165 protein-coding genes, 1 tRNA gene and 1 pseudogene are annotated in these 209,160 nt (G+C 44.4%); 98 read left to right on the top strand and 69 right to left on the bottom strand.

Annotation, left to right across the window (positions count from 1 at the left end; genetic code table 11):
* Window positions 1–151: 151 nt before the first annotated feature.
* Window positions 152–1,987: an alpha/beta hydrolase-fold protein gene (locus CLV31_RS12780; RefSeq protein ID WP_111393291.1), complete on the bottom strand. Its 1,836-nt coding sequence runs from the start codon at window positions 1,985–1,987 to the stop codon at window positions 152–154.
* 218 nt (window positions 1,988–2,205) lie between these two features.
* On the opposite strand from CLV31_RS12780, the gene CLV31_RS12785 reads away from it, so the two are divergent.
* From CLV31_RS12785 to CLV31_RS12795, 3 genes are all read left to right on the top strand, one after another.
* Entirely contained in the window at window positions 2,206–3,345 is a 1,140-nt protein-coding gene (locus CLV31_RS12785; RefSeq protein ID WP_111393292.1) for an ATP-binding protein, read from the top strand.
* Between the two features lie 258 nt (window positions 3,346–3,603).
* Window positions 3,604–3,840 carry a hypothetical protein gene (locus CLV31_RS12790; RefSeq protein WP_111393293.1) on the top strand — a complete coding sequence of 79 codons (237 nt, stop codon included), beginning with the start codon at window positions 3,604–3,606 and terminating at the stop codon, window positions 3,838–3,840.
* Window positions 3,824–4,165, top strand: coding sequence for a type II toxin-antitoxin system PemK/MazF family toxin (locus CLV31_RS12795; RefSeq protein WP_111393294.1), 342 nt, complete (start codon window positions 3,824–3,826; stop codon window positions 4,163–4,165). The genes CLV31_RS12790 and CLV31_RS12795 overlap by 17 nt, the downstream gene beginning before the upstream one ends.
* A gap of 368 nt (window positions 4,166–4,533) precedes the next feature.
* On the opposite strand, the gene CLV31_RS12800 is transcribed toward CLV31_RS12795, so the two are convergent.
* Together CLV31_RS12800 and CLV31_RS12805 are read right to left on the bottom strand one after the other, a co-directional pair.
* Complete coding sequence (locus tag CLV31_RS12800; protein WP_111393295.1) at window positions 4,534–4,935, bottom strand: hypothetical protein; 402 nt, start codon at window positions 4,933–4,935, stop codon at window positions 4,534–4,536.
* A 406-nt stretch (window positions 4,936–5,341) separates the two neighbouring features.
* The gene (locus CLV31_RS12805) at window positions 5,342–5,944 is read right to left on the bottom strand and encodes a hypothetical protein (protein WP_111393296.1); all 603 of its coding nucleotides are present in this window, start codon (window positions 5,942–5,944) and stop codon (window positions 5,342–5,344) included.
* A 648-nt stretch (window positions 5,945–6,592) separates the two neighbouring features.
* Between CLV31_RS12805 and CLV31_RS12815 the strand changes: the two genes are divergently transcribed.
* Entirely contained in the window at window positions 6,593–7,468 is an 876-nt protein-coding gene (locus tag CLV31_RS12815) for a carbon-nitrogen hydrolase (protein ID WP_111393298.1), read from the top strand.
* A gap of 3 nt (window positions 7,469–7,471) precedes the next feature.
* Window positions 7,472–8,545: an agmatine deiminase family protein gene (locus tag CLV31_RS12820; RefSeq protein WP_111393299.1), complete on the top strand. Its 1,074-nt coding sequence runs from the start codon at window positions 7,472–7,474 to the stop codon at window positions 8,543–8,545.
* 123 nt (window positions 8,546–8,668) lie between these two features.
* Here CLV31_RS12820 and CLV31_RS12825 read toward each other — a convergent pair whose 3' ends face one another.
* The 4 genes from CLV31_RS12825 to CLV31_RS12840 all read right to left on the bottom strand — a co-directional run bounded on the left by CLV31_RS12825 (window position 8,669) and on the right by CLV31_RS12840 (window position 13,019).
* The gene (locus CLV31_RS12825; protein WP_111393300.1) at window positions 8,669–9,346 is read right to left on the bottom strand and encodes an ABC transporter ATP-binding protein; all 678 of its coding nucleotides are present in this window, start codon (window positions 9,344–9,346) and stop codon (window positions 8,669–8,671) included.
* A gap of 7 nt (window positions 9,347–9,353) precedes the next feature.
* A complete protein-coding gene (locus tag CLV31_RS12830) occupies window positions 9,354–10,610 on the bottom strand; it encodes an ABC transporter permease (RefSeq protein ID WP_111393301.1) in 1,257 nt (418 codons plus the stop codon).
* Window positions 10,607–11,719 carry an efflux RND transporter periplasmic adaptor subunit gene (locus tag CLV31_RS12835; protein WP_111393302.1) on the bottom strand — a complete coding sequence of 371 codons (1,113 nt, stop codon included), beginning with the start codon at window positions 11,717–11,719 and terminating at the stop codon, window positions 10,607–10,609. Before CLV31_RS12835 ends, CLV31_RS12830 begins: the two co-directional genes overlap by 4 nt.
* Window positions 11,720–11,813: 94 nt before the next feature.
* A complete protein-coding gene (locus CLV31_RS12840; protein ID WP_111393303.1) occupies window positions 11,814–13,019 on the bottom strand; it encodes a serine hydrolase domain-containing protein in 1,206 nt (401 codons plus the stop codon).
* 76 nt (window positions 13,020–13,095) lie between these two features.
* Between CLV31_RS12840 and CLV31_RS12845 the strand changes: the two genes are divergently transcribed.
* The 4 genes from CLV31_RS12845 to CLV31_RS12860 all read left to right on the top strand — a co-directional run bounded on the left by CLV31_RS12845 (window position 13,096) and on the right by CLV31_RS12860 (window position 27,571).
* Window positions 13,096–13,932 (top strand): alpha/beta hydrolase, encoded by an 837-nt coding sequence (locus CLV31_RS12845; RefSeq protein WP_111393304.1) that lies wholly within the window; start codon window positions 13,096–13,098, stop codon window positions 13,930–13,932.
* Window positions 13,933–14,249: 317 nt separating this feature from the next.
* A complete protein-coding gene (locus tag CLV31_RS12850; RefSeq protein WP_111393305.1) occupies window positions 14,250–22,082 on the top strand; it encodes an MBG domain-containing protein in 7,833 nt (2,610 codons plus the stop codon).
* Window positions 22,083–22,152: 70 nt separating this feature from the next.
* The gene (locus CLV31_RS12855) at window positions 22,153–23,121 is read left to right on the top strand and encodes a PorP/SprF family type IX secretion system membrane protein (RefSeq protein ID WP_111393453.1); all 969 of its coding nucleotides are present in this window, start codon (window positions 22,153–22,155) and stop codon (window positions 23,119–23,121) included.
* A gap of 451 nt (window positions 23,122–23,572) precedes the next feature.
* A complete protein-coding gene (locus CLV31_RS12860) occupies window positions 23,573–27,571 on the top strand; it encodes a CheR family methyltransferase (RefSeq protein WP_111393306.1) in 3,999 nt (1,332 codons plus the stop codon).
* A 501-nt stretch (window positions 27,572–28,072) separates the two neighbouring features.
* Here the strand turns inward: CLV31_RS12860 and CLV31_RS12865 are convergent.
* From CLV31_RS12865 to CLV31_RS12875, 3 genes are all read right to left on the bottom strand, one after another.
* Window positions 28,073–28,146 (bottom strand) — tRNA-Pro (locus CLV31_RS12865).
* A 107-nt stretch (window positions 28,147–28,253) separates the two neighbouring features.
* On the bottom strand, window positions 28,254–28,490 hold the full coding sequence (locus CLV31_RS12870) for a hypothetical protein (protein WP_111393307.1): 237 nt from the start codon (window positions 28,488–28,490) through the stop codon (window positions 28,254–28,256).
* A gap of 92 nt (window positions 28,491–28,582) precedes the next feature.
* Window positions 28,583–28,996: a DUF4174 domain-containing protein gene (locus tag CLV31_RS12875; protein ID WP_111393308.1), complete on the bottom strand. Its 414-nt coding sequence runs from the start codon at window positions 28,994–28,996 to the stop codon at window positions 28,583–28,585.
* A gap of 945 nt (window positions 28,997–29,941) precedes the next feature.
* On the opposite strand from CLV31_RS12875, the gene CLV31_RS12880 reads away from it, so the two are divergent.
* From CLV31_RS12880 to CLV31_RS12910, 7 genes are all read left to right on the top strand, one after another.
* Window positions 29,942–32,314 (top strand): T9SS type A sorting domain-containing protein, encoded by a 2,373-nt coding sequence (locus tag CLV31_RS12880; RefSeq protein ID WP_181452629.1) that lies wholly within the window; start codon window positions 29,942–29,944, stop codon window positions 32,312–32,314.
* Window positions 32,314–32,829, top strand: a complete 516-nt coding sequence (locus CLV31_RS12885) for a hypothetical protein (protein WP_111393310.1) — start codon at window positions 32,314–32,316, stop codon at window positions 32,827–32,829. The genes CLV31_RS12880 and CLV31_RS12885 overlap by 1 nt, the downstream gene beginning before the upstream one ends.
* Window positions 32,829–33,464, top strand: a complete 636-nt coding sequence (locus CLV31_RS12890) for a hypothetical protein (protein WP_111393311.1) — start codon at window positions 32,829–32,831, stop codon at window positions 33,462–33,464. Before CLV31_RS12885 ends, CLV31_RS12890 begins: the two co-directional genes overlap by 1 nt.
* Window positions 33,457–33,903: a hypothetical protein gene (locus CLV31_RS12895; protein WP_111393312.1), complete on the top strand. Its 447-nt coding sequence runs from the start codon at window positions 33,457–33,459 to the stop codon at window positions 33,901–33,903. Before CLV31_RS12890 ends, CLV31_RS12895 begins: the two co-directional genes overlap by 8 nt.
* Before the next feature lie 141 nt (window positions 33,904–34,044).
* The gene (locus tag CLV31_RS12900; protein WP_181452630.1) at window positions 34,045–34,578 is read left to right on the top strand and encodes a DUF4402 domain-containing protein; all 534 of its coding nucleotides are present in this window, start codon (window positions 34,045–34,047) and stop codon (window positions 34,576–34,578) included.
* 48 nt (window positions 34,579–34,626) lie between these two features.
* Window positions 34,627–35,457, top strand: a complete 831-nt coding sequence (locus CLV31_RS12905) for a fimbrial biogenesis chaperone (protein ID WP_111393314.1) — start codon at window positions 34,627–34,629, stop codon at window positions 35,455–35,457.
* A gap of 58 nt (window positions 35,458–35,515) precedes the next feature.
* Entirely contained in the window at window positions 35,516–38,158 is a 2,643-nt protein-coding gene (locus CLV31_RS12910) for a fimbria/pilus outer membrane usher protein (RefSeq protein ID WP_245943396.1), read from the top strand.
* Window positions 38,159–38,291: 133 nt separating this feature from the next.
* Here CLV31_RS12910 and CLV31_RS12915 read toward each other — a convergent pair whose 3' ends face one another.
* Window positions 38,292–38,573: a hypothetical protein gene (locus tag CLV31_RS12915; protein WP_111393315.1), complete on the bottom strand. Its 282-nt coding sequence runs from the start codon at window positions 38,571–38,573 to the stop codon at window positions 38,292–38,294.
* A gap of 369 nt (window positions 38,574–38,942) precedes the next feature.
* On the opposite strand from CLV31_RS12915, the gene CLV31_RS12920 reads away from it, so the two are divergent.
* The 10 genes from CLV31_RS12920 (at window position 38,943) to CLV31_RS12965 (ending at window position 51,865) form a co-directional block, all read left to right on the top strand.
* Entirely contained in the window at window positions 38,943–41,159 is a 2,217-nt protein-coding gene (locus CLV31_RS12920; RefSeq protein ID WP_111393316.1) for a sodium-translocating pyrophosphatase, read from the top strand.
* A 243-nt stretch (window positions 41,160–41,402) separates the two neighbouring features.
* Window positions 41,403–42,410, top strand: coding sequence for a PDDEXK nuclease domain-containing protein (locus tag CLV31_RS12925; RefSeq protein WP_111393317.1), 1,008 nt, complete (start codon window positions 41,403–41,405; stop codon window positions 42,408–42,410).
* Between the two features lie 44 nt (window positions 42,411–42,454).
* Entirely contained in the window at window positions 42,455–42,844 is a 390-nt protein-coding gene (gene gloA2, locus CLV31_RS12930; protein WP_111393318.1) for an SMU1112c/YaeR family gloxylase I-like metalloprotein, read from the top strand.
* Between the two features lie 2 nt (window positions 42,845–42,846).
* Window positions 42,847–43,269 (top strand): DUF1801 domain-containing protein, encoded by a 423-nt coding sequence (locus CLV31_RS12935; protein WP_111393319.1) that lies wholly within the window; start codon window positions 42,847–42,849, stop codon window positions 43,267–43,269.
* 208 nt (window positions 43,270–43,477) lie between these two features.
* Window positions 43,478–44,452 (top strand): GSCFA domain-containing protein, encoded by a 975-nt coding sequence (locus CLV31_RS12940; RefSeq protein ID WP_111393320.1) that lies wholly within the window; start codon window positions 43,478–43,480, stop codon window positions 44,450–44,452.
* 175 nt (window positions 44,453–44,627) lie between these two features.
* Window positions 44,628–46,652 (top strand): thioredoxin domain-containing protein, encoded by a 2,025-nt coding sequence (locus CLV31_RS12945; RefSeq protein ID WP_111393321.1) that lies wholly within the window; start codon window positions 44,628–44,630, stop codon window positions 46,650–46,652.
* Between the two features lie 4 nt (window positions 46,653–46,656).
* The gene (gene priA, locus CLV31_RS12950) at window positions 46,657–49,176 is read left to right on the top strand and encodes a replication restart helicase PriA (RefSeq protein ID WP_111393322.1); all 2,520 of its coding nucleotides are present in this window, start codon (window positions 46,657–46,659) and stop codon (window positions 49,174–49,176) included.
* Window positions 49,177–49,577: 401 nt separating this feature from the next.
* Complete coding sequence (locus CLV31_RS12955; RefSeq protein WP_220084338.1) at window positions 49,578–50,126, top strand: RNA polymerase sigma factor; 549 nt, start codon at window positions 49,578–49,580, stop codon at window positions 50,124–50,126.
* On the top strand, window positions 50,113–51,420 hold the full coding sequence (locus CLV31_RS12960; RefSeq protein WP_111393324.1) for a hypothetical protein: 1,308 nt from the start codon (window positions 50,113–50,115) through the stop codon (window positions 51,418–51,420). Before CLV31_RS12955 ends, CLV31_RS12960 begins: the two co-directional genes overlap by 14 nt.
* Window positions 51,421–51,604: 184 nt before the next feature.
* On the top strand, window positions 51,605–51,865 hold the full coding sequence (locus CLV31_RS12965; RefSeq protein WP_111393325.1) for a hypothetical protein: 261 nt from the start codon (window positions 51,605–51,607) through the stop codon (window positions 51,863–51,865).
* Window positions 51,866–52,114: 249 nt separating this feature from the next.
* On the opposite strand, the gene CLV31_RS12970 is transcribed toward CLV31_RS12965, so the two are convergent.
* The gene (locus tag CLV31_RS12970; protein WP_111393326.1) at window positions 52,115–52,834 is read right to left on the bottom strand and encodes a DUF4397 domain-containing protein; all 720 of its coding nucleotides are present in this window, start codon (window positions 52,832–52,834) and stop codon (window positions 52,115–52,117) included.
* A gap of 206 nt (window positions 52,835–53,040) precedes the next feature.
* Between CLV31_RS12970 and CLV31_RS12975 the strand changes: the two genes are divergently transcribed.
* Window positions 53,041–54,507: a pyruvate kinase gene (locus tag CLV31_RS12975; RefSeq protein WP_111393327.1), complete on the top strand. Its 1,467-nt coding sequence runs from the start codon at window positions 53,041–53,043 to the stop codon at window positions 54,505–54,507.
* A 154-nt stretch (window positions 54,508–54,661) separates the two neighbouring features.
* On the opposite strand, the gene CLV31_RS12980 is transcribed toward CLV31_RS12975, so the two are convergent.
* Window positions 54,662–57,652: an AsmA-like C-terminal region-containing protein gene (locus tag CLV31_RS12980; RefSeq protein ID WP_111393328.1), complete on the bottom strand. Its 2,991-nt coding sequence runs from the start codon at window positions 57,650–57,652 to the stop codon at window positions 54,662–54,664.
* A 497-nt stretch (window positions 57,653–58,149) separates the two neighbouring features.
* Between CLV31_RS12980 and CLV31_RS12985 the strand changes: the two genes are divergently transcribed.
* A complete protein-coding gene (locus tag CLV31_RS12985) occupies window positions 58,150–58,527 on the top strand; it encodes a nuclear transport factor 2 family protein (RefSeq protein WP_181452631.1) in 378 nt (125 codons plus the stop codon).
* Between the two features lie 73 nt (window positions 58,528–58,600).
* Here CLV31_RS12985 and CLV31_RS12990 read toward each other — a convergent pair whose 3' ends face one another.
* From CLV31_RS12990 to CLV31_RS13010, 5 genes are all read right to left on the bottom strand, one after another.
* Window positions 58,601–60,178 carry a DUF1593 domain-containing protein gene (locus CLV31_RS12990; protein ID WP_111393330.1) on the bottom strand — a complete coding sequence of 526 codons (1,578 nt, stop codon included), beginning with the start codon at window positions 60,176–60,178 and terminating at the stop codon, window positions 58,601–58,603.
* Window positions 60,179–60,613: 435 nt separating this feature from the next.
* Window positions 60,614–61,654, bottom strand: a complete 1,041-nt coding sequence (locus CLV31_RS12995; protein WP_146250896.1) for a hypothetical protein — start codon at window positions 61,652–61,654, stop codon at window positions 60,614–60,616.
* A 551-nt stretch (window positions 61,655–62,205) separates the two neighbouring features.
* Entirely contained in the window at window positions 62,206–64,470 is a 2,265-nt protein-coding gene (locus tag CLV31_RS13000) for a xanthine dehydrogenase family protein molybdopterin-binding subunit (protein WP_111393332.1), read from the bottom strand.
* A gap of 12 nt (window positions 64,471–64,482) precedes the next feature.
* The gene (locus tag CLV31_RS13005; protein ID WP_111393333.1) at window positions 64,483–64,941 is read right to left on the bottom strand and encodes a (2Fe-2S)-binding protein; all 459 of its coding nucleotides are present in this window, start codon (window positions 64,939–64,941) and stop codon (window positions 64,483–64,485) included.
* 279 nt (window positions 64,942–65,220) lie between these two features.
* Entirely contained in the window at window positions 65,221–65,643 is a 423-nt protein-coding gene (locus tag CLV31_RS13010; RefSeq protein ID WP_111393334.1) for a nuclear transport factor 2 family protein, read from the bottom strand.
* A 164-nt stretch (window positions 65,644–65,807) separates the two neighbouring features.
* Between CLV31_RS13010 and CLV31_RS13015 the strand changes: the two genes are divergently transcribed.
* Window positions 65,808–66,713, top strand: a complete 906-nt coding sequence (locus CLV31_RS13015; RefSeq protein ID WP_111393335.1) for a helix-turn-helix domain-containing protein — start codon at window positions 65,808–65,810, stop codon at window positions 66,711–66,713.
* 354 nt (window positions 66,714–67,067) lie between these two features.
* On the opposite strand, the gene CLV31_RS13020 is transcribed toward CLV31_RS13015, so the two are convergent.
* From CLV31_RS13020 to CLV31_RS13035, 4 genes are all read right to left on the bottom strand, one after another.
* Entirely contained in the window at window positions 67,068–69,308 is a 2,241-nt protein-coding gene (locus CLV31_RS13020) for a xanthine dehydrogenase family protein molybdopterin-binding subunit (protein WP_111393336.1), read from the bottom strand.
* A 116-nt stretch (window positions 69,309–69,424) separates the two neighbouring features.
* On the bottom strand, window positions 69,425–70,039 hold the full coding sequence (locus tag CLV31_RS13025) for a flavodoxin family protein (RefSeq protein ID WP_111393337.1): 615 nt from the start codon (window positions 70,037–70,039) through the stop codon (window positions 69,425–69,427).
* Window positions 70,040–70,192: 153 nt separating this feature from the next.
* Window positions 70,193–70,639, bottom strand: coding sequence for a nuclear transport factor 2 family protein (locus CLV31_RS13030; RefSeq protein ID WP_111393338.1), 447 nt, complete (start codon window positions 70,637–70,639; stop codon window positions 70,193–70,195).
* A gap of 24 nt (window positions 70,640–70,663) precedes the next feature.
* Window positions 70,664–71,113 (bottom strand): nuclear transport factor 2 family protein, encoded by a 450-nt coding sequence (locus CLV31_RS13035; RefSeq protein WP_111393339.1) that lies wholly within the window; start codon window positions 71,111–71,113, stop codon window positions 70,664–70,666.
* Window positions 71,114–71,278: 165 nt separating this feature from the next.
* Between CLV31_RS13035 and CLV31_RS13040 the strand changes: the two genes are divergently transcribed.
* Window positions 71,279–72,190: a helix-turn-helix domain-containing protein gene (locus CLV31_RS13040; RefSeq protein WP_111393455.1), complete on the top strand. Its 912-nt coding sequence runs from the start codon at window positions 71,279–71,281 to the stop codon at window positions 72,188–72,190.
* Window positions 72,191–72,337: 147 nt separating this feature from the next.
* On the opposite strand, the gene CLV31_RS13045 is transcribed toward CLV31_RS13040, so the two are convergent.
* From CLV31_RS13045 to CLV31_RS13065, 5 genes are all read right to left on the bottom strand, one after another.
* Entirely contained in the window at window positions 72,338–73,021 is a 684-nt protein-coding gene (locus CLV31_RS13045) for a hypothetical protein (RefSeq protein WP_111393340.1), read from the bottom strand.
* A gap of 19 nt (window positions 73,022–73,040) precedes the next feature.
* Complete coding sequence (locus CLV31_RS13050) at window positions 73,041–73,781, bottom strand: family 16 glycoside hydrolase (RefSeq protein WP_111393341.1); 741 nt, start codon at window positions 73,779–73,781, stop codon at window positions 73,041–73,043.
* 300 nt (window positions 73,782–74,081) lie between these two features.
* Window positions 74,082–74,603, bottom strand: a complete 522-nt coding sequence (locus CLV31_RS13055) for a DinB family protein (RefSeq protein ID WP_111393342.1) — start codon at window positions 74,601–74,603, stop codon at window positions 74,082–74,084.
* Between the two features lie 153 nt (window positions 74,604–74,756).
* Entirely contained in the window at window positions 74,757–75,167 is a 411-nt protein-coding gene (locus CLV31_RS13060; protein ID WP_111393343.1) for a response regulator, read from the bottom strand.
* Window positions 75,160–77,844, bottom strand: coding sequence for a ligand-binding sensor domain-containing protein (locus CLV31_RS13065; RefSeq protein WP_111393344.1), 2,685 nt, complete (start codon window positions 77,842–77,844; stop codon window positions 75,160–75,162). Before CLV31_RS13065 ends, CLV31_RS13060 begins: the two co-directional genes overlap by 8 nt.
* A gap of 336 nt (window positions 77,845–78,180) precedes the next feature.
* On the opposite strand from CLV31_RS13065, the gene CLV31_RS13070 reads away from it, so the two are divergent.
* The 8 genes from CLV31_RS13070 (at window position 78,181) to CLV31_RS13105 (ending at window position 84,945) form a co-directional block, all read left to right on the top strand.
* Window positions 78,181–78,990, top strand: a complete 810-nt coding sequence (locus tag CLV31_RS13070) for a hypothetical protein (protein ID WP_111393345.1) — start codon at window positions 78,181–78,183, stop codon at window positions 78,988–78,990.
* Window positions 78,991–78,995: 5 nt separating this feature from the next.
* Entirely contained in the window at window positions 78,996–79,916 is a 921-nt protein-coding gene (locus CLV31_RS13075; RefSeq protein WP_111393346.1) for a helix-turn-helix domain-containing protein, read from the top strand.
* Window positions 79,917–80,034: 118 nt separating this feature from the next.
* On the top strand, window positions 80,035–81,015 hold the full coding sequence (moaA, locus tag CLV31_RS13080) for a GTP 3',8-cyclase MoaA (RefSeq protein ID WP_111393347.1): 981 nt from the start codon (window positions 80,035–80,037) through the stop codon (window positions 81,013–81,015).
* Entirely contained in the window at window positions 81,015–82,199 is a 1,185-nt protein-coding gene (locus CLV31_RS13085; RefSeq protein ID WP_111393348.1) for a molybdopterin molybdotransferase MoeA, read from the top strand. The genes moaA and CLV31_RS13085 overlap by 1 nt, the downstream gene beginning before the upstream one ends.
* A gap of 4 nt (window positions 82,200–82,203) precedes the next feature.
* Window positions 82,204–82,938, top strand: coding sequence for a sulfite exporter TauE/SafE family protein (locus tag CLV31_RS13090; RefSeq protein ID WP_111393349.1), 735 nt, complete (start codon window positions 82,204–82,206; stop codon window positions 82,936–82,938).
* A 243-nt stretch (window positions 82,939–83,181) separates the two neighbouring features.
* Window positions 83,182–83,421, top strand: a complete 240-nt coding sequence (locus CLV31_RS13095; RefSeq protein ID WP_111393350.1) for a MoaD/ThiS family protein — start codon at window positions 83,182–83,184, stop codon at window positions 83,419–83,421.
* Window position 83,422: 1 nt separating this feature from the next.
* Window positions 83,423–84,490 carry a HesA/MoeB/ThiF family protein gene (locus CLV31_RS13100; RefSeq protein WP_111393351.1) on the top strand — a complete coding sequence of 356 codons (1,068 nt, stop codon included), beginning with the start codon at window positions 83,423–83,425 and terminating at the stop codon, window positions 84,488–84,490.
* An 8-nt stretch (window positions 84,491–84,498) separates the two neighbouring features.
* Entirely contained in the window at window positions 84,499–84,945 is a 447-nt protein-coding gene (locus tag CLV31_RS13105) for a molybdenum cofactor biosynthesis protein MoaE (protein ID WP_111393352.1), read from the top strand.
* Between the two features lies 1 nt (window position 84,946).
* On the opposite strand, the gene CLV31_RS13110 is transcribed toward CLV31_RS13105, so the two are convergent.
* From CLV31_RS13110 to CLV31_RS13130, 5 genes are all read right to left on the bottom strand, one after another.
* The gene (locus CLV31_RS13110; protein WP_111393353.1) at window positions 84,947–86,164 is read right to left on the bottom strand and encodes a peptidase C69 family protein; all 1,218 of its coding nucleotides are present in this window, start codon (window positions 86,162–86,164) and stop codon (window positions 84,947–84,949) included.
* 4 nt (window positions 86,165–86,168) lie between these two features.
* On the bottom strand, window positions 86,169–87,302 hold the full coding sequence (locus tag CLV31_RS13115; RefSeq protein WP_111393354.1) for a nitrilase-related carbon-nitrogen hydrolase: 1,134 nt from the start codon (window positions 87,300–87,302) through the stop codon (window positions 86,169–86,171).
* Window positions 87,295–88,659 (bottom strand): flavin monoamine oxidase family protein, encoded by a 1,365-nt coding sequence (locus CLV31_RS13120; protein ID WP_111393355.1) that lies wholly within the window; start codon window positions 88,657–88,659, stop codon window positions 87,295–87,297. The genes CLV31_RS13115 and CLV31_RS13120 overlap by 8 nt, the downstream gene beginning before the upstream one ends.
* Before the next feature lie 54 nt (window positions 88,660–88,713).
* On the bottom strand, window positions 88,714–91,047 hold the full coding sequence (locus tag CLV31_RS13125) for a glycoside hydrolase family 95 protein (RefSeq protein ID WP_111393356.1): 2,334 nt from the start codon (window positions 91,045–91,047) through the stop codon (window positions 88,714–88,716).
* A gap of 558 nt (window positions 91,048–91,605) precedes the next feature.
* Window positions 91,606–92,178: a TlpA family protein disulfide reductase gene (locus CLV31_RS13130; RefSeq protein ID WP_111393357.1), complete on the bottom strand. Its 573-nt coding sequence runs from the start codon at window positions 92,176–92,178 to the stop codon at window positions 91,606–91,608.
* A gap of 336 nt (window positions 92,179–92,514) precedes the next feature.
* Between CLV31_RS13130 and CLV31_RS13135 the strand changes: the two genes are divergently transcribed.
* On the top strand, window positions 92,515–94,761 hold the full coding sequence (locus CLV31_RS13135; RefSeq protein ID WP_111393358.1) for a Tex family protein: 2,247 nt from the start codon (window positions 92,515–92,517) through the stop codon (window positions 94,759–94,761).
* Between the two features lie 670 nt (window positions 94,762–95,431).
* Here CLV31_RS13135 and CLV31_RS13140 read toward each other — a convergent pair.
* Window positions 95,432–98,185: an outer membrane beta-barrel protein gene (locus CLV31_RS13140; RefSeq protein WP_111393359.1), complete on the bottom strand. Its 2,754-nt coding sequence runs from the start codon at window positions 98,183–98,185 to the stop codon at window positions 95,432–95,434.
* 322 nt (window positions 98,186–98,507) lie between these two features.
* Here CLV31_RS13140 and CLV31_RS13145 point away from each other — a divergent pair, with 322 nt between their 5' ends.
* Window positions 98,508–98,765 carry a hypothetical protein gene (locus CLV31_RS13145; protein ID WP_111393360.1) on the top strand — a complete coding sequence of 86 codons (258 nt, stop codon included), beginning with the start codon at window positions 98,508–98,510 and terminating at the stop codon, window positions 98,763–98,765.
* Window positions 98,762–99,535 carry an XRE family transcriptional regulator gene (locus CLV31_RS13150; protein WP_111393361.1) on the top strand — a complete coding sequence of 258 codons (774 nt, stop codon included), beginning with the start codon at window positions 98,762–98,764 and terminating at the stop codon, window positions 99,533–99,535. The genes CLV31_RS13145 and CLV31_RS13150 overlap by 4 nt, the downstream gene beginning before the upstream one ends.
* Here the strand turns inward: CLV31_RS13150 and CLV31_RS13155 are convergent.
* Together CLV31_RS13155 and CLV31_RS13160 are read right to left on the bottom strand one after the other, a co-directional pair.
* Window positions 99,532–100,635, bottom strand: a complete 1,104-nt coding sequence (locus CLV31_RS13155; protein WP_111393362.1) for a toll/interleukin-1 receptor domain-containing protein — start codon at window positions 100,633–100,635, stop codon at window positions 99,532–99,534. The genes CLV31_RS13150 and CLV31_RS13155 overlap by 4 nt on opposite strands.
* Window positions 100,636–100,701: 66 nt before the next feature.
* On the bottom strand, window positions 100,702–101,463 hold the full coding sequence (locus CLV31_RS13160) for a hypothetical protein (RefSeq protein ID WP_111393456.1): 762 nt from the start codon (window positions 101,461–101,463) through the stop codon (window positions 100,702–100,704).
* 71 nt (window positions 101,464–101,534) lie between these two features.
* On the opposite strand from CLV31_RS13160, the gene CLV31_RS13165 reads away from it, so the two are divergent.
* On the top strand, window positions 101,535–102,146 hold the full coding sequence (locus CLV31_RS13165; protein WP_111393363.1) for a 2OG-Fe(II) oxygenase: 612 nt from the start codon (window positions 101,535–101,537) through the stop codon (window positions 102,144–102,146).
* On the opposite strand, the gene CLV31_RS13170 is transcribed toward CLV31_RS13165, so the two are convergent.
* Both CLV31_RS13170 and CLV31_RS13175 read right to left on the bottom strand, forming a co-directional pair.
* Window positions 102,143–102,568: a DUF2141 domain-containing protein gene (locus CLV31_RS13170; RefSeq protein WP_111393364.1), complete on the bottom strand. Its 426-nt coding sequence runs from the start codon at window positions 102,566–102,568 to the stop codon at window positions 102,143–102,145. The two genes, CLV31_RS13165 and CLV31_RS13170, sit on opposite strands and share 4 nt — an antisense overlap.
* Window positions 102,565–103,629, bottom strand: a complete 1,065-nt coding sequence (locus tag CLV31_RS13175) for an AMP-binding protein (protein ID WP_111393365.1) — start codon at window positions 103,627–103,629, stop codon at window positions 102,565–102,567. The genes CLV31_RS13170 and CLV31_RS13175 overlap by 4 nt, the downstream gene beginning before the upstream one ends.
* 95 nt (window positions 103,630–103,724) lie before the next feature.
* Here CLV31_RS13175 and CLV31_RS13180 point away from each other — a divergent pair, with 95 nt between their 5' ends.
* On the top strand, window positions 103,725–104,561 hold the full coding sequence (locus CLV31_RS13180) for a 1,4-dihydroxy-2-naphthoyl-CoA synthase (RefSeq protein ID WP_111393366.1): 837 nt from the start codon (window positions 103,725–103,727) through the stop codon (window positions 104,559–104,561).
* A gap of 95 nt (window positions 104,562–104,656) precedes the next feature.
* Here the strand turns inward: CLV31_RS13180 and hutG are convergent, their stop codons facing one another.
* Window positions 104,657–105,613 carry a formimidoylglutamase gene (gene hutG, locus CLV31_RS13185; RefSeq protein ID WP_111393367.1) on the bottom strand — a complete coding sequence of 319 codons (957 nt, stop codon included), beginning with the start codon at window positions 105,611–105,613 and terminating at the stop codon, window positions 104,657–104,659.
* Between the two features lie 83 nt (window positions 105,614–105,696).
* Between hutG and CLV31_RS13190 the strand changes: the two genes are divergently transcribed.
* Window positions 105,697–106,320: a Uma2 family endonuclease gene (locus CLV31_RS13190; protein WP_111393368.1), complete on the top strand. Its 624-nt coding sequence runs from the start codon at window positions 105,697–105,699 to the stop codon at window positions 106,318–106,320.
* Window positions 106,321–106,383: 63 nt separating this feature from the next.
* Here CLV31_RS13190 and CLV31_RS22265 read toward each other — a convergent pair whose 3' ends face one another.
* From CLV31_RS22265 to hutH, 5 genes are all read right to left on the bottom strand, one after another.
* The gene (locus tag CLV31_RS22265) at window positions 106,384–106,686 is read right to left on the bottom strand and encodes a type II toxin-antitoxin system RelE/ParE family toxin (RefSeq protein WP_111393369.1); all 303 of its coding nucleotides are present in this window, start codon (window positions 106,684–106,686) and stop codon (window positions 106,384–106,386) included.
* Window positions 106,683–106,856 carry a hypothetical protein gene (locus CLV31_RS21865; protein WP_181452632.1) on the bottom strand — a complete coding sequence of 58 codons (174 nt, stop codon included), beginning with the start codon at window positions 106,854–106,856 and terminating at the stop codon, window positions 106,683–106,685. Before CLV31_RS21865 ends, CLV31_RS22265 begins: the two co-directional genes overlap by 4 nt.
* 52 nt (window positions 106,857–106,908) lie before the next feature.
* Window positions 106,909–108,912 carry a urocanate hydratase gene (locus CLV31_RS13200; RefSeq protein WP_111393370.1) on the bottom strand — a complete coding sequence of 668 codons (2,004 nt, stop codon included), beginning with the start codon at window positions 108,910–108,912 and terminating at the stop codon, window positions 106,909–106,911.
* A gap of 115 nt (window positions 108,913–109,027) precedes the next feature.
* Window positions 109,028–110,272 carry an imidazolonepropionase gene (hutI, locus tag CLV31_RS13205; RefSeq protein WP_111393371.1) on the bottom strand — a complete coding sequence of 415 codons (1,245 nt, stop codon included), beginning with the start codon at window positions 110,270–110,272 and terminating at the stop codon, window positions 109,028–109,030.
* Window positions 110,273–110,376: 104 nt separating this feature from the next.
* Window positions 110,377–111,942: a histidine ammonia-lyase gene (gene hutH / locus CLV31_RS13210; RefSeq protein ID WP_111393372.1), complete on the bottom strand. Its 1,566-nt coding sequence runs from the start codon at window positions 111,940–111,942 to the stop codon at window positions 110,377–110,379.
* Between the two features lie 175 nt (window positions 111,943–112,117).
* Here hutH and CLV31_RS13215 point away from each other — a divergent pair, with 175 nt between their 5' ends.
* Window positions 112,118–112,987 (top strand): LysR family transcriptional regulator, encoded by an 870-nt coding sequence (locus CLV31_RS13215; RefSeq protein ID WP_111393373.1) that lies wholly within the window; start codon window positions 112,118–112,120, stop codon window positions 112,985–112,987.
* A 203-nt stretch (window positions 112,988–113,190) separates the two neighbouring features.
* Window positions 113,191–113,976 carry a helix-turn-helix transcriptional regulator gene (locus CLV31_RS13220; protein ID WP_181452633.1) on the top strand — a complete coding sequence of 262 codons (786 nt, stop codon included), beginning with the start codon at window positions 113,191–113,193 and terminating at the stop codon, window positions 113,974–113,976.
* A 227-nt stretch (window positions 113,977–114,203) separates the two neighbouring features.
* On the opposite strand, the gene CLV31_RS13225 is transcribed toward CLV31_RS13220, so the two are convergent.
* From CLV31_RS13225 to CLV31_RS13240, 4 genes are read right to left on the bottom strand one after another with little or no spacing between them, the layout of a single operon-like run.
* A complete protein-coding gene (locus tag CLV31_RS13225; RefSeq protein WP_111393375.1) occupies window positions 114,204–114,740 on the bottom strand; it encodes a leucine-rich repeat domain-containing protein in 537 nt (178 codons plus the stop codon).
* Window positions 114,737–116,425: a 2-succinyl-5-enolpyruvyl-6-hydroxy-3-cyclohexene-1-carboxylic-acid synthase gene (menD, locus tag CLV31_RS13230; protein ID WP_111393376.1), complete on the bottom strand. Its 1,689-nt coding sequence runs from the start codon at window positions 116,423–116,425 to the stop codon at window positions 114,737–114,739. The genes CLV31_RS13225 and menD overlap by 4 nt, the downstream gene beginning before the upstream one ends.
* Window positions 116,422–117,636 carry a chorismate-binding protein gene (locus CLV31_RS13235; RefSeq protein WP_111393377.1) on the bottom strand — a complete coding sequence of 405 codons (1,215 nt, stop codon included), beginning with the start codon at window positions 117,634–117,636 and terminating at the stop codon, window positions 116,422–116,424. Before CLV31_RS13235 ends, menD begins: the two co-directional genes overlap by 4 nt.
* Window positions 117,633–118,055, bottom strand: coding sequence for a hotdog fold thioesterase (locus tag CLV31_RS13240; RefSeq protein ID WP_111393378.1), 423 nt, complete (start codon window positions 118,053–118,055; stop codon window positions 117,633–117,635). Before CLV31_RS13240 ends, CLV31_RS13235 begins: the two co-directional genes overlap by 4 nt.
* A 53-nt stretch (window positions 118,056–118,108) precedes the next feature.
* Here CLV31_RS13240 and CLV31_RS13245 point away from each other — a divergent pair, with 53 nt between their 5' ends.
* On the top strand, window positions 118,109–118,738 hold the full coding sequence (locus CLV31_RS13245) for a histidine phosphatase family protein (protein WP_111393379.1): 630 nt from the start codon (window positions 118,109–118,111) through the stop codon (window positions 118,736–118,738).
* Here the strand turns inward: CLV31_RS13245 and CLV31_RS13250 are convergent.
* The 3 genes from CLV31_RS13250 to CLV31_RS13260 form a co-directional block, all read right to left on the bottom strand.
* Window positions 118,716–119,138 (bottom strand): hypothetical protein, encoded by a 423-nt coding sequence (locus CLV31_RS13250; RefSeq protein ID WP_146250897.1) that lies wholly within the window; start codon window positions 119,136–119,138, stop codon window positions 118,716–118,718. The two genes, CLV31_RS13245 and CLV31_RS13250, sit on opposite strands and share 23 nt — an antisense overlap.
* A 98-nt stretch (window positions 119,139–119,236) precedes the next feature.
* Complete coding sequence (locus CLV31_RS13255; protein ID WP_111393381.1) at window positions 119,237–120,007, bottom strand: zinc ribbon domain-containing protein; 771 nt, start codon at window positions 120,005–120,007, stop codon at window positions 119,237–119,239.
* A 3-nt stretch (window positions 120,008–120,010) separates the two neighbouring features.
* A complete protein-coding gene (locus CLV31_RS13260) occupies window positions 120,011–121,111 on the bottom strand; it encodes a Nif3-like dinuclear metal center hexameric protein (RefSeq protein WP_111393382.1) in 1,101 nt (366 codons plus the stop codon).
* A gap of 40 nt (window positions 121,112–121,151) precedes the next feature.
* On the opposite strand from CLV31_RS13260, the gene lpxK reads away from it, so the two are divergent.
* The 9 genes from lpxK to katG all read left to right on the top strand — a co-directional run bounded on the left by lpxK (window position 121,152) and on the right by katG (window position 134,480).
* Entirely contained in the window at window positions 121,152–122,201 is a 1,050-nt protein-coding gene (gene lpxK / locus CLV31_RS13265) for a tetraacyldisaccharide 4'-kinase (RefSeq protein WP_111393383.1), read from the top strand.
* Entirely contained in the window at window positions 122,198–124,141 is a 1,944-nt protein-coding gene (locus tag CLV31_RS13270; RefSeq protein WP_245943397.1) for a putative porin, read from the top strand. Before lpxK ends, CLV31_RS13270 begins: the two co-directional genes overlap by 4 nt.
* Window positions 124,142–124,304: 163 nt before the next feature.
* On the top strand, window positions 124,305–124,916 hold the full coding sequence (gene miaE / locus CLV31_RS13275; protein ID WP_181452634.1) for a tRNA-(ms[2]io[6]A)-hydroxylase: 612 nt from the start codon (window positions 124,305–124,307) through the stop codon (window positions 124,914–124,916).
* A 158-nt stretch (window positions 124,917–125,074) separates the two neighbouring features.
* Window positions 125,075–126,319, top strand: coding sequence for an ABC transporter permease (locus CLV31_RS13280; RefSeq protein ID WP_111393385.1), 1,245 nt, complete (start codon window positions 125,075–125,077; stop codon window positions 126,317–126,319).
* A 424-nt stretch (window positions 126,320–126,743) separates the two neighbouring features.
* Window positions 126,744–128,435: a GMC oxidoreductase gene (locus tag CLV31_RS13285; RefSeq protein WP_111393386.1), complete on the top strand. Its 1,692-nt coding sequence runs from the start codon at window positions 126,744–126,746 to the stop codon at window positions 128,433–128,435.
* Between the two features lie 195 nt (window positions 128,436–128,630).
* Window positions 128,631–129,926 carry a prolyl oligopeptidase family serine peptidase gene (locus tag CLV31_RS13290; RefSeq protein ID WP_111393387.1) on the top strand — a complete coding sequence of 432 codons (1,296 nt, stop codon included), beginning with the start codon at window positions 128,631–128,633 and terminating at the stop codon, window positions 129,924–129,926.
* Between the two features lie 190 nt (window positions 129,927–130,116).
* Window positions 130,117–131,190 (top strand): acyl-CoA dehydrogenase family protein, encoded by a 1,074-nt coding sequence (locus CLV31_RS13295; protein WP_181452635.1) that lies wholly within the window; start codon window positions 130,117–130,119, stop codon window positions 131,188–131,190.
* A gap of 310 nt (window positions 131,191–131,500) precedes the next feature.
* Window positions 131,501–132,055, top strand: a complete 555-nt coding sequence (locus CLV31_RS13300; RefSeq protein ID WP_111393388.1) for a hypothetical protein — start codon at window positions 131,501–131,503, stop codon at window positions 132,053–132,055.
* A gap of 220 nt (window positions 132,056–132,275) precedes the next feature.
* A complete protein-coding gene (gene katG, locus CLV31_RS13305; protein ID WP_111393389.1) occupies window positions 132,276–134,480 on the top strand; it encodes a catalase/peroxidase HPI in 2,205 nt (734 codons plus the stop codon).
* 187 nt (window positions 134,481–134,667) lie between these two features.
* Here the strand turns inward: katG and CLV31_RS13310 are convergent, their stop codons facing one another.
* The 4 genes from CLV31_RS13310 to CLV31_RS13325 form a co-directional block, all read right to left on the bottom strand.
* Window positions 134,668–135,069, bottom strand: a complete 402-nt coding sequence (locus CLV31_RS13310) for an OsmC family protein (protein ID WP_111393390.1) — start codon at window positions 135,067–135,069, stop codon at window positions 134,668–134,670.
* 2 nt (window positions 135,070–135,071) lie between these two features.
* Entirely contained in the window at window positions 135,072–135,956 is an 885-nt protein-coding gene (locus tag CLV31_RS13315; RefSeq protein WP_111393391.1) for a pirin family protein, read from the bottom strand.
* Between the two features lie 160 nt (window positions 135,957–136,116).
* Window positions 136,117–136,662 carry a VanZ family protein gene (locus CLV31_RS13320; RefSeq protein WP_111393392.1) on the bottom strand — a complete coding sequence of 182 codons (546 nt, stop codon included), beginning with the start codon at window positions 136,660–136,662 and terminating at the stop codon, window positions 136,117–136,119.
* Window positions 136,663–136,855: 193 nt separating this feature from the next.
* On the bottom strand, window positions 136,856–139,255 hold the full coding sequence (locus CLV31_RS13325) for an ABC transporter permease (RefSeq protein ID WP_111393393.1): 2,400 nt from the start codon (window positions 139,253–139,255) through the stop codon (window positions 136,856–136,858).
* 454 nt (window positions 139,256–139,709) lie between these two features.
* On the opposite strand from CLV31_RS13325, the gene CLV31_RS13330 reads away from it, so the two are divergent.
* On the top strand, window positions 139,710–140,201 hold the full coding sequence (locus CLV31_RS13330) for a hypothetical protein (protein WP_146250898.1): 492 nt from the start codon (window positions 139,710–139,712) through the stop codon (window positions 140,199–140,201).
* 86 nt (window positions 140,202–140,287) lie between these two features.
* Here CLV31_RS13330 and CLV31_RS13335 read toward each other — a convergent pair whose 3' ends face one another.
* The 7 genes and pseudogenes from CLV31_RS13335 to mtaB form a co-directional block, all read right to left on the bottom strand.
* The gene (locus CLV31_RS13335; RefSeq protein ID WP_111393395.1) at window positions 140,288–140,746 is read right to left on the bottom strand and encodes a hypothetical protein; all 459 of its coding nucleotides are present in this window, start codon (window positions 140,744–140,746) and stop codon (window positions 140,288–140,290) included.
* Between the two features lie 687 nt (window positions 140,747–141,433).
* Window positions 141,434–141,622: pseudogene (locus CLV31_RS22270) on the bottom strand (type II toxin-antitoxin system RelE/ParE family toxin); the annotation flags it as partial.
* Between the two features lie 91 nt (window positions 141,623–141,713).
* Window positions 141,714–141,944, bottom strand: a complete 231-nt coding sequence (locus tag CLV31_RS13350; protein WP_111393398.1) for a hypothetical protein — start codon at window positions 141,942–141,944, stop codon at window positions 141,714–141,716.
* A 287-nt stretch (window positions 141,945–142,231) separates the two neighbouring features.
* Window positions 142,232–143,332, bottom strand: a complete 1,101-nt coding sequence (locus CLV31_RS13355; RefSeq protein ID WP_111393399.1) for a hypothetical protein — start codon at window positions 143,330–143,332, stop codon at window positions 142,232–142,234.
* Window positions 143,332–145,350 carry an alpha amylase C-terminal domain-containing protein gene (locus tag CLV31_RS13360; protein ID WP_245943398.1) on the bottom strand — a complete coding sequence of 673 codons (2,019 nt, stop codon included), beginning with the start codon at window positions 145,348–145,350 and terminating at the stop codon, window positions 143,332–143,334. The genes CLV31_RS13355 and CLV31_RS13360 overlap by 1 nt, the downstream gene beginning before the upstream one ends.
* 771 nt (window positions 145,351–146,121) lie before the next feature.
* Window positions 146,122–146,571, bottom strand: coding sequence for an IS200/IS605 family transposase (gene tnpA / locus CLV31_RS13370; RefSeq protein WP_111393401.1), 450 nt, complete (start codon window positions 146,569–146,571; stop codon window positions 146,122–146,124).
* A gap of 827 nt (window positions 146,572–147,398) precedes the next feature.
* Window positions 147,399–148,718 (bottom strand): tRNA (N(6)-L-threonylcarbamoyladenosine(37)-C(2))-methylthiotransferase MtaB, encoded by a 1,320-nt coding sequence (mtaB, locus tag CLV31_RS13375; RefSeq protein ID WP_111393402.1) that lies wholly within the window; start codon window positions 148,716–148,718, stop codon window positions 147,399–147,401.
* Between the two features lie 233 nt (window positions 148,719–148,951).
* Here mtaB and CLV31_RS13380 point away from each other — a divergent pair, with 233 nt between their 5' ends.
* From CLV31_RS13380 to CLV31_RS13480, 17 genes are all read left to right on the top strand, one after another.
* A complete protein-coding gene (locus CLV31_RS13380) occupies window positions 148,952–151,114 on the top strand; it encodes a glutamine synthetase III family protein (protein WP_111393403.1) in 2,163 nt (720 codons plus the stop codon).
* Between the two features lie 627 nt (window positions 151,115–151,741).
* Window positions 151,742–154,867 (top strand): SusC/RagA family TonB-linked outer membrane protein, encoded by a 3,126-nt coding sequence (locus tag CLV31_RS13385; protein ID WP_111393460.1) that lies wholly within the window; start codon window positions 151,742–151,744, stop codon window positions 154,865–154,867.
* 14 nt (window positions 154,868–154,881) lie between these two features.
* The gene (locus CLV31_RS13390; RefSeq protein ID WP_111393404.1) at window positions 154,882–156,447 is read left to right on the top strand and encodes a SusD/RagB family nutrient-binding outer membrane lipoprotein; all 1,566 of its coding nucleotides are present in this window, start codon (window positions 154,882–154,884) and stop codon (window positions 156,445–156,447) included.
* An 80-nt stretch (window positions 156,448–156,527) separates the two neighbouring features.
* Window positions 156,528–157,682 carry a glycoside hydrolase family 18 protein gene (locus CLV31_RS13395; protein WP_111393405.1) on the top strand — a complete coding sequence of 385 codons (1,155 nt, stop codon included), beginning with the start codon at window positions 156,528–156,530 and terminating at the stop codon, window positions 157,680–157,682.
* Entirely contained in the window at window positions 157,669–158,544 is an 876-nt protein-coding gene (locus CLV31_RS13400; RefSeq protein WP_111393406.1) for an ROK family protein, read from the top strand. Before CLV31_RS13395 ends, CLV31_RS13400 begins: the two co-directional genes overlap by 14 nt.
* Window positions 158,545–158,556: 12 nt before the next feature.
* A complete protein-coding gene (locus CLV31_RS13405) occupies window positions 158,557–160,422 on the top strand; it encodes an FAD-dependent oxidoreductase (RefSeq protein WP_111393407.1) in 1,866 nt (621 codons plus the stop codon).
* A gap of 288 nt (window positions 160,423–160,710) precedes the next feature.
* The gene (locus CLV31_RS13410; RefSeq protein WP_111393408.1) at window positions 160,711–161,517 is read left to right on the top strand and encodes a polysaccharide biosynthesis/export family protein; all 807 of its coding nucleotides are present in this window, start codon (window positions 160,711–160,713) and stop codon (window positions 161,515–161,517) included.
* Between the two features lies 1 nt (window position 161,518).
* Complete coding sequence (locus CLV31_RS13415) at window positions 161,519–163,966, top strand: GumC family protein (RefSeq protein ID WP_111393409.1); 2,448 nt, start codon at window positions 161,519–161,521, stop codon at window positions 163,964–163,966.
* A gap of 455 nt (window positions 163,967–164,421) precedes the next feature.
* The gene (locus CLV31_RS13425) at window positions 164,422–164,895 is read left to right on the top strand and encodes a hypothetical protein (protein ID WP_111393411.1); all 474 of its coding nucleotides are present in this window, start codon (window positions 164,422–164,424) and stop codon (window positions 164,893–164,895) included.
* Between the two features lie 730 nt (window positions 164,896–165,625).
* Complete coding sequence (locus CLV31_RS13435) at window positions 165,626–166,003, top strand: DoxX family protein (RefSeq protein ID WP_111393413.1); 378 nt, start codon at window positions 165,626–165,628, stop codon at window positions 166,001–166,003.
* 727 nt (window positions 166,004–166,730) lie between these two features.
* Window positions 166,731–167,474 (top strand): ankyrin repeat domain-containing protein, encoded by a 744-nt coding sequence (locus CLV31_RS13445; protein ID WP_111393415.1) that lies wholly within the window; start codon window positions 166,731–166,733, stop codon window positions 167,472–167,474.
* A 262-nt stretch (window positions 167,475–167,736) separates the two neighbouring features.
* Window positions 167,737–170,139, top strand: a complete 2,403-nt coding sequence (locus CLV31_RS13450; RefSeq protein WP_111393416.1) for an ABC transporter permease — start codon at window positions 167,737–167,739, stop codon at window positions 170,137–170,139.
* Window positions 170,140–170,256: 117 nt separating this feature from the next.
* Window positions 170,257–170,703, top strand: coding sequence for an SRPBCC domain-containing protein (locus tag CLV31_RS13455; RefSeq protein ID WP_111393417.1), 447 nt, complete (start codon window positions 170,257–170,259; stop codon window positions 170,701–170,703).
* A gap of 1,380 nt (window positions 170,704–172,083) precedes the next feature.
* On the top strand, window positions 172,084–172,629 hold the full coding sequence (locus CLV31_RS13465) for a dihydrofolate reductase family protein (protein ID WP_181452636.1): 546 nt from the start codon (window positions 172,084–172,086) through the stop codon (window positions 172,627–172,629).
* A gap of 439 nt (window positions 172,630–173,068) precedes the next feature.
* Entirely contained in the window at window positions 173,069–173,467 is a 399-nt protein-coding gene (locus CLV31_RS22220; protein ID WP_317048784.1) for a phytanoyl-CoA dioxygenase family protein, read from the top strand.
* 1,149 nt (window positions 173,468–174,616) lie between these two features.
* Entirely contained in the window at window positions 174,617–176,098 is a 1,482-nt protein-coding gene (locus CLV31_RS13475; protein WP_111393420.1) for a Fic family protein, read from the top strand.
* 585 nt (window positions 176,099–176,683) lie between these two features.
* Entirely contained in the window at window positions 176,684–177,244 is a 561-nt protein-coding gene (locus CLV31_RS13480) for a hypothetical protein (RefSeq protein WP_111393421.1), read from the top strand.
* Between the two features lie 103 nt (window positions 177,245–177,347).
* On the opposite strand, the gene CLV31_RS13485 is transcribed toward CLV31_RS13480, so the two are convergent.
* The 3 genes from CLV31_RS13485 to CLV31_RS13495 all read right to left on the bottom strand — a co-directional run bounded on the left by CLV31_RS13485 (window position 177,348) and on the right by CLV31_RS13495 (window position 179,096).
* Window positions 177,348–178,169, bottom strand: a complete 822-nt coding sequence (locus CLV31_RS13485) for an ImmA/IrrE family metallo-endopeptidase (RefSeq protein WP_111393422.1) — start codon at window positions 178,167–178,169, stop codon at window positions 177,348–177,350.
* On the bottom strand, window positions 178,153–178,482 hold the full coding sequence (locus CLV31_RS13490) for a hypothetical protein (protein ID WP_146250899.1): 330 nt from the start codon (window positions 178,480–178,482) through the stop codon (window positions 178,153–178,155). Before CLV31_RS13490 ends, CLV31_RS13485 begins: the two co-directional genes overlap by 17 nt.
* 62 nt (window positions 178,483–178,544) lie before the next feature.
* A complete protein-coding gene (locus CLV31_RS13495; protein ID WP_111393424.1) occupies window positions 178,545–179,096 on the bottom strand; it encodes a sigma-70 RNA polymerase sigma factor region 4 domain-containing protein in 552 nt (183 codons plus the stop codon).
* Window positions 179,097–179,837: 741 nt separating this feature from the next.
* Here CLV31_RS13495 and CLV31_RS13500 point away from each other — a divergent pair.
* The 3 genes from CLV31_RS13500 to CLV31_RS13510 are packed head-to-tail and all read left to right on the top strand — an operon-like array spanning window position 179,838 to window position 183,898.
* The gene (locus CLV31_RS13500; RefSeq protein ID WP_111393425.1) at window positions 179,838–180,989 is read left to right on the top strand and encodes a ComEC/Rec2 family competence protein; all 1,152 of its coding nucleotides are present in this window, start codon (window positions 179,838–179,840) and stop codon (window positions 180,987–180,989) included.
* Complete coding sequence (locus tag CLV31_RS13505) at window positions 180,982–183,261, top strand: ThiF family adenylyltransferase (protein WP_111393426.1); 2,280 nt, start codon at window positions 180,982–180,984, stop codon at window positions 183,259–183,261. Before CLV31_RS13500 ends, CLV31_RS13505 begins: the two co-directional genes overlap by 8 nt.
* Before the next feature lie 37 nt (window positions 183,262–183,298).
* Window positions 183,299–183,898: a hypothetical protein gene (locus CLV31_RS13510; protein WP_146250900.1), complete on the top strand. Its 600-nt coding sequence runs from the start codon at window positions 183,299–183,301 to the stop codon at window positions 183,896–183,898.
* A gap of 154 nt (window positions 183,899–184,052) precedes the next feature.
* Here CLV31_RS13510 and CLV31_RS13515 read toward each other — a convergent pair whose 3' ends face one another.
* Window positions 184,053–184,394, bottom strand: a complete 342-nt coding sequence (locus CLV31_RS13515) for a hypothetical protein (protein WP_111393428.1) — start codon at window positions 184,392–184,394, stop codon at window positions 184,053–184,055.
* A gap of 1,041 nt (window positions 184,395–185,435) precedes the next feature.
* On the opposite strand from CLV31_RS13515, the gene CLV31_RS13520 reads away from it, so the two are divergent.
* Genes CLV31_RS13520 through CLV31_RS13530 form a run of 3 tightly spaced genes read left to right on the top strand, consistent with a single transcriptional unit; the run spans window position 185,436 to window position 192,093 of the window.
* Window positions 185,436–187,544 carry a TlpA family protein disulfide reductase gene (locus CLV31_RS13520; protein WP_111393429.1) on the top strand — a complete coding sequence of 703 codons (2,109 nt, stop codon included), beginning with the start codon at window positions 185,436–185,438 and terminating at the stop codon, window positions 187,542–187,544.
* Complete coding sequence (locus CLV31_RS13525) at window positions 187,541–190,708, top strand: SusC/RagA family TonB-linked outer membrane protein (protein WP_111393430.1); 3,168 nt, start codon at window positions 187,541–187,543, stop codon at window positions 190,706–190,708. The genes CLV31_RS13520 and CLV31_RS13525 overlap by 4 nt, the downstream gene beginning before the upstream one ends.
* Before the next feature lie 26 nt (window positions 190,709–190,734).
* The gene (locus CLV31_RS13530) at window positions 190,735–192,093 is read left to right on the top strand and encodes a RagB/SusD family nutrient uptake outer membrane protein (protein ID WP_111393431.1); all 1,359 of its coding nucleotides are present in this window, start codon (window positions 190,735–190,737) and stop codon (window positions 192,091–192,093) included.
* A 42-nt stretch (window positions 192,094–192,135) separates the two neighbouring features.
* On the opposite strand, the gene CLV31_RS13535 is transcribed toward CLV31_RS13530, so the two are convergent.
* On the bottom strand, window positions 192,136–192,399 hold the full coding sequence (locus tag CLV31_RS13535) for a hypothetical protein (protein ID WP_146250901.1): 264 nt from the start codon (window positions 192,397–192,399) through the stop codon (window positions 192,136–192,138).
* A 497-nt stretch (window positions 192,400–192,896) separates the two neighbouring features.
* Entirely contained in the window at window positions 192,897–193,301 is a 405-nt protein-coding gene (locus CLV31_RS13540; RefSeq protein ID WP_111393433.1) for a MauE/DoxX family redox-associated membrane protein, read from the bottom strand.
* Between the two features lie 256 nt (window positions 193,302–193,557).
* Between CLV31_RS13540 and CLV31_RS13545 the strand changes: the two genes are divergently transcribed.
* From CLV31_RS13545 to CLV31_RS13585, 8 genes are all read left to right on the top strand, one after another.
* Entirely contained in the window at window positions 193,558–194,142 is a 585-nt protein-coding gene (locus CLV31_RS13545) for a cyclic nucleotide-binding domain-containing protein (protein ID WP_111393434.1), read from the top strand.
* 1 nt (window position 194,143) lies between these two features.
* Window positions 194,144–195,040 carry a terpene synthase family protein gene (locus CLV31_RS13550; RefSeq protein WP_111393435.1) on the top strand — a complete coding sequence of 299 codons (897 nt, stop codon included), beginning with the start codon at window positions 194,144–194,146 and terminating at the stop codon, window positions 195,038–195,040.
* Window positions 195,041–195,053: 13 nt separating this feature from the next.
* Window positions 195,054–195,245: a hypothetical protein gene (locus CLV31_RS13555; protein WP_111393436.1), complete on the top strand. Its 192-nt coding sequence runs from the start codon at window positions 195,054–195,056 to the stop codon at window positions 195,243–195,245.
* A gap of 235 nt (window positions 195,246–195,480) precedes the next feature.
* Window positions 195,481–196,125, top strand: coding sequence for a DUF6266 family protein (locus CLV31_RS13560; RefSeq protein WP_111393437.1), 645 nt, complete (start codon window positions 195,481–195,483; stop codon window positions 196,123–196,125).
* Between the two features lie 344 nt (window positions 196,126–196,469).
* On the top strand, window positions 196,470–197,219 hold the full coding sequence (locus CLV31_RS13570; RefSeq protein ID WP_111393439.1) for a hypothetical protein: 750 nt from the start codon (window positions 196,470–196,472) through the stop codon (window positions 197,217–197,219).
* Window positions 197,219–197,647, top strand: coding sequence for a DUF5675 family protein (locus CLV31_RS13575; protein ID WP_146250902.1), 429 nt, complete (start codon window positions 197,219–197,221; stop codon window positions 197,645–197,647). Before CLV31_RS13570 ends, CLV31_RS13575 begins: the two co-directional genes overlap by 1 nt.
* Window positions 197,623–197,850, top strand: coding sequence for a hypothetical protein (locus CLV31_RS13580; protein WP_111393441.1), 228 nt, complete (start codon window positions 197,623–197,625; stop codon window positions 197,848–197,850). The genes CLV31_RS13575 and CLV31_RS13580 overlap by 25 nt, the downstream gene beginning before the upstream one ends.
* Window positions 197,851–198,000: 150 nt before the next feature.
* Window positions 198,001–198,255, top strand: a complete 255-nt coding sequence (locus CLV31_RS13585; RefSeq protein ID WP_111393442.1) for a hypothetical protein — start codon at window positions 198,001–198,003, stop codon at window positions 198,253–198,255.
* 219 nt (window positions 198,256–198,474) lie between these two features.
* On the opposite strand, the gene CLV31_RS13590 is transcribed toward CLV31_RS13585, so the two are convergent.
* Together CLV31_RS13590 and CLV31_RS13595 are read right to left on the bottom strand one after the other, a co-directional pair.
* Window positions 198,475–199,143 (bottom strand): YiiX/YebB-like N1pC/P60 family cysteine hydrolase, encoded by a 669-nt coding sequence (locus CLV31_RS13590; protein ID WP_181452637.1) that lies wholly within the window; start codon window positions 199,141–199,143, stop codon window positions 198,475–198,477.
* 324 nt (window positions 199,144–199,467) lie between these two features.
* Window positions 199,468–199,659 (bottom strand): hypothetical protein, encoded by a 192-nt coding sequence (locus CLV31_RS13595; protein WP_181452638.1) that lies wholly within the window; start codon window positions 199,657–199,659, stop codon window positions 199,468–199,470.
* 349 nt (window positions 199,660–200,008) lie between these two features.
* Between CLV31_RS13595 and CLV31_RS13600 the strand changes: the two genes are divergently transcribed.
* The 10 genes from CLV31_RS13600 to CLV31_RS13645 all read left to right on the top strand — a co-directional run bounded on the left by CLV31_RS13600 (window position 200,009) and on the right by CLV31_RS13645 (window position 209,100).
* Complete coding sequence (locus tag CLV31_RS13600; RefSeq protein ID WP_111393445.1) at window positions 200,009–200,587, top strand: hypothetical protein; 579 nt, start codon at window positions 200,009–200,011, stop codon at window positions 200,585–200,587.
* A gap of 483 nt (window positions 200,588–201,070) precedes the next feature.
* Entirely contained in the window at window positions 201,071–201,454 is a 384-nt protein-coding gene (locus tag CLV31_RS13605) for a four helix bundle protein (RefSeq protein WP_111393446.1), read from the top strand.
* Window positions 201,455–201,665: 211 nt separating this feature from the next.
* Window positions 201,666–202,976 carry a nucleotide sugar dehydrogenase gene (locus CLV31_RS13610; protein WP_111393447.1) on the top strand — a complete coding sequence of 437 codons (1,311 nt, stop codon included), beginning with the start codon at window positions 201,666–201,668 and terminating at the stop codon, window positions 202,974–202,976.
* A gap of 4 nt (window positions 202,977–202,980) precedes the next feature.
* Window positions 202,981–203,991, top strand: coding sequence for a UDP-N-acetylglucosamine 4,6-dehydratase (inverting) (gene pseB / locus CLV31_RS13615; RefSeq protein ID WP_111393461.1), 1,011 nt, complete (start codon window positions 202,981–202,983; stop codon window positions 203,989–203,991).
* 4 nt (window positions 203,992–203,995) lie between these two features.
* Complete coding sequence (pseC, locus tag CLV31_RS13620; RefSeq protein WP_111393462.1) at window positions 203,996–205,204, top strand: UDP-4-amino-4,6-dideoxy-N-acetyl-beta-L-altrosamine transaminase; 1,209 nt, start codon at window positions 203,996–203,998, stop codon at window positions 205,202–205,204.
* On the top strand, window positions 205,197–205,892 hold the full coding sequence (pseF, locus tag CLV31_RS13625; RefSeq protein WP_111393448.1) for a pseudaminic acid cytidylyltransferase: 696 nt from the start codon (window positions 205,197–205,199) through the stop codon (window positions 205,890–205,892). Before pseC ends, pseF begins: the two co-directional genes overlap by 8 nt.
* The gene (locus tag CLV31_RS13630) at window positions 205,867–206,427 is read left to right on the top strand and encodes a GNAT family N-acetyltransferase (RefSeq protein WP_111393449.1); all 561 of its coding nucleotides are present in this window, start codon (window positions 205,867–205,869) and stop codon (window positions 206,425–206,427) included. The genes pseF and CLV31_RS13630 overlap by 26 nt, the downstream gene beginning before the upstream one ends.
* Window positions 206,424–207,284, top strand: a complete 861-nt coding sequence (locus CLV31_RS13635; protein WP_111393450.1) for a methionyl-tRNA formyltransferase — start codon at window positions 206,424–206,426, stop codon at window positions 207,282–207,284. Before CLV31_RS13630 ends, CLV31_RS13635 begins: the two co-directional genes overlap by 4 nt.
* A gap of 6 nt (window positions 207,285–207,290) precedes the next feature.
* A complete protein-coding gene (pseI, locus tag CLV31_RS13640) occupies window positions 207,291–208,331 on the top strand; it encodes a pseudaminic acid synthase (RefSeq protein WP_111393451.1) in 1,041 nt (346 codons plus the stop codon).
* 13 nt (window positions 208,332–208,344) lie between these two features.
* A complete protein-coding gene (locus CLV31_RS13645) occupies window positions 208,345–209,100 on the top strand; it encodes a hypothetical protein (RefSeq protein ID WP_111393452.1) in 756 nt (251 codons plus the stop codon).
* Window positions 209,101–209,160: the final 60 nt, after the last annotated feature.

The raw sequence follows: 209,160 nt of genomic DNA on the forward strand, positions 1-209,160 counted from the left end.
TCATCTTCCATAGGTCAATAAATTTAGACTATGGAATATACTAAAATGGGGTGTAAAATATTTAATTTCAAATCAAATATTTTACACCCCACCTGACAGGTCTAATGCGATTTTACCGTTGTACATTCCTCGTGTAGGCCTGAAAAGGGACTCAATCCATATTTTTCTTTTCTACCACCCAACCCTCTGATTTTGCCAAACCGGGAGTTTTTCCAGAAAAGAGCTTCCCAGCTTCTTGATCGCCTTTCAATTGCCACTTGTACCAAGCAGTCGCTACCCGGGCAAATTCTCCTCCGTAAGGTTGGCCATAGGTGCCGCCGTGGCCCACTTCGAGATTGCCGACAAAGACAGGCACATGGTTGATCCGTGCAAAATCATCCATCCCGTTGCCATAGGCTATATCCGACTTTCCACCCAAGAGGTAGAGCGTGGGAACTTTGATATCGTTCAACTTTTCTTTGGTGACTTGAGCCATACCAGGCATTCCTCCTCCGGGATTTCCTAATACCCCGCTGTTGAATACCCCGATGGTGGTAATTCTTGGGTCACCGGCCACTTCCAACGTTTGCAGTCCTCCGCATGACATGCCACTTACGGCTATTTTTTGGATATCTAGCTTTTGGAAATAGGGGCTATTCGGATCTGCATTTTGGGCGATGGCCCAGTCGATGGCATCGAGTAGTTTGTGAGATTTGGAGCGGATGTCTGTCTGTTTGGGCATAGTTCCAATTCCGATTACCAAGAAACCGTGCGACGCTACTTCATTCAAAAAATTAATATGCTCCCAGGGGGAATCAAAGCAGGCCCCATTGCCCCAGGCGATGACGGGGAGTTTGTCTTTGCCTCCAAACTTGGACAAATCCTGAGGTTGAAAAAGGGTATGCGTAGGCAAACTTGTAGCAGAAGTCATGATGGCAGGAAAGCTTCCTTGGCCTCCATTTTCGATGATCTCTGGTTTTGTGGGAGCTTGGAAGACCAGGTTTTCTGAGAAAAAGGGAAGCGCTTTGGTCTGAATCCGCTCAGCAATCCGGTTGAGGTGATCTCCTTCGTAGCTTTCGTGAAAATGGGTGATTTGGTAGGAATCCAAAACCTCGTGCATGGTTTTGGTAGCTTCACTGATTCCGCGATCCTGGAGTCCCGCGTCGATAGCGATGGCTTTGAGTTTTTTGAGATTGAGAATGTATTGGTCTACAAAGTTGAGGGTGCGGTTGGCGATGATTTTGTTGATCACGTCTTGTCGAGCTTCTCCATTTTTGGCAGGAAGATCCAGGTAAAGGGGAGGATTTTTGGGATTGGGAGCGAAAGCTGCCGAGGTCGCCAAGGCTGCAATTTCAAAAAAGGAAGTAGCTTGGAGTTGGTCGGGAGTAAGTGTCTCCAGCTTTTTCATCAATTCCGGATTGGTGGAGGCTCCTCCATCCATGCAGCAGGGGCTGAGGGCATAGATGGCGGAATAGACATCCGGATTTTTCATTCCCAGGCGCAAGGTACCATAGCCTCCCATGGAGTGCCCGGCAAGACCTCGACTTTCCTTGGTTGGAATGGTTAGGTAGTTGGCATCAACATGGCGGACAAGTTCTTGGGTGACGAAGGTTTCCCAGTCGCCGACCGTGACCGAACTCGCATACATGCTGCCTTTAAACTTATTATAAGCATTGGGCATGACCACAATCATTTCTTTGGAAAGTCCTTCAGCAAGGGATTGCTCGATCACGTCCTGCAGGTTGATCCAGTGCTTTTCCCAGCCAAACCATTGGGAGTCCGTGTCGGTAAACCCATGCAGCATGTACAGCACAGGGAAGCGTTTATCAGGATTGGTGGCGTAGGAGGGAGGAAGATAAACGGTCACATCACGATCTGCCGGATCTCCAATCAGATTTCCTTCGAGCGCTTTGCTGTGTACTTTGATCCGTTCTTTGGTGCCTTTTTGGGCAAAGGTGGTAAATGCTCCCAAGCCAATCAGGAGCGTAAATAGAAATAGTTTTTTCATAGGTTAATGGGTTAGGTTGGGTTAAAAGTAGGATTTATAGGGAGTTTGGCAAATCTTGGCCACAGATGCACAGATAGATTGAATTTTTTTCAACTTGAGGGAAAAAGCGCTCAATAAAATTTTGGAGGATCTTAAATGTCCTGATCTTTGAGAAAAATGAATATTTGGGGATTGTAATCCCCAAAAATACGTATTTTTGGGGATTATGATCTCTGATTATGCATATTCAACGAGAACTATTCAGGGTTTTGTCTCAAAAAATCGACTTTAAGAAGGTGATTTTACTCTTGGGACCGAGGCAAGTAGGAAAAACTACTTTAGTTAGAAGGCTGGCTGATAGCTTGGGGAAGCCTTTCTTGTACCTCAATGGGGATGATTTGACTACACAACAGGCACTTCAAAATGCGAACCTGTCATTTTTGAAAGCATATATCGGTTCCTTCCAAGTGTTGGTCGTGGATGAAGCCCAACGGATTCCTCAAATAGGGCTAACGCTCAAACTCATTGTCGATAATTTTGAGGGAATTCAGTGTCTTGTCACGGGTTCTTCTGCTTTGGAGTTGGCTAGTTCGGTATATGAACCACTTACCGGAAGAAAATGGGAGTATCGCTTATTTCCTCTCTCATGGTCCGAACTGGTACAAGGTATGGGAATGCCCTACTGCCTTTCAGCCTTGGAGAAGTTTTTGGTTTTTGGTACTTATCCGGAGGTGGTTACTCAAGAGGGAGCCGAAATTCCAATTCTGAATAATCTGGCTTCCAGTTATTTGTACAAGGATTTACTAAACTTTCAAGGGATTCGAAAACCTGAGCTTTTGGCCAAAATCCTTCAGGCATTGGCTTGGCAAGTTGGATCGGAGGTTAGTTTCAACGAACTCTCCCAGACTGTCCAAGCAGACAAAGCAACTGTCCAAAACTACATGGATTTATTGGAAAAGGCCTTTATCATCCAGCGAATCAATCCCTTTTCCAGAAATCTCCGCGGGGAAATCAGCACAAGCAGGAAAGTGTATTTTGTGGACAATGGGATTATGAATAGCATAACTGGAAATTTTGCCACGCTTGCTTCCCGCGCGGATGTGGGAGGGCTTTGGGAGAATTTCCTGATTGCCGAGCGAACCAAATTGCTCAACTATCATGGTTTTTATGGCAGGGTATACTTCTGGAGAAATGTCCGAGGACAAGAGATTGACTACATCGAGGAAATCGACGGAAAAATCTACCCGTTTGAGTTTAAGTGGAATCCAAAGGCCAAGGTGAAGTATCCCAAAATTTTTGAGGAGACTTACAGTCCCCAACCGCTGCAAATGATCCACAAGGACAACTTTTGGGAGTGGTTGGGTAAATATCCGTATTAACTATGGGTGGTTTTTTGGTTTTTTTTAGCCTGTTTGTCAAAGGCAATTCCTCAAAATCCGAACATTCTTTCTTGGGAAAAGGTATATACCTTTGGTAATACTTTTTAGAAGAATGAAATCGAGCCTGCCTGAGGCAGACAGGCATGACTCATAGCTTTTCAACCAATTTTGGTGTCAAGACATGCGAGATTCTCCCGATCCCAATAGCTATCGGGAAGGGACTGGCTATCTGACCTCTAAAAAACAATTTATCAGCAGATGAAAACACTTTCTTTAAAACTCAATGAATCTGTTTTTGAGGAAACAGAGGATATTCTCAAGGAAAAGGGAATTTCAAGAAATAGGTATATCAATGAAGCTTTGGATTTTTATAATCGCTATCATAAGCGAAAAAAATTGGCCAAGGCGTTTGCTAAAGCTTCGGCAATGGTCAGAGACTTTTCCATGGAAGTGAATGCGGAATTTGATCAGCTGATCGATGAAGAGGCAATATGAGAATTGGTTGGTTAATCTGAATCCTGCCCGAAGTACCGAACCCGGAAAAATCCGTCCTGCGGTTGTGATTCAGACCAATTTACTTAATCACTTGGATCATCCTTCCACCTTGATTTGCCCGATTACCACTCAACTTTCAGCTGAAGAAAATATTCTAAGAGTACGTTTAAACTCGGAAGGCACAGGATTGGAAAAAGGCTCAGAGATTTTGGTAGATCAAATCCGTGCTTTGGATAACCGCCGATTTTTGGAAAAGTTAGGAAAACTCAATACTGAAAAAGCTTTGGAGCTTAGGGAGAAATTGGGGGCGGTGATGGATTTTTGACCTAATTTACCAATTACAAATTGGTTGAAATATTAGGGTGGAATTGCAAATTCCACCCAGTCCAATGAACCTTTCTACTCCCAGACGGGGTTTGGCAAATCTTGGCCACAGATGCACAGATATTCATCTTTTTTATTCAGAGGTTAATCTCCTGATGATAAGAGTGAGTATTGATTTTTTTGAATTAATTCCGTGCCTAGGATAACCGCCGATTTTTGGAAAAGCTCGGAAAACTCAGTTTGGAAAAGGCCTTGGAGCTACGGGAAAAGTTGGGTACGGTGATGGATTATTAAGCATTTAGATTAAAAATTCTTATTGGATGGTATTGAAGAATATCAAAGAATGGTAAAATCATAGAATTCACTGTTTCAATTTTTTCGCCCCTGATTTCTGAATTTACCTTCCCGACCTCCGTTTTTCTTTTTGCTGAAATAGGCAGAAACTGACAATGAAATTCCTCCTAAAATGGGTCCATAAGCAAGTATAAACGAGTTTCCACTGGGAATAAAGCCCAAAAAAGTACCAAAGGTCACCAGTATTCCTATTCCTGTTAGCGTAAGTCCCAGTCCCATCAAGTTAAATCGGGTGGCGTTATTCAGTTTTTCAAAAGCTCTTTGTTGGAGTTCATTATCCAGAATTTTGATGATGGCTTTAATTTCCTCTTCAGGATAATCCTTTTCTTCCAGAGCTTTTCTCACATGAGAAAGATCGAAGTTCTTTTCATCGAGTTTTTTCAAATAAGGTTCGATGATGTCCGGTTTACTTCTCATAGGTCATTACATTAATAATGTTCCGGTAAGTTTACTGACAAAATGCATTTTTACTAAGCTCATGAAACATCCACTTTTAAGATCACAGGACAAGAATTGGAAGACAAACAATTTAGCAACCACTACCAAATACGAAAATTCAGAATAGAGCCTTTTTTTAGAGAAGTTACCTAGTCATGCGAAAACAGAAACCTCAAGGGATTGGATAGTCCGATAAACTTTTCCGAAAATCAAATTATCGAGACGATACGGCTTGTATTGGAAAGAGCCCCTACGAATCTGATATACCACTTTTCAGACTTTTATTCGGGAAATTTTCAAAAAACTTTATCTAGTCAGAGGGTCAGATTATTCTAATTGCAAAACCTAAAAAAGCTGTCCTAAATCGTAGGACAGCTTTTTGAAATTACTGGCAAGAAACCGTAGGATTGAATTTTTCAAAAATCCCACTGGGATTATTCTTCCAAATCCAAATATGCAATTGGTAGTTAGGGAAAGGAAGCGCGATGGCATTGTCGAAGTCAAACTCCCGGCTTCCAAAAAAGGGAGGCTCTTCGTTGGCCGCATCCCAAGTGGCTTTATCCAAGACGAACTCAACCCCAACTAATCTCATTTTTCCATTTTTCATGGGTTCGTAAAGTAATGCCTGTGGCATACTCGGATCATATTCCCCAAATATTCCCGGGAAATTTACATAGTGATACCCCATTTCTCCGAGCCCCGGAATTTCCACACAGTGAGAACCCATTTCAAATCCAGCATCTAAGGCCCATTGGAATTGATGAAATTGGCTGGTAGATTCCCTTAGCGCTGACAAAAGTCTTAACGTTTCGGGGTCCATTTTCAGGTTGGCGACGGGATTTTCATCCCAAGATTCCACATTCATTTCAGATTCTATTTCCTGATCCAATACAGGATCAATACCAGTATCAGGGATACAACTTACCATTGCCACACAAATGGCAATAATTAACAGTCCAAATGGACTTTTTCTGGTTAAGAGAAACATAGGCTTGGTTTTTAAAATGTGTAATTGAAACTAAAAAAACAGATAAACCACAGGGAGTGGTACCGATGCGATTGCATATTTCCAAGAAGGAATTTAAAGAAAAAATTCAATTTATGAAATTAATATTCATTTTTATGCATTTCGTTTTCAAATAAAAACCGTTTGTTTTTAAAAGGACGGAAGCTCTGAGGTTAAAATTAGTCTAGCTTCATTAGGCCGAACCAGCGAATTGGCTCTCCTGAAAATTCAAAATCTAATTCAAACTGAGCTGTTTTATTGTTATCAAAGCTTCTAGATTTTGGTAAATCATTTGTTTATAATTTGATTTTTAATGGTCAGACCTGCCTACCGCAGCCTGTCCAGATCTTTCATCGGGAGGATGTCCTAGATAATCATTCCCCTCCCAATCCGCGGCGGCGGACGGGATAAGTTGTGTGAGAAGGATTTTCTCATGGGTATTTCATATTCTAAAAAACTACTCAAAACAGCTGATTACTTCCTCGCCTTGAAATTTGATTATTGATCATTTCACCACTTACTACTTCCTTTTTACAACTTACCCTCCATACCTCCCAACTTCCCTGCCTCCCCATTTGCCATTCCCCCCCTGTAAAGGTATCTTTGCGGCCTAAACAAAAACCGTACACCGTGGCAAACAAAACCGTCAAAGTAGGTCTGGTCCAGCTCAGTTGCTCTGGGAATGTGGCCGACAACATGGAGAAAACCATCGCTGGCGTCCGCATTGCCGCCCAAAAAGGCGCGCAGGTCGTGGTCTTGCAGGAACTTTTTAGATCCCTTTACTTCTGCGATGTAGAGGATTACGAAAACTTCAAGCTTGCCGAAGCCATCCCCGGTCCCTCTACCGATACGCTCGGGGCCTTGGCCAAAGAACTTGGCGTAGTGATCGTGGCTTCCCTATTTGAAAAGCGGGCTGAAGGGCTTTATCACAACACCACGGCGGTCTTGGATGCGGACGGAACTTATCTCGGCAAGTACCGAAAAATGCATATTCCGGATGATCCGGGCTATTTTGAGAAGTTTTACTTCACTCCGGGCGACTTGGGTTACAAGGTTTTCCCTACCAAATTCGGAAAAATAGGCGTGCTCATTTGCTGGGATCAGTGGTATCCTGAGGCGGCTCGAATCACCGCTTTGAAAGGTGCTGACTTTTTGGTGTATCCCACTGCGATCGGCTGGGCCTTGCATCAGGATGAGCAGACCAATGAGGATCAATACAATGCCTGGCAGACGATTCAGCGTTCACACTCGGTAGCTAATGGACTTCCAGTTGTCTCCGTCAACCGGACAGGCATCGAAGGTCCGATGCAATTTTGGGGAGGTTCGTTTGTGTCCAACGCCTTTGGCCGGGTAACCTATAAAGCCCCTCATTTGGAAGAAGAAATCCACGTGGAGGAATTGGATTTGACGGGTTCCGACCGATATAGAACGCACTGGCCTTTTCTCAGAGACCGACGCATCGACTCGTACGCTCCGATCACCAAGCGTTACCTTGACGAAGAATAAGCCATGAAGAATTTGTTTGAATTGGCTAAAACCGGGGTGGTGACTCCGGCTGAGTTGGGGTATTACTTTCCGGCTGAATTTGCCCCACAGGAATCCATGTGGCTGAGTTGGCCACATAAGGAAGCGAGCTGGCCGGGTAAGATCGAGACGATTTTTGCGCCGTATTCCCAGTTTATAAAAGAAGTTGCCAAAGGTCAGAAGGTCAATATTAATGTGGCTGATGAGGCCATGAAGGCCTTTGCTTTGGCACATTTGGAAAAGGCTGGAGCAGACTTGAGTAAGATTGCTTTCCATTTTTTCCCAACCAATGATGCTTGGTGCCGGGATCATGGACCCGCCTTCCTGATCAATCCCAATGCGGAAATCAAGAAAGTGCTGGTCAAGTGGAACTACAACGCCTGGGGTGAAAAATACCCGCCACACGACCTGGATAATCAGATTCCGATTCAAATTGCGGAGCACTTGGGAATTCCCTATTTCAAACCCGGAATCGTCATGGAAGGCGGTTCGGTCGAGTTCAATGGAAAAGGAACGCTCTTGACATCAACCGCTTGTCTGCTGAATGAGAACCGTAATCCTCACCTCAACCAAGCCCAAATCGAAAAGTACCTCTGTGATTACTATGGGGTGAAGCATATCCTTTGGGTAGGAGATGGCATCATCGGAGACGACACGGACGGGCATATTGATGACATCACCCGATTTGTGAATGAAGATACCGTGGTGACCGTAGTGGAGGAAAACAAAGCCGATGAAAACCACGAGATTCTGGCCGAAAATCTTGAAATGCTTAAGAAAATGCGCCTGGAAAACGGTAAGCAACTCAATATTGTGGAGCTTCCAATGCCAAGTCCTGTCATTTGGGAAGATCAGCGACTTCCTGCTTCCTATGCCAATTTCTATATCGCTAATGAGGTAGTGGTGGTACCGACTTTCCGGGATAAAAATGACCAAAAAGCACTCGATATCCTGAGTGATTGCTTCCCTGGCAGGCGGGTGATCGGAATCGACAGCACGGATATTATCTGGGGTTTGGGTTCGTTTCATTGTCTGAGTCAGCAGGAACCGCTAGTCTAACGTCATTGCAAGGGGCTAATCGGAAGTTAAAACCTTAGCAGAAGGTAATGGCCACGAAGCAATCTTCATAAAGGGAAAAAATATTGAAAGACTGCTTCGTCGTGCTTCCTCGCAGTGACGTCCCTACTCAAAACTCACCACCCTGCCATCCTCCATCTCAATGGTTCGGTCGGTGCCCGCGGCGAATTCAGGGTCGTGGGTCACGATCAGCATCGTCTGACCAAAGTCCTGGGCCAGCTCTTTGAATTTGGCGTAAACGATGTCCGAATTTTTCTTATCCAGATTGCCCGTGGGCTCGTCTCCCATGATCAACAAAGGATCATTGATCAATGCTCTAGCGATAGCAACCCGCTGTTTTTGCCCCCCGGAAAGTTGGTTGGCTTTCTTCAGTGCATGATCCTGCATGTCAAATATCCGAAGCTTCTCCATTGCCCGGTGCTCAATCTCTTCTCTGGTATATTTCCCAAGTTTTAAGGCCGGGATCATCACATTCTCCAAGGTTGAAAACTCATGGAGCAGGTAGTGAAACTGAAACACAAACCCGATTTTCTCATTTCTAATCCGAGAAAGGTATTCTGAGGATTTGCCGGTGATAAGCTCTCCGTCCAAAATCAGTTCACCTTTGTAATCTGTATCCATGGTGGAAAGGATGTAAAGCAAGGTGGATTTACCACAACCGGACTTTCCCATCACTGATACAAATTCTCCCCGATCGATCTGGAAGCTTACCTTTTTCAAAACCTGGGTTGTCGTGGCATTGAAGAAGAATTTATCGATATTTTTTGCCTCAAGTACAGACATTTTCCACTTATTTGCCCCGAATGATTTCTACCGGATCCACCCCTGAAGCTTTTCGAGCCGGGAAATATCCAGCGAGGTAAGTCGTGATCAGACTAAAAGTGCCTCCGATAATATAATATTTGGGATTGTAGTCTACGGGGAAGGTTTTGATTGTGGGCAAGGCCTGGGTTTCAAATGGGACCTGATCAATGGCAAGTCCTGCCAAGTACCCAAAAATCAACCCTGCAACACCACCAACCAAGCCAATGCTCAATGCGATGGTAATAAATACCCGATTGACATCCTGCGGGCTGAATCCGATTGCTTTGAGAATGGCAATGGTGTCCAGCTTTTCGTAGATCATCATGTTCAGGATATTGTAAATCCCAAATCCAGAAACCACCAAAAGTGTAATGCCCACTGCATAGCTGATCAGATTTCGGATTTGTGTTCCGGTTTCAAATTGAGCATTGACCGTTTGAATATCATCCGCATCTATTTCAAAAACTTCTTCCAGCTCTCTCGCCATGGGAGGGGCAAGGTTGAAATCGTGCAATTTGACCTGAATATCAGTGAGGTAGGAGGGGGGCTCTCCAAGCATTTTTTGAACCGTGGAAAGTGAGGCATAGCTGTTTACATTGTCAAAATCCCCCAATCCACTTTGGTAATAGCCTACCACCTTGAGCTGCATCCGATTACCTTGTGCGGTGGTCACTTGGATTACATCCCCGATGGAGGCCAACATCCGGTCGGCTGCCCCTTTACCCAAAATGATGGTATTGATTTGATTGAGATCCCCATAATTCCCCTCCGTCACATAATCGGTAAACGCAAACAATTGAGCTTCTTTTTCCACGTCTATCCCATTGACCAATCCGGTGAGATCAATGGTGCCAACATTGAAAAATACCTGAGTGGAGATTTTTGGGCTGACTCCAAGGACTCGGGGATCAGATTCCAGGGTTTGGATGATGGATGCACTGTTGTAAATCGAAAGCCTGCTGGTGCTCGGCTTGATCGACCGGATAATATTGACTCCTCCGGAAAATTCCCTGCTTTGATCAATCGGCTGATTGGGATTGGGTTTGATCTCATTGTAGAGCCGGATATGGGGAGTTCGATTTAGAATCAATCCATCCAATAGCCCATTGAGCCCATTCATAAAGCCCAACAAGGCCACAAACATGGTGATGCTAAACATCACGCCAACCGCAGCAATCAAGGTTTGCTTGATCCGTGCCAGCATCAATGCGCGGGCTATTTCCAATATCAGTGACCAATTCATCTAATAGGTTGGATAAGCCCGGTTTGTTCATCTATTCCTTCCAATATCTCCACCACTTGATAGGTTTTTAGACCTACTTTTACCTCCAGCGTATCATGAGTCGCGGTGATGACTTTGTTATCCAAAAACAACAGGCTTCTCGGAATCACCAAACTTTGTTCCCGGACCATGGTAATGATGTTGGCCTCCAAGCTCAGGTTGGGAAATAATCTTGGAGGAGATTTGCTGAACTGTGCTTCTACCGTAAAGGTCTTGGTCTTGGAGTCCATGATCGGATGGATTTTTGTGACCTCAGCCTCAAAAACCTCCCCTTTGAAACTGTCCATGGAAACCAGTACTTTTTGACCAAGCTCCACCTTGACGATATCAAATTCATCTACCTGGAGCTCCAGAACAAATTCCCCCGTTTTCCCAAGAATAGCCAGTGGAGTCTGAGGGCTGACCATTTCTCCCTTTTCCTTTAAAATTGCGAATACGATTCCGTCTAGTTTACTTTTTAGCAGGTACTCGCTTTCCATTACCTGGCTGATTTCCAGATTTTTGCCTGCGTTTTTGGTATTGAACTCGATTTCCCTTTTCAGTTCATCGAGTCGGAGTTGAGCAGATAGGAAGCCTGTTTTGGAATTCTCATACCTGAGTTGGCGCTGTTCCAGTTCCACCGCAGACCCAATCCCTTTGGACCAAAGGTTTTTTTGCCTTAGTAATAGAAGGGAATCATTTTGATGGGTGCTTTTTGCCAATTGCAGCGCCAGTGTCAATTCTCTGAGCCGATTTTGATTGGCTTGCTGATCCGCATAGGAGCGGGCAATTTGAGCATTTTCCCTTCTGAGCTTTTCTGCTTCATTGTAAATCTGGAGTAAAGGAGTACCCACTTTGACGGTGTCCCCTTCTGTAACAAATATTTCCTGAATCGGACCATTGGCCAGGGTGAAAGCTTCATATTGATCCCTTGCTCTCACTAAACCTGAGGCATACACGGATTCCGAAATCGTCTGTCTTTTGGGATAGGTAATGGCGGTATCCCCCGAACCGCATGAAGATACAGCCATCACGGCCCCTAATGCCAAACAGAATTTAATCCAAACCGGGAGATGAACTGGATTTTTCATTGTCTTGTGGGGTTCAATACCTAAAGTAAGAAAACTTGCAGCGTAAATTTCCTGAGAAAAATCAGTCAGGTCACCTGATTTTAGGTTGGCCTGCTTACTCCAGCGTCTGATAGATCATTTGCCTAAACTTATTTTCATAATACGAGCTAAATGGATTGACTTGAGTCATAAAGATGGCGACCATGTTTTCTTTGGGATCTATGAAAAAATAGGTACAATAGGCCCCACTCCAGTAAAATGCGCCCTCTGAACCCGTGGCCTTGGTCGCGGCCAAGTCATCCACTACTGCAAACCCCAATCCGAATCCCTTGCCGGGATCTTGAAATAATTCCCCAGACTGATTGATCCGCATGATCTCGATGGTTTTGGGACTGAGGTAACGGCGACCATTCCATTCGCCTCCATTTAAGAGCATCCTCGCAAAAAGCGAATAATCCTGAACTGTGGAAAAAAGGCCATGAGTACCTCCATAGACTGTATTTCCCGAAGTTGGGGTTTGCCTTTGGGATTTGACCAAGACCCCTTCTTCATTGAAATTATGCAATTGAACCATCCGGGTTTTTTGAGCTTCATTCAAATTATACCCTGTGTCTTTCATTCCAAGGGGGTCAAAAAGTCTGGTTTTCAAAAACTCGGCAGGGTTCATACCGGTAATGACCTCGATCAATCGAGCCAAAATATCGGGTGAAGCAGAATAGTTCCATTTTTCTCCCGGATGACTGGCAAGGGGCAGCGAAGCGAGTGCTTTGACTCTTTCCTCAATGGTTTTGGGCCCTGATAGGTAGATTGCTCTAGCCACCTCTTCATCAAGCTTGGTGCCTCCGATACCATGAACAAATCCTGCCGTATGGCTCAATATCTGGGCAATGGTGATGGGAGATTTGGCTGGTTCGGTGCCTCCGGAAGAGCCTTTCGCAGGATCAAGGATTACATTCATTTCCTTGAACTCGGGTAGAAACTTCGAGATCGGATCTGTTAGAAAAAAGTGCCCTTCTTCATATAGCATCATAAATGCCGTGCTGATGATGGGTTTGGTCATAGACTGGATAAAAAAGATCTGATCGGTCCGCATAGGTGTCTTGGATGATAGGTCACTGAAGCCCAAGGCAGATTCGTGGGCTTTTTCTCCATTTCGGTAGAGTAGCGTCACCACTCCGGGCAGGCGTCCTGCGTCGATTTCTTTTTGGAAATAGGAATCATAGCGCTGCAAGCGTTCAGGCGAGACCTTGGCCTGGCCAAAAGTGGAAGCGATGACCAAAAGGGTAAACAGACTGCTGAGTAGGAATTTTGGGTTGCGCATAGGTACAGGTTGATTTTGTTTCAAGATAGTTTTTATCCAAATCAAATTTCTATTTTCAACCGATCAATCTATATCCATGAAGCACCTCGAGACCTCCTACCAGACCCATGACGGACTCAAACTCTACCTTCAGGCATGGCTGCCCGATGAGCCGAAAGCAGGGCTTTTACTGATTCATGGTTTGGGTGAGCATAGCGGGCGATATTCCGCCTTGGTAGAAAAGCTTGTAGCCGAGGGGATCGCAGTCTTCACTTTCGATGGGCGGGGTCATGGCAGGTCGGTGGAGGGAGGGCCTGATGCCTACTTTTCCTCCTATCGGGACTACCTGGAGGATATCGATGCGCTATATGGAAAAGTGCGTGCCTACCTGCCGGGTCTTCCTACTTTTCTCTATGGGCACAGCATGGGAGGAGGAATGGCTGCCGCCTATGTGATCAAGTATCAACCCAATGCAGCAGGGGTAATCCTTAGCTCTCCGGCAATCAAAGAGGCAGAAGGTACTTCCAAACTCCTGATTGCAGTGTCAGGAATGCTCAGCAAATGGCTGCCCCGACTGAAAGCCCTCAAACTCGACCCATCGCGGATTTCGAGAATTCCCGAGGAGGTGCATTCCTACCTTTCCGACCCACTCAACTATACCCAAGCCATTCCTGCCCGTACAGCCCATGAAGTATATCAGATGATGCAGATAATCCAAGCCGAGGCAGCCTCTTTTGAACTGCCGGTTCTGCTCCTACATGGTACGGATGATGGGCTGACCAATCCCAAAGGCTCGGAGCTCTTTGTCCAAAAAGTACAAAGCGAGGACAAGAACCTGCGGCTATTTCCTGGCGGATATCATGAACTGATTCATGACCACGACCGGGAGGAACTCATCCAAACAGTGGTGGATTGGGTGAAAGAGAGGGGGTGAGGGGACATTACCAAAAGTTGGCATGAAGGGATTTGGCTGGAATCCGAGGCATGGACAGGAGACTGTATCCTATTTTACCATTCCCAAATAAAATGCTGTTAGTCTTCGTACGAATTTAGAGAATCAAGCATCATCCCTATCAGGATTGCTCGGTCCTTTTAGATTGTTTGAGCTCATTTTTTTCCTCTTACGCTGTACTTCATTTACCTAATGATTCAAAAACATACTTTGAATCATTAGGTGAATGGAATAAGAAGGATTAATGCCCTTGTTTAGGTGATTATTTGAAATGAAGTTAACCATCAATCTTCACCTAAATGAAGCTACGCTCTACGGTCTTTTGCCCCCTCCCTTCCATGGGATTATCTCCAACCAGTCCATTTCCTTTTCTGAATTGCTTGACAAGTGTTTTTAGATTAAAAAAACAAGGGATTTTAGCGGGGTTGCTTTTTATCCTTACTTCTTTTTTTCAAGTAAATGCACAAAGCAGCACGTTAAGTTTTGATGATCAAGGACTTACTGGGTGTCAAGAAATCAGTGACAATCATTCTTTCTCAGCCTTCAACAAAACTTTTTTTGTATTCGCAGCAAATTTTGACGGAACGCCATCTGAAAATAATACCCCAAAATTAGGGGAGGGAGGAGTAACCCAAATAGCTGATGGTACGGGTGTGGGTTCCTTTAGTGAAGCGATATCAGGTTTAAGTTCATCTTCTACTTATTATCACCAAGCCTATGCAACCAATAGTGTAGGGACCTCTTATGTGGGAGTGGAAAGTTTTGTTACAACGGTTTTGGGTTGTGCACCAGCTGTTGGGGTCACTGATTTTGAAGGTTTATATACATCGTTCACCCAATTGGCTTCAGGAACTGGTTCTGCTACTGCTACTGTGGAGTGTTTTGACTTTACCTCTGTAACCATTGATCCAACGCATACAGCTAGAGTTTCCGGTACTTCAATCAGCGGAAATGAATTACTCATTATCCAGGGAGTGGGTACCAGCCCCAATGCGAATCTTGCCAGGGCAATTATCAAGTCAAATGATAACAGAGAATTCTCATTTAAATCAATAAAAGTTCAACCCTTTGGGTCTTTTACAGATTGGGATATTACTTATCAAGGGTATAAAGATGGTTCTTTAGTCACCGGAGCAAGTCTAAGTCGGAACAATATGATTTCGGGTACGATGTACACGGATGATTTTACTTCTATCTCTGGATTTTCAAATGTAGATGAGATTAGAATAGAGTTTTCTGTTGTTGGCACATCCTTTCAGAATTTCAGGATTGACGATTTGGAAATTGGTCCGGCCGCTTCTTTTACCTCACCAACATTAACCACAAGTACGGCTACAAGTATAACTTCGTCAGAAGCCACCTTGAATGGGAATGTCACTTCAGACGGAGGCGCGGCAGTAACCGCTAGAGGATTTGTTTATTCCTCATCAGACAATACCCCAACCTTAGGAGAAGGGGGAGTAATCCAGGTAGCTGATGGTTTGGGAACCGGTACTTTCAGTGAAGCAGTTTCGGGTCTAAGTTCTTCTACGACTTACTATTATCAAGCCTATGCCACCAATAGTCAGGGGACGAGCTATGGGGGAGTGGTGAGTTTTGAAACTCTTACTCCCAATGATGATACTGATCCGGTTTTAATACTCCCCGCGGATGCCAATCGTAATACCGATCTTGATGAATGCAGCTACACCGTTCAGGGGACAGAATTTGATCCGATTACCGCTACAGACAACAGTGGAAGCCTGGCTTCTCTTACTTATTCTTTGCAAAAACTGCTTCCCAGCCCAGATCTGATTTCCGAGGATTTTAACTCTGGTGCTTGGAATCCTGCAAATTTTGAAATCGGCTCTCCCACAGGGGGAGTGGTCAGTGGAGCATACCGTAGTACCGGGGGAGGAGATGACCGGGGTACCTTACGAACGGTCGCTGATTTTATTCCCACGGCAGAAAATCCGGTCTATGTGACAGCAACACTTCGTTTTGCCGGAACTGGACTCGCATTCATTGGGACTCGGAGTACTGGACTCAAAAACACAAGTTCATCCAATGAGCCTACCAACAGCCTTTATTTCAGAATCCATAATTTTAACAATGGCCAAACGAATCTATCCTCAACGAGCTTCGATGGTCGGCCCGGTAATTCATTTTATTCCAATCCTGTCATCGTAAGTTTTGTCGATAACGGCACCAACATCACCGGGACTTTTACCAATACGGTCACACAGCAGGTCCTGAGTTTTAACCAAAACACTAATTACAGTTCAGGATCTTGGAGAGTGGTTTTCTCCGGTGGAGCTGCGGTTTCTTGGGACGATATCAAAATCAGCTTTGGCCCCCACGAATACATTCAGGAATATGCTTCAGGTAGCAATTCTTTGGCTGGAATCGAGTTGGAACGCGGTGAAATTACCATTGAATGGACCGCTGCAGATGCGTCAGGAAATGAAACTGTCAAAAGCCAGCTTGTCACGGTAGAAGATAATCAAGAGCCCTTTATCTCTGGATTGGCAAATCTTTCCGGAGAATCCGAGAGTTCCAATAATTGGCAGACCACAATTCCTGATGTGGTTTTCGGAGACAATTGTTCAGGTTCGACCCTTTCTTGGCAAATGTCCGGTGCCCATACTAATTCCGGGCTGGGACAGGTGGGGACATTTTCTTTTGCTCCGGGAAATACAACGATCACCTATAAGGTCACCGACGCATCCGGGAATACAACTAGTGGAGCGATGACTGTAGAAAATACCAAGGAGTTTTTTGCCGGAGGTGCGGGGACAGAATCGGATCCTTATCAAATCTCCAACTGGCAGCACCTTTATAATATTCGATTTTTCAGTGGAACAGGGCCCACAGCCAGAAAGTATTTTGTGTTAACCAATGATCTTGATGCTTCAAGCAGCGGGTATGAAAACTATGCATCAGAAACCGCGAATGAAGGGTTGGGCTGGGAGCCAGGTGGGTATGTCAATTTTATCGTGTTAGATGGAAAAGGATTTGAGATTGCAGATCTGAACATCAATCGGCCAACTAATTGGGAGAATGGCATTTTCCGGTATTTGTATTATGGAGTTGTCAAAAATATAGTTGCCAAAGACTTTGTAATTAATGGGAGGGGTAATTCAGGATTTTTTGCTGGGTATGTGGATAATCTGAATTTTGAAAATATCCAAGTGATCAATGGCAATCTCACCTCCATGGAATACTATGGTGGGCTTCTGGCAGGTGGAGGATATAATACAACGATATTAAATTCTTCTGTCAAAGGAGTCGTGTCCGGAAAGTATTATTTGGGAGGATTTTTAGGTGAATTATATGAAGGCAAAATTGAAAGCAGTTTTGCAAATGTGTCTATCTCAGGGAGGCAGTCATTAGGAGGACTAGTCGGTTATTATGAGAGTTATGGTTCTGATTTAAAAATAAGCAAGTCCTATGCAAAAGGAATTGTTTCTGGGACCAATTATATCGGAGGCCTTGTTGGTCAGGGCTACTATCCAAAGATTCATAATTCCTATTCTGAAGTTGCAGTTACTGGTACTTCCAATTATGTAGGTGGAATCATAGGCTACAGTTATGAATTGGCTTTGACCAATTCCTATGCTTTTGGAAGTGTTGTTGGAATGGGTTTAAATGTGGGTGGATTGACCGGAATTGCCCAGCAAGGTACGATCACTCAGTCTTTCTGGGATAAAACACTGACTGGGCAGGAGGAAAATCAAGGGGGCGGTACAGGTTTATTGACTGCGGAATTAAAAGAAAAGGCACTTTTCTTGGATGCCGAATGGGATTTTGATACGGTGTGGAATATAAAAGTAGCCGCCGTCGATGGAGGATATATTTCCTATCCTTACCTCCGAGGATTTACTTATGATATTCCTGGAACTGATTTGGAGGTCAATCCGATACCAGGACTGGAACGCAGTACGCTTCCTCAAACGATCACCTTCCCTGAAATTGCCGAAAAGACCTACGGAGATGCGACCTTTACACTAGGTAATGCCGAAACCGATCAAGGTCTGACCGTAACCTATACCGCTGCAGACCCAACGGTAGTAAGCATCACTGGTAATCAGGCTTTTGTTCTAAAAGCTGGAAGTACGACAATCACGGCCTCACAAGCAGGTGATGATTCACGATTCCCCGCAGAAAATATAGAAAGAACACTTACAGTAGGAAAGAAGGCCTTGACCATCACGGCCAAGGACGATAGCAAGACCTACGGAACAGCTTACACCTTTGCGGGTACCGAGTTCACCACCGAAGGTTTGACCAACGAAGACGCAGTCACTTCCGCCACGATCACTTCGACAGGAGCACCGGCTACGGCAGGGGTGAATACTTACGACATCCTGATTTCAGAAGCAGATGGCACCGGCCTATCCAACTACGAGATCACCTATGAAAAAGGCACACTGACTGTTGGCAAGAAAGCCTTGACGATCACAGCAAACAGCGACAGCAAATCCTACGGTGATACCTACAACTTTGAAGGAACGGAATTTACGACAGATGGACTGGAAGAAGGCGATGCCGTGACTTCAGTGACCCTGACTTCTACCGGCGCACCAGCCACGGCAACAGTAAACACCTACGACATCCTGATTTCAGAAGTAGATGGCACCGGCCTGTCCAACTACGAGATCACCTATGAAAAAGGAACGCTGACCGTAGGCAAGAAAGCCTTGACGATCACGGCTAACAGCGACAGCAAAACCTACGGTGATACCTACAACTTTGAAGGAACGGAATTTACAACCGATGGACTGGAGGAAGGTGACGCCGTGACTTCAGTGACCCTGACTTCCACAGGCGCTCCGGCTACAGCAACAGTAAATACCTACGACATCCTGATTTCAGAAGCAGATGGCACCGGCCTGTCCAACTACGAGATCACCTATGAAAAAGGAACGCTGACCGTAGGCAAGAAAGCCTTGACGATCACGGCTAACAGCGACAGCAAAACCTACGGTGATACCTACAACTTTGAAGGAACGGAATTTACAACCGAAGAACTGGAAGAAGGCGATGCCGTGACTTCAGTGACCCTGACTTCCACAGGCGCTCCGGCTACAGCAACAGTAAACGCCTACGACATCCTGATCTCAGAAGCGGAAGGCACCGGCCTATCCAACTACGAGATCACCTATGAAAAAGGAACGCTGACCGTAGGCAAGAAAGCCTTGACGATCACAGCAAACAGCGACAGCAAGACCTACGGAACAGCTTACACCTTTGCGGGTACCGAGTTCACCACCGAAGGTTTGACCAACGAAGACGCAGTCACTTCCGCCACGATCACTTCGACAGGCGCTCCGGCCACGGCAACAGTAAACACCTACGACATCCTGATTTCAGAAGCAGATGGCCCCGGCCTATCCAACTACGAGATCACCTATGAAAAAGGCACACTGACTGTTGGCAAGAAAGCGGTCACTATTACTGCAGACGACAAGTCCAAGACTTACGGAGAGGCAAACCCGGCCTTGACCTTTACTTACAATGGATTGGTGAACGGAGACACGCAAGTGGCTACCGAACCGGGCATCAGCACGACGGCGACCCAAAGCTCGAATGCGGGTACCTATCCGATTACGTTAATGGGCGGCGAAGACCAGAACTACACGATCACCCTGGTAAACGGTACCCTTACTGTGGACAAGAAAGCTCTGACGATCACGGCAGATGACAAACAGAAGACTTACGGAGAGGCAAACCCTGCACTGACCATCACCTACGATGGCCTAGTCAACGGAGACACGCAAGTGGCTACCGAACCGGGCATCAGCACGATGGCGACACAAAGCTCGAATGCAGGTACTTATCCGATTACCTTGACAGGCGGATCAGATGATAACTATACGATCACGCTGGTAAACGGTACCCTGACCGTGGACAAAAAAGCGGTAACCATCACTGCAGATGACAAGTCTAAGACCTACGGAGAGGCAAACCCGGCCTTGACCTTCACTTACAATGGATTGGTGAACGGAGACACGCAAGTGGCTACCGAACCGGGCATCAGCACGACGGCGACTCAGAGCTCGAATGCGGGATCTTACCCGATCACGTTAGCTGGTGGTGAAGATCAGAACTATACCATTACGCTGGTAAACGGTACCCTGACCGTGGACAAGAAAGCTCTTACCATCACGGCCGATGACAAGCAGAAGACCTACGGAGAGGCAAACCCAGCACTGACCTTCACTTACAATGGCCTAGTCAACGGAGACACGAAAGTGGCTACCGAACCGGGCATCATCACGACGGCGACTCAGAGTTCAAATGTTGGAATTTACCCGATCACATTAGCTGGTGGTGAAGATCAGAACTACAACATTATACTAGTGAATGGGATCTTAACGATCGGTAAGAAGGACTTGACGATCACCGCAAACGATAAGTCCAAGACTTATGGAGAGGCAAACCCGGCCTTGACCTTCACCTACGATGGCCTAGTCAACGGAGACACGAAAGTGACCATCGAACCGAGCATCAGCACGACGGCGACACGAAGCTCAAATGCGGGTACGTATCCGATCACGTTAGCTGGTGGTGAAGATCAGAACTATACCATCACACTAGTGAATGGGACCTTAACGATCGGTAAGAAGGACTTGACGATCACCGCAGACGACAAGTCCAAGACTTACGGAGAGGAAAACCCGGCCTTGACCTTCAGCTACGATGGCCTAGTCAACGGCGAAACGAAAGTGGCCACCGAACCGGGCATCAACACGACGGCAACACAAAGCTCGAATGCAGGTACCTATCCGATTACCTTGACAAGCGGTGAAGACCAGAACTATACGATCACACTAGTGAATGGAACCTTAACGATCGGCAAGAAGGACTTGACGATAACCGCAAACGATAAGTCCAAGACTTACGGAGAAGCGAATCCTCCATTGACCTTCACCTACGATGGTCTAGTTAACGGCGACACGAAAGTGGCCACCGAACCGGGCATCAGCACGACGGCAACACAAAGCTCGAATGTGGGTACCTATCCGATTACCTTGACAGGCAGTGAAGACCAGAACTATACGATCACGCTTGTAAACGGTACCCTGACCATTGGGAAAGCGCTGTTGAAAATCAACGCCGAACCAAAAAGCAAAATCTTTGGCAATGTGGATCCGGTGTTGACTTTTACAGTTACAGGATTTAAGCTGTCGGATACCGAAGCGATCCTGAGTGGCGGTTTGGAACGGGTTGCGGGCGAAACGGTAGGAGTCTATGCGATAAATCAGGGGACGCTCGCTGCCAATGCCAATTACCAGATTGAGTTCGTCGGATCCGATTTGGAAATTCTTCCTGCAACATTGGCGGAGATTCTTTCCGGAGGAGAGATTACCACCCCTTGGTCAGTAGATCCAACGCTCCCAGGTCAAGTAGATATACTGACTCAGGACGGGCAAATCCTTCGCTATCCGGTGGTTTGGGATAGATCCACCTTAAATCTGCTGAAGAGGGGTACTTACACACTCTTTGGAACGGTGAATCTTCCGGCGGGTATTTTGAATCCGGCAGGGCAAAAAGCAGTGCAAAGAGTAATCGTGTTGCCAAAAGCCAATCCACAGGACTTGTTGCTTTCCAACAACACCTTTGCTCCAGCCGGAACGGACTATTTCGTGGCCGTCGGTGCGTTCCTTGTGATTGATCCGGTCGATCGAATCCATACCATCGAATTGATTCCCGGCCAGGCAGACAATGCCTTCTTTGAGATCAAATCGGATATTCTGTTTTGGAGCTCTTCGGACGAGGCCGCCGGGCGAACAGAGTTTACCGTACAGGTACGGGTTACCGACCGGGATGGAAACATCCTTGAAAAATCCTTCCGGATTCAACGGGTGCGGAAAGACCTGTCCGAACTGACGGTCTACAATTCCTTCACCCCGGATGGTGACGGAGTCAATGATACCTGGGGATTGCCGGACATGAGATTCTTCACCGGGGCGCGGGTGCAGGTGTTTGACCGGGATGGCAGAAGAGTCTTCTACACAGAAGATGCCGACATCCGCTGGAACGGAACTTTCGAAGGGAAAGAACTTCCGACAGGTGCCTATATATGGGTGCTGGAAACCAGAGAAAACGGGGAGTCCAGAAGAGGAATACTGAACCTGATCCGAAAATAAGCCAATTGAAAACCGGGGATTGTCCAGACAGGACAGTCCCCCAATCCAACCCTTTCGAATTTAAGAAATGATGAAAAAATATACCATCCTGCTTTCACTTCTGACCTTCATCTTAGGGATGTTCTGTTCAGGAAATTCATATTCACAATCCCGCAAGTTTGTGAGCCAGTTTTCGCACTTTCAGGGCTACTTCAACCCGGCCCTGACAGGCTATGAGGGGAGCACCGTCAGGAGCTTTGTCCGCAACCAATGGGGCGGGATAGAGGGGGCACCGAAGACCTACTTTCTGTCCGCAGACATAGACTTTGGCGAACTGGCAGGGGAGGAGGATCCGGCCCTGTTGGGTAAGAATGCGGTCTCAGTCAATCTGCTGCAGGACAATTTTGGAGCTTTCCGGGAAAACGAACTGACGGTCAACTATGCGGCCAGAGTCCGACTCAGCCGATCCCATAACCTTCGCCTGGGCACGGGGGTGAGCTATCAGAGCATCCGGTTGGACGGCAATGCGCTGACGACCGAGGAATCCGATGACCCGACGATCGGGAAATATTATGGGACCTTCAGCAACCTGAATGTGATCGACTTCAATATCGGGATGGCGCTGACCCACGCCAATTATTACCTGTCCTATGGTGTACATCGGGTGAATGGCGGAAAGAGTCAGCGGGGAGATGAGTTTATGGAGGGCTATCCGGCAGAGCACATGGTGCAGGCGGGTTTCCGTCAGGCGGTAAGTGAAAACCTTGCGTTTACCAGCAATGCTTTTTACCGAACACGAAAAAACCTGCCCGACATAATGGAACTGAACCTGAAGCTGCTGATGATGGATCGGTTTTGGATCGGAATGGGCCATCGCTTTGATTATGCGAGCAATGTCCAGGCAGGAATTCTGACAGGCAAACTAAGAATTGGCTATGTGTATGAATTTCCGATGGTGGGTTCCTACCTGCTTCCGGGAGGGATCCATGAGTTTACGGTCGCGCTGAACCTGTTCCGCTTCAATGAGCGACAGAGCAAGGATGACGTGATCATGTGGTAGAGCGAAAAGTTGGATATTGGGGACAAGAAGCTAAAGGGTGTTCCGGTATTTGACTTGGAAGAAAAACATCCCTGTATTTTAGTTGTAAGGCCCTTTCCGTTATCTGGTTCCAAATACTTGGGGCTGTGGATGGAAAGGGCTTTTTTGTTTATGGAAGAACATGGATTTAAAAGCATAACTATCTAGTTAAAAAAAACTTCTTGATAAAGATGTTTAATTTACAATGGACTGCACTTAGGAATTTTTTGGATTTTGAATAGAAGGATTTGCACAAAAAAAGCTGAACTTTAATTACTCGGTGTGTGAAAAATTAGGAGTATTTCCATTGAGTGGACGATTTTCTGTTTACCGCTAAAGAAACAGTTTTTTTGGAGGCGATCAGATTTGAACAAAAAGAAGAGTAATTGATTCGGAAATTTTACCTAACTATCCTCATCAAGAAAAAAGTGAAATGAATTATACCTTTCCGATTATTGGTATTGGAGCCTCCGCAGGAGGATTGGAGCCATTGGAATTGTTTTTTGAGTATGCGAAACCCAATGCCGGGTTTTCATATGTTCTTATCCAGCACTTGGCCCCCAATCACAAAAGCCTCATGGATGAATTGCTGTCACGGCATACCAGTTTGCCGATTGAAGTGATCCAGCATGAAATGTCACTGGAGCCCGGAAAAATTTATCTGAATCCTCCCAAGAAATTTGTAGAGCTCCAAGACGGGCGATTCCTTCTTACTGAAAAAGAGGACCGACAGCTCAGTTTTCCAATCAGCTCGTTTTTGAATTCACTGGCGGAACAAGCCCACGAGAAGGCATGTGCCATCATCATGTCCGGCACCGGAAGTGATGGATCAGAAGGGGTCAAATACATTAAGGAAAAGGGGGGGCTGGTTATCGCTCAGGATCCTACCACGGCTAAGTTTGACGGGATGCCAAAAAGTGCCATTCTCACGGGAGCGGTGGATAAAATCTGTGCGGTGGATCAGATGCACAGGGAGATAGAGGCTTTCTTTTTTACCACCAATGAAATCCACAAGGAGTTTTTGAATTCCCAGGATAACAAGGGATTGATTACTGCTGTTTTAACCAGCGTTTATCAGCAGATAGGGGTGGATTTTACTGATTACAAATATTCTACCGTTTCCCGACGGATTGCCCGCAGGATGAGCTTGCTGGGCTATTCGGAAATGCAGGAATATCTTACCTACATCAAAACCAATAATCAGGAGCCTTATTTGCTTGCCAAAGAATTGTTGATCGGTGTCACCCGATTTTTTAGGGATGAGGACAATTTTGAAGCCTTGAGACAACAGGTTATTCCCCGATTAATTGAAGAAAATATGGAGTCCAAATCCCTACGGATTTGGGTGCCGGCATGCTCCACGGGAGAGGAGGCCTATACGATTGCGATTTTGGTTAAAGATTATCTCAGGAGTCAGAAGTTGCAGTTTGATGTGAGTATTTTTGCGACTGATTTGGATAAAGAGGCAATCAAACAAGCCACTAACCGAATTTTTCCGGAAAGTATCTCCACAGAGATTCCGCAGGAATTTCTCAATCTCTACTTTATCCCACAAAGAAAAGGATACACCATCGCCAGGGAAATCCGGGAAATGATCATCTTTTCCGCGCACAACTTGGTGCAGGATCCGCCTTTCAATCGAATTGACCTGATCAGCTGCCGAAACTTTCTGATCTATTTGAATTCAAAACTGCAGCAGCGGGTATTTTCCATGTTTCAATTCTCGCTTAGGACGAATGGATTTTTGTTTTTGGGAGCAAGTGAATCGCTCGGAGATGTAAGCGAATACTTCATTGAATTCGATAAAAAGACCAAAATTTTTCAAAACAAGGAAAACAAGAAGGGGATTCAGCAGATCCGAAGTTCAAGGAAACACAGCATTACTCCATCTGATTATTTTAGTCAAAGTAAGGCAATCGCGCCGGTTCCGCTGTCCTCTAGGAGCAAACTCTTAACCGAGATCCAAAATGTATTGATTCAGGAATTTGTCCCGGACTCCATCGTCACGGATGAAGATTTCAACCTCCTTCATACCACTGGAAATGCTCACCGTTGGCTGACCTTGCCCTCTGGCGAAATTACCACCAATGTGCTGAAAATGTTGCCCGATGCACTTGCTATACCCTTTGAAGTGGTGGCAAACAAAGTGCTCCATTCGGGGATATCGACACAGATCAATAAAGTGGAAATAGGTGGAATGCTCCGACAGTTTTACGAGGGAGAGAGGTTTCTCACCATCAGGCTTCGACGTATGCAGCTTATCGAAAATGCCTTTCAGTTGATTGCCACTTTCGAGCCTGAAAAAACTTCAGAAAATGAGAAGGCTTTTGAAAAAATAGAAATCAACGCTGCATCCAAAGAGAAAATAAATATTCTCGAGAGAGAACTTAGGATAAACCGGGAAAACCTTCAATCTACCATTGAGGAACTTGAATCAAGCAATGAGGAACTTCAGGCCGCCAACGAAGAGCTTCAAAGTTCCAATGAGGAACTCGAATCGGTAAATGAGGAGCTATATACCGTAAATGCTGAATATCAGCAGAAAATCAATGAGCTGTCGGATACCAATAATGATCTAAACAACCTGATCCACAGTACACAGATCGCCTTGTTGTTTCTGGATGTGAACCTGAATATCCGCAGATTTACCCCGGCTATTCGGGAAATCCTCGACCTCATGCCACATGATGTAGGGCGTAATATCAGTCACTTTCGGGGGAAGGTTCAATTGGAGGACTTGATGGGACATATTGAAAAGGTTTTTGATTCCCAATCAAGTTTTGAAACCCAAATCCGTGATACCAAAGGCGAAGAATTTCTATTGAATATCTCACCCTTCCGATCACATACCGGAGAGATACAGGGGGTAGTCATGGTTTTTGTCAACGTTTCCCGATACAACCGAATGGAGCGTGCATTGGAAGTTTCCAATGAAACTTTAGACTTGCTGAATAGCAGGCATACGCGTCAGACCGAGCTTTTTGAATTGATCGCCAGCAATTCCCGGGATATGATTTCCATATTGGACTTGAGTGGGAATCTGAAATACTGCTCCCCTTCAGGTGCTGAAATTACGGGATATCCAATCGAGCGATTGGCTGAATTGGATCTGCTGGATCGAATCCCGGATCCGGCTCACAAAAAGAAATGGTTAAATGCCATAGAAGCAATTAAAGAGGGGAAGACACCCGGCCTGATCCAATTTAAATTCAGGACCTGGACAGGAGTGAACCGTTGGATGGAATCCAATCTAAAGCCACTTCAGTTGGGTGACGGGAAAATCGAAAACATCCTGATCTCCACCCGGGATATTAATCAACGGATGATTCAGGATGTAGAGCTGAAGAAATTGGCATTGATCGCGGAGCAAACGAGCAATGCTGTGATCATTACGGACAGTCAAGGCAAAATCACCTTTGTGAATGATGCTTTTGAAAACATGACCGGATATACAGAAGCGGAGGTATTGGGTAAAAAACCGGGGCATTTGCTTCAGGGAAAAGAAAGTACTGAAGAGGCGAAAAGGCTGATGGCAAAAGGGATCAAAAATCAAATTGCCACAGAAGTTGAAATGATCAACTACACCAAGTCAGGCAATAAATATTTGGTGAGGATTCAGACCGAACCCATGTTTGACAAAAATCAGGAGCTCATTGGATTCTTTTCTATCCAGAATGACATTACCATCCAAAAGGAGCAGGAGCAACAGATCCATCGACTCAACCAAAGAATAAAGGAGCAAAACCAAAAACTCCAAGAGGTCAATAGTTCGTTGGAAGAGTTCGCATATGTCGCTTCTCATGACCTCAAAACCCCTGTCAGAAATATTACAGGCTTATTGGATATCATCCATAAAAAGGGGGAGGATCTTGATCCCCAGAAGCGAAAGCAATATTTGGATGTAATTCGGGCCTCCTCCGTAGAATTGGGAAGACTGATTGAAAATCTTCTCGAATATTCCCGTACAGGGACTTTGGAGGAGGAATTGGAAACTGTGGAAACAGAGGAATTAATCAAGGCGGTCATTCAACTGTTTGAAAGAGAACTAGAGGAAAATGGAGGGGTGATAAAAGCCGAAATCACCGTAAAAAAAATCAGAGTTTACCCCATTCTGTTCAAGCGCCTGATCACGAACCTGATTAGCAATTCACTCAAGTATAGGTCGGTAAGGATACCGGAAATTTTCATCTCCTGCTTTCAAAAAAGCGAATCTGTGGTATTCAAGATTACGGATAATGGCGTTGGAATACCTGAAAATCAGAAAGAGGCCATTTTCAAAATATTCAAAACCCTGGGCAACAAAAAGGATAGCAATGGGATAGGACTCTCGGTGTGTAAAAAAATTGCCGAATTGCATGGCGGGAAAATCTGGGTTGAATCCGATGGTCAAAGTGGATCCACATTTTGGGTTGAATTCAACACAGGATTTTGAGGAAGTGCTCTAACGTACTTCAATGCAGTATCCCAAGATTTGGAAGCAGGAAAGAAGCACCTGTAAAAGACCTACGCAGGCAAGCCAACCAAGAAGTATCTGAAGCTTTCCAAGGCAATCCAAAAAGCTGAAAGGGTTGATTTTCGAGAAACCGAAAGGCGGTTGGTATTTGGGAAATGATTTTCTTCTTATTTTCAGAAAGATCTAGGGGAAAATTGATTCACCTAGCAAACCTTAAAATTGAAAAATATGCTTGACCCAAAAATTGGCCTTTTATTGACTTCCTTGATGGTTCTTCTAGTGATCTTAATCATTTTAAGATTCGTTGGGGCTTGGCTTTTTAGAATTGATGATGTGATTGATCTTCAAAAAAAGATATTTGAAGAACTGAAACGAATTAATTCAAAGTAAGAATCTGCAAGAAATAAAGCCGATTTTGTGCAAATCTTGTGCAAATAAAAAAGGAGTTACAAATTTCTTTGTAACTCCTTGATAATCAAGTCGGGGTGACAGGATTTGAACCTGCGACCACACGCCCCCCAGACGTGTACGCTACCGGACTGCGCCACACCCCGATTAACAAGAGGCGAAATTATAACTTTCTGGATTTTTTGCCAGCCTCTTTTATGAATTTGATCAGGAGTAAGGTTATCTCCTTGGTTCACAAGAGGAAATAAAGAGGTTACTTCTCCTGATCTTTGGATTTAAAGAAAACAGCTTGGAAGGTTTGCTTGCAGCACTTATGGCAAAGTGCTACAGATGGCTTTAACAGTTCTGCTTTTCGCAAAGCTTCAGATCCATTGTTAAAGGGGCCCAAGTAGTCCCGATCTAAAGAGTCCGGAATGTGTTCACATTCTTTGTCATGGATTTCAAATTCGCCCTGGGAATTGGGCTTGGAAGAAAGGTAAAAGAATTTCATAGTATCAGCGATAAACTCCGCTAATGTAGAAAAGCTAAAACTCCTAAAACATACCCTATATCGGGTATTTTTTGAAGGTTTTAGAATCGATTTCAGAAAGGAAAGCCGGATTTTCTGCCCCGGATTTCGGATTGCCTCACGGGCATGGCGTCAATGAGGCGATAGATTTTAGATGGATTGGGCGGGAAGTCTCCAGTGGATTTTATTCCTCCGTCCAAACCTATCAATATCCAATTTTCATTTTGGGACTTGACCCGTTTTAGGTGATTGACAAAATCCTGCACATGGATTTCTCCCGTGTAGTTGGTGTGCATTAACCTGCCATTTGAAAAATGAAAGAAAAGCAATTTTCTGTCTGTTAAGTTTTTTTGTTCGTCTTCCGATAGCCACTCCGAGCAGTCTTGATTACCGTCATAGATCAATAGTCGATTCTTCCAAACAAAATCTGATGGACTATTCCCCGAAAAAATAGTAATCAGAAGCGGAAATAAATTTAGCCATACCATAGGAATGAAACCTGGTTGGGAATTAAGAGTTTGGAATTTTTTTAATATTTCCTGATTCTGAGAGAATAGGGTAGAATGATTTGATTTTAGTAAGGTAAAAAACGATCATTTCCCCGCCTGTCAGTTGGAAATCGATTTCCTAAACAATCCAACTTAAGAAAATGAAAATTTCATGAGTGGAAAACCAGTCGTCATTTTTCCAATTCATATAGTTTACATTTTTTTACACTTCATTTCATGGATTTATTCGGGAAAAATTGAATTTTTTATCGGATTCGGCATCGTGAAAATGCAGATTGGATCAATTATTGATCTGATCCATACATGAAAAAGTATTTTGTATAGAATAAAGTGCTTTTTCCATTTATCACCTATCCCAAAAAGCCCATTTACCTTTCATCAAAGGTGCTCAAAAGATTAATGATTAGAACTTTACGCCAATCCATCTTTTTTTTATCTGGAAAAGGAAGTCTATTAATTGGACTTTTTTGGATGATTTATGGGTTGAGTTTTTCACAATCTACTACCATCAACTCCAATACGACAGTTAACGCTTCCTCAATCCCTGTAGGAAACAATATTATCATGGACAGTGGGGCTACCTTGAATATGGATGTTTCAAGAATGTTTGGCTCTTTAACTGTTCAAAATAATAATTCAAATAATATAGCAGACGCTACAATAGCGGGAATTGGAACTTCTCAGTTTACAACTGTTGTCCTTAACGCATCTGCAAATGGAAATTCAAACAGGGACAGAGGGATAAGGTTGGTGGTTTCTGATGTAGCTTATTTGAGATGCGAGACCTTGACTCTATCAGGTAATAGGTCTCATTTAATAAATATCTTAGGTACAATTGAGCTTACAGGTCTAGGTGAGCCGATTCAGTCAATTGGATGGACCAGTTTTCAGATCGGGCCAGCTTCTACATTTATCTACAGTGGATTGGATCAAACAATCTACAACGATGATTATCATCACCTCACTCTTTCAAATTCCGGGACAAAAACCTTCCAATCAGGAACAAGTGCCATTTCAGGGAATCTTACTCTGACAGGTTCAGCAACTTCTTCGGCCATCTTAGGTCTTTCTGTTGGTGGAAACTTGTCGATTCTTTCCAACGCAACTTTTAATGCGGGGTCCTTTAATCTTCAAATCGAAGGCAACTGGACCCAGTCAGGCACTTTTGTTTCTGGGACTTCTACGGTTCAGTTCACGGGCAATTCCTCCAAATCCATTCAGGTAACAGGTTCTGGGGGATTTCATCACCTTTCTATCCTTGGATCAGGCACAGTTTCGGCCTTAAGTAATCTTTCCGTTTTGGGCAACCTCACTATTGCCGCTGGAGCCAGTTTTGAAGCAGGGAATTTCACACATCAGGTGGGAAGGGACTGGAATCAGTCGGGAAACTTTTTGCCGGGAAATTCTTTGGTTCAATTCACAGGCTCCAATTCCGGAACAATTCAAGTCACAGGAACAGGGGGATTTCAAAATTTATCCTTTTTGGGATCAGGAACAAAGACCATCAGTTCTACCCTTAGCGTCTCTGGAAATATTACTCCGGTTTCCGGTCCGGTGGTGTTAACCGGAGCAAATACCTTGACGCTCCAAGCAAACCGGGAAATGGAGATCACACCAACGGGATCTTTGTCTACTTCCAGTGGACGATTGATTCTCCAGCCGGGATCGCAGTATATAAATAGAAGTACCTCCAATCCAACCCTTGAAATGAGGCAGACTTTTACCGGTCAAAAAGGATGGAGAATGGTAGGGACTCCTGTTTCTACCACCTATTCCAATCTGACAGCCGGCTTGGAAACCCAAGGATTCCCGGGTTCAAGCAATCCTTCTCTTCAGCCCAACTTGCTCTGGTGGGATGAAACAGACAAAGGAACCACCCTGCAAGGATGGAGGCAGCCTACTTCGTTATCAGCCAATGTTCCGGCAGGAAGAGGCCATTATTTTTATGTATTCAATGGAGATTCAAAACCGGGAGGAGGAAATTACGCAGATGTGTTGCCCAGAAATATAGCTGTCACCGGTACAGAAGTTAATTTGGCTTCTGGAGTTTTTGATTTTGGCCTGACCTTCACTCCAAGGACTTCTAACTCAACGCAAGTTTCGGGGACATGGACAGAGGTCAATCAGGCGGATGAAGGGTTTAATTTAGTCGCCAACCCAACGGCAAGTGTGATTGATTTTCATGCCTCGAGTGGATGGAATAAATCCAATGTTGATCAGACGATTTACATTTGGGATCCTACCGAGGGAGATTTTTTGACCTGGAATGGAACCACAGGTAGTTTGGGAAATGGGCGGATTGCTCCCTTTCAAGCTTTTTGGGTCAAGTCCAATGCCCCTGCTCCAATCCTTCAACTCACCGGAAATGGAGCCAAATCGCTTTTGTCAACCAGTTTTTCCGGAAGAAAATCAACCTCATCGCCTCCAGTTCTTGAGCTGAATGTGGCAGGCGAGGGGATGAGAGCCCAATCCTTTATCACCTTTGGACCGGACGGCATGGAAGGTGCCGATCCCAAAGATGCCTATCAGCTGGAGTCATTGGGGGAAGATTGGCTGCTGTTGTATTCTTTTGGATCACTCCAGACGAAAAGTCCCCTTGTCATCAACCACCAGCCGGATTTGAGTGCTGGGCAAAATCGGATCATTCCGCTACATCTGTCTGCTTCCCGAAAAGGGGAGGGCTTCAAAGGGGCCTACCTGATGAATTGGAAGTTGCCGGAGGATTGGGATCCGGGATTGGAGATCGTGTTGATGGATCATATCCACAAGAAAGCCATTGACATGAAGAAAGAGGCTTTCTACACCTTCGAATTGGAAGCGCCAAAGTCCCCTATTTCCAATTCACGAAAAACATGGGATGGTCTTGCAACACCACAGGCAGTGATCTTCCAGACACCCTACGAACTCGGAGAAAGTGAGGAGTTAGACGGGCATCAACTAAACGCTCGAACCACTTCGAGTTCAAAGCCTAAAAGACCTTTTACCCTTTACATTGGAGCATTTCCTCAGGGTGAAGTGGAATACCTTCCAGATTTGCCCAAACTTTTTCCTCCTTCGCCCAATCCATTCAGCCAAGAAACCAAAATCAAGTTTTTCCTTCCTTATGAGGAAACTACTGAGTTGGGGATCTATGACCTTTTGGGACAAAAAGTCGGAGGCTTTTCGCCACAAAAATACCTTCCAGGCATGCATGAAGTGGAGTGGATTCCGGCTGCTATTGACCTGCCAAAAGGGATATATGTAATCCGGCTCGCAACCTCTATTGGACAATTCACCCAAAAACTGATCAAAAACTGATGAAGCATTCTTTACCCTGCATTTTAATCACTTTCCTCTGTTTTTGGGCAAGCGGAACTTTTGCTCAGGTCGATGATACGCGACAGGCCACGCTTTCGGTCAGAGCAACAGCGACCGTCACCGACAATCTCCAAATGCTCACCATCCGAAACCTTGATTTGATCAGTCCAGCGGTCATTGACAATAAAATTGTGGTTTCGCCGACCAGCAGCGGATTTGCCGGGATGTTTAAGATTTTGGGCAATCCCAGTGCAAGAGTGAGGATTACTTTCCTCCAAAATGAAACACTAAAAGAGGTCAATGATGGTCTGGGGGAGGTTTCTGCTCAATATTTTGTCAGTGAAGCTTTTGAGGATACCCAATTTCAAAGTACCCTACTGCAAGTCGGGGAGGCCAATGTGAGACTTAGCGAGCAGGGCGTGCTTTTCCTTTGGCTTGGAGCGGATTTGGATTTGGCATTGGCGACTCCCGGTATGTATTTGTCAGAATTTGTCATCGAACTGGAATATATCTAATGGACAGCCTGAAGACATATTCCAAAAGAAAGGTTTGGCTGCTGCTAGGTTTGGCATTCCTCAAGCTTGGTCCGGATGCTTCAGCCCAACGAATAAATTTCAGCACTTGGACTGGGAGCGATGACATCACGATCACTCCTGTTTTGGCGAGTCCCAATTTGAATTTCAATCTAAAGCAACCCAATATCAGGGTAAATAGTCCAGCTGTGGCCATCAATCTGTCCGACCAACAGGCTGTGGCTTTTCGGATCGAAGCTCCAGAAGGATTTGATTTGACGGTAGAAGTGGACGCTCCTGTTTTTTTGAGTCTGAATGGAACAGAGTCTGACGCAGACAAAACGGTTCCTTTTCGGGTGGCTTTGGCTTACAACAATTTGCAGGCTGGAGATGAAATGAGTGCAAAGGCCGGTGCGGTACAGTTGCCGACCGGATTCAATACCATCACCTTTCCGGTAAACAGAAGACTGTCCGGAGCTCCCGGCCCTCCGCCCACTCCGGTATCGGGGAATTATACCCGTCCAAAATCCATAGCATGGCTTTTTCTTTATGGAGAGTTGGGGCCCATCGGACAGATCCAAGTGGGGCAATATTCAGGTGATATCACGGTCAACGTCTACTTCACATCTAATGACTAAAATCCTGATCCATATCGCACTTATCGGATGGGTATTAGTCTTTCCCATCTCAGTTTCTGCCCAGGTGGTGGCGATTCGGTTAGAGATTCCGGCCGGTGTTCAATTCCGTGCTGAATTGGTTGATTCCAGAATGGGAGACACTTGGGAGAAAAATAAAGCCAAGGTATGGGTGGGAATCGAAGCTCAAGAGAACCTGACTTTCCTGCTGGAAGTGAATTATCCGAATAGGGAAATTCTCCCACCTCCTGAGTCATTTTTTCTCAATGATGGAAGTGCTGACTTTGAAAATGCGGTCAATCTTGGCGGGGGAACTCATGCCTTGAGGATGAATGCCCAAAATAAATTGATCAGAAAGATGGATCCCAGCCCTCCTTACCTCAAGTCTTGGCTGGGTTTGCCTGTCATTCAAGGCCTTACTGTGAAAATCGAATACCCTTAAAATAAATCTAAAACCTTCAAAATCATGAACCACATGCCTATGAAAAACCAATAAACCCTTCAAGCAAAGATTATCGAGGATAGTCGATGCTGCTAGAAAATGAATCAAGTAAACAGTCGATTAAAACAAACAAACAAACAAATGAAAACAATTCTAAAATCAGTACTCACCCTAGCCTTGGCATCAGGATTAGTTCTGGCTGCCCAAGCTCAAAAGGCATCCACAGCTCAGGCCTCTGCTACTATTTTGGCAGACTTGACGATTGACTTGGATGTCACTCAGAATGCTATCGCATTTGGTAACCTTTCCGCCAATACCCCGGGAAATGTTGTTCTGGACGCCAATGGGGCATCAAATCTTAATACCGGTTCGGTGACCAATGTAGCCAGATTTGATTTGGCCGGAGCCGATGCAAGTGTCACCGTATCCTATGACCCGACCGTGACACTGACCATCACCGGTGGGGGGACAGCTACCATGGTGATGACTCCACAAGTAGTAGGTGATGCCTTGTCTACCAATCAATCCGGTGCACTCGCTGTGGCAAGTGGATCACAAGTGACCCTTTCCTCTGGTCTTTATTTCCTTTGGGTGGGTGGTACCATTCCGCAACTGAACAATCAGACTACCGGTTCCTACGAAGGGACTTTCAATATCAACGTCGAGTACAATTAATCTTAAAATGGCCGACAGCTTATCCTGTCGGCCTTTTTCCATTATACTATGAAAAATGCAATTCTATCCATTTTCCTTTTGGGAATTTTCTTGACTCCCCTAAGGCTCAAGGCTCAAATTTCTATTGCGCCGACCACAGTTTTCATAGACCAAAATGGTATTGGGACGATTTTCATTACCAATCCCGGGGAAACACCCCAGGAAATTAATGTCAGTTTTCTCTTTGGGTATCCCGGAAATGATGATTTGGGAAACCTGATTATGGTCTATGGGGACAGTCTGAGCGAAAAGCAATTTGGGATGGGAGACCGACTAAGGGCTTTTCCAAGGACCTTTATTCTGGCTCCTCAGCAGCAGCAGACGGTGAGACTACAGGCCAGGCCTGATCGGACTTTGGCGCCGGGCACCTATTTCACCCGAGTCAAGATCACCTCCAATGCGCAAACCGCAGATGTGGAACAAACCACCAACGAGGGCGTGTCCACTCAGGTCAACTTCAAATTTGATCAGGTCATTGCCGCATTTCAAAAAGTGGGCGCTGTCACGACGGGGCTGGAATTTGGTCAGGTGAGCACAGAGGTAAATGAGGGTATCATCCGTGTGATCCCTGAATTTAAAGTTACAGGCAATTCCCCCTATCTGGGAAGTGTCACCGCTACCTTGCGAAATGCTCAAAAACAAGTTTTGGCGGAGAATCAACAAACGGTCGCCCTTTATTTCTCCGGGAAAAGAGCTGTGGAATTGAAAATGCCGGATCAACTTGCTCCGGGGACTTACGAAATTGTCCTGACGTATGAAACCAAAAGATCGGATATACCATCCTCTGATTTGGTTCAAGCCTCCTTGATTAGTCAAACCGTCAATCTGACTATTCAATAAATAGCCTGATGATCTTTTTCCTTTCTCATCACCCAAAGGATAAAATCTCTTGAGACACTTGAAATCTTCAAGGGCTTTTATTGTTGGATTTCTGTTGTTTGTTCTGGCAGGAATCTCCAACCCTGTTTTTGCACAGCAAGAGCCGGATGGAGAGGTTTTGCTCAATTTTAATTACCCTGCAGTTGGGAATGTCTACCTAAATGGGGTGTTTTTTGGTGAAGTAGCCTATTTGCCTTTGGGTGAAATATTGAGTTTACTTTTTGTCCCAAGTGAAAGGACTCCTAGCGGAAAGGGCCTGAAAGGAGCTTATCCCTCAAAAAATGACACTTGGTCCATTGATCCCGTGACGCAGGAATTGATCCTAAAAGGCAAGTCTGAATCTTTACCGGCAGATCAATACTATTTGGGTGAAATGGATCTTTTTCTCCACCCAGATTATTTCCATCGGATCTTTGGGATCACTTTTACGGTCAATACCTACGCGTTGAGCGTAAGTATGAAATCCGATTTTACGCTTCCGATCGAGGAGCGACAAAAAAGAGAAAGTATCAGAAGACAGCTCCAACAGCGGTCAAGTCAAGCCAATGCTCAGCTTCCCCTGCTTTATGAGCGACAAAGAAAAGCATTGAGCCTGGGGGTGCTTGATTACAACATCAATTATACGACCACAGATTTGGGTAATAACCTGGGGATGAGTTTCAATACCGGTTTGGAGTTTTTGGGAGGAGACCTTCAGGGGACATACATCGGAAATGTCAATAGCGGTGGCTTACTCAGCAATATTTCCGGATTGCGCTGGAGGTATGTGCTTCCGGGAGGTATGAAGCCCGAGCGAAATGTCGGGTTGGCGAGTATTACAGCCGGTCAAATCACCACTACCAGTTTCACAGATGCGGCTAATTTGATAGGGGTTTCACTGACCAACAATCCGGTAATTCCCCGACTTGACCTTGATGTCTTTGTCATCGATGGGAATACGGTGCCTGATTCTGAAGTCGAATTGCTCATAGGTGGGCAGTTGGTAGATTTTACACGCGCAGATGAAGTGGGTTATTACCGGTTCAATGCTCCCGTGACCTACGGAACTGTCCGGCTTAGCACCAGAATATATACTCCACAAGGAGAAGTAATCGTTCAGGACAGGCAGATTCAGGTGCCATTTACTTTTTTACCAAAGGGATTTGTAGGGTACAATATTCAGGCAGGGTTGCCTCAGTTTACATTTGACAGCTTGGGCACTTCTCTCGCTGCCCATGCAGATATTTCCTACGGTATCAGCAATGCGCTGACCGTAAGAGCGGGTGCGGATCAGGGGGAGATTTTTGGAGAGAAAAGCATTTACCCTGTTTTTGGACTTTCAGCAAGACTTTTTCAGCAATACCTACTCAATGTGGATGCGTTGCCGGACAGATATTATCGGGCCAATGCCAGTGTCTTTTACGCAAGCAATACGAGCATCAATGCCCAATTCACCGAGTACAATCCCAGCTCAGCATTCAATTTCAGAGGGCAAACCAGGGATGCAAATCTGAATGTGTTTTATCCCTTTAAAATCGCGGGTAAATTTTCCGGTTTCAGGGTCACAGGAGAGCGGATTTGGTTTAATACCGGCTTGGGCGTCAACAACTACCAATTGGATTTCAATACACAAATCCACCGCGTCATTCTGAGATTCAATTATCGGGGAGGGGCTAGAGGATTTGTCAATGATCCGGAAAACCCAGGCCAAAACCAGTTTGGGTTATTAACCAGTTCCTTAACCTACACGTTGCCCAGAAATCAAAGCATTCCGGTCTATGTACGCGGGCTATTCCTCAGGGGACAGTTCAGGTATTCCACCTTGTTGCGACAAGGCGAATCTGTGAGTTTTCTTTTGTCCCAAACCCTGTTTAAAAAAGGTCGATTTACCTTGGGATACGATAGAGAATTGGTTCGCAACCTTTCCCAATTCCAAGTTGGATTTTTGTACGATTTCCAATCCTTGCGGACGTCTACTCAGTTTTCGAAACGAACAAAAGGCCATGTTTTTCAGCAGGGATTCAGTGGTTCGGTGGCCTATGACCCTGCAGGAGGGGTGCTGATTCCCAGTAATCGTGATCAGGTTACCCGTTCAGGTGCAACAGTCCGCCTGTTTATCGATTCCAATGAAAATGGGCTCTTTGATGAAGGGGAAGAAGTCGTGCCCGCCAAGGCGGTGAGATTGGACCGGTCTGCAAATATCCTCCTGGGCTCTGACGGAGTTCTGAGAATCACACAGCTTCAAAGCTATTGGAAGTATCGTTTGGATATTGATATCGCCGCATTGCCCAATCCCAATCTTGCTCCAAAATTGAAAAGTTTCTCCTTTGTCGCTGAACCCAACAGATTCCGCCAAATTGATATTCCCTTGTATCAAACAGGAATCATTGATGGATTCGTTCTTCTGGAAAGAAGCGGGGTACAGCAGGGTCAAGGGGGCTTGAGGTTGGAACTGCTAAGAGAGGGTGACACTGAACCGACTGAAATCATCCGAACATTCTCAGATGGAAGCTTTTATTCTTATGGTCTGATGCCAGGTAGGTACCTGCTCCGAGTGGATGCCAAGCAATTGGAGTATATGCAGGTGGAATCTGTCCCCGGGATGCTCTCCTTTGAGATCAAAGCACTTGCGGATGGAGATTATTTGGAGGGATTGAATCTGGTGCTGGTGAAAAAGGAGTAGATTTTCCTTTATTGTTCTCGGTTTTTCAACTTCCTTATTCAGCGTTCATCATTCGGTGTTCGATGTTGAAAAGATCAATGAATGATTCATATCTAATGCCGAACGTCGAACGCCAAACCTCAAATCTCAAATTTCAAACCGCCAAAAACCTCTTTGCGAGCTCTTCCCACTCTTGCTCTAAAGAGACCCCAGGCCGGGCTTCTCCCGCTCTGCGATACCAGTAGTCCGCATTCCACTGGTCTCCTTCTTTGCGGTGGAGATAGGCATGTACTCTGGCTGCTGATTTTCCTTCTAAATGATCCACTTGGTCATGGGCTTTGGTCCAGTCACCTTGGAAGTCATGCCAAAGGGCTTTCAATTCGGGTGAAAAATCATCCGAAGGAGAAGACAGTTTTTTAAAATCGTCCAGTGTCATTATCAGAAGTTGAATCTGTTGATCAAAAATACTAGAACAGGAGAATTTTCAAGGTAATGGAATGGGAATAGAATTTGGGAAATCCGATGGTTTGATTTAGCTCTTGGAGAATAGCCCTGGTGGAATTTTCGTGTCTGGGATTTTTGATAGGCTGAATTTCTCCCGGCATTAGGCTATGGTTTTGATATAAACCAGCGATTAAAGTATATAGAAGGCCCTTTTTCAGCATTGGTACTTTTGGGGTTGCTCCCAATTTTCTTTCCTGCTTTCTCCCAAATTCAAGCTTTTGAAATCAAAGTTGGCAGGTAGGCGATAAATTCTATATTTGCCCAACTATTTTCACAAACCCAAATTGAATCAACATAACATATGGAACAAGCGCTGATTTATGTAGTCCCTGCGCTGGGACTGGTAGGCTTGCTGGCCATGGCGATCAAATCCGCCTGGGTAAGTAAGCAAGAGACCGGAGATAAAAACATGGTCGAACTTTCCGGCTATATCGCCGATGGTGCGATGGCCTTTTTGAAAGCGGAGTGGAAGATACTTACCTACTTTGCCGTGATTGCAGGCCTTCTTCTGGCATGGTCTGGTACATTGGTCGAGACATCCAGTCCGGTAATTGCTATTTCCTTTCTAATCGGAGCTTTCTTTTCTGCATTGGCTGGATATATCGGGATGAAGATCGCTACCAAAGCCAACGTGAGAACAACCCAAGCTGCCCGAAACAGCTTGAAGCAGGCGCTAAAAGTTTCCTTTACCGGCGGTTCTGTCATGGGCCTAGGTGTAGCCGGATTGGCAGTTTTAGGGCTTGGCGCATTGTTTATCGTATTTTACCAAGTCTATGTGGTAGCTGTAGGAGCAGGAGTAAATGGTAAAGAAATGGAGACTGCGCTGGAAGTCCTAGCCGGTTTTTCATTGGGTGCTGAGTCTATCGCGCTTTTCGCCCGAGTGGGTGGTGGTATCTACACCAAAGCAGCTGACGTAGGAGCTGACTTGGTTGGTAAAGTAGAAGCAGGTATTCCTGAGGATGACGTGCGTAACCCGGCCACCATCGCGGACAACGTGGGTGACAACGTGGGTGATGTGGCAGGTATGGGTGCTGACTTGTTTGGCTCTTATGTTGCGACAATTTTGGCTACCATGGTTTTGGGTCGTGAGATTGTTTCTTTGGATAATTTTGGAGGAATTGCTCCGATCTTGCTGCCCATGGTATTGGCTGGTTTGGGTATCATTTTCTCCATCATGGGGATGGTCTTTGTAACCATCAAAGATGACAAAGGTGACGTGCAGAAAGCACTCAACATGGGTAACTGGTCTTCCATCATTTTTACCGGTATCGCTTCTTTCTTTATTGTGAGATATATGCTTCCGGAGACTTTGTCGATCAGAGGCTACGAGTTTACCAATATGGACGTGTTTTATGCTATCATTCTTGGCTTGGTAGTAGGTACCTTGATGTCCATCATTACCGAGTATTACACTGCCATGGGTAAGAGGCCTGTTTTATCCATCATCAAGCAGAGTGCTACCGGCCATGCGACCAATATCATCGGTGGTCTTTCTGTAGGGATGGAATCTACTGTACTTCCCATCCTCGTGTTGGCTGGGGGGATCTATGGAGCGTATGAGTTTGCTGGTCTATACGGTGTGGCTATTGCTGCTGCAGGTATGATGGCCACGACTGCGATGCAGTTGGCGATTGATGCCTTCGGACCTATCGCGGATAATGCCGGTGGGATCGCCGAGATGAGTCAGCTTCCTGAGGAAGTTCGTGGACGTACTGATATTTTGGATGCCGTAGGTAACACTACAGCCGCTACCGGAAAGGGCTTTGCAATTGCTTCTGCAGCATTGACTTCCCTGGCGCTTTTCGCGGCTTTCGTAGGTATTGCGGGCATCGATGCGATTGATATTTACAAAGCAGACGTGCTTGCCGGCTTGTTTGTCGGAGGTATGATTCCGTTTATTTTCTCCTCCTTGGCGATTGCGGCTGTAGGTCGTGCAGCCATGGACATGGTGAATGAAGTAAGACGTCAGTTCCGCGAGATTCCGGGCATCATGGAGTACAAGGCTAAGCCTGAATACGAAAAGTGCGTTGAGATTTCCACCAAAGCTTCTATCCGTGAGATGATCGCTCCGGGTGCGATTGCTTTGATTTCACCTTTGATTGTGGGTTTTGCCTTTGGTCCTGAGGTACTTGGCGGTATGCTTGCCGGTGTAACAGTATCTGGAGTATTGATGGGAATGTTCCAGTCCAATGCCGGGGGTGCATGGGACAATGCCAAGAAGTCCTTTGAAAAGGGAGTAGAAATCAATGGAGAAATCTATTACAAGAAATCCGAACCGCACAAAGCATCTGTAACCGGTGACACGGTAGGTGATCCATTCAAAGATACTTCCGGTCCATCGATGAACATTCTGATCAAATTGATGTCCATTGTGGCCCTAGTTATTGCTCCTCATATTTCCGAAAAAGACCATTCTGCGGTAGCTGATGCAGACATGATTAAGAAGGAAGTGAAGAAAGAAATCAAGATCGTGGATGGTAAAAAGATAGAAACCGAAACGATCACTATTACCAAATAATCAACCCTTCAACTCTTACTAAAAGCCATTCAGATTTCTGGATGGCTTTTTTGTTTAAATGACCGACAAATAATAGCAGCAAATTAAGTATTTGGTTGTGATGTGTAATTAGGTTTGAAATTAGAATTCGTTATCAGATTTTATCTGATTCCAGCCTTTTAATGGATATACCTTAATGTTGTTTTTAGAAAAACAGATTAGATTGAATTACAAAATCATTCACTTTTTCACACTACTACTACTATGAATGGCTTAAGAGATAATTTTGACTACCTAAGTTTAAAAAATCAAATCATTTCAGCGCTGGAATTCGGCAGGTCGAAGGTCAGTGTGGTGATTAATCAGGTATTGGTAAGGACCTATTGGGAGGTAGGCAGGCACATCGTCGAGTACGAGCAAAACGGAAAGGATAGAGCGGTTTATGGTGATCAACTTTTGGATCGACTTTCCCGTGATCTTAGCCTCGAATTTGGAAAAGGCTTTAGCAGATCGAATTTGATTTATATGAGGAAGATTTTTCTTCAATTTCCAAAAAGTGAGACACTGTCTAACAAATTGAGTTGGAGCCATTATTTTGAAATTTTGAAGGGAGATAGTCCTTTAGAAATCAGTTTTTACGCCAAACAATGCGAGAAAGAAAACTGGAGCGTCAGAGAACTAAAGCGACAGATGAAGAGTATGCTTTTCCACCGTTTGGCGATTTCCAAGGACAAAGAAACGATTCTTGATTTAGCAGAGAAAGGAGCTGAAATTCAATCTCCTAAGGATCTGCTCAAGGATCCTTACGTCTTCGAATTTTTAGGAATTCCGCATGGGAAGCTAGTTACGGAAGGAGAGTTGGAGCAAAGCTTGATTGATAACTTGCAACATTTTCTGTTGGAGCTGGGAAAGGGATTCGCCTTTATTGGAAGACAGTATAAAATCACGTTGGCTAACAGGCACTTTTTTGTTGACATGGTTTTTTATCACCGGATTTTGAAATGTTTTGTTCTGATTGACCTAAAGCGTGGAGAAATCGATCATCAAGATATTGGTCAGATGAATCTTTATTTGAATTACTTCAGAAAAGAAGAAAACGTGGAAGGTGATAATGAACCTGTGGGGATCATCTTGGGAGCATATAAAGATCAGATTCTGGTAGAGTATGCCACCGAAAATATTGCAAACCAGCTTTTAGTGAGTAAATATCAAGTTTACCTCCCCGATAAAAAGGAATTGGCTCACGAACTGGAACGCCTCATCAATCGGTAGGAATGCAGAGTAGAATTTATTGAAGAATTATTTTATCCCCCAAAATGCTCCAACTCTCTGCACTCCATCATATCGCCATTATCTGCTCGGACTATGAGCAATCCAAAAAGTTTTACACCGAAATCCTCGGATTTCAACCGATTCAGGAAGTGCATCGTGCCGAAAGGCAATCGTACAAGTTGGACCTGGCGCTGAATGGAACCTACCTGATCGAACTCTTTTCTTTCCCAAATCCACCCAAAAGAGTATCCCGACCGGAAGCCAGTGGTCTCCGGCATTTGGCTTTTGCTGTGGAGGATATTCAAAAGGAAGTCCAAACTTTGGCTAACTTGGGTGTGGTAGCAGAGCCGATTCGTATCGATGAGACTACGGGAAAGAAATTCACCTTTTTCTCAGATCCGGATGACTTGCCTATCGAACTTTATCAATACTGACCATGGCTGAAAACAAAACCCAACCCACAGATGCTTCAGTAGATGCCTTTCTTGAAGCTACTCCATCCCAAAAAATGAAGGAAGATGCGTTCAAGTTGAAAAGAATCATGGAAGAAGTGACCGGAGAAAAAGCGGTGATGTGGGGAGATTCGATTGTGGGTTTTGGGAAATATAAGTACCACTACGAAAGCGGAAGAAAAGGCGAATTCCTCATCGCCGGATTCGCTCCCCGAAAGGCCGCGCTTTCACTTTACCTCATGGGATGCATGGAAACCAAGTTTGAGGACCTTTTTGCCAAACTTGGCAAACACAAAACAGGGGCTTCCTGCGTCTATATCAACAAGCTATCGGATGTGAATGATGGGGTCCTCCGAGAACTCATCAAACAGTCCTACGACTTCATGAAAGAGAAATATCCTGGCTGAGACATAGTGCTATTTTGTGGTTGATGAAGATTTTGAGAAAATAATGACCGTTTAAATTTTCTTTAAGCTTTTGAAAAGGGGTTCCTTAATTTCCTTCATGCTCTTCATGGTTCAAGAAATGGTAAAACGATTTCTCTTTGCTTGTTTCTTTTCAATCAATTTTGACTGGTAATTTTTTCATCATGACCCAGTCAGATAACTTTACCCCATGCGCTGGTCCATCGATTTTCCTATTCCTGATTCTCCTTTTCCCATCTCTCATCAGAGCAAGATCCTTAGCATGGGCTCCTGCTTTGCTCAGACGATCGGGCAAAAGATGAAAAATGCCAAGTTTGATATCTTGGTCAATCCCTTCGGCACGCTCTTTCATCCCCTCAATCTGGCCGATCTGCTGGATCATGCCTTATTTCAGGATCCTTTAGAGCAAGATGGTGTGCTAGCGCGTGATGGGCTTTTCCTTCACTATTCTACCCATTCGGATATAGGAGGGAAGTCCCCCGAAGAACTCACCGGAATTTATTCCCAAAAGCTAGGCCTGACCCGATCTTACCTCGAACAGGGAACCCACCTGATCCTGACCTTGGGTACGGCCTGGATTTACGAGCATGAGACGTTTGGGCGGGTTGCCAATTGCCACAAGCAGCCACAAAAAATGTTTGAGAAAAGGCTGTCGAGCTTGGAAGAAATGGAAATGGGGCTTTGGTCTGTGCTCGATAATTTCTCCCGTGCTTTTCCCAACCTGAAAATTATCCTTACCCTCAGTCCCGTACGACATATCAAGGATGGAGTAGCTGAAAATCAACTCAGCAAAAGCCTCCTCCGAGTCCTATGTGCCAATCTGGAGCGGAGATTGAGTTCGGTTAGCTATTTCCCTGCCTATGAGATCATCATGGACGAGCTCCGGGATTACCGATTCTACAAGTCCGACCTGATTCATCCATCCGAAGAAGCGGAGGACTATATCTGGCAAAAATGGCAGCAGGCTATTTTTCAGGAAGCCACCCGCGAGAAAGTATCCGAAATCCAAAAAGTCCAACTTGAACTTGCCCATCGCCCATTCAATCCCGACACCGAAACCCACCGAAAATTTCTCCAAAACTTACTTACCAAGCTGGAACGATTGAATGCGGAATTTGATTTTTCAAAGGAACTTGCTGAAGTGGAGAGTCGAATTAAACAATAGATGCAAGAATCAAGAATCAAGACTTCAGATTTAAGATTGCAAAAAATGCACAAAACTTGAAGCTCAGGTATCCAGACAACATCGACAACCCGATAACTTGACAACCTTATAACTCGACAACGCGAAGCTGACAACTCGACAACCTCCAAGCTCCCTACCTCCCATTCCTCCTCCCATGAACCGCCTCATCCATTCCCAAAGTCCCTACCTTCTCCAGCATGCGCACAATCCAGTGGATTGGTATCCTTGGGGCCCGGAGGCGCTGCGAAAAGCGGAAGTGGAAAACAAGCCGATTTTGGTTTCGATCGGATATTCGGCTTGCCATTGGTGTCATGTGATGGAGCGGGAAAGTTTTGAAGATCAGGTGACGGCCGACCTGATGAATGAGCACTTCGTCTGCATTAAGATTGATCGGGAAGAGCGCCCCGATATCGACAACATCTACATGGATGCCGTGCAGGCGATGGGGATTCACGGAGGCTGGCCACTCAATGTTTTCCTGATGCCTAATCAAAAGCCTTTTTACGGAGGCACCTATTTCCCCAATCTGAAATGGAAACAACTCCTCGCCAACATCGCCGATGCCTTTGCCAAGCATGTGGATCAGTTGGCGGAGAGTGCGGAGGGATTTGGTCGAAGCCTTAGCCGAAAAGAAACCGAGAAATACGGCATTGAAGCAGGAGAAACCGAGTTTGATCCAGATGAATTGGTGGAGATCATTACCAAGCTTTCGGCTCAGTTTGATCCGGAATGGGGCGGAATGAATCGCATCCCTAAATTTCCCATGCCGGCGATTTGGCAGTTCGTCTTGGACTATGCGGTTCTTTCCCGAAATGAATCCCTCAAGAAAAAGGTCTTTTTTACCCTGAAAAAAATCGGAATGGGAGGCATCTACGATCACCTGCGTGGAGGTTTTGCCCGATATTCGGTGGACGGAGAATGGTTTGCTCCTCACTTTGAAAAAATGGGCTATGACAACGGGCAGCTATTGGAATTGTATGCCAAGGCTTATCAGGTCAGTGGAGATGCCTTTTTTCTCGAAAAAGTAACCGAAACCACCGAATGGTTGAAAGCCGAAATGCTTCAGGAAGAAGGCGGTTTTCACTCCGCCCAAGATGCCGACAGCGAAGGGGTGGAGGGAAAATTTTACACCTGGACTTATTCCGAATTGCAATCTTTGGTCGCCGAAGAGCTCCCTTGGCTAAGCAAACTCTATAACCTCAAGCCCAACGGCAACTGGGAAGATGGGGTGAATATTCTGTTTCAAACGCAATCTTATGTGGAGATTGCAGCGGAGTTTGGGATGGAGGAAAACGAGTTGAGGGAGAAGCTTAGGATAGTTAAATCCAAGCTCCTGGAAGTACGGAATCAGCGGATTTTTCCAGGCAAAGACGATAAAATCCTGGCAGGTTGGAACGGTCTTTTGGATGCCGGATTGATTCAGGCTTTCTATGCCACAGGGGGTCAAGATCTCTTGAACTTGGCTTTGGCCAACCTTCGGTTTATTCAGGAAAAAATGGTGGTAAATGGCATTTTGCATCGCTCCTACAAAAACGGTCAAGCCTATACTCCGGCATTTTTGGAAGACTATGCTGCCTTGATCAAAGCCAATCTGATGGCTTTTGAGGCCAGTGGTGAAAGGGAGTTTTTGGAAGGGGCCCAGCGGTTTGCGGATTTCTGTCTGGATCAGTTTTATGACGAAACAGATGGTTTTTTCTTCTTCAATAATCCTAAAGCCGAAAAGCTGATTGCCAACAAAAAGGAGCTCTTTGACAATGTGATTCCGGCTTCCAATTCGATTTTGGCTCGGGCATATCACCGGCTTTCCCTTTTGACCTACGAAGAAAAATATGGCCAAATCGCCCAGAAAATGCTGGGGGGGATGAAGGAACTGGTGCTTAAAGAACCCGGATTCCTTTGCAATTGGGCCAATTTCTATTTGGAGACGCTCGTGCCTACTGCCGAAATCGCCATCGTTGGAAAGGGGGCAAAAGAAAAAGGCATGGAACTTCAGCAGGGCTTTTCGCCCAATCTAGTCCTGACGTGGTCTGAAACTCCGACAGAAAACGTCCCAATTCTTCAGGGAAAAACCGCCGATCCGACAGGAAATGCCTTAATTTACGTCTGCTTCGATCGGGCATGCCGCAGGCCGGTAAGTACCGTAGAAGAAGCCTTGGCTCAACTCCCTTATTTAAGCTGATTTAGTGGAATCTCTGTTTGCGGAACATGATTTTTTGGACAAATCCAGCGGAAACAATTTCGCGGATATCATCTTGCCCGTTCCGATTCCGAGGATGTTTACTTACAAAATCCCCAAAAATCTCCAACCCCAGATTCAGATCGGGCTGAGGGTAATCGTGCAGTTTGGGAAGAAAAAAGTGCTCACCGGCATCATTGGCAAGGTGCACAACAAGCCCCCTCAGGCCTATGAAGCCAAGCCGATTTTGGATATTTTAGATCATCAGCCCAGTGTGAATCCCCTCCAAATTCGTTTTTGGGTGTGGATGGCAGAGTACTATTTCTGCCATATCGGGGAGGTTATGTTTGCCGCTTTGCCTTCGGGTTTAAGGCTTTCTTCGGAAAGTAAAGTCCAACTCAATCCCAACTTTGATGCCGAGACCAGCAAATACCCTCTAGATGTACGGGAAGAGAAAATCCTGGAAGCCCTGGAGAAAAAAGATGAACTGAGTTATGAAGACTGCGAGCAGATTTTAGGAGTGAAGACCATTCACCCGATTCTGAAAAGTTTGGTGGCCAAGGAAGCCATCCTGATTTTTGAACGAGTGCAGGAGAAATACACTCCGAAAGTGGAGACACGGGTTAGGCTTCATCCAGACATTGTGGCCAGCAAAGCTGCCCTGGAAGCGGTGTTTGAAGCAGTCCAAGGAAAGCCGAAACAGGAATCCATTCTGCTGAAATTTCTGCGGGATGTTCCTGTTTTCCAGCGACCGCAACTCAATGAAAAAGGAGTAGATAAAGCCACACTCCTTGAAGAAGGAGACTCTGAAAGTTCGCTCAAGACCCTGATCAAAAACGGGGTGTTTGAGACCTTCAAGCACGTGGTCAACCGCATCGAAGAGGAGGCCGCCGAGCGGGAAGCTTCGGAGCTTTCTTCTTCTCAACAGGCTGCTTTCGAAGAAATCAAAACCCACTTTGAAACCAAACAAACCGTGCTTTTGCACGGCGTGACCGGCTCGGGGAAAACTGAAATCTACATCAAGCTGATTCAGGAAGTCTTGGAAAGCGGTTCGCAGGTACTTTTGCTTTTGCCGGAAATCGCCCTTACCACCCAAATCGTGGGGAGGCTGAAGCAGGTTTTTGGTTCACAGATGGGTGTGTACCATTCCAAATACTCCGACAATGAGCGGGTGGAAGTGTGGAATGGGGTGCTCAGCGGACGGTTTTCCTTTGTGGTGGGCGTGCGTTCTTCGATTTTCCTTCCTTTCGACAGTTTGGGTATGGTGATCGTGGATGAAGAGCACGAACCGAGCTTCAAGCAGTTTGATCCGGCACCGCGCTTTCATGCCCGGGATGCGGCCATCATGCTGGCTTATTTTCATCAGGCCAGGACACTGTTGGGTTCGGCTACCCCATCCTTTGAATCTTACTTCAATGCTACCCAAGGCAAATACGGTTATGTGGAAATTACCCACCGTTTTGGAGATGCCAGTTTGCCGGAGTACCATTTGGCGAATATTTCCGCAGATCGGAAAAAGAACCTGCTCAAATTGGACTCCACCCGATTGCTGAGAGAAAAGATCCAAAACGCGTTGGAAAACCAACAGCAGGTGATCATTTTTCAAAATCGCAGGGGCTATTCACCCTACATACAGTGTGAGGATTGCAGCTGGACTGGCCAATGTGTGCAGTGTGATGTGAGTTTGACCTACCACCAGTTTGCCGAGGAGTTGCGCTGCCATTATTGTGGCTATAAGGAAAAGATTCCCCAAGCCTGTCCGGCTTGTGGGAGTTCGCAACTTACCACTCAAGGCATGGGAACCGAGCGGATCGAAGAGTCTTTGAGTTTGCTTTTTCCCGAAGCCCGATTGGGTCGGATGGATCTGGATACTACTCGCAACAAGTATGGCTATCAGCGCTTGTTGGATGAGTTTGCCGCAGGCCAGATTGATATTTTGGTGGGTACGCAGATGATTACCAAAGGACTTGACTTTGGCAAAGTGACCGTGGTGGGGATTTGGGATGGTGACCGGATTTTGAACTTCCCGGATTTCAGGGCAGGGGAGAGGGCCTACCAGCAGATCACCCAAGTAGCCGGTCGCGCGGGACGGAGAGATATCCAAGGGCAAGTAGTCATTCAATCCCGCAATCCGGATAATGACCTTTTCGGGAAAGTGATCAGAGGCGATTATTTCGAGTTTTTCCGACAGGAGATGATTGATCGTAAGAAGTATTACTACCCGCCTTTCGTCAAGCTGGTCAAAATCACCACCCGACATGCAGACGCCAAGACAGCTCAGAAAGCCGCCCATGCGCTGCATCATCAGATGGCGAATATCGCCGTGAAAAAGATCGTCCTGGGACCCGAAAAAGGAATTATCGTCCGGATCAAAAACCAATACCAGTTTGAGTCCCTGATCAAGCTGGATAAACAGGGTACTACCCAGGCAGTGTTCAAGCAAAGTCTGGCAAAAATCATTGAAGAGCTTCAGGCAGTTCCCGAATTTCGATCGGTACGATGGATCGTGGATGTGGATCCGAGTTGATTTTTAGTTAGAGGATATTTTTGCCCATCGAATGCAGGTGGATTTTTGAAACTTTCAGCTTCAGTCTCCATCTAAAGCCATTCCCTCTTCTCCAAATTAGCTTTCCCCGCCAAACTTAGAAGCAAGATGAGGTGGTCAAATGAGAAATTCGAATGCTGGATGAGAAATAGGTCATAGCGATTTTGATTTCAAAACATCGATTGGGGAAAAGGAATGTTGGCTTTGTTTCTCCTCAATTCGCTTTGCTCTGAAGTTTTTTCGCTGGCTCTGTAGCGTATCCAGGACCCATTTCGTATTAGAGAAGAATGGTAGAAAAAGAATAGAAGCAATCATTGATTAAAAATCTCTTTTTTCTACGGGTTCCAAAGAAGAAATTCAGGCCAGAATTACAAACTATTGAGTTGAATCTATCAGACGAAGAGTTGATCGACGGTTGCAAACGACGGTCAAGGAAGCATGAAGAATTATTTTTCAAAAAATACTATGGCTATGTCATGGGGATCAGTATGTCTTATTCCAAAAGCAGGGATTTGGCACAGGAAATCACCCATGATGCATTTTTGAAGTTTTTCGATTCAGTCAAGAAGCTGGAAGACACCCCTTCTGTCAAACCTTGGCTGAGAAGAGTTACAGTCAATACAGCCATCGACTATTATCGCCGAAACAGAAAGTTTCAAAATCATGAAGAGGCTGACGGAGAAACCCCGGTTTTTGATGCCGAATACGCTCCGGATCAGTTGGCCTATGAAGAGATTTTGAAACTGCTTTACCAGCTGCCTGAAGATCATCAGCTGGTATTTAACCTCTATGAAGTGGAGGGTTACAGTCACAAAGAGGTTGCCGAGCGGTTGGAAATCACCGAGAGCTCCTCAAGAGTTTACCTGACGAGGGCAAAAAATAAGCTCCGTCAGTTGATACACATTCATTTTAAAGAATATGCAGGAAGATAACTGGAGTAAACGTCTGGCTGATTCTCTGCGAAAGCAGCAGGAGGACAGCCCTCTTCCTTACGAACCGGGAGCCTGGGAGGCTTTCGAAAAAAGAAGAAAAGCAGGGGGGATTCCTCCCGTGTTTTATTGGATCAGCGGGATAGCTGCCTCTCTGGCAGCGCTTTTCCTGATAGGAAATCTATGGTTCTCTCCTTCTGAAAATCCTTCATCCGGATTGGAGAAATTGGCCGATGTGGCACAGGAATTCTCCGATACCCTTTCCATGGACAAAGGATCTATCGAAAATACGGGAGAAGCCCATCTCAGTTCAGAAGGGAATAAGAGCGAATTATTCGCCGAAAATCAGTTGAATCAAGTGGCTTCTCAGCCGGGGAAAACCAAAGCCAATCAGCCGGTTCAATCCGGTCTAAAGCAGAATTTGCCTGTGGCAAGTGCTGAACAGTCAGACCTTCAGGCTAAAGAAAGCCTGCCAATTTTGCCGGAAAAGCCTATTAGTGGGATAGGACCAATTGCTGAAGCAGAGCCAACTTCAGACCCTCAGCTTGAAAAGCCTTCACCGCCTACCATGACCGAAGAGGAAGCCAAAGCCAGGCTTTTGGCACAAATCGGGGAAGAGATGAAGGAGGAGCCGACCGAAGAAGTGACCTATTCTTCCCTGATTCTTGGCTTTGGGCCGGGTTTCGGAACCCGTACACAGAATAATGTGGCCACCTCAGGTTCCAGCTTGGCATTGGGCGTAGTGTATGATTTGAAGGTTGGTGATAAACTTTCCCTTGGTTCTGGTTTGGGCCTAAACTACCTCAATCAGTCCAGTCAAAGTCAGGATTATGCACAAGTGGCTGGATTTTCATCAGCAGTGAGAGAATCTCAGCAAGTGCAGCAGGTACAGGTGGACATCCCGCTCTATGTGCGCTATCCCATCACCCGTGACCAGGCCGTGTCGGTACAGGCAGGCTTTTCCAATCTGATCACCTTCAATCAACAGGCCGAACAAGTCGTTTCATTCACCAGACAAGTCTATGTGGCAGACGCCATGAATGTATCAGCCAATGCTTCTACGCTAAAGACTGAGCAGCTTGCTGTGTCTTCCGATTTGAATGTTCCCGGACAGCGATTCTTCCCTTTAGCTACCGCCAATTTAGGGGTAAATATCCGGGTGTTTGAATCCCGAAAGACCAGCTATCTGATCATGCCGTTTTACAATTACCCCATTCAGGATATTTCGGGAACGGGAGAAAATCCCGGAGTGGTGGGTGCGGCTTTCAAGATCAATTTTGGCGCCATCAAGAAGTAATATCTACGAAAACCTAAACCAACAAAAACCACCTCAGAGCCATCTGGGGTGGTTTTTTTACAAGAAAAAACCTTTATAAAATCCCAAAAATAGGAATAGTTGAAGTGTCTACTGTTCAAGGTCTTAGGTTGAATTAATTCTATATATTTTCTCGCAAGGACGAAAAAGTCGCAAAGGGTGGCAGATGAATGCTTTTCTAAAGTTCCAAACTTTGGAAAAGTTGGGTTTGATGGGATTCTTCTATTTTTTCAATTTCTACGCTCAAGCATTCCATAAAAAATACCTGGGAATGGGTAGCCTTTTCATGAATAACTTCAAAAGAAAGCCTGACCCTACTTTTAATCTTTGGCAAGAAACCCTACTCTACAATCACCTTATTCCGTTGAACCATGAGTTTGTAAAACATCCTCAAGATTGGACATGGTCAAGTGGGCAGGAAGATTAATACGCTTCAAAGTCTTCAAGATGAGAAAGGGAGTAGTTTAAAAGTTCTTTGACCTTTGGAACCAGGTAAAGCATCTGGTTAATGACAAGAAAGAATTTATTCATGCTCAGGAATAAGAATAAGATAGAGAATTCTGCTTATTCAAACTTTGGGAAAGTTAGCCCACCTCCGCCTCTCAAATAAAAAAATCCCGAAGCCCACCCTAGGCTTCGGGAAATCTGATAGATTAAAAAATTGAGGCGTCTTTGATTAGAAATAGATGTAATTGGTGATCAGCTGAAGATCCAGCTTTTTATTTCCGGCGGTTTCACTCTTTTTACCCCGGATGATCAGCGTGTAGACTCTTTTTCCTTTCAGTTCCAGGTTGCCAGAGGTCAACAATTGCGTGCCATCAGCTGGATTGACTACACTGAAGGTTACATTCCCTGCCTGAAGTTCTTTAAACTGGGATACTCCCTTAAACCCTACTCCGGTAAACAGGTCACCGGTGGTTCCACTTGCTTTCAGATTAATTGGTCCCGCATCGGGAGAAAGGTTGACCACCCGAAGTTGGATTTGGTTTGTAGTAGGTTCGGTCCATACATCCTTGACAATCAAGGCGTCCAGATTGGCTACTTCATTGACTACAAAGAAGGAATACACGGAGTCTGCAGAGAGCTTAAACTGCTTTTCCACGAGAGCGGTAGCCGAATTAAAAGGTGAAATCCGGAAGTTTCGCTCCCCTGGATAAAATGCGCTGTAGGCCAACACTTCGGAATACTGAAGAGGGGTCGAAGTGACCCTGTTGGAGTTGGCAAAAATATCCAAAGCCGGCGCATCAGGCGAACCCTGATAAATGGATACATAGGATGCTGGCGGTAATTGCGGGGCATCGAAATCATCAAGACAACCTGTAAGGAGTGAAGCTCCCAAGAGGATTAAAGAGCCAAGAAATCCCCTTCTAAGGGTGGAGTTTTTGGTCTGATTCATACGTGTTGGATTTAGTTTTGAAATTCAAAGCCATTACGCCTGCACCGTGCAAAACGCTTCATGGATCTCATAAAAAAGTTTCGATCCATTCGCTAATGCCTTGAAAACAATAGAAATTGAATTTTTGCCGGGATTTGAAAATGGAATGCGGAGTTGTGAAATTATTAGAGAATTAATGGGAAATTACCAGTTCAATCTGCCCATACATGGATCCCATCCGAACCGCTATCAAAAAGCAACTTCTATTTTTAGATTCCGAAATGATCCAGGTGAAGGATCAGTTTCAGGAGCTCCTTCAGCGACTGTCGCCGGATAACAGAGACTCCGCGCTTAATTTTTTACACTATCTGGTCTTGAGGAAAACGGATATCCAGGAATTGCAGCAACAACTGCATGAATACGGATTGTCTTCCTTGGCCAGTTGTGAGAGTCATACCCACCGTCAGATTCAGGTGACTATGGAACGGTTGGGAGTGAAGATTCTTCATCCGGCTGTATGCACCATGGATTATGGGCTCCAGGCCATGGAACAGCGAAGTCACAGACTTTTTGGCTTGCCCAGAGAGACCTGGCCTTCTTCGGTGATGGTGACTATGGATGCGTCATTTTTGGAAGGCAAACATCAGATGGAGGCCCTGTTAAAAAACGGCATGGGAGTGGCCCGGATCAATTGTGCCCACGAGGATGAATCGGTTTGGCTAAAAATGATTGAGAACATCGGCGAGGCCAGTAAGAAAACCGGACTTTCGTGCAAAATTCACCTTGATCTTGCCGGACCAAAAATCCGTACGGTTTTGCTCAAAAAGGGAAAATCTGAAGGAAAAGCCGAGATAAAGAAGGGAGAGAAAATCTGGTTGAGTGAGAAAGGGAAAGGGTTTTCCTCCAATCAGGTTGTCATTAGTCCCAATGAACCCGGCGTGATTCAAGCCTTAAAAGTGGGAGAGCGGGTGTTTTTTGATGATGGGTTGATTTTGGCTCGTGTGGATAAGGTGACAGAAAAGGGGGTAGCCCTGAAAGTGGAGCGGATTTCATCCAAGAAACCATTTCTCAAGGCTGAGAAAGGAATCAATTTTCCGGATTCCGATCTGGCCGTTCCCTCATTGACTGCGTTTGATCGGTCTTGCCTGCCTTTTGCCTGCAAATTCGCCGATACGGTGGGATTTTCTTTTGTCAGGAAACCGGAAGACTTGGTAGAGTTGAGGGAGGAAATGAGAAAGTTTACTGCCAAAATTCCTCCTGTTATTTTAAAAATAGAAACCCAAGAGGCAGTGGTTCGTCTCCCAGAGCTGTTGCTCGAAGGGATGAAAGAAAAGGATTTTGGGGTGATGATTGCCCGTGGAGATCTCGCTGTGGAAATTGGATTTGAGCGATTGGTGGAGATTCAGGAGGAAATATCCTGGCTATGTGAGGCGGCGCATGTACCGGTGATCTGGGCTACCCAAGTATTGGAAAACCTGCATAAATCAGGAATCGCTTCCCGGGCAGAAATCACCGATGCAGGCCGTGCAGCTATGGCTGAGTGCATCATGATCAACAAAGGAGATCATACGCTCGAAGTGCTCAAAACGCTGAAAGATATCGCCAAACGTAGCCGTGCATTGAAAGTGAAAAACCGCCTGACTTTCCGTCCACTTAGGATAGCCGAGCGGTTTTTTGAACGGGAGGGAAGTTGATTTCGATGGGGTTTTGCCAGTAGCAAATCTTAAATAAGGGAATACCAAATTCACATTTATGTTTGGGCATCTTGGGTCTTCTGCCATCGGTCTTCCGTCCTAAAATCTGAAGGAAATTCGTTAACGAACTGAACAGGGTATTATCCGAATTCAATCAATTGTTATTCACTCGGGTGGTGTCGGGTTTGGGTTTGGGCTTTACCAAAAGTCCTTTGAGCATGGTTTTCGCTTCTTCCACTGCTTTGTCCTTGGTTTGAGCTCCTTTTTTCTCCAACTCTTTTTTTAGGCTGTCTTGAACGAGGTCGGCCTTCAGTTTGAGTTCTTGCTTGAGGCTGTCTTGGACGGCCTGGAATTCCTGAGTCGCCTTTTCCTGAAGATTTTGCTTTTCGGAATCCAGTCTGGATCTCAAAGCATTAGTCAGAAGTGTTTCGATGCTGTTTCCGCCTGCGAGTGCGATTTTGGGTTGGTTGTAAGTTCCACTCAGGTTGAGCGATAGCGGGATCAAGGTGGATTCACTGGCCTGAGTCCCTGAGATGGTAGCCAGTAGGGTATTGGCTTGGGCACCAAATTTACCGGCGGGCACCATCATGTTGAGCAGGTAGTTCATCGATCCATCAAAACCAGCACTTCCTTGGACGGTGGTCTGATAATCCCAAAGTTTCAGGTCAAAAGGTCGGATCTCCATTCTTCCGTTTTCGATAGAAACAGGAATGCTGAGATTTTTCATCGTCAAGGTGTTGGCATCTTTCAATCCGGTGATGCTGGTCACTCCCTGAAGAATCGCACTGTTTCTCAAGGCTGCCTCGGTTACTTTAAGGATTCCCTTGATATCCAAAGACGGCAATACCGGCATCATATCCGGCCCCAGCAGACCGGAGAAATTGATGTTGACCAAACCGGTTAGATCCTTGGCGATCGGCGCAAAGGCCTGGACCGTAGTTAGGCTTTGAAATGCTTTTGAAATGCTCAGCTCTGAAATGTCCAAATTGAAATCAAATGCCGGGGCGGTGAGATTTCTCGGGTCATAGCTTCCTTTCATTCGAATCCTGCCATCCAAAGCTTTCATTCCCGCATCCGAAAACTGAAAAACTCCATCGCGAAGGACTATGGTCCCTTTTACTTCTTTCAGGTTGAGGTTGTCATAAAGCACCTCATCTGCGGAGAGACTCATGGTAAAATCAAGATTTTCGGGCAGGCTGACCACTTCCAGCTTTCCTTCCTCAGTAGGAGTACTGCTGTCACTCATCCACTCATTCACATCAAATTTGGAACTGCTTAGGCTTAGTTGCCCCTTAAGGATTCCAGATTCTGATAGCAAATAGTCCATATATCCGGAGAGGTATCCGTTGGCCACCAATGGGCTTTTACCCAACTGGGACTTGAATTCCGTAAGGTTGGCGCGTTGGGGATTGAAATCGAGTTGGGCGCGCTCGATTTTCACCCCTTGAGGATACTCGACTGATCGATAGGTAAGGTCTCGTATTCCCATGGTTCCACTGGCCTGTATTTTTTCGTACCGATTGGCCTCTACATCCGCATAGGATCCAGTACTGGAAAGGTCGGCTTGAATTTTCCCGGAAAGCGTAGTTCCTTCCACAGGGAAAATGGCCGTTAGCTTTTCTAAGTCCACTCCCCCGGAGACGGTACCCTGCCAATTGAGTTTTTCAAAGTCTTTCAGGGACAGATTCCCCGAGATCCGCTCGCCTTCCAACTCAAATCCAAATGAACTTAACTCTAATAGAAAATCATCCAAAGTTCCTTTGGTGCTTAGCACTTTTGCATTTGCCTGGATTTTTTCAAGAGGAATGGGGTATTCAGCGTTTTTTACAAATCCGTCGACCAAGCTAAAGTTGGCTTGGATCACCGGAAGTATGTTTTTTTCTTGGTCATATCTTCCTTTGGCAGAGGCCTGAAGATCCAACACTCCGGAAATCTGAGTGCCTTGGATCGGAAAGACCGAAGTCAATTCTTTCAGGTTCAGTTTGCCATTCAGGTTTCCATCCAAGGGATAATCTTTGAGGTTTTCGACGGTCAGTTTACCTGAAATCGGGTTAGATCCTACATTTAAGGAAAACACAGGCAGTTCGATTCGGGTATTTTCCAAGTCCGTGCTTGGGTTGATGGCCTGGAACTTCAAATTGATGTCACTCACAGGCATAGGAAGATCTGGGTACTGAAACTTTCCGTCGTTGACCTCCAGCTTGATATCAAAGGCGGGAAATTCGGAATCTGAGTATTTTCCTCTGACAAATCCCTCAAAAGCCATCAAACCCTCAGTCTTGATTTTGCTGAAGTCCTCCTGATACATCCCCGGAACCAGGGAGAGTAATTGTTTGAAGTCGGTTTGAGGACTTTTGAAGTTGAGGTCAAAGTCAATTCCGTCCTCCGGAAGTGCTACAAAACCACTGAGGTCGAACAAAAAATCGTTTAGGGAAAAACTGCCTTTTTGAAAGCTGAATTTCATCTGCTCCATATCCACTTGAAGCAGGGTTTCTCCCTTAAATTGCTTATTGCTGAGGTAATGAGTGCCTTCGTAATTGAGGTCTGCGATAGTGGAGGTAAGCTGCAAGGGCAAATCATACACATTCTGGGTAAACGCTCCACTTCCTTTTGCCTCGATATCACCCATTGCCATCACAAATTGGAGAGATCGGTCATCATATATCAGATTGAGGCCACTGACTTGGATCTCTTCTATTTCTATTTTGAATTGGCTGGAAGATTCTTCGCTGGATGTTTCTGAAGGTTTGACGATATCATAGTTTGCACTTCCATCCTCCAAAACCTTGATGTAAAGATCGCCGCCTTCGAAATAGAGTCCGGAAAGGGTCGGATATTCATCGAAAAGGACAGATTTGAGATTGAATGCCAAATCCAGTCGTTCGCCATGAATCAGCGTGTCTTTTTCGAACTGATCAATGCCCACTACGCCAAATCCTCCCAGTCCCGCACTGACTTTGGGGAAGTGCCTGAAAAGGCTTAACGAAATTTGGTCTGGGTCAAAGTAGACTTTTGCCTGAAGCGATTGGTTGATTTCCTGTTGGATTCTTGCCAAAATCTTGTCCTTAAATAAGACGGGAATAGCTAAAACAGCTCCTAAGAGCAGAATTAGTACTCCAAAAACGACAAATACAATCTTTTTCATTTCCTTCTTTTTTAGCCTCTACTTTGCTTCAATGTATTCACAATCTGTTCCAAATGCTTTCCTGGAGCGGGATATGACATTCCGCTAGGGCAGTGAAGCCGATAAACATGTGATTTAGGTAACGTCCTCCAGTCCTTTTGGATTCCATTCCCCTGACAGCTTTTACAAGACGCGGATTTTTTTAGCAACATTTAAGAACCCACATCCATAAGATCGCCCGGCGAAAATGGGGTGTTCGTGCTTGGGCTTCTCAGGGTTTTCTTTCAGGAGGGGAATCTCTGATTTGGGAAGCAATGCCTCGTTCCAACCGGAGAATTGGCTTGAGTAAAATATCCCTTGAAGAAATAGCACCCAAAACGAAAGGTAAACAGCAAAAGTGAGCCTCAGCTACTTTTCAATGCAGTTGCTTTACAATTTGGTTCAAAAGGGTTTGGCACACAAATGGTTATTAAAAAGGTATCACCCAAAGTGCTTAATATCACCCTTAATTAATGCTCATGGAGACTCTCATGCCAGAATCCAATTCTATTTCCTTATCGGAAGAAAAATTTTTCAGCCTATTGCAAGGAGACTTTGATACCTTTTCATTTCTTTTTGATGAAAAAGGATTGATGTTTTATCCCAACGGGAAAGTGGAAAACAAACCTGAATTGCTTCAAAGGTTGAAGACCGGGAAAATTGTTTTTCAACATATAGACGTAAAAAAGTGGATTTCCAGATCTTACGGTTCTGCTTCGGTGGTGCATGGTGAAGGTACTTTTTCCTTACTCTTGCAGGGAGAGGAACTTACCGAAAAACTCAACTTTATCGATGTATGGGTAGAGCGGGAAAATGGTTGGAAGCTGGTTTCCTCTCATTTTATCCGGATGGCTTAAAGCCATCGGTGCTTTCGCCTAGCCATAGTAATTTTTTTCTACTTGATTTGGTCTTTTCACCAACCTGTGGAATTTACCTGATTTGAATCACAACCCGCTGATAACTGGTCAGGGAAGGGCTTCCTTGGTCTGTAGCCTGTAAGACCACATGGATTTGCTGCCCTGTTTGTGCATTTTCAGGGATAGCCACCTCGGTTTTTGATCCCGTTTTTTGAGAAAAAGTCACCTCCCCACCGAAGGTCACCACCGGTAGCTGAAACCAACTCACGCTGACCTCATCCCCATCCGGATCGGAAGTCCAAGCGTGGAGTTTTACTTTTTGTCCGGGAGAAGCCATCAAGGTCAACGGACCTTCCAACCGGACTTGAGGAGCATGGTTGGCGTCTTCAAATCTGGGGGTGATGGACCATTTGAGTCTTTCGGCAAAATCATGTTGAGCTTGGGGAAAGAAATTGGGAAATCCTTCTTGTGTGACAGTGCGACTGCCAAGCATTTGGGCCATATCATCAGCTGTGCCTTGGGTAGCAAATCCGGTTACATCTCCCTGACTTCTCATAGTCAGTTCACGACCGCCCCAGCCTCCGAAATAGCCTTTTTCAAAGGCACGAAGTCCATTTCCCACCATATTCATAAAAGTGTGGTTATCGCCTTCGCCGAGCCAGGACCCCTTTTCCTGAACAGGCATCCAGACAAAATATCCCATGGCTTTTAGCTCCTCGTCGGTATAGCCCGAGAAGCCGAAGTAATCCACTTTGTCGTCTTTGACCATCTGCTTACCATCTCCCCAAACGCGGTAGAGTTTGCCAAAGGGCCCACGGGCGGAGATATTTTCCTTCATCCATTGGGAAGTCAAGTAGGGTGCATTTTCCGGAGTCGCCCGGAGTTGGGCGCCATAGCCGTAATTTGGTCCTTGGCTGAACTGTCGGATTTCGATGTCCGGCCAAGTGGGTCGGATGTAGGTCGCAAAAGTATCGTCCTGATCGCCGGAGGGAAGAAGGATGACTTTTCTGTTGATTTTGTCCCGCATGGCAGTCCACTGGGTGGTAAACTCAAACTCGTCCTGGATGGACTTGAGCGCCCGTGCGATGGTACTTCCTCCACCCCAGGCCGTGATGAAAAGCGGGCCAGATTTGTCATCCAAGATCAGCTCCCGGATCAAATCCGAACCCGGGGTGTCCTGACCGTAATCTCCATCGAATTCGATATTTCCATAGCGGATTTTTGATTTTAGATGAGCAGGAGCGGGGTAGTCGGGATGGTGGGTTTTCAGATTGGGATAGACTTTTTCGTAGGCCTCAACGATTTCATGAATAAAGCGTTCATCCTCCGCCCAGCGCCAGGAAGTGCAAGGACAAGCACCCATTCCAAAGCGGTCATATTCCCGGCCGGGTACAAACCACTCCGTTCCTTGACCGTCTCCTTTCCAGTGAAACTGACTGCTGGCATAGATTAAGCCTTCGATTTCCAAATCCGTGGCATAGAGGATCAGGCGAATCAGGGAATTGTTGTCATCCAATTCCGGGTCGGCAGTGATGATAATCCGAGGCTTGCTGGGAGAAAGAGTGGTTTGGGCCAGGATAGGTTGAAAAGATGCAACCAAAATCAGTAAAAAGCTGACGAATACCGAGGATTTGATAAAAGAGGAAATCATGGATTTGAGGATTGGTGGAGCAAAAGATATCGAAAGGATCTATTATCTCCTAGTAGAGACAATAAGTGCCGCTGTTTTGCTTTCAAGTTCACTTGGATATTAACCATAGAGTTCTCGGCTAACCTTTGAGGTTTTTAAGAACCTCGAAGTTTTTTTCCACCCTTAATTCACCGCTAAGGGGGCGAAGGTTTTTTACCACGGAGTTCGCGGAGGAAAAAGGAGAGAATTCAGGGATTGAGGTTTTCAGGAAACTCGTTTCTTTTCTTCTTGATTGGCCTTTTTGAGTTCACAGAGGGAAAAAATGGAATCTTGGATGGGAAAGCTGCTAGTGCAGAGAGCAAAAGAGCCCAGAGTTCTCCCCGGGCTCTAATCAGATCCTTCGGTCCAGAGGACGAATACTTGGTTTTGTCATTTCCTGGATCTATGGTACGGGGATTAATTCTCCAATCCCAACCGGTTGATTTCCGCGATCAGTTTGACCACCTGTTGATCCAGCTGCTGACTGATGGTGCTGAAATTATCCTTGTTGATCTGTCGGCCCTGACTGGTGAAAAAGAAGTTGATCCGGTCACCCTGCGGGAAAATCAGGATACGCGTCGCACTGCTTAACTGGATCTGAAGCGCCGGAGCTATAGGAGATTTGGAAGGGACGATTCTTCCGCTGAGTAGATTTTTCAGTGTTCCGTTGCTCAGGTCTTCGATGCTCACGATTTCATTCATCCCGAGCGTCAAGGGCGGTTTCTTTTTCAGGCGAGCGATTATTTTCTTGAAAAATGCCTTCTGGGATGGTTCTTCGATCGATACGGCCAGATTTTTTTCCCGCTGGAAGCCAAACTCCTGATAGATCCCGATCAACAAATCGAAGAGGGTTTGATTTTCGGACTTTGCCTTTTTTGCAGCAATCAGCAGTTGGGAAAGGAGATAGCTCAGGCTGTCGTTTTGGCCTTTGAGCTGGATTTCCTGATTTTCGGTGATGAATAAGGTTTCACCTTTTTCTGCTTTCAGAAAGGATTCCTGCACGGCAAGTGGACCGGATAGATGGGCAAGGGTGGTCATCGGTGCCTGATACTTAGCGAAAAGCTTGTCCAACAGATCGGTGATGAAAATGGATTTTTTACAGCTCAATGCTACCTGGTTTTCCAAGATCAGCTTAGCCAAGATCAGCGAAGTATGGTGGACATTCAGCAACATAAATCCGCCATCCGAAGATTTTCTGATTCCAACCGAAAATTTGTTGGTATTGGAATCTATTGCAATGACTAGGTCCAAGCCCTGCTCTTCGGCAAAATCAAAGGCCGGCTTGACGTGACGGAAAGTGAAGGTTTCCTCTAGATTTTTTAATGATTCAGGTATTTTTTGCCACAGAACCTCCACCTCAAGATCAGCTAGCTTGGATACCAACTCGTCTTGGATTTCGTCTGAGGTAATCAGGACTTTTAATCCTGCTGTGAAGGGGAGAGTTTGTTCTAGAGTCATGTCACTTGTCGTACTTTCAATCATTTGCTCTTTTTTTTGTATTGGAATTAATCCAAGGAAATTGGCCTTGGCTCGTTTTTAATCGGGGCTTGAACAGGCAAATCGATCAGTCTTTGGAGATAACTTCCGGACCAAACCAAGTCGGACCAAAAAATCTGGAAGTGTTGGAGACTGAGGGAGAGGAATTCAATGAGTCTCAAAGGTAGTCAAAAATGCCTGGATGGGAAGCTTTTAGGAAGGTGAGAGTTGGTATTTGGTGAGGAAAAAGTGGAATTACACCAACTTCTCTTTCCCGGAATTCCAAGTGGATGATCCGGCAAAAAATTTGACTAGCGTAGCTTGGAGAAGAAATTGGAGGCTGATTTCATAAAAATTCCAGTCCCTCTCGGGGTGAAAGACAAGCAAAACGTATATGAATTTAGTTGTTCACCCACTGCAATGAAAGTGTAAAACACCTGACAGGTCTAAGCTAATCCTGTAGTTTTTTTTGGAGACCTTCAGAAAAAAATCGCCTGAGTCAAAAACTCAGGCGATTTGATTTTGAATGAAAATCACATCTTCAGATTCTGCATCTCCAGTTGAGGAGCAAAAGGCTGCTCATAATAGCGCTTGCCTGTGGCTTTGTAAAGGGAATTGGCCAAGGCGGCAAATACAGGAGGGAAGAAAGGTTCTCCCAATCCGGTTGGATCTTCTTTGCTGTCTACAAAGTGAACCTCAATCGACTTTGGGGTTTCCTTTTGGCGGATCATGCGGTACTTGTCAAAGTTGGTCTTCGAGGGCACTCCATTTTCAAAGGTCAATTCACCAAAGAAAGCATTGCCGATGCCATCAATTATTGCACCTTCACCCATATTGATGGCTGCATCCGGATTGATCACTATGCCGCAATCAACAGCTGCATAGACCTTTTCAACTACCGGTTTTGAATCTACTATCTTGGTATCTACCACTTCTGCGACATAGGAATTGTGACAAAAATAAGCCGATACGCCCCGATGAACTTCGGGTGCAGGAGTATTCCAGTTGGATTTGTCGCGTACTAGCTCCAATACCCCGGCGTAGCGCTTGGCATCGTAGTCATTGTTTTCCCCTACCGGGTTGGTTTCTGCACGCTTGAGCAATTCCAGTCTGAAATCAATCGGGTCTTTGCCCATCACTTCGGCCAATTCGTCTAAAAAGCTCTGTTCGGCAGCAGCGATAAAATTGGAACGTGGTGCACGGAATGCTCCAATGGTGATATTGGATTCGATCTGCCAAGATTCCGCAAGGTAATGGTCAATCGCCCCGGCTGGGAATCGGTTGGCATGAAGGGGTGTTTCCGGAATCCCACCGGCCTTCACATGCAGGGCAAGCAGGTTATTGTTTTCATCCAAGGCTGCCCGATAGGTTGCAGAATACGTAGGACGGTACACCCCAGAGGACATGTCGTCTTCCCGGGTATAGACCATTTTCACAGGCGCCTGGATTTTTTGAGAGATCAATGCGGCCTCGGTTAGGTGGTGACTGTAGGCTCTTCGGCCAAACCCACCACCCATTCGGGAAAGATTGATTTGGATATTTTCTTTGGGGATACCCAGGCTACTGGATAGGGTGTTCATAATGAACTCCGGCGCTTGAGTAGGTCCATAGATGACCGCCCGATCCCCTTTGACGTCTGCAAAGCAGTTCATCGGCTCCATGGTGTTGTGAGCCAAAAAAGGTGCAGCGTAAGTTTTTTCAATGATCTTGGCGGCTTTCTTAAACATTCCCTCCGGATCACCGTCTCGTCTGACCACATTCCCCGACTTTTGAATGTATTCGGCCATGCGCTCTTTGTGGAGGTTGGTGTTTTCCAAACCCGCAGGAACCGTCATTTTGGTGTTGGGTCGACCTCCAAAACCGGCTACCTCAAAATTGGATTCAGGAGCATTTTCCCATTCTACTGCGAGATTTTTCTTGGCTTGCATCACCTCCCAAGTGGAGTTGCCTACAATGGCTACGATTTCCGGAAAAGTGGTGGTGTCAAAGAAGTTTCTTCCGTAATCGTCTTTGAACAGATTGATGGAAAAGACGTCCAAAATACCGGGCATGCCGCTCACCGAACTTTTGTCAAAAGACTTCAGCTTCATGCCAAAGGCAGGAGGATGTACGATGGCCGCGTACTTCATCCCTTCTACTTTGTGATCAATGCTGAAAAGGGGTTTGCCAGAGACGATCTTCTCGATGTCCACATTCTTCTTGGAGGTTCCGATGATTTTGAAGTCTTTCGGTTCCTTAAGCGTAACATCTTCGGGCACCTCCAACGTAGCTGCCAAGGATGCCATTTCTCCGTAACCGGCTTTTTTGCTAGAGGCTTTGTGTTCCAAAACACCTGCTGTGGAAGTGATTTCTGAGGCGGGGACTTTCCAGGTTTGGGCAGCGGCATTCACTAACATTTGTCTCGCCGTAGCACCAGCGGTACGAAGCGGTATCCAGCCCTGACGGATGCCTTGGCTTCCTCCTGTAAACTGTCGCTCGAAACGCTGGGGCCAGAAGTCCGCCTGCTCCACCATCACCATTTTCCAGTCGACATCAAGTTCGTCGGCGAGGATCATCGGCATGGAGGTTTTTACATTGGAGCCAAATTCCGGATTAGGGGAGAAAAGTGTGACGGCTCCGTTTTCCCCGATTTTGATATAGCTGTTGAGTTCAAACCACTCCTTCGGCATTTCCAAAGCCTGCTCCGGAGTAGGCTTGCATCCCGCCAGCCAGCTAAAGCTGAGCACCATTCCTCCACCTGCCAGGGCTGATACTTTCAAAAATGACCTGCGGTCCAATTTTTTATCTAAAGTTGCCATCGATGTTTTGGATTAAAGGTTTTGGGCGGCGGTTTTTACAGCAGCTTTGATTCTAAGGTAAGTGCCACAGCGGCAAATGTTGCCGTTCATGGCGTTTTCGATGTCCTCTTCGCTTGGATTTGGATTTTGCTGAAGCAAAGCCGCAGCAGTCATGATCTGACCAGCCTGGCAATACCCGCATTGAGGCACGTCATGCTCCATCCAGGCTTTTTGAACAGGATGATCCCCATTTTCAGAGAGGCCTTCTATCGTGGTAATCGAAGCACCTTCCGCTGCTGAAACGGGGAGCTGACAGGAGCGAACTGCATTGCCATCGAGGTGAATGGTGCAGGCCCCGCATTGGGCGATGCCGCAACCAAACTTGGTGCCTACCAAATCCAAGTGGTCACGCAAAACCCAAAGCACAGGGGTGCTAGGGTCCACGTCGACTTGCTTGGAGGTTCCGTTGATGGTAAGATTGAAAGTGGCCATAGTTGTTGAAATTAGAATTTAAAGTTAGGGATTTCCGATGGGGGGCACCTTACGGAAATCAAACAGAAGCTTGTATAAATCAAGTGGATCCAATGGAGGAACTAAAAAAAAATTTGAATCGTAGTCGAATGCTTTATTCGTTTTGGTTACTAATTAGGGTAAAGGACTTACCTTCCTTATCAATACATAAGTCGATGAATTCAATTTATGGTCAGAATTGAATCCAAAATAAAAATCCCGGAGAGGTAACAGGCTCCGGGATTTTTCGTGACTAAAGACTCACATCGCACTCGCGTGTCGGGCGATCAACTTCCATCCGCTACCTTTCTTTTGGTATACTTCAGTGAATACCATTTTATAGTCCATTTGCTGTCCGTTCATGGTGATCTGGAAATCCCCAGTTCCAACAAGTATGGCGGTGGTTTCATAGTCATAAACGGTTTGGGTTTTTACTTCGATTTTTCGGTAAACGGGGAATCCCATCCGAACATCGGACAGGTGCTCAGTAGCACTTTTGATTATTCCGTTTGAGTGAATGGCAACAGAGTTTTCATCGTAAATGGCTTCCAAAGTGGCGAAGTCGCTTTCCATGAGCGCCTTATTTCGGTCGTTTGAAAGGGTTTTGATTGCTGCTTCAGTGGCTGTCTGTGCAAAGCCAACTGTGGTCGAAAGGAATGCGAAAAGGAAGATAAGATTTTTCATGGTTTTAGATTTGTGTTAAACTGATGATGCAAAATTGGGAGGTTGATTTCCAATATTTTGTATCCCGATTACTGTAAGTAGAACCAAGATTACCGATTGGGGATTCTATGGCTATGATTCCCCGGGAACTCCCGTAATTTTGATTCATCAGCATTTCAGAATTCATGGAGACCATAGTTCAAATCAATCAAATTAGCCAAGCCAATGATTTGGTAGGCAAAGAAACCCTTCATCCATTGGTGACGGTCATTGACTTTTCGAAGCAGCAACCTATGCGGCGAATAAAGATGATGATGGGTTTGTATGGTGTCTTTATGAAGGTTTCCAAAGAATCTGAAGTCCAGTATGGTCGGAATTCCTACGATTATCAGGAAGGGACGCTTTTGGCGATTGGCTTGGGCCAAGTGGTTGGATTGGGAAATCCAGAATTGGTAGAAACCTTTCAACCCAAAGGCTGGGGGCTGATGTTCCATCCTGATTTGTTATTTGGAACTCCGCTTGCCAAGCGGATTCAGGAGTATACGTTCTTTTCCTATTCCATTCGGGAGGCACTGCATCTGTCACAGCAGGAGCGCGAACTGGTGCTGGATTGCTTTCTGAAGATTGAACAGGAACTCAAGCGGGGAATTGACAAGCATTCTAGGACCATAATCGTTTCTACAATAGAGCTTTTGCTTAACTATTGCTCTCGGTTTTATGATCGCCAGTTTATCACCCGAGATTCGGTGCATCAGGGATTGATGGAAAGGTTTGTCGACTTTTTAAATGATTACTTTCAATCCGACAAACCTCAGTCGGTTGGGCTTCCTTCCGTGGCCTATTTTGCCGAGCAGCTCCATCTTTCTTCGAATTATTTTGGGGATTTGGTGAAAAAGGAAACAGGGAAAACCGCCCAGGAATACATCCAGTGGAAGATCATAGAAATCGCCAAAGAGCGGATTCTAGATCCCAACAAAACCGCCAGTCAAGTCGCCTATGAATTGGGCTTCAAATATCCCCAGCATTTTACCCGCTTTTTCAAGCAGCAAATAGGTATGACTCCTGGGGAATTTCGGGAGAGAGTGAATTGAATGGATGTCGAAAAAATTATCCTTAGGTTGGCTAAATTAATTCCCGGATTTAAGGATTGTTTTTTATATAAAACAATATGAATATACGGAATTCTGTCAGTAGCCAAATTATATACTGACAGTCCGTGACAATAGGTTGGTAATCAGCTGAAAGCGGGGTTACTTGGTCAAAACAACGGTTCTGACCATGAATATTTTGAAGTTTCTTTGCCCAAGTGAGTGTCTCCACTCACTTGCATTGTTCCGGTTAGTGAAGACACTAACCGAGGCATTGTTTAGGTTAAAATCCGTCACAGAAGCACAGATAATTTTTTTGTTGTGGTCTGTGTACTCACAGACCACCAGTTATTGTAATTACCCCTCCAATTGCTTCGCAAAGGGCTGATCATAAAACCGCTTGCCAGTTGCCTGATAAAGTGCATTGGCCAAGGCCGCGAATACTGGAGGATATCCGGGCTCGCCCAGACCAGTTGGGTCAACCTGACTTTCCACAAAATGGGTCTCGATCGCTTTTGGAGCTTCCTTCATCCGGATCATCCGGTACTGATCAAAGTTGGATCGATCTGGAGCGCCGTTGGCAAACTTCAACTCTCCATACATCGCTGTCCCAATCCCGTCCACCACGCAACCCTCGCAAAGGTTTTTTGCCGCATCAGGATTGATGACTAAGCCGCAATCGACGGCCTGAACTACTTTTTCTACTTGAACTTGCCCGTTTTCAATTTTCAGATCCAATACCTGTGCTGCGTAGCTGTTGTGGCAGAAATAGGCCGATACTCCCCGGGAGATTCCAGGTTGGCTTTGTCCCCAATTTGATTTGGTCTTGAGCAATTCCAACACTCCGATAAATCGATCTGGATCGTAGTCGTTGTTTTCTCCCACAGGATTTGCTTTGGCTTTTTGCAAAAGCTCCAATCGAAATTCAAGCGGATCTTTTCCAGCAGCCTCAGCCACTTCATCCAAAAAGGACTGTTCGGCAGCTGCGATGAAATTGGACCGGGGGGCCCGGAAAGAACCCACGGTGATATTGGAAGGAACGGCCCATTCCTCGGCCCAATAGTTATCGACCGCACCAGCGGGGAAACGATTGGGATAAATGGGAGGCTCCACCAAGCCTCCGGCATTCACATGGAATCCGGTCAGGTTGTTGTCTTGGTCCAAAGCTGCACGGTAGGTAGCTTGGTACATGGGACGGTAGATTCCTCCCGTCATGTCGTCCTCCCGGGTATAGATCAGCTTGATGGGTGCATTGACTTTTTGGGAAATCACTGCCGCCTCGATCAGCCAATGGGCATAGGATCGGCGACCGTATCCGCCACCCAATCGGGTCATTTCGATGTTGATATTTTCGATTGGTATTCCCAATCGGCTGGAAATTGCCTGTTCAGTGAGTTCGGGCTTTTGAAGCGGGCCGGCACAATCAATCCGATCTCCCTGCACATGGGCAAAGAAATTCATCGGCTCCATGCAGTTGTGCGCTAAAAAGGGGCCGTTGTAGGTGCGCTCGATGATTTTGGCAGCCGAGGCAAAAGCAGCCTCCGGATTGCCGTCTTTGCGGACTGTTCGGCCATTTTTGGCTGATTCAGCTATTTTTTGAAGTTGTTGCTCATGGTTTTCTAGGCCAGCAGGGATAGTTCGGAGTTCCTTTCTCCCATTCCAATCCCGCTTTTCTTCATAGGTAGCAAACTCCTCCCATTCTACTTTCATGGCCTTTTTGGCATTCATTACCTCCCAGGTAGAATTGCCCACAATTGCCACTAAATCCGTGAAACTTGTCGTGTCAAAAAAAGTACGCTCGTAGGCGTCCTGATGGGATTTAATCTGAAAAATGTCCCGGATTCCAGGCATGGACCGGGCGGCAGAATCGTCAAATGACTTGAGCCGCAACCCATGCGCAGGGGGATGCACAATCATGGCGATCAGCATTCCTTCTTTTTTGTAGTCGATTCCGAAAAGCGGTTTTCCAGTCACGATATTTTTGGCTTCTACATTTTTATGGGATTTGCCGATCAGCCTGAATTGGGAAATTTCTTTCAAGGGAACCTCCTCCGGAACGGGCATGGTAGCTGCCAAGGAAGCCATTTCTCCAAAATGGGCTTTTTTGCCGCTGGCTTTGTGTACTAAAAATCCAGGTTCGGTGGTGATTTCCGAAGCATCCACCTTCCAGGTTTGCGCGGCAGCTTGGATCAATAAATGTCGGGCTGTGGCACCTGCTGTTCGAAGGGCTTTCCAACCCATGCGAATGGCCTGACTTCCACCGATAAACTGACGGGTGAAATTGTCCGTATCCAAAGGGGCTTGTTCCACCACGACTTTGGTCCAGTCGGCATCCAGCTCCTCAGCCACAATCAAGGGCATGGAAGTCTTGATGTTTTGTCCTCCCTCTGGATTGGGAGACATGATGGTGATCAGCCCGTTTTCTCCGATTTTGATAAAGCCATTGAGTCTGAACCACTCTTTGGGCATGCCCAACACTTCCTCCAAATTGGGTTTGCATCCTGCCAGCCAATTGAAGCTCAGGATCATTCCTCCTCCCGCCAAAGCGGAGACTTTGAGAAAGGAGCGGCGGTTAAGTTTGTCTGAGGTTATGGCCATTATTTCAATGCTTTAGCGTTCAATTACGTCAATTCCAGATCCCTTGCAAAGGGTTTTCCATGAACTGAAAAGATTAACTAAAGTAAGAACGAGCAAAGGATGAATCCTTACACTTATCAAATAATTCCGATTCGCTGAAGCCATTGATTGATTTGGGTTTTGACCTCGATTCTCTTTTCACCTTCCATGACGAATAGAATCCCATCCCGTTCCACTCCGCCTTTGGTCGAAAATCCTTCCAAGACTCTACTTTTCGGACAAAGCTTTTTTACGGTTTTAAAACTGCTGCCTACCCCATACCCTGCGTTGGTATTGAAAGGAATCACTGTCTTTCCGCTGAGGTTATTGTCAGTAAGAAAGCTTTTCATCGGAGGTGGCAATTGCATGCCCCAAGTCGGAAAACCGAGATAAATCACCTCGTATTGATCCAGATTTGAGATTTTGGTTTTCAAAGGGGGAAGAAATCCGGATTCATTTTCCCTTGCCACTTGAGCAACAATGGCTCGGTAGTCTTCGGGATAGGGTGTCACCAATTCCACCTCGATCAATGTTCCTCCGACCTGCTCTTGGATCATCTCCGCAACAGCTTTGGTGTTTTTGGTGCGGGAGAGATAGACGATAAGTATTTTATCGGAGGCCACCTGAGTATTTTCCAAAATTGCCTCAGGCTTGGTTTGGCAGGAACCAAGCAGGGAGGTAAACAGTAAAATACTTAGGAGAAGGAGCTTCATTGGTTTTTTGTTTTCGGTTTTAGCTGTTCGAGATTTGTAATCTCGAACTAACTATCACAGGGATTTACATTCCTTTTTATTGGGTTTTGCAATCCCATGGATAAGTCCTCGGGATTGCAAATCCTGAGGAGCTTGACAGGATTTAAACCTGCCTTACTGCCCTCCTGGAGTGTTCAGTTTAGTGAAGGAAAGCGAACCCATTTTCCAAACCCCGTCCTTTTTAACATAGACTTCGGTGACCATGAACGGGTTGACTACTTCATTTCCGCCGACTTCTGCCACCAAAGTGATTCGATTGAGAAGGATGGCAGTATTGTCAATGATTTCTACCGATACTTCATGGATGTCGGCCTTTTTGTACCAAATACCGCCACTTCGGATAATATTCACTTCCCGTTCTTTGCCCCAGGCACCGCCCATGTGGACGAACACTGATTTATCGTCAAAGAGCTCAGCAAGCTTGTCGGCTTCTTTATCCGCCATCCATTGCCATTTGGTTTTGGCGAGTTCGATGATTTCCTGTTTGGTTGATTCATCTTGAGAAAAAGCCAATGAGGAACTGAGAAACAGGAATAAAATTCCTAGAATAGTCGTTTTCATAATCTTTGAATTTCGGTTGATTGCTTACTTCTGAATCTCATGCGTATCACGCACGCTGCTGAAGGTCAAGGCTAGCATTTTCCACGCTGAACCTTCTTTTTGGTACACTTCAGTCACAGTAAATTCAGTCACCACATCACTGCCACGGACTTCTGCGGTAAGGGTGATCCGATTCCAAACGATGGCGGTGTTTCCGACGATCTCGATCGCAGTGTCTTTCACGTCGGCTTTCTTGTACCAAATGCTGCCTGTTTCGATGATCTCGAGTTCCCGAGCTGTTGTCCAAGTGCCGCTCATGTGGACAAATTTTGCCTGTGGGTGAAATAGAGGAGTGAGTTTGGCGATGTCCTTGTCAGCCATCCACTGCCACTTGTTCATCGACAGCTGTTTGATTTCCTGCTCGGTGGAGGATTGAGCAAACGAAAAGCTTACGCTTACTAGTAAAAGGGTAAGTACGAAGAGGTGCTTTTTCATAGTTTCAGTAAATAGTTGTGGTTTTGAAGAGACAATTCAAAGGTATATTTCATTCAATACAATCAACTTACCCAGATTACAGGATCACTTACCATTTTTACCGTTTTCGGCAAAACCGGATTCTAATCCTAACCCATTCTTTTATTTTTGATCCAAATGACAGCCATGAACCAAGTAATCGATCTACTCACCGTTAATGATTATTGTAAGCCATTGAAACTATCCAATCAGCATCCATTGGTAGCTGTTTTGGATTTGTCAAAGGGAGAATGGCCTCAGCAAAACGTTGATGTGAAGGCGGTTCGCTATCATTTTTATGGGATATTTCTTAAGCAGGGCGTGAATTGTACCATCAAGTATGGGCGTCAGAATTATGACTTTCAGGAGGGAACACTCGTTTTTGTAGGTCCCGGGCAAGTCATTACGGTGTCAGATATCGACCCAACACAAAAACCTTCTGGTTATGCTTTGTTGTTCCATCGGGATTTGCTCTTGGGCACTCACCTTGGGAAAATTTTTGACCAGTATTCGTTTTTCTCTTACGAGTTAGCCGAGGCTTTGCATTTGTCTCCCAAAGAGCGTCAGATCGTGATGGATTGCTTCGCAAAAATCGAGGATGAACTTTCAGATCGCATTGACAAGCATAGCAAAACAGTAATTTTGTCCAATATTGAACTGTTTTTGAATTATTGTACTCGTTTTTATGACCGTCAATTTATCACTCGAGATGTAGTTAATGTGGGGACTATTGAGCGGTTTGAAGCCTCCCTTAAAGCCTACCTCAAATCCGGAAAAGCAAAAGACTTTGGAATTCCCACTGTCGGATATTTTGCCAACGAGTTGAACCTGTCTCCCAATTATTTTGGGGATTTGGTGAAAAAAGAAACCGGGAAAAGTGCTCAGGAATTTATCCAGTTGAAGTTGATTGAAACGGCCAAGGAGCGGATTTATGATCCCTCAATTTCCCTTAGCGAGATTGCGTACGGTTTGGGCTTCAAGTATCCACAGCATTTCACCCGTCTCTTCAAGCAGCAGGTAGGCAAGTCACCCAAAGAGTATCGGGAGTCGGTGAAATGAATGGACCACAATAAAAATAAACTTTTGTTGTGGCTAGGTCATTTCCCGATCCAACATACCTTCCTATTTCAAAAAAATAGAAATTTTATTCGGTAGAAAACAAAAATTACTTTCAAAAGAAGATTAAAATTAACTCCTATCGAATATTTAGTATTGCATGACCTTCAACTCCTTGAAAAATCCCTCCGTTCCGATATCCAACCAGAGTCCGACCGAACCGGAAGTGGTGGATCCAAGCATCTCTTTGACTAGGAGGGATGGTTGCTCTCGATCGTTAAGGAAGAGTTTGGCCGATTTGTCCTTGAACTCAATTCGAATGGTGATCCACTCATCCAATCCCATATAGGCATAGGTTTCATACAGTTCAGGGAATTCCTTTCGCAATCGGTCAAACTTGTAATTCGGATAGGAATAGTATTGCACGGAATGATTTCTCCTAATTTGGTCGTCAGCCCGCCCGTTTGTCGGCCGTATATAAATGGATTCGTAGCCAGAATTGTCGGGATTAATCCGGAAAGCCAAACCAATAAACCCACGGGCAAAGGCAGCCGCATCAGGCAATAAGCGGCTGAGCACTTTGACTTCCACTGTTCCATTTTCCAAATCGAAATCCCTCAGCTTGACGAAAGTGGGTTCGTCTACTCCTTTTTCAAAAGGGAAATTTTCCAAATCCCGTTCCAGACGGAGCACTTCCTCGCCATTCAACTGCACCACGGAAGCTTTTACCTTGGAGATTTCAAACTCTTTCCCTTCAAATCGTATAGTTTGTGCCTGAAGGAGACAAAGGGGATTAACTAAAACCAATAGGGATATTAGAATACGATTAATCATGTCTTGGTTAAATTAAGATTTAAATATCCGACACTTTGTCTTCTGCTTTCTTTTCAAGATAAGCACGTTTGGTCACTTTCAGGTTGCGGAAGTATCCGATTGTTCCAATATCGACATATAGGCCCACAAATCCCTTTTTGGTTTTTCCCAACATCTTGTCTACTACAAATGAGGAATACTTTTCGTCATTGATAAACAGCTCTGCCGTTTCTCCATTCACCTCAATCCGCATGGTAAACCATTCATTTAATGCCACCGGAGCTGAACCTTCGTATCGGAAGGGGGCGATTTTTCGAAGTGTGTCAAACTTGTAATCCGGATAGGAGAAATATTGAACGGTATGATTCCTAAACAACTGATTATCTGATCGGCCTACTTTGGGACGGACATAAATGCTCTCAAAGGCTGAATCATCTTCTTGAACTCGGAAAAACAGCCCGATAAATCCCGCAATGCCCGAATAGGGGGCAGGGACTTTCAGTTGGCTGTACATTTTGACCTCGATGGTTCCGTTTTCGAAATCTTCCAAACCGAGCAAGCGGGCATAATGTGGCTCATCTACAGTAGCTTCTACCCGAGTGGAATCAAAGGGGATGGCAGTTAGATCGCGCTCAATCTTTAGGGCTTTTTTACCTTGAAAGGTGACGATCTCTCCGGTGACATTGTGAAGTTCAAACTCTTGGTTTTTGAGTTTGAGGGTTTGGGCATTTGCGCTTAAGGAGGCCAGCGTCAAAGCCAGGATAATGAAGTGTTTTTTCATTTTTAAAGGATAAAGGAATTCCACCCAGGTGAATATCCATTCACATGATAGTGGGTTTAGGAAGAGGGAAATGGGGAAGATTTTAAGTTCCGGTTAGTGGGGATCTCCCTGTCGGCAGACAGGCACCAACCGGGGCGGAGAGTTGACCAAACTTTTCCAAAGTTTTGAACTTTGGAAAAGTTGATTCTGTGGCCCAAGTGAGTGTCTCACTCACTTGATCAATTTTTCATTCCGGTTAGTGAGACACTAACCGGGGCGACCTTTGGAAAAGTTGTCTCGGAAGGGTTTTACCTCAGAAGATCAAAACAACTTCTCCTGAGGAGGCGTCGCACCGGCCATTCGGATGTAGACGGTCGTCTGACCTCTGTGGTGGGTCTGATGCTCAAAGCATTTTTCTATAGCTTTTGCTTTACTCAACTCGAAGCGACCAAACAGTTTGGTTGTCTCATTCAATTGGGCCGGATCCATAGCCTTGATGCTGTTGATCACAAAATCATAACCTGCCATCACGAGCTTGGTCACGTTTTCTTTGGATTGATCGGTAGCTTTTTCGGATTCTCCCATTCCCACAGGACTGGTAGCTCCTGTTGCAGCAGCTCCAATTCCATAATTGGCATCGGTCAAGTGAAGCATTTGTTGGGCAAAAGAACGCATCTCAGCTGTTGGTTTCAAGGCATAGCCCTCAGCCGGCATGGCATCGAGGTATTCTTTGGTGTAGGCTTTGGCGCGTTCCCAATCTTTGACTATGTCATCGATGGGAGATTGGGCTTTTGTGATTGTGGTCGCTGCAAAAATGAGCAGGATGGAAATTAAAATTTTCATAGCATGATTGGTTAGAAGTGAGAGGTGTAGGGGTTTGTTATTGAGAAAGTTACGTTGTTTGTTGCTCCAGAAAAAAATGATAGGGGAAAAAAAATTAACTAAAGTAAGATTGGGTTTCTTTTATTTTATTCAATGGGGTGCCGAATCCCATTTTTAACCTTTTTTCAACCAAGAACCCAATCGATCGATCAGTTGGTAAACTTGCTCTTCTTCCATGGGTTTTTCCCAAAAATCAATCACCAGAGAATAGGTCTTGGATTTTTCCCGCTCAGCACGGCTGAGGGAGGAGGTGACCATGACTACCTTGATGTCCGCATGGTTGATCTGCTTTTCCAACTGTTCTAAAAACTGCCAACCGTTCATAGTAGGCATATTGATGTCCAAAAAAATCAGGAACCGGTTCGATATGAAATCTAGCCTGTGCAGATGATCCAAGGCTTCTTCTGCACTCGAAAAAGTAAGTGGATTTTCGTGCAGCGAACTTTCGGTTACAATGATTTCATGTAGAAAGAGCACTCCGGGATCATCATCGATGATAAGGACGATGGGCATTTCCTTACTCATCTTTCTTCAGGTTTTCTGAAATGGAATGGGTTTCTTTCACAATTTGATCCAATTGCTTTAAGGTCTCCAATAGTTCTTTTTCCAATTGTTCTTTACTCTTTCCCACTTTGGAATAATTGGGGTATTTGATTAATAATTGATTGATTCCCATTGCTTTGGTCAGCGGGGCTCTTACCAAATGGGATTGATTCCAGGTGATTTCTTTGAGAAGAGAATTTTGATCTTCTATTTCTTTCACGGCCTCTTTCAGCTTTTCATTGGTATGGCTGAGCTCCTGCGTACGCTGATTTACTTTCGCCTCGAGCTCCGTTTTCATCCTTCTGCTGAAGTAGAATTGGAAGACAAAATAAACCAAAAGTATGCTTAGGAAAACGATAATAATCCAAAACAAGGGAGTTTCAAAGAAGGAAGCCAAAACGACTATTTGAAGGGTTTTGGTAGATTCAATCTGACCGAATCTGAGTACAATCACCTCAAGTGTGTATTTTCCGGGTTTGAGCCCATTGAAGTTCAGTTGCCTCTGATCTTTGATCGGAAGCCATGGACCCGCCTTTTTGTCCACTCGATAGAATAAAGTGTATTGGGACGGATTGTCGAAATCGACCAGACTAAATGAAATCTGAAACATCCGGACACCTTTCGGGATTCTGACTTCATTTTCGATGGGGGAATACTGATCACCGATAATAAGTTCGTCCCAGATGAAATTGGTGGGTTTTTTGGCTATTCCGGAAAGGGAGAAAGGATCAATGATTCCTACACCCTCCACCGTGGGGATCCATATTTTTCCACTATAGTCCAAAATTGCCGAAGGAAAGATCAGCCCGTTGGTTTCTGAATTGGGCATTCCCATGCGTTGATTGTAAAGCGTGGAGGCCAAGAAAAATTTCTCATTTGGGCTTTCTTTAAGATAGGCTAGTTCTTCGTCTGAGAAGTACTGCACTCCGAAATTACTGCTGACCCAAATCCCGTTGACGGGATCTTCTGTGATGCTGTATACACTTTGAGATTTTAGTCCATTCGCTTTCTTGAGAAAGCGGAATTCCCCACCGCTGTAGAGCAATACGCCTCCATGGGTGGCAAACCAAAGATCTCCGCTTTGATCCTCGTGGATGTCATAGACCACGTCTTCCCCGGGTGTAAGGGGTAGAATCTGATTTTCGATCAGTTTTCCGTCCTGTATTTTGAATATCCCTCCGGTAATGGACCCGATGACAATTTGTTTGTTTCGCAATTCCAGAATGCTGATGAAACTGGTTCGCTCGTTTTTTTCAGGCAATGAAACCGTGTGAAATACTCCTGAGGAATCATAATAGTGGATCCCTCCATATCGGGTCAATATCCAAAGCCAGCCTTTGGAATCGGAATAGACACCTTGAACTTGTTCGCTTTTTAGCCCGTCTTTGGCTGTGATCGTACGAATTATTTTGCCGGATTTTTGGTCAATGACCGAGATGCCCGTAGAGGAACCCACATAAATTTCTCCCCGATATTCTCCAATGGTAGTTACCCCATTTTGAATCAACCCCTCCTTGGTGGTCCAGGTGCGAATCGTTTCACCTTTGACCCGGTGAACCCCATCAGCCCGGGTACCTATCCACACACTGCTGTCTTGGTCCTGATAGATGGCTTTGATGTTCTTTTCTCGGAGGACGTCAAATTTCAGTTGCCTGACTTTGGCTGTTTTGACCACCGCCAGCCCTTTTCCCAAGGTTCCCAGGTAGAGCATATCATCCTCTTTGATGATTTTTCTGATTGTGAAATTTTTGAGCTCGGGATAATCATATCGGGTAAGGCTACCATTTTCAATGACCAGCAACCCCTTTTCCAAGGAACCTGCCCAGATCCGATTGGCATTGTCCACAATCAGGCTACTGGGGTTGATGTCTTTATATTCGGCATAGGAGGCAATCAATTCCATTTTACCTTCATTGTTCAATCGGTAGATGCCTTCGTTGGGATTGGAAACCAACAGGAATTCTGGGGTACCGAAGATTTTTTGGGCGATAAAGGATTCGGAAGTGATCAGTCGTGTTTTTTCGTTTTTCAGATCCACTTCGTACAATCCATGGGTAGTACCCACCAAAAGCAGGCTAGGACTAACTTTAAAGAATGAAAAAATCTCCAAAGTCCAATCCGGCTTCCAAAAATCCAGCAGGGAAAATTTTCCCTCTTTCCAAGTGTGAATTTTTCCCGCCTGGGTACCGATGAGGAGTTCCCCTTGTTGATTCTCGGTGATGGCCCGAATCCAAGTCTTATCCGCTATTTCATGACAATCTATTACCAGTTGAATATTTTTTTCCAAAAGCACAATGCTTCGGTCTGCTGAAGCCCAAATTCCTGCCGGTGATTTGAAAAAGGTGTAATAGGTCTGCTCCAGCATGAGTGGATTGGACTCTTTGTCAAAGACTTTGGGGATCGTGCCATCCAGCCGAACCAATCCTTCTTCTGTGGCTATCCATAGGTAACCGTGATTGTCTTTTTCGAGGGCGTAAACTGCATTTTGGGGAAGTCCGTTGGAGTTGTCCCAAATTTCCAAAATATAGTCTTTGGGAAATGAGGGTAATGGATTTTCTTCCCCCCTGTCTTGACCAAAGGAATGTAAAGACCCAAAACACACGGCAAGAATTCCCAATAAGGCGAAGAGGAAATACTTGAAAATAAGGATTGGTTTCAAGGTTCTTGAAATCAGCTAGTTGGTTTATGAAATTGGGGTGCGTACAACTTTTGTAACTGGAGTGATAAAATTTGGTGTTTTGGGCTGTTTGTAAAAGGATAAATTGATGTAAGGAAATTTAGGTTTTTTTTTGGGATATACCTGATTTCAACTACCCATAAACTTTTCGAAATAACAAAATAGGTTGAGATTCTGGTTATTCCTTGGTGGTGTAGTCTGAACTGTCTCTGGAGCAATTGTTTGAAAAGTGTAAGTATTGATTTGATTTCAGTCGTTGAATCTGCGCTTCTTTTCTCACTTTTGTGTTGTCTATCACCTAGTTATCCTAACCCCTCTATGAACCTGCAATTCCATGCGGAAGCATTCCTTGCTGGAAGGAGTCCGTCCAAAATCCTAAAACTTTATTTTCTGTTTTTCATCTTGAGCTATGCCCATGAATCAAGAGCGCAGGAAGAGCCAAGGGCTGCATCCCATTTTTTCAACGGTACGATCACTGCTACAAACAACGGCATTTCCATTATTCCCTCCTTTTCCTTGGGAAGACCGGCTGCTTTCTTTGACTTGAGTATTGGAGGTGACCGCTTTTCTTTCGATCCCATGCTGAGATTTGGCATGGATGGAAAACCATGGACTTTTGTCCTTTGGGGAAGATACAAGGTGATCAAAGACAGTAGATTTACCTTGACTATTGGCGGGCATCCAGCCTTTCTATTCCAGGAAGTGGATATGACCGTACAGGGAAATCCGGACCAAATGCTGGTTAGCAACCGCTATTTGGCAGGAGAGGTCAATTCTTCCTATAAACTGACAGATCGGGTGAGTGTGGGGTTGTATTACCTGCGTGGCACTGCCCTCAAGTCTTTGGGAGCTCAGAACTCGAATTTTCTTGCGTGGAATACCTCTTTTTCAGACTTGAAAATTGTCAAAGACCTGAGTATGAAGATCAATCCCCAGGTGTTTTTCTTGAAGGTGGATGAGAATTCAGGTTTCTATGCCAATACCGGGGTGACTTTTATCAAAGGAGATTTCCCTTTTCAATTTCAGGGATTTGTAAACCAAAAAATCAAATCGACCATAGCCGGAGATGATTTGGTGTGGAACGTGAGCTTGTTGTATAATTTTTCAAATACCTACAGCAAAAAATAGAATCAATGGAGAAATCAGAGTCACTTGAGGAGTTTTACAAACGAAAATTCAACTGGATCCCGGAAAGCCTTAAAAACGAAATAGGGCATTTCAATATTTTTTCCTTGGAACCCTATCTCAACGGGGAGTGGAAAACGGTACCCTACCGTCGAAGGGATTTTTACAAAGTGATGTTGGTTCGAGGAGCCAGCAGGGTTCATTATGCAGACCGTGTCTATGAGATACAAAAGCAAGCTCTTTCATTTTCCAATCCTTTGGTACCCTACAAATGGGATCATATCGGCGCCCATTCTTCCGGGATTTACTGCATTTTCAATCCTCATTTTTTTATGAATTTCGGGCAGATTCAGCAATATGAGGTCTTTCAGCCCAATGGAACCCATATTTTTGAGCTCAGTGATTCAGAAGCGGTCGAAGTCGAAAATTTGTTTGAGAAAATGAAGGTCGAATTTGCCTCTGAGTATAAATACAAGTACGACCGGCTCCGGAATCTGGTCTTTGAGCTGATCCATTTTGGGATGAAGCTACAGCCTGCAGAGGTCCAACAAACCCAGCATGGCAATGCTTCCCTACGGATTGCTTCCATTTTTTTGGAACTGCTGGAGCGTCAGTTCCCAATCGACGACACACACAAGACGGTGGGCCTGAGAAGTCCCTCGGATTTTGCCGATCAATTGAACATCCATGTCAATCATCTCAACCGGGCAGTCAAGGAAATGACCGGAAAAACCACCTCCCAACTCATCGCTGATCGACTCGTTCAGGAATCAAAAATCCTACTCAGGCAAAGCAGTTGGAATGTGTCTGAAATTGCCTTTGGACTGGGATTTACGGAAGTGACACATTTCAATAATTTCTTTAAAAAACACCTGAAACTCAGTCCGACACAGTTTAGAAAAGGAGCCGGATCCACTGGGATAGCCTAAGAGACGGATAAATCGAAGAAAATGAGAATACAGGGTAAAATCGAAAGGTTCGTGCTGATTTTGGGTTTTTGGAACAGATACATGCCATTTTCAGCTGACAATTTCCTAAACTTGGTGTATGCTTCAAGATAGTTTCGGACGTGTTCACGATTACCTGAGAATTTCACTCACAGACCATTGCAACTTCCGCTGTACCTACTGTATGCCGGTGGAGGAGATGGAGTGGATGCCTCAGTCCAAGCTCATGAGTAAAGAAGAAATTCTCAGCTTGGCGGAGAATTTTATCCTGCTTGGCGTGAAGAAAATCCGCCTCACAGGAGGAGAGCCGCTGGTCAGAAAAGAGTTTCCGGAAATATTGGAGCGGCTTTCCGGCTTTCCGGTCGAGCTCACGCTTACGACCAATGGAGTGCTGATTCACAAGCATATCGATCTCCTGAAAAAAGCAGGAGTACGCTCGGTCAATGTCAGCTTGGATACGCTTAACCGAGAAAAATTCCTAAAACTCACCCGGCGTGATCAGTTTGATCAAGTTTGGGATAATATTCAACTCCTGCTTCAGGAAGGTTTCCGTGTCAAAGTCAATGCCGTGGCCCTTCATGGGGTGATTGAGGAGGAAATCTGTGACTTTGTTCAGATGACCGAAAAGCTCCCGCTTCATATGCGATTCATCGAGTTTATGCCTTTTGCCGGCAATCACTGGCAAAGCAAGAAAGTCATCACCGCTGCGCAGATGCTGGACTTGGTGAAAGCAAAATTTGAGGTGATCAAACTCGAAGATAAAAAGCACGATACAGCCAAAAAATATCAAGTCCCGGGCTTTCTGGGCACCTTTGCTTTTATTACAACCATGAGTGAACACTTCTGCGGAGACTGTAACAGGCTTCGGCTTACCGCAGATGGAAAGATCAAAAACTGCCTTTTCGGCAAAGAGGAGCTGGATTTGTTGGGAGCACTGCGAAAGGGAGAGGATGTGGAATCTTTGATTCGACTTTCTGTTTCCAGAAAACATGCCGCTCTGGGAGGTCAGTTTTCTCCTGATTACCTTCAAGCCAATCCTGATGCCATCGAAAACCGAAGCATGATCAAAATCGGAGGATAATGAATGAATTTGTAGAAGTATCCAAAGCCAAGGAACTGCTGAAAGGTTTGACCATTTCTCCTAAAAGCCAACTGCTTCCTCTTACTCAAGCGGTGGGAAAATTTGCTTCAAGCCCAATCTTCGCTCCGATAAATGTGCCTTCTTTTGACAATTCGGGCATGGACGGCTATGCGTTTGCTTGGGAGGATCAAGGAGAGAGCAGGAAACTTGCCCAAGTGGTGCAAGCAGGTTCCAAGGGGGATTTTGCCTTGGAAAAAGGAACAGCGGTGCGGATTTTTACCGGCGCACCTGTACCCAAAGGTGCGGATACGGTGGTACAACAGGAATGGGTGGATGTGATTGGGGAATCGGTTTTCTTTGAGTTGGAAAAATTGACCCGGGGAATGAATGTGAGAAAGGCCGGTTCCCAATGTCAGGAGGGGGAGTTGATCTTGAACTCAAACACTCCGATCACGCCGGGTACCATTGGGTTGTTGGCTTCCTTGGGAATTCAAGAGGTGGAGGTGTATTCAGCTCCGCGCATTTCGATCATTCTCACGGGAGACGAAATCATCGAAATCGGCCAAACCCTTCAGTCCGGTCAAATCTACAATGCCAATGGTCCTGCTTTGATCACTTACCTGAGTCAATTGGGAATCACTGAGGTGGAGGTTTGCAAGGTAAAGGATGAAAAATCCGAAGTCACCCGAGTGATCAAAGAGGCCTTGGAAGTCTCAGATGTGGTGCTTTTGACCGGAGGAATTTCGGTAGGTGATTATGATTTTGTAAAAGGAAGTTTGGAAGAAAATGGGGTGGAACAGGTGTTTTACAAGATTAAGCAAAAGCCAGGCAAGCCTATATTTTCAGGAATCAAAGGAGAAAAAATGGTCTTTGCCCTTCCCGGAAACCCCGCTTCGGTATTGACTTGTTTCATCCAATACGTGAAGCCTTGCCTGCTTCGGTTGTTGGGGAACCCATCGGCTTGGCAGACTCCGGCTTATTTTCCCATTGCCTCAGATTTCAATAAAAAAGCTCCTTTGACCTTTTTTCTCAAGGCCAAACTCGAAAATAATCAGGTGGTCATTCTTCCGGCACAGGAGTCTTTTAACCTGCTTTCCTTCGGAATTGCAGATGGTTTGGTGGAGATTCCAGAGGATCAGGACCGGGTAGAAGGAGGAAGTATGGTTGCTTTTTACCCTTGGTGATCCGATGGAGCTTTGGGATTGGTTTCTGTACTTTTTGATGCCTTTTGCAGCATTTATGTATGCATCCGTCGGTCATGGTGGAGCGAGCAGTTACTTGATGATCTTGGCCCTGATGGGATTTGCGCCGGAGGAAATCCGTCCTTCCGCGCTGATTCTGAATATGTTTGTGTCGATGATTTCCTTTTTGAACTACAGGAAGGCTGGCGTTTTTCCCACCAAACTCTTTCTGTCCTTGACCATTTTCTCCATCCCTGCTGCCTATTTTGGGGGGACAATCCTGTTGGAAACGGGCATTTACAAGCAGATCTTGGGAGTACTCTTGCTGTTTCCTGTATTGCGATTTGCAGGAGTTTTTCCGATGTCCGAAAGCCCAAAAGTCGCACAAAAATGGTGGATGGCACCCATCCTCGGGTTTGGGATCGGTTTGCTCTCCGGTATGATCGGAATAGGCGGAGGAATCATTCTTTCTCCAATCATTCTGATGTTGGGATGGGCAGGGGTGAAGGAAACTGCGGCCTTAAGTGCACTTTTTATTTTCCTGAATTCAGTGGCGGGATTTCTGGGGGCGTCGGTTTTTCATATCGAATTTTCGACCCAACTCTGGATTTTGCTACCGCTGACGGTGGCCGGAGGAGCTTTGGGGGCGTTTTTGGGAGCGAAAATGTTTAGTCCCAGGGTGTTGAAATACCTGTTGGCTTTTGTGTTGGCTTTTGCAGCGGTGAAGTTGATCTTGGGTTAAAAATTCACCGCTGAGGCGCAGAGGACACAGAGAAACAGGAATAGTGCCATAGATTCACAGATGGATAGTGCTAAGCCTAGATGGGTGTCCTCCATCACTTTAAACCTTGTTCACTGAAGTTGAACGTTTAGCTTTAGATCAATTTGTCTGTGATCATCAATGAAATCTGTGATCTTATCTGTGTAAATCTGTGGGAAAGAAAGCAGACTAAACCTTAACTTGGTATCTGAATTAAACTAAACCATGTCTAACCTTATTCACATCAAAGCCTTTGGGATGGTTGCTGAGAAAATCGGAAAGGAATCTTTGAGTCTCGAAAACCCGGGTACCACAGAAGCTTTGAAAAACCTGCTTTTCCAAAATTACCCTGAACTAAGATCCCTCAAATTCACCTTGGCGGTAAACAAAAAGCTGACTCCAGGTGATATTGAGTTGGAGGAAGGTATGGAAATTGCTCTTTTGCCCCCTTTTTCCGGAGGATGATATGAACAGATTTGAAAGACAAGTGATCCTGAATGGTTTGGGAATTGAAGGCCAATCCAAGCTCAGAAGTTCTTCAGTTTTGGTGATTGGAGCAGGAGGATTGGGATCCCCGATTTTGCTCTACCTCGCCGCTGCCGGCGTGGGAAAAATAGGAGTGGTAGATGGAGACCGTGTAGCCCTTTCCAACCTCAACCGACAGGTGCTGTTTGGGGAAAAGGACTTGGGGAAAAACAAAGCTGAAAATGCGGTTCGGTATTTTCAGGAAAAGTATTCCGATATCCAATGGGAGGTTTTTCCGGAAATGATTCGGAATGACAATGCAGAGGAGCTCATTTCCGCCTATGATCTCATCATCGATGGGACGGATAATTTTCCCACCCGCTACTTGGTCAATGACGCCTGTGTGCTATTGGAAAAACCGCTGGTCTTCGGTGCGATCTATCAGCATGAGGGACAAGTTTCGGTATTTAACCATGGACCTTCCGCTTGTACCTATCGGGATCTTTACCCTCAGATGCCTGCCGCTACCGAAATTCCCAATTGTGCCGAAACAGGAGTATTGGGTGTTTTGCCAGGAATTATCGGTAATCTAATGGCCTTGGAAGCCATCAAAGTGATTGCCGGCTATGGCAAACCGCTGGTCAATCGGGTGTTATTCTTCAATAGCCTCACTTCACAGAGCTACGAGGTAGAGATTCTTCCCAATCCAGGTGCCAGGGAAGCTATGCCTCAGTCAATGGCGTCGTTTATGATCACCGATTACGAGCTTGCCTGTGAGGGAATCAAGCAATTGACCTGGGCAGAGGCCATGCGAAAGATGAACTCAGAAGTGGCCTTTGTAGACGTGAGAGAACCCGGGGAACTGCCTCCTTTGGAATGTACCGGATTGGTGAAAATCCCCCTTTCCCAACTGGAAAATCACCTGGACCGGCTGGAAGATTCGGAAGAAGTATTGTTTTTCTGCCAAAGTGGGATACGAAGCCAAAAAGCCGCTCAGCAGCTCCAGCAGGTTTATCCCGAAAAAAGAATCTACTCCATTCGGGGTGGAATCAATGCCTTAAAATCCTAACAATTACCATGGAAAAAGAGCGCAAACCCAAGAATATATTCGTCCAGGGCCCCATTTCTTCCGAGAAAATCGCCCAATCGATTGCCAATCATGCCAGCAAAACCGATATCGGAGGGCATTCCATTTTTCTGGGACAGATCCGCGCGGATGAAAAGCCGGAAGGAAAAGTCGTAGCGATCGACTACACAGCCTATGAGGAAATGGCTTTGGAGAAAGCCTTTGAAATCCGGGAGGCCATATTCGCCAAGTATCCGCTGACCTGCATGCATATTTACCATAGTCTGGGCGAGATCAAAGTTGGGGAAATCTGCCTCTTCGTCTTCACCTCCTCCAAGCATCGGAAGGCAGCCATGCAAGCCTGCGACGAATTGGTAGAACGAATCAAAGCGGAACTACCTATTTGGGGAAAAGAAATCCTCGATACGGAAGGTCATGTTTGGAAGGTGAATACCTGATCTAAGCTTCCAACAGATTTAAATATTCCCTGAGGCATGCTCGGGAAAATTCATTCAATGCTATCGTTGAAGCATTCTTCTGAATCAGTTCCGAGTCTTTGGCAATCCAGTGCTTCTGGATTTGATCCCATTTGGTTCTCAGTTGGGGCTGGATAGCCGGGTAGTTTTTCAAGACAGCAGATTGAAATTTTTTTGCCTTCCACCACAGGCTTTGGTCTTTTTTCTCACTTGGAGTCAGATGTTCGGACGGGATGTGGGTACCCAGGTAAAAAGGCAAATACAAACTCATGCAGGGATGGGAAGTGCCCGTCAGCCAAATGGTGGAGGGGCCACTTTTCCGGATTTCGGCCACCATGCTTCCGGTGGTGTCAGAGGGATTGGTGAAGCCGGTTGCATGCATGCAGATAGAGCCTGTGGTAGCTTTCTTGGGATCAAAATCCTCCCGGTCGTGCTGTCTCAGCGCCTGGCAGAAATCCACTACTTCGACGTTCCGCTTCTTTTCCAAAAATCCCAATGTACACGCTTGGCGTTGTGCGGACCTGCCTGCATTGGTATAGAGCAGGTCTGAAAAGTTTTCCTGAAAGCTTTCCCGATTGCCTGAGAAGAGAACTTGGAAGTTCCGCGGTTCCTTTTCAAAGTGGGCTTCCAAATAGTCCTCCCCGATAGTCAATCCATTAGAAATACTCCCTTTCGATTCCACCTCGCGATACGCCCAGGATTTTCCGGCTGTCTCGAGGATAAAGGCTCCTTCCGGGTTTGCGATCAGGAAACTGTTGTGATAATAGAAATTCTTGTTTCGGTAGCCTCCGCAGGCATTTTGCCCATAAGTTTGGAGCAAGGTGATGATCAGTTTCAAGGCTTCTTTTGCCGTTTTTCCCCTCTCCAAACCCAATCTCAGGAGATCCATTCCGGTGAGACCAAGTTGCTTTTTGTCAAACCTGACATTGGTAAACACCGCCTCGTTGCCGATCACCACGCCGTGTTCGTTTACCCCCATCTCTGCTCCCCACATCTGAAAAGGCTTGGAAAGAATAACTTCGTAGGTCAACTCTGCCTGAGGAATGGAGAGGTAGGTGCATTGGAGGAATTTCTCTTGATGGATTTTTCCGGGAAAATGACAGATAGCCTGTGCCTCCAAAGGTTCCCGATCGGAATTTTTACCAAAAAGAAGATTACCGGAACCGGTTACCGAGGGTAAAGCTACGAGCGTGTCGCACATAAGCCTAGAAATTTAGCGCCCAAATACCTGCCCGCTCTGAGGACTTGATGTCGACGGGTTTGCCATCATAGATCACCTGCGGCTGACCATCGGATCCCATATCCCACAATTCTCCCCTCATAAACACATTGATTCCAAATCGGGCCGAGGTACGGGTAATTTGGCCAGGGAGAGCATATTTTTTCCAGGCCTCAGCTTCGGTGATCTTTCCGATGTCCGACAATTCTGTGCCGACGGGTTCTTCGTACCCACTGTACCCCTGCCATGCTTTGGACATGGTACCGGTACCTGTGCAATAGGAGGGGACAAGGATAATTTCTGCCTGTGCTCTTGTTGCATTTTCGTAAGCTTGGGGATACCAGCTATCTGCGCAGACAAGAACCGCTGTTTTTCCCATAGGAAGGTCAAAAACAGGGAGTTCTTCCGGGTTGTTGGATGCCAAAAAAGGCTGTTCGGATTCGATCGGGAAACTTTTCAAAATCGGCTCCCCTACTATTTTTCCATCCGGCCCGAAAATAAAACTTACATTAACGAGCTCTCCTGAAGTGTCGACTTCCAGTTTTCCATCGATCACTCGTGGATTTGGCAAAATGATAGATCCTGCCACAAGGTGCGTATTGAATTCTTTTGCCAAGGTACTAAAGGTCAGGTAGAGGTTTTTTGCCATTCTCACCGATTTCATTCTGAAAAGCGTAGCGGCTACTTTATCCTTCACCGGCCCTGCCTGAAAATAGTAAAGTCCAAACTCAACCAAATTGCTCAGAACCATTAGGCTCATGGCCTCATGGAGACTTTTTTTATTGGCGATACCGTGTTTTTCGCCTTCTAAAACGAGCCATGTCCCAAGGTACTCGGGAAAAACGACAATTGATTTTTTAGCCAAAAATCCTCTGGAATTGGCCTCCCGAAGGTAAATTCTGAGTTTTTCTTCAAAGCTTGCCTGATAGAAATAATCACTTACCTGCATATAGGGCTGGATGCCTACCAGGGTTCTTTCCAGGCTGTCATTTGGGTTGATTTCCTGGACTTGGGTGAGATAGCCTTTGGGTGGAATTGGGGGCTGGTTTCTGCCAGCAAAAGACCAAATCAGTCCAATGAACAGGCAAAGAATTAGAAAACTGATCAGTCGTTTAACCATACTGGGATGATGCTAGAATCTCCGCGGCTGCAGCTTCGCCTGCCAATACAGCCCCCTCGATGTAACCATGCCATCTGACTGCAGCCTCTGTCCCAGCAAAATACAAAGGTGGCGTTGATTTCCGATAGGTGTCTTGTGATTCTGACCATGCATTTTTTTGCATCAGTGCCGCATAGCAGCCCCTGGCCCAAATTTCATCTGTCATGGTGAAGTCCTCATATCGGATGGGAGATGCTGCTTCTTTGCCAAAATACCTTTCGACCATCTCCTGCATTTCAGCTTGTCGATCGGTTTTATTTTTTTTAAAAAAATCATCCGCCCGACTTCCCAAGGTAAAAGCCATCAGGATTCCCGGTTTTCCGTCCTTTGGAGAGCAGTCAAAAAGAGTCTGGAAAGCGAATTTATCATCCGCAAGCGCTTGGCCTGAAAAACCGGATTTTCTCCAAAATGGCTCTTGATACACCATAAAACACTTTCCGGCTTTTCCCATCGGGTAGTTAGCCAGCAGTCTTTGTTTTTCCGATGGGAGAGGGGGTGAAAAATGGATTTCAGAAAGCAGTGGGGGAGGAATAGCTACAATGACGTGTGCTGCCTTTATTGAAAACCCGTCGCATTGGATGAGGGCTTCACCCGATGAATACCGGATAGCGCGTACGGGTGAGTTAAATCGGATTTTCTCCAAAAAGGGCTGTGCCATCGCTTCGATTAACGATTGCATTCCTCCCACCATTCGATGTTGTTGGGCTCCGTTTTTGATGTTGATCAGACAATCCAAGGAAGTGCCCGATCGGATGTAGAATAAGGCATGAAGCAGGGATAATTGATCCGGATCACAGGCAAAGATGGTTTCACATCCTATCCGTATGACTTGATAGCAAGCTTTGGTTTTGGTGTTTCGTCGAAGAAAATCTTCCAGACTTTGTTGGTCATATTGAGCAGCCTTAGGATGGTTCCAAGGCTTATGGATATCGATTTGCCGGGCCAGCTTTTCCAGTTTGCGAATGACCCAGTCCAGATTCAGTAGGGAAAAAATATCGAGGGTTGGGATGGTGCCTCGATAGGTTTTCAGTCTTTCTCCCAGATCCAGGATATTTTTTCCTTCATTGTACGTTTCGAAATAGTCAATGCCATACTCATGGCAGAGTGCATACATCCGGTCTTGAGTCGGGCCGATCCACTGACCGCCAAAATCGAGGTAAAGTTTGTCATCAAACCGCTTGGTGTACACCCTTCCTCCCAGTCTTTCCCTGGCTTCCAATACCGCAAATGACAATCCGGCTTCATGGAGTTTTTTGGCAGCCGAAATGCCCGAAAAACCGCCGCCGACAATCACTGCCTCAACTTGGGGAATGCTCATTCAAGGAAGGTAGAAAGAAAATTCATCAGGTAATAATTCCCTTTTCGAATCAGATTAAAATTCCATTTCAAAGCTTTCTCCTTTACCCAAGGCAAGTTCCATTTCGGACCCGTCGGCAAAGATCGTGGTCGCGTTTCCTAAGTGAGAATGGATTTTCAGCGTTTTGATTTCTCCATTTTCCCAAGAAAAATCGAAGGTAAAACCTCCTCTTGCTTTCAAACCAGCTACTTTTCCCGAGGCCCAAGCCTTAGGCAAGGCAGGTAAAATCCTGATAATTCCCTCTTCATGGGATTGAATCAGCATCTCGGCGATTCCTGAAGTATACCCAAAATTGCCATCTATCTGAAAAGGTGGATGCGCATCAAAGAGATTGGGGTAAAGTGATTGAGAAATGAGTTTTTGAATGTGGTCATGGGCCATTTCTCCATCCATCAGCCTGGCCGAAAAATTGATTAACCACGCCCTTGACCAGCCCGTGCCGGCACCTCCATGATCTAGCCTGTATTGAAGTGTCCTTTTTACTGCATCAAAATAAGCTGGAGTTTGGCTCAAGGTGATCGCATTTCCCGGATGAAAAGCATACAGGTGCGACATGTGTCGGTGTCCTTTTTCGGGTTCCTCGTAGGGTCTGTCCCATTCCAAAATCCTTCCATCCGCTCCCAAAACCACACCGGGGCGGAGGGATTTCAATTGCTTCTCAATAATGGCTTTAAGCGGAGTTTCTGCTTGGAGAAGTTCAGTAGTCTTGAGATAAATGGAAAAGATGTCCTCGATCAACTGCTGATCCATGGCTGCTCCCAATGTAGAGGCGGCTTTGATGCCTTTTTCATTGATAAACTGATTTTCAGGAGAGGTGGAGGGTGCCGAGACAAGCTTGCCGTCACGGGGATCGATCATCAGCCAGTCGGAATAGAATTGCGCGATTTGCTCAAAGGCAGGCAATGCCCGCTCTCGTAAGAATTTTACATCTCCAGTAAACAGGTAATGTTCCCAATAATGTCTTCCCAACCAAGCTCCAGCTCCTATCCAACTTCCCCAATAGGCTGTGGCAGCCTGCAGAAAGGGGATTTTCCAAATATCTGTGGTATGGGGTAGCATGGCCCCGCGCATGTTGAAATTGGTGGAAGCAGCCTTTTTTCCATGCTCAATCAGCCCGTCTGTGAAATCAAAAAGAGGGAGATGAAGCTCGCTGAGTCCGGTGACCTCGGCAGGCCAGTAGTTCATCTGTAAGTTGATATTCAAGTGGTAGTCTGCATTCCAGGGGGCGGCAATGTGCTGATTCCAAATTCCTTGTAGGTTGGCAGGATTGGTGCCGGGTCGAGAGGAAGAGATCAGGAGATACCTTCCAAAGTCAAAAAGCAACTTTTCCAGATGCAGGTCAACTTGGCCATTTTTCACCCTTGCGATTCGCTGATCAGTGGGAATGAGCTCTTCATGCTCAGGTCCCAAGGTCAAACTCATCCGGTTAAACCAACTTTGGTACTCCCGCTCGTGTGCGTTTTGGAGCTCTCCCCAGCTTTTGAAGGAGATTTTTTCCAATTGATCCAAAGCCACTTTTTCGTAGTCTGGGTGATAGAAAGAGGTAGCCGTGACCAGTTTGAGGTAAAGGGTCTTTGCGCCTGCTATTTCCAATCCAGCTTCTGTATCGTTGATTTTTCCATCCGGGCTTTGAGCAGAAAGGAGGGTTCGGAATTTTACCCCATCGGTGATGGGAAAGGGTTTGGAGTCGATCTGTCCGCTTCGCTGCGTAACCATTCCGCTCAATTCCAGCAGTTGAGGGTGAAGTGCGGTGGTTTGGGCAGTGGGAAATCCTTGGTCGGAGGGGCGATTGAGACGGATTTTTCCGTTGAAGCCGGCGGGATGGTCAGTGGTGAGTTGAATCAAAACCGCCTGGTCCGGAGCGGAGGCAAAGACCTGTTGACGCACTTGATACCCTTCACTCAGAAAAGAAATTTCAGCCACGGCTTTTTCCAGATCCAATGATCTCCGGTATTCGGACACTTCCTTCCAATCAAAATCCAACCAAAGGTCTCCAAGGGTCTGATGGGAACGGGTGAGGCCTTTTCTGGAAAATTTCAGAACCATCAAGGAGTCGGCTTTGTGGTGATTTCCTTCGATCAAAAATTTTCTGATTTGTGCCAAATCTTCCGGCTTGCCTTCTGCCAATCCCCAGTCCTCTGGACCACCGGGCCAAAGCGAATCTTCATTGAGCTGAATCCGATCAAAGCCGGTCTTTCCAAAAACCATGGCCCCCAGTCGTCCATTCCCGACGGGAAGTGCTTCTTCCCATTTCTCGGCAGGCGCATTGTACCAGAGAACCGAATTTTGTGCTTGGGATGAAAAAATACAGGCAATCACCCAGCAGCATGTCAGGGCAAGATTTTTCATGGGTTACTTGGGTTGAGGGTACAGATTACTGTTTTTTCTCAATCCTGACAATCAAAAAGTGGATAAATCAACTGAAAAAGCTTTTAATCAAATCCAGTTTTGGGTTTTACCATTAAGGAAACTGATTATACGCCGTTCTGCCAGTTGACGAATATTCCCCTGATTTTGGGCTGGAAGACCGATGACCGAAGACCGAAGATTCCCAAAAACATGGCGTTAACTTGGTCTTCTGATCTTTAGAAATGCTACTGGCAAGATTCCGTATATTCATTTTAAGGAATTGAGGAAATTAAGAATCCAAGTCAAGCATAATTTTTTCTCTGGTTCTGATCAGGGGAGTCTTAGGTCTATATCCTTAATTCTCTTAATTTCTTAATGTTAAAAAGAATCAGAGGATTCTTTTTTCCGAAAGTCAGGATAGCGAGAATTTCACCGTTTAGGGAATTGAGGAAATTAAGAATTCAATTCAATCATGTTTTTTTCTGGTTCCGATCAGGAGAATCTTTGGTCATTATCCTTAATTCTCTTAACTTCTTAATGTTGAAAAATCCATTTCAATTATTGACTTACCAAGAATTTCCGAAACTCGTCCGTGTTGAAGTTGCTCATGCCCTGCTGGTAGAATACAATTTTGCCTTCTTTATTGACTACCAATGTCGTGGGAATTGACTCGCTTTGAAGGCTTTGATTAAGCCCAAAGCTGGCATGAACCACTGGGAATCCCCAGGTTTTTCCTTCCATAAATCCTTGACTTTTCCGGATGTCATGGTCCAGCCCGATCATGAGGAATTCCAGGTTTGGAGTGTCTTTTACAGATTTATAGAGTTCGGAGATATGCGGCATCTCCGCTCGGCAGGGTCCGCACCAAGAAGCCCATAGGTTGATAAATACGGTTTTTCCACGGTAATCTTGAAGATCTATCAGCTTCCCTTCAAAATCTTTAAACTGACCACGGTAGTCAAACTTCTGATCCCTCAGATCGGGAATTTCCAGTTTGGGATTGATCAGCCCTGTGGATAGCAATACAGATTGAACACCTCCCTGAATCACCGGAAGCAAACCTGTGAAATAGAGAAATGCGAAAAATGCCAGTATTAGACCCCAAGACTTAACTTCCTTTTTCCAATCCATGAGACGAATTACGATTTTTTGATTTACGATTTACGACACGTTGCGGACCTTTATTCATCATTCAGATTACTCAAACTTATTTCGATTTTAACGATGCTTCGATTTTTAACAGCAAAAGTTTTACGGTATTGAGTGGACCTATAGAAATCACCTAGGTTTAATTTTGAAACTCCCGAATTCCGAAATCCCATATCCGAAATCCAATCAATTTTTGAATTTTCAAATTTACAATCTTTAAATCAGTCCCTTAGTGACCAATCGCACATTTAAGATTTTTGGGACCAAAAGCAGGCTTATCTTGCAGGCTAGTTTTTGTGAAAAGAATTACGCTACAATATGACTTACGAAAGTAAAATTGCTTCCGAACTTGGTGTCAAACCTCATCAGGTTCAGGCGACAATCGAACTCTTGGATGGAGGCGCTACCGTCCCTTTCATTTCCCGATATCGAAAAGAAGCCACCGGCACCCTCGATGAGGTACAGGTGGCCTCCATTCGGGATCGTATCGAACAGCTACGCGAACTGGACAAACGACGGGAAGCAATCCTCAAGTCCATCGAAGAGCAAGGTAAGCTGAATCCCGAACTCAAAAAAGCCATTGATGCCGCCGAAACCATGGCCAAGTTGGAGGATATTTATCTACCGTATAAGCCAAAAAGACGAACCAAAGCCACGATTGCCCGAGAAAAGGGATTGGAACCTCTCGCTGAGCGAATTTTTGCCCAAACCTCCTTTGACCTGGAGGCTGAAGCAGAAAAATACTTAAGTGAGGAAAAAGAAGTCAAAACCGTAGAAGAGGCGCTGCAAGGTGCCCGGGATATCATCGCGGAGTGGGTAAATGAAAATGCCCAGGTTCGGGAAAAGATGCGGAAGCTTTTCCTTGAAGAGGGAACCTTCACTTCTCGGGTCATTCCCGGCAAGGAAGCTGAAGCGATCAAATACAAGGATTATTTCGATTGGTCTGAGCCGATCAAAACTGCACCTTCCCACCGGGTATTGGCGATGCGAAGGGGAGAAAAAGAACTTTTCTTGATGCTGGATTCCTGTCCCGAAGAAGGTTCGGCGGTGGCCCTCATCGAGCGTCAGATCTTGGAGAATGCAGCCAATTCTTCCATAGATCAGGTCAAGCTAGCGATTAAGGATTGTTACAAGCGACTGCTGAAACCTAGTATGGAGACGGAAGTCCGCTTGCTGACCAAGAAAAAAGCGGATGAAGAGGCCATCAAAGTTTTTGCGGAGAATCTCCGACAGCTGCTGCTTGGTGCACCTTTGGGTGAAAAGTCTGTGATGGCTATTGACCCGGGTTTCCGTACCGGCTGTAAGTTGGTGTGTCTGGGGCCTCAGGGACAATTGCTGCACTATGAGGCGATTTTTCCGCACGAACCACAACGCCAGACAGCCGCCGCGGGCATGACGGTCAAAGGATTGGTGGATAAGTTTTCTATCCAAGCCATAGCCATTGGTAATGGGACAGCAGGTCGGGAGACCGAGGCTTTTGTCAAGTCTCTCGGACTTTCCAAATCTGTGATCGTGACCATGGTCAATGAATCAGGAGCTTCAATCTATTCGGCTTCGGAAGTGGCAAGAAATGAATTTCCGGAATTGGATTTGACCGTGCGAGGGGCAGTATCCATCGGTCGACGATTGATGGATCCTTTAGCGGAGTTGGTCAAAATCGATCCCAAATCCATCGGAGTAGGTCAATACCAGCACGATGTAGATCAAAATGCGCTAAAAAATGCACTCGATGATACCGTTATGTCTGCGGTAAACGGAGTAGGAGTTGAAGTCAATACAGCTTCCAAAGAATTACTTACCTACGTTTCCGGTTTGGGCCCTGTGCTCGCGCAGAATATTGTCGATTTCCGAAAGGAAAATGGACCCTTTTCCAGTAGGGCTCAGTTGAAAAAAGTACCCCGATTGGGAGAAAAAGCATTTGAACAGGCCGCAGGATTTTTGAGAATCCGCAATGCCAAGTATCCCTTGGACCGATCGGCAGTACACCCGGAGCGTTATGAATTGGTTGAGAAAATGGCTCAAGACCTCAAAGCCTCGGTGCAGGAGTTGATGAGTTCGGAGGAACTGCGCAACCGAATCGTTTTGAAAAATTACGTTTCCGAAACGGTGGGATTGCCCACCTTGCAAGATATCGTGGAGGAATTGGCGAAGCCGGGTCGTGATCCGAGAGAAAGTTTTGAGGTGTTCCAGTTTCAGGAGGGAGTCAATTCCATGGCTGACCTGAGAGTCGGGATGAAGCTTCCTGGCATAGTGACCAACATTACGGCTTTTGGGGCTTTTGTGGATATCGGCGTGCATCAGGATGGATTGGTTCATCTCAGCCATCTGGCGGATCGATTTGTCAAGGATCCCAATGAGGTGGTGAGTGTAGCGCAAAAAGTTCAGGTGACCGTGATGGAGGTGGATGTGGCCAGAAAGCGGATTGGATTGAGTATGAAGTCGGATCCATTTGCTGAGCGAGGTAAAAGTCAGCAAAAGCCTTCCGTGAAAACTCAAAAGGCTGAAGAGTCCCAAGGAAGTATGGCGGATAAGTTAGCCATGCTTAAAGCCCAATTTGGAAAGTAAAGGAAGCTAGCGGATAGGATCATTAGACCACCTCGGAAGGGGTGGTTTTTTGATGAAATGCCTACTCGCACAACTTGTCCCGTCCGAAGCGGCGGATCGGGAGGCGGATGATTATCCAGGGCATTCTCCCGATCAAAGATCGGGACAGGCTACCTGGCTGCAGTAGGCAGGTCTGACCATTAAAAATTTATCTGCACATCCGCTTTCTTACCAGAAAGTTAAGCGAGCTTAAAAATTTTCTAGAAAAGGTTGAAATCTGGAATGCTTCGGTCTTCGGTCATCGGTCTTCCGACCCATTAATCGAAGAGTATTTGGCTGGTGGTGTAATTGCGGACAATCATAAAAATCAAATTATAAACAGCTAAAATCGACCAAATATCTCCTCAATAATTCACTTTATATCTAAAAAAATTCACTTAGTATACTTCAATTTCACTTGCATAATCTTATTCTTTAGCTTTGGCTATAATTCCGGAAGGAAAAAGAAAAAGAACCAAGAGCAAGTAGTTGAAAAGTTGAATCACCCCCATTAAAGTTTGTTTGTTGTTAGAAAGGCCCTGTAATTTCACAGGGTTTTTTCTTTTCCATAAAATAAAGAGTTGGCTGGGGAATAGTGTTTTGGGGTCAATAGTTGTGATAAAAGCCTCTTCCGAGGATTTTATCACAATTATTAGTTATTTCGTTCCTGATACATTTCATTGTACCGATCTTCATCCATTCCTTTGCTGAATCTTCTCAGGTTATAAGTGAAGGACACCATGAAGTAGCGCTGAAGGACGTTGGTTTGGATGTCTTCAATGAAAGTTTCGGTAATATTTCGTCTGACGTTGGCATTTTGGCCCAGAAGGTCATAAGCCATCAAGCTGATCTCTCCACGCTGGTTTTTGAATATTTTCTTACCGATACTCATATTGATCAGGGAGAAATTGTTATTGAATCCAGCATTGAGTCCGGTATTGATCTGATGGTTGAGGTCCAAACGGTAAATGATCCCTTCCCAGATGATCCAGTTGAAATTGACCCGGAAACGCTGCTGAAAAAACTGATTGTTCAGATTCGGATTTAGCGTGTTTTCCACATTGTTGAAGGATGATCTGGACCAAATATTGAAGTCGATTTGGTCACTGATGCTGCTGTTGATGGAGAATCCGCCGCTCAATCGCTGAGAGTTGTTGAATCCGATCAGATCATTGACTTGTCCCGGTCTTCGAGTCACTCCACCCCCCATATTTAGATTCAATTTGGATTTCATGAAGTCTAGAGGCATGCCATAGCTTAGCCAAGATCTCAGGTCCCAGTATCCGTCTAAGTTGACGGGCCGGTTGAGTTGTGATCCTTTTTCCAATACAATTCCATCCTGAATTTCAGTGGTTTCATTGGCAATGAAGGTGCTGTTGCTGATGAAATTGTTGACAAAGGATGAACTGGTAAACAAAAACCAGCTTCTGTCGGTGTCCGGATTTTGGCTACGGAACCTGACCCGAATTTCTTGGGTATAAGACTGATCCAAATCAGGGTTACCTGTCCTCAGTTGCAAGGGGTTGGAGTTGTCTATGACCGGCTGAAGCTGTCGGATTTGAGGTTCGGCAGTTCGGGTATCGTAATCCACCTGAATGTTGGTACTTGGAGAAAATTTATATTCCATTCTTACTGTGGGAAGGATGGCGGTGAATTTTCTGTTCAGATCAAAAGGCCTTGGAAAATCCTGGGTGTTTTCCAGTTTGGCATTTTGATACTGTACCTCTGTCTGAAATTTGAAATTAGTTCCGGTAAATTGGTATCCCAATTCAAACTCCTGAGTAAGGTAGTTGCTCAAAAACACGTTGGATAGGGCGGTATCTAGCATCATGGTACCAGCCTCAAAGTCTCCTCCTTCGACATTGAATACCCGCTGGTCTGAATCATTCGCCCGGTTTCCGATTTCATATTCCGCTTCCAATTGTCCTTTTTCACCTACTTTTTCAGTGAAAGAGATCCCTGTTTCCCATCTCAATCCTTGTCTTTCTCTGCTGGTGCGTTGGTCGATACGTTCGGTTCGGGCCACATCCCCTTCAAAAAACACATTTCTCGCTTTCCGGTCGGAGTCATCAATGTTCCATCCGTTGTGGAGGATGGATCTTAGGGTCAAAGTCCTGCCGGGTTTATCAAATTTGTGGCTGTAGATTAATCGGTTGAAGAAATCAAAATCCTGATAATCTCCGGTGCGCTGATTTTCTACTTGGTTAATGGGAATAGCACCGTTGTTGGTTTCACCAAAGAATGAAGAGTTTTCATTTTCAAATCTGGCAGAGAACCTGGGAATGTACAAGATTCGGTTCTTGGAATTGGGGTTGTATTCCAATCTCAAATTGGCCTGATGTTCATGATTGATTCTGACATCCCGTGCAGTCTCGGTGTAGGTTTGATTTTCCTCATTGGTTGTCACAAAATCTCTTACCCGAGACACAATGCCTACATTTTCGCGATTGGTATAATTGTAACTCCCCGTCACTTTGATTTTTTCTCCCCAAAGATCAGTGTAGTTCATGCCCAATATATTCGTTTTGACAATGCCTTCTTGAGGTCTCCCATCAGCCTGGGAATTGGCATCGCTCGAATAGTTAAGCATATTGACATTGTTTGTCAGACCGGTAAGGGTAATTCTTCGATCTTCATTGAAGATATTGACGCTCGCACCCACCAGGTACCGGTCATCAGTACCAAATCCCGCTGTGGTTTTGCCAAATTGCCCTTTTCTCCGATTGGGTTTGGTGATGATATTGATCGTTTTCAGCCGCTCACCGTCATCAAATCCACTCAATTGTGCTTTTTCACTTTTTTGATCAAAAATCTCAATGCTTTGAATGACTTCAGCGGGCAGATTCTGTAATGCTGCCTGGACATTATTTCCAAAGAAGGGTTTTCCGTCGACCAGGATTTGAGCAATATTTTCACCTTGAGCCTGCAAAACTCCCCCTTCGGATACCACACCGGGTAGTTTTTCGATCAAAACCTGAGCGCTGGCATCCTTCATGGTTTTAAAGGCATCCGCATTGTACATCGTGGTGTCACTTCGTTGAGTCCCCGTGGATCTTCGCGCTGCCACCACGACCTCATTGAGGGCGGTCGCTTCTTCTTTCAGACTTATTTTCCCCAAATCCTGATTGGAGGATACCAAAAGCGTTTTGAAGTAATTTTGGTATCCCAAATATTGAATTTTAAATAGGTACTGTCCTTCTCTGATTCCGGTCAACTCAAACTCTCCATCGATTTCTGTGATCGTCCCTGACACTTGTGAAGAATCAGATACCGTCAATAAAAGTACATTGGCGTAGGGAATGGGGTCTGTTTTTCCATATTCAAAAACTTTCCCTTTGACGGAAAAGGTTTGAGCTGCCAATGGAAGAGAGGATAAAACAAAAAGGATCGCTACTAGGTATTTCATTTTTCAATTATGTGATCGAATGAGGTATTCTGTTTCCTGATTCGGATACTGGTCTTTTTTATTAGTATACAAAGGAACTACGCAAAAGTTCGTGAATCATGGACTTATTAGCTGAGCGGTTTAAAATTCAAATGAACAGCTGCCTTTCATGGAAGTGTGAACCATCCTTAAAATCATCATCCTGTTCTGTCCTGATTTTCAGCTGATTGATTTTTGGTATTTAAGATGACAATTGCTGTCAGAAAATAATGTTTATTTTTTCATCTAATTGATGTTGGTAAAAGTAACATTTCTAACTTAGCACTCGTTAGCAAAAGCAATTATGGAAAGCACTGAAAAAATCAGCATTACTACCAAGACACTCAACTCCGGAAATTGTCAGGTTAAGTTTTTCATTGAAGATGATCGTAGACCTCAATACGGCTATTTGCTGGTCAATGAGCCAAAGTCGGTTGGAGAAATTATCGAAGAAATCAAATCAAGGCTGGAAAGAAGAAAAGAGGAAATGATGAATTTGAATCCTTTCTTTCCTGTTCCGCCTATTGAAGAAGACCATAATTTTTATTTGTTTTCGGCATGAGCTACTTACCTTCCAATCTTCGGTTTTTGCGAAAGCAAAAAGGGATCACGCAAAATGATTTGGCAGATCAATTGGATGTGCAACGTACCATGATCAGCGCGTATGAGGATGGCAGATCCGAGCCAAAATTGGCTACGCTAAAAAAGCTAGCCGAACTTTTGGAAGTAGGGTTGGAAGAACTTTTGGAGCATGATATTGAAAATCTGGGGAGAAAAGCCATCCAAAAACGAGGAATCAATATTCTGACCATTGCAGCGGATGATTCGGATAGAGAGAATATCACCTTGGTAGGGCAAAAAGCATCGGCCGGGTATCTCAATGGCTTTGCGGATCCGGAATACATGGAAACACTGCCCCAATTTCACCTTCCTAACCTTTCCCGACAGGCTACCTACCGGGCATTCGAATTGGCAGGAGATTCCATGTTGCCTTTGATCCCGGGGACCATAGTGATCGGCGCCTATGTGGAGCAACTCCATCAAATCAAAAGCGGAAGGACTTACATTCTGGTCACACAAACAGAGGGCGTTGTGTATAAGCGGGTTTTCAATTACCTGGAAGAAAATGGCAAACTTTTTTTGGCCTCAGACAATGAGCATTACAAACCTTACGAAGTGAGAGGAGAAGATGTCTTGGAAGTTTGGGAAGCCAAGGCGTTTATAAGTACCGACTTTCCCAATCCGGGGGACAAAAAAAAGCCACTGACTCTGGAAGATCTGGGAGAAATGATCAAAGATATTCAGGAAGATTTGAGAAAAATCAAGGGTTAGTTTTTAACCAAATAGGCTGGGCTGGTTTGCTGTCCGGCGTAGGTTTGACCCAGCCAGGTTTTGCCCTGATCTTCGGAGTAAAAAGAAAATCCGAATGTTTCAGGATTGTCTTTCATGATGAACTTGTCCGAAATTAAATATCCGTCCTGAAAGTACCCAGATCCACTTCCTACATGGACATTGAAAAGGTAATAGTTAAAAGTAAACCGTGCTCCTTCTTGAACAATTTGGAAGTAGCCGGACCGGATATCGTTTTCATAAAGCCACCACTTTCCACCAAATTCAAAAGGAGTTTCTTTGAGCGTGAGTGAATTGTAGATTTCTGTACCATTTGGATTGACGACCCTAGGATCTGCCTGAGATCCTTGTCCTGAATTGGAGGGTTTACTTTCCTGGTCGGGAATTATATTTTCCGGATCGACTACGATTGATTCTTCTTGCGTAGGATAATCTATTGATGGCTCCAAAGGATACTCCTCCGGATTGCATAATCCGACCAGCAAAAGAAAACCAACAAAACTTCCCAAGACCCAAAGGTAATTTTTGGCCCACCAGGATTTGGGTTTTGGTGGTAATGGAGGTCTGCTTGTGTTTTGAAAATTGCCCGTGTTCAAAACAGTTTCTTTTTTCTTTGGAGGGACAATTTTCTCCAAAACCTTGATTAGTTCGCCTACATCGTAATTCCACCGGCTAGAGCTGATTTCTTGGGCATGTTTTAGTGAGAGTTCACGTAAGTCTTCCGGCAAACTTTCGGAATCGGGCATTTGTGCGCCGTTGACCAAAATCGGAATCACGCGAATATTTTTGTGTAATGCCAGTCCAATTTCTTTTCGAACCCAGTCGTTGGTTTTTTGAATTCTTGGCTTGCCTTCCCCGTCGGTGATCTTTAGCCAATGCGGGCCGATCATGGCTAAAAGTATTTTACTTTCGGTCAAAGCCTTAGAAATCGACTCATCGAAGTTGAGTCCGGCTTCCAGTGTTTCGACATCATAAAAGATGTTTTCTGCACCAAAAATCTGCTCTAGCTTATCTTTGAGTCGTCCCGATTCTCCTGAGGTATCCTCCCGACGGTAACTGATAAAAATTTTTCCTGCGCTCATAAAAAAAACCTGATTAAGTTCCACTTAAAGGTAACTAAATCAGGTTCTTAAATGCAAGAGGTTACTTTAACCTTCGATCAGAGTCTGAAATCCTGATCGGATCTTGGTCACTGCATCAAAAGAAGGGTCAATATTGACGACTCCTTTTCCCAGTTCGTGCCAAAATCCGTCTCCACAATCGATATAGGCCCCTCGCTTTTTGCCGGGTTCTTCTTTGGCTAGTTCGTAATGATAGTCCGGGGTAAATACTACTTTCATCAGCTGAATGGCATACTCCCAATGGATGGTTCGGCTTTTTCCGGCTTTTTCAAAAATGACTTCCCGATTGGAAAAATGGACCGTAAGGCTGCAATCAGTCGTCAGATCATTTTCGACCAGGCGATAGTGTACTGTGAGCGGAAGCTCTTTTTTGACCGTCTCATAGATCGCCTGAATCAGGTCTTGAGCCATCAGCTGCCATTCCTCTTGATTAGCCGGAATCTTCACTCCTTCATCTTTGCCTTTTTCAATAGGAGTGACGGTGATTCCTCCTTCATCTATGTCTTTGTTGGTCCATCGGGTGGTGGCAAAGAGATCCTGTATAGGATGGATCCAAACCGAGTTTAACTTTCCGTGATAGCTGTAATCATCGTTAAGAGTAAATCCCTCATCGAGGATTTCCTGCTCGCTGAGTTCCTCCCGCTCGGTGTAATGCAGGTCTAGTTTAACCTCCAAATTATCCTTTCCCCAGTCGAGGGCAAGTCTGAACACATGACTGTAGGGGGGAGGAACAATACCTGAATCGTATTCAAGGATAATTCCTGTTAGGGAGGATTTGGAAGTATTCATTTTCATAGCAGTTGCAAAAGTATGGTTTTTCGGGCAATTAAGTGGTTATTTTGCACCCCAAAGGACCTACTATGGAAGAAGTACTGGATCGGATCAGCGCTGAGATTTACCAAAATTCCTATGTGATCATCGATGATTTTGTGGATGAGGAGTTTAGAAAAGCCTTGCTGAAGGAGCAAACCGAGTTATTGGAAAAGGGAATGTTCCGTCATGCAGCAGTGGGCCAAGGCGGACAAAAGAAGGTGCGAACCGAGATCCGAAGTGATGAAGTTCTCTGGATGGATCAGGATAATCTCAGTCCACTTCAGGCTGCCTATTGGGAAAAAATCGAGCAAATCCGCCAAGTACTGAATCAGCGATGCTTTTTAGGATTGCGCTCGTTTGAAGGACATTTTGCCCGATATCCGATTGGGTCATTTTATAAGAAGCATTTGGACCAGTTTCATGCAGTGCCTCATCGGGTAGTCACGGTGATTTTATACCTGAATGATTCTTGGTCAGCCGAGGATGAGGGAGCACTTCGGATGTACTTTCCTCAGGAAGACGGTTCTGAACGTATCGCGGATGTACTTCCTTTAGGCGGGAGATTGGTCGTATTTCTGAGTGCCGAGATCCCTCATGAGGTACTTCCGACTAAAAAAGAACGGATCTCCATCACAGGTTGGCTGAGAAATATTGATTAGCGAAGATTGATCTCTATTCGTTTTGATTCTGACTGAAGTTCAAAAGCAGCTTTTTCAAAACTTGGGGGACTGAAATACACTTTGGGATTATTGGAGAAGCCGAATTTTTCTGTTGGGTATCCTACGGCATTGGTGGTGAGTTTGCCGTCGTTGTCCTCATCGTGAATCACCGAAACCGCATATTTTCCCGGAGGAAGGTCAGTTACAGAAAGGAGGCCGGACTTGTTTTTTGGTGAAATGGAAAGGCTTTTGAGTGCTTTAGTAGGTTGGTCCGGAAAGCCGGTTTCCTTTGAAAAAATCAACACCCTGATCATTCCTTTATCGGATTTGGCTTGATTGATTTGAATTTCCAGCTTGGGATTGTCTGGATTCAGAACTAATACAGAAAGCGAAAAGAAAAGGACTTGAATGAGAGGAATCATAGCGTATTAAAGGTTGCCAAACGGTTTATTTTTCCGCTTTCTGTTCGGACAAATTTCGGGCTGAAATAGATTTTTTTGGGGAGTTCGTATTTACCCAATACATCTGACAGCCGCTCTTTGAGAATTTTTACACGGCTGCTGCTTTCTAGGGTTTCCAAAAACAGCACCAGTTTTTCTCCGAGGGCATCCTCTTTTTCTCCGATAAAGAAAAAGGAAATTCCGGGGAAAAGCTCTTGGATAACTTCCTCCGCCTTTTGCTCGATCAGTTCAGGGAAAAGCTTGATTCCTCCCGAATTGACCACAAAATCCACCCTCCCCAGCCAAACAAATGATGTTTCTGACCGAAGTTCAATCAGGTCGTTGGTTTGAATGGGGGAAGGGCCGCTCATTTCGGATTTAATCCAAAGCGCACCTCGGGAATCCTGGCCGATTTCCACTCCGGGAAGAGTTTGATAAAGCAGTTCTTTATTTCCGATTTCAGCTAATGCGATGTGAGATACTGTCTCGGTCATTCCGAAGGTCTGCCACGCTTTGATTCCGTTTTCCACCAAATTGGCTTTCAACTTCGAAGAAATTGGAGCGCCCCCGATGATCAGCTGTTGGATGGATTTTAGTTTTTGAAGGCTTCGCTCATCTTTCAAGGATGCCTGCACTTGCAAGGGAACCATCGCTACAAAATCAAAATCTCCGTCGACACCGCTCAGCGGGTTGGAACTTGGCTCCACCAAATGGATTTCGCTGTTCCAAACCATCGCTCTCACCAGCATCATTTTTCCGGCGATATAGGCCGGATTGAGGCAACAAAGAAGTTTTGAATCCGAGTCAGTTTTAAAAAAGGATCCTGTCCCCTTTGCACTTGCCTCTATTTGAAGCCTAGAAATGCTGATTTGCTTTGGAATTCCTGTGGAGCCGGAAGTGGATTGGGAAAAGGTTTTTTCTCCTTCCAAAAATCTTTTGCAAAATGAAAAGGCAGCCTGAGCAAACTCCGGCAAATCATTTGGATTTACCTCAAAATCCTCTGCTTTTGAATAGACTTGATTCTCAAAATGGAGTCGAAACATCGAGTTGGAAGCGGTTAGAAAGCGTTTATCCAAGTAACAAATTCCGCAGGAGAGGGTTAACTTGCACAAAAATGTGATTTTTAAACCAAACGATCATGATCAACTGGATTACTGCCAAAGAATACGAAGATATCACCTACAAAAAATGCAATGGCGTGGCTCGAATCGCCTTCAATCGCCCTGAAGTCCGAAATGCCTTTCGTCCAAAAACCACTGCCGAACTTTATGATGCCTTTTACGATGCGCAAGAAGATACTTCTATCGGAGTGATTTTGCTGTCCGGGGAAGGACCATCTCCGAAAGATGGTGGATGGGCTTTTTGCTCGGGAGGTGATCAGCGTGCAAGAGGTCATCAAGGCTACGTGGGTGAGGATGGATACCATCGCTTGAATATCCTAGAGGTGCAGCGTCTGATTCGCTTTATGCCAAAGGTCGTGATCGCGGTGGTTCCGGGTTGGGCAGTGGGAGGAGGGCACAGTTTGCATGTGGTGTGTGACCTGACTTTGGCGAGCAAGGAGCATGCGATTTTCAAGCAGACCGATGCTGATGTGACAAGCTTTGACGGGGGGTATGGTTCGGCTTATTTGGCCAAAATGGTCGGACAGAAAAAGGCGAGAGAGATCTTCTTTTTAGGTCGAAATTATTCCGCTCAGGATGCGCTTGATATGGGTATGGTCAATGCCGTGATCCCTCATGTCGAATTGGAAGATACGGCCTATGAATGGGCTCAGGAGATTCTCGCCAAGTCACCGACTTCGATCAAGATGTTGAAGTTCGCGATGAACCTAACCGACGACGGAATGGTCGGTCAGCAGGTCTTCGCAGGCGAGGCAACGCGTCTGGCTTACATGACCGAAGAAGCAAAAGAAGGGCGTAATGCATTTCTTGAAAAGCGGAAGCCCAATTTTAAGGATATCAAGTGGATACCGTAATTTAATTCAAGTAAAAAAAGAGGCTGAATTCGAAAAATTCAGCCTTTTTTTTATTTATTGACCCTCTTTTCTGACAGTAGGATTTTGCTCAAGTTTCACCCAAAAACCTTCCTCAAAATATACTCAATGGCCCTTGCCGCGAGCCTTGCCGTCGCATTGTCCTGATCATATTTAGGGTTGAGTTCGACCACATCCAAGCTGATCAATTTTTTGCTTTTGGCGATCAGTTCAAAGACCTTGAAAGCAATCTGAGGATTAAAACCCATGGGTGAGGGAGCCGATACTCCTGGAGCGAAAGCGGAGGAAAATCCATCCAGATCAATGCTCAGATACACCTTGTTGACGGAGTCCAAAAACCAAATGATTTGTTCCTCGATGTACTCCCAATTGTTGAGTCGGAAGTCCTCCATGACCAGGTATCGCGCGTTGAGTTTTTCGGCTGTTTGGAAAAGTGATTTGGGGTTGGCTGCCCGTTGAATTCCCAAGGCCAAGTAATGGAAATTGTCCGGAAATTCTTGGGCCAACTGAAGGAAAGGCGAACCAGAGTGGGCTTTTCCATCTGCCAAGGGTCTCAGGTCAAAGTGTGCATCCAAATTGATGATCCCCAGTTTTTCACCTTTTTCAGAAATGTATTGCTGCACTCCTCGGCCGTGGGCATAGGCTAAGTCATGACCGCCTCCAATCAGGACAGGGAAGTGGTGGCTTTTAAGCAGATCAAGGGTGATTTGAGAGATAGCCACATGTGAGGCCTCCAAATCTTGATTAATGGTGAAAATATCTCCGTAATCCAGAAGCGGTAGATTTTCGGGAAGATGATAGGCCACCGAACCCAGCATTTTACGGATAGCGGCAGGACCTTCTAAGGTTCCGAGACGGCCTTGATTTCGGATCACACCTTCTTCACCTGCATAGCCAAGTATTCCCACTTTCTTTCCCGTGGTTTGAACAAGGTTCAAGTTGGAGATGGTTTGTACCGCTTGATGCCAATAGTCGAGTTGATCGGATTTTCGACCGGACCAATGATAGGGAGAAGGGTTTTGGTGAAGGTTCATAGGGCTTCGATTTGAGTCTTTTGGTTTTTACTCTAACTTAGGGAAACTTGTTTGTTAATTTTGTATACTACAGTATAAAAGCCATGAAGCCTTACCGAATTCCTGAGAAAGAGAATATTGATGTCTCGGCATTTCGAGAGCCTGATGCCACTTTTTCCGGATATACCTATGCAGATTATTTGAACTGGGATTTCGAAGAAATAGTGGAGTTGATCAAAGGGAAAATGTTTGCCAAAGCTGCTGCTCCGAGTAGAAGACATCAAGCCGTGTCTGGGAATGTATTTTCACTTTTTCACACATTTTTGAAAGGACACCCTTGTAAGGTTTATTCTGCCCCTTTTGATGTCAGATTTTCAAAAGATCCGGATTTTAAAATCATTGATTCGGTAGTTCAGCCAGATATTTCAGTGATCTGTGATCAGTCCAAATTGGATGAAAAAGGCTGTTTAGGTGCCCCGGACTTGATTGTGGAAATCCTTTCTCCGAGCAATAGTCAGGTAGAACTTCAAAACAAATATGAGCTCTATCAGGAGTTTGGAGTGAAGGAATATTGGATTATTCACCCTGTAGAAAATACCCTTCAGATCAATATTTTGGTGAATGGGGTCTATCAGCCTTCGCGCCTTTTTACAACTGGTCAAAAAGTAACCTCCACCGTACTTCCCGGATTTGAATTGGCTTTGGAGGAGGTTTTTGAGGAAAGTTGAAAGAACTTTTCCAAAGTTCAAAACTTTGGAAAAATTTTAGGTAACTAAACCGGTTTGAAGATTTTAGATCTCTATTTCTCTCGAGCCAAGGTCTCTTGAGCTATGATGAATAGTCAAAATATCAATCTGAGTTTCATGGATTACTTTGTATATGATAATGTATGACCCAACCACCAGTTGCCGGATATCTTTAAGATTGAAAAATGTAACTATTTGGCCAGAATAAGGGTATCTCTTAAGAATTTGGGTTCTTTCTTTGATTCTTTGAACTTGAATTTTCGCATATTTTTTTGAATCCCTACTGATGTATAGGGCGATTTCTTTCAAATTTGAAACACCTTGATCAGTCCATTTTATTTGAACTATTTTTCTATTTCACTGTCTAGTTCTTTTTCAGAAATGACTTTTCCCTCTTCTGAGTCTTTTAGCCCTTTTTCAATCTTTTGAATTAGGATTAACTGGTCAACTAATTCGTCTAAAGTGAATTCTTCTGGTAGTTTTTCAAGTTGTTTGACAACCTTGGCTTTCGTCAGCATAGAATTGATATTTAATCAAATATATCGATTTAAACTTTTTGATTTTGTTTCCTCAGAAATCCAAATTGAAAAGTAGCTCCTCATCCACTAATTCCGGAACTGTCACTTTCAATCCCGGAGTCCTGTCCATTTCCCGCCGAATCGCTTCCATCGAACCCGAATTTCTCGCCCAAGCTCTTCGGGCTATCCCATTATTAACATCGTAGAAAAGCATGTTTTTGAGTCTTCTCTCCGCTTCTTGACTTCCGTCCAAAACCAGCCCAAATCCACCATTGATCACTTCACCCCAACCGACTCCGCCACCATTGTGAATGGATACCCAAGTCGCTCCACGGAAACTGTCTCCAATCACATTGTGGATGGCCATATCGGCAGTAAACCGGCTCCCATCGTAGATGTTACTCGTTTCCCGATAAGGGGAATCGGTTCCGCTCACGTCATGATGATCTCTGCCCAAGACAATCGGGGCTGAGATTTCACCGGATACAATGGCTTGATTGAAAGCATCTGCGATTTTTGCCCTTCCCTCTGCATCAGCATAGAGGATTCGAGCTTTTGAACCCACCACCAATTTGTTTTTCTCAGCTTCCTCAATCCAGGTGAGGTTATCCTCCATTTGTTGAGAAATGGATGCAGGGGCATTTATCATTAGTTCCTTCAATACCGAAGCAGCAATCTGATCGGTTTTTCGTAGATCCTCGGCTTTTCCGGAAGTACATACCCATCGGAATGGCCCGAATCCGTAATCAAAGCACATCGGCCCCAAAATGTCCTGCACATAGCTTGGGTAACGGAAATCAATTCCGTTTTCGGCCATAACCTCAGCACCGGCCCTTGAGGCTTCGAGCAAAAAGGCATTTCCATAATCAAAAAAGTAAGTTCCTTTGGCTGCGTGCCGATTGATTGCGGAGGCTTGTCTGCGTAGGGATTCTTGAACTCTTTCTTTGAAGGCTCCCGGATTTTCCGCCATCAGTTGATTAGATTCTTCAAAAGAAAGCCCAACGGGATAGTATCCACCTGCCCAAGGATTATGCAAAGAAGTTTGATCTGACCCGAGTTCAATAAGAATATCTTCCGAATCAAATCGCTCCCAAACCTCTACTACATTGCCCAAGAAGGCAATGGAAACCACTTCTTCTTGAGCTTTTGCTTGCTTTACCCTTTCAACCAATTGATCCAAGTCTTCGATCAATTCATCTACCCAACCTTGTTCGAAGCGTTTTCGGGCAGCAGCGGGATTGACCTCCGCACATATGGTCACACAACCCGCAATATTCCCTGCCTTGGGCTGTGCGCCACTCATTCCACCCAGTCCGGCTGTGAGGAAAAGCTTCCCTTTGGAAGATTGACCGGGTCCCAATTTTTTGCGAAAAGCATTCATGACGGTAATGGTGGTGCCGTGGACGATTCCCTGAGGACCGATATACATGTATGAACCCGCCGTCATCTGACCATATTGGGTGACGCCGAGGGCGTTGAATCGCTCCCAATCATCGGGTTTGGAGTAATTTGGGATCATCATGCCATTGGTGACGATGACTCGTGGTGCCTCTGGAGAAGAGGGAAAAAGCCCCATAGGGTGGCCAGAATACATGTGAAGCGTTTGCTCGTCGGTCATTTCCGCGAGGTATTTCATGGTCAGGAGATACTGCGCCCAATTTTGAAAAACGGCTCCGTTTCCTCCGTAAGTGATCAGTTCCTCGGGATGTTGTGCAACAGCAGGATCAAGGTTGTTTTGGATCATCAGCATAATCGCTGCGGCCTGTTTGGATTTGGCAGGATATTCCGAGATAGTTCTCGCATACATCTCATAATCCGGCATGAAGCGATACATGTAGATGCGGCCGTATGCCTTCAGTTCGTCTAAAAATTCAATAGCCAATTCGGAATGCCATTTTCTTGGAAAATAGCGTAAGGCATTCATTAGAGCCAGTTTTTTCTCTTCTGGAGTAAGAATATCCTTCCGCTTTGGTGCATGCGAAATAGCAGGATTCCTTCCCTTCTTGGGAGGTAAAACTGCAGGGATTCCTTGTATAATTTGATCTTGAAAAGACATGGTATTTACGATTTTTGAATTACGATTAACGACATTCTTGCGGTTCTTTACCCAAGAAAAGAAAGTAATATGCTGTTATTATTCTCATCGGACATCGGTCATCCGACACCGGACATCAAAGCTTAACAACCTCCTTGCTCCCTTTCTTCCACACTTCCACCGGCTTCATCTTCCCCTGCTGGTATAAAATCTCCCGATAATCCGAAGTTGGAAAAAGGATAAAATCAGCCAATTGACCAGTGCTTAATTTTCCTCGATCATTCAATCCCAAGGCAGCCGCTGCTCGGAAAGTAATTCCTGCCAAGACCTCTGCGGTGCTGAGTTTTTCGAATGTGGCCAAAATGGAAGACTGCGCCAGCAAGTCTCCCATCGGGGCCGAACCCGGGTTCCAGTCGGAGGCTATGGTCAATGCAGCACCTTGGTCTAGTAGTTTTCGGGCGGGAGTAAAGGCACAACCTAATCCAATGGAAGCACCTGGAAGAGCGACAGCAATGGTGTTTGATTGGGCTAAAAGTTTGATTTCTTCGTCTCCGGAGGCTTCCAAGTGATCAGCCGACCGAGCACCAAATTCAACGGCAACTTTTGATCCACCTTTTGAAAATTGATCTGCATGAACTGTAAGGTCAAAGCCTAGCTCTTTTGCATGTTGGAAATAGGGGGCGATTTCTTCAGGGGAAAAAGCGCTTTTCTCCACGAAGGCATCAATTCGGTTGGTCAGCTTTTCTTTTTTCAGAATGGGGAAAAGCTCGTTTGAAATCATTGACAAATACTCCGAATTCGAACTTGAAAAATCCTTTGGCTTCATGTGCGCAGCGAGGCAGGTAGAGACCAAATCGGCTGAAGTGGATCGATTTGCCTCTTGAATCGCCCGAAGCATTTTCAGTTCTTCCTCGATAGAAAGTCCATACCCACTTTTCACTTCGATGGTTGTCACTCCTTCGGAAAGGTGTCGATTGGCATGATTAGCAGTAATTTTAGCCAATTCGGATGGGCTGAGTTTTCGGGTTTGGGTCACCGTATCCCAGATTCCACCTCCGGCTTGGGCGATCTCGAGGTAGGTTTTTCCCGCATTTCGCATCGCAAAATCCTTGGCTCTCGATCCTCCAAAGCAGATGTGGGTGTGGCAATCTACCATTCCGGGTAGGACCACAAAATCGCCTTTTAACTCAAAAATCTCAGCTTCTGGAAATGCTTTGAAAAGGCTTTCCCACTTCCCAACCTGAAGGATTTTTTCTCCCTCGATCAGGATACCTGCCTGCTCGATAATCTCCAATTGATCGTCTATCAAAGCTCCATTGACCGGGAGGTGGTCCAAGGTCAAAACTTGGGAAATTGGGCCGATTAGTTTTAGCTTTTTCATGTTTTTTTGTTTCCCACAGATTTTCTCAGAAAAAATCACAGATAGCCACTGATTTAAAATCCGTGAAGATCTGTGGCTTTTTCTGTGTGAATCTGTGGGGGATTTTAATAGTTAAAAATCTCACTCCACTCCGTTTCGAAAGCCAATCCTTCCTGATCGGCCACCTTTTTGGCTAGACTTACCAACTCTCCGCTTTTCACCAACTCAATGGCTGTCTCCATATCTTCGTACAAGATCCGATCAGAAACCACCGGATCAATAGCCTTTCTCACTCGCTCGTAAATAGCTGTCATGATTTTTCCGGACTTCAATGGTGCGTGGTAGTCCATGGCCTGTGCCGCATAGAATAACTCGATTCCAAGGATTTTTTCCACGTTTTCGATTACTCGAAGTGCCTTTCTGGCACTGATACTTCCCATGCTGACATGATCTTCCTGACCCAATGAAGTGGGAATAGAATCAGCCGAAGCAGGAAAGCAAAGACCTTTATTCTCTGAAGCCAAAGCCGCTGTGGTGTACTGAGGGATCATCAATCCAGAGTTCAGGCCGGTTTCTTTGAGCAAAAGTTTGGGAACTCCCGGGGTATCCCCTTCGATGGAGAGATAGATTCGACGGTCTGCAATATTCCCGATTTCCGAAGCCGCAAGAGTTGCATAGTCCAAGGGTAATGCAATGGGCTGTCCGTGAAAGTGGCCTCCGGAAATAGTGTGCGTTTCATCAAAAACCACCGGATTGTCTGTCACCGAATTGATTTCAATTTCAAGTGTTTCCTTCAGATGAAGGTATGCATTCCAACTTGCCCCGTGTACCTGTGGCATGCATCGAAGGGAATAAGGATCCTGAACCCGCGCACAATGCAGATGCGAGGCAACGATTTCTGAGTCTTTCAATAGATTCAGGATGGTCTGTGCCACGTGTTTGTTGCCTGAATAGGGCCGGAGTTGATGGAGTTCGGGAGAAAAGGGTTTGACCGAACCCATCAACCCCTCAATCATCATGGCGCCCGTGATGTTGGCATGTGTGAGGAGATTGTGCAGTCGCTCTACTACTTTTACTCCATGAGCAGCCATGAATTGGGTTCCGTTTATTAAAGCCAAACCTTCCTTGGGTCCAAGGTGGAGTGGTTTTTTGTCGAATTGAGCCAAGACCGTGTCCATCCGTTCCAATTTTTCATTGAAAAAGACTTTACCCAAACCGATCAAGGGCAAAAATAAATGGGAAAGAGGAGCCAAATCTCCAGATGCTCCCACGGAGCCCTGAATGGGAACTACCGGAATGATGTCATTCTCCAGCATCCATATAATCCGCTCGACAGTTTCTATACGGATTCCAGAAAACCCCTGTGCCAAGGCATGGATTTTCAGTACCAACATCAGTTTCGAAATTTCCAGATCTACGGGTTCCCCGACTCCGACCGCATGGCTTTTCAGGAGATTTTCCTGAAGGGTTTTAGTGTCTGCTGCCGAGATTTTGGTGGTGCAAAGCGGACCAAAGCCTGTATTGATTCCATAGACGATGGCTTCGCCTTGGGCGATTTTTTCTACAGCCTGGGCGGAATCTTTGATTTTTTGTAAAGTTTCATGACTCAGGATGCCTTTGATCTCTTTTCTTGCCAATCCAAGTGCGAGTGAAGCGGTGAGCGTGTCTTGTCCGTAGTGGAAGGTTTTCATGGGTATTGTAACCTTTGGGGTTTTTAAAACCCCGAAGGTTTTGATTTAATGTTCAAAATCTTAATTATGGAAACCTTCGAGGTCTTTAAGACCTCAAAGGTTGTGTAAAATTACCCCTTTGGTTTGATGCTTTTTGATACTATTATTGTCAATAAATGATAACTACAAGGTATTAATGGAACTGAGACATCTGAGTTATTTCCAAGCAGTGGCAGAGGAATTGAACTATCGGAAAGCAGCCGAGCGGTTGTTTATCTCTCAACCCGGGCTAAGTCGGCAGATCAAGCAGTTGGAGGAAGAGTTGGGCGTGCAGCTATTTGAGCGGGATAAAAAACATGTGGAATTGACTGTTGCAGGGGCTTATCTGAAAGAAGAAGTGGATTTTGTCCTGAATCATTTGGAAAGCACGAAGCAGCAGTTGTTGGAAATTGCTGAGGGCAGAGAAGGAGAGTTGCGAATCGGATTTTTGGGTTCGGCTTCCAATCAGGTGCTCCCTGATTTATTGAAAAAACTCAGCCTGAATTTTCCAAAAATCACTACAAGCCTGGAAGAACTGAGCAATCAGACCCAAGTAGAGATGATCCAAAAGGATAAGTTGGACTTGGGCTTTGTGCGATTGGCATCGGTGCCGGAGGACTTGGAGATGAAACCGGTTTTTCGGGATACGTTTTCTTTGGTGGTTCCCGCAGATCATCCCATTCAGTCCAAGGATTTCAAAAGTGTAGGCCAATTTGCCACTGAGCCGTTTATCCTTTTTTCGTCCGATTACTCCAATTATTACTACGAGCAGATCATGGGGATTTGTCGGGATGCGGGATTTATGCCGAAGATCAAACACAAATCCGTGCATGCTTTGACCATTTTCCGATTGGTGGAAAATGGATTGGGAATTGCCATTGTACCCACGTCCTTAAAAGAAGGATATGAGTTGAAGGTTCGTTTTATGGAGATTCCGGAAATCTCCCAGTTTACGGAACTGTCAGTGATTTGGAAGCCAGAAAATCGTAATCCGGTTTTGGGAAAGGTATTCTCTTTATTCAGTTGATTTTCCAACCAATTTTTGAGATTTCATTTCGGTTTAATCTTTCAATTATTCAATTTCCCAATCTTTAAATCCTTAAGGATTCTCCTATTTTCAATCCAAAATTAAATGCCGTCCAAATGTCGGGTCAATTCCGCCCTCGTTTCGGCCTTTCAAAAAATCTAATCTGAGATCTTGCCATGGTTAAATCAAACTCACAATTCACAATGAAGCAACCAGAATTGGGCAAGAAAATCTCAGAACTGAGAAAAGCCAAAGGGCTCACGCAAGAGGAACTCGTCGAAAAATGCAACCTGAATGTCCGCACCATTCAGCGGATCGAAGCAGGAGAAGTGACTCCGAGAAGTTACACGGTCAAGGCGCTCTTTGAGGCTTTGGATTATCAATGGGAAGAAATCAGAACCGGATTTGCGGATGAGGAAAAGAAAATCCCGGGATATCTTTATCTGGCGTTTGCAGCTGGAGTACTTTATTTTTTCCTCGCCTTTTTTGAGATCGGTTGGGAATATGAATGGATAGAGCAGGGAAATGTTGAAAACCCATCTGCCTTTGCTTGGATCAAGGTCGGCACCTTTTTGACCTATATCGCCTTTTTGGGCGGTTGGATTGCCTTGATGAAGTTTTTTCCCAACCCATTTCTGAAGATTGCCCTCTGGGTGATGATGGGAATGAATGTGATTTGGTATCCGGTGGATCTATTTGCGCTTTTTTCAGATGGCTTGGACATCCAAGATTATTACTTGGTGAAGTTGAGTTCTTTTGGATTCGGCTATGCACTGATGGGGGCGGGCTACTTGATGTACAAAAAATTGTGGTCTCATATTCCGCAAGTTATCGGTGCCTTGGGAGTCATCGCAGGGATTTTGGTTTTCTCCGGAATCGGCGTGATTTTCGGCTTAATTCCGCTGACTTTATTCGAGATCGGTCAGTTGGGATTGATGATTTGGGCTATCAACAACCTCGGGAGAAGCAGTTCTCCCGATAGTTTTTAAAGTTTTCTGACCATGAAGAGAATTAAGATTCTGATTTTTTCAAAGGGCTCCGAGATTCCAAAAATTCTCTAATCCTCAACTCCGCTTTTTCTTGATTGCCCAAACGAGGTCAAAGCAAGTTTTTTTATTCTGATCTTTTCTCGTCTTTTGGATAGCTGTCATTGAAACATGCCTTATTTCAGAGTTTCACCTATAAAAAGAAGAAAAAGGTATGGCAAACCATTATTCTAATCCAATGTAATTACCAGATTTGGATTTGCTTTTTTAAGCTCATTTACATCGGTTGAGTCTACCTTGTTTCCAAAAAGCGCTAAATACTTCAGGTTTTTTAGTTCTTTGAGTTTGCCAATCTCTTTCGAAATGGCCAGTTTATTCATTGCCAAGTTCAAACTGTCGAGATGCTGAAGTTGACCAAAATTGTCGGGCAGTTCTTTTAAATCAAGGCCGACCAGTCCGAGATTTTGAAGATTCGTCAGCGCTCCAAGTTCTTTTGGTAATTTTCGAAAGGGAGGAACTTCAGTCATTTGCTCCAGCTCGCTCGCTGGGGGATAAACAGCCCAGCCTCCCGTGCTGTCCTTGGTGATGTACAAGGACTTTGCCTTTTTCAATTTGCCAATTTCGCTGGGTACACTGTCAAGATTAAATTGACTCAGGTAGATCACTGCAATTTCTTTGTTGGCAAAGCTGTCAAACAGCTCCGTTTCCTTTTCAGTAGTGGTGCAGCCAATCACTAAGACCGTCAGTGCTATAATTAAGTGTCTCATTTTTCTTGAATTGCTCTTTTAATGTGCGTTTTCACCTGCTTCAGGATCTCCGCATTTTTCGGACTGGAAGATTCTATTTCCAGGATTTTGGGTTTAAGACTTGGCTCGTAAAAGTTAGTCAGGGCTTTTTCCAATTCCTCCTGATTTTTTATCAACTGGTATTCAAAACCAAACTCTGCCGCTAAATGGAATGCATTGAGTTTTTGTCTGGTTTCAAAAAACTCTTCCAATTCCGGCTGCTTGGCTGGGCCTTCGATCAGTCGGAATATTCCCCCGGCATGATTGTTCAGCATCACGATTCGCAGGTTAGGCATAGCGTAGTTGTGCCAAAAGGCATTTCTGTCGTAGAAAAACGCCATATCTCCCGTGATCAAGGTTACCGGTTCTTTGGTGGTAAACGTGCATCCCACAGCCGTACTGTTGCTCCCGTCTATGCCGCTCGTACCTCGGTTGCAGATGATCTCCTGATTTCGTTTCCCGAGAAAATTCACATAGCGCACCGCCATGGAATTGGCCAAGTGAATTTTGGAAAAGGGAGGAATTTTTTTCAATAGCGTGTGCAAAACTGAATATTCTCCAAATTCCACCGATTCAAAAGCTGGCGGTAAAGCGGCCTGAACTTTTTTCTCCAAACTCATCCATGCTTTCGCAAATTCACTTTCCTGAGTAGGTAGGTTTTGGGCAAGCCAAGTGAAAAAGCCTAAGGGAGAACAAGCCAAAATCCGGGTCAAGTGCTGAAAGGTGTCTTTGGCCTGACCATCGGGCTGAATATGCCAATGGGATATTGCCTGCTTTCTGAGAAATTGCTTTAATGACTTCGAAATCAGCGATTTGCCAAATGAAATCACCAGATCCGGCGCCAATTCCCCGGGAAGATTTTCATTACCCAACCAATGATCATGAAGGCAAATGCTCTGCTCACCCTGAAGATTGGAAATGGTATCGGCCACGACCACCACGTTTTGGTTTTTGGAAAGCTGATCCAGTAAGGATTGAAGTGACGGATTCGGTTTTTGCTGACCAGGGATGATCATCAAGCGCTTCACCTCCTGAAGGCGGTTTTTGATGTGCTTCAGACTTTCCTCACTCAGTTGGGGCTGGCTGGTAACTGTGGTAAACTCTCGGGGTATTTCAGGGTATTCAAATTTTTCACCCTCGATAGGATAAAATGGCTCCCGAAGCGGAATATTGATGTGAACAGGTCCAGCAGGAAATTGCCTGCTTAAGTTGATGGCTTCATTGACTATTCTGCCGGCATGCCAAACCTGGTCCTTTTGTTCAAAGGAATCCGGAAACCGGAAGGTCTTCTTGACATGTTTGCCGTAAACTTCCTCCTGAAAAATCGTTTGCCCATCCCACTGATCGATCCACTCAGCTGGTCGATCCGCAGTCAAAACCAATAAAGGAATCTGCTGAAAGAATGCCTCTGAAACCGCAGGAAAGTAATTCAAAGCCGCCGAACCAGAAGTACAAACCAACACCACGGGCTGACCCAATTGCTGGGCCATGCCCAAGGCTATAAACCCCGCAGATCGCTCGTCGGAAATGGTCCGGGAGTGAATCTCGGGATGCCGGACAAAAGCCAAAGTCAAGGGCGCACAGCGTGAACCCGGGGAAAGGATGGCGTTTTGAATTCCTTTTTTGGCACAGATGGCCACCAGATCGAGAATGGGCTGAATGATCAAGCGATTGGGTTTTTGATGAATTTGCCGATGATTTCACACTTCATTTCGGTCTCTTCCCATTCTTTTTCCGGATCGGAATCCTCTGTGACTCCCGCACCGGCGAAGAGAATCACTTCATTTTCCTGGAAATTTGCCGTGCGTAGGTTGACATAAATCGAGGTTTCTGATTCGATATTGACAGGTCCCAGGAATCCTGCAAAAAAGCTTCTGTCAAAGCTTTCATGTTCTTGTAAAAATTCATGGGCCTCTTTTCTGGGCATTCCGCAAACCGCCGAGGTCGGGTGTAATAAGTCGAGCATGACCGACCCCAATTGAGGAAATCCGGTGGCTTTCATATTCACTTTAAAATCCGACCTGAGATGAAGCAGATTTCCGGCCATGACTGTTTTTGGCCCATGTTCTTCATATTCCCTGAGTCGTATTTTCTTAAAGCAATCGACAATGTAGCGGCTGACCAAGGCTTGTTCCTCTATTTCTTTTTGGGTCCAGGCGGCTGACTTCATGGGATTCTCTCCTTTTGCAGGTTGGGTACCGGCAAGGGCCATGGTGTAAAAAAAGTCTCCTTTGGTTTCGATCAGTACTTCCGGAGTCGCTCCCATCCAAGTACCTACCTGTGGGATATGGAAGAAGTTGACAAAGGAATTGGGGTAAGAATGGAGGAGGGTCAAGAAAGTTCTGGCCAAGTCAAATCCTTCAGGCAGGGCTACTTTTTTGGTCCGGGCGGGAACAATTTTTTCCAATTCCCCACGGGAAATGGCATCAATTCCGAGATTGACCAGTTGTAAAAACGCCTCTTTTTCGGTTCCATGTACTGGATTGCTTTTGTCCAATACGGACTTCTGACGCAACAGACTTTCAATCTTCTGAGAATTATTTTGATCAGAATTCAGACTTGATTGGATCCAAATCGGAAGGTCTTCCGAATAAAGTGGCTCAGCTAAATTGAACTTGAAGTATTGACTAGCTCGAATGAAGAAAGCTTTTTTGTCCTCCTGATCTGCGAAAGGATGAACCACGAATCCTTGAGGCAACTCTTCCAAGTTTAGGCCTAACCGAAGTGCGGAATAAGAATCGTCTAAGATAAATTCTAAGGTTTGTGTCTTAGGTTTTCGCCATAGGGCAAAAGAACCACCTGAATTCAATCCATTTAGCAAAAGCAGGTTAACAGCTTCCTCTTGGGCAATCGAAGTAATTGTCTCCGTTAAATTCATTTTTTATCCAAAATCGCCATGGTAATCCGGCTGATGCAGCACAGTTGGTCGGCTTCGTTGTAAATTTTTATTTCCCACACCTGGGTGGATTTACCCAAATGCACCGGTTTGGCAATGCCTCTTACCTTTCCTTCCCTGACTGCTTTGAGATGGTTTGCGTTGATTTCCAAGCCTACACAAACTTGCTTTTCCAAATCCAAGGTCAAAGAAGAGGATACACTTCCCAAGGTCTCTGCCAATGCCACACTGGCACCTCCGTGTAACAAGCCATAGGGTTGGATGGTTCGATGATCTACCGGCATTGTTGCCTCCAGGAAATCGTCCCCGATAGCAGTATACTGGATGCCCAAGTGGTCCACCATGGATTGACGTCTTGGTGTATTCAGTTGCTCTAAGGTGGGTTTGGTAACAAAAACCATTAAAATCTGGGCTAAATGAAGTTTATTTGGGCTTTGGACAAAAATAAAGAAACTTGAACCGAAAAAAAATTTACCTCGTCAGACACGGGCAGACAGATTTTAATCTTCAGGGAGTTGTACAGGGTAGTGGGATAGACGCGCCGATCAATGCGACAGGAAGTGCCCAGGCAGCTGCATTTTTTGAAGCCTATAAGGAAGTTTCCTTTGATCAGATTTATCACACAGCATTGATCAGAACCAAGCAATCTGTTCAGCAATTTATTGACTTGGGAATTCCCACCAGGGCATTGTCAGAACTGAATGAGATTTCATGGGGAGATTACGAGGGTACACCGATGACTCCCGAAGAGGGGGAATACTACCGACATATGCTCCATCAGTGGCAGCAGGGAAATCTGGATTATGCCATCGCAGGCGGGGAAAGTCCCAACACTGTTGCTGTCAGGATGAAGCGGGGAATAAATATTGTCCTTTCCGGACCGGGTGAAACAATCCTGGTTTGCATGCACGGACGTGCGATGAGGATTTTCTTGAGCCTGATTCTAAATACTGACCTAAGGGATATGGATCAGTATGAACACAATAATCTCTGTCTGTATTTATTGGAACAATCTGAAGAAGGGGTATTCGAGGTGAAAAAATTCAATGACCAGGAACATCTCAAGGCATTGAAGCCGATTTAGCGGTTTTTTGTGTTTTCTTTTTTTGAGAGAGTTCCGCTTCGTACATCGCGAGATAAGACTGATAGAGGGATTTGTTTTCAGATAAGTCAAAAAGACGAAAAGCTAAATTTTGGAGTTGAATCTTGGACCCATCTCCAAGGTCAACCAGAAACTCTCCCAAAAAACACTCGTCAAAATCACAGGAGGGGATTTCGATCAGAAGCGCCAATTCGGAATTGCCGTCGTAGGTTTTGGTCGAGAAAAATGATGAAAACTGAGATTCTATTTCCTTTAAGTTAGTCTTATGAGTTCGGAGCTCTTTTACCTTGAAAAGGGCCAAGAAAGTCTTGGAATCAGGATCTTTGCTAAATCCTGTCAGGGAGAGTGTCAAGAGAAATAAAAGTGTTACTAACTTTTTCATAGCTGACAATTTACCAATAAAAGTCAGAAAAAGTAAAAATTGTTTGGGCATAAAAAAAATCTCCGAGTTCTCGGAGATTTTATGGGAATACAAAGTTGTTAGGCTTTGCTTGTTCTTCTTTTTGCTTTTACAGTGTCGTCTTCCACTTCATCCTCAACTCCTGCGAGTATTCTTCCGCAATGCTCACAAACGATCAGCTTTTTCTTTTCACGGATATCGGCTTGTCTCTGAGGAGGAACTGTGTTGAAGCAACCTCCGCAAGCTCCTCTTTTTACCATCACTACCGCAAGACCGTTTTTCGCATTGGTTCTGATTTTGGAGTAGGACTTGATTAGTCTTTCTTCTACTTTCTTGCTGGCTTTTTCTCTTTCTGCCTGAAGTTTGGATTCTTCGGATTCGCTTTCAGAAACGATAGTCGAGAGTTCGTCTTTTTTGAGGTCCAGATCTTTCTGACGATCCTTCATCAGATTGTTGAGTTCCTCCAAGTCTGCCTTTTTGGCGTCTATCTTTACACCTGTTTCTGCTATTTTCTTTTTGGAAACTTGGATTTCCAAATCCTGCAGTTCAAGTTCTTTGGTGATTGCGTCGTACTCACGGTTATTTCGGACATTCATTTGCTGATCTTGATACTTTTTGATCAGCTTTTCAGATTCCTTAATGTTTTCTTTGTACCGCTTGATGTCTTCCTCAAAAACCTCAATATCTCTCTTGAATTTTTCGAGGCGGGTTTCGTAGCCTGCTATCTCGTCTTCGAGGTCCTGTACCTCTTCAGGAAGGGCTCCTCTTACTTTAATGATGGCATCTAGTCTAGAATCTATAAGTTGAAGGTTGTAGATAGCTTCGAGTTTCTGTGCTACTGTACTTTCCATGTACTATCGGTAGGATGTGGGATTAGTAACTACTTTTGTCAAATAGAGTGCAATATTAGGAAAATTTTGTGACAAAAGTTCGGCTAATAAATCTTTTGTGAAAATTTCACTCTCATAATGACCGATATCACAAAGCACCAGTTGGCCATCTGCATCAAAGAATTCGTGGTACTTGATGTCAGAGGTAATGAATACATCGGCTTGTGCCTTTTTAGCTTCAGGCAATAGGAAAATACCGGCTCCTCCGCATACGGCGACCTTTTTTATAGGCCTATCAATCCGTGGAGTATGCTTAAAATGCCTGAGGTTCATGCGCTCCTTGAGATGTTCGAAAAAATCTTCTTCTGAAAGGGGATTTTCCAGAATCCCTATCATTCCTGCTCCCACTTCCTGATGTTCATTTTCCAATACACTCAGGTAGTAGGCTACCTCCTCGTAAGGATGACTTTTTTTCATGGCGGCAATTACCCTTTGACTCAGGTGGTTGGGTAAAATGACCTCAATTCTGGTTTCTGGTTCCTGTTGGGGAATACCCCTACTGCCGATATGGGGATTTGCCTTTTCTGAGGGGGTAAAGGTCCCAACTCCTTCCACCTGGAAAGAGCAATCTTTGTATTCACCTATCTGGCCGGCTCCTGCATCAAAAATTGCCTTTAGCACATTTTCTTTGTCTTTGGCAGGTACAAAAAAGACCAGTTTGCTCAGAAGTTGCTTTTTGGGTTGAAGGATCCGATTTTCCTTTAAACCCAAACGATCTGCAATTCTCTTGTTGACTCCGGTGGCCACATGATCCAAATTGGTGTGGATGGCATAAATCGCCATATCGGCCTTAATGGCTTTGATGATGGTCCGTTCTACGTAATTTTTTCCGGTCAGGCTTTTTAGACCTTTGAATACGATAGGATGGTGGGCGATAATCAGATTGGCACCCAAGGCGATTGCCTCTTCCACCACTTGCTCGGTGCAGTCGAGGGTACAAAGCACACCGGTCAATTCAGCGCTTCTATTTCCGCAAATTAATGTGGCATTGTCATAGCTTTCCTGATAGGCCGGCGGTGCATATTGCTCCAGAAAGGATAAGACATCCTGAATTCGGTATCCCATATTTTTTCTTTTCTTTGGTCAAAATTAGCAATTCTGCCCAATGCCCTGGTACGGAGTGTTCCTTCTTCCTTTTGCTTTTCTTTTTCGTTGCATCACGGATGTTAGAAATATCCTCTTTGATTTGGGTTGGATCAGGAGCTATCAAAGTCCGATTCGAACATTAGTCGTAGGAAACCTTTCCGTAGGGGGAACGGGAAAGACTCCCATGGTGGAGTTTTTAATCGGTCATCTTCGAGAATCCCATGCCATAGCTTCCTTGAGTAGAGGGTATGGCAGGAGGTCCAAAGGTTTTTTACAGGCAAATCCAGGGAGTTCTGCGCAAGAGATCGGGGATGAGCCCTTGCAGATTTACGGGAAATTTGAAGAAGAGATCCCGGTATTTGTGGGAGAAGACCGCGTGAATGCCCTTCACATGATGGCACAGTCCCATCCTCAATTGGGTTTGGTGGTGTTGGATGATGCCTTTCAGCACCGAAGGCTGCAGCCAGATTTCAGCATTATTCTGACTCCATATTCCAAACCTTTTTTCAAGGATTTTCTTTTGCCTTTGGGAAGGTTGAGAGAACGAAGAGGAAATGTGAAAAGAGCTGATATGGTCATCGTAACCAAAAGTCCAGAATTGTTGTCCCAATCGGAGCAAGAATCCTATTTGATTTCGATCCGAAAATATGCCTGTAGGGATATTCCTGTTTTTTTCTCCAAGATCGGATATGGAAAGCCGAAATGGATATGGGGAAAATCCACCGAATTTCATTCAAGAGTGGTATTGATCGCTGGATTGGCTGACAATACCCTGTTTTGGAATTTTTGTAAAAGTAATTTTGAGGTATTGGAATTCGTTTCATTTGCTGACCATTACGATTACGGTCCAAAGGAAGCTCACCAAATTTTAGGCATTTGGAAAAAGCATCGCGATTCCAGTCCGGTATTCCTTACCACAGAAAAAGATGCTGTAAAACTAAAATCCTTGGCCGAACAGGAAAAATTGGAGGAAATTTCGATTTTTGCCCTGCCTATCCAGGTAAAATTTGAATCTGATGAACAGGAAAACTTGCTCCGCATCATTCGTGAAAAATTCATAGAAAAGTGACAAAAAGAGCTTTAATCCCTGTATTTTTATTGATGTTGGCATTTCAGCCACTTTTTGCGCAGCGACCCATACCCCAGGTGAACTCAGGGGCAAATCAGGGCCCGAGGCAAGGAAGACAATTGGCAGATCCAGAGGAGGAGGACGCTGAGGGGCGTCGGACGCTATTGGATGATAGTACCAAGCAGGTGTATGGCCCCAAAACCACGCTTTATTTTTTTGAGAAAGCCATCAAGAGAAATAACCTCAAACTTTACGAGCAAGACACTCTTCTGGATAATTTTCACAACTATGATCCAGTAGCTAAATCAGGCTGGAAATATCAGGACCTGGGTAATATCGGAAGTGCTGCCAAGCCGATGTATTATTCTGTACCTGAAGTCATTGGAGTGACTTCCGGATTTCATGCCTACGATCTTTATTTTAGAGATCCTTCCAAAAGGAAGTTTTTTGATACCAAATCCCCATTCACAGAAATGTCTGCGTTTTTTGGTGGAGGTAACCGCAACATGCTGGATGTTGCCTTTGCCAGAAATGTCAATCCCAGATGGAATATAGGCTTGGATTTCAATACGCTAAGGATTCGTAAAACGCTCAATCCGGCGCAGCGAGACGACCATATGACCGTACAGAATGCCTATGGTTTGCATACCAATTACCGATCTGAAAACGGCCGCTATTGGTTGCTAGCGGCTTTTTCCAGAATGAAACATGTGGTCAATGAGATAGGAGGGATCATTCCTCCTGAAGTAGATCCCAATTCCCTGTATTTTACTTATGAAGATGCCAAAGTTTGGCTTCAAAATACCCGAGCAAGGGATCTGCGACAGGATTTTCATTTGTATCACGAGTATAAGCTGGGCAATGGACTGCAGTTTTATCATGTTTTTGACCGAAAAAATCAGAATCTGGTAGTAGAATCACTTTTGGATACCCCCGATGCTCTGTTTTTTAATTCAAATCGGTTCAACAATCCAGATACCACACAAAATAAAAATGACTTTGAAGAATGGAGAAATGAGTTTGGATTAAAAGGAACCTTCAAAGGCTTTTACTACAATTCCTTTATGAAGCTGAGAAATGGTCGGATGGAGAGTCCCTTTTTTCCGAATAAAAGATCCGCGTTCAATGAATTTTATATCGGAGGGGAGTTGATTGGAAAGATTTCTGAAAAATGGGAAGTCAGTGCAGACGGAGAATACCTGATCCCCGGGAATTTTAAGATTCATGGCATTTTTATTTCCCCATGGTTGGATGTGGAATACACCAAAGCGCTGTATAAGCCCACTTCCATGCAGCAAATCTATTATGGGAATCATTTTCAATGGGAAAATAATTTTTCGGATATCGGCGTCGATCAGGTAAGAGGGAGCATTAAAGTCGACTTGGAAAACCTCCGACTAAGACCCAGTCTGACACTGAATCGGGTCAACAATTACATCTATTTTGGGGAAGATCAACTTGTCGCCCAGGCAAGCGGTGAAGCGTTTATGATTATGCCGGGCTTTGCGGCCAATTTTAGATTAGGTAAAAAGTTTCGACTGGATGCCGAAGTCATTTTCACTCAAGTCTCAGGAGAGGCCGCTGACCAATTTCGAATTCCGAAATGGTATGGTAATACCCGTTTTTATTTTGATAGCCCGCTATTTAATGAAAATGTGTTTGTCCAATTGGGTGTGGATGTAAGATACAAATCTTCCTTCTTTGCCGAGGCCTATAATCCGTCCTACCAGCAATTTTATCTTCAAAACACTTTCAATGTTTACGGCTATCCTGTGGCTGATATTTTCCTGGATTTTAGAATTAATCGAACGAGGGTACTGTTTAAATACAATCATCTCAATGCTGGAATGATGTCCAATGAAGGATATTTTGTGACACCCGATTACACCGGCTATCGATCATTTTTGGATTTGGGAATCACTTGGTATTTGTTTGATTGAAAGTAAGACACAAGACATTAGACACAAGATTTAAGATACTTGGAATAAATAAACTTAAAATTGACCATTAGAAGGAGTTTAAATTTCTGGTTTTGAGATTTGAAAAGAAGGGTCAAAATCTTGAATTAAGTCGTCAATCAACCAATCGTTAATCGTAATTGCCATGAGTTGGGAAGAATCCACACGTCAAAAAATGCTCCATCTCAAGCTGCCCACAGATCCCCGCTGGGTGGATATAGCTCAAATGCAGATTGAGGATATCTTGACTGATCATGCCTATTGTGAGCAAAAAGCGGCTTCCTCCTGCATTAGTCTGATTATCAGATTCAATGATTTGGACTTTTTGGTCGACACTTTGACTCCAATTGTTGCCGAAGAGTGGGGGCATTTTGAGCGGGTCATGGAGCAATTGAGAAAAAGGGGGATGAAGTTTGGGAGGCAGCGAAAAGATGAGTATGTAGCCAAACTTAACGAGTTTGTCAAAAAAGGAGGAAGCCGGATGGATCAGCTCACCGAGTCTTTGCTGATGAATGCGTTGATTGAAGCAAGGAGCTGTGAGCGCTTTAAGCTTTTGTCCAAACACATCATGGACGTTGACCTTCAAAAGTTTTATTACGAACTGATGATATCAGAGGCGGGCCATTATGTGACCTTTATTGAAATGGCGAGGAAGTATCAAGATCCTGAGAAAGTCAATAAACGCTGGCAAGAGTGGCTTACTTTTGAAGCAGAGGTGCTCAAAGAGATAGAACTGAGAGGAGATCGAATGCATTGAACTTACCCATGACTGCAGAGCATGGAAAAATCCGATTAGGATGCAGAGGGATTTGAAAGTTAAAAAATGCTGAAATGCCCTAATTCAAGTGCATTTTCTTTATAATTAAACCTGTCTTTTACAAGATTTTCCATAACCTGTTCTAAAACGAACACTCCATGAATCTGATCGAAAATGTCCGCGAGGCTCTCAATTCTGTAAAAGTCCATCTCCTTCGAACCGTTTTGACCGGAGCGATCATTGCCATTGGAATATCTTCCTTGGTGGGAATGCTGACCGCCATTGATGGAATAAAGGCCCAAATTGCAGAGAGTTTTGCCGGATTGGGTGCCAATTCCTTTGATATTCGAAACAAAGGGGCAAGCGGGGGAAGAGTAGTTCAGGAAGGAAAAACAGAAAAGACTTATCCATCCATCACTTTCCGTGAAGCTCAAAGTTTCAAAGAACAGTATGCTTCTATCGGGATTTCCACGGTATTTACTTCCGTTTCTGGTGCTGCCGAAGTAAAAAGAGGTTCGAAAAAGACCAATCCAAACACCAGAGTAAGAGGAGGAGATGAAAATTACCTTTCCATCAAAGCCATGAAATTGGCCAAAGGCAGAAACTTCAGCCAAATGGAAGTACGGTACGGAAACAATGTGGCTATCATTGGAAAAGAACTTGAAGAGACGCTATTTGAATCAGGTGAGGAACCGCTCAATCAGAAAATCGTCATTTTCGGTAGACCTTACACTGTGGTAGGTGTTTTGGATAAACAAGGTGGAGTGGGGCAGGACCAAGGCGCTGATCGGCAGATTTTGATACCCATAGAAAATGCCTCCCGACTTGACAAGCGGGGGACGTTCAATTACAGGATTACCGGAGTGGCTTCAGATCCCGGAAAAATCGATTATGAAATGGGCCAGGCAACCGGAATCATGCGCAAAATCCGGCAGGACCGGGTCGCTCAGGAAGATTCCTTTGAGCTGGCCAAAAGTCAATCTGTAGCCGAAAGTTTGGAAGAAGTGGCAGGATATCTACGCATCGGAGGATTCGGGATTGGCTTCATTACCCTTTTGGGAGCATCGATTGGATTGATGAATATTATGCTCGTTTCGGTCACCGAGCGAACTCGGGAAATCGGAATCAGAAAAGCTTTAGGTGCCACACCCTTGCGGATCAGGCAGCAATTCTTGATAGAAGCAATCACCATCTGCGTGATCGGAGGCTTATTCGGGATGATGCTGGGCATTGGGATTGGCAATATCATCGCAAATTTCATTGGACCGGGAGGATTTTTGGTTCCGTGGTTATGGATGATTATTTCTTTTGCGATTTGTATTGTGGTAGGTCTGATCGCCGGATACATCCCTGCTTTCAAAGCAAGTAAACTAGACCCTATCGAGTCTTTGAGGTACGAGTAAGGTTAGTTTGATAAATCCTTTATCTGATTGTCCGCTATTGCACCACCAGCCAAATTCTCTTTCTTTAATGGGTCGGATGCTTCAACTGTGCTCAGCACAGGCGACCGAAGGATTCTCGATTTCTGCCTTTTTGAGAAATTTCATAAGCTAGCTAAGTCTACTGGTAGGAGAGCGGATATTCAGAATACTTTAAAAGCCCAAGCCTGAAATCATTTGAGGCTTGGGTTTTCTTTTTTCAAGCTCTTTATTTTTCAAGCAATATGTTCAATAACGGTCGATGATGATCTGCTCAGGGAATTTTCATTCACTGGCTTTTTAGCTTCCTGACTACCAAACCTGCTAACCGCTCAGCCTCCCAACTTCCATGCTTTATCAAAACCAAAAATTCTCGTAAAGTTTGGTTCCAAACACTTATTTTTCCACTATGAATACTCATCAGTACGACGCTATTGTAGTGGGTTCCGGGATTTCCGGAGGTTGGGCTGCAAAAGAACTTTGTGAAAAAGGTCTAAAAACTCTCGTTTTGGAGAGGGGACGCCAAGTAGAACACCTGAAGGACTATCCGACCATGACCTCAGCCCCATGGGATATGCCTCATCGCAACCGCATTCCGCTTGCAGAAAAGTTGGAAAATCCTGTGGTCAATCGGTGCTATGCCTATGCAGAAGACACCCGGCATTTTTTTGTAAAAGATCAAGAGCATCCTTATATCCAAAATAAACCTTTTGACTGGGTCAGAGGCTATCAGGTCGGGGGTAAATCGTTGATTTGGGCGCGTCAGACCCAGCGCTGGAGCAAGTTTGATTTTGAAGGGCCGGCAAGAGACGGTTTTGCTGTGGACTGGCCGATCCGATATGATGACATCGCTCCTTGGTATAGCTATGTGGAGCGTTTTGTGGGAATCAGCGGCAATTACGATGGGTTGGAAACACTCCCGGATGGGGAATTTCTCCCTGCTTGGGAGATGAACTGTGTGGAGAAGGAGGTTCAAAAGCGGATTCTGGAAGCCTACGGAGACCGCAAATTTGTGATTGGACGCTGTGCCCATTTGACCCAACCAAAGGATGTCCATCTGGCCCAAGGTAGAGGTCAATGCCAAGCCCGAAACCAATGCTATCGGGGTTGTCCATTTGGTGGATACTTCAGTTCTAACTCTTCAACTCTACCAGCTGCCGCAAAAACCGGAAACCTGACCATCCGCCCGGATTCGGTAGTTCATTCCGTGATTTGGGATGAGGATAAAGGGAAAGCCACCGGGGTCCGGGTGATTGACAGGATCACCAATGAAGCCACTGAATATTTCGCCAATGTCATTTTTCTGAATGCAGCTTGCTTGAATACCAATCTGATTTTGCTCAATTCCACTTCCGGTCGCTTTCCCAATGGATTGGGAAATGATTCCGGGATTTTGGGTAAATACATTGCGTTCCACAATTATCGGGGCACTTTGGGAGGAAGATTCGAAGGATTTGAGGATAAATATTACTATGGTCGTCGCCCCACGGCAGTCATGCTTCCCAATTTCCGAAATGTGAAAAAACAGGAAATGGATTTCCTTCGAGGCTATATGACATTCTATTCGGCCGGTCGTGGAGGCTGGGGAGGGGCGAGGGATTTGCCTTTTGGAGCTGATTTCAAGCAAGCCAACTCGGAACCAGGGCCTTGGTCGGTTTTTATGATGATGCAAGGAGAGACGATCCCTAAGGAAACCAATCTGGTATCTCTAAGCCCGGATTTGAAAGATCCTTGGGGTATTCCCCAACTTCAGGTAGACGTGGCATACGATGACAATGACGAAAAACTCCTGAAAGATTTCTTGGAGCAGGGAGAGGAAATGCTGACTAAAGCAGGAGTGACCCATATTTACAAAAACGACAGCAAACAGGCCCCGGGGCTGGATATCCATGAGATGGGGGGAGTCCGGATGGGACGTGACCCCAAAACTTCGCTGTTGAATGGCTTCAATCAGATGCATTTGGCACCCAATGTATTTGTGACGGATGGGGCAGCGATGACCTCTACCGGCACCCAAAATCCTTCGATCACCTACATGGCCCTGACTGCCCGTGCGGTGGATTATGCGGTCAAGGAGTTGAAGAAGGGGAATATTAAGTAAAGAAGAATGGAGGTTAGGATGTAGGGAAGTTGGGAAGTTTTGGTGCACTGGAGCTACTCTTCCGAATATCTTGTTTTCCATGCTTCCCTACACCCCAGCTTCCATACTTCTTGCCTTTCGAGTAATTTTTTTAGGTCTATTCCCGACATTTCCGAAATTCCCAAACCAAATCTTCAAACCCAAAACCTACCCTTTATGAAAAAAAACATACCTATTCTCCTGTTCCTTTTTGCCCTTCCTTTTTTGGTTTGGGCAAATATTGACAATCCTCCTGCACCGGGTAAATACAAACTCGTCATCGAAGGATTTGACTGGGGACCAGCAGTCAGCAAGGTGATTCTTCACGATGCCAATCCCACCAAGGAGACCAGTGCTGCGGATTTTGAAGTCTTTGTCACCCGATCTTCTACTTTGGGTGAAATTCCCGCCGCACAGACTTCCGGCAAGCGAAGCGTTGTTTATTCATATGCTTCCGACGAAAATGGAAACCGAAAAGATGACGGTACTCACCTGACCTTGGTCCTTGCCGTCAGCCCGGTCAATCCGCTGGGATCAGGTATCCAATACCTGAGAATGGGCAATCGTGCTTCCAATGTCTGGATCGATTATGGCGTCACTGTAGTCCATACCAAATCAGGAAAAAGTTGGGGAGAGGAAGCTGGCCGAATCCGTCCGATTGTTGATGAGTTTGACCTGACTGGCAAATTCACCCATGAGAATACGACCTTGACTTACGGAGCTTTTTCTCCAAAAAATCTAAAGACAAAGGCTCCTCTGATCATTTGGCTGCACGGTGGAGGAGAAGGGGGAACTGATCCGACCATCGCCTTGATGGGCAACAAAGCCTTCAATTATGCTTCTCCAGAGATCCAGGTGTTGTTTGGCGAAGGCGCTTTTGTCTTGGCTCCTCAGACCCCAACTTTCTGGATGAACAGTGGGGAAGGAATGACCCGCGGACAGACCAATGATATCTACAATGCAGCTGTTTTTGCTTTGATTCAGGACTTTGTAACCAAAAATCCATTGGTGGATCCGACCCGAATTTATGTTGGCGGTTGCTCCAATGGAGGCTATATGTCTTTGAAATTGATCCTTGAGCATCCGGATTATTTTGCGGCGGGATACATCTCGGCTTTGGCTTACAACAATGAGTTTATCTCTGATGCTCAAGTTCAAAAAATCAAGAATGTTCCCATGTGGTTTGTGCATGCCAAAGACGACATGACCACCAAGCCTGATGAAACTGTAGTTCCTTTATACCACCGATTGAAGCAAGCAGGAGCGAAAAATGTCTTCTTCACCTACTATGACAATGTGTACGACATCACCGGATTCTACGGTGGAAAAGACTTCCGATACAATGGCCACTGGTCTTGGATTTATTCCCATGCCAATGTTGCCCGAACTGATTTTGACGGTTCACCGGTAATACTCAATGGTCGGCCCGTTACCATCATGGAGTGGATGGCTGCCCAGAAAAAGAAGAAATGATTTGATTGCTGATAACTTTTCCAAAGTTTAGAACTTTGGAAAAGTTTGACGTTTGTAAACTGTTATCCTGCTTTTCCGAAAGCAGGATTTTTTTTGCAAAGTCAATACATTCTAGCTACAGTTAGTCCAGCTTCTGGAGAAGCAGGAAAGCAGCCAACCGGGTAGGTCTTTTTATTCGTAAACTTGCCTCATGATTTCCACCGAATTGATTAATACCGATTGGGCTCCAAAAGCTGAAAAACAAGGTAGCCTGAGCCCTGAAATGCTCAATCTGATTTATCAGGAAAAATGGTTCAAGCTGTTTGTTCCGAAAGAATTGGGGGGTCTAGGTTTGACCTTACTCAACGCCTTGTATTTGGAAGAAAAAATTGCCCGGCTCGATGCGAGTATGGGTTGGACGGTGACCTTATGTGCCGGGGCAGGCTGGTTTGTGGGTTTTTTGGATGAGGAGCTCAGTCGGGAAATTTTTACCGATCCCAAGGTTTGCCTGGCAGGAAGCGGTTTTGTGGGAGGAAAAGCCAATCGGAAGGGAGATCATTATGAGATTTCCGGTAGTTGGACCTATGCTTCTGGGGCTTTACATGCGACGTATTTCACGGCCAATTGCGAGATGCTGGAGGATGGAAAAGCGCTGTTGGATGCGAATGGAAAACCTATTGTCAAAGCTTTTATTCTGAAAAAAGAAGAAGTGGAAATCCTTGACGGATGGAGCTACATGGGCATGATCGCGACTGGAAGTCATGCGTTCAAAACCGAAAACCTTCAAGTTCCTCTACATCGGGCATTTGAAATCCTTCCGGAAAAAGTCACAAGAACTGAGTCGATTTTCCGCTATCCCTTTCTCCAGTTTGCAGAGGCTACTTTGGCGGTGAATATTCTGGGGATCACGAAACATTTGCAAAGGCTGATTTCGGAGACGTTTTGGAAGCGACATGAATTCCGAAAGTACGGTCAAAAGCACTTGGACTATTTTCTAAAGCTGGAAAAATCCTGTGAAATGAAGCTGGAAACGGCCCGAGGTAGATTTTTTGAAGCAGTCGAATTTTCTTGGAATGAACTAGAAATCAAGGGAAAAATCTCTAACAAATCTCTCAAATCAGTCAGTCAGAGCAGCCGAAAACTGACACAAATCTGCCGTGAAGTCAATTCCAAAATGCATCCTTTTGCCGGTTTGGAAGCTGCTAAAACTCACACCGAACTCAATCGGGTGTGGAGGGATTTCAATACGGTCAGCCAGCATGCGTTGTTGATTTTTCCTTTTTGAGGGTCTGCCATAAAGACTAAAAAAATGCTTAGCCACGAAGGCTCTGAGGCGCAAAGTTTCTGCAAAGTGAATAAGAGAGAGGTATAGTATAATCCTTTTCTTTCCAAGGGATTTTCATCAAAATGAAATCACAATAGACACCTAGAGAACATAGATGAAAAGCTTTTTTTATGTGGAACTATATCACTAGTGTGGTTTAAGAAAATAGACTGGCATGTAATTCTTAAACTTCTTTTCCTTGTTTATCAGTTTGTTTTCGAGAATTTGATTTTTGGGGACAACTTGGCCCTAAATTGTCGTAAGTTATGGCATGGTAAAAAATGCTTTCTTATCGTTTTTTTTGCTCTTCTCGGCAACTTTCGCTTTCAGCCAATCCTCGCCTTGTTACAAACTCAGGATCACCAAAAAAGCCAGCGCTGCACAAGAGGAAATAAATTTTACGCTTCAGCGAAGTGATGAAGGAGGGCTTCTGATCGTCAAAGAAAAGATTTTCCCCTCTAAAGGGAGTGCAGCGGATAGCCTGTATCTAACCACCGTCTTGGAAAAACCCTCAGACGAACAACGAATTCTTTTACAGGAATTTGTCAAATCCAAGACGACCTACATCTCTGATTCGATGTTGATTACGGATAAAAAAGCGCTGGAAGAAATGGACCTTTTGATCAGCCAATGGAAGAATTTGGTGGAGCAATCAAATCTTAAAAATTCAAGTCGATTAGTCCTCGACGGAACTTTTTTTTCGTTCTCCCTAAGTAAAGAAAACCAAAAACCAACAGGCTTTTCCATACACAGTCCAGATGAACAAATCCACCCGGAAATCATTCAACTGCTGCGCTCCATCGAATCACTTTCCAATGAATTTTGACTTCTTTTTCGGGTGGCCAGGAGTTTCCCAACTTTGAATCTGTCCAATTTCCCACTTCCATTCTTCCCGACTTCCTAGCCTCCAAACTTCCAAACTTCCTTTCTCCCTAACTTCTTTATTTCCTGACAAGAGTCATAGTTTTTATCAATCGGAAAATAATTTTAATACGGGTTTCTTTTATTAAATTCGCATACATTTCAATCTAACTAAACTATAAACTATGGATACACACAGCAAAAACGGAGGCGACATTTCCAAATGTCCTTTCCACAATGGCTCAATGGCTGCAGCAGCAGGCAAGGGTCAGCAAAACGTTGATTGGTGGCCTAACCAGTTGAATGTGAACATTCTACGTCAGCATTCTTCTTTGTCCAATCCAATGGATGAGGGCTTTGACTATGCGAAGGAATTCGAGTCTTTAAACTTGGCTGAAGTAAAAGCTGACATCGAAAAAGTGTTGACTACGTCTCAGGATTGGTGGCCAGCTGACTACGGTCATTATGGTCCATTTATGATCCGTATGGCATGGCACAGTGCCGGTACTTACCGAGTGCAGGACGGACGTGGCGGTGCCGGAACAGGTACGCAGCGTTTTGCTCCTTTGAACTCATGGCCTGATAACGCCAACTTGGACAAGGCGCGTTTGCTTCTTTGGCCAGTAAAGCAGAAGTATGGCAAAAAGCTTTCTTGGGCTGACTTGATGATCTTGACCGGTAACGTGGCTTTGGAATCTATGGGTTTCAAAACCTTTGGCTTCGGTGGCGGTCGTGCAGACGTATGGGAGCCTGAGCAGGATATCTATTGGGGTTCAGAAAAAGAGTGGACCGCACATAGAAGCCCTGAAGCATTGGAGCATCCACTGGGAGCTACCGAAATGGGCTTGATCTACGTGAACCCGGAAGGACCTAATAAGGTGCCGGATCCACTTTTGGCTGCCAAAGCAATTCGTGAGACATTCGGCCGTATGGCAATGAACGATGAGGAAACAGTTGCCCTGATTGCCGGTGGCCACACCTTCGGTAAGACGCACGGTGCTGCAGATCCTGGAAAATATGTAGGCGCTGAGCCTGCCGGTGCTTCCATCGAAGAGATGAGCACAGGCTGGAACAGTACGTATGGCACAGGCCATGGTGCGGATACCATCACCTCCGGTTTGGAAGGTGCTTGGACATCCACTCCGGCTAAGTGGGGTCATGATTACTTCAAGTTCTTGTTCGAATACGAGTGGGAACTGACCAAGAGCCCTGCTGGAGCACATCAGTGGGTTGCTAAGAATGCGGAAGCGATCATTCCTGATGCGCATATTCCCGGCAAATTCCACAAGCCTTTCATGCTGACTACCGACTTGTCCATGAGATTTGATCCGGAGTACGAAAAGGTATCCAGAAAATTCTATGAAGATCCCGAGTACTTTGCCGACGCTTTTGCAAGAGCCTGGTTCAAACTGACTCACCGCGATATGGGACCTAAGGCCCGCTACAAAGGTCCTGAAGTACCTGCTGAAGATCTGATCTGGCAAGATCCAATCCCTGCGGTAAACCATCCTTTGGCTGATGCAGCAGATATCGCTGGTTTGAAAGCCAACATTTTGGCTTCCGGCCTGACCGTAGCTGAGTTGGTTTCTGCTGCTTGGGCTTCTGCTTCCACCTTCCGTGGTTCTGATTTCAGAGGCGGTGCCAATGGTGGCCGTATCCGTCTGGAGCCTCAGAAAAACTGGGAAGCGAACAATCCTGCTCAATTGAACAAGGTTTTGGGCGTATTGGCCAGCATTCAGGAAGAATTCAACAGCACTGCAAGTGGTGGCAAGAAAATCTCTATGGCAGACTTGATCGTCTTGGGCGGTTGCGCAGCAGTAGAGAAAGCTGCTAAAGACGCTGGTTTCGACATTACAGTTCCGTTCACTCCAGGCCGTACCGATGCTTCTCAGGAAGAAACCGAAGTGGATTCTTTCGAGTGGTTGAAGCCTTGGGCTGATGGATTCAGAAACTATCTGTCTGCTGATTGCACGGTGAAGGCCGAAGAAGCATTGATCGACAAAGCACAGTTGTTGACGCTTACTGCTCCTGAGATGACTGCCCTCGTAGGTGGTATGAGAGCTTTGGGTGCAAACTGGGATGGCAGCAAGCATGGTGTATTCACCGCAACTCCTGGTAAGTTGACCAACGACTTCTTCGTGAACTTACTCGATATGGGCACTACTTGGAGAGCGACTTCTGACAAGCAGAACGTGTTTGTAGGTAGCGACAGAAAAACCGGTGAACCTAAGTGGACTGCTACCCGCGCGGACTTGATCTTCGGTTCCAATTCCGAATTGAGAGCGTATGCGGAAGTTTACGGTTGCGAAGACGGCAAAGCGAAGTTTGTAAAAGACTTCGTGGCAGCTTGGAACAAGGTGATGAACTTGGATCGATTTGATCTGAAGTAATCCGATAGAAAAGTGCTAATCACACCTGAAAGCGGTCTCGAAAGGGGCCGCTTTTTTTTGGGGTATTGCCACGAAGGCTCTAAGACACAAAGGAGGATTTTACTCCTCAAATCTTGATTCATAAATGAAAGAAGTATAAAATCAGAAAGCTGAAACTTTCAGATTTCATACTTCTAATTTCACCCTTCTAATTTTCTTTCAGTTCGGTCTGAATCGAGATCGATCCACTGAGGATTTTATGCACGGGACAGGAATTGGCGATGGCGAGCATCCGATCGCGCTGAGCCTGATCCAGGTTTCCGATCAGCTCGATTTTCCGGTAGATCTCAGTGCGTTTACCTTCCCGGTTTACTTCCAGGTGGACCTCCATCTTCACCTCTTGCAAGTCCCAGCCTTTACGATCCGCATACATCCGAAGTGTGGCGCTGGTGCAGGCTGCCAGGGAAGAGGCCAACAGTTCGTTAGGAGAAAAGCCCTGATTTTTGCCTCCCACGGTCTCGGGTTCGTCAGCTATCAGGACATTTCCGGAGGAAGAATGAATTTCAATTTTATACAGCTCTTTTTTGATGCTGGCAGTAATTTTATCCATGGTTACTTTTTGGGAAAGGTGGGATAGGGAACAAACTCTTCTTCATCTCCCGGAACTTTGGCAAAGGCTTGAGCTTCCCAGTTTTCCTTCGCTTTTCGGATCAGCTCTTTGTCGGAAGCCACAAAATTCCAGTCGATAAACCGCTCCTCAGGAAAAGCCTCTCCGCCAAAAATATAAATCGTACTGTTGGCCTCGATGGTAAATGCACATAAGCTGGTATCCTTGGCTACCAGGATTTGCTTGGGGCCAAATTGATTTCCTTCACTTTCGATTCCTCCTCCCAGAATATACAAGCCGCTTTCCCCAAACAGTTTTCCCTCCAGATCCACGGTTTGTTTTTGTTTACTTTTGATCTCCAGCATATACAGGGGACTATAGACAGGCACTGCCGATCGATGTCCCATCACTTCTCCGGCTACCAGTTTGAACTGAAGCTCACCTTCTTCCCAGGTAGGCAATTGCTGAGCTTCGATATGGAAAAACTCCGGCTCCATTTGTTCCAAGTCCTTGGGCAAAGCCACCCAGATCTGCAAGCCGTGCATGATTTTTTCCGAATCCCTCAGGTAATCCGGAGTGCGCTCGGAGTGAACGATTCCTTTTCCGGCAGTCATCCAATTGACGGCTCCGGGCTGAATCTCGACGGCATTGCCCAGACTGTCCCGATGCATGATGCTTCCTTCGAAAAGAAATGTCAAAGTCGAAAGTCCGATATGCGGATGGGGCCGGATGTCCATCTGTTCCCGGGCATTGAGCTTCACCGGGCCCATGTGGTCGAGGTAAATGAAGGGGCCGATCATTCGCTTTTGGCGGAAGGGCAGGAGACGGCCGACGAGAAATTTGCCGATATCGGCGGCGCGCTCTTCGATGATAAGTTGGATGTTGGACATAAATAAAAATGTGAAGTACTGATATTAAAAATGGGCTTTTTTGATCAGAAAACAACGCCTTTTCCCTATTTGAGGGGCAACAAATCAGAAAAGGAAGGATTTTGGTATGACCAACTTTGAATTCCAAGATGCTTTTCCTTCTGTCATTAGACGAGCATTTTCACCGTTGGATCAATTCCATCCTGAAGATCCACAGGTGATTTAGCTTGAGGTAAAAGAGGAAAGAAAGAACCAGCACAGTGCCCACCAAACCCAAGAGATTGATGATGTGATGGGCTCTTTTATTTTCGCCTAAACGCTTTTCAAGTCCAGCGAAAATCAAAAATCCAATGACTCCTCCTGCCGTATTATTCACCAAATCAGTGGCATCAAAGGCACCGTACTTGAAAAGGTATTGACTGATTTCAAAAATGAAACTGGTCACAAAGAAAAGAATGAGCTTTTGCCCGATGGGCCAATTTTCACCTAGGATTCCAACATACAGGCCAAACGGAATGAAAATAAAAATATTCAGGAGAGACTCATTCAAATCTCCTTGTCCTGAAAGACCAAAGAGGCTGGGAAAAGGAATCCAATTCATGCTTCGTTCCACACCGTCGTGATAGGCACTGATGTTGAACTTGAGGACGATGATCCAAAAAAGTGAAATCAGGTAAATGGCCAGTAAAATGACCGTAAGAGGCTTTGATTTGAATAAAATGCTCATGGATCAAGGGCGTTGGAAACTACTAAAAGTGACCATTTTTTATTCTTTTTGTTAGGATTGTTTTATTAATGGGCAGGGAATCGATTTGCCAAGAATTGAAAAAAGGATCGCACCAAAAAATCTTCTTGACGCGATCCATTTTACCGGAATCCGCAATAGAAAAACCTACTCCTGCCTCCAGCATTTTCTTGGCTTATTCATTTCTGAGGCTATCCGAAGGATTGAGCAAAGCGGCTTTCAAGGCCTGAGATCCTACTGTCAATAAGGTCAATAGGGCGATGAAAAGAAGAGAAAGTCCGATCGTGCCGATTCCAATGGATACCCGATAAGCCAGATTTTCCAACCAAAGGTTATTGACCAGCCAAGCCAAAGGAAGACCGATCAGAATCGCGATACCGACCAGTTTAACAAAACCCATGGACAGTTGTATCGCGATCTCCGGGACAGAAGCGCCGAGGGATTTTCGGATGGCGACTTCTTTGGTTCGTACTTCAGCGGCATAGGTGGCCATGCCGAGCAGTCCCAGGCAAGAAATCGTAATCGCCAGAAATGCGACCAGTCCTACTACTTTTCCCAGCACCCCAAAGAACACGTTGTACAATTCATTCATTTCCACTTCGAAAAACTCAAAATTCATTTTCAAATCGGGATTGACTTTATCCCAAGCGGCTTGTATTGTCGAAAGCATCGCTTTTTCGCTTCCGGTAAATCTCACTTGTAACTGACCGAACTCAGCCGGATTGTACATCAGCGCCATAGGTGCATCCTGCATGAGCATGTGCCGATGAATGTAATTGGGCACCACGCCGATGATCTCATAGAGAGTAGGATCGCTTCCCCGATAAATAGCTTGTCCTATAGCTTCCGAAGGGCTTCCAAAGCCAAACTTTTCCACCGCCAGCTCATTGATCAGAATCTTGGTCTTGTTGGATTCAGGGTTTTGTTCGGAAAAATTCCTTCCCGCCAGCAGACCCAATTCCATGTTGCTCAGGTATTCCTCATCCACATGGAAATAGTCCATTTCGTAGGCTTCTGCCTCAGGTGTAACTTTAAAATTATCACCCATGGTCACTCCGGCACCAGGAATATGGGAAATGGAAGACACGCTTTCCACATTGCTATATCGGATCAATTCAGCCTTCAGTTGCGCTCCATTGGTTTGGTTGAGCTTGATCAGCACCTTGTCATCCACCGCAAATCCTCGGTCTTTGTTCAGAAACAAATCAGTCTGCCGATAGACCAAAATAGCAGACATGATAAATACTAGAGAAATAGCAAACTGTATGACTAGCAAGGCTTTGCGTAGCCCAAATCGGGAAAGCAAGCGTATGCTGCCGAAGCTTTTCAATACTCGGATAGGTTGCAAGGAAGAAAGCACCACCGCTGGGAAAAATCCTGCCATCAACCCCACCAACACGGCAAAGCCGATCAGGTAGGGATACACTTCCAAGGAAGTCGAAAAGTCCCAACGCAGGAGTTGCACCAAGCGCAGGTTCAGGAGATACGGCTTGCTCAGAATGACCAAAATCCAGGAAAAGGCTAAGGCAAGACCAGAAGTCAGAATAGCTTCGGCGATGAATTGGAAAAAGATCTGGGAACGGGCCGCACCGGTGACTTTTCGGATACCGATCTCTTTGGCACGGGTCAGCGAGCGGGCGATGGAGAGGTTGGTGTAGTTAAAGCAGGAGGTCAGCATCACGATGGCAGCCAAGGCGCTCAGAAAAATCACGAAAATGCGGGGTAAAAAGGGGCCAATCGGATTGTTGATGTCCGGGCCGAGCGCGATATCTGCCAGGTTTTGCAGGGCAAAATCATGTTTGGAGGGATCATCGGCGGCGTAGTGCTCAGTTGCGATTTGGTGAAGTTGGGCCTGAACCTGATCCGAGGATGCTTCCTCGTCCAACAGGATATACAGATAGCCTTCATGGATTTGGTTCCAGGATTGGAGAGGATCAAAACCAGTACTGTCCACCGGATTCAGGCTTTTGAGCGTGGCAAAAGAGGCCAGTCCTTCAAACATGACATGGGACTTTTGGTCCGGGTTTTCCTTGAGAATTCCCGTTACTTTAAATTCACCCTGTTCGCCTACCTTGATGCTTTCCCCGATCGGATTGGGATTCCGAAAGAGTTTACTGGCTGATTCCCGGGTCAATACCACTGAATAGGGTTCTGTCAGGGCAGTGGCTGGATTGCCTGCCTCAAGTTCGAGTTCGAATAGCTCTAGAATTTCGGGGTCGGCAAAGTATCCGGTGACCGGAATGTTTATATCCTGCTTGAAATCCATCATGCTGATGTTGCCAAATCCCCGTTTGATTCGTGCTGCTTTTTCCACTCCGGGCACTTCAGCAAGTAAGGTTTCTTTGAGTGCCATGGTGGTGGTGGCGCTGGGTTTGTACTTCTCAGAAAGGGTGTTGACCCGGAAGATGCGCTCCTTCTGGGTATTGTGCCGGTCGTATTTGTACTGGTCAAGTACAAGCGTGATGACAATCAGGCTGAGCGCCATGCTCACACCGAGTCCGAAAATATTGATAAAGGAAAAAATCTTGTATCGCATCAGATTTCGGAAGGCCACTTTCAGGTAATTTTTCCACATGGTCGGTTAGAGTTTAACAATTCAATTAAGCTTAGCAAATCCATCCGAAACCAGAAGCTAAAGTGATCGATCTACTCAAGTTTGACTCCGGACTGTGACTGGTATACGAATGCGGTGCCAAGGCGAAAAATGCTTCATTTGCGCAATTGACGAGGTTTTTGCAATGAGTCAACAAGCAATACTGAACATTTTTGTCCGCATAAGGACGATTTGTAGAATTTCGACTTTTGATTCGATCGAAATAGTAATGTGGAGGAATTGGAAAAGAATAGGCGCCTTTTTTGAAAACTAGTACTTCGAGAAGCAACTTCAGTACAAGGAAGTTTTTTGTATTTGCTGTGTTTACCTGAGCTCGCTTATGGAATTAACGCTTGTATCCATCAGCACTTTGGTCATTCGAAGTGGTCTTGCTGGGACTTGTTCAATTATTTCCATCCTTAACAAACTCTTATTTATGACACGTTTTACTGCGTTGCTGATCTTTTCCATCCTGTTTTCTGTTGGAGCCAAGGCTCAGGAAATCCAGGGTAAATTAGTGGTGGGCTCTAAATCCAAAGTCGAATTGACGCTCAAATCCAATCAAGCTGTGGATCTGTATGCGGCTTTCAGGGAGCAAAATCACCCGATCCATTTTGTATTCGAAGGAAAGTCCCTGCCGCAAACATCGAGTGGTCAAGAGGTAGCTCTGATTTGGTTTAGAACTACCTTGAAAAAAGACGGGAAAGTCATTTCCAAACTGGAGCGGGCACCTATGCCGTTCTTCCCCGGAGACATGCTTATGCCCGTGGAGACTTTCGATTTTATTGCTCAGCTAAGTGCTGTAAACGGCAAGCCTGACCTCCGAAGTGAAATCCCTGCCGGAAATTACGAAGTGCTGCTTGATGCAGGCCCTGTGGGTTCCAAAGGGCAAATTTCTTCAGCGGTTATTCTGTTTGCAGTCAAATAAAGGTCATTGAAAAAGCAATCTTATGCTCGCCAACTAAAGTCAGGTTGGCGAACAATTTGGCTTGGCGACCTGGTTTAGTCTGTCCGCTACTTGTTTATTGAAACCCGAATAAAGGTATACCCTCCCTTAAAATTTGCCTTATTATCGATGATGGGATATAAGCTTAAGGAATCTTTTCCTATCGTATTGACCACATAGGTTCTGAAATAATTTCTTTCCAGCTCTTTGACCATCAGGGTATCTCCATGGAGAGTCCAAATGGCTTTTCTCGTGATTGTTTTTACCGGCATCTGTCCCTCCGGAACAGCCACATCTTGATAGATGAGGGTGTCTTTTTTAAACTCATAAAATACACTGTCCAATGCAACTTGGAACATCTCATTCGCCAGCGTTTGGGTTTTTAAGTCGGAAAGCAGATAGCCGTCAGAGTTTTTTATGGATTCGATTGTTCCTGAGGAAATCAGGTCCCATTTCCCAATGATCCTTTCGCTGTTGGGATGGATAAATTGGACGTATACCAGAAAATAAAAGAGTACTTGATTCATAACCTGTTTTTTAAAGGATCCTCATTTTTTAACAAGAAATTGAAGCGGATTTATGATTTTTCTGTGCTTGATACCTCGAATTAAGTCTTCAACCTTGTCAAATGTCTCCCCTGTGAATTCTACCCTCCAAACCATCCAAAAGGGGTTCAACTTTTCCCTTTTGGCTTGCCTGTCCGATTGATCAAATGCGCTGTTAGTTGTTGAGGGAGAGGAGTGGAAAATAATTAAATGAATAATTAATAGTAAGGATTGAAATGTATACTTCCAAATTACTGAATAACATGTAGTCGAATATTGAATTATTGGAAGCTGAAAAGTTGGAATAATCTTTCGTTTATCTGGTTCACATTCCGTTTTGAACCCTTGATTAGCTTGTTTGATTAATGGCTGACAAAACAATTAGGTGATTTATCCGGAAATCAGGCTTTTTTCCAATCCTTAGAAAAATCCAATGAGATTTGTGTGCGGTGGAATTTTGGTGATTTCAATTGAATTCCAATTTCAAATGGATGAGCATAGTAGGGTAGAGTAAGGCGTCAAGAATTCCGATCAAGATCGGAATTAGCCTTGGGCCGGATTGCAGGGCGGTACAACTTCACCCAGGGCCAAATAGGACTTCAAAGGGGTTGAAAAGAAACTACGCCTAGTGGAGGGTATAAGAGTGAATAAAATCTATTCACTTCCTGCTCACTTTATTTTTAATTTTTCGGGATTTTGTCGTGTGTCCCAAACTGTATGAACAATGATATGATCAGGTGACACCTCATAAAAAAGAATAAAATCTCTTACGATTACCCCTCTTATGGAATCAAAGTCTGTTTTGATTCCCATCTTTGGGTTTTGGATTGTCAATCTGAGTTTTTGATTGAAATCTCGGTAAAGCTTTTTAGAGTAATCAGAGCTTTATTCCGATGGGTATAAAAATCAAGAATTTCAAAAAGTCTGATTTTGGCTAAATGAGACCAAATCAGTTTTCGCTTGCCCATTTTTCAAATTCTTCATCCAATTTGTCCTGATTGATAAAAAGGCCTTGTTTGATCTGCTCTTGCGATTGCTTGATTTCGGCCCGCTGTTCAGCAGTCAGGTGGAGGATTTGGGATTTACTGTCCAAGATCGTTTTGATGGCTTCCAAGAAAGCTGTATCCTCGATTTCCGAAATTCGCTGAATCAGGTGCTTTTTAAGGTCTAGGGTAGTCATAGCCTGTGAAGTTTAATGTGAATTTAGGGAAAAATTCATTGAATGGGTCTTGAAATCCAATTGCAAATTGGTTGTGATATGTGGGTAGGACAAGGCTAAAAGAAATCTTCCCTATGGAAGATTTTAGCCTTGGGCCGGATTGCAGGGTGGGAAAGCTTCACCCAGCGCCAAACTGAACCTCAAGATTTAATAGAAATAGACTACGCCTAGCGGGGGAAGAAACTACGCCTAGTGGAGGGGCTTCGTAATTCCTTTCAATAATTTAATTGTTTTTCATAACAGTATTTTTATCTACTTGAAATTACCGTTACTATTCCGTTTTCTGTCCTAACAAATCTCCCAATAAACCTATACCACTTTGATTTGCCATAAATTGTTTCTGTGACAGTAACATCTTGAGGCTTTCCAAGACTTTCCAAAAGCATTTCCTCTGTCATTCCTATCCAAACTTTCTTTTCAAAAATTGAATTTCCATTTATTTCACCATACTTGAAAATGAGTTTATCCAACCTTTCTTTATTGGTTGTTTTTGCTTTTATAACTTTTTCGTTTTGAATTCTTTTGTTCTCAATTGCAATCTTTTTTGATTCAATAAGGTTTAAGGAATCATCTTTATTTTTAGAAATAGCTTTTATTCGTTCAATTTCTAATTTCTCTTCATTTGATATCCTGGCTTCAACAAATTTGTTTAATATTTCTATTTTTTCTTTGCTGATGTTATCAAGATCTTTTTTTAGTTTTAAATAATTTTCAATTTGATTTTTTTTCAAAAAATTCACTCTTATTTGATGATTTTCAGTGACTTTTTTAAGTTGTTTTTTGTTCTTGATTAGGCTTTTTTCTTGATTGTATTTGGAATCTAGAAGTCTTAATTCATCTTCTGATTCTTTTAATTTAAATATTTTCTCCGTGAATATTGGTGTTAAAATAGACCTTAGAAGTTTTATTTCTGATTCATTGTAAAAAGGCTGTAACTTATTATAAAAATAAAAATTGTCATGAAAATCAATTAAAGCTTTTGAGAAATCGGTTAAATCTACTTCATCTGATTTTATCCATCCTTTTTTTTGATTGAATGAAATAAAATAGAATTTTTCTATATTAAATTCTGTTATTCCAGTTATTTCTATTGATATCCCTGAGTCTAATTCTGTGACTATGTAACTTTTTAAATCAGGTTTCTCATATATAGTTGCCTTCTTTTTGTTTATTGTGGCTGTAAAATTTAAGTCTGGAAAATATTCCCTTAACCGACTTATTTCTTTAATTTTAATAGTATTTGAAATACTGTCTGAATTATTTATTTTTTTGTCATTTGTAATACTATTTTCATTATTATTCAAATAGAGAAATAGAACTATAGGGAATATAATTAGTAAAGGTTTCATTAAATCATTTTTTTTAGTTTAATCACCATCACCACCCGGTTCGGCACATACAAATGCACCTGTTGGTCTTTGTCCGTAGGGTAGGCGATGGACTTATCGAGGCGTTCGAAGCCACCGAATTCCTTTTCATCGGAATTGAGGAGGATATGATAGGTTCCTGCCTCAGGCATACGGACCGGAAGGCCGAAAAAGGACTCAGTCGGATGGAAGGAAAATACAAAGATCAATTCTCCGCGGGTATAGGCCAGGATCTTCTTGTCGGGATCGAGGAAGAGTTGCTCGGCAGGAGGGGAGGAGAGGAGTTGGTGCTCGGTAGCAAGCTGGATCATTACCTTATCCCAGGCGTCGAGTTGCCGGTAGCGCAGGTGAGGCGTATCCACCAGTGACCACTGCCGACGGGCGTATTGGTAGCTCCAGTCGTTGCCCAGTCGGGGGAAGTCCACCCACTCGGGATGCCCGAATTCGTTACCGATAAAGTTGAGGTAGCCTTCCCCGCCCAGCGTGAGCGTGATTATGCGGATCAGCTTGTGCAGGGCGATGCCCCGATCCACGACGAGATTTTGCTCCAGCACAGACATGGAGAAGTACATCTCCTTGTCCATGAGCCAAAAGGCGATGCTTTTGTCCCCGACCAGCGCCTGATCGTGGCTTTCGGCATAGGCGATGGATTTTTCCCGCTTAGGTCGGTTGGTCAGTTCGTGCCACAGCTCAAACATATCCCACTGCTCGTCCAGCTTGTGCTTCAGTGTCTTGATCCAGAAATCCGGAATCCCCATGGCCAGACGGAAATTGAAACCAAGACCTCCATCTTCGACTTTTCGACTCAGTCCCGGCATGCCGCTGACCTCTTCCGCTATGGAAATCGCTTGGGGCTTGAGTCCATGAATTAGGGTATTGGCCAACTGAAAATAGAGCACAGCCTCTTCGTCCACTCCGGCATCGAAGTACTTCTCCGCCGAGTCAAAAGACACGTGTCCGTGGTGATGGTAGAGCATGGAAGTGGCCCCATCGAAGCGGAACCCATCAAAGTGAAACTCCTCCAGCCAGTAGCGGATATTGGAAAGCAAAAACTGCTGCACTTCCCATTTTCCGTAATTAAATAGCTTGGAGTCCCAACCCTCGTGGTAGCCTCTGGCACCGGGATGGAAGTACTGGTCTTCGCTGCCGTCGAATTCATTGAGGCCTTCGAGGACGTTTTTCACGGCATGGGAATGCACGATGTCCATGATCACGGCGATGCCCATTTGGTGCGCGGTATTGATCAGGCTTTTGAGCTCTTCCGGTGTCCCAAAACGGGAGGAAGGCGCAAAGAAATTGGAGACATGATAGCCGAAGGAACCGTAGTACGGATGCTCCATCACGGCCATCATTTGGATGGCATTGTAGCCACCGGCTTTGATGCGGGGGAGGATGAGTTCTTCGAATTCTTGGTATGTCCCGACTCCGAGTTTTTCCTGAGCCATGCCCACGTGACACTCGTAGATCAGGGGCATTTGCTGGGCTTCTTTGAGGGAAAACTCCTGATCGCTCCAGTCAAATTCGCTTTCGGGAAACCAGAGTTGCCCGGCAAAGTCATGGGTGGACTCGTCCTGAATCACCCGACGGATATAGGCCGGAATCCGGTCGAGATCGGTTTCATTGGCCCCGATGACCCGGACTTTGATGCGGCTTTGGTGGATGAAGGTGTGTTTGTATTGCTCAAAAGGCAGGAAAATCTCCCAATCACCCCGATGATTGCGGCGTAGCGGATGGGAGTTGCGGTCCCACCAGTTGAAGTCACCCATTAGGAAAAGTGCCTTGGCCGCCGGTGCCCATTCCCGATAGATCCACCCGTTGCGGATCTTGTCAAAGTGGATGCCGTAGTATTCATGGATTCTGGCAAACTCGAGGATGCTGCCGGAGAAGTCGTTGATGGCACGGATGGCGGATTGGAATCGTTCGAATCTCGATTGGATTGCCGGGGCAAAAGGCTCCAGCCAGGATTCGTCAGAAAGGATTTGCAGCGGTTTTTGGCTCACAAAAAGTAGAAATTTGATTGAGATGAAATTAGGAAAAATAATGAGGAATGGAAGTGTGGTGGAAAAAGATTCACCCTTTCAGGGCTCAAAAGAGAACTGTCTTTTGTTTCCACGGGCTACCGCCCGCGGTCATGAAGAGTTTTACTCCTTCGGAGCCAGTTTTCATAACAAGAGTTTCCTTAAAAGATCAAAACATGAAATGCCCATGAGTAAATGCTTCTCACACAGGGGAATGATTATCCGGGGCATTCTCCCGATGAAAGATCGGGACAGGCTATCTGGCCATTAAAAATCAAATTATAAACAGATGAAATTTCTAAATCAGATCCGAAGGATCGTTACTTTTCGTGACCCTCGGTGACCGTAGGGAGCCGGGGGAAAAAGAATTTACTGAAGTGTCAAGAGCCCCTGAGGGGTGATTTTCTCCAGGGGCAAGAAGAGTTTCACCCTTTCAGGGCTCAAATAAATGATTGTTTCCTTACCACGGGCTGCCGCCCGCGGTCAAGAATGGTTAGGCTCCTCCGGAGCCAGCTTTCATAACAAGAGTTTCCTTAAAAGATCAAAACATGAAATGCCCATGAGTAAATGCTTCTCACACAGGGGAATGATTATCCGGGGCATTCCATCTGGCCATTAAAAATCAAATTATAAACAGATGAAATTTCTAAATCAGATCCGCAGGATCGCCACTCCTCATGACCCTCGGTGACCGTAGGGAGCCGGGGGCTGAAGGATAGAAAAACTAACGAGAGCCCCGCAGGGGTGATCTTTTTATTTTAAAAAATACCTTTCATCAATAGTGATGCCTTGTTCTAAAAGCAGCTTTCTATACTCTTCTTCAAACGAAATAGTTCTATGATGCTCCTTTTGCTTTTTGATATATCCAATTATCATATCCTTTTCTCTATACGAAACTGAAAAAACACCATAACCATCAGCCCAACCTTTGAATTTTTGGAAATGTCCAGTCTGTTTCATCCATCTACTGGAAAAAGATTTAACATCACGAACAAAATCAGAAACAGGCAGAGTAGGATGGATGTCGACTAACATATGAATGTGGTCCTCAATTCCGTTGATCTGGTAAAGCTTTGAGTTTTTGTTTTTAACTATTCCCCAGATGTAATTGTAAAGTTCTTTGCAATGAGAATCAGGGATCGTTTTTTCAGCTCCTTTTGTATGAAAAACGATATGATATAACAATTGGCGATAGGAAGTCATAAAAATTGATTTTGACGTAGTTGAATTTAAAAATATTGGAGAAGAATATAAACAAGTTTCACCCCTTTGGGGCTAACAAAGTAAAAGCTTTTATTTCCACGGGCTACCGCCCGCGGTCATGAAAAGTTTTGCTCCTTCGGAGCTGTGCGTTCCAAAGCAAACCAATTTTGAAAAAGAAGTTCTGGCTTCTGAAAATCAGATCCGAAGGATCGTTACTTTTCGTGACTCTCGGTGACCGTATGGAGCCGGGGGAAAAAGAATTTACTGAAGTGTCAAGAGCCCCTGAGGGGTGATTTTCTCCAGGGGCAAGAAGAGTTTCACCCTTTCAGGGCTCAAATAAATGATTGTTTCCCTACCACGGGCTGCCGCCCGCGGTCAAGAATGGTTAGGCTCCTCCGGAGCTAGGGTCCCAATATGGTTTTCGTTTCAAAAAGAAGTTTTGAAATCTCCGAATTAGATCCGCAGGATCGTTACTTTTCGTGACCCTTGGTGACCGTAGGGAGCCGGGGGCTGAAGGATAGAAAAACTAACGAGAGCCCCGCAGGGGTGATCATCTACGGGAAAAAATGGTTTCACCCTTTCAGGGCTAACAAAGTAAAAGCTTTTATTTCCACGGGCTACCGCCCGCGGTCATGAAAAGTTTTGCTCCTTCGGAGCTGTGCGTTCCAAAGCAAACCCATTTTGAAAAAGAAGTTCTGGCCTCTGAAAATCAGATCCGCAGGATCGTTACTTTTCGTGACCCTTGGTGACCGTAGGGAGCCGGGGGAAAAAGAATTTACTGAAGTGTCAAGAGCCCCGCAGGGGCGATTTTCTTATTTTAAATTGACTTAGTGCTTTTCGTAAACCATCTCCGGTTCCCTTACCTCTACATTACCGGCAGCATTGATAGCATCCAGGGTAACCTGCTTCAGTTCATTCACCAGCATGGGGTCGTATTTGGCAGCGACACGGATGTAGTTTTCGGTGAAGCCGTGCATCTTGCCATCTTCCACGTCTTCTTCAAAAAGTACGGTAAAGGTCTGCCCCAGATTTTCCTCATAAAACTTCCTTCGCTTTTTCTCAGAAAGAATCCGCAGCATCTTGGAACGTTCGTTCCGCTTTTTCATCGGTACGATGCCATCCAATTCCACAGCTCGGGTGTTGGCCCGCTCGGAGTAGGTGAATACGTGCAGGTAAGAGATGTTCAGCTCGTTGAGGAAGTTGTAGGTTTCGAGGAAAAGTTCATCGGTTTCTCCCGGAAATCCCACGATCACATCCACGCCAATACAGGCGTTTGGCATCAGGGTCTTGATCTTGCTGACCCGGTCTTCGTAGAGTTCGCGCAGGTAGCGGCGGCCCATTCTTCGTAATATAGTGTTGGAGCCTGACTGAAGAGGAATATGGAAGTGGGGGACAAATCGCTTAGATCGGGAGACAAACTCGATGATCTCATTGGTCAAGAGATTGGGCTCAATGGAGGAAATTCGGAATCGATCAATTCCCTCGACCTCATCCAGCGCAAAGACCAAATCCGCAAATCGCTCGTTTCGCTTTCCTTCCACGATACCAAAATCTCCGATATTCACACCGGTCAGGACGATTTCTTTTACATCGGTAGCGGCGATTTCCCGGGCAGAAGCCAAAACTGACTCAATGGTATTGCTTCGGCTTTTTCCCCTTGCCAGCGGAATCGTGCAAAAGGCGCAACCATAATTACAGCCGTCCTGAACTTTCAGAAAAGTCCTTGTCCGGTCGTTGATGGAGTACGCATTATTAAAGGAGCGGGCTTCAGTGATTTCGCTTGCGAGGACTTTAGCCTCTTGTTCTTTGGCAAAGTCGCCCAAAAGTTCGTGCAGTCGGAATTTTTCGGCCGCACCCAGGACTGCATCTACGCCTTCGATCTCGGAGATTTCGGTGGGTTTGAGTTGCGCATAGCAGCCGATGATAGCCACATAGGAGTTGGGGGAGATCTTTTTAGCCTCCTTGACGATCTTTTTACACTTTTTGTCGGCATTGTCGGTGACCGAGCAGGTGTTGATGATGAAAATGTCGGGATTTTCCTGAAAATCGACTTTCAGGTAGCCTTTTTCTTCAAATTGTCTGCTGATGGTGGACGTTTCTGAGAAATTTAGCTTGCAACCGAGGGTATAGAAGGCAACTTTTTTCAATTTTCTCCTCCGAATAGTGGATTTGCAAAGGTAAGTAATCCCCAGCTTTTTACAATTTTCCTAATTCTGGGAGTAAAACACACTTTTTTTCGGGTTTTGCCTGAGAAAAGAAGAGAGTTTTTTGAAAAAAGTGGAAATTTTTTGAAAAATCACCTCAAAAATGAGCCTTTTTCTTTTTGAGAAACATATTTTTCTATTTTTGTCGGTGTAATCTTAAACCACAAATCGTAGATATGGCAACATTGAGACAACAAGCCTTGGCAATGGTTCAGGCTAGACCTCGAATAGGCGTAACTCCGCCTTCCACCAAAATTTCGGACTTCTTCGGGACCAATGTTTTTGGTCCGGCACAAATGAAGCAGTCTTTGGCTCCTTCTGTTTTCAAAAAAGTAATGGAAGCGATCGATAAAGGTTCAAAAATCGATCCGTCCACAGCAGAAGAAGTAGCATCTGCGGTGAAGATATGGGCCATTTCCAAAGGGGTGACACACTACACACACTGGTTTCAGCCATTGACAGGCTCCACGGCAGAAAAGCATGATTCGTTTTTTGACATGTATGCCGGGATGGAGAAATTCAAAGGTTCCGCTTTGGTACAGCAGGAGCCCGATGCATCCTCTTTCCCAAATGGAGGTATTCGCTCTACATTTGAAGCAAGAGGATATACCGCATGGGATCCTTCTTCTCCGATTTTTGTATTTGAAAAGACACTTTGTATCCCAACCATCTTCGTTTCCTATACCGGAGAGGCTTTGGATTACAAGACTCCATTGTTGAAATCAATGGAAGCCATCAACGAAGCTGCGGTAGCTATCTGCCAACTTTTCGACCGAAATGTGAGAAAGGTAACGCCGTCACTGGGTATCGAACAGGAATATTTCGTGGTGGACAAGGCGCTTTATGCTGCCCGTCCCGACTTGGTGATGTCCGGCCGATCTGTTTATGGACATACTCCAGCCAGAGGTCAGCAGTTGGAAGATCACTATTTTGGATCGATTCCTACCCGAGTGAAGGATTTTATGATGGATTTTGAAGTGGAAGCCCACAAATTGGGAATTCCGGTTTCTACCCGTCACAATGAGGTAGCTCCGGGCCAGTTTGAAGTGGCACCGATTTTTGAAGAAATCAACAAGGCCATCGATCACAATCAGTTGTTGATGGATGTGATGGACAAGGTGGCTGAAAAGCACGGTCTAAAGGTTCTATTCCATGAAAAACCATTTGCCGGTGTCAATGGTAGCGGCAAGCACAACAACTGGTCTTTGATTACCGATACCGGAGTAAACTTGTTCCAGCCAAGCAACTCTGCCAGAGAAAACTTGCAGTTCCTCGTATTCTTGGTAGCTACCGTTAAAGCGGTTTATGACCATGCCGACTTGTTGAGAGCGAGTATCGCTTCGGCATCCAACGACTTCCGATTGGGAGCCAATGAAGCCCCTCCGGCCATCATGTCCACTTTCTTGGGTGCGACTTTGTCTGAATTGCTTGATGAGTTGGAGAAAAACGGTAACGTGAAAATCGAGAAGGGTGACAACATGTACATGAAGTTGGGCATCTCCAAAATCCCGGAAATCATCCTGGACAACACCGACCGAAACAGAACTTCCCCATTCGCTTTCACAGGAAACAAGTTCGAATTCCGCGCGGTAGGTTCTTCTGCCAACTGCGGTGGGCCGATGATGACCCTTAACGTGATCGTGGCGGATGTCCTGAAGCAGTTGTATAAGGATATCGAAAAAGAAATGAACGCAGGCAAAGAGAAGAAAATTGCCATCGTGAATGTTCTTAGAAAATACATCAAAGAATCCAAGAAGATCCGATTCGAAGGGGATGGCTACTCTGAAGAGTGGGCAAAAGAAGCGGAAAAGAGAGGCTTGAACAACTTCAAATCTACGCCAGAGGCTTTGGATGTGTACACCAAAAAGGCTACCAAAGAGCTTTTCGAGCGTCACAATGTCCTAAATCACATCGAAGTGCATGCCCGTCACGAGATCGAATTGGAAGCATACATCAAGAAAGTTCAGATCGAAAGCCGGGTGATGGGTGATTTGGCTCTCAATCACATCATCCCAACTGCAATTTTGTATCAGAACAAGCTGATCGAAAATGCCAACGGTTTGAAAGGCCTTGGTTTGGATAATTCAGCGCCGATTGAGACCATCAAAGATGTCTCCAAGCATATTGCCAATCTGAGAACCTTCGTCAATGAAATGACCGAAGCCAGAAAGCAGCTCAATAAGGAAGATGATGTGGTCAAGCGTGCAAAAGGATATCAGAAAGAAGTGAAAGAGGCCTATTTCGATAAAATCCGCTACGCCGTTGACAAGCTGGAACTGCTGGTGGATGACGAAAGCTGGCCTTTGGTAAAATATCGTGAAATGCTCTTTATCAGATAATCATCCTTGATTGTCTTTCAAAAGCCATCCTGATTCAGGGTGGCTTTTTTGTTTCGGTTCAAGGGAGATTTTCCGCTTGAGGATAATTGGTTGATTTTTGGTCTGGGGTCTTTTTTTGACGGGAAGAGTGGTCAGGAGTGTGGTAAAGTAAAATTTTCGTGTATCTCAAAAAGATTGCTTCTTTTTTGAGGGGCTGGATTGGCTTATTCTAAGGTTTGGAAATTGAAATTTTAGATAAGTATACTATTAACTATTACGTTTTTTGTTGATGTTAAATTTTTGTTGGTTAAAAGTTCAATAAGTTTCTGAGTTAGTTAAAAAAGATGAAGTCCTATTCTGTACTTTTAAAAAAAAATCGAATAAATAATTTCACTTTATTTAAAAAAATGAAAGAAACTTTTTGAAGATTTTTGAGAATTTTCTAGATTTATCCCAGTTAGGCTAAAATGGGACTGTTTAATCGGATTTTTAGTAATGGTTTTCGCTCATTTTCTGGCCTTTTCTAATGAGAAGTGGGTCTAAATGAAAATATATGGTGCAAGGTTTACAACATCCTTTCTCCCCAAAGCATCCGGACGTCCGTTCGGAATTACCAATCAATTTATTTCTAACCTTTTATTACCAGCTATGAGAAAGTTTCTATCAATCGCTTTCGCAATGGCTCTTCTGCTGAGTTTTACTGTCTCGGCACAAGACCAACGAAGAGTGTTGAGGGGAAAGGTCACTGCTTCAACAGATGGTCTTCCCATGCCGGGCGTCACAATCCTGGACAAGAGTAATCAGTCGGGTACTACTACCAATGTGGAGGGAGAGTATTCGATTTCGGTGACGGACAAATCCGTTTTGGTGTTTTCCTTCATTGGTTTTTCCTCCAAAGAAGTAACAGTGGGCAACATGAGTGAGCTCAATGTGGTCTTGGATGAGGAAGCCAGCAATCTATCTGAAGTAGTGGTGACTGCATTCGGGATGGAGCGGGACAAAAAAGCCCTGGGTTACTCCGTAACCCAAGTAGGCGGAGACCGCTTCACGGAGTCCCGGGCGATCAACTTCGGAAATGCCCTATCCGGTAAAGTAGCAGGTGTCAATGTGACTCCTCCGGCCACCGGAGCCGCGGGTTCTACCCGGGTGGTGATCCGTGGTGGCTCATCCTTGACGGGCAATGATCAGCCACTCTATGTGGTCAATGGTATTCCCATCGAGTCCCGAAACCTTGGTAACGCAGGGATGTGGGGTGGAAATGACTCCGGTGACGGATTGAATTCCATCAACCCGGACGATATCGAGAGCATCTCGGTATTGAAAGGAAATGCTGCTGCGGCACTTTATGGAGCAAGAGCGGCAAACGGAGTTATTTTGATCACCACCAAAGGCGGGATGAAGAGAAAAGGGATTGGCGTCTCCTTAAACTCCAACATTACCTTTGACCGGGTGTGGGATCAGACTGATTTTCAAAGACAATATGGTCCGGGTATCGATGGAAGAAGACCAACGACCCAAGATGAAGCCCTCAATACCGGAAACAACGGATGGGGTTCAGCTTTTGATGGATCTCCTTCCATTCAGTTTGATGGAGTACAAAGGCCTTATGCCTTTACCGGTGAAGGTCTTTCGGATTTCTTCGAAACTGCCTATACCCTCAACAATTCCGTGGCATTGGATGGAGGAAATGAAAATGGCAATTTCCGTTTTTCATTCTCTGATTTGGACAACAAGGACATTATCCCCAATGCCGGATTTAAGCGAAGAGTGGCCAACATCAACGTAAATGGTAAAATGGGAAAATTGACACTCACTGCTTCCGGTCAATATTCCAATCAATTTGCAAAAAACCGTCCCAGACTTTCCGACTCTCCGGGTAACGCCAACTTTGCCATGTTGGTCAAGCCGGCAAATATTCCGTTGGAGGTGATGAGAGGAACCACCAGCAAGCTGGGAGCAAACGAAAATGGAACAGAACTTCGCTACCAAGGCAATGTGTTTCAAACCAACCCTTATTGGGCGGCTTATCAGTTCTTCAGAGAAGATGAGACCAACCGTTTCTTGGGAAATGTGTCTTTGAAATATGATTTGACTGACTGGCTCTATGTACAGGCAAGATTGGGTATGGACTTCCAGTCCCGTGTGGACAGAACTTCAGAGCCTTATGGTACGGCTTATAAGCCTTTGGGTGATTACAACCTGACCGAGCGTACCCTCAGAGAAGACAATGCAGACTTGTTTATCGGATTCAACAAAACCTTCGGAGATATCTCGGTGGATGGTTTTGTAGGAGGCAACCGAATGAGAAGCACTTCTGAGAGCTTAAGAGGCGGAGGTAATGACCTGGTTATTCCTTTCTTCAGCTCGGTAAGAAACGTAAGAGCTCCAAGTATTGACTATGGTTTTTCTGAGTATGGAATCAATTCCTATTTCGCCTCTGCCAACGTAGGATACAAAAACATGATCTTCTTGAATGCAACCGCACGTCAGGATCAGTTTTCTACACTTACTCCGGCAAACAGCAAGCTTTTCTACCCATCTGTGGGTCTGAGTGCCGTAATCAGTGATATGGTCACCCTTCCCGAGTTCATCACCTTTGCCAAAGTTCGTGGCTCTTGGGGTGAAGCAGGTGGAGGAGCTCCAAATCCTTATGCCCTCAACTTGACTTATGGTCTGGTAGGTGCAGGTCACTTGGGTGCCAACTTGGGACAGATCAACAACGGATCTATTCCAAACGCAAACCTAGGCCCATACCGATCCAGCGAATATGAATTCGGTGCTGATTTCCGATTCTTCAATAATAAGGTAGGATTGGATATCGCATATTATAACCGAACCACCAGAAACGACATCCTTGCTACCGGTATTTCAGCTACCTCCGGTTTTGGATCGACTACGGTCAATATCGGTGAACTCAACAACAGAGGGATTGAACTCTTGTTGAATGTCACTCCAATCGACCGTGCGGTGAGATGGGATGTGTCCTTCAATTTTGCCAACAACATCTCTGAAGTACTCAGCTTGGGTACCAATGCAGCCGGTGAACCTATTCAGTTTATCAACTTGGGTCAGTCCCGCTTGATGCGGGAGAATATCCGACACGTAGTGGGTTTCCCACTGGGTATGATCGCAGGTTACAAGCACTTGAGAGTGAATGGACAGCCGGTGTACGATGCCAATGGATTCCCCGTGACTACAGCTGGATTTGAAACTTTGGCAGAAGGCCGTCATCCGATTTCAGCCGGTTTGAGCAATACCCTGTCCTGGAAAGGATTCAGACTCTACACCTTGATTGATATCCGTCAGGGTGGTCACATGGTTTCGGGTACCAATTACTTTGCTTACAACAACGGCTTGCACAAAGAGACCTTGGTAGGTCGTGACGGTACCTTGACCGTAAGTGGGGTAACTGCCGCAGGTGAAGCCAATACCTGGACCATTCCGGCAGATCCGACCAATCCAGCCCGCTACCTGATCGACAACTATTGGCAGCGCTATGCTTTGGTGACTGAAAACATCGTTTATGATGCTTCCTTCGCCAAATTGAGAGAGATGTCTTTTGGATACACATTCCCGAATTCCATGATCTCCAAGACTCCGTTTACCAACTTGTCTTTGTCTTTTGTAGGTAGAAATCTGGCCCTTCTTTGGTCAAAAATTCCTAATGTGGATCCTGAATCTGCTTATGCTGTGGACGGAAATTCCCAAGGTTTGGAATTCTTCGGTATGCCAACCAACAGAAGCTATGGATTTAATTTATCAGCCAACTTTTAATTGACCCAAGAGCTATGAAAATTTCAAGAAAACTGGCGATAGCATTGATGGCAGGGACGCTTACTTTCACCTCCTGCAACGAGTCCGAATTGCTGGACCTGAACATTGATCAAAACTCAGCCACCAATATCGATATGTCGTACCTTTTCTCCAGAGCCACTTTGGCCATAGGAGGAGAGTATGAAAATACCCGAATCGCGATGCTTTACGCATCTACCATGGTTCAGCAGACTGCCTCTACCGCAGGATATTTCAGCGGAGATAAGTATTTCTACAACCCGCAATATTCGGGAGCTTACATGGAAACCCATTATACCGGTGTGGTCCGACTGCTTACTCATGTGATCAGCAAGACAGAAGGGGATGCCTCCCAGGCTAACCTCAATGCAGCGGCTACAATCCTGAGAGTATTTGACCTGCACCGGATGACGGATATCTATGGAGATATTCCTTATTTCCAAGCCGGTAAAGGTCTGGAAGGAGAAGAAAACTGGTTCCCGAAATATGATGCTCAAAAGGATATCTATACGGCAATGATTGCTGATCTCCGAGCGGCTAGAGATAGATTCTCCGAATCTGCTCGACCTTTGGGTGCTCAGGATTTCATTTACAATGGGAATATTTCCAAGTGGAAAAAATTTGCCAATGCCTTGTTGATGAGGATCGCCATGAGAATGAGCAATGTAGATCCTACTACTGCACAGCAGGTATTTATTGAGGCCAACAACAGTGGAGCATTCACCTCCAATGATGACATTGCCTTTATCAAATATGCTCCGGGTCCTCAGGGAGTAAACAGAAACGGATTGAATGATGGCTATTGGAATACCTACAAGTATTCCCGAGACTGCAAAATCTCCGCGACGATGATGAACTGGATGAATGCCAACAATGATCCGAGAAAGATGATCCTAACCGGTGGAATTGGAGATCCGGAGGTACCTGCCACTTGGATCACCGATCCTGCTCAGCAGATAGGTATGCCAAACGGATATACTTCTACCAATATCGTCAACGCGGTTCCTCCGGGTACCCTTAGCCGATTCCCTATTGTGCAGCGTAACTTCTCCATGCTCAACCTGAAGTATTTGGATTGGGAAGACCCTTACTACCTGGTCTCTTACGCAGAAGTGGAGTTGATGAAAGCTGAGGCAGCTGTCAAAGGCTGGATTTCGACCTCTGCCGAATCTCACTTCAACAATGGCGTCACCGCGGCGATCAATTCCTGGGTGTATTTTGATCCTTCTTTTGCAGTGACTCCGGACAAAACGGCGGCGTACCTTGCTGGAAGAGGATTTGCAGCTGCATCCAACGCTAACAAGCTCAGACTGATCGGAGAAGAATATTGGGCAGCCAATTTCCTGAATGCGATTGAAGCATGGTCCAACTGGAGAAGAACAGGCTTTCCTGCTTTGACTCCTACCAATGACCCGAATGCCTTTGAAGGAAACTTTATTCCTCGAAGATTGAAGTATTGGGAAAATGAGATCGGATCCAATCCTAAAAATTACAGTGATGCCATTGCCCGTATGGGAGCTGACCTGTTTGCCACCAAAGTTTGGTGGGACGGAGGAAAATAATCTTCCTGCTAAATAATTCATTCAGAGGTTTTGGATTCGTCCAAGACCTCTGTTTTTTTTGAACCTAAACCCAGAACAAAATGAAGAATTGGAAACTGACCTTTTTCACCATCGCTTTAATGGGAAGCTTTGTGTTTTGTCTCAATGCCCAAAACCGAAAGCCTTACATCATCGGATATGTCGCATCCTGGAAAGGGGTAGATCCTGAGAAAATTCCTGCTGAAAAATTGACCCACCTCAACTATGCTTTCGCCAATGTGGAAAATGGGGTGGTGACTTCAGGAAAGGGATTGGCTGAGCGGGATAGCCTGAATTTTATTCTTCTCCAACAACTCAAAAAAAGAAATCCGGATTTGAAGATTCTGGTTTCGATCGGAGGTTGGACTTGGTCAAAGGGATTCTCAGACGCAGTGCTCACGGAAGAAAGTCGCGAAAAGCTTACCCGTTCTGGAATTGATTTTTTAATCAAACATCAACTTGATGGGTTGGACTTTGATTGGGAATATCCCGCCTGGCCTGGGGACAACAACCCGGTTCGCCCGGAGGATCGGGAAAACTTCGTAGCCATGCTCAAAAGCTTCCGGGAAGCATTGGATTCTTTGGGTAATCTTCAGGACAAGCATTATCTGAGTACGATTGCCTCGGGAGGATTCAGGCAATACCTTGAAGTCAATGATCTTCGGACTGCTCAGCAATACCTGGATTTTATCAATATCATGGCTTATGATCTTTTTGGCGCCGGAGATCGCATCACCGGTCATCATGCCAACCTTTTCAATGGAGAAGAGCATTTGGTTCCTGAAAAGAAAAAGGGGAGGTCGGCCGATTCGGCGGTATTGGAGCATATTGAGTTTGGAGTGCCGGCAGAAAAAATCGTGTTGGGAGTGCCTTTTTATGGCAAGCGTTGGAAAAATGTTGAGGCAGGAGAGACCTTGGGAAGGTATCAGTCGGGGGAATTTGACAAATCCATGCCCTATGCACAGATCAAGGAGCTTCTAAAGGATGACTCGTATCAAAGGCATTGGGACAGTCAGGCACAAAATCCCTTTCTTTTTGCCCCAACAGCCAACTATTGGGTCACTTATGAAGACGAACAATCCATGGCCGTCAAGATGAACTATATCCTGAAAAAAGGATTGGCAGGAGCGATGTTTTGGGAATTGTCCGAGGACCCGGAAGGGACCCTTTTGGAAACGATGTTTCAAGCATTAAATCCTCAGAATGGGTCTAAATGATTCTTCGCCTTTCCGGATAGGGATTGACATAGGCGGTACCCATATTTCCGCGGCAAAAGTGGGTACTGTGGACCGTCGATTTTTGATACAGGATCTGTATCAACAGGAAGTGGACACCGGACTTAATGCCGAATCCATTATTTCCTCCTGGACACAAGCCATCTCAAAGGTTTCGGAAGGAAGGAGGGATGTACAGTTTGGAATCAGTATGCCCGGACCATTTGATTATGACCATGGGGTGTCGAGGATTCAGGTTCAGGGAAAAATGAAAGCCTTGTATGGCTTATCGGTGAAAGACCTGTTGGCAGAACAGCTACAAGTGTCTACTGGGCAAATAAAATTTATCAATGATGCCGAAGCCTTTTTGACAGGAGAAAGCCTGGCAGGGAGCGGCATGGGTCTGGACCATCTCATTGGAATTACTTTGGGTACCGGATTGGGGTCGGCCATCAAAGTACTGGATGTGACCAAAGATGCCAAGCTTTGGACGGCCCCCTTTCGGAATGGAATTGCCGAAGATTATTTGGGTACCAGATGGTTTGTAAACAAAGCATTTGCAGGATATGGAGTCCAAATCGCAGGAGTCAAAGACTTGCTGGATTCTTCGTTTGATCCGGGCATAGCTCAGCATTTATTTGAGGAATTTGGGCGAACCTTGGGAGAATTTTTAATTCCTTACCTGGTCAGGCTTCAGATCCAAAAAGTAATTCTGGGAGGGAAAATTTCCCAATCGGCCCCTAGGTTTGTACCCGCTACACTCGAATACTTAAGGGAATTTGGTGTCCAAGTTCCGATAGAAGTTTCTCATTTGGGTGAAAATGCGGCTCTCATTGGCGCAATTTCTCCATTTTTAAACCACTGAAATACGACAACTATGAAAAAAACAGCCGCAATTCTGGTCTTTTTACTCTATATCCTCCAAATCCCGGTTCAAGGTCAAGACCGAGTAGACTTGATCATCGTGGGAGGTGGGGCCAGTGGAACAGCTGCTGGCATAGCGGCAGGGAGGATGGGAACCAAAACTGTTATTTTGGAGCCCACTTCCTGGTTGGGAGGGATGCTGACTTCCGCCGGGGTTTCGGCGATCGATGGGAATCATCGCTTGCCTTCAGGCATTTGGGGAGAGTTTCGAAAAGAGTTGGAAGCTTATTATGGAGGTCCTGAAAAGTTGTCCACGGGCTGGGTATCCAATACGCTCTTTGAACCTCGGATAGGAAATGAGATCCTACAAAAAATGGCGGCTACCGTTCCTGATTTGACGGTCAGATTTGAAAGTCAATGGACCTCAGCTAATTATACTGAAGGGCTTTGGACTGTGGTGTTCAGGCAAAATGGACAATTGTATCGGATTCAAGCACCCCTATTGATCGATGCCACTGAACTGGGAGATGTGGCAGCTGCACAAGGGTTGCCTTATCGATTGGGGATGGATGCCCGGGCCGAAATCGGGGAGGAATTTGCTCCTGAACAAGGTAATGACATCGTGCAGGACCTGACCTATGTGGCTACCTTACAGGATTATGGACAGGGGGTAGATAGGACCATTCCTCGGCCGGCTGATTACGATCCTGCCGAGTTTGCTTGCGCCTGTGCCCATGCCGATCCTACGACCGACCATGATCCAACCTTGGATTGTGGAAAAATGATGGACTATGGCAAGCTTCCCAACGGAAAATACATGATCAACTGGCCCAATTGTGGCAATGACCACTATGTCAATCTGGTGGAGCTTAGTCCGGAGGAACGGGAAAAGGAGTTGGAAAAAGCCAAACAAACCACGCTGAGATTTGTGTATTACATTCAGCATGAGCTGGGCTTCAGGCACCTGGGTTTGGCAGAAGATGAGTATCCTTCCGATGACCATCTTCCCATGATTCCTTACCACCGGGAATCCAGAAGGTATAGAGGATTGGTGGATTTTACACTTCCCTTTGTGCGCTCGCCATATGCTGCCCCAAGCTCATTGTATCGCACCGGTGTGGCGGTTGGGGATTACACCATCGATCATCATCATAAAAAGAAACCGGATGCACCGGCCATTGATTTTATTAAAATCCGGGTGCCTTCCTATAATGTGCCTCTGGGTGCACTTATTCCTAAAGAGCATCCAGCCCTAATCTTGGCTGAGAAAAGTATTTCCGTATCCAATATCGTGAATGGGGCCACAAGATTGCAGCCGGTTGTCCTGGGGATAGGGCATGCAGCCGGAGTGTTGGCGACAGAAGCGTTGAAGCAAAAGAAACCCCTTTCAGAAGTTTCTATCCGTTCGGTGCAGCAGGCTTTGCTTGACCAAAAGGCCTATATCATGCCTTTTATAGATATGACTCCTTCTGATCCATACTTCCAGTCCATGCAAAAAGCAGGAGCCTTGGGGGTATTCAAAGGAGAGGGCGTACCATATCTATGGGCCAATCAAACCTGGTTTTATCCCGAACGACTGGCTACAGAATTTGAAACAGTGGATGGACTTAGGCCATTTTATCCGGAGCTCAGGGATTTTTGGGGGGCTTCCGGAGACTATCTTCGGGGAGAAAGATTGATCCTGATTTTACAGCGCATTCGTCCCGATCTGATTGAGGAAACAATCCTCAATGAGTGGAAAACAGCCGGTCTTTCGGGGCAATTTAGCGCAGCCAGAACTCTGACCAGAAAAGAGACCGCTGTTCTTTTGGATAGAATTCTGAATATTTTTCAAAAAGAAGTGGACTGGAGCGGGTATTGGATAGAGCCTAGAGATTAGAGCCAAGATGCAATTGACTTGGGGTAATTTGCAGCCTTGAAACTCCTTCTTGGTTCTTGATTTAACCAAAGGCTTACAGTAATTCTATTTCTGTCCGCATATTGCTATTGAATGTCTGCAAATTGGGTGGGAAAAAGAAAAACCGAGGATGACTTTAAGCCGGCTGTTTACCTGCTCAAAACTCAGCCCAACAATCATTTTGGCTTCAAAAATGCTCAATTCAAAGAAAATTTATGGTTTTTCCCGTATGTTTGTCGGGTTTTTGATCCTTTTCACTAGCTATAAATAATGAAAAATCTTTTAAAAGGAGGACTATGGATCCTGTTGTGTGGTGTGGTGTTCTCCTGTGTGTCCAATGAAAAAATCATCTATCTTCAAAATATTGAAGGCAAAGAGCAGATTCCTGAGGGCCAACTGATTTCTTACGAAATCCCCGAATACAAACTACAATACAACGACATCATTGATGTCAATGTGCAGACGGTGGATGACCTTCTTAAGAATGGCTTCAACACAGCCGATGAAAACAATGCCATGCGGATGCAAATGGCGCAGGGAGGTGGAGATATTTACTACATGACGGGCTACACCGTGGACAAAAACGGAAATATTCGGCTCCCCATCGTAGGTGAAGTTAAAGTTCAGGATAAAACCATCGAAGAAGCAAGAATTGAAATCGAGCGTAGACTGAAAGAGTACGTCGTGACCGAAGTTTATGTAAAGGTGAAACTCGGAGGAATCCGATATTCAGCTTTGGGGGAATTTCGCAGACCCGGAAAGTTTGTGGTGCTTCAGGACAGAATGACCATTTTCGAAGCCATTGCCAATGCCGGTGATCTGTCCAATATTGCCAAGCGAGATGAAATTTTATTGATACGACAATACCCGGAGGGGACCAAGCTTCACCGCATCAATTTGAATGACCGTCAGGTGATCAACTCGTCTTTTTATTTCATTCAGCCCAATGATCAGCTCTATGCAGAGCCCATGAAAGTAAGAGAAGTTGGTGCCGGTGAAAATGCCGCTCAGTCCTTGCTTCTTTTTACTTCAGTGCTGACCTCACTTTTGCTTATTGTTAATTTGTTTACCAGGTAAGATGAATCCCAATATTCCTTCAACCCCTTCTTCAGCCCCCAATCCCTTTTTGATCCAGCAGGAGGATGAGATTGACTTGAAAGTCATTCTTTTCAATTACCTCCAATACTGGCCATGGATTATTCTTTTTGCATTCTTTGGAGTCCTGTCTGCTTTTTTGTTCAACCGATTCGCCACACCCATTTACAAGGTGGAGTCCACGGTCATTGTCAAAGACGAAAACACTTCCCTTGGTGCGGACCTTTTTGCCTCTGCGGGCTTGGCCGGTCTTCAGGGCAAAAGCAATATCGAAAATGAAATTGGCATCCTAAGGTCTTATACCCTGGCGTATTCGACACTCAGCCAGTTGGAAATGAATGTGCAGTACTTCCGGGAGGGGGTATTTTCGAATCAACAGATTTACGGCAATGTTCCTGTATTCATAAAAGCTGACTGGACTAAAGATCAGGCAGTCGGCGGGTTGTTTCGATTGGAAGTGATCGATGAGAATAGGTTTGAATTGGAAGTTGAAGACGATAATTTCCAGCTGTTTAACCCTCAAGATCCAAACTACAAATCCAAGCTGGAAACACTGGAATTGAACTCAAGTGTTTTTGAATTTGGTAAACCGGTTTCTTCCGACTTTTTTCATTTTACCGTTGAAAAAGTCTCTGCTTTGCCCGGGGAAACGCTATTTTTCAGATTGATGGATACGCCTTCTCTGGCATTGAAGCTTACTCAGGATATCTCCGTAGCACCGACCAACAAACAGAGTTCCATATTGACTTTGAGCCTGGAGACTCCGGTTCGAAGATTGGGGGTAGACTACCTCAACAAACTCATGGAGACTTATTTGAAACGGGAATTGGATGATAAGAACAGGACAGCAGAGAATACCATCCGATTTATCGATCAGCAGCTGAGCGGAATTACAGATTCGCTTCGATTTTCTGAAAACAAACTCCAGCAATACCGGTCCGAGAATAAGATTTTCAACCTCTCACAGGAAGGATCGATCATATTCGAGCGCCTGCAGGAACTCGAAAAAGAGAAAAGTCTCAATGAGATCAATCTAAAATATTTACAGACGCTAAACGATTACCTAAAAAACAGTCAAACGGGAGATTTGATTGCTCCATCCATTATAGGTACCTCTGATCCGCTTCTGAATGCTTTGGTGCAAAACCTGTCGGAACTCCAGGCAGACCGAGTGAGGTTGACGGCCAATTTCTCCGAACAAACCCCTCAAGTGCGGGACATCAATGCCCGAATCCAAAGTACCTCCAAAGCCCTCCAGGAGAATGTCGGATCGGCGATGACCAACACGCAAAATCTGATTTCAAACCTGAATTCCCAGATCCGGATGATAGAACGGGACATCAACCGGCTTCCCGAGACTGAGCGAAACCTGTTGAGTTACACCCGGCAGTTTACCATCAACGAAAATATCTACATCTACTTTCTCCAAAAAAAGGCCGAGGCAGAGATCACCAAAGCTTCCAACATGCCAAGCAATATGATCTTGGATTTTGCCAAGTCCGGTCAGCTTCCGGTAGCTCCTAAAAGATCTTTGAATTTGCTGATTGGATTGATTTTAGGTTTGATTTTGCCGATTGGTTTTATTACGGTTAAGGATTTCCTGAATACCAAGATTGAAGATCCAAAGGAATTGGAAAAGCAAATCAAAGTGCCTTTGATCGGGATGATCGGCCGTAACAATTCCGGTGATGCCCTTCCCGTGTTGAACAATCCGAGATCCACCGTCACGGAGTCCTTCCGGTCTCTCCGTGCCGACCTGACCTACCTGAGTCCTCAGAAAGATAAGCTTACGCTCCTGTTTACATCTTCCATCTCCGGTGAAGGCAAAACCTTTGTTTCCATGAATGTAGCATCTGTTTTTGCCTTAATGGGAAAAAAGACCATCCTGATCGGACTTGATTTGAGAAAGCCCCGAATTGCCCAGGACTTTAACCTCGTCAATGACAAAGGAATGAGTACCTGTCTGAGCAGTTCGACTTCTTGGCAAGAAGTTGTGAAGTCTTCCGGGTATGAAAACCTCGATGTGATTCTCTCTGGACCTATTCCTCCCAATCCTGCCGAATTGTTGCTCCAGGAGAGGTTTGGAAAAATTGTAAAGGAAATCAAGGATCAATACGATGTGGTCGTATTTGACTGTCCTCCGGTAGGGTTGGTCTCCGAAACCAAGGAGTTGTTTGCTTATTCAGATGTGAATTTCTACGTGTTCAGACAAGGCTATTCCATGAAAGGAAATACACAGATTCTGAACAACCTCGTAGAAAAGGGTGGTGTCACCAAAATGTATGGAATCCTCAATGACCTGCATATTGATAAGGGCTATGGGTACGGTTATGGGTACGGATACGGCTATGGCTACGGAAGCAATTCCTATGGATACCACGATGAAGTGCAGCTTCCTTGGTGGAAAAGAGCGCTGAGGAGAAAAAGTTAAGGCCGGATTTTTCTCGGCCTTTTTTCTGATTCTTGGAATGCGGGAATTACGACTACGCCGCGTTGAGACCTGGAATTTGTTGAGAGCAAGCCCGGGCAAGGGGATTTGTAGACCTGAATTTGGTTTTTGCTTCTTTCGTGGACTGATGCTTTCCCCGTCCATTCCGATGTAGGGATCGTATTGTTTTTTAGGGAAAAGAGCTGGACTCCTTGCCTTTTTAAATTTAGGATGCTTAAAAAATACTTCCTTAAGCCCATTGGAAAAGATTTTTTCAGGCGGAATTTCTGCTGAATTCTCGCAAAGACCCGGACTCAATAATAACTTAACTTCCTTGATTACCGCCACAAAACCTGCGCTGGTCAAGCAGTAGGTGGACATTTCGATTTTTAGGTTCAAATTGATAGACTTTATGAATTGTCTATACCTGTGAAAATCCAACTTAACATTTCTACGTTATGCCACTTCTTGATCTAGATTCTTTTCCGACTTTGGAAACCAATCCCAAAATTTCTGCTAAGCTTCAAATTTTCAGAGAACTACTAAGGGAATTGAAGTCAAGGAACCTCCCGGAATCTGCGTTGGACTCCTTAAATCAACCCATTAAAAATCTGAATGATTTTTTATTCCAGACTTCCCATGATCCCTCGACCATCATCAAACAAATTCAGGGAAATCAGAGAAAAATATTGAAATTTTTGGAGAAAAATCTGGGACTTACTACCAAAAACCATTACCAAAATATGTGGATGCCTTTGGGGATGTCCGCATTCGGACTTCCATTTGGAGTGGTTTTTGGCATTGCTTTAGACAACATGGCTTTTTTGGGATTGGGACTTCCGATTGGTATGGCTTTAGGAATTGCCATGGGATCAGGATTGGATCAAAAGGCTGCCAAAGAAGGGAAACAACTTCGTTTTGAACCTAAATAATTACGTCCTGATCAAAAAGTTTTTATGTATATCCGCAATCACACCATTCGCAGAATTTAAACCTTGCACTTGGAAAGGAGATATATTTTAGTTACATCAAGATCCGAAGGATTGAAACAATTAATGACCCCCGGTGTAGCCGGGGGTTAAAGTAAAAAACTGTAAAGGGAAGCCCTGAAAGGGCGGAACTTAGATGTCTCACCCTTCCAGGGCTCAAGGACAATCAAGAGCATATTTTCCCTGCACTTCGTACAGGGTCATGAATTGTTTGGCTCCTTCGGAGCCATTTCCCAGGAATTAAAAATTTTATACTGCGTTCAACTTAGAAAAGGCGGAAAAGCGGATAATCATAAAAAGTTTTTATGTATATCCGCTTTTTTACCGGTATCAACAAAAATACGGCTAATTGACTGCTAAAGGGATCAGAATCCGGAAGCTTCAGTCTTCGGTCATCGGTCTTCCAACCAGCTTAACAATGAAAATAAGGCAACTGGTGTAATTGCGGACAATCGTGAAAGTTTTTTTTCTACCCTATCGTAGTATTTGTATCTGCAAGAGAATAGTCGCAAATAAAGGGATGGAAAGAAAGAGGCATGTGTTTCTGGCGATTGGAGACCCATACCCGTGTCCATCACCTTGAGTTTGACTTGAAGCATTGATTGCTAATGCCATGGCAGAGAATTTTAATTCCAGTCCATTGACTATTTTCAAGCACTTGCGAAATTGCACCATGAAAAATCCAAACCCAAAGTGGAACCGAATCATCTATTGGACCACTACAGGCTTATTCAGCCTATTTATGATCTCTTCCGCTATTCCCAATCTCTTGCAGGCCGAAGAGTGGGTAGAGGTATTTCAAGCTTTAGGTTACCCCCTATACCTGCTTCCTTTTTTAGGAACTGCCAAGATTCTTGGAGTTATTGCTATTCTGGTTCCTGGTTTTCCCAAGCTAAAGGAATGGGCCTATGCAGGCTTTACTTTCAACCTTAGCGGGGCCATTTACAGCGGAATAGCAGCTGCAGGTTTTGATCCAAAAATGCTGGTTCTTCTGGGTCCGATTGCTTTAGGGGTGGTATCCTACCTTTACCATCGAAAACGGTCCGTATAAACCGCCTAATCGGTAGTTCCAAATAGTTTTATCATGTTGCCTTACAGGTAGCCATCGCCTCTTTTTACTTTATTTTTTCGGTTAATACTGCTCATTGGCTGTTTCTCAATCAGTCCTACTTTTTTTAAAGACGGGTGTTACCAAGATTGTTTTGAAATACCTGTTGAAGATCCGGATTACTCGATCGGCGAAGGTTAAAGACCAAGGTTTTGAAAATAGGGGAATAACGAAGCGGTGGGCGGATCGCAATCAAGGCCATAAGTTTTACATACACTTTAAAAACCTGGCCAAAAAGTTTCTAGAGAGAGAAGGGAGTTTTTGCAATTATGGACCACGGGAGTTTTATGCTGATTGCTTTGAAATTGAATAAAACCAATGGACCTGGATAAATGCTTCAATCGCTCCATATTGGTATCACCGATTTTAATCCATCAGGGATTTGATGAAACACGCTGTGAGGCGGGAAATGGTAGGTCTATTTGGAGAAAATAGGCCATTTCCGGATTTTCGGTTAGTTGATCTGTCAGGAAATACGTGCAGACTTCTTCCCTTAAAGAACAGGTTTTGGTAGTCAAGCCTTTTTTATCCCAAATCAAACCTGATGTAACCACAGGTTGATCCCGCAATAGGAAAACCCGAATTCCTATTACCTCTTTTTTGGTCTGAATACGTTAAAACGCTTGACCTAAATCGTAATTTTAGTGAAACCTTAACCATTGAAGTTTCCATGGATTATTTACAAAAAATTATTTCAGATTTTGAATTGCATTCCGTGGAAGGCATAAAGGAATGTTTTAACCATGGGGTCAATCCAAACCAGATGGTAAATGGTAAACCATTGATTTATCAACTGATAAACATGTACACCAGAGGCCCCAGGTTTAAAAGCTGCATTCGAGCATTTGTGGACCAGGGTTTAGAGTTTGAAGAGAAAATTTTACTTTCTGTTTTGCTGGATGATGCCGCCTTGCTGGAAACACAGTTGGCGGCTGATAAAAATGCTTCTACCAAAAGGTATTCACTCCAAAGTGCTTTTACGCCGCTTCATGAGGTTTCACTTCTCCATATTTGTGCAGAGTATAATCATTTGGCCTGTGCAGAAGTTCTTGTAAAACACGGAGTAGACATTGATTCAAGAGCAGGAATTGATCAGTATGGATTTGGTGGACACACGCCTGTCTTTCATACGGTCAACCAAGACGCAAACAAAAGTATTGATGTCTTGAAATTTTTGATTGCCCAAAATGCGGACTTGTCCATCACGGTAAAAGGGCTTATTTGGGGGAAGGGTTATGATTGGGAAACATTTATTCCCTCAGTAAATCCCATAAGTTATTCAATGATGGGTTTGCTCCGACAGTTCCAAAGAACTGAAAAGCAGATTTATGAGATTGTTTCCTTGTTGCTTAAATCAAACTATGGCCTAGACTATTTTCCGACCAACATTCCAAACAAATATTTGTATGGTTAACACGGAAGGAAAAAAACGGCAGCCAAGCTCCTGGGGTAAAAGGCTTGGATCAGCCTGCCGACTGGGACTGGATGAAGTAGATGGGAGTTACCAATGCCAGGTAAGGTTCGTTCGCAGTCGGACAACTCTGTCCGAAAATAAGAGCCATGGTTTGCAGAGAGTGTGATAATTAGGTGCTTAGACCATGTTTTTGTAATAGGTATGGTATTGGAGCTAGCTTTCCGGTTTTTCATTTTGACTCCCTCACCCAATGTCATCAACCATGCTCAAAAACTATTTCACCTCACTCTGGAGACATATTTCCAAAAACAAGGTTTTCACGTTCATCAATGTGGCTGGACTGGCTATCGGAATGCTGGCCTGTATGCTGATCGCCCAGTTTGTACTTCATGAGCTGAGCTACGATAGTTTTCTGGAAAAAAGCGACCGGATTTTCCGCATTAAGCTGGATCGGTACGACAAGGGTGTACTTTCTACCCAATGGGCAGCAGGGGCAGCGGGCATCGGTCCCGATCTGAAATCTAATTTTTCCGAGGTGAAGCGCTTCGCCCGACTGAGCAAGCAAGGCGCAACCTTGGCCAATGGGGATACCTATTTTCGGGAAGAGGATATGTATTTCGCCTCGGAAGATTTCTTCAAAGTGTTTTCCATCCGCCTGATTGAGGGTGTGGATTCCTTGGTATTGAAAGAGCCATTCAAGATTGTACTCTCCGAGTCCATGGCAAAAAAGTACTTCGGACAAGAAAACCCGATGGGAAAAACGCTGAAAGCCAATGGTCAGACCGAATACGAGGTCTCGGGAGTGTTCGAAGACCTGCCTGTCAATACCCACATGAAAATCGATGCGATGGGGTCTTTTGTTACGCTCGAAAAACTCTGGAACGATCCCGTTTTATCCTGGAATTGGGATGGCTTCATGACCTATATCCTGCTGGAGGATGGAGTCGATGCCCAGGCGTTCGAAGCAAAACTGCCTGATTTTGTAGAGAAAAAAATGGGTGAGGAAATGAGGAAATTCAATGCAGGAATGGTTTTTCACCTACAGCCTGTACAGGACATCCACCTGGACTCGGACTATATCATGGAATTCAAGGCTAACGGGAATCGGCAGTCGGTTTATTTTTTATCGGTGGTGGCCATACTTATCCTCGTCATTGCCTGGATCAACTACATCAACCTTTCCACAGCGAAGTCTGTGGAGCGGGCCAGGGAGGTAGGCATCCGCAAAGTCATGGGAGGATACCAATCCCAATTGGTTCAGCAATTTCTGACAGAGTCCTTGTTTCTGAATCTGATGGCTGTTCTCTTCGCTGCCGGTTTTGCCATTCTGCTGACCCCTTGGTTTAGCGGATTGACGGGCCGGGAACTGGGATATCAGCTGTTTTTGCAGCCCGTTTTTTGGCTTGTCCTGTTGGTATTGATCGTATTAGGCGCTGTGATGTCGGGGATTTATCCTGCCTTCGTGCTTTCTTCCTTTCGTCCTGTGGAGGTATTGAAAGGAAAATTCAAGAATACAGACCAAGGACTTTTGCTCCGGAAAGGGATGGTGATCGCACAGTTTATCGCATCGATTACGCTGATGGTGGGCACCTTCACGGTATTTCTTCAGCTGCGTTACATGCAAAATCAGGATTTGGGTGTAGATATCGAACAGACGCTCGTGCTGCGGTCTCCCAGCGTCACTGATTCTACCTACAAGCAAAAATACCAGGTATTCAAGCAGCGAATCGCCGACTACACCGAGGTGCTTTCGGTGACTGCTTCGACGGCAGTACCCGGTACGCAGCCCAATTGGAATGCAGGAGGAATTCGCAGACTCAGCCAGGGAGAGGACGAGCAAAACCAATACCGGGTGATCATGACTGACGGTTCATTTAATGAAAGTTTTGGTCTGGAGATGGTCACGGGCAGGGATTTTTCCGATGAGGTAAGCAATGAGTGGAAAAATGTGCTGCTCAACGAGTCTGCCAGCCGCCTGATGGGATTTTCATCTCCGGAAGAGGCTATCAATGACCGCATTTTCTTTTGGGGCGATACCTTCAATATCGTGGGTGTGATGAAAGACTACCATCAGGAATCCCTCAAAAAATCCTATGACGCATTGATCTTTCGTTACAATGACGCACCAAACGGATTTTATTCGGTTAAAGTCCAGACCTCCCAAATCCGTGAGCTGATGGCCACGCTGGAAGAGGACTGGAAAGAGGTATTCCCCGGCAACCCTTTTGAGTATTTTTTTCTGGATGAGCACTACAACCAACAGTACGAGGCTGACCAACAGTTTGGGACAATATTCGGTATCTTTTCCGCCCTGGCGATCTTTATTGCATCCCTGGGGTTGTTTGGTTTGTCCTCACTTACGGCCATTCAGCGGACCAAGGAGATTGGTATCCGAAAGGTATTGGGAGCCTCGCTTTTTGGGCTGCTTCGTCTGATCAGCAAGGATTTTATCATTCTGGTAGCCATCGCGATTCTCCTTTCCATACCGCTGTCCGTCTGGATCATGAATTCCTGGCTTCAGGATTTTGCTGCAAGAATTACCCTGAGCTGGTGGGTTTTTGCAGTTCCGAGCCTGCTCGTGATCATCATTACCATCCTGACGGTAAGCGTCCACACCATCAAGGTAGCCCTGATCAATCCGGTCAGATCGCTGAGTTATGAATAGCTGTGGAGGGTTGAAGGATCAGCATCCCTCTGTGTATGGAAGGAGACAAGGGGATGGTTTGGGTACTTTGAGGGGTAGTTTGCCAAAAAGAGGTAGATTCAACAAACCAAAATTGCCATGAGACTGATTGCCCAAGCTACCATTCAGATTCAAAAACCAGCTTCTGAAGTTTTCGAAGGAATCGTGAACCCTGAGAATATGATCAAGTATTTTATCTCAGAAAGTAACGGCAGGATGGAAACCGGAAAGAAGCTGGTTTGGAAGTTTCCCGAATTCCCGGATGAATTCCCGGTTTGGAACATCCGAACAGAGCCAGATCGACTGGTGGTTTTCTCCTGGGACGAGGAGACGGAAGTGAGGATTTCGCTGGAGCCACAAGCCGACGATAGTACAGTGGTCAAGGTCACCGAGGGCGACAAAGCGTTTAGCGACCCAAACTTAAAATGGCTGATCGGCAATACCGAAGGCTGGGCCAATTTTTTAGCCTGTTTGAAAGCCTACCTGGAATATGGAATCCAGCTCCGCAAAGGGGCTTTTGACTTCATGAAGAAGTCAACGATTTAGAGATATTCTTCTTTGCTTGGAGGTGGAGTCACAGGATAGAGTTCCTTAGGATTTTGACCAACAAGAGCACCAGAGAAATGGAGATCCTGTGAAGCGTGAATTCGGAATCCGGATCTTTAGGTTCAAAAATGAAGAAGTCATAAAAGACCCTAAAAGGGTACCGGAATACCTAAAACAATTTCCGTGTGGATTTACACCTCCCGATTCTAGGCAATCCTGCAACCTGTCCTTCTGAGTAGCGGATCGGGTGAGGAAGAAAAGCCAATTCCAAATTGGAAAGAATAGTCGGGTAGGGGAAGGTATAAAAATCATTTTTAATAATTATCCGCTTTCCCGCCTGTCCGAAGTTGAAAGCAGTATAAAATTTGTAATTCCTGGGAAAAGGCTCTGAAGTAGCCAAACAATTCATGACCTGTACGAAGTGCGGAGAAAATAAGGCCTTGATTGGCCTTGAGCCCTCAAAGGGTGAAACATCAAAGTTCCGCCCTTTCGGGGCTTCCCTTTACAGTTTTTTACTTTAACCCCCAGGCTACACCGGGGGTCATTAATTGTTCCAACCCTTCGGATCTTGATCAAACTAAAATATATCTCCTTTCCAAATGCATGGTTTAAATTCTGCGAATGGTGTGATTGCGGATATACATTTCATTTTTTAAACGATTTTAGCCTTAATCCAGGATGTAGGGATGACAGATCCCTCTCCGCCCAAATATAACTCCGAACCCGGAGGCCGGTCCCGTTAACTATCGGGATGAGGCCATTTTGATCTACTGGTATCATGGAAGATCATCCCAATGATTTTCTTTCAAACCTAAAACTCCATACCTGAATAGCCATATCAAAGGGAGGAAATAGAAAGTTATGCCAGTAAAAAATTGGTTTGGATCTTGAGAGGAGACTGGTCACCCTGAATTAATTCTGTGAAAGGAATTAACCTTGGACAGAACTTCAGGACAAGCGCTCCTCCTTTTTTCAACATCAATGTACCTAAAATCAGAAAGTGGCAAATAATAGTATCTGCATATCCGCTTTCTTACCAGAAAGTTAAGCGAGCTTAAAAATTTTCTAAAAAAGGTTGAAATCTGGAATGCTTTGGTCACTTGTACTGAGCTTGTCGAAGTATCGGTCATCGGTCTTCCGACCCATTAATCGAAGAGTATTTGGCTGGTGGTGTAATTGCGGACAATTATATATATGACTATTCGGAATGCTGCACGTGTTAAGCAATTTGAAATATTTTGATGATTTAAATCCCCCTAGCCCCCTTAGGAAGGAGGAATTTGCCAAAATCCAGCATCAAACCTTTAAATCCTTTGCCTGCGTGCAAGATTGCGGATACTCATTATCATTTAATAGTAAATTCAATCCATAAATTTAAAAATGAGAAAGATAATTTTAGATTTAGCCGTAAGCCTTGATGGATTTATCGAAGGTCCTAAGGGAGAAATAGATTGGTGTATAATGGACGATGAAATGGACTTCGAAGGGTTTTTATCCACTATCGACACGATATTCTACGGAAGGGTGAGTTACGATATGTGGGGAAATTATCAACCTGAATCCACGGCAAGGGAAACGGAATTGAAGCTTTGGGAAGGCGTTCACTCCAAGAAAAAATATGTGTTTTCAAAAAATACCCGGCTAGATCAAAACGCTACGTTTATAAGTTCAGGAATTTCAGAAGAAGTAGTTCATCTTAAAAGGCAAATTGGAAAAGACATTTGGCTTTATGGGGGAGCAAGCCTGATTAAAACATTTATTCAGCTTGGATTGATAGATGTTTACCGAATTTCCGTTCATCCCACAGTATTGGGCAGTGGCAAACCTCTTTTTGAGGATTTGAAGGAGCGGATGAACTTGAATTTGATCCAGACGAATAGTTTTAAATCAGGGGTCGTCCAACTGATCTATGAAATGAAGAAATGAGTTGGGTTGGTTTCGGTCTAGTTAATTCTTCCCGGATTATTATTTAGTGCTTGACTTCGATGGATAAATTATCAATAGAACAAATTGTCAGTTTCATAACTTATGGATTTGTCAAAATTGACCAAGCTTTTTCAGCTGACCTAGCGGCAGAGTGTCGCACCATATTATGGGAAGCCACTTCTTGTGACCCAAACAATCCCGAGACTTGGACACAGCCTGTAATCAGAGTTGGCGAATTAGGACATGAACCGTTTCAAAGGGCGGCAAACACCCCCATACTTCACCATGCCTATGACCAATTGGTGGGAAAGGGCAATTGGATTCCAAGAAATACCTTAGGTTCATTTCCGATACGCTTCCCAAGCAAAGAACCGTCAAATGACACGGGTTGGCATGTTGATGCTAGTTTTCCCGGGGAGGACGCAGGCAATTATTTGGAGTGGAGAATCAATTTTCGCTCAAAAAATCGCGGGTTACTCATGTTGTTTTGTTTTCGGATGTGACAGCGCTTGATGCACCGACCCGAATCAAGGCAGGTTCACATTTTGACGTTGCCAAAATATTGGAACCCGAAGGAGAAAGAGGTCTTTCTTTTATGGATTTGGCTCAACGGGTAAATACCCTATCTTCAAAAAAAGAAATTGCTGCCACGGGTAAAGCCGGCACGGTTTACCTGTGCCATCCATTTATTGTTCATGCTGCCCAAAACCATTACGGCACAACGCCGAAATTCATGGCCCAGCCGCCTTTGTTGACAAAAAAGGATTTTGCATTTGATACAAATGACCAGTTGCTTAGCCCGGTTGAAAAGGCAATTCGGATAGGGCTTGGGATGTAAGTGCTTCACTACTTACCGATCTGATACAAGAGATACCGTTTTTAGAAGTATAGCAAGAGATTTTTTGTCTTTCCATAGACCATTATACCCTATTCTGACTACCTGTTTGAAGGCGCTTTATTCCTTACTCACCAAAGAGCCCGAGAGTTAAGGAAGTTACTTCCCCCAACTGAGCGGATACTTTGGGAAGTACTCAACAATAGACAGATGGAAAGGTAGGACTGGGCGTGAAGGATTAACCCATGAAGGGTTAATCTGCCGAAGAGCCGGACAGAAGGGGGACCAACCGTTAGGAAACAGCCCTGTGGGCTGTTTTAGGTTTGGGCCAGCCTGCAGGGAGGGAGCGAGAGCCTGTCCCGAAAGTGTAGCGAATCGGGAGGCCAGGCAGTAGTGCTGGGAAATCCCCTAAAATTTCCTTTCTTAGCAAAACGAAGCATTTGATTATCAGCCAATCGATTGTGGGATAAGCCTCTATGGATTACTAGCCTTAAGTTTTCTACTGCTTGATCGCCTTCTCCTTAAGGAGAGAGCCTGTCCCGTGAAGCGCAGTGTATCGGGAGAGGGATGAGGTAGACCAAGGTTCTCAATGCTCCCGAAAAGCATCTGCAGGAAGTAGCTATTGCTGGCAGCATGTGGGATAGGTGGATAGGCCAATTACAAATTGGTTTGGATATTCGAGTAGGACAAGGCGTCAAAAAATCTTTCTGTAGGACTGAGCGTCAAAGATTAATCCTGAGGATTAATCTAGCGAAGGGCCGTGATGTAGGGAGGCCTTTTAGCCTTGGACCAGAATGTAGGGCAGGCAAATCCCACCCAGTCCCAACTATGATTTGACTACACCATAAGAGTACCTTAGACGGCCTACATCACAGGAGATGGGGGACTCGATATCTAGGTTGAAAAATCTCTTGTTTTTCATCTTTTATGATCATCGATTGCCATAAGCTTCTCGGCCTTTCAAAGTTCTCTTAATTGCTTTTATTGGAAAATATTTTCCTTTTTCATGGTCTTAATGGAATATATTTGCTAATAGGGTGACTTTAGTGAGCTATAATGGAAAATTTTTAATTCTGAAAATGTCATTTAAATGGAAAAAAAATTCTATTTAATGGAAAATATTTTCCAGGCTTCTTGTAATTTTCGGTTATAATGGAAAATATTTTACCCATACATCTTCAGGAAGTGATTTTTTCTTCAAGCTTGCCACAGATAAGCAAGCAAATTTCAAAGCTGGAAAAAGCTGGGAAATTGCGAAAAATAGCTCCACGTATCTATACGCCTAATTTGACGGATAGTCCGGAAATCATAATTAGACGAAACCTCTTTGCTATACTTGGTAAGTTATATCCTGGAGCTTTACTTAGTCACAGATCGGCATTGGAATTTAAGCCCACTTCAAAAGGACATATTTTTCTAACTTATACTTACACCAAAAAAGTTAAACTACCTGGGATTACACTCCGGTTTATGGAAGGCCACGTTCCAATTGATGGAGATAATCGGTTGTCTGGTGAATTGTTTGCTTCCCAAACTGAAAGAGCATTATTAGAAAATCTTCAAGTAAGCCGCCAATTGGGTCCTGAATCAAAAACGCTTACGCTACCAGAAATTGAGGAAAAGTTGGAAGGTGTTATTCGGTTGAAATCCGAGGCAGGATTAAACGAGTTGAGAGACAAGGCAAGAATGATAGCAGACAGCCTGAATATGATGAGTGAGTTTGAAAAGTTGAACAAACTCATCAGCGCTTTACTTTCTACTAAGGCTTCCAAAATCTTATCATCACCCTTAGCAGTAGCAAGGGCATTCGGCAATCCTTATGACCCGGCTAGATTACCTTTATTTGAAAATTTGTTTGTTTCACTAAAAACACAGGAGTTTAAAAGTCTCCCTGAAAGGAATACCAGCAATCAATCGTTTCGCAATTTTGCTTTTTTTGAATCTTATTTTTCCAATTACATAGAAGGGACGGAATTTGAACTTGAAGATGCGAAACGTATCATAGAAACAGACACTCCAATGCCTAATCGTGATGAAGACTCACATGATGTACTGGGAACATACAAACTGGTCAGCAATAGTACTGAGATGGAAATAACTCCATCCACTCCCGACCAATTGCTGGAAATACTGTTATATCGTCATCAAGTATTATTGAGTGCCAGAAGATCAAAAAAACCGGGCGAGTTTAAGGATAAGAATAACAGGGAAGGAGAAACCTATTTTGTGGATCACACCTTAGTCAAAGGCACCCTAATTAAAGGTTTTGACTATTATCTGGCACTTACAAATCCTTTTGCCAGAGCCATTTACCTAATGTTTATGGTGAGCGAAGTGCATCCGTTCTTAGATGGTAACGGACGTATAGCAAGAGTTATGATGAATGCGGAATTAGTTAAAGGAGGCCAAACAAAAATAATTATTCCCACAGTTTATCGGGATGATTATGTGGGTGCATTAAGACGGCTTACCCGTCAAAATGATCCGACTGCATTTATTCGAATGATGCATCGGGCATGGGAATTTAGTGCCACTATACAAGGTGATGATATGGATGCAATGGAGAAACATTTGGTAGCCAGCAACGCTTTTAAGGATCATGATCAGGCAAAACTGAAAATCATACAATCCTAGAATCAGCTGACTCCTTTCGTCTTTTCAAATTGTAAGTCATCCAATCCAGAGTTTTACTTCAAATCGAACTCCAATGCTCAATTTGACCCCTCCGCAAGCTCCCTCTCCATGTGGAGAGGGCGGGGGGTGAGGTAAATTGAAAAATACCCAGTACTGGGTATTTTTTTAGTTCCAGATTTTTCCCTTTCTTGAGAAACCAACTCACTACCTCCGAATTGCCAATCCTTAACCAACCGAACGATTTCAGCTTTTCGAAATTTCCTGATTTTCCGTTTCTATCAAATGCTCCGGCTCTTGGCTAGTGCAGTCCTTAATGGACCAGTAATTCCAAGTCTACCACTGCTCGATCGCCCTATCTTTAAGGAGAGGGAGGGGTGAGGTCGAAAAAGCCAACTACAAATTGGTAAGGATATCAGGGTGGAATTGCAAATCCCACTCAGTCCTAATGATAATTTGACTACACCGAATGTAGGAAAATCAACTATGAGCAATTGAACAACGACTTAAAAAAACAATTTTAATAAATGATAATTATAGCGAGTTTACGTTACCTGAAAATTTAACTAAAATTAAAAATTGATATGTATGATAAAGCATTTTGTTGAAGATCTACCAACAAATAGTTATGACCAGAAACTGGAAGAATTGAGTAAAATTTTTGATGTAGCACCTTACGATGTTGTTTCTTTGAAAATTCGGCCAGTTCGTGTTAATCTGAACCAATATGAGAATGCCTACGCTTCTGGTTGGGACAATCAAGATTTTCGCGAGTATTTAGAAAACAACAAGGAAAACTTTGACAAAATTGAAACTGATTATACCTCTGCCCTAATTGAAACAAAAGCAGGAGGAAAAATCATTTACATAGAGCATGAGACAGGCCCGGAATTAGTATTTGAGACCTTTAAGGTTGCTGCTGATATTACAACTATTATCGGATTTGTTTTAAGCATTATTAGAATATTCAAAAAAAACGATGACAAGCATTACAAGAAAGAGCATGGCCAAAATCGTATACGCGCTATTAGTATAGAAAAACGTAAGAAAGGCAAACGCGTCAAGATTATTAAGATAATCCAAATAGAAAATGCTGATAAATTGGAAACAGAGAAGGATATTAAGAAGATGCTAAGAAGATTAAAATAGGACAGAGAATTTTTCTTCCTCAATTGGAGGCGCATTTAAAGAAGAATGAACCTTAAACAAGTTTGTAGGTGACAGCAAATTTCTGAGAAGGTGGTTTAAAAAATTAATCTTCCCAAATAATACTCAAAATAGTCCTATATCGTTTCGTAGGAATACAGTATTCGTAGAAATCAGAATCCTCGTCATATTGATTTAATTTAAACCAAGTCGATTTACTAATTGTTTGCGCTTTTTCTTCGAGTGTGTAGATGAAATCATAATCTTTTTGAAGGTACTCCATAGCAACTGAATCAGATGGAGGAGGTAATTTGTTGTAATCGCTCATCCACACCTTAAGATCTTCCGATTTTTTCCAATATTTTACTCTTCCATTTTCTATAAAAACTATGCATATAGGATGTAGCTGAGAATGTTGAAGATATCGATAGACTGTGGCAGTCAAGCTGGTTCTAAACTTCTCGGATAATTCTTTTATAAGAGAAGGCGTGAATTTTTTTTCCATTGCTTCCTTAAGGAATAAATTTTCAGGCATTAGTAGCTCGCTGGCAAATTCATTAGCCTCAAGCTCCTGCTTTCCATTCCTTAAAGTGTTTTCCATCCCTTCAATAACATTGAAGTTGGCAAATGTGTCTTCCGGAAGCTCAAAGTTTCGATGCATAAGCAAGTGCCCGATTTCATGTGCAACAACGAAACGTTTCCTTTGCCCAAATTGGATTTTAGAATTCACTTTGATGATGGATTTTTTTTCACCAAAGATTATTTTTCCATCACAATTAGCCATTTCCTCTTCGATTAGGAGAACGTCCAATCCGACAGTAATCAGTCCGGCTACAAAAAAGTCAAGCTCTAGGTCTATCACGTCGTCTAGACCGCATAAGTGAAGGAGTTTCTGGGCCTCTACTTTTCCCCTATTGAGGCTTTTCATTCTCTTCCAGTTCTTCTAAAATCTTGATTAGATTTTTGTCCTTAATAATTTCAATAAGATCTTCTTTTGAGAGTCTTTTGAGGTTTCTGTACAAGGCCGGAGTAGGGTTTCCCTGCATCAGTTGATTTAGCATTGCCACTGGCTTTTCAATTCCTTTATCAAGAGCTGCTTTAAATTTGTCGACTACTTCCAAAAGCCGATTATTTCGCTCCTTTTGAGCTAAAGCGTTAATTTTGAAAACTATTTGCCTTTTCCTCTTTTCGTACTCCAAATTGTCTGAAACCCTCTCACTAAGCAATTCATCGATTACCAATCGGTCAGCTTCCTTGTAAAAAGTCAGTAAAGCATCATCAATCTTGTTATTGATATCGCTGTTCATAAAATTTCTTTTGCTTTTGATTTAATTTTTTGGAGCCTTCGCTCAAGTCGCTTTGTAATTACATAGACTTCCTTCACATCTATTCCAAGATCCGAAGCTATTTCAGCTGGCTTCGTAGTTCCTTCAAGCCAATAGTCAAATAATATTAATTCATCGTCGTCTGCCCCCGAAGATTTTAACATTTCAATTACCTGGCTTTCTAATTCTTTATTGTTGTTTTGAATTTCACTTTGATCTAACCCAGATAGATCAAGATTTTTTCCAGGAGGATTTAAAGTGAAAAAGTTGCTGATTTCGCTTTTCAAACAGCCGAACATAAATTCTCGAAAAGAACATTTGGCTTTTTCAAAATCTCTGGTTCCTTCCAAGACCTTTAATATTAAGTCGCTGACAAAATCTATAGGCTCCCTTCCCTGAAAATCCTTTAAACCACGAGTTTTCAGCCGGCTTGTTGCATATAAAGTCAATCGGTCTATAAGGTCATTTAGATCACTGGACAGCAGTTCTTCTTGTAGATTCAATCCTTCTTCTATTAGTGTATGCTTCAATTTGAAAAAAAATTGCCACTTCTCAGAAAAAAAAAAATAATCTGGATGGCAAAAAACGGTAAGTTGATAGCATTCTACTTTAAATAGGTCACCTGACTATAATTAAATGTATGGCATTTCTTAAAAAACCATGTCATACTGACAGCCTGTCACCTGCTATGTTAGTAATTCTGTCACTTACTTAGTAAATCAGAATAATATTTGGCAGTAATGAATAAGTTCCGACATTATCCGTCAAAGTTGCTGATTTTGTGACTTTTGGCACAAAGCATGTTAAAAAAGGTTAAACTAGTTTCGAAAAAGCTTAGTCGATTGATTCAAAAAAAAGGGGAGAGTCCCAGTTGGGAAAATAGGCTCTCTCCCTCTTAAACTTGGAGTGTGAGAGCCCAAAGGTAAGAGTTTTTTTATTTTCCCGGTAGGTACACCTTTTACCTAATTGATAGAAGGACTTAAATGCTACTACAATGGCTAAAACCGGAGATGGGAAGAAAATCGTCCCAGTAAAGCCCCACACCCGAAAGGTGGACGGGAAGACAATCAAGGTGCCTGGACATAGACGATCGACACCAAACTAAGGTCTTTTAGGCCTTGGGCCGGTCATTGGTCGGCCCTTTTTAAAAGTTTATCACCAAACACTAAAGAAAATGTTAAAATCAGAAGAAAACTGCTCTTACGAAAGAGACTTATGCAAGAAAAATGAACTAATCTCGTTGGGATCATCGAAGAAAGGAAGGGAATGCCATGCCTAATCCTAGAATTAAATACTATCCGGTTGGAAACGGGGATACATCTTTGATATCCTTAGAGGATAATACGACTATTATTGTTGATTGCAACATCCGAAACTGTGATGGCGATGATGTCTACGATGTTAAAGAAGACTTATTGAAAAGTGTCCAGTATGATAATGGTGTGCCGTACGTTGATGTATTCGTATTGACACATGGAGATCAAGATCATTGTCGTGGTTTCAAAAAGCATTTCTACCAAGGAGGACCGGAAAAATATTCTGATAAGGACAGAAGAGAGGGGCTAATCCGTGTTGATACTATGTGGTTCTCTCCTATGATTGCAGAGCAACATTCGAATGAAGATGAAGACGCATATCAGAAGGAGGCGGAACGTAGACTGGAACTTCATCGGAATAAAGACCCAAAGAAGGACAATCCTGGCAATCGAATTAAGATTATTGGGTATGATGGAAACTCCGATTACAAGGATTTAAATCACCTGAGGGCCGTACCTGGTGAAATTGTTACACGTTTCAATGACAAAGATCAATCACTCTTTTCGATCTTCATTCACGCTCCTTTTAAAGAACACCTTGAAACACTTGGTGATGACAAAAAGAATTCTACAAGTATCGTTTTTCAAGCAAGGTTCAAAAATAATCTCTTTCAGGTAGACTTTTCAACTCTAGCAATGTTCGGGGGAGACTCAGACCATACATCGTGGTGCATCATTTTAGAAAAAACCAAAAAGTATAAAAATGAGCATGCTCTGAAGTGGGATCTATTTCTTTCACCGCACCATTGTTCTTGGTCCTTTTTTAACGACCGTCCTCAAGCAGAAAATCCTGAGCCCAAAGAAACCTCTCTTCAAGTTCTTGAATTCAGGAGGTCAGGGGCAAAAGTTATTGCTTCAAGCAAAAAAATTGAAGATGATGATAATAATCCACCTCATTTTGAAGCGAAGAGACAATATGTTAAAAAGGTATCCGAAGGCAATTTTCTCAATATTGCTACTCATAACATTGTTGATGGTGTTCCGCAACCAATTGTCTTTGAGGTTACCTCCCAGGGAATTGTTAAACCAAAAGTAGCTTTGGGAACCGCAAAAGCCACGGGAACTGCAGGGCTTGGAATTGTTAATTCTCCTTCAACCTATGGATAAAAATAGATTTAGTTCTTCATTGTCCAATTTTGAAGGAAAGATAAGGAATCCTGAACTTAGGGATTCCTTATCCTTCTTTAAAAATAATTTCCCGTCTTTCAAAATAAGTATATGGAGCGATTCGCAAGTGGCGGTACCGCTTTCGTTAAACGTATGTTTGCCTTCGCTGGGGAACTATAACAATATTGATATTCGAGAAGAAGAGCCGGTTATTTTTGTATTTGACTTGGAGGATTATCCAACTAGAGCTCCATTAGTTTTTACTGATAGACTCGACTTTCCTAAGGATCAACTTGCGCATTTGTATATTGCTACAAATGATCGACCTCCTGCATTCTGTTATATTCGAGGTAGCCGCGATGAGTGGTATGCAAATAAAACTATTAAAGATCTCCTTGCTTTAATTCAGAATTGGTTACAAGATGCTGCTACTGGTGAGCTTCAGTTAAATGGGAAGAATTTTGATCCTTTGAGGTTGGAAGGATACTCTGGAACAATAATCTATGATTATGATTTTTTTGTGGATGTTGTTAAAAAAAATATGGGGATTTTTCCGAGCTATAACTTCGCATTTGGACTCTTCGAGCGAAGATCCCAGAAGAGTAGATCTACTTTTAAGTTTTTAAAGCTAGCCACAGTGGCAAATATAAGCAAGGTTGTGGAAGAATTTAAAGAGGGTTTAAACAATGATGGGAAATCTGAGGTAAAAAAGAACTTGCACTTTGGGTACATTCTTTGGGCATCAGGAGCTAATACTTTCTCGAATTATAATGTGAACCTGCCAAGAAAATGGAGTGAGTTTAGGTCATTCTGTGATTCCTTTGGTGTTGAAGTAAAAGAGTTTGAATCTTTTCTCTGCAATAAAGATTTTAATCATTTTGCAAACTTTCCAGTGATAGTGGGAATCAAGCGACCCAGTCAATTGATTGGGTTTTCATCAGACATCGAATTCATCAATTTTCAATTTACCGTATTTAATAAGGATAAAGGGGAATCACATTTCCTAAATGATGTCCCAATTAAGTTTTTCGCTCATAACCAACCTTTAACTCCTGGATTAGCTTCGAAAATTTCAGGCATTTTTCCTATTAAAGGATTGAAAATGATCTATGGATGTGGAGCTCTGGGTTCCAAAATTGCTATGCATTTTGCTCGAGGTGGACAAATAGACATGGTACTAAATGATCCAGACTCCCTTTCTCCACATAATTTGGTAAGACATTCGCTATTAGCGGATAACCTAGGGGAGAACAAAGCAATTGCATTGGCAAAAGAAATTAATGCGATTTATTCGGATATCGATTCCAATTTTACTGTTGGACATAAGGGCTTTAACTTTGACGACGATACCAAGTCTAAAGTAATAAAGTTGATTTCTTGGATATTTGACTTCACAGCTTCACCAGCTTTTTTTAATAAGCTTGTTGTTTCTAAGTCGATAGAACACGTTCGAGTAGTGACGTCGAGTATCTCTGATTCAGGAAATCTAGGTTTAACGATGGTGGAAGGGGAGACTCGCAACCCTCGAATTGATGATTTGCAAGTTTATTTGTACTCTAGATTTGAGGAAAATCCAGAAATTGAAGCTTGGCTTAAGCGTGAAATCATAACCCAAGATCACTCGAAATTAGATGTAGTTGTGGGTGTAGGTTGCAACTCTGAAACAACTGTACTTTCGGATTCTAGTGTGTCCTCCCATGCAGCCTTTTCTGCAGGTGTATTAAATGGTTTGCTAGTTTCTCCACCCGTACATGGCTTAATTTACCTCCAAAGAATAAAAAAAGAACCGTTTTTTAAGATAGAAACTGAGCAGATTGAGGTAAAGGCTTTTAAAGTCTTTAATGCAGTTAATAACGCTAATTGGGAGATACGCTTTGCTTCAAATGTTCTAGAGACTATGAGGGAACAAATGATAACCTCGGGAAAAAATGAAACTGGTGGAGTTTTGATAGGAATATCAAATGCTAAGACCAGGACAATTCACGTGGTCAATTTACTTCCAGCTCCGCTTGACAGTCAAGTGACCCCGGTTTGTTTTTTTCGTGGTGTAAAGGGATTGCCCGGTGCCATTAGAATGGTTACAGAAAATTCAGGAGGACAACTCGGCTACATTGGTGAATGGCACTCTCATCCTCACGGCCCTGAATCTGTGAGCGAGACTGACCTAAAGACTGTTCAACGGTTTAAGGCTGAATTTGATAAATTGAGGAGTCCGCTTCCAGTGTTTCTAACGATCTTGACTCCGGAGAAAATATTGCCTTTCGTATTTTGATTGATGAGAAATGTCTACAGATAAAAATCTAAAAAAAATGAACTCTGCCAATATCTGGGGGTTCTTTTTATTGAACCTCTTAATTTTCTCGGCTTGTTTTTTTGGGAGTGTTCTAGAAGAAATACCGGAGCAAATTCAGTCGTTTCAAATTGTTAGAGGCCTTGGGATACTGGCAGCTCCGATCCTTATTTTCATTTTAAATGGCATCCTGACCAGTGATCAAAAAGCGTTTCTTGTATTTTGGAAGGTTAGGAACACTTTGCCTGGACACAGGGCATTTACTAAGTATGCCAAAATAGATGCAAGGGTAAATTTGGATAGATTAGTTCAGCTTCATGGCGATTTGCCCACCGATGAAAAAGAACAGAACAAGCTATGGTATAGACTTTATAGGAATAATCGAGTGGAGACGGTAATCTCAAAGGCACATCAAAATTTTTTGCTTGCCAGAGACTTGACTTCTCTTTCATTTCTTTTTCTTCTTTGTTCTTTAGGAATGTTTATCGTTTTTAATTTTAAGCCAAGTTTTATTTATGCATCGATAGTTATATTTGAGTATTTAATAATGATGAGACTCGCTCAGAATCACGGACGTAAGTTTGTACGAGATGTTCTGGCGATTGAGTCAAGTAACTAAAAATTCCTGGAATTGCTCCCTAACTGGAAAAAGTATTGGAGCCTTGCCGAACCTGCCATTCTGGCCGATTTTGACCCATTGTACGATTTTTCCGTTTCCTTTGACTAGAAATCCATAACTTATGAGGCAGATCAACAATTTCTCAATCTAAATATCATTCATCTTTGGCTCTCAATTTTTTGTATTGCTCAAGAGCCTCATTAGCGGATATATTATCGAACTCCTCTGCAAATTTTGGGAAAGTCATATCTAATGCCTTTAAGCACTTTAAAATTGTCGAAAGTTTTGCCGACGTTTTGCATTGAATGATATCGGAAATCGTAGCCTTTCTGACTTCTGAGTTGTAGGCTAATTCCTTGAATTCAAAGTTTAATCCAGTCGGTATCGCTTTTCCTTCTTTTGCGAGTCGCTTTTTAGTTTCATTGTCAGCTTCAATTTTTGCTGAAAGGAAAAGTGAGATTTTACCTTTAATGATTCTCTCGTCATGTTTTTCCATGACATTAAGGAATGAAATCGAATTTTTTTTCAGTTACGGATTAGCGTAATTGAAATATTTTATCGATATTTCAATTGTGTTAGGGCCTGATATGTAGTTCTCTAGAATAAAATATGCCTAACTATTATTAAATCGTTTCACGAGCCTCGTAACAAAATCTGACAGTTTTCCGAACGAGGGGTAAGTGAGACGAGCCGCAACCTTATATTTGTACATAGGGTGGGCTCGCTCCTTATTTCTATTGTTCGGACCTTTGTGAAAGCAAGGGTGGCTTGTCAGAGCCATGTTACATTAGGAACTGGAGTAATAGCTCACCCTTCTTTTTTGGAAGTGTTTGCACTCCATTTCTATAAGTCTCGTTTTACCACTTTTCATGATGAAAACGAGCGTTTGGAATCAGTTGCTTACAGCTACCCTATGGGAGCTGGGGATCTTTGGATCCCCGGGCTTCTGTGCGCATCCGCTCCGGTATCACGGGTCACCTTGCTCTCATTACCTATTACCTATCAGGTTTGTCTACACGGGAGATCCGGGCCCCGGCTCCGCCGACCGCCTCTATCCTCTGAAGCCCAAGAATCCGATTTGAGAGATTCATTTTTATGACCGTGAAAGGGGAGGTGCACATCCCTGAGCAGATCGGTTACCACTCACTCACGTCAGCAAGCTCTGAATAGCTGGTCGCGCTGACAAATCATTCTATTTATTCATTAGTTGTATTGACTTGACGATTTATTGTCAGGGTGGAAGGTTATTGAAAATAGAGATACCGTAGAAATAGGTCCTGCTCGCGCAGGATGAAATACGCTTCGTACCAGCCTGCCGCAGGTTGGAAATATTGGCAGCGGTTTAAGTTCGATTCTCTAAGCCCTCAACTTCAGATTTGGGCGCTACAGTTAGAATCTAGCATTCGCCAAATATTTCACTCCGAGGAACGAGGAGTGTATTTCGCGAGAGCATATTTCGCTTTAGCGTATCTCAATTTCTTCCTTCCAGACTCTCCAATACCAGTCTCATCAATCCGACTACTAACCACTTCAAAGCATGAAAAAATTTCTACTCACATGCTTCCTGGCATTGCCATGCCTTTTCGGAAGCACCTCTTTACTGAGTCTAGTTGCTCAGTCACCCGGGGCCGACCTTCTTCATAGGTTCGGAGGTCCCAATCGGGGCGGGCCATTCTCCCGTCCCGATACCTTCGCTCAGCTAGATAACTCAGCAGAAACCTCTGTTGAAGCCATCTACACCACCGATGTATCGGCTATTGACGGTGGACCCGCTCTTCGGTCTGCGGTCTCCCATCTTCCAGCTTCAATTAAGGAGACTGCTTCGCTTCGTGCCTTCGCTCGCAGTGACGACCCTTTACATTGGGAATCTGTGCTGAGCACAGTCAAAGCATCCGACATCCGACATCGGACATCCGACATTAAGTTAAATTTTGGTTTAGTTGATAGCGACCAGGATATGAGGGTAGGGCTGGGGGTTTCAGGCCTTCAATCCCCCTCTTTCCCAGTCTTCAGAAATCAGGATAGTTCAGGCCGAGAAGCTTATAGCAGGAGTACCGAAGCCCAAAGTCTTGCGTCTAATGTCTTGTGTCTTTCGTCTTCAAGCAGTCTTGCCTCTCCATCTCCGGCTCTAATCTATGGCGAGCTGATCAATCCGGATTCTTTAGGGCCGCTAAAAGTGGAGCTTATTCGCCACTATACCGACCGTAAATCCACGTTCGAAAAGGACGATTTCCTTATTGAAACATGGCCGGGCGAGTTTTTCGATGGAGTAGTGGATCCGAGAGCCCAAAAGTTTTCCCTTTCCATACCGGATCTTATCCAGCCGGCCTATTTATCACTGACTATCCAAAATCGTCCCTTACTGGATCGGTACCTGATTTTTCCCGGCGATAGCCTCAAAATCGGGATTAACCTTGCCCAATCCACCTTGGTATTTGGTGGCCCGGCTGCCGCACAGATGGAAGCCCAGTTTCAGCTGCGAAGAATCAAGCTCCAAAATGAATTTGATCAGCCTCGAAAAATCGTGGTTTCAAATGCCGATGACCTGTTGGATCAGGAAGATAATAGGGAGCGGTGGGAAGCCAATCAGGTAAAATTTTCTTCCAAGCTTGAATTTGAAAAATATGGATCGGAGGGATTGGATAAGATCCTCGGTTCTCTACAAAATCAGGATACCCTGCTCTGTCAGATTGATGAATGGCTTGACCTATTCGGAAAGAATCTGAGTGAACAGAAAAAAGATCTGATCCGATTGGATGCCTTTTCCGGCCAATTGCTCGGTCCGGTATCCATGATCAATCGATTTTATTACCAAGAATTACGAGGTCAACTCCAAGGCGAAGCATGGACTGAAAAATTGGATTTGATCCTGAACGCGCTTTTAGTTTTCAAGGAGGGAGCGTTTGATCCGGAATCCCGGAAGATTTCAGCATCCTACCTGGATTTTCAAATGGAAAGGCTTGCTCTGATTTCGCTCATCAAAGGGATTTCCTTTCATGACGCAGTAGAACAAACCTATCAAGGAGAACTGGCAGATAAACTAAAAGCCTCATTCCTCATCCAAAACCTAAAAAGATACCCGGATCCAAAAGCCCTGATTGATCTTTACTCCAAGACTGTTCAATCCCCTTTTTGGCGAAACCGGATCCAACAATTGGGTGCATCCACCATTCCCGGTGGTACCCTGATTTCCCTGGAGTTGGAAGATACCTTGGGAAACAGAATTTTGACCTCTAGTCTGCCTGCAAAGCCTACCCTGATTTATTTCTATTTCTCCACCTGCGTCCACAGTGCCCATTACTTTCAGGACCTCTTGTGGCCATTATACAAGGTTATGGCAAAAGAGATGGGAGTAAGTCTCATTGCTATTTCTGTGGATAAAGACCGGAACCTGTGGCTGAAGCGACTGCCCGAGTATTCCAATTTGGAGATACCCAATTATCGATTGACAGAAAGTAATAAGCAGAAACTGGTGGACTACTATGAGTTTTCAGGTTATCCGCGGACTTTTTTCATTGATGCAGACCGACGGATTCTCTCATTTGGACTAGATAGAACCGATTCAGCCAAGTTTACCCGGTCATTTTTAACGATCCTGTCAGCGATAAATCCATCCAATTCAAACCCAAATATCCCAACGTTATGAAGAAAGTTTTCCTAATTCTCAGCTACTTATTTTGGGCCGGCATACTTTGCGCCCAACAGCAACAATCCCAGATTACAGGGAAGGTCATTTCTCAGGCAGACCGGCTCCCGCTGCCCGGAGTAAATGTAATTGTCAAAGGTACCGTAAACGGAACGGTGACCAACGAGGAGGGAGAATTCACCCTCACGGTACCCAACGGCTTACAGGTGCTTAGATTTTCCTATATCGGCTACACATCCCAAGAGCTGGAAACAAGGATCCCATTATCCGCTCCCCTTACGGTATCCCTTCTGGAGGATCAGGTTACACTGAGTCAGTTCGATGTGGTGTCCACCGGTTTTCAGGAGCTTTCGGCCGAACGCACCACCGGTTCTTTCGCCAGATTGGACACCGAACTGATCAACCGGAGTGTCAGTACCGATATCGTCCAGCGGATCAGGGATGTCACTCCAGGGTTAATCGTTCTTCAGGACAATTTCAGCATCGGGGCCGAGCCCCAGATTTCGATCAGAGGGACCAGCACTATTCAGGCAGAAAACCAGCCGTTGATCGTGGTGGACAATCTGGCCTACGATGGCCCGATCAGCTCCATCAATCCCAATGATGTGGAATCCATTACGGTTCTCCGTGATGCTGCCGCTGCTTCCATTTGGGGAGCAAGAGCAGGAAACGGGGTGATTGTCATTACCACCAAAAAAGGGAAACTCAATGAACCGGTAAGGGTAAGCTTCAATGCCAACGCTACTTGGGGGCAGGAGCCTGATCCGTTTTATCAGCCGCAAATGGCCATCAATGGATTTGTGGATTTGGAAGTGAATTTGTTCAAAAAAGGTGTCTACAACGGAGATTTCAACTCATTTATGAAAACGCGGTTGAGTCCTGTGGTAGAAACGCTGTTCAGGCACAGAAATGGACTTCTCTCGGATGCGGAACTCAATTCCGCACTTTCTGGCTTTCGAGCCGGAGATGTTCGGAATGACCTAAGGGCCTATTTTGGAAGACCATCTCTGAATCAGCAATATGCACTGGGGTTTTCGGGAGGAAGCGAGCGATATACCTACAACTTTTCGACAGGGTGGGACGACAATAAGAGTAATCGGGTAACCGAGGGTAATTCCAGATTTACTTTTTCCTCCAACCAAAATTTAAAGTTGCTAAATAACCGCCTTCAGGTTGGAATCGGAACCTACCTGGCGCTAAGTCAGAATCAGACGGCCCTTCCGGATATCAATAACTTCTTCCCGTACGAGCGTCTTGCGGATGAAGAAGGTAATCCATTGTCGGTGTATCGGTCCTACAATGAGCGGTTTAAAGAGGAGGTCAGGAAGACCAATTTACTCAATTGGGACTATTTTCCTCTGGATGAAATCGGTCTAAGTCCCTCACGGAATCAGGCAAATGATTTGCGGCTGAATGCCAACTTGGGCTATAAAATCCTTCCCGATCTTTCTTTTTCAACGTTCTACCAATATTGGACTAACTCCACATCCGGGAGAAGGTTGCAGCCCTTGGAGGCCTATGCCACCCGTGAACTGATCAATAACTTCTCCGAAATCAATGCTGCCGGACAGGTGATCAATAATCTTCCGATGGGTGGGATTTTGGATCAGAACAATCTGAATTCCCATAGCCATACCGTGAGATCTCAGCTATCCTGGCAAAAAAATCTTGGTAAAAACCAAGTTCTCAATCTGCTGGGTGGAGTCGAGTTGAAAGATCAACAGGGGAACGGAACCACGAAGCGATTCTATGGGTATAATGAGACCATCGGTCTCAGTCTGCCGGTGAACTATACCACATTTTTCAGACAGTATGCATTAGGCTTTACATCATCCATCCCGTTTGCGGACAATTTCACGGGAACGGTCAACCGCTACCTGTCGGGATTTTTGAATATGGGATATACCCTCAAAAACCGATACCTGGTCAATGCCAGCGCAAGGGTGGACAAGTCAAACCTGTTTGGTGTGAAAACCAACCAGAAATCGGTTCCCTTATGGTCGGTGGGTTTAGGTTGGATTGCTACTGAGGAAGAATTTTGGGAGGCTGATTGGGTTACTTTTCTGAAGCTTCGAACCTCATATGGATACAACGGGAACACGAATACCCGTGCGACAGCCCTTACTACGGGTAATTATTTCGGTGCTGGTTCCAATGCTTTGGTCGGTTTTCCCTTTTTGGGAATAGTGACTCCACCGAATCCTGAACTCAGATGGGAACGGATCAAAATCATCAATACAGGGGTTGATTTTGAGTTATGGAAGGGAAAATGGTTTGGTTCAGTTGATGTTTACCAAAAACAGGGCCTGGATCTCCTGGGTCAACTTTCAGTTTTTCCTTCTTCAGGATTTAATTCAGCTGTGTTGAATTATGCCTCTACTTCCACCAGAGGGGTTGATGTAAATTTGAATTTTAAAACCAAACTAGGGGCTGTGCTTTGGACAAGTTCATTTTTCTACAGCGGGGTCAAAGAGAAAGTCACCGAAATACAAAACAACCCGACCACTGCTCAAATCATGGCCAATCAGGCAGGAGCAGAGGTTCCGCTCTTGGGCAAGCCCCTACATCATGTTCATTCCTATCCCTGGGCAGGGTTGAATCCGGATACCGGGGCGCCGAGAGGGATTTTGGATGGGGAACCCAGTGAGAATTATTCCCGGCTGATCCAGTTGTCGGAAGACCAGCTGATTTACCATGGAAGCAGCAGACCTACCGGATTCGGCGCCTTGAGAAACCAGCTTGACTGGAAAGGATGGAATCTTTCGTTCAATATTTCCTACAGAATGGGTTATTATTTCAGAGACCAATCGGTCGATTATGACAACATCAATCGTGGAATTATTTCACATGCTGACTATGACAGAAGATGGCAGAATCCCGGGGATAGAACGTCAATTCCTGCCGATCCGGGTCGTGTGGATTCACCCAGAAACATGTTTTATCTAAGAAGCTCTGCCTTGGTGCAGCGGGGTGATCACATCCGGCTTCAGGATATCCGGGTAGCTTACACCTTTTCAAATCCAAAGTTCAGGGATTTTCAGATTTACTCCTATGTGAATAATCTGGGTATCCTTTGGAAGGCCTCAGACCGCGTCCAAGATCCGGATTTCAGGTTTACTCCAGCCCTTCGGGCAGTGGCATTTGGGCTTACCATGAGCTTTTAACTATCAACAATTAAACGACTTTCAAAATGAAAAAAATACTTCAATGTGGATTTCTGTTTTGGCTTCTTGCCTTGCAGGCTTGTGATGGCTTCTTTGATGAAAAACCCAATATTTCCTTGGTGGTGCCGCAAACCCTCGATGATTTTCAGGCCATCTTGGATGGCAGGCCCAGGGCAATGAACTCGACCCTGTCTACAGGGCTTCTGAGTTCAGATGATTTGATTCTTGGACCGGCTATTTTGAATCAACTCGCATTTTCACAGGTTTCTTCCTATTTCTGGAGGGAGGAGTTTTATCTTCCGGACGAATCAGATCCCAACTGGTTTACCTGCTACCGTAAGGTCTTCCATGCAAACCTTGTAATTGACGGGTTAAGGAATTACAGTCCCAAAACTGCTTTGGAATTGCAACGAAAGACGATTCTGGAAGCTTCAGCCAAATTCTATCGGGCACAAGGCCATTTTGAATCACTGAGCCATTATTCACCTTATTCAGATTTTAAGACACCTAACCTAATGGGAATACCCATCAGATTGACCTCTGATTTAAATGTGAAGGTGGGGCGAATTGCTCAGGAGCAAGCTTTGGCACAAATCATTAAAGACTTGGAGGACGGGGCCAGTCTCTTACCGGCTAAACCGGAGGTTCCCACCCGGCCTTCCGCATGGGCTGCCCATGCCATGCTGTCCAGAGTCCATCTTTACACCAAAAATTATGAAAAAGCCTTGTTTCATGCCGAAAAGACCTTGGAAATAGAGGATGCGTTGATGAATTATGGAGAAATAAATCCCGGTCCTACTTACCCTTTTAAGATTTTCAATCAAGAAGTTATCTTCTACGGTGAGTTATTAAGTGGAAGATATGCCCTGAATACCCAGACTTTTGTAAATCCTGAAATTGTAAGGATGTACGGAAATGGTGACTATAGGTCTTCTTTATTTTTTAGAAAATCCCCGGTAGATTCTCTGGTTAATTTTAGAGGCCATTACACAGGCGACTATTTTGTTTTTGGCGGATTGGCGGTTAATGAAGTGGTACTGAATAAGGCGGAATCGGCTGTCAGGCTTGGTCAAACTGGTAAAGCCCGGGAGGCATTGAATTACTTGCTTTCCAATCGGATCAATCCAAAAAACTTTAGCCCGATTAACGCAGATAGTCAAAGTGAGTTGCTCCAGAAAATTCTGAGTGAAAGGAGAAAAGAATTGGTTTTTAGAGGGCTTCGATGGTTGGATCTCAAACGCCTGAATACAGAAGATGAAACAAAGGTTACCATGAGGAGAAAATATAATCCAGAGAATAGCATTCTCCCTCCAGGTGATCCTAGATATGTAATTCCGATTCCCCCGATAGAGGTGGACTTGAATCCATTGATCAAAAATCCTTGACAAAAAAGGAGGTCTCCCTCAAAAAGAGAGACCTCCCAAATTTTAAGGATTGGCAATCGGAAGATTACCATATTTCACAAACAATCCTTCCTCAACCATGTCGGAATTTGAATTTGGCTGAATACGGGTACAAACCTGTTCAGCATCATCACATTCATAGGAGGTGCTGCTGGGAGCGACATGAGTCAAATCATACCAGATGCTGGGATTTACAGGATCCTGAGCATATTCTGGTCCACGGGGTGACGTAAAAGCCACCGCTGCAAAGGCGGCCAACACAAAAGCCAATAATGGCAGCTTACTCATTAGTTTATTCATAGACATGTGCCCTTTTTTAACCGATCAAAAAGGGCCAAACCGTTTTTGGTTGTTTGCCTACTCTGAAAAGGGTTTTCGGCATCCCCCAAAGGACTCCATCAGTATGGGCTGGTCTCTCACTCCGGCCCTCGAGAGAAATGGATTCCCGTTTTTATGATTTCTATGGAAAGGATCCATGGTCGACATTAGGTCATTTTTTGCAGCCTATACCTTAGAATGATTAAGGGCTGCGGAGCGGTGATCCCACCTCACCGCTCCATTTTTTTAACCTTTGAGTGCGCCGGGGCGACTCGAAGGTTTTTGCTATTCTACTGATTCGATTCTATGATTCGATCAAAGCCAGCTAATTCCCATGGTCGATTTTTAAATCAATTCAACTACGCAGATCCTCCTATTGCCTCTTCAGCCGGGTTCGGCTGGGTCGGATTTACAATCCCTGCCGACTAAAAGCCATGACTGCCTAATCTTCTATGCCTCTAGACCCCCTAACTCCCATGCTTCCCCGCCTCCAACCTCAATCCCCAAACTGCCAACCCAATCAAGCCCAGATTCAAAACAAAATGCTCTGCCCATCCAAGACTCTCAATGATCCCGGCACAGTTACAGGGAACCCGGGGAAAGGCTCCTACCCAGATCAGTCCCACATAGGTAATAAATACCGTCAGCAAAAGAATGCTTCCAAGGTATCCCCACCAGCGTGTGACAGAAAAAAGTAGGAGCGTGGCGATTAGCAACTCTATTCCGGGGATCAGAAATGCCAAGTATTCTTCCAGCCAGTTGGGCATGGGTTGATTCAGAAAGGCCTTGCGACTCTGATCAAATCGGATCAGTTTTTCCAATCCGGTGTAGGCCCAAATGAAAATCAGAATAATTCGGATGGATAGGTTCATGGACGAATACATCAAGTTGAGTTGAATTTAAGTTGGGAACTTTTGACTCAAAACGACAACTGTCGGAAACGAAGAAAATGAAAGTCGTAATCCGACTTTTGTCGGTATTTTTTACTAAATGAATAAGTTTGAGACGGATTTTCTTGAAAAAATACTTCGTAACCATTAGTTTGACTATAAGTTCTTAGTTGCTTTCCGGCAAGACCTGCTTTTTCACCCCACTAGGTTTTGATCTTTTAATAAAACGGGTAATACTATGGAACAGAAGTTTATTTCAATGATGATCGCTGATTATGATCAGCTATTTAGGGTTCCCCGGGAGGGATATGAGCAGGTAATTCCCATCCTTAGGCAGGTCCAGGCAAAGCGAAATACCTTGATCAAGCCTGGCGGAAGTGCGGATCTGGTCAGCAGGTACCTATGTGAAGGGTTTATCGGACTCTTTTATCCCCATGGAGAAAAACTGGAACTACTTTCGATTTTCCAGGCTACTGATACGGTATTTGATGAATTTTCCTATCGTTCGGGCCAAATCAGTGAGACAGTTATCAAATCTATTTCAGCGGTTGTCTTCTTGGAATTTCCCATCTCAGCGGAGGAATTGTTGCTTCATCGGCATCCTGAGTTTTCTTTGCTGGCCCACCGAATCGCCCATCGGATATCAGAGCGAAAAAGTAGGGTTCATTCGATCGCAAAATTAGGTCTGGAACAGGGCTATGAACTTTTGATGAAAGAATTTCCGGGTTTGGAAGCCGAAATAACCAATTCTGATTTGGCCTCTTTTTTTGGAGTACATACCCGAACAGTCGAGCGGTGGAAACATAACCTAAAAGATCTTTGAAATGAAAGGGCCCCTTTTTCCCTCAGCACTACATCGCTCCACCGGTGAATGTGATCTCAAAGTTCTCAGGTGGGCCTGGCAATCCGGCCTTTTTGAAAGCCACGCTGAATTGGAAAGATTTAGAGTGGAAAAAATCAATTGGTTTGCAGGCTTTTTATATCCGGAGATCGATGCCGAAAAGCTTACTTTGGTTATGCAGTTCTTCTTGGGATTGTTTTTGTTGGACGACTTATTGGATCAAGATCCTAGTTTATCACATATGGATTATTTGGAAGGCCTCTCCAGATCATCAATGAATAAAGACAAGGGGCGAAAGGAGCGGATCGGTAACCGGCTGCTTGAATTGAAGGAAAAATTAAAGAATTCTTTTCCTGAGGAAAATAGTAAGCGAGAGTGGGAGGGATCTTGGAAGGAATATCTCAATGGCCTTCAATGGGAGATTCGTAATAAAATAGAGGGTAAAATTCCTGACCTTGAAGACTATAAATATTTTCGGCCCTATTCTTCCGGCGTCTTTTTGGCGATTCAGCTAGCAAGAACAAAAAAGCACTTTAAGAATTGTGAAACAGGAATCTTGGAGTCCACCATTGCCAGATACATTTGCCTTTCCAATGACCTGGTGTCACTCAGCAAAGAGAAAAAGGCCAATGATTTCTACAATGAACTCATTATCCTACAGGCATCCTTTGGAAGGGATGCCGAAGCCATAGCCAAAAAAGAGCTGGGTGTCCTTGAGGAAAAAATTGTTTCTCTTTCAAGATTGGTCACTGAGAACGATGAAAGTTGTCAAACCTGGATTAACAGGCTACTGCATTTGGTGGGAGGCTGTCTGGCTTGGTCAGCCATGACGGTTAGGTATTTTTCACCAGTCAACGGAAAACCAACCCTGCTAACCTGAAAGGAGGCCGCTCATGCTAAGGAAACGTTGTGTTATATATCCCAAAGATATTCAGATCATTACCGGCAGAAGCGAGCGTTACAGTCATGGTCTGATCCAAAAAATCAGGAAGTTTTACCACAAGAATGAACATCAGTTCGTGACTTTAGACGAATTCTCGGAGTTTTCAGGAATTCCAATTCAGCAAATCGAGCAATACATCTAACCTGCCTTATCTGATTTGTATAGAGGATTGGGCAGAAACAGTCCGGTGTTATTTCCCACCTGGTTAAGATAGTTTTCAACTGATCGGTTGGGATAATCCGGCTCATATTCGGATCATCTTCGACTTATCTTCGACTCAACTTCGGCTCAGCATCGGGTTTGTCCCTCACGAAAGGCGAAATAAAGGCGAAATCAAGTCGGAGAAACTACCCAAACACTAACCTTATCCTACCGCTATGGCTATTCTATTGGAAAATCTTCTAGGCAATGTGACAGGTAAACTGGGCAAGCTGATCCTGTATGAGCGAAATGGAAAAATCTGTTTCCGCACCAAGCCCGAACGCATAGCAACTGTACCCTCCGCCAAGCAACGCTATCAGCGGGAGGCTTTTGCCAAGGTTTCTTCTTTTTTGGCACCGATCCGGGATGAGTTGGAATTTGGATTTTCAGGAATTCCAGGAGATAAATCCAAGCGGTTTGGGAAAGCCCTGTCTTTGGCGGTGAAAAAGGCAATTCTTCCGGAAGAGGGAGAGCCGGTATTGTACCCCGAACGGATCAGTACTTCTGCTGGAGATATTCTTGGTCTAGCGGACTATCAACTGGAATGGGAAAGTCCAACTACCTTGTTGATCCGATGGAGACCGAACTCATTTGAAGGTAACGGGGTCGATGCGGACCTGATTTTTTACCTTGGCTATGATCCCCAAAGCAAGCGGAAATGGAGTGTCCGGGAAGGAGCTTATCGAAAAAATGGGCTGATTCGGATATATTTTCCATGGTCAGGCAGTCAGGTGGGTAAGTTTTTCCATTTTGTTTCTTTTTATGGCAAAAGGAATAAGCGGATTGAATTTTCTGATTCCCTGTGTTTAGGGCGTTTTTAAAGGTATCCCTGTTTGAATGAGTGGATTGAAAGAATAGACTGATTTTCGCCGGAGGAGGATTCCTTTTCTTCTTGGGAAATCAATGGAAAGGCCCGGGTTTTATGTGAAATACCTGGGCTTTTTTATTTCTTAAAGAATGAGTTGAAAGGTTTCCGATAGGATTTCGATACTGCAGAATTTGCACATTCCGCAGCACCTGCCCGATAGGCATTGAATTGAAAAGTAAAGCCAGAAAAGCATTATCCTGATTTTTTTGAAAAAGACCGCAAGGATGGCACATTCAATTGATAGTCAGGTAAATGCCTTTGATCTTGGTGCCATGTTTCACTTAAACCCCATGTAATATGGCAAAGCAAACAGGAGTAATTACCCTGAAGGGACCGGTCGGAAGACTGTCCTTCTACAAGACCCGAAATGGCTACCTCGCCCGGGAAAAGGGAGGGGTGGAAAAGTCCAGGATCATGAATGATCCCCGATTTGCCCGCACTCGGGAGAATATCCGGGAGTTTACCGACAATGCGAGCTCCTCCAAGTTGCTTCGGGATGCCCTGAGGCCGGTGATCTCCAAGATTGGAGACAAGCGGCTCAATCTCCGCATCACCCAAGTGATGATGCAGGTGCTGAAATCGGATGAATCCAGCGTGCGGGGTGACCGCAGAGTCAAGCTGGGCAATTGGGAACTGATCAGGGATATGGAACTCAATGCCGGCTCTTCGCTGAGCAGTACCCTGTTTTTTGAGATCCAAGTCAGTGATTCTCCCTCAGCCTGGGTGGTCCAACTGCCCTCCTTTGTACCCGGTGATATGATCGCCATTCCCGGGGGAGCAACCCATTACCGGATTTCTGCCACCGGCGTAGGGGTGGATTTCGATTTGGGAACCCGTACGGTAGCCAGCGTGAGTACCGGAGCCCAGTCTGTCCTGGACTCCGCACCGTCACAGACGCTATCGGTCGACAAGGCGCCCCTTGAGGGCACTCATCTGGTGTTTCTGCTCAGTGTGGAATTTATCCAGATCGTCAACGGGGTGGAGTATGCCATCAACAACGGGGCCCACAACGCGGCTAAGATTCTGGGGACGGTAAAGAGTAGCTGATGCGATTGCTTCTCAAACGTAGATACACTCCCCGGGGCACTCCGGGGAGGCTCTACCTGGGACATCGCCCACTCTGCCTGATGCGGGAAGCTCCCAAGGCCTGTTTCGGCAGGGAGCATTCCTGCCTGGAAGAGGGGGTGTATGAGCTCAGTCCGGAATATACCGAAGAATCGGGCTGGATGATTCGGGTAGGGAAACAGGGCTGGATCAAATCCCTGGGCCCGGATCAACTTCCGACCTCCGGAATCATGGCCCCCGTGACCTGCTATCGGGCAGAGGGTAGGCCTTTGTTTACCCGATTGGCCTTTCAGCGCTTGTTCGATGAACTGGGCTGCTGTTGGGAGCGGGGAGAAGTGGTGGAGTTGCAGGTAGTATCTTTGGGAGTTCCTTACCTCAGGGAATCATGCCGGATACCCTCGTACTCCTAGGTTGGGTAGGAGCGATCTTATCGCTGTTACTCTCGGTGATCGCCTATTTTCTGAAGTTGTTGATCCAGGACTTCAGGCAAATCAGGGATCAGTTTCAGGTGCTGAAAGAAGCAGTGGTCCGTCTGGAAAGCCAGCAAGAGTGGGTAAGGTCTGTTCTGGGCAAAGGGGCTGTTTCGAGAAGCCTGAAGGGAACTAGAAGCTAGTATCAAGTATCAAGTATCAAGTATCAAGATGAAAGAAGCAAGATGCAAGAAGCAAGAAGCAAGAGGCAAGAGCCAAGAGGTAATTAACTACTGTCTTATCTCTTAATCTCTTATCTCTTAATCTCTAATCTCAAATTTCAAATCAAAACAATGAACACACTCCAAGAACTCCAATACCGGGCCGTTGCGCCCACGCCTCCTTTCTTCCAAAAGTTGAAGAGAGTGGGATTGATCATCGCAGCCGTAGGAATAGCTGTGGTCACCGCTCCGGGATTCGTTCCCGAGCTGGTGCAGTCCATCGCAGGCTACGCCATCACGGCAGGGACTATCCTGGTCAGCATTTGTCAGTTGACCGTGGATGAAGCCCGACTCGAGGATAAGCTCCTCTCGGGAATACACCATTAACCAAACAGACCCAATACAAAACCCGGGCAGGCTTCCTGTTCGGGTTTTTTTAAGGTCCATTTTCATACCTAGAATCCATAAGGACAAAAGTCAAACCCCGGTAATCAGTTTTGAACAGTGGGATGAGGATTTTCTCAGGCAAAATACGAGATCCGAAATTCACCGAAAATGCTTTCGGAGTGGTTGTCTCGATAGCATCAATCAGAGAAAAATAGGGGGCTAGGGGGCTAGAACAAGGTCTCCCAGCTTCTTCAGATTCGGGCTAGCGGCCAAGCCATTGGGATTACAGCCGGGCTTTCCTTCCGGAACTTCCATTCCCAGCTTTTGGTAAAATTCAGCCCAATACAGATCCGTTTTTCCGGTAAGAGGATTTTTGAAAGTCATGGGTTCCAGGTGGAATAGCGACGCTGCCCGAAATGCCCGTTCGACAAAATCAGAACAATAAAGTGAAGTATCGTTGAGCACATAACTCCAGTTGTAGGGTTTACCCAACAAGGATTTGGCAGTGGCGATGGCTTCGGGAATGCAGTGCCGGGTCTCTTCGGAGAGTCGATACACGGCAAGTTGTTTTCCTTTTTCAGCGGAATCAGAGACCAAACTGTCTAGAGGCTCCCGGACAGTGCCTTTCTTAGGACTGGCATGAAGGACAAAGACGGTTTCGTCTGACACCTCCAAAATGCCCACATGGTCGAAAGAGGCATTTTCCTCCCGCTGGGTAACCCGATTGATCGCTCCGGATAGCTGGTCGGTTTTTGCACCTACAAAAATCAAGTCCCCCGTCTGGAGCATTAGATTTTGATAAGCGAGTGTTTGCTGAGCCCTTCCCGGCAAAAGGAAAACGAAACTCAGAAAGAGAAGAATTATTGATCGGCAAAGTAAATTATTCATGGTCCGGGAAGGTAGGGATTTCAGAATCCGGATTTCTCCATACCGAATCAGGCAAGGAAAATCAGAATTAGGTTCTTCGGTGTAAGGAGGAACCTCGATCCAAGGACAAGTTTACCACCTTAGGTTCAAAAGTAGGATGCGATTCAGGTTGTTTTTGGAAAGAGGGATTGGATGATACGTTATAGAATAGAAGGATTCCTTAACTTATTTCGGATTTGCCCCTTTTTGTATCCTTTGTCTACAGGTTCATCCAATTTGCCCCATGGATTCAAAAGGAAAGAAAAGTGAAGAGGGCTTGAGATTAAAAATTTTCCAGTCCTAGGATTAAATCCTGAGATTTTGATGCCCAAAATTCAGCAAATCCAAGGATACAGCCCTTAAAGTGCCCAAGTGCAGCCCGAAGCTTAGGTTTAGGATCTTGGATTCGGTGAAAATCCAGGAAAAAGGAACTTGGATTTTACCCAGCCCTCTCGATTGACCTTCGGTTCCATGGATTTGAAACATGAGTTTTTGCAATAAAAATCCGGTTTTTTGAATGTTGCAAAAAATACGCAGTTTGTTTGTCAAGTAGGCTTGCTCTAAACCCTGTTTTTGAAACGATGATGCATAAAATAAAATGGTATTATTTTGATAAAAAATTATAATTTTAATAATTATATTCTTTAATATTATTCAAAAGTTAAAAAAACAGGAATTTAGTTGTAAAAAAAATAACTGGGGGTGTATTAGGATTGACTCGTTTTCCCCTACTTTTGAGTAGGCAAAATTCCAATTTCGGGATGCAATTCTGACTTGGAATAGGGCTTGATACATTTTAAAAGTCTGATCTCATCCATCAGATAGTTTCATTTTTGACTAACCCAGTATGATTAACTATTTTAAAAAGCTCTTTTCTGGTTATGCCACTGCCCGGAGGCAGGTTAGTGGAGTTATTTGCAGGTATCAATACGCCGGAAAGCCGGTATTTTTTGATCCCATGCTTATGCTTCGTGAATTTCTTCACCGGTCTTCGACAGAATCTGTTCAAAAAGAACCCGTTACAGGATTTGAGGAGGAGATCAATCAATTTTTTGTGACGCCCATTCAGGATGTCGAGCCCAGTGTGATCTGTACCTGCGAGTATCAGGGTCGGGAACTGAAGGTCTTCAGATTTTCACTCAAGGAAGGCACCTTTCCGCTCAGTATTTACCGGTTTTATTGGGGAGGGGAACTGTTGGGTCAGTTTAGGAGAAAGTATGATTACGGTTCTCAAGTCTCTGATCTCTATGAGGAATTGTATTCAAAGTACCCGATTCAACAACAGGAGAAGTGGACCAAATTGTTGGTTAACACCCAAACTGGGGGCCTGATTTTTTTGGAAAAGTTTGGGCATTCCCAACTTTGGTATTTTCCTGATGCTGAGCGGTTTCAGGAATGGAGATCCTTGATAAAATCAGGAGTATGATTTAAACCAGTGGAAGTATTGTGGGTATGAATCGCAATTTTGAAGATAGAAAAAAACCAATAGAAAATAGGATTAAAATTGAGTACAAAAATTGCTCATTTTCTTAACTTTGGCACGAAATTATAAGGAGAGGCAGAGGCAAGACCATTCTTTTTTAAGAATAAACCCAAACTGACTGAGGCGTTCCAATTACGCTGAAGAATCCATCAACCGCTAGGTTCACGAAGACAAAAAAGGTAAAGACAAGTATCGGAGAAGGCGAAGTAGGGCATGCTTGTTCCTCCCATCCCGGTTCTTTCCTATGCTTTTTTTGATCGGACTGGGACTGAAAGGGCGAAGCTTTAAAGAGGTTCAACGTGAAACGTTAAGCATAGTATAAATAATTGCTTAAAGAATGTCTGTTAATTCGTTAACCGTTAAAATGTTAAAGGTAAACGCGCTTAACCTTTAACGTCTTCGCACCTAACCTTATTAGTAATTCGCTTGGCAAGAATTGAGAATTTTGAGGATCTGGAAGTTTGGCAGTTAGCTAGAGTGCTTTGCAAACTTGTCAAACGCTTAATATCAAAAGTTCCTTTTTTAAAAGATTTCAAATTTTCAGCTCAGATTAATTCAGCGGCAGGTTCTTGCATGGATAATATTGCGGAGGGCTTTGAGCGCGATGGAAACAAGGAGTTCATCAATTTTCTTTACATCTCAAAAGGTTCAAACGGAGAAGTTCGATCCCAGTCCTATCGAGCTTTGGATTGGAAGTATATCTCAAACGAAGAGCAAGCAGAAATACTGGTATGGACAGAAAAATTAAAACACAAACTCCAAGGACTAATAAATACATTAAAATACAGTGGTGGCAAAGGCTATAAGTAACTCTTTTGGAGCTGCTCCATTTGAGAGTTATGGATGTAATGTAAAAATGCAAACGAAAGCGCGATTAACGCTTAACGAATTAACGTTTAACCTCTAACTCCCTCCGAACCCCTCGCCCAACTCAGGATAAACCTCGAACCCTGAACTTCGAACCCTTCTCCCACCCAGTCTAAACACCAAACCAACTTTATAAGTACCAATTAACTTTTCCATGCTCAAACCTTTTAACGAAAGCAAAATTGCCATCATCGGCCTAGGATACGTTGGCCTTCCTTTAGCCACCGCATTTGCAGAAAAATTTAAGACTATCGGTTACGACATTGACTCTAAGCGGGTCGGCGAACTCCAAAAAGGCCATGACCGTACCCTCGAAGTGGAAGACGACTTACTTCAGTCTGTCTTGGTATCCTCTTCGGAGCTACTGGACCAATCCGGCAAAGGTCTTTTGGTGAGCGATTCTGCCGCTGAAATGGCAAATGCCAATATCTACATCGTGACGGTTCCTACACCCACCGACAAACACAACCGTCCTGTGCTGACGCCCATGCTGAAGGCTTCCGAAGCGATCGGTAAAGTCCTAAAAAAAGGGGATATTGTGATCTACGAATCCACGGTTTATCCGGGCGTGACCGAAGAAGAATGTGTGCCAGTCTTGGAAAGATTCTCCGGTTTGAAATTCAACGAGGACTTCTTTGCGGGTTATTCCCCTGAGCGCATCAACCCTGGGGACAAGGAGCATACGGTGACTAAAATTCTGAAAGTCACTTCTGGAAGCACCCCTGAAGTGGCTGAATACGTGGATCAACTATATAAAGCAGTCATCACCGCAGGAACGCACAAGGCTTCATCCATCAAGGTAGCGGAAGCGGCCAAAGTGATCGAAAATTCCCAACGGGACATCAACATCGCCTTTGTCAACGAGCTCAGTAAGATCTTCAATTTGTTGGGTATTGATACGCAAGAGGTACTTGAGGCTGCGGGTACCAAATGGAATTTCCTTCCTTTCCGTCCAGGACTGGTAGGAGGGCACTGCATTGGGGTAGACCCTTTCTACCTGGCACAAAAGGCCCAGGAAGTAGGATACCATCCGGAGATTATCCTGGCAGGCCGACGACTCAATGACTCAATGGGGAAATATGTAGCTACCGAAGTGATCAAGCACATGATGCGCAAGGATCTGAAGGTGATTGATTCCAAGGTGCTGATCCTGGGTTTTACCTTTAAAGAAGACTGTCCGGATGTGCGCAATACTCGCGTGATCGATATCTATCTGGAGCTCAAGTCCTTTGATATGGACGTGTGTGTGTATGATCCTTGGGCAGATCCTGCGGAAGTTAAGCATGAGTATGGTATTGACATAATCAATGGTGGAACTAAGCCGGTTCTCGAGGATTATGCGGCCATTATCCTAGCCGTCGCACACCAAGAATTCAAATCCTGGCCAATTCAGAAGTCGGAAAGTCAGGTGGTGTTTGATGTGAAAGGATTTTGGAATAAAGAATTAATAGATGCAAGATTATAACAAAATGTTACAGAATAAAACTATTTTAATAACAGGAGGTACAGGGTCTTTAGGAAAAGCCTTAACTAAGTATATTCTTTCAAATCATCCAGAGGTGAAAAAGATAATTATTTTTTCACGTGATGAGCAAAAGCAATTCCAAATGGCTCAAGAGTTTCCTTCTATAGAATTTCCTCAAATTCGATTTTTTATTGGAGATGTACGGGATAAGGAGCGGTTGATTCGTGCATTCAAAGAGGTTGATTATGTCATTCATGCAGCTGCTATGAAGCATGTTCCCATTGCGGAGTACAATCCTGAAGAATGTGTTAAAACTAATATAGATGGAGCGAGAAATGTAGTCGATGCTTGTCTTCAAACAAATGTTGAACGTGTAGTTGCCCTTTCAACTGATAAAGCATGTGCTCCAATTAATTTATACGGAGCCACCAAATTGGCTTCAGATAAGCTTTTCGTAGCCGCTAACAATATAAAAGGATGGAATCCAATTCGTTTTAGCGTTGTCAGGTATGGAAATGTTATGGGGTCAAATGGTTCTGTAATTCCATTTTTTATAAACAAGAAAAAAGAAGGGGTATTGCCAATCACTGATCCAAATATGACTAGATTCAATATTTCACTTCAAGGTGGTGTGGATATGGTAATGCATGCGTTATTTCATGCATGGGGAGGAGAAATATTTGTCCCGAAAATTCCTTCATATCGAATTACTGATGTTGCGAAAGCTATAGGGCCAGAATGTGAGCAGAAAATCGTTGGAATAAGACCGGGAGAAAAGGTTCATGAGGAAATGATTACTCCCTCAGACTCTTTTTATACCTACGATCTGGGAAAATATTTCACAATTCTTCCAGCTGTACCAAAGTTCAAATTAGAAGATTTTATTAAGGAATTTGGTGCGGTTAAAGTAAAGGAGGGATTTGCATATAATTCAGGGGATAACGAAGAATGGGAAACAGTAGACTCACTTCGATCGCTTATCAAAGAACACGTTGATTCAACTTTTGAATATTGATCTGATGAACCCTATACCCTACGGAAGGCAGCATATTACGGAGGATGATATTCAGGCTGTAGTAGAAACTTTGAAATCGGATTACCTAACCCAAGGTCCTAAAATCAAGGAATTTGAAGATGCTTTTGCAAGCTATGTCGGTTCCAGATATGCCATTGCGGTATCCAATGGCACAGCAGCCTTACACTTAAATGCTTTAGCTATCGGAGTAAAGCCTGGCGATAAAGTAATCACTACTCCAATTACTTTTGCTGCTTCAGCCAATTGTGTCCGCTATTGCGGAGGTGAGGTAGTTTTTGCTGATATTGATCCAGAGACCTATTTGGTGGATATTCATTCAGTAAGAAAGTTATTGCAAGCTTCACCAAAAGGTACTTATCAAGGCATTATTCCGGTTGATTTTGCAGGTAGAGCAGTAGATTTAGAGGCTTTTAGAGAACTGGCTGATGAGTTTGGCTTATGGATTATCCAAGATTCCTGTCATTCACCAGGGGGATATTTTATAGATAGTAAGGGGCAAAAACAGCATTGCGGGAATGGTAAGTTTGCAGAATTGGCAATTTTTTCATTTCATCCTGTCAAACACATCGCTTCAGGGGAGGGAGGCATGATTACTACCAACGATGAGAACCTTTACAAAAAACTTTTGATGCTTCGCACCCACGGAATCACGAGAGATGAATCTTTATTCCAAAACTCACTTGAATTCGCAAGGGGAAAAGATAATTTTTCATTAGCCTCTCATAATTCTGCATTCCCAGCCTGGTATATGGAAATGCAGGAACTTGGCTATAACTACCGATTAACTGATTTTCAAGCTGCTTTAGGTTTAAGCCAATTAAAGAGAGCAGACGAAGGTTTGGTAAGAAGAAAAGAAATAGCAAAAAAGTATTATGAGGCCTTTCAAGGTCAATCTTTTATTAAAGGTCAATCGGGAGTGGTAGAGGGTCATGCCTACCATTTATATGTTATTGAAATTGAAAATCGTTTAGGTTTATACAACTACCTCAGAGAAAAAAATATTTTTGCTCAGATTCATTATATCCCTGTTCACCTGATGCCATATTATAGACAGTTTGGATGGGAGGAAGGAGATATGCCCAATGCAGAGCAGTATTATAAAAACTGTATCAGTCTGCCTATGTATCCAACTTTAACCAACGAAGAACAGGAATTTGTCATAAATACCATACTTTCTTTTTTCAATGGCTGACATCTGTATCATACCTGCAAGGGGAGGGAGCAAGCGGATTCCCAGAAAGAATATCAAAGACTTTGCCGGTAAACCCATTATAGCTTACAGTATAGAGGCAGCATTATCTTCAGGACTTTTTAATGAGGTAATGGTGTCTACAGATGATGCTGAAATAGCCGGGATAGCTGAAAAGTTTGGGGCTAAGGTGCCTTTTTTTCGTTCGGAAAAAAATGCGAATGACCATTCTACTACTTCGGATGTTATTGAAGAGGTCTTAATGGAATACAGTAAACAAGGAAGAAAATTTATAAGAGCCTGCTGCATTTATCCGACAGCTCCTTTTGTTACTGTAGATTCATTAGTACATGGTAAAAATTTACTGCGGGAGTCAGCTGCTGATACTGTCTTCCCAACTGTAAAGTTTGGATATCCTGTTTGGAGAGGCCTAAGAAAAGACAGAGAAGGTACTGTAGAAATGATTTGGAAAGAACACCTGAATAGCAGATCCCAGGATTTGGAAGAGGTCTTCCATGATGCCGGACAATGGTATTGGTTTGATGTCGAAAGGTTTCTGTTGAACAAAAAACTTTTTACTGACAATACGAAGGCTATAGAGCTTTCTCCCCTTGAAGTTCAGGATATTGATAATTTACATGATTGGCATTTGGCCGAACTGAAATATGGCTACTTACAAAGTCTTAAATAAGCAGGTCTTTTCCACTGGTAGTTATTCTATTGTGCCTATCAGAATGGAGGATAAATACGCCATCATGAAATGGCGAAATGAACAGATTTACCATCTGCGCCAGAATAGACCCTTGACAGAAGCAGATCAGGATGCCTATTTTAAAAATGTTGTTGCTAAACTTTTTGACCAAGAATACCCCAATCAGATTTTGTTTTCCTATCTGGAGGATGGAAAATGCATCGGATATGGAGGGCTGGTACATATTAACTGGATAGATAAAAATGCGGAGATTTCCTTTATCATGGATACTGCTTTGGAAAAGGATTTCTTTTCTTTTCACTGGCAGACCTATTTGGGTTTGATTGAAAAAGTGGCTTTTGAAGGTCTTAAGCTACATAAAATATTTGTATATGCATTTGATTTAAGGCCTCATTTATATGAAACGCTTGAAAAATACGGATTTTTTAAAGATGCTATTTTAAATGAGCATTGCCTTTATGATGGTAAGTTTATTGATGCAGTAATTCACTCCAAATTAAATAATACTTTATGAGGATTGGCTTGTTAGCTAGTGGAGGATTGGGGCTAAATGTTGTAAAATATTTTCTTGCCAAATCGGGATTGACTTTTGTGATGACGGATAGAAAGTCTACTGATATTATACAATTAGCAAAAGAAAAAAAAGTACCTTATTTTGTAGGTAACCCTAGAGATGGAAGAAGTCAAGACTTTATAAAAGACAAACAAATAGATGTTTTGATCTCAGTTAATTATCTTTTTATTATTGAGAAAGATTTGATCAATTTGCCTTCAAAAATTGCGTTTAATATACATGGATCATTACTTCCAAAATATAGGGGAAGAACTCCACATGTTTGGGCAATTATCAATAACGAAGTTGAAACAGGGATTACAGCCCATCTTATTGATAATGGCTGTGATACAGGTGATATTATTGAGCAGATAAAAATACCTATTGGATATTATGAAACAGGGGCCGAAATTCTTAGAAAATATAGTGAAAATTATATTCCATTAATCGATCGGGTAATTTCAAAAATCGAAAGTGGCAAATTGATTTTATTACGACAAGACAACTTAAAAGCTACATATTTTGGAAAAAGAACACCAGAGGATGGAAGAATTGATTGGAACTGGCAAAAGGAAAGGATTAGGAATTGGGTTAGGGCCCAGGCATATCCATACCCGGGAGCTTTCTCGTTGTTGGATTCAAATAAAATAGTAATTGATGAAGTGGTTTTTGATGAAAGAGGTTATGAGGAAAATATGCCAAATGGTTTAATCCTTTCTGCTGAACCTTTTTTGGTCAAATCACCAAATGGAGTAATAAAAATAAAAAAGTTTAGAGACATAGACTTTCAAATTCAATCCGGAAAAATACTTGAATAATAGAAAATGAAAATAGATAATTTCGAAATTAATAAAAGTTCAAAAGTTTTTATAATTGCTGAATTATCAGCAAATCATAATGGAAGCCTGGAAACTGCCATTGAAACAATTAAAGCTGCGAAAAGAGCTGGAGCAGATGCTATAAAACTTCAGACGTATACAGCGGACACTTTGACAATTGACTGTGATAAAGAGGATTTTATTATTAAGTCAGGCTCAATTTGGGACGGCCAGACATATTATAAACTTTATCAATCTGCCTATACCCCTTGGGAATGGCATGAAACGCTTTTCAATGCAGCTAAAGAAGAGGGGCTCGTTTGTTTCAGTTCTCCTTTTGATAAAACAGCAGTGGACTTTCTTGAAAACTTAGATGCACCTGCCTACAAAATTGCTTCTTTTGAGATCACGGATATTCCATTGATAGAATATGTAGCTTCCAAAGGAAAGCCTGTTATTATTTCCACAGGAATAGCTACCCAAGAAGACATTGAACTTGCATTAGATGCCTGTTATCGCATGGGAAATAAGGAAGTTGCATTGTTGAAATGCACATCAAGCTATCCAGCGCCGATTGAAGAAGCCAACATGATTATGGTAAATGATATGGCCGAAAGATACGATGTGATTACTGGACTTTCTGACCATACCATAGGTAGTACGGTTCCAGTAGTAGCAACCTGTTTTGGAGCAAAAATTATTGAAAAGCATTTTATTTTAGATAGATCGATTGGAGGTCCCGATGCTTCTTTCTCAATGACAGAGCAAGAATTTGGTGAAATGGTGAATGCTATTAGAGAAGCAGAAAAAGCAATTGGGGTTGTTGATTATAGCCTTACTGAAAAGCAGAAAAAGGGTAGAGATTTTTGTAGATCTTTGTATGTGGTGAAGGATATCCAGGCTGGAGAAATTATTACAGAAGAAAATGTGAGAAGCATTAGGCCTGGATTCGGAATGCATCCAAAGAATTCAATTGAGATATTTGGAGAAAGAGTTAATTCTAATCTTACGAAGGGAACGAGATTTGATATAAAATATTTATTTTAATTGAATTTTAATTATGAAAAGAGACAAAGTATTATTTTTTCATCCGTTTACAATGCAATCCCCAAATTTCCCCACAGTATTAGATGAGGCTCTTGAATTTTCAAATTCTAATCCGGATACAGAAGTACTTATGTATAAGTGTAGAGGAGAAATTCAATTTTGTCAACAAAATCCTAGAGGAAGTAAATTAAACTGCTTGATATGTCAATATGTGTTTGATAGGATGGTTCGATGTTTTGATGATGAAAGGAAAATTAAAGTAGTTCACCTTGATGATTTTATTAATGCTGACACTGATTTAATTGATTTTGATGTAAGCACGTTAAATTCTTTTGATGAACTTAAGAATTTTAAAAAAGCAGAGATTGATCTAGGTAGTGGTATTTTATCAAGCTATATGGATATAACAAGAAATGATAATTGGGAAAAATTAGATAAAGTATTACTATCTAATCTTACTTATGCTTCGATTTTTGCATTGAATATCGCAAGGGCTATTGAAAAAGCTCTAGATCTAAGAAGTATTTTTATCTTTAATGGCCGATTACATGATAATAAACCTTTTCTTAATTATTTTTCGTCAAAATTTAAAAATTATATTATTTTAGAAACGGTTGGAGGTAGGGTTAAACAGGATTATCAGAAGCATCGCTTTTATAATTCAAGACCCCATTCAATTTCAACATATGCTGAGCAGGTTATTAATAATTGGGAAGTTTCTCAATTAAGTAATTGCCGTGTTCAAGTAATAAGTGCAACGGGTTTGTAAGATAATAATTTCTCTTTAGGAGTTAGGTAGTTGAATTTTCTAATAGGCCTGTTGTTGATT

Source organism: Algoriphagus aquaeductus (assembly GCF_003253485.1).
Classification (GTDB): Bacteria; Bacteroidota; Bacteroidia; order Cytophagales; family Cyclobacteriaceae; genus Algoriphagus; species Algoriphagus aquaeductus.

Excerpts from the sequence above, each read along its gene's own strand:
- CLV31_RS13585 (WP_111393442.1), top strand. The coding sequence starts at position 198,001 with ATGAACACACTCCAAGAACTCCAATACCGGGCCGTTGCGCCCACGCCT.
- CLV31_RS13390 (WP_111393404.1), top strand. The coding sequence starts at position 154,882 with ATGAAAATTTCAAGAAAACTGGCGATAGCATTGATGGCAGGGACGCTT.
- CLV31_RS13590 (WP_181452637.1), bottom strand. The coding sequence starts at position 199,143 with ATGAATAATTTACTTTGCCGATCAATAATTCTTCTCTTTCTGAGTTTC.
- CLV31_RS13085 (WP_111393348.1), top strand. The coding sequence starts at position 81,015 with ATGAATGAATTTGTAGAAGTATCCAAAGCCAAGGAACTGCTGAAAGGT.
- CLV31_RS12790 (WP_111393293.1), top strand. The coding sequence starts at position 3,604 with ATGAAAACACTTTCTTTAAAACTCAATGAATCTGTTTTTGAGGAAACA.
- CLV31_RS13505 (WP_111393426.1), top strand. The coding sequence starts at position 180,982 with ATGGATAAAAATAGATTTAGTTCTTCATTGTCCAATTTTGAAGGAAAG.
- CLV31_RS13010 (WP_111393334.1), bottom strand. The coding sequence starts at position 65,643 with ATGAAAAATCTTATCTTCCTTTTCGCATTCCTTTCGACCACAGTTGGC.
- moaA (WP_111393347.1), top strand. The coding sequence starts at position 80,035 with ATGCTTCAAGATAGTTTCGGACGTGTTCACGATTACCTGAGAATTTCA.
- CLV31_RS13330 (WP_146250898.1), top strand. The coding sequence starts at position 139,710 with ATGACACGTTTTACTGCGTTGCTGATCTTTTCCATCCTGTTTTCTGTT.
- CLV31_RS13555 (WP_111393436.1), top strand. The coding sequence starts at position 195,054 with ATGCTAAGGAAACGTTGTGTTATATATCCCAAAGATATTCAGATCATT.
- CLV31_RS12780 (WP_111393291.1), bottom strand. The coding sequence starts at position 1,987 with ATGAAAAAACTATTTCTATTTACGCTCCTGATTGGCTTGGGAGCATTT.
- hutH (WP_111393372.1), bottom strand. The coding sequence starts at position 111,942 with ATGAAAACCTTCCACTACGGACAAGACACGCTCACCGCTTCACTCGCA.
- CLV31_RS12830 (WP_111393301.1), bottom strand. The coding sequence starts at position 10,610 with ATGAATTGGTCACTGATATTGGAAATAGCCCGCGCATTGATGCTGGCA.
- CLV31_RS13005 (WP_111393333.1), bottom strand. The coding sequence starts at position 64,941 with ATGGCCACTTTCAATCTTACCATCAACGGAACCTCCAAGCAAGTCGAC.
- CLV31_RS12990 (WP_111393330.1), bottom strand. The coding sequence starts at position 60,178 with ATGATTTCCTCTTTTATCAAATCCTCGGTATTCGTCAGCTTTTTACTG.
- CLV31_RS13290 (WP_111393387.1), top strand. The coding sequence starts at position 128,631 with ATGAAAAAAAACATACCTATTCTCCTGTTCCTTTTTGCCCTTCCTTTT.
- CLV31_RS12925 (WP_111393317.1), top strand. The coding sequence starts at position 41,403 with ATGAATGGCTTAAGAGATAATTTTGACTACCTAAGTTTAAAAAATCAA.
- CLV31_RS12915 (WP_111393315.1), bottom strand. The coding sequence starts at position 38,573 with ATGACACTGGACGATTTTAAAAAACTGTCTTCTCCTTCGGATGATTTT.
- CLV31_RS13115 (WP_111393354.1), bottom strand. The coding sequence starts at position 87,302 with ATGGTTAAACGACTGATCAGTTTTCTAATTCTTTGCCTGTTCATTGGA.
- CLV31_RS13220 (WP_181452633.1), top strand. The coding sequence starts at position 113,191 with ATGAAGCAACCAGAATTGGGCAAGAAAATCTCAGAACTGAGAAAAGCC.
- CLV31_RS13645 (WP_111393452.1), top strand. The coding sequence starts at position 208,345 with ATGAAAAGAGACAAAGTATTATTTTTTCATCCGTTTACAATGCAATCC.
- CLV31_RS13630 (WP_111393449.1), top strand. The coding sequence starts at position 205,867 with ATGGCTACTTACAAAGTCTTAAATAAGCAGGTCTTTTCCACTGGTAGT.
- CLV31_RS13200 (WP_111393370.1), bottom strand. The coding sequence starts at position 108,912 with ATGTCTTTTCAAGATCAAATTATACAAGGAATCCCTGCAGTTTTACCT.
- CLV31_RS13280 (WP_111393385.1), top strand. The coding sequence starts at position 125,075 with ATGAATCTGATCGAAAATGTCCGCGAGGCTCTCAATTCTGTAAAAGTC.
- CLV31_RS13250 (WP_146250897.1), bottom strand. The coding sequence starts at position 119,138 with ATGAAAAAGTTAGTAACACTTTTATTTCTCTTGACACTCTCCCTGACA.
- CLV31_RS13235 (WP_111393377.1), bottom strand. The coding sequence starts at position 117,636 with ATGAATTTAACGGAGACAATTACTTCGATTGCCCAAGAGGAAGCTGTT.
- CLV31_RS13150 (WP_111393361.1), top strand. The coding sequence starts at position 98,762 with ATGAGCTACTTACCTTCCAATCTTCGGTTTTTGCGAAAGCAAAAAGGG.
- CLV31_RS13480 (WP_111393421.1), top strand. The coding sequence starts at position 176,684 with ATGATAAAGCATTTTGTTGAAGATCTACCAACAAATAGTTATGACCAG.
- CLV31_RS12785 (WP_111393292.1), top strand. The coding sequence starts at position 2,206 with ATGCATATTCAACGAGAACTATTCAGGGTTTTGTCTCAAAAAATCGAC.
- CLV31_RS12980 (WP_111393328.1), bottom strand. The coding sequence starts at position 57,652 with ATGAAAAAGATTGTATTTGTCGTTTTTGGAGTACTAATTCTGCTCTTA.
- CLV31_RS13170 (WP_111393364.1), bottom strand. The coding sequence starts at position 102,568 with ATGATTCCTCTCATTCAAGTCCTTTTCTTTTCGCTTTCTGTATTAGTT.
- CLV31_RS13320 (WP_111393392.1), bottom strand. The coding sequence starts at position 136,662 with ATGAGCATTTTATTCAAATCAAAGCCTCTTACGGTCATTTTACTGGCC.
- CLV31_RS13130 (WP_111393357.1), bottom strand. The coding sequence starts at position 92,178 with ATGGATTGGAAAAAGGAAGTTAAGTCTTGGGGTCTAATACTGGCATTT.
- CLV31_RS13545 (WP_111393434.1), top strand. The coding sequence starts at position 193,558 with ATGGAACAGAAGTTTATTTCAATGATGATCGCTGATTATGATCAGCTA.
- CLV31_RS12900 (WP_181452630.1), top strand. The coding sequence starts at position 34,045 with ATGAAAACAATTCTAAAATCAGTACTCACCCTAGCCTTGGCATCAGGA.
- CLV31_RS13175 (WP_111393365.1), bottom strand. The coding sequence starts at position 103,629 with ATGTTTCGACTCCATTTTGAGAATCAAGTCTATTCAAAAGCAGAGGAT.
- CLV31_RS13355 (WP_111393399.1), bottom strand. The coding sequence starts at position 143,332 with ATGAAACCTTTACTAATTATATTCCCTATAGTTCTATTTCTCTATTTG.
- CLV31_RS13255 (WP_111393381.1), bottom strand. The coding sequence starts at position 120,007 with ATGGAAAGTACAGTAGCACAGAAACTCGAAGCTATCTACAACCTTCAA.
- CLV31_RS13000 (WP_111393332.1), bottom strand. The coding sequence starts at position 64,470 with ATGGCAACTTTAGATAAAAAATTGGACCGCAGGTCATTTTTGAAAGTA.
- CLV31_RS12875 (WP_111393308.1), bottom strand. The coding sequence starts at position 28,996 with ATGGTATGGCTAAATTTATTTCCGCTTCTGATTACTATTTTTTCGGGG.
- CLV31_RS13030 (WP_111393338.1), bottom strand. The coding sequence starts at position 70,639 with ATGAAAACGACTATTCTAGGAATTTTATTCCTGTTTCTCAGTTCCTCA.
- CLV31_RS13550 (WP_111393435.1), top strand. The coding sequence starts at position 194,144 with ATGAAAGGGCCCCTTTTTCCCTCAGCACTACATCGCTCCACCGGTGAA.
- pseI (WP_111393451.1), top strand. The coding sequence starts at position 207,291 with ATGAAAATAGATAATTTCGAAATTAATAAAAGTTCAAAAGTTTTTATA.
- CLV31_RS13610 (WP_111393447.1), top strand. The coding sequence starts at position 201,666 with ATGCTCAAACCTTTTAACGAAAGCAAAATTGCCATCATCGGCCTAGGA.
- CLV31_RS12985 (WP_181452631.1), top strand. The coding sequence starts at position 58,150 with ATGGAGACTCTCATGCCAGAATCCAATTCTATTTCCTTATCGGAAGAA.
- CLV31_RS13400 (WP_111393406.1), top strand. The coding sequence starts at position 157,669 with ATGGGTCTAAATGATTCTTCGCCTTTCCGGATAGGGATTGACATAGGC.
- CLV31_RS13415 (WP_111393409.1), top strand. The coding sequence starts at position 161,519 with ATGAATCCCAATATTCCTTCAACCCCTTCTTCAGCCCCCAATCCCTTT.
- CLV31_RS13100 (WP_111393351.1), top strand. The coding sequence starts at position 83,423 with ATGAACAGATTTGAAAGACAAGTGATCCTGAATGGTTTGGGAATTGAA.
- CLV31_RS12895 (WP_111393312.1), top strand. The coding sequence starts at position 33,457 with ATGACTAAAATCCTGATCCATATCGCACTTATCGGATGGGTATTAGTC.
- CLV31_RS13520 (WP_111393429.1), top strand. The coding sequence starts at position 185,436 with ATGAAAAAATTTCTACTCACATGCTTCCTGGCATTGCCATGCCTTTTC.
- CLV31_RS13600 (WP_111393445.1), top strand. The coding sequence starts at position 200,009 with ATGATTAACTATTTTAAAAAGCTCTTTTCTGGTTATGCCACTGCCCGG.
- CLV31_RS12920 (WP_111393316.1), top strand. The coding sequence starts at position 38,943 with ATGGAACAAGCGCTGATTTATGTAGTCCCTGCGCTGGGACTGGTAGGC.
- CLV31_RS13635 (WP_111393450.1), top strand. The coding sequence starts at position 206,424 with ATGAGGATTGGCTTGTTAGCTAGTGGAGGATTGGGGCTAAATGTTGTA.
- lpxK (WP_111393383.1), top strand. The coding sequence starts at position 121,152 with ATGCCCTGGTACGGAGTGTTCCTTCTTCCTTTTGCTTTTCTTTTTCGT.
- pseB (WP_111393461.1), top strand. The coding sequence starts at position 202,981 with ATGTTACAGAATAAAACTATTTTAATAACAGGAGGTACAGGGTCTTTA.
- CLV31_RS13310 (WP_111393390.1), bottom strand. The coding sequence starts at position 135,069 with ATGGATAAAATTACTGCCAGCATCAAAAAAGAGCTGTATAAAATTGAA.
- CLV31_RS12860 (WP_111393306.1), top strand. The coding sequence starts at position 23,573 with ATGAATTATACCTTTCCGATTATTGGTATTGGAGCCTCCGCAGGAGGA.
- CLV31_RS21865 (WP_181452632.1), bottom strand. The coding sequence starts at position 106,856 with ATGCTGACGAAAGCCAAGGTTGTCAAACAACTTGAAAAACTACCAGAA.
- CLV31_RS13165 (WP_111393363.1), top strand. The coding sequence starts at position 101,535 with ATGGAAGAAGTACTGGATCGGATCAGCGCTGAGATTTACCAAAATTCC.
- CLV31_RS13445 (WP_111393415.1), top strand. The coding sequence starts at position 166,731 with ATGGATTATTTACAAAAAATTATTTCAGATTTTGAATTGCATTCCGTG.
- CLV31_RS13135 (WP_111393358.1), top strand. The coding sequence starts at position 92,515 with ATGACTTACGAAAGTAAAATTGCTTCCGAACTTGGTGTCAAACCTCAT.
- CLV31_RS13045 (WP_111393340.1), bottom strand. The coding sequence starts at position 73,021 with ATGATTAATCGTATTCTAATATCCCTATTGGTTTTAGTTAATCCCCTT.
- CLV31_RS12855 (WP_111393453.1), top strand. The coding sequence starts at position 22,153 with ATGAAAAAATATACCATCCTGCTTTCACTTCTGACCTTCATCTTAGGG.
- CLV31_RS13105 (WP_111393352.1), top strand. The coding sequence starts at position 84,499 with ATGGAAAAAGAGCGCAAACCCAAGAATATATTCGTCCAGGGCCCCATT.
- CLV31_RS12905 (WP_111393314.1), top strand. The coding sequence starts at position 34,627 with ATGAAAAATGCAATTCTATCCATTTTCCTTTTGGGAATTTTCTTGACT.
- CLV31_RS13540 (WP_111393433.1), bottom strand. The coding sequence starts at position 193,301 with ATGAACCTATCCATCCGAATTATTCTGATTTTCATTTGGGCCTACACC.
- CLV31_RS13435 (WP_111393413.1), top strand. The coding sequence starts at position 165,626 with ATGAAAAATCCAAACCCAAAGTGGAACCGAATCATCTATTGGACCACT.
- CLV31_RS12970 (WP_111393326.1), bottom strand. The coding sequence starts at position 52,834 with ATGAATCAGACCAAAAACTCCACCCTTAGAAGGGGATTTCTTGGCTCT.
- CLV31_RS13125 (WP_111393356.1), bottom strand. The coding sequence starts at position 91,047 with ATGAAAAATCTTGCCCTGACATGCTGCTGGGTGATTGCCTGTATTTTT.
- CLV31_RS13475 (WP_111393420.1), top strand. The coding sequence starts at position 174,617 with ATGGAAAATATTTTACCCATACATCTTCAGGAAGTGATTTTTTCTTCA.
- CLV31_RS12935 (WP_111393319.1), top strand. The coding sequence starts at position 42,847 with ATGGCTGAAAACAAAACCCAACCCACAGATGCTTCAGTAGATGCCTTT.
- CLV31_RS13075 (WP_111393346.1), top strand. The coding sequence starts at position 78,996 with ATGGAGAAATCAGAGTCACTTGAGGAGTTTTACAAACGAAAATTCAAC.
- CLV31_RS12795 (WP_111393294.1), top strand. The coding sequence starts at position 3,824 with ATGAAGAGGCAATATGAGAATTGGTTGGTTAATCTGAATCCTGCCCGA.
- CLV31_RS13530 (WP_111393431.1), top strand. The coding sequence starts at position 190,735 with ATGAAAAAAATACTTCAATGTGGATTTCTGTTTTGGCTTCTTGCCTTG.
- CLV31_RS12800 (WP_111393295.1), bottom strand. The coding sequence starts at position 4,935 with ATGAGAAGTAAACCGGACATCATCGAACCTTATTTGAAAAAACTCGAT.
- gloA2 (WP_111393318.1), top strand. The coding sequence starts at position 42,455 with ATGCTCCAACTCTCTGCACTCCATCATATCGCCATTATCTGCTCGGAC.
- CLV31_RS13285 (WP_111393386.1), top strand. The coding sequence starts at position 126,744 with ATGAATACTCATCAGTACGACGCTATTGTAGTGGGTTCCGGGATTTCC.
- CLV31_RS13060 (WP_111393343.1), bottom strand. The coding sequence starts at position 75,167 with ATGAGTAAGGAAATGCCCATCGTCCTTATCATCGATGATGATCCCGGA.
- CLV31_RS13500 (WP_111393425.1), top strand. The coding sequence starts at position 179,838 with ATGCCTAATCCTAGAATTAAATACTATCCGGTTGGAAACGGGGATACA.
- CLV31_RS13465 (WP_181452636.1), top strand. The coding sequence starts at position 172,084 with ATGAGAAAGATAATTTTAGATTTAGCCGTAAGCCTTGATGGATTTATC.
- CLV31_RS13020 (WP_111393336.1), bottom strand. The coding sequence starts at position 69,308 with ATGGCCATAACCTCAGACAAACTTAACCGCCGCTCCTTTCTCAAAGTC.
- CLV31_RS13385 (WP_111393460.1), top strand. The coding sequence starts at position 151,742 with ATGAGAAAGTTTCTATCAATCGCTTTCGCAATGGCTCTTCTGCTGAGT.
- CLV31_RS13055 (WP_111393342.1), bottom strand. The coding sequence starts at position 74,603 with ATGAAAATTTTAATTTCCATCCTGCTCATTTTTGCAGCGACCACAATC.
- CLV31_RS13450 (WP_111393416.1), top strand. The coding sequence starts at position 167,737 with ATGCTCAAAAACTATTTCACCTCACTCTGGAGACATATTTCCAAAAAC.
- CLV31_RS13040 (WP_111393455.1), top strand. The coding sequence starts at position 71,279 with ATGAACCAAGTAATCGATCTACTCACCGTTAATGATTATTGTAAGCCA.
- CLV31_RS13120 (WP_111393355.1), bottom strand. The coding sequence starts at position 88,659 with ATGAGCATTCCCCAAGTTGAGGCAGTGATTGTCGGCGGCGGTTTTTCG.
- CLV31_RS13425 (WP_111393411.1), top strand. The coding sequence starts at position 164,422 with ATGCCACTTCTTGATCTAGATTCTTTTCCGACTTTGGAAACCAATCCC.
- CLV31_RS12805 (WP_111393296.1), bottom strand. The coding sequence starts at position 5,944 with ATGTTTCTCTTAACCAGAAAAAGTCCATTTGGACTGTTAATTATTGCC.
- CLV31_RS13160 (WP_111393456.1), bottom strand. The coding sequence starts at position 101,463 with ATGAATACTTCCAAATCCTCCCTAACAGGAATTATCCTTGAATACGAT.
- CLV31_RS13570 (WP_111393439.1), top strand. The coding sequence starts at position 196,470 with ATGGCAAAGCAAACAGGAGTAATTACCCTGAAGGGACCGGTCGGAAGA.
- CLV31_RS13300 (WP_111393388.1), top strand. The coding sequence starts at position 131,501 with ATGGTAAAAAATGCTTTCTTATCGTTTTTTTTGCTCTTCTCGGCAACT.
- CLV31_RS13535 (WP_146250901.1), bottom strand. The coding sequence starts at position 192,399 with ATGAGTAAGCTGCCATTATTGGCTTTTGTGTTGGCCGCCTTTGCAGCG.
- CLV31_RS12940 (WP_111393320.1), top strand. The coding sequence starts at position 43,478 with ATGCGCTGGTCCATCGATTTTCCTATTCCTGATTCTCCTTTTCCCATC.
- CLV31_RS13380 (WP_111393403.1), top strand. The coding sequence starts at position 148,952 with ATGGCAACATTGAGACAACAAGCCTTGGCAATGGTTCAGGCTAGACCT.
- CLV31_RS13485 (WP_111393422.1), bottom strand. The coding sequence starts at position 178,169 with ATGAAAAGCCTCAATAGGGGAAAAGTAGAGGCCCAGAAACTCCTTCAC.
- CLV31_RS13575 (WP_146250902.1), top strand. The coding sequence starts at position 197,219 with ATGCGATTGCTTCTCAAACGTAGATACACTCCCCGGGGCACTCCGGGG.
- CLV31_RS12845 (WP_111393304.1), top strand. The coding sequence starts at position 13,096 with ATGAAGCACCTCGAGACCTCCTACCAGACCCATGACGGACTCAAACTC.
- CLV31_RS13295 (WP_181452635.1), top strand. The coding sequence starts at position 130,117 with ATGATTTCCACCGAATTGATTAATACCGATTGGGCTCCAAAAGCTGAA.
- CLV31_RS13240 (WP_111393378.1), bottom strand. The coding sequence starts at position 118,055 with ATGGTTTTTGTTACCAAACCCACCTTAGAGCAACTGAATACACCAAGA.
- CLV31_RS12825 (WP_111393300.1), bottom strand. The coding sequence starts at position 9,346 with ATGTCTGTACTTGAGGCAAAAAATATCGATAAATTCTTCTTCAATGCC.
- pseC (WP_111393462.1), top strand. The coding sequence starts at position 203,996 with ATGAACCCTATACCCTACGGAAGGCAGCATATTACGGAGGATGATATT.
- hutI (WP_111393371.1), bottom strand. The coding sequence starts at position 110,272 with ATGAAAAAGCTAAAACTAATCGGCCCAATTTCCCAAGTTTTGACCTTG.
- CLV31_RS13315 (WP_111393391.1), bottom strand. The coding sequence starts at position 135,956 with ATGTCCAACATCCAACTTATCATCGAAGAGCGCGCCGCCGATATCGGC.
- CLV31_RS13050 (WP_111393341.1), bottom strand. The coding sequence starts at position 73,781 with ATGAAAAAACACTTCATTATCCTGGCTTTGACGCTGGCCTCCTTAAGC.
- CLV31_RS13095 (WP_111393350.1), top strand. The coding sequence starts at position 83,182 with ATGTCTAACCTTATTCACATCAAAGCCTTTGGGATGGTTGCTGAGAAA.
- hutG (WP_111393367.1), bottom strand. The coding sequence starts at position 105,613 with ATGAACCTTCACCAAAACCCTTCTCCCTATCATTGGTCCGGTCGAAAA.
- CLV31_RS13090 (WP_111393349.1), top strand. The coding sequence starts at position 82,204 with ATGGAGCTTTGGGATTGGTTTCTGTACTTTTTGATGCCTTTTGCAGCA.
- CLV31_RS12945 (WP_111393321.1), top strand. The coding sequence starts at position 44,628 with ATGAACCGCCTCATCCATTCCCAAAGTCCCTACCTTCTCCAGCATGCG.
- CLV31_RS12965 (WP_111393325.1), top strand. The coding sequence starts at position 51,605 with ATGAATGCTTTTCTAAAGTTCCAAACTTTGGAAAAGTTGGGTTTGATG.
- CLV31_RS12835 (WP_111393302.1), bottom strand. The coding sequence starts at position 11,719 with ATGAAAAATCCAGTTCATCTCCCGGTTTGGATTAAATTCTGTTTGGCA.
- CLV31_RS12890 (WP_111393311.1), top strand. The coding sequence starts at position 32,829 with ATGGACAGCCTGAAGACATATTCCAAAAGAAAGGTTTGGCTGCTGCTA.
- CLV31_RS12850 (WP_111393305.1), top strand. The coding sequence starts at position 14,250 with ATGAAGCTACGCTCTACGGTCTTTTGCCCCCTCCCTTCCATGGGATTA.
- CLV31_RS13180 (WP_111393366.1), top strand. The coding sequence starts at position 103,725 with ATGATCAACTGGATTACTGCCAAAGAATACGAAGATATCACCTACAAA.
- CLV31_RS13155 (WP_111393362.1), bottom strand. The coding sequence starts at position 100,635 with ATGAGCGCAGGAAAAATTTTTATCAGTTACCGTCGGGAGGATACCTCA.
- CLV31_RS13410 (WP_111393408.1), top strand. The coding sequence starts at position 160,711 with ATGAAAAATCTTTTAAAAGGAGGACTATGGATCCTGTTGTGTGGTGTG.
- CLV31_RS13350 (WP_111393398.1), bottom strand. The coding sequence starts at position 141,944 with ATGACTACCCTAGACCTTAAAAAGCACCTGATTCAGCGAATTTCGGAA.
- CLV31_RS12820 (WP_111393299.1), top strand. The coding sequence starts at position 7,472 with ATGAAGAATTTGTTTGAATTGGCTAAAACCGGGGTGGTGACTCCGGCT.
- CLV31_RS13395 (WP_111393405.1), top strand. The coding sequence starts at position 156,528 with ATGAAGAATTGGAAACTGACCTTTTTCACCATCGCTTTAATGGGAAGC.
- tnpA (WP_111393401.1), bottom strand. The coding sequence starts at position 146,571 with ATGACTTCCTATCGCCAATTGTTATATCATATCGTTTTTCATACAAAA.
- CLV31_RS13580 (WP_111393441.1), top strand. The coding sequence starts at position 197,623 with ATGCCGGATACCCTCGTACTCCTAGGTTGGGTAGGAGCGATCTTATCG.
- CLV31_RS12960 (WP_111393324.1), top strand. The coding sequence starts at position 50,113 with ATGCAGGAAGATAACTGGAGTAAACGTCTGGCTGATTCTCTGCGAAAG.
- CLV31_RS13145 (WP_111393360.1), top strand. The coding sequence starts at position 98,508 with ATGGAAAGCACTGAAAAAATCAGCATTACTACCAAGACACTCAACTCC.
- CLV31_RS12995 (WP_146250896.1), bottom strand. The coding sequence starts at position 61,654 with ATGACTCTAGAACAAACTCTCCCCTTCACAGCAGGATTAAAAGTCCTG.
- CLV31_RS12885 (WP_111393310.1), top strand. The coding sequence starts at position 32,314 with ATGAAGCATTCTTTACCCTGCATTTTAATCACTTTCCTCTGTTTTTGG.
- CLV31_RS13215 (WP_111393373.1), top strand. The coding sequence starts at position 112,118 with ATGGAACTGAGACATCTGAGTTATTTCCAAGCAGTGGCAGAGGAATTG.
- CLV31_RS13070 (WP_111393345.1), top strand. The coding sequence starts at position 78,181 with ATGAACCTGCAATTCCATGCGGAAGCATTCCTTGCTGGAAGGAGTCCG.
- CLV31_RS13560 (WP_111393437.1), top strand. The coding sequence starts at position 195,481 with ATGGCTATTCTATTGGAAAATCTTCTAGGCAATGTGACAGGTAAACTG.
- CLV31_RS13510 (WP_146250900.1), top strand. The coding sequence starts at position 183,299 with ATGAACTCTGCCAATATCTGGGGGTTCTTTTTATTGAACCTCTTAATT.
- CLV31_RS13035 (WP_111393339.1), bottom strand. The coding sequence starts at position 71,113 with ATGAAAAAGCACCTCTTCGTACTTACCCTTTTACTAGTAAGCGTAAGC.
- CLV31_RS13325 (WP_111393393.1), bottom strand. The coding sequence starts at position 139,255 with ATGTGGAAAAATTACCTGAAAGTGGCCTTCCGAAATCTGATGCGATAC.
- CLV31_RS12975 (WP_111393327.1), top strand. The coding sequence starts at position 53,041 with ATGGATCCCATCCGAACCGCTATCAAAAAGCAACTTCTATTTTTAGAT.
- CLV31_RS13455 (WP_111393417.1), top strand. The coding sequence starts at position 170,257 with ATGAGACTGATTGCCCAAGCTACCATTCAGATTCAAAAACCAGCTTCT.
- katG (WP_111393389.1), top strand. The coding sequence starts at position 132,276 with ATGGATACACACAGCAAAAACGGAGGCGACATTTCCAAATGTCCTTTC.
- CLV31_RS13015 (WP_111393335.1), top strand. The coding sequence starts at position 65,808 with ATGGAGACCATAGTTCAAATCAATCAAATTAGCCAAGCCAATGATTTG.
- miaE (WP_181452634.1), top strand. The coding sequence starts at position 124,305 with ATGAGTTGGGAAGAATCCACACGTCAAAAAATGCTCCATCTCAAGCTG.
- CLV31_RS13335 (WP_111393395.1), bottom strand. The coding sequence starts at position 140,746 with ATGAATCAAGTACTCTTTTATTTTCTGGTATACGTCCAATTTATCCAT.
- CLV31_RS12870 (WP_111393307.1), bottom strand. The coding sequence starts at position 28,490 with ATGAAATTCTTTTACCTTTCTTCCAAGCCCAATTCCCAGGGCGAATTT.
- CLV31_RS13515 (WP_111393428.1), bottom strand. The coding sequence starts at position 184,394 with ATGGAAAAACATGACGAGAGAATCATTAAAGGTAAAATCTCACTTTTC.
- pseF (WP_111393448.1), top strand. The coding sequence starts at position 205,197 with ATGGCTGACATCTGTATCATACCTGCAAGGGGAGGGAGCAAGCGGATT.
- CLV31_RS13025 (WP_111393337.1), bottom strand. The coding sequence starts at position 70,039 with ATGAAGCTCCTTCTCCTAAGTATTTTACTGTTTACCTCCCTGCTTGGT.
- CLV31_RS13405 (WP_111393407.1), top strand. The coding sequence starts at position 158,557 with ATGAAAAAAACAGCCGCAATTCTGGTCTTTTTACTCTATATCCTCCAA.
- CLV31_RS13225 (WP_111393375.1), bottom strand. The coding sequence starts at position 114,740 with ATGAGACACTTAATTATAGCACTGACGGTCTTAGTGATTGGCTGCACC.
- CLV31_RS13525 (WP_111393430.1), top strand. The coding sequence starts at position 187,541 with ATGAAGAAAGTTTTCCTAATTCTCAGCTACTTATTTTGGGCCGGCATA.
- CLV31_RS13140 (WP_111393359.1), bottom strand. The coding sequence starts at position 98,185 with ATGAAATACCTAGTAGCGATCCTTTTTGTTTTATCCTCTCTTCCATTG.
- CLV31_RS13110 (WP_111393353.1), bottom strand. The coding sequence starts at position 86,164 with ATGTGCGACACGCTCGTAGCTTTACCCTCGGTAACCGGTTCCGGTAAT.
- CLV31_RS13190 (WP_111393368.1), top strand. The coding sequence starts at position 105,697 with ATGAAGCCTTACCGAATTCCTGAGAAAGAGAATATTGATGTCTCGGCA.
- CLV31_RS13260 (WP_111393382.1), bottom strand. The coding sequence starts at position 121,111 with ATGGGATACCGAATTCAGGATGTCTTATCCTTTCTGGAGCAATATGCA.
- CLV31_RS12840 (WP_111393303.1), bottom strand. The coding sequence starts at position 13,019 with ATGCGCAACCCAAAATTCCTACTCAGCAGTCTGTTTACCCTTTTGGTC.